This window comes from Kitasatospora papulosa (assembly GCF_000717245.1).
Classification (GTDB): domain Bacteria; phylum Actinomycetota; class Actinomycetes; order Streptomycetales; family Streptomycetaceae; genus Streptomyces; species Streptomyces papulosus.
Map to the genome: position 1 here is coordinate 1 of NZ_JNYQ01000014.1, position 172,389 is coordinate 172,389.

Genomic DNA, 172,389 nt, shown 5'->3' on the forward strand with positions numbered 1-172,389 from the left:
GAGCCGCAGGCACCGCCGTCCCCGCCGGCGGCCGCAGCGGAGGGGAGACCGGTCCCGGGCCTCTACCACCACACGGTGCCCGAGCCCGACCCTGGCCTGGTCGAGGAGGTCAGCCGGAGGATCAAGGCCTGGGCACTGGACGAGGTCTCGCTGTATCCCGAGGACTGGGAGGAGCAGTTCGACGGCTTCTCCGTGGGCCGGTACATGGTCGGCTGCCATCCGGACGCGCCCACCGTCGACCATCTCATGCTCGCCACACGTCTGATGGTGGCGGAGAACGCGGTGGACGACTGCTACTGCGAGGACCACGGGGGGTCGCCGGTCGGCCTCGGCGAAAGGCTTCTGCTGGCGCACACGGCACTGGACCCCCTGTACACCACGGAGGAGTACCGGCCGCAGTGGGCGGAGTCGCTCCACGCGGACGCGCCCCGGCGCGCCTACCGCTCCGCCATGGAGTACTTCGTACGCGCGGCCAGCGCCTCCCAGGCGGACCGGTTCCGGCACGACATGGCCCGGCTGCACATGGGGTACCTCGCCGAAGCGGCCTGGGCCCAGCTGGATCACGTACCCGAGGTGTGGGAGTACCTGGCGATGCGCCAGTTCAACAACTTCCGCCCCTGTCCGACCATCACCGACACCGTCGGCGGCTACGAGCTGGCCGCGGACCTGCACGCCCAGGCCGGCATGCAGAAGGTCATCGCGCTCGCGGGAAACGCGACGACCATCGTGAACGACCTGTACTCCTACACCAAGGAACTCGACGCTCCCGGCCACCACCTGAATCTTCCGGTGGTGATCGCCGAACGGGAGGGCCTCTCCGAGCGGGACGCCTATCTGAAGTCGATCGAGGTCCACAACGACCTCATGCACGACTTCGAGCGCGAGGCCGCGGCCCTGGCCGAGGCCTGTCCGGCACCCGGCGTGCACCGCTTCCTGCGGGGCGTGGCCGCCTGGGTCGACGGCAACCACCACTGGCACCAGTCCAACACCTACCGCTACACCCTGCCCGATTTCTGGTAAAGAACGGACTCATCTGTGACCCACACCGAACTCGCCCCCGCCGCCACCGACGTCTCGGGCTCCGTGCGGATCCCCCGCCCGGCGTCCCCCTACCAGGGAGACATCGCCCGCTACTGGGACGGTGAGGCGCGGCCCGTGAACCTGCGCCTCGGCGACGTCGACGGGCTCTACCACCACCACTACGGCATCGGTGACGTCGACCACGCCGCTCTCGGGGACGCCGAGGACAGCGAGAGCGAGAAGAAGCTGATCGCCGAGCTGCACCGGCTGGAGTCGGCGCAGGCCGAGTACCTTCTGGGGCACCTCGGCGACATCGGAGGCGACGACACCCTGGTGGACGCCGGCTGCGGGCGCGGTGGCTCGATGGTGATGGCGCACCAGCGCTTCGGATGCAAGGTCGAAGGTGTCACGCTCTCGGCCAAGCAGGCCGACTTCGCCAACGGCCGTGCCCGCGAACTCGGTATCCAGGACCATGTCCGCGCCCGTGTCTGCAACATGCTCTCCACGCCCTTCGGAACGGGCTCGGCCGCGGCCTCGTGGAACAACGAGTCGAGCATGTACGTCGACCTGCACGACCTCTTCGCCGAGCACTCCCGCGTCCTGGAGGTCGGTGGACGGTACGTGACCATCACCGGCTGCTGGAACCCGCGCTACGGCCAGCCCTCGAAGTGGGTGTCGCAGATCAACGCGCACTTCGAGTGCAACATCCACTCGCGCCGGGAGTACCTGCGCGCCATGGCCGACAACCGTCTCGTGCCTCAGGCCGTCGTCGACCTCACGCCCGACACCCTCCCCTACTGGGAGCTGAGGGCCACGTCCTCGCTGGTCACGGGGATCGAGGACGCCTTCATCAACTCCTACAAGGACGGGTCCTTCCAGTACCTCCTGATCGCGGCGGACCGCGTCTGACCCCGGGATGACGGGGAGGGCCCGACCTGGCGGGGGCCCTCCCCGTCGACCGCGCACGGTACCGGCGCGGCCCGGCCTTCGCCGGGCGGCCCTGCCGCACGGCCGCCGCTGCCGGGATCAGCCCACGAGGTCCGGCGCGCGCAGCATCTCGGGCGGGATGCCCCAGGCGTCGACGAGGTCGACCGCGAGGGGCCGGACCTTGCGGCAGAGGTCGTTCACCTCACGGCTGATCGCCTTGGAGCGCTGGACCGTCAGTCGGCCGTGTTCCATGAACCAGGCCCGGTCCGCCTCGATCGTCGACAGGGCGAACAGGTCGCACAGCAGGCCGAGCGCGACCTTGTTGCCGCCCTCGGGCTGCGCACGGAGCTTGTCGACGAACGCCTCCAGCACCAGCCGCTCGACGTGCGCGTGGGCCACCGCGATGACGTGGTCCTGCACCTGCGAGAAGACGGCCCCCGGATCGCGCTTCTGGTCGATCCCGCGCTTGAGCCGCCGCGCGACACCGGCGAGCATGTGCTCCTCGCGGTAGCGGAGCATGGCCAGCTGGTACTCGGAGTCGCGCAGGCCGGCCTCCTGGTCCCACTCGTCGCCTCCGGGCAGCAGGTCACGTACCCGTTCGAGCAGCTTGTGCGCCGAGGTCTTCTCGATGACCGTCTCGACGGCGAGGCCGGTGACGTGGCGGACCATGCCGAGCTGGTCCAGGTCCTCGAACTCGCTCGCGTAGTGGGTGAGCAGGCCCTTGGCCACGAGCTGCAGCAGGACGTGGTTGTCACCCTCGAAGGTGGTGAAGATGTCGCTGTCGCTCTTGAGGGCGGCGAACCTGTTGACGGCGAGGTAGCCGGCGCCGCCGCACGCCTCGCGGCACTCCTGGACGACCCGGGTGGCGTGCCAGGTGCCGAGTGCCTTGGTGCCGGCGGCCCGTGACTCCAGCTGCCGGCGCTCGTACGCGTCGTCCTTGATGCCGGAGAAGACCTCGTGCAGGTGCGTGCGCACGACGTCCTGCGCGAAGTGCAGCGCGTAGGTCCGCGCGAGGAGCGGCAGCAGACGGCGCTGGTGCAGACCGTAGTCGAGGAGCAGCTGCTCCTCCGTGTCCGGGGCCGCGTCGAACTGCCGGCGCCGGACGGCGTACTTGGTGGCGATCGTCAGGGCGACCTTGGCCGCGTTGACCCCGGCGCCTCCGACGCTGACCCGGCCCTGTACCAGCGTGCCGAGCATGGTGAAGAAGCGCCGGTCGGGGTTCTCGATCGGACTCTCGTACACGCCGTCGGGAGTGACGTCGGCGAACCGGTTGAGCAAGGCCTCGCGTGGCACACGCACCCCGTCGAAACGGATGCGGCCGTTGTCGACGCCGTTGAGGCCCATCTTGCGGCCGTCGTCCTCGATACGTACGCCTGGCAGCACTTCTCCACCGGTCCGGACGGGGACCACGAACGCGTGCACGCCCTTGGACTCCCCGCCCACCTCGAGCTGGGCGAAGACGACCGCGAGCTCGGCGTGGCGGGCCGCGTTGCCGATGTAGTCCTTGCGCGCCTGGTCGCCGTCGGTGGTGATGACGAACTCCTGGGTGGCGGCGTCGTACGTCGCGAGGGTACCGAGCGCCTGCACGTTGGAGCCGTGCCCGGTCTCGGTCATCGCGAAGCAGCCCATCAGCTTCCCGGTGATCAGGTCCGGCAGGTAGGCGTCGTGGTGGCGGCCGGTGCCCAGATGCAGGATCGCACCGCCGAAGAGTCCGAACTGCACGCCGACCTTCACCAGGACCGACAGGTCACCGAAGGCCAGTGTCTCGAACGCGGCGATCGAGGCTCCGACGTCACCGCCGCCGCCGTACTTCGCCGGAAAGCCCATGCCGGTCTGACCGGTCGCGGCCATCTCGACCACGAGCTCACGCACCCGCTCCCGGTACGCGTCGACGCCGAGTTCGTCGGCCTCCTCGAGAACGGAGGCGTGCGTCACCAGGTTGGTCCGGACGAGGTCGCGGATGGCGGCGTACTCGCCGTCGAGCACCTCGGTCAGCGCCCGGACGTCGACCTCGGGCTGCACGTATCCGCTCGCAGCAGGGGATGTCTTGTCAGTGGCCATGTCCTTTCGCTACCCCGCGCGGGGACGATCAAGCGGTGCCCCTGGGCGGTCGGAGCCGTACGGAGGAGCGCGGCGCGGCCGGGTGACCAGGAACGGGACACGGCCGCGGGATCCGGTGCGGCAGCGCTCTGTCATGACCATTGCCGACAGCCACCCTCGTCGCTATGTTAATGAGGAATCACATCGGTCGGCATGATCCGACGTGCAGGACGAGGACAGCCAATCGTGGAACAAGGGCATATGGCTTGATCAGGTCGAGCATGGAAGCAGGTAAGTTAATGCGTAATCTCGACAGGCGAAAAGTCCTGTCCCTCGGTGTCGCACTCGGCCTCGTGGGCGCGGCGGATCCCGCCAAGGCGTGGGCATGGCCGTCGAAGGACTCGGTGGCAGGCAGCGGCACCGGTGCCGATCCGGAGTACGTCTGGGACGGCGCCACGGATCCCCTGATGGTCTCGCTGCTCCAGAACGGTCAGGTTCCCGCGGTCAACGCGGCGATGGCGGGCTGGGTGAACAACGGGGACGCGCTGCCCTCCGGGCTGCCGGCGGAGCTCGCCGCGCATCTGCGGACGGTCAACAAGCTGCCGCCCTGGGCTGACCCGGTCAAGCTCGCCCGCGCAGCCGACTTCAACAGGCGCAAGGACACCTATCTGTTCATGCTGTACGGCCTCGGCAGCGGCATCATGAGCACCGTGATCCCGCGCGAGGCCAGAAGCGTCTACTGGTCGGTGGGCGGCGCCGACATGAAGGACCGGGCCGCCAAGACGTTCACGTTCGGCTACGACCTGTCTCAGCTGGACGCCTTCAAGCCGACGGGGCAGTTCGTCGTCACCGCCAACAAGACCCGGCTGGTGCACGGCGCGGTGCGTCATCTGCTGCCGCAATCACCCCACTGGCGTGCGGTCACCGACCAGTCGGTCCCCATCAGCGCCGCGGACATCCTCGTCACCTTCCACAGTCTGGGAACCTTCGTACGCAGGAGGCTGCTCGACTGGAAGGTCCCGATGTCGGCCGCGGACCAGGAGGCCTTTCTGCACTCGTGGCAGGTCGCCCTCCACCTGCTCGGCGTGCCGGACGAGTACATCCCGAAGACCTGGGCGGCCGCGGAAGCCCAGTCGGCCCAGGTGCTCACCCCGATCCTCGCCCCGACACCGGAGGGTCTCGACCTGGCCGAGGTGCTGCTCGGGCTGACCGCCGAGATCGATCTCGGTGTGACGCGCGGATTCCTGAACGAGTTCGTGCGCTACGTCCTCAGCAACGAGGTCGGCGACTGGCTGAAACTTCCGCGCGACTACGCGGCGGCGGCCCTCGTCCGCACCGTGTGGCCGGCCTTCATCCTGTTCCGCGAGGGCCTGTCACCCGTCATGCCCGGCACCTTCTACATGTTCGACCAGTTCGTGCGGGGCCTGGCCATGCTGTTCCTCAACAAGGGCAGCTCCTCGACGACCACCCCGATCACGATCCCGACGGGGAACCGGCCGGCGCGCTGATCCGCGCCCCCGTGCGGCGGAAGTCCGGCCCTCGGCTGTCGCACCGGGGGCCCTGGGCCGGACATCCGGGCGCCTTCCCGACGTACGCGTCGGTCGCCTCACCGCACGCAGCCCCGCCGCGCGCCTGGACGGCTCTCCGCCCGAGGCACGGGACGTGCCGGTTCAGAAGCCGAGGGCCCCCATCACCAGCGCGGTCACGGCGTCCCGGTGGTCCGGGCCGTCCTGCCACCGCAGCCCTCGGCCGGCCTCGACCGCGACGCCGAACCCGGCGTGCACCAGTACCCGGGCCTGGCGCGGGTCCAGTTCGGGACGGGCCAGCCGCAACTGCTGCTCCCAGACGGCGATGTGTTCGCGCTGTGCGAGGACCAGAGGACGCCGCAGGTCGGCCGGCAGCCCGACGAGCTCGGCCTCGGCGACGCTGTTGAGCGCGGTGTACTCGAAGCTGTACGCCACGTAGGTCGCCGCCAGCGCGCCGATGGCGTCGTGCGGGCCGGACACCTCGTGGAGGCTCTGGTCCACCTCCCGGGCCAGGAGTCCCGCCGCCTGGAGACACGCCGCCGCCAGGATGTCGACCTTGCCGGAGTAGTGACGGTAGAGGGCCGACGGGGCCAGCCCCACCGCCTCCGCGATCTGCCCGTTCGTGACACTGGCGAACCCGTCCCGCGCGAACAGGGGGATGGCGGCCGCGAGGATCTCCGCGCGTCGCGTGCGTGGCACCGGGTGGGCGACCACCTCGACCGTGCGGGCACCGGGCCGGGGCGCCGCGGGATCGGCCGCGGCCACCCGCAGCGCCGACTCCACCAGCAGTTCCTCGGCCCGGCGCTGGGCGATCGACGTGTGGTGCATGGTGATCGATCCGATGGCGCCGAGGGCAGCCACGGCCCGCAGGCGCCCGTCGGGCAGGGGTCGCTCGCGCTGCACCGCCTCGTCCACCCGCCCGATGACGTGCCGGAACTTCGCCCTGAGCTGCCTGCGGTCCTCGTGGTTGAGGTAGCGGGCCTCCCATCGGTACACACCGCCCGATGCCCGATGGGCGACGGTGACCCGGGTCACCGCGGTGAGCACATCCGCCGACGGCGCCCCGGACGGCACCTCGTCGACGGCGGCGACGAGCCGGTCGGCCATGAGATCGGCACACTCGGCGAAGAGCGCGTACTTGTTCGGGAAGTGCCGGTAGAGGGCCGCCGCGGTGATACCCACGCCGGCGGCGATCTTCTCCATGGACGCCATGTGATAGCCGCGCTCGCTGAAGATCCGGCCGGCCGCCTCGACGATGAGCTGCTTGCGATTGCGGGGCCGGGTGGCCGCGGCCGGATCGGCGGTCACAGCCGAACGGGCGGTTGCGGAGACATGGCCATACGGATCAGTCAACCACACGGCGACGGAGGCCTTCGGGCCCCCTCGGCAGGCGGGTAACGCACGGCCTGCGGGAGCACGCCGGGCGGCGACGTCGCGTCCCCGCGCGACGGACGTGCAGGTGAGGTTCACGAAACCCGGGGCATACGTGGCGACAGACGAAGGGAGGTTGCCATGGATGGCAGAGATCTGGAACTCGGCGAGCTTCTGACCGCGGCGGAGTCCGCGCCGCCGGGGGAGTCCGTCGGCGTGCTCGCGCACGACCTGCGCAAGCGCTTCGGGGCCGACCGTGTGTCGTTCCTGTTCGTCGATCTCATGGAACAACGGCTGCTGCGCCTCACCGCGCCGGCCGACGGTGACGGCCCCGAGGCCGTCGAGGAACCGATCGATCTGCAGGGCACCGTCTACGACGCGGTGCTGCGCGAGCAGCGCCAGCACGTGGACGCGGACGGAGAGGGCGGACGGCGGGTGATCTCGCCGGTGAGCAATCGCGGGGACTGCATCGGGCTGCTGGAGGTGACGCTGCGGTCCGTCGACGACTCCGTGCTGGGGCAGATCAGCGACGCGGCCCACGCCCTGGCCTACATCATCGTCACGGACCGCCGGTTCACCGACCTCTATCACGCCGGCCGGCGGACCACCCGGACCAGCCTGGCCGCCGAGATCCAGCATCAGCTGCTCCCCTCGGCCTCCTGCTGCGAGGCTCCCCAGTTCACCCTCGCCGCAGGTCTCGTACCGGCCGACGACATCGGCGGCGACACCTACGACTACACCCTCGACCGGGACACGCTGTACCTGTCCATCACCGACGCCATGGGCCACGACACCGAATCCGCCCTGCTGGCGACGCTGGTCACGGGTGCGTTGCGCGGAGCCCGGCGCACGGGCTGCGACGCGCTCAGTCAGGCGAATCGCGCGCACGAGGCCCTGCTGGCCCACAGTCGGGGGCTGGCCACCGGACAGTTGCTGTGCATCCGTCTCGACACCGGTACGTGCGAACTGGTCAACGCCGGACATCCGTGGCCCCTGCGCCTGCGGAGCGGTGCCGGCGAGGCCGAGGAGGTCCCGCTCACGGTCAATCTGCCGTTCGGTGTCGCGGCCCCCTTCACCTACCAGCTCCAGGAACTGCAGTTGCACCCCGGAGACCGCCTGGTCCTGCTGACCGACGGCATGCAGGAACGCGGTGCCGCCGCCGTCGACCTGGCTTCCCTGGTGTACGAGACCCGTGACATGCATCCCAGGGAGGCCGTGCGCGTCCTGACCGCAGCGGTGCTGTCGGCCTGCCGAGGCAATCTGAACGACGACGCCACCGTGCTCATTCTCGACTGGCACGGCACCGGGACGTCCGGCTTCCGGCCGCTGAGCTCGACGGGTCGGTGAAGGGAAGGCCGGAGGCCGCCCCGGTCAGCCCGACTTCGGGGGCTTCTGCGTGTCGAAGGCGAAGAGGGTGTTCTCGGCTGCGGCGACGACCACCGCACGCCCCGCGACGGTCACGCGCGGGCTCGCGCCCTGCTCGCCCGTCAGGCCGTCGACCTGGGGGTTCGTCGTCCACAGGGACCTGCCGTCGTTCGGCGCCAGCGCGACGACCCGGCCGGTGGCAGAGCTGAAGTAGAGGGCGCCGGATCCCGCCACGGGCCCCGACGCGCCCTCCACCCCCGTCTGCCGCTTCCACTTCTCCCGGCCGGTGGTGGGATCGAGCGCGGTGACGAGACCGGCCTGACCGGCCACGTAGACGGTGCCGTCCGCCATGCCGGGCGTCCCCGCGTACGTCCGGGCCAGTCGGGAGTACGTGACCTTCCCGGAGGCCGGGTCGAACCGGGCCGTCCCGTCGTAGCCCGTCAGCGCGGCTCCTTCCCTGTGCTCCTGGAGGAGGACGAGGCCGCCGTCCCGGACCCCCATCGGCACGGCGGGCCCGTCGACCGCGACGGGGCTGCCCCACGTGCCCGAGGTGCGGTCGACCGTGTGGAGGGTGGGGTGGCGCACCTCGGAGGCGTCCAGCTCCGCGTCCGTCGCGCACATGGCGAGGAAGTGCTGACCCGCCGGGACGGGAGCGCACCGCGTGCCCTCGGGGAACGACGTCTTCCAGGCGACCTCGCCGCTGTGCGCGTCGCGGGCCTCGAAGCGGGAGTTGGAGGCGTCGACCGTCACCACGGCGGAGCCGACCACCACGGCGTCCCGGCTCCGGCCCGTGACGGCCGTCGACTGGGCGCCGGACGGCACGGACCACAGCTCACGGCCGTCGTCCGCGTCGAAGGCCACCACCTCGCCGGGAGGGTCCTGCGGGGCGTCCTCGGCGGCGAAGCGGTATCCGAGCACCGTGTCGTCGGTGGCACCGACCAGGTGCATGCCCTGGACGGGGACGCCCGGGCTCTTCGCCGTCCACACACGTGAGCCGTCCTCCACCTTGATGCGGGCCGCGACGACCCCACCGCCCCCGCAGAAGAGCGCGTCGCCGTGCGTCACGCACCGGAGTTCGTCGGGGATGTCCTCCCGGCCGCCCGGCACGGTCCCGCGCCACGGCTCGAAGCCGTCCGGGAGTGCGGCTCCCGACGCCGTGACACCGTCGCCCTTGTCGCCGCCGCCGCTGCCGCCTCCCGCGCTCTCCGCCTGCAGCGCGGCGACTCCCCCGCCGATCGCCGCCACCGCGACGGCGGCCGCGAGGACGGGCCGCCATCGGCTGCGCAGACGGCGGCCGGCGGGGATGCCGGCGCTCCCCGTACCGGGACCGGCCGGGGCGGTGGCCGGAGCAGCCGGCGGCGGTGTGTCCTGCGCCACATGGTGCTGGGTGACCATGTCGCGGGTGCGGCCGGCGCCGGCCTCTTTCACGCCGGTCCCGCGAGGCCCGCCGAGGTCGTCCGGAAGGTCCCTCAGCAGGACGAGGAGTTCGTCGGCCGAGGGGCGCCCGTCCGGCTCCTTGTCCAGGCACGGCTCGACGACCGCCCGCAGGGCCTCCGGCACGACACCCAGCGAGGGCTCCTCGTGCACCACCTGATACGCGGTCAGGTACGGGCTGTCCGCGTCGAAGGGCCCGTGGCCCGTCGCCGCGTAGACCAGCAGCGTCCCCAGGGAGAAGACGTCGGACCGCGGACCCACACCACGGGGCGTCTGCAGCTGCTCGGGCGACATGAAGGGCGGCGTACCGATGACCCGGCCGGTCATCGTCAGCGTCTGCTGGTCCGCGGCGCGTGAGATACCGAAGTCGATGACGCGGGGACCCTCGGGCGAGAGCACGACGTTCGAGGGCTTCAGGTCGCGGTGGACGACCCCCACCCGGTGGATGTCGCGCAGGGCCTCCGCCAGACCGATGGCGAGCCTCCGCAGCTCCGCCCCGTCCAACGGGCCCTCCGCGGCGATGCGCTGGGCGAGCGTCTGCCCCTCGATGTAGGTCGTCGCCATCCACGGCTGCTCGGCCTCGGGGGCGGCGTCGACGACGGCGGCGGTGAACGCGCCGCTCACCCTCCGGGCCGCCGCCACCTCCTGCCGGAAGCGGATGCGGAACTCGTCGTCCGCCGCGAACTGCTGATGGATCAGTTTGATCGCGACGGGCCGCCCCGAACTCGTACGGGCGAGAAAGACCGTGCCCATGCCACCCGAGCCGAGCCTCGCCTCCAGCGGATAGCCGCCGATCTCGGCCGGATCGCCCACACGAAGCGACACGCCTCCCCCACCTCCCGTCCTCCGTGCGCGTCTGCCGACACGGGCCCGCCTATCTGTCCTGCACACAAACTAACCGCAGGGCGGTACGGAGGAGCACAGCGGGGGACGGACAACGGGCCGGGGGCCGCTGCCGCGCGGCGACGGCCGCGTCGGCCTCCTGCGGGAGGGGCGGACGACGAAAGTGAACACGCGCGGGCGGGTTCGCGCCGGTGGGGATCCGCGCACCCTCACCTTTGGTCGCGGAGGTGCGCGACTTTCAGGGGCAGTTCTCGCCGGGCCTGTATCGCGACGATGGTCCTCCAGCCGAGAGACGGCCGCGAGCAGGTGCGGCCGTCCGGTGCACGAGACGCGACCAGAGGGAGACACCCCGTGGAGAGAACCACGTTGCAGGCGGCCGAGCGATTCGTCGTGAGCCGGAAGCCGGCGGTGATGACCGACCGGTACGTGGTGAACCGCGCTCTGCCCGACGGCTCGGCCGGTGAGGTCGTCGCGTTCGCCGAGCAGGCGCTGCTGTCGCCGAAGGATCAGGTGACCGTCTACACCGACGAGTCACAGGACCGCGTCCTGTGCACCTTCGAGGCCGACACGGTCCTGGACGTCGGCGCCGTGTACACGGTGCGGGACGAGGACGGGAGCCCCATCGGTTCGTTCCGCGAGAAGACCCTGACCTCGCTGCTGCGCTCGACCTGGGTCCTCGACCAGCCGGGGCTGGCCGAGCTCACCGGGCGCGAGCGCAACGCGGCGCTGGCGGTGCTGCGCCGCATCTGGGACTTCCTGCCGGGCACCGACTTCGTACCGTTCGCGTGGCGGCGTCACTTCGACTTCACCGAAGGCGGCAGGCACTGGATGGCGGTCGAGCGGAAGTTCGGGCTGCGCGACCGCTACCGGGTGCACATCGCGCGTCCGGACCTCGACCGCCGTCTCGCCATAGCGCAGGCCGTGGCTCTGGACGCCTTGGGGTGACGTCGGCGCGTCCGTGGCCGTCGCGGCGGACCGGGGCGTGGTGCTCCGAGTCACCCCGAGGCCAGCTGCTCCGCGATCTCCTTGATCCAACCGGCGCTCCTCGCCGGGTCGTTCAGGCTCTCCGCCCACGCTTCCGGCTCCAGCTTGTGCTGGGCGGGGCCGGACTTGAGGGCGATGAGCAGGGCCCGTGCGGACTCACGCATCTCGGCGGTCGTCCTCCCGGAGATCTCGGGACCCGCCGCCAGAGCGTAGATCTCGCGCGCCATGGCCTGGCGTTCGCCCTTGGACACCTTCTTCCAGAACTTCAGGGCATGCTTCAGCGATTCCCCGCGGGAGGCGGCCTCCTCGGGTGTCCCACCCTCCTGCGCCCAGCGTTCGGGGTGGTGGACCTCTTCGTAGCGCTTCGTCGCGGCGCGGAGTGCCTTGTACAGGGTGACGCCGAGGACGAGGCCGGCCCCGGCCCCGGCGAGGCCCCATCCGACCGGGTTGCTCGCCAGCCCGACCGTTCCGGCCGCGACCGCCGTCACGACGCCGGCCGCGGCCTTGGTCGACTCGCCGCCGCCCCCGACCGTCTCCTTACCGATCTTGGCGAGCTGCTTCTTCTTCGCGTACCCCTGCACGGTGCTCAGCCTCTCGATGTCCCTCTCGGCGCGGCGCAGGTGCTCGGCGGCGTCACGGGCTTCGCCCATCGCCTCCCAGGCGGCGTCGACGGCCTCGGAGACGAGCTCCAGACGCCCTTGGCCCTCATGGTTCCAGTAGGCGTCGAGCGCGACGTAGGCCTCGGCGGCGGCCCAGTTGGCGTGCTCCCGCGACTCGTTCAGGCGAGCCAGTGATCCCGCGTGCACGAGGTGGGGATCTCCCAGTTTCTTGACCTGCCGGTACTTGCGGGCCGCTCCCCCGACGCGGAACGCGGACCGCATGCCCTTGATCGCGCCGACGGAGGCGCTGGCGACACCGCTCGCTTCGGACGCCACCGCGGCGTCCGCCGCCTTCTGGATCTTGGTGACCTCCTTGGCCACGGCCGCGCTGTAGCTGCCCGAACCGGCGGCACCGACGACGGTGTCGGCCCCCTTGGTCCTGGCCTTCTTCCCGGCCGTGTGGTGGCCGGCCCCGGTCTCGTGCTTCCTGGCGTCCTTCATGTTCTTGTACGCGTCCATGCCGCTGACGACGGTGCCGACGGACTCCGTGAGGAGGTTCCCCGAGGCGGCGGAGGTCCCCGAGGCGGCCGCGGAGTGCTTGAGGCCCTCGTTGGCCGCGGTCGCGGCCTGCTGGGTGAATCCCGCGTTCGCAGGTGTCTGGAACCCCTTGACGAAGGTGTCGATGGGCTCGAGGTTCTTCTTGAATCTGTCGAGCAGTCCGGCGATCCGGTCGCGGTAGTTCTTCCTCGACGCGGCGGGCGTGCCGCCGGAGTCCCCCGCCTTCCCGCCGGAGGTGTCCCGCGCGCGCTGCACCGCCGCGGCCGCGGCACGGTTGCCGACGCGGGACTGCAGGTGGAAGAAGGCGCGCTCCGTCGAGCGTGCGGACGGGCCACCGGTCCGGCTCTCCTCCCGGCGCTGCCGGGCCGACGTCAGGACGGCCGCGGAGGGCCGCGCCGAGGTGCGACGGATCGGGGTGCTCATCGACGTACCTCTCCTGAACCGGACCGGGCGAGGCGAAGGTAGCCGTGCCCGGCCAACAGGAGGGGTGCCGCGGGGAAACTCCTCGCGGCACGCCGGGGGACGTGTGGTGCCGGGTGCCGTCGGACGCCGGAGCCCGGCGTGTGCACGGGGAGGAGGTGTTCCCACCCGGCCGCCCCGGACCGGCCCGCGGGCGGGCGGTCAGCGGATCCGTACGGTGAAGCAGCTGAACGTCGTGTCCTCGAGGAGCGCCGGAGTGACGGCGACACCTGTCACGTGCTCGGCCAGGGCGAACGCGGCGGGCGACGACAGGTCCGTTTCCGGCGCGTCCTCGCCGAAGTGGAATCCGATGTCCTGCATGACGTCGACGAGCTCGTCGGGCGCGCTGCCCCACCGGTCCTCCGGGAACATGGGGTCGAAGCACAGCCGCTGGACCCGGTCCTGCGCCCACAGGAACGTCCCGACGGCGTTGATGTTCACGAAGTGCGACACCCAGGTCGCTCCGGCCGAGGCCGGCAGGGCCCGCTCCTCGGTGACCCCGAGGTAGCCGTTGGCCTCGATCAGCAGCGTCCAGGCGCCGACGGTCGCCAGAGCGACCAGTTGGCGTTCGCCCTCCTCGAGGTCGTACCGGGCGAACGCCGCGTCGACGACAGCCGCGATCCCGTGCAGGGACCGCTCCTTGCGCCCGTCGAGCCGGGAGACCACGTCATCCGGTGCCGGACCTCGCACCAGCGTGAAGCAGTAGGCCTCGGCGAGGTCCGGGAAGTCGTTCTCGAACCACGCGTAATCGGCCCCGGTCTTCGTCATGCCGCCCATCATGGCTCCTCCCGCTGACAGCGGGAGGAGCAGGGGGCCGTCGCCGGAGCCCTGCCTCCGGGCCGGCGGTGACGGGGCCGCGGCCGCGGTGTCGGTCCGCCGACGTATCCTTCCCGCTCCGCACACCGACCCGGAGGACCGAGAGAATTGTCCGAGCTGCCTGCTTTCCCGCTGCCTTTTCACGCTTCCCGCTCCATAGCGTTCGCGACGCCCCGGACGCTGCGGGAACTCCAGATGATGCGGTGCAGCTCGCACATCCGGGCGAAGCCCGAGTGGTTCGACAAGATGCACGATGCCGACGTCGTCGCCCGGTGGACGCGAGAAGCGGCCGAGCAAGGGCTCACCGAGGCACAGGTCCAGTACGTACTCGCCGAACTCGCGCACTACGCCGCGCTGCGGGACGGACGGACCGGCATCGAGGTGTCCGCCGTCGACGGGGTGTGGCATTCGGACACCCTGGTCGACGAAGAGCTCAGATCCCGGCTGCGCGACGCGGTCCAGGTCCTGGAACAGGTCCCCGAAGCGGATCAGGACTGGCATCCGGGATCCGGCGGCCAGGTACTGGATCTGGTGCACCCCTCACTGTTCTGCCTGGTGAGAGAGGCGGGCAACGCACCCGAGGAGGCTTGGCGGAATCCTACGGACCGCTTTTCGGCATACGAGTTCTCGGAGAGGTTCCAGTGGCTTCCCACGGACGTCGAGGTCAGCGCCGACGGCGCCGTCGACTTCCGTTCGTACGTCAACAACGTCCGCCCCGGAGTTCATGACGAGCTGGCGGCCGTGCTGCCGGACGTGTTCGCCCGCATGCGTCCCCTGCTGGAGAACGTGCTCACCGATCTGCGCCATCCGCGGCCCCCGCGGATCCAGGCCGATCCCTACGGGTGGTACGACTCGGAGCCGGAGTATCCGCACAAGTCCTCCTACAGCGACGACGGGGCCTACGCCGAAGCCATGAGCGCCTGGGAGGAGGCACAGGAACAGTGGTGGCGAACCCGTCGCCCGGTCGTCCCGGACGCCCCGGTCTTCACTCCTCCGAAGGTGCCCGGCGACTCCGACCGGGTCGATCTGCGCGGACGCGGCCTCCAGGTCATCGTCAAGCTCGCCACGATCCACCTCACCCCGGACAAGCCCGAGTACTCCGGTGGTTCCTGGCATGTCGAGGGAATGGTGAACGAGCGGATCGTCTCGACCGGCATCTACTACTGGGACAGCGAGAACATCACCGAGAGCGGTCTGAGCTTCCGCGCGGCGCTCGACGACCCGGACTACGAACAGAACGACGACGCAGGGATGCGTGAGGTCTACGGGCTGGAGAACGAGGACGCGCTGAACCAGGTGCTGGGATCGGCGCCGACGCCGGCCGGACGCTGCCTGGCCTTCCCGAACGTCCTGCAGCACCGCGTCGGCTCCTTCCGTCTCACGGACCCCACCCGCCCGGGTTGCCGCAAGATCCTCGCATTCTTCCTCGTCGACCCGTCGGAGAGGATCGTCTCGACGTCCGACGTGCCACCGCAACAGCCCTGGTCCGACACCTCGACCATGACGCTCGAACAGGCCAAGGACTATCGCGAACAGCTCATGCGGGAACGCAAGTTCTTCGTCGACGAACACAACGAGCAGCTGTACGAGCGCGAGTTCTCCCTCTGCGAGCACTGAACTCCGTTGACCCACGGCCGGGTTGAGCCTCCCGGGCATATTGACGCGGGCACGCCCCGATGCTCTGATGATCTTGATAATGGTCCACGGCCCTCGCGGTCGTCCCTGAAGGAGCAAGCATGCGTCCCTCCCTGCGGCGTACGGTCACCGGTGGCGCCCTCTCGATGACATTCCTGGGCGCCGGCCTCGTCGCCGCACCCTCGGCCTCCGCCGCGGCGGCGTACAACGGCGCCTGCGGAACCGGGTACTCCGTCGTCAACTCGGCCGCGGTCGGGACCAGGGGGATGACGTACCTGACGTACAGCTCGGCCACCGGGAAGAACTGCATCGTCACCATTCGCAACACGGCGGGCACGGGCGTCTACATCTACGCCGGATTCCAGCTCGCCGGCCAGGGGGACACCGCGGTGGACGACCACGGCACGTACACCAGCTACGCGGGCCCCGTGTACATCAGCGGCAAGGGCGCCTGCATCGACTGGTCCGGCGCGATCGGCCCCGCCCCCGAGCAGTACGTCATCCGGTACGCGACGAACTGCGGCTGATCCACGGGGCGAGGCCGGTGCGGGTCTGTCCTCCGTCGCGCCGGCCGGGCCGCGTTCCTCGCCGCCCGGCCGGGCACTTTCCTCCCGGCGCGCTCAGCTGACGTCCCCGCCGTGCCGGGGCTTGGGGGCCCCCGGTGGTACGAAGCAGGCGGTGACCGTCTTGCCCGATGCCTGCGGATGCGTGGTCCAGGCGTCGGCGAGCGCGTCGACGATCGCCAGTCCGCGCCCTCCGGTCGTCGTGACGTCCTCGGCCTGCTTGGCGGGGGGCGCGGGGTCGGAGTCGTGGACACTGACGTGCAGGCAGTGACTGTCCCAGGTGAGGACCAGCTGGGCGTCGCTGTGCGCGTGCACGTGCGCGTTGGTGATCAGTTCGGAGACACTCAGCAGGATCCCGTCCACCACCTCGGGGGCGTCCGCGGTCCACGCCAAGGACGCCAGGTGCTCCCGCGTCCACCGGCGGCCTGCCCGCACTCCTTGCGACACCGGAAACGACTGCGCCCATCCCACCGCACGCAGCGACGTGTCCCTAGCCATCGGCCCTCCCTCGTTTCATCCGGTGCCCACTCTTCTACCCCCGGCTCCGAGGCACACCGCGTCGGAGCCGACGTCCCGCCGCCGAATCGGGGAGTGGGCGAGGCATGTGCGGCCGCGGGGCGTGCTCCTCATGTCAGGAACGGGCCATGAGGGCCGCGAGACCGGCCCGGGTGGCGACACCCGTCTTGCGGAAGACCCGCGACACATGGGTCTCGACCGTACGCGGGCTGAGGAAGAGCCTGGTGGCGATCGCCTGGTTGGTGAGACCCTCGGCCACCATGCCGGCGACCTCCCGTTCGCGCGCCGTCAGCGAGGCCAGCCACGTCGGGACGGCTGACGACGCGGACGGCGCGGGAGGCCGCGTCAGCTCCGACAGGCCGATCAGCAGGCCCGCGCCTCCGCCGGTGGCCAGCCGTCGGCCCTGCTCCCACATGGCCGCACCACGCGCGCCGAACCCGGCGGCCGTCATCACCGGGGCCGCGAGCAGCAGTGACCGCGCCTCCCAGAACACCGCACCGGACCGCGCGCAGACCTCCACCGCCTCGGAGAGCAGGGTCGCGGCCTCGGCGGTGGCACCGTGGTGCGAGGCGAGCTGCGCCGCGCTCCGCATCGCGGAGGCGCGCTGCACGGGCAGACCGAGCCGCTCCGCCTCCTCGCGCGCACGCTCGGACCACGCGGACGCGGAGTCGACATCCCCGGTGGACAGGGCCGCCGTGACCAGGAGTTCCGAGAAGAGAGGGCGCATCGAGGGTTGCAGTCCGCCCAGGTCGTGGCCCCCGGCCCGCAGGATGGCGTGTCGGGCGCGATGCGGATCGCCGCCGGTCATCGCGGCGTAGCCGAGCATGCACCACGCCATCGAGGCGCGCCAGTTGTCACTCGGGCCCATGGTCGCGACCGCCTCCTCGGCGGCCGCCATGGCCTCCGGGTCGCCGGGGGCGGAGGCCGCGATACACACCTGGGCCTTGTTGGCCATGACGAAGGCGAGCAGTTCGCTGCTGCCGATTCCGCGGGCGATGTCCTCGGCCTCGTCCGCGAGTTCCCGGGCCGACGGCAGCCGGCAGGTCTGGATCCGCACATGCGCCTTGCACAGCAGCAGGAGCGGCAGGAGATAGATCTGCCCGCCGCGGCGGGCGATCCCGAGGCCTCGGTCGGCGTGGCGCTCGGCGTCGGTGAAGCGGCCGAGGAACGCCTCCGCCCAGCCCAGCCTGCCCAGCGGTTCGCACAGTGCCGTGAGGTCGTCGTCGGGCAGTCCGTCGAGTAACCCGGCCGCCTGCGCGGCGTAGGCGGCCGCCGCGGCCACGTTGCCCTCGTAGGCCTCGCCGAAGGCCGCGACCGCCAAGGCTCCCGCCTCCCAGGGTTCGTCACCGAGAGCGCGGGCCTCCGCGAGGGTGCGTGCCACTTCGTCCCGCATCTGCGGATAGGAGGCGTTGTGCGGTGCGGAGGAGCTCAGTTCGAGCCCGATCGACACCCTGTCCGACGGCGAGGGCTCCGGCTTCCTGCTCAGTTCACGGCGCAGCAGTGCGATCGCCTCGGGGTATCTGCCGAGGTGCCGCTCGGTCGAGGCGCACAGGACGACCGCCGACGTCCTGACCCCGGTCTCGTCGGGGCCGGCCGTGCTGATGACCTCGTGCAGCAGGTCGCGGCTCTCCAGCAGTCCACCGGCGACACCGAGCGCCCGGGCCCGGCGCAGCATCAGATCACGTCGCTCGGGGCCGTGCTCGACCGTGTCGGGCAGCAGCCGGAGGGCCGCCTGGAGCCAGTGTGCGCAGCTGGTCGGGGCCGTCGCCGCGGTCTGCTCCGCTGCCTGCCTGAGCACGGAGTACGCCTGGGGGTCCCACGTGGTCACCGACTGTTCGATGTGCCGTGCCTGCTCGACGGCCGGTGCGCCGGTTGCGGCCAGCTCGGCTGCGGCGGCGTGATGGATCTCGACGCGACGCCGGGCGGGGGTGGAATCGTGGACCAGCGCCCGGATCACCGGGTGGCGCAGCACCGGTCGGCCCGCCGGACCCGAGCGCACCAGGTCACGCCGCGCCAGGGCGTCCAGATCGTCGTCGAGCTCGGCGTCGGTCCGTCCGGTCGCTCCGCGGATCACCGGAGGCACGGCATGGTCGCCGAGCACGGCGATCGCTTCCAGGGTCCGGCGCTGCGCCGGGGTCAGTGGGGCCAGTTCGTTCAGCAGCAGCGCGCCGAGTCCGGTGGGCAGTCCGCCGGGGCCGATCCCGGCGGCGGCCGGCGACGTACCGTGCGCCGCCGCGTTCTCGCGGTGCGCCTGGAGGAGGGAGAGGAAGTAGAGCGGGTTGCCCTCTCCCGCGGCGTACAGGTGCGCGGCCCGGTCGCGCGGCAGATCGGGGGCGAACCCCTCGACGCATTCCTGTTCCGCGAGCGGCGCCAGGGCGATCCGGAGCACCGCCTCGGTGTCGGCTTCGCGCGTGAGCGTCCCGGTGAGCGCGGTCGGAGTCTGCCGGTCCCGGCGGGCGACGACGAGGACGACCGGGCCGGGCACAGGGTGCCGGACGAGGTGGTCCAGGAGCTCCAGGGACGCCGGGTCCGCCCAGTGCACGTCGTCCAGCGCCACCACCAGGCCACCGGACCGGCCCAGTCGGGCCAACAGCCCCGCGACGGACCGGTGGAGACCGAAACGGTCGGCGGTCGCCGGCGCCGCTCCGGCTCCACCGCCGCCGAGGATCCGGGAGACCGCGTCAGGCAGGCCGGGCGCGTGCGGCGGGCGGTCCTCCAGATCGGCGAACGCGTCGGCGAACGGATGGAACGGGAGGTGCCGCTCGTACTCCGCCGCCCGGCCGCGCAGCACCGTCACCCCACGCCGCCGTGCACGCAGGCACAACTCCGTCATCAGCCGGCTCTTGCCGATCCCCGCTTCGCCGGTGATGTCGACGAAGGACGGGGCCCCCTGCCCCAGCCGGTCGATCACCGTGTCGAGCAGCCCCAGTTCGACCGAACGGCCGACAAGTGGGCTTCCGCTGTCGTGATGGGGGGCAGCGCCTACCGGTGCTCCCTCGTATGTGATCTCTCCACCGAACTCCACGGCATTGTCTACCACGCCGGACGGACAGCTGTTCGGGAGTCGTAGGAACACCGCACCCGGCCCTTCGCCGAGAAGGCAGCGTCGTACGGCGCCCTTCCCTCTCAGGCGAACAGGGCCATGGCGATCGAGACGGGAAAATCCACCAGGAATCCGAGGACGAGGGCCGCGATCTCGGCGGCGATCAACACCGCGACGTAGTCGGCGTTGTGGCTCCAGGTGTTGTCCCGCGCGCAGGCACGGAACGACAACGCCAGTGCGAGGAACGGCCCGAGGATGAGCACGGTGACGGTGACCCACGTCCCGAGCGCGTCGCCCGACAGCTCGTGGGCTCTGCCTCTCACCGTCCGCACCTCCAGGACGCTGCCCGGATCGTGCGATTCCGCGGCCTTGTCCAGCGTGATCCGGCGTGGGTACCCGCCCGCCGCCCTCGGCGTGTACGTGCCACTGCAATCGGTGCCGTCCGGATAGCCCTCCACGTCGGTGGCCCCGTAGCACGAGGTGATCGTCATGACGCCGTCCACGGGGCCGACGCCCAGGACAGCCGCCAGATGGGGTGCGGGAAACAGCCAGATCAGCCAGGCGGCGACCGCGAGGGAGACCACCGCACCCGTCAGGTTCACCCTCCGTCTCCACGCCCCGGCCTTCCGAGCCTTCCGTGTCACACCGCCCGCCCTTCGTGAAGGCGGACGTCACGCGGACCGCCTGTGCTGTCCACGGCTCTCCGGGCCGGCCACGAATCTCCCACCCACCCACGGCGTCACGCATCCGTGGTTTCCCTGACGCGCCCTACGCGGTTCGGGTGCGCGCGGCCGGCCGCCCAGCCGTTACGTGGCCACGTACGTGGTTCCACCGATGCCCCGGGCAGCGGATCCTGCGAGCATCGGTCTCCCGCCGCAGCACGGCCACGCGCCCCCGACTGCGGGCCCTGGATCATTCGCCCGCCGGACAAGAGGGGCCTCCGTGTCACACCGCGTCCTCGTCCTCCCCGTCCTCGGACTGCTCCTGACCCTGGCCCTCGCCGCATGCGGATCCACGGCGCACCAGGACTCGGACGACCGGGGCTCCGGGGCTGCGGGCGGTGCGGCCGACGGCGGTACGTCAGGGGACTGCCCCGACAAGCACGCGGTGACCGTGCGGGACGACGAGTTCGGGGGAACTGCCCGCCTGCGACGGCACTCTGCTCCACGGTTCGGGAGCCCGCACCCTCGCGGTGGTCGAGGGCGGCCTGCCCCTCGGCTGACCGCGCATCAGCCGTACGTGCCACGAACAGATCCGACCCGAGGGAGTGTCAGTGCGCAACAGAGTGGCTGTTCAAGGACTCGGCCGGATCCGTGGTGACTACGCCGTCATCAACCCGGCGACAGGCGCCATGATGCAGGTACTGCGAGGATTCCTGCTGATTCTCTGGGTCTTCACGCTCGTCACCACGGTCGTCAACCCGTCGGCGGTCAACGACAACGCCATTCCCACGACGGCCGCGGTGGCCGTGGTGTACGCCCTGAAGTTCGGATGGCGCCGGCTCACCGCCGTGCTCGGTGTGACCAGGTGCTACCTGTGCGCCGGCGGCGTGGCCGTCACCAACCGGTTCGGCCGCGTGCGCGACTCCGTGGCGTGGAGCGAGGTGACCGGGGTGCAGCAGACGGCGATCGTGGGGCTCGTCATGGGCTGCCACCGCGTCGAGATCTTCAGGAGCAGTTCCGCCGCACCCCTCTGGCTCGTGGCGCCCGGCGCGAAGTCTCCCCTGGTGGAAGCCCTGCTGAAAGAGGGAAGGCGCGCCGGCGCGCTCCAGTGATAGCCGCGTGCGGGCACCGGCCGTGCCCAGGACGTGCAGACCGGGCCCGTGCCTGTAGCGTGATCGCCTGCCGCATGGAATGTCCATGCGCCGGCCGGCCCGTGCGGGCCGTTCCGGTGGCGAGCGGGGGACCGAGATGAGCGGACCGACGAAGCCCGGAGTCGAGGTCCCGGAGGGCGACCCGCCCACCGAACTCACCGTCCGGGACCTCGTGGTCGGGGACGGACCCGAGGCACAGCCGGGCCGGGTCGTCCAACTCCACTACGTGGGGGTGGCGTTCGCGTCGGGTAGGGAGTTCGACTCCTCCTGGGAGCGTGGCAGGCCGTTCAAGTTCGCGGTCGGCGGTGGCAAGGCCATCAAGGGCTGGGACCGGGGAGTGCGGGGAATGAAGGTCGGTGGCCGGCGCGAGATCATCGTTCCTCCGCGTCTCGGCTACGGCAAGCAGTCGCCCTCTCCGCTGATCCCGCCGGGTTCGACGCTGGTCTTCGTCGTGGACCTGCTCACGGTCGTGGCGCCCACGACCTCGCCGAGGAACAGCTCCACCGACACGTCGAGGAGCTGATACCGCGTCGCGTAAGGAAGGGACGAACCGAACCCCGGAGGACGGCCCCTTCCGCGACGGCGGACAATGACCCTCCCAGGAGGTTCCGGCGGTAGTCGAGGCCGGAGCAGAACCAGGGCAACGACGGCGGATCATGCCCGGCTCCGCTCACGGCACGATCCGTCGGCAGAACCTCAGGAGGGGAAGCGTGACCGAGACCGACTACACCCGATCCGCCGCCGGTGAAGTGCCCGTGGCACCACGGAGCCGACTGCAGCGCCTGATGCGCTACATCCCTCTGGTCGCCCCCGTCCTGCTGTGGACCGTGCCGTGCTGGGTCCTCCTGCACACCGGCCAGCACTGGCCGTTGCCCGTCACGCTGATCGGCACCACGCTGTTCGCCCTCGGCCTGATCGGTATGCCGCTCGCCATGGTGCGCGGCCACGGCCGGCGCCAGCAGGACGCGGCGGCGATCGTCGGCGACACGCTGCTGGGCAGCATATGGGTCCTGTTCACCTGGTCCGTCCTGTTCGGCGTCCTGCTCAGGCTCGCCCTCACCGTGGCCGGCGTCGGTGACGGGCAGGACCGGGCACGCACCGTCACCTGGGCCGTCGTCGGTGTGGCCGCCGTGCTGCTCGCCTGGGGGTACGCCGAGGCCCGACGCGTGCCGCGCGTACGCCGGCTCGATGTGCGACTCCCCCGTCTGGGGGCCGGTCTGGACGGGACGCGGGTCGTCCTGATCACAGACACCCACTACGGTCCCCTCGACCGCGCCCGCTGGTCGGAACGCGTCTGCGCGACCGTGAACACACTGGAAGCCGACCTGGTCTGCCACACCGGCGACATCGCCGACGGCACGGCCGAGCGCCGCCGTGCCCAGGCTGCGCCCCTGGGCACCGTGCGGGCCACTCGGGCCCGTGTCTACGTCACCGGCAACCACGAGTACTACAGCGAGGCCCAGGGGTGGGTCGACCTGATGCACGAGCTGGGCTGGGAGCCGCTGCGCAACCGTCATGTGCTCCTCGAACGCGGCGGTGACACCCTCGTGGTCGCCGGCGTGGACGACGTCACCGCCGAGTCCTCCGGACTGGAAGGCCACGGCGCCCGTCTCGCCGAGGCCCTGGACGGCGCCGACTCCGGCCTCCCCGTCCTGCTCCTCGCCCACCAGCCCACGTTCGTCGACCGCGCGGCGGCCCATGGCATCGACCTGCAGCTCTCGGGCCACACCCACGGCGGCCAGATATGGCCGTTCCACTACTTGGTACGCCTCGACCAGCCGGCCCTCGCCGGTCTCAGCCGCCACGGCGCCCGCACGCTCCTCTATACCAGCCGCGGTACCGGCTTCTGGGGCCCGCCGTTCCGCGTCTTCGCCCCCAGCGAGATCACCTTGCTCGTACTGCGCTCCCCGCAGCGCTCCGGCTGACCCCGGCGGTCACGTCGCCACCGCCGGTCCACGGCGCGTAGCTGCCGGCCGCCGGAGTCACGTGGCCGCGGGGGCCAGATGGCTGTCGCGGCGGATGAGAGCGGCGTACCTGCCGTCCTGCTCGAGCAGTTCCTCGTGCGTGCCGCGCTCCGCCACCGCGCCGTCGTCCAGGACGATGATCTGGTCCGCGTCCCTGACGGTGGAGAGCCGGTGCGCGATGGTGAGCGTGGTGCGCCCCTTCGACAGGGCGTCGATGGCCTGCTGCACGGCGTGTTCCGTACGGGTGTCGAGGGCGCTGGTCGCCTCGTCGAGGATCAGCACCGGCGGGTCCCGGAGAATGGTGCGGGCAATGGCCAGCCGCTGCTTCTCGCCGCCGGAGAAGCGGTACCCGCGTTCGCCGACCAGGGTGTCGTAGCCGTCGGGCAGCCCCGCGATGTGGTCGTGGATCTGCGCGGTGCGGGTCGCGGCCTCGATCTCCTCGTCGGTGGCGTCCGGCTTGGCGAAGCGGAGGTTCTCCGCGACCGAGGCGTGGAAGAGGTACGTCTCCTGGGAGACCACGCCGACGGCGCGGGCGAGGGTGTCGAAGTCGAGGTCGCGCACATCGACCCCGTCGAGCGTGACCCGGCCCCCTGTGACGTCGTAGAGCCTCGGCACGAGATAGCTGAGCGTGGACTTACCCGAACCGGTGGGCCCGACGACGGCCAGACTGTTCCCCGCGGGCACCGTCACCTCGACGCCGCTCAGGGTCGGGCCGCTCTTCTCGTCGTAGTGGAAGGTGACGTCCTCGAAGGCGATCTCGCCGCGGATCTTCTCCAGTCGGACCGGCTTCGCGGGTTCGGTGATGTCCACCTCGAGATCGAGGTACTCGAAGATGCGGGCGAACAGGGCGAGGGAGGTCTGCATCTGCACCCCGGTGGAGAGCAGGCTCACGGCGGGGCGGAACAGGCCCTGCTGGAGCGAGACGAAGGCGACCAGCGTGCCGATGGAGACCGCGGTGGCACCGGACTGGAGGGTGAGGCCCGCCGCCCAGTAGATGACGGCGGGCATGGCGGCCATCACGATCCCGATGGTGGACATCCTCCAGCGCCCCGCCATGCTGGAGCGGACCTCGAGGTCGACCAGCCGCTCCGACTCCTCGGAGAAGCTCCGGGTGAGGGAGTCCGAGCGGCCCATGGTGCGGCCGAGCAGGATGCCGCTGACCGAGAGTGATTCGGTGACCGTGGCCGCCATCGCGGCCATCTGCTTCTGGCGCTGGGTGGTGATCTTCTTGCGTTCCCGGCCCACCCGGCGGCTGATCCAGACGAAGACGGGCAGCAGCAGCAGCGAGACGACGGTGAGCCGCCAGTCCAGGGCGAGCATGGCGACCACGGTGGCGACGACGGAGGTGAGGTTGGAGACCAGGGATGTCGCGGTGGAGGTGACCGTCGCCTGCATACCGCCGATGTCGTTGGCGATACGGGACTGGACCTCGCCGGTGCGGGTCCGGGTGAAGAAGGCGAGCGGCATCCGCTGCAGCTGGGTGTAGACGGCGGTCCGCAGGTCGTGCATGACGCGCTGTCCGACCGTCGTGGAGATCAGTGTCTGCAGGACGCCGAAGACGCTGGTCATCACGGCCGTGAGGATCATGCCGAGCGCGAGCAGCGTGAGCAGGCCCGTGCGCCCCTGGGGGATCGCGGTGTCCAGGATCTCGCGGAGCAGGAACGGGGAGGCGACCGACACCAGTGAGGAGGCGCCGACCAGCAGGCCCACCAAGGTGAGTCTGCCTCGGTAGGGGCGGAAGAGACGGAAGATGCGGCGCAGCTCGGCGGGCGGCTGACCGGCATCCGCGGCTGGAGGCGTCCAGGCGGGTTCGTCGGGTTTCATGGGCTCCTTCGAAGGTGTGCGCCGGGCTCGGCAGGTGACGGGCGCGGACGGGACAGAGGGTCCGGGGTTCCGGGCCGGGCTTCCGGCAGCGGACACGGAGCTCCGCGGAGCTGACGGCCGGGCCGACTTTTGAGAGCCTAGCTCATTGTTACCCCCCTTCACAATGAACCAGGTCCTGATATTGTTCCCCCATGGAATCCCCCGACTCCGACGGAATGCTCGCCGAGCAGCTCCTGCGCCTCACGCGCCGCCTCCAGCGCATCCAGAGCCGGCAGCTGGAGCCGATCGGCATCACTCCGGCGCAGTTCCGCCTGCTGCGCACGACGGCGCACTACGAGGGCGCGCCCCGGATGGCCGATCTCGCCGAGCGGCTCGACGTCGTCCCCCGGGCGGTGACCACCCTGGTCGACGGCCTGGAGGCGAGCGGCAGGGTGCGGCGTGCCCCGGACCCGACCAACCGCCGGGTGGTCCGTGTCGAGATCACGGAGGAGGGCCGGGCGGTGCTCCGTTCGATGCGCGCCGCGCGGAAGGCGGCCGCGGAGGAGATCCTGGCTCCACTGACCGCCGAACAGCGCGAGGTGCTCGGCGGTCTGCTGACCGCTCTGGTCGACGGGATGCCGGAGCGCCGCCGCTGCTGAGGCACGCGGTGCGGCCACCGCACCGCTCCGTCGAGGGAACCCTGCCATGCCGCTGCTGGAGCCGAAGCCGGAAGCCCTGCGCCCGGGTACGACACGCGCGCCGTCCCCCGATCGGGTGCCCGGCCGCTGGGCGTCCGGGAGCCCGGTGGAGCTGCGGGCCGGACTGACCGCCTTGCTCGGTCCGGAAAAGGTCCTGTGGAAGGTCTCGGACCTCGTGCGGTACGCCTCCGACGCGAGCCCGTACCGCTTCCTGCCGCAGGTCGTCGTGGTCCCCGAGGACCTGGACGACATCTCCGCGATCCTCTCGCACGCGCACGGAAACGGCCGCGGTGTCGTCTTCAGAGCGGCCGGCACGAGCCTCAACGGCCAGGCACAGGGCGAGGACATCCTCGTCGACGTACGCCGGCACTGGACGGGTGTCGAGGTCCTCGACGGCGGCGCCCGGGCCCGGATCCGGCCCGGGACCACCGTCATGCGGGCCAACGCGGCGCTCGCCCGGCACGGACGGGTGCTGGGCCCCGATCCCGCCAGCGCCATCGCCTGCACCATCGGGGGCGTGGTGGCCAACAACGCCTCGGGCATGACCGCGGGCACCACCAGGAATTCGTACCGCACGGTCTCCTCGCTGACCTTCGTCCTGCCGAGCGGCACGGTGGTCGACACGGGCGGGGCGGACGCCGACGAGCTGCTGCGCCACGCGGAACCACGCCTGTGCGACGAGCTGCTGGCGCTCAAGGCCGAGATCGAGGCCGACGAGGCGCTCACCGCCCGGATCCGGGCCAAGTACGAGCTCAAGAACACCAACGGCTACCGTCTCGACGCGTTCCTGGACGGATCGACCCCGGTGGAGATCCTGCGGGGCCTGATGGTCGGCTCCGAGGGCACCTTCGGATTCATCTCCGAGGTCGTCTTCGAGACCCTGCCCCTGGACCGCCACGTCTCGTCGGCGCTGCTGTTCTTCCCTTCCCTCTCGGCAGCCGCGGCGGCCGTGCCCCGCTTCAACGAGGCGGGGGCCACGGCCGTGGAGCTGATGGACGGCAACACCCTGCGTGCCTCGGTCCGGGTCGAGGGCGTCCCTTCGGACTGGGCGGCGCTCCCGCAGGGGACGGCGGCGCTCCTGGTGGAGTTCCGCGCCCCGGACGAGGACGCGCTCACCGACTACGAGCAGGCCGCGGCCACGGTCCTCGACGGCCTCGCTCCGGTGTTCCCGACGGTCTCCGTCACCAACGCGTTCACGCGCGATCCCGGCACCGTCTCGGGGTACTGGAAGGCGCGCAAGGCGTTCGTCACGGCCGTCGGCGGCTCACGTCCCGCGGGCACGACCCTGATCACCGAGGACTTCGCCGTCCCTCCGTCCCGGCTGTCGGAAGCCTGCGAGGCGTTGCTCGCCCTGCAGGCGGTCCATGGCTTCGACGCCGCGGTCGCCGGCCACGCGGCACACGGGAATCTGCATTTCCTGCTGGCCTTCGACGCCGCGAAGCCGGCCGACGTCGAGCGCTACGCCGCGTTCATGGACGAGTTCTGCACGCTCGTCGTCGACCGCTTCGACGGGTCGCTGAAGGCGGAACACGCCACCGGCCGGAACATCGCGCCCTTCCTGGAGAGGGAGTGGGGCCCCACCGCGACCGCTCTCATGTGGCGCACGAAGGAGGCCATCGACCCCGACGGTGTCCTGGCCCCCCGGGTCGTGCTGGACCGGGACCCGACGGCGCATCTGCGCGGACTCAAGACCATTCCCGAGGTGGAGCCGGTCGCCGACCCGTGCATCGAGTGCGGCTTCTGCGAGCCGACCTGCCCGAGCCAGGACCTCACCACCACCCCGCGTCAACGGATCGTGTTGCGCCGGGAGATGATGCGGCAGCCGGACGGCTCGCCCGTGGAGGCCGGCCTGCTGGACGCCTACGGCTACGACGCCGTGGACACCTGCGCGGGCGATTCCACCTGCAAGCTCGCCTGTCCCGTCGGCATCGACACCGGCGCGATGATGAAGGATTTCCGCCATCGTCGCCACTCCGCCCGTGAGGAGAGGGTGGCGGCCCTGACCGCGCGGCACTTCGGGTTCGTCGAGGCGTCCGCCCGGGTCGCCCTCGGCGTGGCCGACGTCGTCACCCGCCATGCCGGCGACCGGCTGATCGAGGCCGTGACCGGGGTCGCCCGCAGAGCCGTGCGTCCGGACCTGGTGCCTGAATGGCTGCCGGAGATCCCCGGCGCAGCGTCCCGCACCCTGCCGCCCACCTCCCGCGCCGGTGCGCGTGCCGTCTACTACCCGGCCTGCGTGAACCGCGTCTTCGCCGGACCCGGCGAGGACACCGGAGCGCTGTCGCTCGCCGAGTCCGTCGTCTCCCTCTCCGCGCGCGCCGGCAGACCCGTGTGGATTCCCGAGGACGTCTCAGGGACCTGCTGCGCGACGATCTGGCACTCCAAGGGGTGAGACACCGCCAACACGATCATGGCCAACCGCGTCGTGGAGGCCGCCTGGGGCTGGACCGGAGGCGGTGCGCTGCCCCTGGTGGTCGACGCGTCGTCGTGCACCCTGGGCCTGGCCCACGAGGTGGTGCCCTATCTCACGGAGGACAACCGGGCGTTGCACCGTGAGATGACGTTCGTCGACTCCCTCGTCTGGGCCGCGGACGAGCTGCTCCCCCGTCTGACGGTGTTCCGCCGGACGGGGTCCGCCGTCCTGCATCCCACCTGCTCGATGGAGCATCTCGGCGACGTCCGGCACCTGCGCACCGTGGCGGAGGCCTGCGCGGAGGAGGTCGTCGTACCCGACGACGTCGGCTGCTGCGGGTTCGCGGGCGACCGGGGCCTGCTGCACAAGGAGCTGACGGACTCGGCGACCGCCAAGGAGGCGGCCGAGGTACGTACCCGCCCGTACGACGCCTACCTGTCGGCGAACCGTACGTGCGAGATCGGGATGGACCGGGCGACCGGCCACCGTTACCACTCGGCCCTCGTCGAGCTGGAGCGGGCCACCCGGCCCGCACTCTGACGGCGCAGCCGTGTTCCGGCGCGACCGGTGCCGGACCCACCGGGCACACGGCCGACGCCCCGTCACCACGGCGTGCGGCGGGCTCCCTCCGAAGCCGGAACAGGCCGTCACGCCGGAATAATCGGTTGCCCCGGACGGGGTCAGGAAGCGAACCTTGCACGGTTTGGTCCCCCACTGTTCCACGAGATCCACCACGGGTCTCCGCATCCGATCCTTGGGACGTCATGCAGATTCGCGATCTTCCGTACACGGATCCCGGCGATCCCGACGTACGGTCCGGCCCCCGCTTCCTGTTCTGGCTCGGGCGAAGTCAGCTCGAGGGCCAGCTCAAGTCCCTCTCCTGGGGGCTGCTCCACCACTGCGCGATCGCGGGTCTCCCCCTCGCCGTCGGCCTCTCGGTGCAGGCCGTCATCGACGGTTCCGGCCGGGACCTGGTGACGGCCGGTGTCCTCCTCGTCGTCCTCGGCGTCCTGATCTCCGTCGGCGACACCATGCTCCACCGGACGGCGGTCACCAACTGGATCACCGCCGCGGCCCGGGTGCAGCAGCTGCTGGCCCGCAGGACGGCGGAGCTGGGATCCGCGCTGACCCGCAGGGTGGCGGCCGGCGAAGTGGTCGCGGTGTCCACCGGTGACGTCGAGAAGATCGGATGGTTCGTCGAGGCGCTGTCGCGCTTCCTGGCCGCCGCGACCGCCCTCGTGCTGATCTGCGTGGGGCTGGTCCTCTACCTGCCCTCGCTGGGTGTCCTGGTCGCGATCGCCACGCCCGTGCTGGCGCTCGCCGTCCTGCCGCTGCTCCCCCGGGCCACCCGCAGGGCCGATCTGCAGCGCGAGAAGGCGGGACGCGCCACGGAGCTGGCCTCCGACACGGTCGCCGGGCTGCGCGTGCTGCGCGGAATCGGCGGCGAGGAGCTGTTCCTCGGGCGCTACCGGCGGGCGTCCCAGGAGGTCCGCGAGGCCGCCGTGCGCAGCGCCCGGATGTGGTCACTCATCTCGGCGATCCAGGTGTTCCTCCCGGGCGTCCTGCTCATCTCGCTGGTCTGGTACGGCGCGACGCTCGCCCGGGACGGCCGGATCGACGTGGGCCAGCTGGTCACCGTGTACAGCGCGGCGACCCTGATGCTGTTCCCGCTGCGCAACGTGGAGGAGATCGCCATGGCGTACTCCTTCTCACGGCCGTCCGCGCAGCGCGCGGTCCGTGTGCTGTCCCTGCGTCGCACCACACGCCCGCCGTCGGCGGACGCCGAGGTGCCCCAGGGCGATCTGTACGACCCGGTGACCGGGCTGATGGCCCCGCAGGGTGTGTTCACCGCGGTGGTCTGCGGCGATCCCGACGAGGCCGGGCGGCTGGCGGAACGGCTCGGCGGACACGCCGAGCAGGACGAGGCGTCCGCGTCGGTTCCCTCGGTGCTGCTCGGCGGGGTGGCGCTGGACGAGCTGCCGCTCGGCACCGCGCGGACCGCCGTGCTCGTGCAGGACAAGGACCCGGTGCTGCTCTCCGGAACGCTGCGGGAGCTGCTGGACGTCCCGTCCTCGGGCGACGTGACGGCCCGGGACGCGCTCGCCGCCGCCCGCTGCGACGACGTGCTCGACGCACTCGCCCAGGCGTCCGTCGACGCGGACGGCGACCCGATGAACACCCGGATCACCGAGCGCGGCCGGTCCCTGTCGGGCGGTCAGCGCCAGCGCCTGGCTCTGGCCCGTTCCCTGGTCACGGACCCGCAGGTGCTCGTGCTCGACGAGCCGACGTCGGCGGTGGACTCGCACACGGAGGCCAGGGTCGCCGCCGGCATCGAGCAGCTGCGCCGGGGCCGTACGACGGTGGCGTTCGCCTCGTCGCCTCTGCTGCTCGACCTCGCCGACCGCGTCGTCCTCCTCCACGGGGGCACCGTCGTGGCCGCGGGGACCCACCGCGAGCTGCTTCGGCACGAACCCGCGTACCGGGCCGTCGTGACCCGCGAGACCGAGGAGGAGGCCGTGGGAACGGCCGCACAGGACCGGCTCACCACGGTCGACGGCCTCCGGCCGGCCCGTGCGTCCGAGGAAATCGAGGAGCGAGCATGATCGGCCTGGCACCACCGGAGTACGACCCGGCCGCACCGGAGTCGGCGACGACCCTGCCGGTCGGTACGCCGACGACGGTACGGGCGTACGTGAACGCCCTGCTGCGGCGTCACCGCAGAGCCTTCGCGGTGCTGGTCGCGGTCAACGCCGTCGCGGTGATCGCGTCGATCACCGGCCCGTACCTGCTCGGCGGACTGGTCGAGGACCTCTCCGACGGGGTCACCGACCTCCACCTGGAGCGCACCGCCGCGGTGTTCGCGCTGGCGCTGGTCGTGCAGACCGTCTTCACCCGGACGATGCGGCTGCGCGGGGCCATGCTCGGCGAGGAGATGCTCGCCGATCTGCGCGAGGACTTCCTCGTACGGTCGGTCGGGCTGCCGCCCGGGGTCCTGGAGCGGGCCGGGACCGGGGATCTGCTGTCCAGGATCACGACGGACATCGACCGGCTGGCCAACGCGATGCGGGAGGCCGTGCCGCAGCTGGCGATCGGTGTGGTCTGGGCCGGGCTGCTGCTCGGCGCGCTGACCGTGACCGCCCCGCCGCTGGCACTCGCGGTGCTGATCGCGCTGCCGGTGCTGGTCGTCGGATGCCGCTGGTACTTCCGGCGGGCGCCCTCCGCGTACCGTTCCGAGGCTGCCGGGTACGCGGCGGTCGCGGCCGTCCTCGCGGAGACCGTGGACGCCGGACGGACCGTCGAGGCCCACCGGCTGGGGGCCCGGAGGGTCGCCCTGTCGGACCGGCGGGTCGCGGAGTGGACGGCCTGGGAGCGGTACACCCTGTTCCTGCGTTCGGTGCTCTTCCCCGTCATCAACACCACGTACGTGACGATTCTCGGCGCGGTGCTGCTGCTCGGCGGCTGGTTCGTGATGGAGGGCTGGATCACCGTCGGACAGCTGACGACCGGGGCGCTCCTGGCGCAGATGATGGTGGACCCGATCGGTCTGATCCTGCGCTGGTACGACGAGTTGCAGGTGGCGCAGGTGTCCCTCGCGAGGCTCGTCGGCGTACGGGAGATCGAGCCCGACGCGGGGGACGACCTCGTCGGCCCCGACGGCCGGGAGGTGAGGGCGGAGGAGGTGCGCTTCGGCTACCGGGCGGGGGTCGACGTCCTGCACGAGGTGTCGCTGGACGTGGCACCCGGGACACGGCTGGCGCTGGTCGGGCCGTCCGGCGCGGGCAAGTCCACCCTGGGCAGGCTGCTGGCGGGGATCTACGCGCCCCGGGCCGGTTCGGTGTCGCTGGGCGGCGCCGAGCTGTCGCGGATGACGGCGGAGCGGGTGCGGACGCATGTGGCGCTCGTCAACCAGGAGCACCACGTGTTCGTGGGTTCGCTCCGCGACAACCTGCTGCTCGCCCGTACGGACGCCGAGGACGCGGAGCTGTGGGCCTCGCTCGCGGCGGTGGACGCGGAGGGCTGGGCGAAGGCCCTCGACGCCGGTCTGGACGCGGAGGTCGGCTCGGGCGGTCTGGCCCTCACCCCGGCCCAGGCGCAGCAGATCGCGCTGGCCCGCCTGGTCCTGGCGGACCCGCACACGCTGGTCCTGGACGAGGCGACCTCGCTGCTCGACCCCCGGGCCGCCCGTCATCTGGAGCGGTCGCTGGCGCGGGTGCTGGACGGTCGTACGGTGGTGGCGATCGCCCACCGGCTGCACACCGCGCACGACGCCGATGTGATCGCGGTGGTGGAGAACGGCCGCATCAGCGAACTGGGCAGCCACGACGAGCTGGTGGCCGCGGACGGCGCCTACGCGGCGCTGTGGCGGTCCTGGCACGGCTGACCGGCGGTTTTCCGCTCCGCCTCTTGTGCGGCGGCCCGTCGGCCGTCGCACAAGAGGCGGACTCCGTCCCCTGCGGTGAGGATGAGGGAGTGACTGGCTCCGGATACGGGGCAGGCGAGCGATGACCGCGTAAGCCCGAGAAGGGACGCACACCGTGGCACGACCCAGGATTCTCGTTGTCGGCGCCGGCTTTGCCGGGGTCGAGTGCGTACGCCGGCTGGAGCGCAGCCTCGCTCCCGGCGAAGCGGACATCGCGCTCGTCACCCCGTTCTCGTACCAGCTCTACCTGCCGTTGCTCCCGCAGGTCGCCTCCGGGGTGCTCACCCCGCAGTCGGTCGCCGTGTCCCTGCGCCGCAGCCGGCGCCATCGCACCCGGATCGTGCCCGGCGGGGCCATCGGGGTGGACACGAAGGCGAAGGTGTGTGTCGTCCGCAAGATCACGGACGAGATCGTCAACGAGCCGTACGACTACATCGTGCTGGCCGCCGGCAGCGTCACCCGTACGTTCGACATCCCGGGGCTGATCGACAACGCGAGGGGCATGAAGACCCTGGCCGAGGCCGCCTACATCCGGGACCACGTCATCTCCCAGCTGGATCTGGCCGACGCCAGTCACGACGAGGAGGAACGGGCGTCCCGGCTGCAGTTCGTGGTGGTGGGCGGCGGGTACGCCGGCACGGAGACGGCCGCGAGTCTGCAGCTGCTGACCAGCAACGCCGTGAAGCACTACCCCAGGCTGGACCCCGCCCTGATCAAGTGGCATCTGATCGACATCGCGCCGAAGCTCATGCCGGAGCTCGGCGACAAGCTCGGTGTCACCGCCCTGGAGATCCTGCGCAAGCGGGGTATCGAGGTCTCGCTGGGTGTCTCCGTGGCGGAGGCGGGGCCGGACAAGGTGACGTTCACGGACGGCCGGGTGCTGCCGTGCCGCACGCTGATCTGGACCGCGGGGGTCGCGGCGAGTCCGCTGGTCGCCACCCTGGACGCCGAGACCGTGCGCGGGCGGCTGGCGGTGACTCCGGAGATGAGCCTGCCCGGTGCGGACGGCGTGTTCGCGCTCGGTGACGCGGCTGCGGTGCCCGACCTGGCGAAGGGCGACGGGGCGATCTGCCCGCCCACCGCCCAGCACGCCATGCGCCAGGGCCGCAAGCTGGCCGACAACATCATCGCGTCGCTGCGCGGCCGGCCGATGCAGTCCTACGTCCACAAGGACCTGGGCCTGGTCGTGGACCTCGGCGGGAGGGACGCCGTCTCCAAGCCCCTGGGCATCGAGCTGAAGGGCATGCCGGCCCAGGCCGCGGCGCGCGGCTACCACTGGGCGGCGCTGCGGACGAACGTCGCCAAGACCCGGGTCATGACCAACTGGCTGCTGAACGCGATCGCCGGTGACGACTTCGTGCGTACGGGGTTCCAGGCCCGTAAGCAGGCCACCCTGCGCGATTTCGAGTACACCGACGCCTATCTCACGCCGGAGGAGATCCGCGCCCACACGGCGGGCGCGGACGCCCGCGGCTGAGCCGGGTTCCCCGGCCCCCTCCCCCGGCCTCCGCCGCGGGGGCGGGGGCCGGCGTCGTGCGCGGCGGCGTCGTGCGCGGCGGGGAGAACCACACGGCCGTCATCCCCGGCGGGACAGGACCGTGCCGACGGTGTCGGCCTCCTCGGCGCTCTTGTCCTCGCGGTAGCGCAGGACGCGGGCGAACCGCAGCGTGACGCCCTCCGGGTAGCGGGTGGAGCTCTGGAGCCCGTCGTAGGCGATCTCCACGACCAGTTCGGGGCGCACCGTCACCACGTGCCCGTCGTCGCCGGTGGCCAGCTCGCGGAGCCTTTGCGTCTGCCAGCTGAGCATCGTGTCCGTGAGCCCTTTGAAGGTCTTGCCCAGCATCGCGAACGTGCCGTCGTCCCTGCGTGCTCCCAGATGCAGGTTGGAGAGCCTGCCGGTGCGTCTGCCGTGGCCCCATTCGGCGGCCAGCACGACGAGGTCCAGGGTGTGCACGGGCTTCACCTTCAGCCAGGAGGCGCCGCGGCGGCCCGCACTGTAGGGCGCCGCCGTGCCCTTGACGACCACGCCCTCGTGGCCGCGGGCCAGGGTGTCCTCGGAGAACGCCACGGCAGCCGCCCGCCGGCGCTCGTCCGCGGGGTATTCCACGGCGACGCGCCGCACGCGCATCTCCTCGGGGACCAGCGAAGCCAGATCCCGGTGACGTTCGGAGAGGGGGAGGTCGAGGAGGTCGCGTCCGTCCACGGACAGCACGTCGAAGAACACCGGGACCACCGGGACGGCGCCCGCCGCGGTGGCGACGTCCCGGCGGGACCCCACCCGGCCGGCGGTCTCCTGGAACGGCCTGGGCCTGCCGTCCGCCCCCAGGGCGATCGCCTCGCCGTCGAGGATGAACCGTTCGGCCCGAAGGCGGGTCACCGCCGCGGCGACCTCGGGGAGCCGGTCGGTGATGTCGTCGAGAGCGCGGGTGTAGACGCGAACCTGTGGCCCGTCGCGGTGCACCTGGACGCGGATGCCGTCCAGCTTCTCCTCGACGACACAGGGCCCCAGCCGGTCGATCGCCTCGGTGACCGAGCGGGAGGTGTGGGCGAGCATGGGCTGGACCGGCCGGCCGACGGTGAGCCGGAAGGAGGCGAGGGCTCCGGGGCCCTCCGCGAGCAGCGTGCGGGCGACGGGTCCCAGCGACCCGGCGAGCATGACGGCGCGCCGGACCTCGTCGCGAGGTGCTCCGGCGGCGTCCGCCAGGGCGTCGACCGCGACGGCGTCCAGTGCTCCCTGGCGCACCTCCCCGGTGAGCAGTCCGCGCAGGAAGTGCTGCTCCTGCGCGGTGGCCGCGCCGAGCAGGCGGGTCAGGCGCTCCTTGCGTGCGGCCTGCGAGCCCGGGCCGCCGAGGGCGCCGATGGCGCTGAGCTCGGCGTCCGTCCCCGCCACGGTCAGCGTGGGTTCGCCGGCCGGGGTGACCGGGACGCGCAGGGTGCTCCACCCGATCCCGAGACGCCCCTGCGGGAGGCGGCCGGCGAGATACGGGATCACGACGGGGACGTCGTCCGGCTCGGCGTCCCGGAAGAGCGCGGCCAGCAGGGCGGTCTTCCGGGTGCGGGCCGAGGTCGCGGCGACCTCCAGGGACACGAGGGCGATCCTGGCGAGCAGCATGCGGCCATCGTGCTACGTCGGGGGCCTCACCGCCCCCCGGGCGGCAGGAGGGCCGTCAGATGACGTTGAGGGCCGCTGCGGCGCCCACTCCGCCGAGGATCATGAAGGCGGGCATCAGCACCTTGATCTCGACCCAGCTGCCGGCCCGGAAGCGCATGAACTTCGGCGGGCCGAGGGGGTACCAGCGCTTGCGGCCCATCGGTATGGGCCACAGGATCGGGCAGCCGGAGACCGTGAGCGCGTCACCGATGTCGTGGACGAGGGCTCCGAGGACGATGGGCAGCCCGAGCCACATGTACTCCTGGCCGGGCGCGTCGAACAGCCAGCTCGAACCGTTGCCGGGCTGGTCCAGCACGCCCGCGAGGATCCACGCGCTGGTCGCGCCGAGCAGCCAGACCAGGACGTCGCTGGAGACGCGGGCCGCGCGCCACAGCAGTCCCTCGACCGCGAGCACGAGGTGGACGAAGAGGATGGCCAGGACCGCCCACCGGCCGCCGGTGACCGCGGCCACGGAGCACCCGGCGCCGACCAGCACGGCCCAGAGCCAGGTGTGGGTGAGGGTGCGGTGGCCACCGGTCCTGCGCGGGTCCCCGGTTCCCTTGGTCGCCTTGTAGACGGCGTAGGAGAGCTTGTCGACGACTTCGCAGAGTGTCTTGGAGACGGGTCCGAAGGCACGCGAGATCGTGGCCGACTTGTGGTCGAGGTCCGGGGCGAGCGCCGCGCCGGCGGTGATCAGGGCCCCGACGACCAGGACGGGCCAGGGCATCGTGTGGCCCGCGGCGGCGGCCGCGGCACCCACCCCCAGCCAGGCTGCCGCCCCTGACAGCGAGTGTGCCGGTCCCATCATGGTTCTTCCCGCCCCCATCGTGATTCGGCCGGGTGTTCCGGCCGGGCCGCCATGGTCTGTGTGATGCGGCCGAGTTGAGTGGGCAGCGTATCGTCCGTGATCTTCACCGGATGCTCCGGTTCCCGCATCCGGCCAGGAGGCAGGCAAGATGGGGGCGTGACCCTTATCGATCAGCTCCCGCCGAACGCCGACCCGGACGCCCTCTTCGAGGCCTTCTCGTCATGGACCGAATCGCAGGGGATCGCCCTCTATCCGGCTCAGGAGGAGGCGCTGATCGAGGTGGTCTCCGGGGCGAACGTGATCCTCTCCACCCCCACGGGCTCCGGCAAGAGCCTGGTCGCCGCGGGGGCGCACTTCACGGCGCTGGCCCAGGACAAGGTCACCTTCTACACCGCCCCGATCAAGGCCCTGGTCTCGGAGAAGTTCTTCGACCTGTGCAAGCTCTTCGGCACGGAGAACGTCGGCATGCTGACCGGCGACGCCTCGGTCAACGCCGACGCCCCGGTCATCGCCTGTACCGCCGAGGTGCTCGCCTCGATCGCGCTGCGCGACGGCAGGTACGCCGACATCGGCCAGGTCGTGATGGACGAGTTCCACTTCTACGCGGAACCGGACCGCGGCTGGGCCTGGCAGATCCCGATCCTGGAGCTTCCGCAGGCCCAGTTCATCCTGATGTCGGCGACCCTCGGCGACGTCAGGATGTTCGAGGAGGACCTGACCCGCCGCACCGGCCGTCCGACCTCCGTGGTGCGCTCGGCGACGCGCCCGGTGCCGCTGAGCTACGAGTACCGGCTGACGCCGATCACGGAGACGCTCACCGAACTGCTGGACACCCGGCAGTCGCCCGTCTACATCGTGCACTTCACGCAGGCCGCCGCGGTGGAGCGGGCGCAGTCGCTGATGAGCATCAACATGTGCACGAAGGAGGAGAAGGAGAAGATCGCCGACCTGATCGGCAACTTCCGCTTCACCACCAAGTTCGGGCAGAACCTCTCCCGTTACGTGCGCCACGGGATCGGGGTGCACCACGCGGGGATGCTCCCCAAGTACCGGAGGCTCGTGGAGAAGCTCGCCCAGGCGGGCCTGCTGAAGGTCATCTGCGGGACGGACACGCTGGGCGTCGGCGTCAACGTGCCCATCCGCACGGTGCTGTTCACCGCCCTGACGAAGTACGACGGCACCCGGGTGCGCACCCTGCGGGCCCGTGAGTTCCACCAGATCGCGGGCCGCGCCGGCCGGGCCGGGTTCGACACGGCCGGTTTCGTCGTGGCGCAGGCACCCGAGCACGTCATCGAGAACGAGAAGGCCGTCAAGAAGGCGGGCGACGACCCCAAGAAGAAGCGCAAGGTGGTCCGCAAGAAGGCCCCCGAGGGCTTCGTCGCCTGGTCGGAGACCACCTTCGACAAGCTGATCCAGTCCGATCCGGAGCCGCTGACCTCGCGCTTCCGGGTCACGCACACGATGCTGCTCTCGGTGATCGCCCGCCCGGGCAACGCCTTCGAGGCGATGCGGCATCTGCTGGAGGACAACCACGAGCCGCGCCGTGCCCAGCTGCGGCACATCCGCCGCGCCATCGCGATCTACCGGTCGCTGCTCGACGGCGGTGTCGTGGAGCAGCTCGACGCGCCCGACGCGGAGGGCCGGATCGTACGGCTCACGGTCGACCTCCAGCAGGACTTCGCGCTCAACCAGCCGCTGTCCACCTTCGCGCTGGCCGCCTTCGACCTGCTGGACGCCGAATCGCCCTCGTACGCCCTGGACATGGTCTCGGTCGTCGAGTCGACGCTCGACGACCCCCGGCAGATCCTGGCCGCCCAGCAGAACAAGGCGCGGGGCGAGGCCGTCGGGCAGATGAAGGCGGACGGCGTCGAGTACGAGGAGCGGATGGAGCGGCTCCAGGAGGTCACCTACCCGAAGCCGCTGAGCGAGCTGCTCTGGCACGCCTACGACGTGTACCGCACCAGCCACCCGTGGGTCGGTGACCACCCGGTGTCACCGAAGTCCGTGATCCGCGACATGTACGAACGGGCCATGACCTTCACGGAGTTCACCTCGAACTACGAGCTGGCCCGCACCGAGGGCATCGTCCTGCGGTATCTGGCGAGCGCCTACAAGGCGCTCGAGCACACCATTCCCGACGACCTGAAGTCCGAGGACCTGGAGGACCTGATCGCCTGGCTGGGCGAGATGGTGCGCCAGGTGGACTCCAGCCTGCTGGACGAGTGGGAGCAGCTGGCCAACCCCGAGGTGGAGACCGCCGAGCAGGCGCAGGAGCGGGCCGACGAGGTCAAGCCGGTGACCGCCAACGCCCGCGCCTTCCGGGTCCTCGTGCGCAACGCGATGTTCCGCAGGGTGGAGCTGGCCGCTCTGGACCGGGTCCGCGACCTGGGTGAGCTGGACGCCGACGCGGGCTGGGACGAGGACGCCTGGGGCGAGGCGATGGACGCGTACTGGGACGCGCACGAGGAGCTGGGCACGGGCCCGGACGCGCGCGGCCCGAAGCTGCTGAAGATCGACGAGGACCCCGGGCACGGTCTGTGGCGGGTGTGGCAGGCGTTCGCCGACCCGGCCGGGGACCACGACTGGGGAATCCGTGCGGAGGTCGATCTCGCGGCCTCCGACGAGGAGGGCCGGGCGGTCGTCCGGGTCACGGCCGTGGGCCAGCTGTGACGGCGCGCCGGCCAGGAGAGTGGAGAAGAACCGCATGACGAACCCCGCCGACAGCCTGGTCGATCTGCTCGACCTGGAGCGGATCGAGGTCAACATCTTCCGCGGCCGCAGTCCCGAGGAGTCCCTGCAACGGGTCTTCGGCGGGCAGGTCGCGGGGCAGGCGCTGGTCGCCGCAGGCCGCACCACGGACGGCGACCGTCCGGTGCACTCCCTGCACGCGTACTTCCTGCGTCCGGGCCGCCCTGGCGTGCCGATCGTGTACGACGTGGAGCGGGTGCGGGACGGCCGGTCCTTCACCACGCGCCGGGTCACGGCCGTGCAGCAGGGCCGGACGATCTTCAACCTGACGGCGTCCTTCCACCGCCCGGAGGAGGCCGGATTCGAGCACCAGCTGCCGCCGGCCCGGATCGTGCCCGACCCGGACGAGCTGCCGACGGTCGCCGACGAGGTGCGTGAGCACCTGGGCGGTCTGCCGGAGGCACTGGAGCGGATGGCCCGCCGCCAGCCCTTCGACATCCGCTACGTCGACCGGCTGCGCTGGACGCGGGAGGAGATCAAGGACGCGGACCCGCGCAGCGCGGTGTGGATGCGCGCGGTCGGCCCGCTGGGCGACGACCCGCTGGTGCACACCTGCGCGCTGACGTACGCCAGTGACATGACGCTGCTGGACGCCGTGCGGATCCCCGTCGAGCCGCTGTGGGGGCCGCGCGGCTTCGACATGGCCTCGCTGGACCACGCGATGTGGTTCCACCGGCCGTTCCGGGCCGACGAGTGGTTCCTGTACGACCAGGAGTCACCGATCGCCACGGGCGGCCGCGGACTGGCCAGGGGGCGGATCTACGACCGTCAGGGGCAGTTGCTGGTGTCCGTGGTCCAGGAGGGGCTCTTCCGCCGTCTCGACGGCGTGTAGGCCTTTCCCGGGGGTCAGGTGCCGGGCAGCGTGTCCTGGTCCACCTCGTGACGGCGGGTCCGGATGTCCGGGCCCGCCGGATGCAGTTTGGCGTCGCAGGCGGGGCCGAGCCCGGTACGGCGCGACCGCGCGCCGGTGAGGGGCCGTCCGCACAGGGCGCACCGCACCGGACGGCGGGGCTCACGACGGCCGGTTTCCGGCTGCGGTGCGGAGAACAGTGCGGGAGGGGGCTCGGAGGATTCCACGGGTCGGATCCTCTCAGGCGGGTCCGACACGGCGCGGTGGGCACGGCGGTGGATGCCGTGCACCGACGGCGGTGCCCGCCCGCAGGTCGCCCGGCGGATCGTACTCCGCCGTGGAAGGGTGTCGGTCCATGACCGACACCCTTCCGTCTCCGTCCGGTCCGCGCGAAAGCAACCGGGCCGCGAGCGTCTCCCGATCGCTCCCCCGGCCCCGCGGAGGCGGCGCGTGGATGTGATCCATGTCCGGGCGGTCAGTCCGCCGGACCTCACGGACCGGGTCGAGGAGTTCCTCGCCGGCGACCCCTACGTCCTCAACCTGATCGTGAGCCGTGGCGCCGCGCGCAGTCCCGACGGCGACTCCGTGGCGTGCGACGTGCTGACGGGAGCCGCCAACGAGGTGCTGCGCGGGCTGCGGGAGCTGCGGCTCGACGTCGACGGGTCCCTGGTCGTCGAGCCGGTCGACATGACGTTCCCGGGGCGCGCCTCGGAGGCCGCGAGCCGACGGCTCGGGCCGCTCACCGGCGCGCCGGTCTGGGAGCAGGTGGAGGCACGCATCCGGTCGGAGGGGAGGTACGCGCCCAGCTTCTACCTCTACCTGGTCGCGGCGGGTCTCATCGGCTCGGTCGGCATCGTGACCAACTCCCAGATCCTCATCGTCGGCGCGATGGTCGTCGGCCCCGAGTACGGGGCGATCGTCTCCGTGGCGCTGGGCATCGACCGGCGCGACGGGCAGATGGCACGGCGAGGGCTGGAGGCGCTGTTCAAGGGGTTTCTGCTGACCATCACGGTCACCTTCCTCTTCAGTCTGCTGATCCGCGGTTTCGGCTTCGAGTCACAGGCCTTCACACGAGGTCTGCGCCCCGTGTCCGACCTGATCAACACACCCAACTTCTTCTCGTTCGCCGTGGCGGCGCTGGCCGGAGTCGTCGGCATCGTGTCCCTCACCGAGGCCCGCACCAGCGCCCTGCTCGGGGTCTTCATCTCGGTCACGACCATCCCGGCGGCAGCGGCCGTCAGCGTCTCCACGGCCTTCGGCAGCTGGTCCGAGGCGTGGGGTTCCCTGGTCCAGCTCCTGGTCAACATCGCCGTGCTGATCGCGGTGGGCGCCCTCGCCCTCAGGTCCCAGCGCGCGATCTGGCGGCGCGTGGGCCGGAGACACGCGGCGCGGAGCGGCGGACGGGCCTGAGGCGGCCCGGTCTCCCGCGCGGGGGCGGCCCCACGGGATCGGCCCGAGCGGCCGGAACGGGGCAGGGCCGGGATGATGGGAGGCAGGGAAAGCCGCCACACGGTCCCGCACGCAGGCAGGAGGGCCGCCATGCCCCAGGAACGCACCTCGCCGCTCCGTGCCGTGCCCGGCGCGACACCGCGGGAGCGGGCCGCGCTCGGCAAGGCGGCCCGTCGGCGTACCCCCAGGTCCAGCCATCACGCGTACGAACCACCGGCCGGCCGTCCGGACCCGCTGGCCCTCCTGGAGGCCCAGTCCGCGACCAGGGTGCCGGAGCTCGTCCCGATCCGGTACGGGCGGATGACGGAGTCACCGTTCCGCTTCTACCGGGGTGCCGCGGCGATCATGGCCTCCGACCTGGCCGGGACTCCGGCCTCGGGGATCCGGGCCCAGCTGTGCGGCGACGCCCATCTGCTGAACTTCAGGCTGCTCGCCTCTCCGGAGCGCCATCTGCTGTTCGACATCAACGACTTCGACGAGACGCTGCCGGGGCCCTGGGAGTGGGACGTCAAGCGGCTGGCCGCCAGCCTGGTCATCGCGGGGCGCGCGAACGGCTTCACGGACAAGGAGCGGGCCCGCGTCGTACGGGCCACCGTGCGGTCGTACCGGGAGTCGATGATCCGGTTCGCGGACATGCGCAATCTCGACGTCTGGTACGCGAAGGTCGACGAGGAGCGCCTGAGGGCCATGGCCGCGGGGAAGCTGGCGGCCGCGGGCCGTAGGCGCGTCGCCGGTGCGACGGCGAAGGCCCGCACGCGGGACAGCCTCCAGGCTTTCGCCAAACTCACCGAGGTGGCCGACGGGCGGCTCCGCATCGCCCCGGACCCGCCCCTGGTCGTTCCGCTCACGGATCTGCTGCCGGACGCGGAACGGCGGGCGACGGAGGGGCAGTTCCGCAAGCTCCTGAGGGGCTACGCCCGCAGCCTCCCGTCCGACCGGCGTTCCCTGCTCGCGGACTTCCGGCCCGTGGACATGGCCCGCAAGGTCGTGGGGGTGGGAAGCGTCGGTACCCGCTGCTGGATCTTCCTCCTGATGGGCAGGGACGGCGAGGATCCGCTCTTCCTCCAGGCGAAGGAGGCGGACACCTCGGTCCTGGCGCCCTTCGCGGGGGCGAGTGCGTACCGGAACCAGGGCGAGCGTGTGGTGGCGGGCCAGCGGCTGATGCAGGCCGCGGGCGACATCTTCCTGGGCTGGGAGCGGGTCGACGGGTTCGACGGGAAGCGCCGGGACTTCTACGTGCGGCAGCTGCGCGACTGGAAGGGCATCGCCGCACCGGAACAGATGGTGCCGCGCGGCATGTCCGCGTTCGGCGAGCTGTGCGGGACGACGCTGGCACGTGCGCACGCCCGGTCCGGCGACCGCATCGCGATCGCGGCCTATCTGGGCCACGGCGACGTGTTCGACCGGGCGCTGGAGACGTTCGCCGAGCGGTACGCCGACCAGAACGAGAGGGACCACCGGGCGCTCGTCGACGCGGTGACCGCGGGCCGGCTCACGGCAGCCGGGGAGGGCCGGAGGTAGGGCCGGGGCCCGGGGGCCTGGACATCGCGGCGGGATTCACCCCGCGCACCCAGCGGGTACTTCGCAGACATAACCGGACATCGTGGTATCACCGTGTGGACCCCGGCCGACGCCCCGGCGGGCCCCACACCGAGGAGACCATGACGATGTCGGCCGAACCGGCAGGAGCGCCCGGCGCCGAGACCCCGGATCCGCGCACGGTGATCCGCACCCGGGGCTACGCGGTCCTGCTGGTCATGGTGGCGGCCCTCGGCGTCCCCGTCTCCGCCGCGGCGTTCGGCTTCCTGGCGCTCGTCCACGAGCTGGAGGACCTGACCTACGAGGACCTCCCGCACGCCCTGGGCTTCGCGAGCACCCCCTCGTGGTGGCCGGTGCCGCTGCTCGGCGTGGCGGGTCTGCTGACCGCGCTGACCATCCGCCATCTGCCGGGAACGGGCGGGCACAGACCGGCCGAGGGGTTCGTGAACACGGGGGCCCCGACGGCAGCCCAGCTGCCGGGGGTCGCCCTCGCCGCCCTGACCTCCCTCGGTCTCGGCGCGGTCCTCGGCCCGGAGGCACCCCTGATCGCCCTCGGCGGTGGGCTGGCCGCGTACGCCGCCCGGCTGCTGAAGCCGGGGATCGCGCCGAGCGCGAGCGCCATGGTCGCGGCGGCGGGCAGCTTCGCCGCCGTCAGCGCCCTGCTGGGCTCGCCGCTCCTCGGCGCCTTCCTGCTGATGGAGGCGTCCGGCCTGGCCGGGATGATGCTGGGCCTCGTGCTCGTGCCGGGGCTGCTCGCCTCCGGCATCGGATCGCTCATCTTCATCGGCCTGGGGTCGTGGACCGGCCTGGGGACGTACTCCCTGACCCTCCCCCATGTGCCCCACACGCCCGATCCCGGCGTCGCCGAGTTCGGGTGGGCCCTCGTCCTGGGAGCCGCCGCGGCGCTCGTGGGTACGGGCGTCAAGAGGCTCTCCCTGTCCTTGCAGGACTGGGTCGAGCAGCGGCGGGTGATCGCGACCGTGGCGATGGGCCTCACGGTCGGCGTCCTGGCCCTCCTGTACGCGGAGAGCACGGGCAGGAACGCGTCGGAGGTGCTGTACTCCGGCCAGAGCGCCCTCGGCGGCCTGCTCGCCGAGGGCGCCACGTACGCGGTCGGGTCGCTCCTCGTACTGATCGTCTGCAAGGCACTGGCCTACGCGGCGTCCCTGAGCGCCTTCCGGGGAGGCCCCATCTTCCCGTCGATGTTCCTGGGGGCGGCGGGCGGGCTCGCGCTGTCGCACCTGCCCGGCCTGAACGCCACCTCGGGCTTCGCGATGGGCATCGGGGCCATGTGCGTGGCCATGCTCCGGCTGCCGATGACATCCGTGCTGCTGGCCACGCTGCTGCTGGGATCCGAGGGCGTCACCGTCATGCCCCTCGTGATCGTCTCCGTGGTGGTGTCCTACGTCCTGGTCCTCAGGCTCGAGCGTCCTGATGCGGCGAGCACAGCGCCCAGATGACGAAGATGTTGATCGCGATCAGGACGAGGGACCAGAACGGGTAGTACGGGAGCCACAGGAAGTGGGCGACGGCCAGGAGCCCCGCCAGCAGGACCCCTACCGCACGGGCCCAGAGAGCCCCGGTGAAGAGCGCGCAGCCCGCGAGGAGCACGACGATCCCCAGGATGAGGTGCACCCATCCCCAGCCTGTCAGACTGAACTTGAAGACGTAGTTGCTCGTCGTGACGAACAGGTCGTCCTTGGCGATGGCGGCGATCCCCTCGAGAATGGCCATGGCCCCACCGAAGATCATCATCACTGCCGCGAAGACGGTCCAGCCGGACGCGGCGGTTCTGCGCCCTCCGACGTCATGATCCGTACGCGACCCACTCACACTTCCAGCCATGTCGGCCTCCTCGATCGTGCTGCCGATGCGCGACACCGTGCGTCGACAGAGCGGCTTATGCGCCTTTTATCAGACTTACATGCCGCCGTCCGGTCGGCATACCGACCGGGCCCGCACCGGGCCCGCCACGCACCCACCGACCCCCGTTCCGCCGTGAACGTGAGAGGACCCGCCTCATGACCGAGATCGTCCCCGTGTCCGGCCCCGAGCTGGTCACGTACGCAGATGAGCTCGCCGCGCTGATGATCGAGGCCGTGGAGGCCGGCGCCTCGGTCGGTTTCCTGCTCCCCCTGGACCGGGAGGCGGCCGCCGTCTGGTGGCGCGAGCGGGCGGCCGCGGTCGACGCGGGAGGACAGCAGGTCTGGATCGCCCGGGACGACGAGCGGGTCGCGGGCACGATCGGCCTGGCCAGGGCCACCATGCCGAACGCCCGCCACCGCGCGGAGGTCGCCAAGCTCATGGTCAGGCCCTCGGCCCGCGGAAGGGGGATCGGCCGGGCGCTGCTCACGGCCGTGGAACGGTCGGCCGCCGAGGAGGGCCTTTCCCTGCTGGTCCTGGACACCGAGACGGGAAGCGACGCGGAACGCCTCTACCGCTCGGCGGGCTGGACACCGTGCGGCTCCGTCCCGGACTACGCCGCCGACCCCTACGGCACGCTGCGGGGGACCACGCTCTACTACCGGGCGCTCGGCCGCCCGGAGACCTCCGCGCCGTGAGCGTCACAATGGGGGCGGCGCCCCACCGGCGACACCCCACCGACGAGGAGATCTCTCATGACGCTGCACGACATCCCGCTCCGGACGCTCGACGGCGAGCCGACCACGCTGGGGGCCTACGCGGGCTCGGCGGTCCTGCTGGTGAACGTCGCCTCCCAGTGCGGGCTCACCCCGCAGTACGCCGGTCTGGAGAGGCTCCAGAAGCAGTACGCGGACCGGGGGTTCACCGTTCTCGGCGTGCCCTGCAACCAGTTCGCGGGTCAGGAGCCGGGCACCGCGGAGGAGATCCAGACGTTCTGCTCGACGACGTACGGGGTCAGCTTCCCGCTGCTGGAGAAGATCGACGTCAACGGCGAGGGCCGGCACCCGCTCTACACGGAGCTGACGAAGCTCGACGACGCCGAGGGCACCGCCGGTGACGTCCAGTGGAACTTCGAGAAGTTCCTGATCTCCCCGGCCGGGGAGCCCGTCGCCCGGATCCGCCCGCGCACCGAGCCGGAGGCACCCGAGGTCGTGGCGGCCGTCGAGGCGCAGCTGCCGCGCTGACCGGACGGGGAGCACGCGGGGCCGGGCCGGCGTACGGCCCGGCCCCGCGGCACGTGACTAGCGGATCGGCATCCCCGACAGGGTGCGGGCGATCACCAGGCGCTGGATCTCGCTCGTGCCCTCGAAGATGGTGTAGATGGCGGCGTCCCGGTGCATGCGCTCGACCGGGTACTCACGGGTGAAGCCGTTGCCGCCCAGGATCTGTACGGCCTGGGCGGTGACCGACTTCGCCGTCTCGCTCGCGTACAGCTTGGACATGGACCCCTCGGCCGCGGTGAACGGCTTGCCGGCGCTCGCCATCCAGGAGGCCCGCCAGACGAGCAGACGCGCCGCGTCGATCTGGGTCCGCATGTCGGCGAGCTGGAAGGCGACACCCTGGTTGTCGATGATCGGGCGGCCGAACTGGGTGCGGGTCTTCGCGTAGTCGAGCGCGACCTCGTAGGCGGCGCGGGCGGTGCCGACGGCCATGGCCCCGACGGCCGGGCGGGAGGCCTCGAAGGTGGCCATCGCCGCGTTCTTGACGCGCTCGCCGCCGGACCTGGCGCGCTCACGGGCCCGGGCGAGGCGCTCGTCGAGCTTCTCCTTGCCGCCGAGCAGACAGTGACCGGGCACACGGACGTCCTCGAGGACGACCTCGGCCGTGTGCGAGGCGCGGATGCCGTGCTTCTTGAACTTCTGCCCCTGCGTGAGACCGGGGGTGGCCGGGGGGACGATGAAGGAGGCGTGGCCCTTGGAGCCGAGCTCCGGGTCCACCACCGCGACGACGACGTGGACGTTGGCGATACCGCCGTTCGTCGCCCAGGTCTTGGTGCCGTTGAGCACCCACTCGTCCTTGGCCTCGTCGTACACCGCACGCGTACGCATCGAGGCGACGTCCGAGCCCGCGTCCGGCTCGGAGGAGCAGAAGGCGGCGACCTTCACGTCGTCGGCGTCGCCGTACATCTGGGGGATCCAGGTGCCGATCTGCTCCTCGGTGCCGTTGGCGAGCACACCGACCGCCGCCAGGCCCGTACCGACGATCGACAGGGCGATCCCCGCGTCACCCCAGAAGAGCTCCTCCATGGCCATGGGGATGCCGAGGCCCGTGGGGTCGAAGAACTGCTGGGCGTAGAAGTCCAGGGAGTAGATGCCCACCTTGGCCGCCTCCTGGATGACCGGCCAGGGCGTTTCCTCACGCTCGTCCCACTCCGAAGCGGCCGGCCGGATCACCTCGGCGGCGAATCCGTGCAGCCAGTCACGGACCTGCTTCTGGTCGTCGTTGAGCTCGAGCGTGAACTCGGCCATGTTCCCTCCATGCACTTCCGGATATCCCCGTTACTAGCGGTAACAACAGTCTGTTACCAGCAAGTAGCCCCTGTCAACCGGACCGCGACGGATCCGCGGGTGGCGGACCAGGGTGTTACGTTGCCCGGGCGTGACGAGATCGCAGGACAGCTGGGCGGGGCGGGAGAAACGACATGGAGACCACACGAGGGGCCGAACGGCAGCGGACGGCGGCCGAACGCCGCCGCCGGGAGCTGCTCGAAGCCGCGGACCGGGTGGTGCTCAGGGACGGCCCGCAGGCCTCCATGAACGCGATCGCCGCGGAGGCCGGGATCACCAAGCCCATCCTCTACCGGCACTTCGGCGACAAGGGCGGCCTCTACCGCGCCCTCGCCAAGCGTCACACCGACGCCCTGCTGAGCGCGCTGCGGGCCGCCCTGGACGCCCCCTCCGAGCGCCGCGAACGGGTCGAGGCGACCCTGGACACCTACCTCGCGGCGATCGAGGCTCGTCCGCAGGTCTACCGCTTCCTGATGCATCCGTCGGACGACGCGGCGCCCTCCCCCGAGCAGGGTTTCGACGTCGGCCGCCACTCCGCCCCGCTGCTCCGGCGCCTCGGCGAGGAGCTGGGCAAGGTGATCGTGGAGCGGGTCGATCTCGGCCCGGAGAGCGAGCAGATGGCCCGCATCTGGGGCCACGGCATCGTCGGCATGATGCACGCGGCCGGCGACTGGTGGCTGGGCGACCGGCCGTGCTCGCGCGAACAGCTGGTGCGCAGCCTGGCCGACCTGCTGTGGGGCAGGCTCGCCGAGGCGGGGGACCTGCCGGGCGGCCAGGGATTCTGAGAGGGGCACCGCCCCGGGGGACCGGGTCAGCCCTCGGCCGCCGTACGCGCCCACGGCGCCCGCCGGGCCGCGCGCAGCGCCCTGGTGCGGCGCAGTCCGGTGAGCCGGTCGGTGTAGACCCGGCCGTCGAGGTGGTCGCACTCGTGCTGGAGACAGCGGGCGAACCAGCCGGTGCCGGTGATCCGCACCGGCTCTCCGGCGACCGTCCGGCCCTCGACCACCGCACGGTCGAAGCGCGGGGTGCCCGCCTCGATCCCCGGGAGCGAGAGACAGCCCTCCGGTCCGCGTACGGTGTCCCCGTCCGCCTCGACCAGGACCGGGTTGACGAGATGACCGAGGTGCCGGACCTCGTCGTCGTCCGGACAGTCGTACACGAACACCCTGAGCGGTACGCCGATCTGATTCGCGGCGAGCCCCACACCGTTCGCGGCGTACATGGTGGCGAACATGTCCTCCACCAGCCGGGCGAGGGACGGGCCGAAGTCGGTCACGTCGTCGCACGGGCTGTGGAGCGCCGGGGCGCCGAGCAGACTCATGGCTCGAACACGTCCGGTACTGCCGGGGATCGGGCGGTTTCGCATGCCCGGAAGCGTACGTTGCACGTGACCTCCACGTTCCCCGTGGTGCCGAGGTGCGGTCGGCACCTCGGACATCGATAGGCTGGGCACGGACTTACGCAAGGAGGATCTAGGACGATGGCAGGCAACACGGAGCCGTTGTCGCCGCGGGCCAAGCTCGCCGTGACGGCGGGCAAGGCCGCGGCGGCGGTGTCGCGCGCCGCGGGGCGCGGCAGCGGATCGGTGATCGGCGGCCGGGTGGCGCTCAAGCTCGACCCCGACCTGCTCGGGCGGCTGGCGCAGCACCTGGACGTGATCCTCGTGTCCGCGACGAACGGCAAGACGACCACCACCCGGCTCATCGCCGAGGCGCTGAGGGCCGCGGGCCCCGTCGTGTCGAACGCGCTCGGGGCCAACATGCCGGCGGGGATCACCTCCGCGCTGGCCGGGGGCTCGGACGCGCGCTACGGCGTGATCGAGGTCGACGAGAAGTATCTCGCCGGTGTGGCACGCGACACGACGCCGAAGGTGATCGCGCTGCTCAACCTCTCCCGCGACCAGCTGGACCGCGCGGCGGAGACCCGGATGCTGGCGGAGAAGTGGCGTGAGGGCCTGTCGGGCTCCAAGGCCGTGATCGTGGCCAACGCCGACGACCCGCTGATCGTCTGGGCCGCCTCCTCCTCCCCCAACGTGGTGTGGGTCGCGGCGGGACAGGCGTGGAAGGACGACGCCTGGTCCTGCCCGTCCTGCGGCGGTGTGATGCAGCGCCCCGGGGACGACTGGTTCTGCGGGGAGTGCGGTTTCCGCCGCCCCGCCCCCAGCTGGGCCCTGAACGGCGACTACGTCCTGGACCCGCACGGTTCGGCGTGGCCGATCCACCTCCAGCTCCCGGGCCGGGCCAACAAGGCCAACGCGACGAGCTCCGCCGCCGTGGCCGCGGTCTTCGGCGTACCGCCGCAGGTCGCGCTGGAGCGCATGTACCAGGTGCAGGCCGTGGCCGGCCGTTACGACGTCGTCAGCTTCCTCGGCCGTGAGCTCCGGCTCCTGCTGGCGAAGAACCCGGCCGGCTGGCTCGAGACGTTCTCCCTGATCGACCCTCCGCCCACACCGGTCATCCTCTCGGTGAACGCGCGCGGTGCCGACGGCACGGACACGTCCTGGCTGTGGGACGTCGACTACACCCAGCTCTACGGTCACCCGATCTTCGTGCTCGGCGACCGCAAGCTGGACCTGGCGGTCCGGCTCGAGGTCGCCGGACTCGACTTCCGTGTGTGCGAAACCCTGGACGAGGCCGTCCAGATGGCGCCGCCCGGTCGCATCGAGGTCATCGCCAACTACACCGCCTTCCAGGATCTGCGCCGTCGTGTCGGCAACTGACCCCCGCGCGGGCAACCCCCGGAGAGGACGAAGCATGAACAACAGCCTGCGGCTGGTGTGGGTCTACCCCGACCTCCTCAGCACCTACGGCGACCAGGGCAACGCCCTGGTCGTGGAGCGCCGGGCACGTCAGCGCGGTCTCGACGTGTCGCGCGTGGACGTCCGCAGCGACCAGCCCATCCCGACGTCGGGCGACATCTACCTCATCGGCGGCGGTGAGGACCGGCCGCAGCGCCTCGCCGCCGAACGGCTGCGCCGTGACGGCGGACTGAGCCGGGCCGCGTCCAACGGCGCGATCATCTTCTCGGTGTGCGCCGGCTACCAGATCCTCGGCCACGAGTTCATCAACGACCTCGGCGAGCGGGAGCCCGGCCTCGGGCTGCTCGACGTGGTCTCCACCCGGGGTGAGGGCGCCCGGTGCGTCGGCGACGTGCTCGGGGACATCGATCCGAATCTGGGGCTCCCGCCCCTGACCGGCTTCGAGAACCACCAGGGCGTCACCCACCTGGGCCCGTCCGCGCGTCCGTTGGCCCGGGTGCGGCTCGGCCGCGGCAACGGCACGGGGGACGGCACGGAGGGCGCGTACAACGACACCGTGTTCGGCACCTACATGCACGGGCCGGTCCTGGCCCGCAACCCGCTGATCGCGGACCACCTGCTGAAGCTGGCGCTGGACGTGAACGCGCTGCCGCCCAGCGACGACCGGTGGTACGAGGCGCTGCGCGCCGAGCGGATCGCGGCGGCGACCCAGCCCGCCTGACCCGTCCCGCGCGGACCGGCCCTCCCGGGGGCCGGTCCGCGCGCGTGTGCGGCCTGTGTACATCCGGTGGACGTCCAGCAATCGGACAGGGGGTTCGGTACGGCCACCCCGCGCCGGTAAGGTGGCGTGGATCCAACCGGACGACGTGGTCCGGGGTCGGCCCACGTTGCAAAGGTTTCCCGGGCAATGCGAATTGGTGTGCTCACCTCCGGCGGCGACTGCCCCGGCCTCAACGCCGTCATCCGTTCCGTCGTGCACCGCGCGGTGGTCGACCACGGCGACGAGGTCATCGGCTTCCACGACGGGTGGAAGGGCCTCCTCGAGTGCGACTACCGCAAGCTCGACCTCGACGCGGTCGGGGGCATCCTGGCCCGCGGCGGCACCATCCTCGGGTCCTCCCGCGTCCAGCCCGCGCATCTGCGTGACGGCGTGGAACGCGCGAAGGGCCACGTCACCGACCTCGGCCTGGACGCGATCATCCCGATCGGCGGCGAGGGCACCCTGAAGGCCGCCAACCTGCTCTCCGAGGCGGGTCTGCCGATCGTCGGGGTGCCGAAGACCATCGACAACGACATCGCCTCCACCGACGTGACGTTCGGTTTCGACACGGCCGTCGGGGTCGCCACCGAGGCGCTGGACCGGCTGAAGACGACCGCTGAGTCGCACCAGCGCGTCCTGATCGTCGAGGTCATGGGGCGGCACACCGGCTGGATCGCGCTGCACTCCGGCATGGCGGCCGGGGCTCACGCCATCGTCGTGCCCGAGCGGCCCTTCGACATCGCGGAGCTGACCGAAGTCGTCGGTCGGCGCTTCTCGGACGGCAAGAAGTTCGCGATCGTCGTCGTGGCGGAGGGCGCCAAGCCCCGGGAGGGCTCCATGGAGTTCAACCAGGGCAAGACGGACATCTACGGCCACGAGCGCTTCGCCGGTGTGGCGACGCAGCTCTCCGGTGAGCTGGAGCAGCGCCTCGGCAAGGAGGCCCGTCCGGTGATCCTCGGCCACGTCCAGCGCGGCGGCACCCCGACCGCGTACGACCGCGTCCTGGCCACCCGCTTCGGCTGGCACGCCGTGGAGGCCGCTCACCGCGGCGAGTTCGGCATGATGACGGCGCTGCGCGGCACGGACATCACGATGGTTCCGCTGGCGGCGGCCGTGGAGACCCTGAAGACGGTCCCGGCCGAGCGCTACGCCGAGGCCCAGGTCGTGCTCTGACCCTCACCGACACTCCCCGAACCGCCCCCGGCCGCAACCGTCGCCGGGGGCGGTTCTAGTCTGGACCGGACAACCGGCACGAAACGGGGACGTCCCCAGCGGGAGTGAACAGATGGATCACAGCGGGCACGGCATGAACATGGATCTGCCGCCGTTCACGCTGGGACGGGGGCTCGAGTTCTCCGCGGACCCGTTCTTCCTGGTCGGCTGCGTCGTCGCCCTCGTCCTGTACGGCTACGGGGTGGCGCGGCTGCGCGGCCGGGGCGACGGCTGGCCGGTCAACCGGACCGTCTTCTTCGTCCTCGGCGTGCTGTCGATCGCCCTGGTCATGTGCACGGGACTCAACGACTACGGCATGGTCATGTTCAGCGTGCACATGGTGCAGCACATGGTCATCAGCATGGTGTCGCCGATCCTGCTGCTGCTGGGCGCTCCGGTGACGCTGGCACTGCGGGCCCTGCCCGTGGCGGGGCGGGACCGTACGGGGCCGCGCGAGCTGCTGCTCAAACTGCTCCACAGCCGCTACATGAAGATCGTCACGCATCCGGTCTTCACGATCCCGTTGTTCATCGCGAGCCTCTACGGCCTCTACTTCACGCCGCTGTTCGACTTCCTGATGGGCTCGAAGACGGGGCACATCGCGATGATGGTGCACTTCCTCGCGGTGGGCCTGGTGTTCTTCTGGCCGATCATGGGCGTCGACCCCGGCCCGCACCGGCCCGGCTACGTGATGCGGATGCTGGAGCTCTTCGCGGGGATGCCCTTCCACGCGTTCTTCGGGATCGCGCTGATGATGGCGACCCAGCCGATGGTGAAGGCGTACGAGAACCCGCCGGCCTCGCTCGGCATCGACGCCCTGGGCGACCAGTCCGCGGCGGGCGGCATCGCCTGGGCGTTCAGCGAGATCCCGTCCGTGCTGGTGCTGATCGCGCTGGTCTTCCAGTGGTACCGCTCCGAGCAGCGGACCGCCAAGCGCTCCGACCGGGCCGCCGACCGGGACGGCGACCAGGAGCTGAAGGCGTACAACGCCTATCTCGCCTCGTTGCAGACGCGCGGACAGTAGCGGTGGGCACGCCCCAGGGGTGACCATGGCTGCAACGGCCGTGCGGCCGGGTGAGGAGCGTGCGCTCATGCCTGGATCCACGAAGACCATGGGAGTGCTGACCGTCGGCACGCTGGTCGCGGTGACGGCGTACACCGTGGCGCTGGGGAGCAACGGCTGGCTGTGGTTCGGCTGGGTGGTCCTCGGACTCGCCACTCTGGGGATGCTCGCCACCCGCGACACCTGAGGCGCGGGCAGGCGGTTTCAGGGGCCGAGCCGGTCCGTGGTGCGGGTGAGCGAGTCGTAGGTGCGGGCGCCCGTCCAGCTGCCGGCGCGGACGCCGGGGGGTGCGCCCGGCGCCGACGGGAGCGCCTCGTTCCCGGCCCGGGTGTGGTCGCCGCCGCGGCCGAGGGTGAGGTGCGGTACCCAGCGCCCTGGGTCGTGGAGCGGGTTGGGGCGGCCGCTCCCCGGTGCCTCGCGCAGGGTGCGCCATACCGTCCGGTGCAGGCGCAGCAGTGCGTCGTCGGGCCGGACGGCCCAGGCCAGCACGGGTCTGCGGCCCCGGAAGCGCACGAGCCCGTCGAGTGCCACGGGCAGGGGCAGGGCGGCCTCCAGCGCCTCGTCCAGCAGCGCCCGGGTCTCCGGCAGGAGGGTGTCCGCGGTGGCCAGGGTGAGATGCGGGCGGTTGGTCGGGTGCCGGTGCGCGGCCATGCTGGGCAGACCGGCGCGTGCCAGGCGCTCCCACGCCTCACGGACGGCGCGCTCCGTCGCGAGGTCGGGCAGCAGTTCCACGCTGTGCACGTGGGCAGCCTAAGGCCCCGCGCAGCCGGGTGCCCGCCGCACGGCTCCGGCGCGGTTGCGGTGCGTGGCTCCCGCATGGTCCCCCTCGGCTCTCGCGTGCGGGCGGGGCCGGGCGGTGCCAGCATGGTGAGGTGCTCAGTGGTGCGGCTGTCCGGATCCGGCGTACAGCCCCGGCCGGCCGTGGGTCCCGACGTCGAGAAGGGGGTGCTCCGCATGGACAGGTCCGCGCTGATCGAGGCGGTGGGACGCAGGACGGCCGGCGGTGGTGAGCTGTCGGCCGACCAGATCGGGCGCGTCGTCGACGCCCTGTTCGGAACCGTGGCGGAGGCGGGTGCGATCGCCGAGACGCTCAGGACGGGTGGCGCGGTCACGCTGGTGGGCTTCGGCAGCTTCCACCAGGAGGACGGCGAGGCGGCTCTGCGGCCGGGCAAGGCGCTGAACGAGTTCGTCAACGACGAGGTCGGCCGAGCCGGGTAGCGGACGATGGCCGTCATGAGGCTGCGGGCCTCAGGACGTGCGGAGCCCGAGGACGTCTGGCTCCGCTACGCCGATCCGCGGCGCTGGCCGGGCTGGTCGCCGCAGATCCGGGCGGTGCGCGCCGACAGGGAGCGCCTCACCGCGGGCATGAGCGGCGAGGTCGTCTCGGTGTTCGGCGTGACCGCCGTGTTCGTGGTCGAGTCCGTCGACGACGCACGGTGGCACTGGGTGTGGCGGGTCGCCGTCGGTCCCGTGCGGCTGAGACTGAGCCACCGGGTGCTGCGGCGGCCGGGCGGATCGGCCACCGAGCTCGTCGTCGAGGGCCCGGCGGTCGCTCTGGCCGCGTACGCGGCACCCGCGCGATGGGCGCTGGGCCGGCTGGTCCGCGGCTGACCGCCGGGCGCGGCCGACATACCTCCCGGCACGGAGCGGGGCCGCCCGCCCCGTGAGGTCGTCCGCAGCCGGACCACCGCCGGGATGCGCACGGCCGGCGGCGTGGCGGAGGTGACGGCCGAGGCCGTCACCTCCGCCACGCCTGTCGTTCCACTCCGCCACGAAGGCGCGTGACCACGCACTCCCGCTCCGCTCGGCACAGCCCCGCCGGGATCAGGGCTACGATCGACCGCCCGAGGGCAGCGACGAGTTCGCACATGCCGTCCGACGGATCGTCAGGTGAGACGGGGGTGAGCGGGTATCCGTCCTCAGGAAGGCCGGGCCGCCCTCGGGCCGCACCGACGAGCCGGCCGAGCGCGACACCACGACGGGCGACCTGGCGGAACGCGGCCACCGGCCCGGTCCGGGAGACGAGGAGAGAAGACGTGTTCTACTACGTCCTGAAGTACGTCGTACTGGGCCCGCTGCTGCGGCTGGTGTTCCGGCCGCGCATCGAGGGACTGGAGCACATCCCCGACGACGGTGCCGCCATCGTCGCGGGCAACCACCTCTCCTTCTCCGACCACTTCCTGATGCCGGCGATCCTCAAGCGCCGCATCACCTTCCTCGCGAAGGCCGAGTACTTCACCGGCCCCGGTATCAAGGGCAAACTGACCGCGGCGTTCTTCCACAGCATCGGGCAGATCCCGGTGGACCGGTCCGGCAAGGAAGCCGGGCAGGCCGCGATCCGCGAGGGTCTGGGTGTGCTGAGCAAGGGTGAGCTGCTGGGCATCTACCCGGAGGGCACCCGCTCGCACGACGGGCGGCTCTACAAGGGCAAGGTCGGCGTCGCGGTCATGGCGATCAAGGCCGGGGTCCCGGTCATCCCCTGCGCGATGGTCGGCACGTTCGAGATCCAGCCGCCCGGCCAGAAGGTGCCCCGGATCAAGCGGGTCACGATCCGTTTCGGTGAGCCGCTGGACTTCTCCCGCTACGCCGGCCTGGAGGACCAGAAGGCCGCCATCCGGGCGGTCACCGACGAGATCATGTACGCCGTTCTCGGCCTCTCCGGTCAGGAGTACGTCGACGAGTACGCGGTCAAGGCGAAGGCGGCGCAGACCGAGGAGTCCAGGAAGTTCCCGCGCCGGGCACGCTGAGCGGGGAATCTGCTGTCGGCCGACATCCCTGGTCCGGCCGCGGACGCGGCCGTAGCGTCCTCCGTATGAGCAGAGGACGAGCGTTCGTGCTGGGTGCGACGGGACAGATCGGCCGGGCCGCGGTGCGGGCCCTCTCCGGGGACGGCTGGGAGGTGACCGCGGCCTCGCTGGGAGGCGGCCGCGACGGCACCTGGGACAGCGGTGTCCGTACCGTCGCGCTGGACCGCGAGGAGGAGGGCGCCCTGTCGGCCGCGCTCGGTGAGGGCTGCGACGTCCTGGTCGACACGGTCGCGTTCGGGCGCGGCCACGCGGCGCAGTTGACGGAGTCGGGACGGCGTGCCGGGTCCGCCGTCGTCATCTCCAGCGGCGCGGTGTACGAGGACGGGCGGGGCCGCAGTTTCGACACCCAGGGCGAGCCGGACGGCTTCCCCGCGTATCCCGTGCCGATACCGGAGACGCAGCGCACGGTCCCGCCCGGCGACACGACGTACGCGACCCGGAAGATCGCGCTGGAACAGGACCTGCTGGCGGCCGGCGACGTATGGCCGGTGACGTTGCTGCGGGCGGGCGCGGTGCACGGGGAGCACTGCCGCACGCCGCGCGAGCTGTACTTCGTCAAGCGTCTGCTGGACGGGCGCAGGCGGCGGGTCCTGGCCTACGGCGGGGAGAGCCGCTTCCATCCGGTGCACGTGTCCAACGTCGCCGAGCTCATCAGGCTCGCCGCTCTGCGGCCCGCGTCCCGCGTGCTGAACGCGGGGGATCCTCAGGCGCCGACCGTGGCCGAGATCGGTGCGGCCGTCGACGGCGTGCTCGGCGTGGAGACCGAGACCGTGCTGATGCCGGGTGCCCCGCCCCGGGACGGTGTCGGCGAGACCCCCTGGAGCGGGTCGCGTCCCGTCGTCTACGACATGTCGGAAGCCGCGAGGCAGTTGGGCTACCGCCCGGTGACGGGGTACGCCGAGTCGCTGCCCCGGACGGTGGCGTGGCTCGTGGAGCAGCTCGACGGGCGCGACTGGAGGGAGGCGTTCCCGAAGATGGTGCGCAACTACGGCGAGACGCTGTTCGACTACGCGGCCGAGGACGCGTGGCTGGACCGGCACGAGCGGACGGTGTGAGCGACCCGTGCCGCGGGGAAGGTGAGCGGGCGGCCGCCGTAGGACATCGGCCGCCCGCTCACGTCAGGGGGTGTTGCTACGGCTTCGGTGTGGCGTGCGGGGTGCACGTCACATCGTGCCGGTCGGTCTTCCCCGTGAGCAGGTAGGTGTCCACCCGCTCGTTGACGCAGGGGTTGACCAGGCCCGTGACACCGTGCGAACCGGCGCCCTTCTCGGTGACGAGACGGGAGCCCTTGAACCGCTTGTGCAGCTCGACGGCGCCCTCGTACGGGGTGGCGGCGTCACGCGTGGACTGGACGATCAGTACCGGGGGCAGTCCCTTGCCGGTGCGGACGTCCAGCGGCGTCCGCTGCGTGGACGGCCACGTGGCGCAGGGCAGGTTCATCCAGGCGTTGGCCCAGGTCATGAACGGGTACTGCTGGTGCAGACGGGTGTTGTCGCGGTCCCACTTCTTCCAGCTGGTGGGCCACTTGGCGTCCGCGCACTCGACCGCCGTGTACACGGCGTTGCCGTTCTCCGCGCTGATGTTGCCCGCGGTGTCCGACAGGTCGGGTGCCGCGGCGTCGATCAGCGCCTGGGTGTCGCCGCCCAGGTAGTCGCTCCAGATCCGGGCGGTGGGCGCCCAGGCGGAGTCGTAGTACGGCGCGCTCTGGAAGAAGCCGATGAGCTCGGCGGGGCCCACGACGCCACCGATCGGGTTCTTCTTGGCCGCGGCCCTCAGCGTCAGCCAGGCCTGCTCGACCTTCTCGGGCGTGTCACCGATGTGGTAGGCGGCGTCGTTCTGCGCGACCCATGCCTTCCAGTCGTTCCAGCGGGTCTGGAAGGCGACGTCCTGGTTGAGGTTGGCCTCGTACCAGATGTTGTCCTTCGCCGGGTTGACCACGCTGTCGACGACCATGCGGCGCACGTGCGTCGGGAAGAGCGTGCCGTAGACCGCGCCCAGGTAGGTGCCGTAGGAGACACCGAGGAAGTTGAGCTTCTTCTCGCCGAGCGCGGCGCGGATCACGTCCAGGTCGCGTGCGGTGTCGGGCGTCGTCATGTGCGGGAGCATCTCGCCGCTGCGCTCGGCGCAGCCGTCGGCGTACTCGGCCGCGAGCTTGCGCTGGGCGCGCTTGTCGGCCTCGCTGTCCGGCACCGGGTCGGCCTTGGGGGCCTTCACGAACTCCTGCGGGTCGATGCAGGAGATCGGCGCCGAGTGGCCGACGCCGCGCGGGTCGAAGCCCACGAAGTCGTACGCCTTCGCGACCTTCGTCCAGAGCGGGTTCTTGGTGACGATGCGCTTCGGGAACGCCATGCCCGAGCCGCCGGGACCGCCGGGGTTGTAGACGAGCGCGCCCTGGCGCTCTTCCTTCGTGCCCGTGCTGACGTGCCGGTCCACGGCGAGCTTGATCTGCTTGCCGTTCGGCTTGGCGTAGTCGAGCGGAACGCTCACCCAGCCGCACTGGATGGGCGCGGCGATCGCCCAGTCGGCCGGACAGTCCGCCCAGTCGATTCCCGCGTCCGCGGCCCGGTCCGCGGCGATCTGCACGCCGCGCGCTTCCCGGTCGCCGTGGTGCCGGCTGTCGGCACCTGCGGCGGGTGCGGCCATCGCCCCCGCTATGAGCGTGCCCGCGATCAGAGTGCCGGCCGAACCGAGCACCGCTGTGCGTCTCAAGTGGAACCTCCCCCTGCGTGATGCGCCGCGGTGGCGGCGCGTTGGTTCATGCGTCCAGGTGGATCCTTTCGTCTGTGAGGTTGCTGAGAACAGGGCGTACGCGTGTTTCTTTACCGAACCAATAACCGGTGTCGTTGTCCCGCTGAGCGAACTCAGCGCCTTCGGAGGGCCCTTGAATCCTTCAACAGGCCTTCCAGTGCCTCGTCCAGCACGGCTCGCAGCAGTCGGGCGTCCGGGGCGAGCGCGGTCACCAGAACGGCGGGGCCGGCCAGCGGGGTGAGTGCCGCGGTGGTGCCGAGCAGCCGTGGGGCGGGGAGGCCGTGGTCGAACGCGGGGTCGACCAGGAGAAGTTGGCCGACGGCCCGGTGACCGCCCAGGACGGCCGCGCGGTCCCACCCTCCGGGTGCTCCCGGCCCGTAGGCCAGGTGCTGGTCGAGCAGCGGCCGTCCGGCTCTGCGCACCGTGAGACGGGTCGAGAGCCTTCCGGTGGGTTCGCCGTGCCGGCCCAGGACCTGTTCCTCGCGGAGCACCAGGCGGGCGGTGGGCGCGAGGTCGGCCCGGGTGGTCATGTCGAGCGCACTGCCGCGGGCGGATACGAGCTGTTCGGGGAGCCAGCGGAGCTCGGCCCCCTCCCCCGCGCTCAGCCGCACGGTGTACGACGCCGGCCCGGCGTCCGGACCGGCCCCCGGCAGCGCCACGGTGGCGGCCGCGGCGTCCACCGTCAGCCGGGCCCCGTCCTCGGCCCGTACCTCGACGGCGAGCCGGTCGCCGCCGAGTGGCGCGCTCATCGCGCCGACCACGGTGACGCGCGCGTACCCGGTCTCCGGGGACCGGGTCCGGCGCAGGGCGAGCGGCCCGTCGCTCTCGAGCAACGGAAGCGCGGTGGAGCCCCGTCCGTCCGCGACGGCGGTGATCCGGGCGGTGGCCGTGACGCTCATACGGCCCAGTCCGCGAGCCGCGCCCGCACCCAGTCGGCGACGGGGGCGACACCGTCGGCACCGGTCAGGGAGGTGAACACCACAGGCAGTTCCCCACGCTGGGCCGCGGCGTCGCGCGCCATCCGGTCCAGGTCGGAGCCGACGTAGGGGGCGAGGTCGGTCTTGTTGACGACGAGCAGGTCGGCGGTACTGACACCGGGGCCACCCTTGCGCGGGATGTCGTCACCTCCCGCGACGTCGATGACGAAGATCTGGGCGTCGACGAGCCCTCTGGAGAACGTGGCCGTCAGATTGTCGCCGCCCGATTCGACGAGGATCAGATCGAGCGGGCCCACGGCATCCTCCAGGTCCTCGACCGCTTCGAGGTTGGCGGAGATGTCGTCGCGGATCGCGGTGTGCGGGCATGCGCCGGTCTCCACGGCCTGGATGCGCTCGGGCGGAAGCACCGCGTTGCGGAGGAGGAAGGCGGCGTCCTCGCGGGTGTAGATGTCGTTGGTGACGACGGCGATGGAGACACGGTCGCGCAGGAGGCGGCAGAGGGCCGCGACGGTGGCCGTCTTGCCCGAACCGACCGGGCCGCCGAGGCCGATGCGCAGCGCGCGGCGGGTGCCGTCGGGGCGGGCGGCGTCGGCGCTGACGGCCGCGGGGCCGTCGTGTGTGTGGTCGAGGTGCATGGGTGCGGCTCCAGGTGAGGGCGGGTGGGACGGGGCTCCCGTCGGCCGGGCGCGGGCAGGGGCTCCGAGTCGGGATTCAGGAGGCGAACAGGCGGACCGGCCAGGCCGCGTGGGCCTCGGCCGTGATGTCGAGCAGGGGGGCGGAGGCGGCGGGCAGCGCGTCGATGCCGTGCCGCGCCGCCTCGGCCGCCTGTTCGGCGACCTCGTCGAGTGCGGGTGCCAGCCGGGCGAGCACGGCCGTGGCCTCGAAGGGGTCCAGGGACAGCAGGCGGACCACCGCGGTGGCGGGGCCGCTGACCGTCTCGTAGGCGACGCAGTGCGCGGCGTCGGCGGGCTCCAGACCCGCGGCACGGGCAGTGAGCCCGAGGACGACCGGCTGGTGGGCGCCGCGCGGCCGGGCTTCGGCGAGCGCGGTGAGTGCGGGGCTGGGCCAGGTGGCCCGCGCCGCCCTCATCAGCTGCCGGCCGAGTTTGCGGGCGACGGCTCTGAGCGCGGGCGAGGGGGTACGGGCGTCCGCGGCCTCGTCGAGGGCGAGCGGGTCGAGGCCGTGGGCCGCGGCCGCGGCGAGGGCGGCCACGGTGAGCCCGGTCGTGTGGAGCCGGCCCAGGCAGAAGTCCGCCAGGTCCTGGGCGTTCCTGATGTGTCCTGCCTTGACGGCCGGTTCGGCGCCACCGGAGTGGGCGTGGCCACCGGCGGGGAACCGGCCGTCGGCGAGGACGAGCAGGGCTGCGCGCGTCGTCATGAGGTGCCGTCCCGTCCTCAGAAGAGGAAGTAGCGCTGGGCCATCGGGAGTTCCGCGGCGGGGGCTGGGACGACAGGATCACCGTCGATGGTGACGGCGAAGCTGTCGGGGTCGACCTCGACCCGGGGCAGGGCGTCGTTCTCGCGCATGTCCGCCTTGGTGACGCCACGGGTGCTGCTGATCGGCACGAACCTCTTGCCGAGTCCGAGGTGTTCCGGCAACCCGGCCTCGACGGCCGCGGAGGAGACGAAGTTGAAGGAGTTGGCGGCGGGGGCCCGTCCCACGGCCCCGAACATCGGACGGGGCATGACCGGCTGCGGCGTGGGGATCGAGGCGTTGGCGTCGCCCATCTGCGCGTAGGCGATCTGGCCCCCCTTGATCACTGTCTGCGGCTTGACGCCGAAGAACGCCGGGTCCCACAGGACGAGGTCGGCGAGCTTGCCCGGTTCCACGGAGCCGATCTCACGGTCCAGCCCTTGGGCCACCGCCGGGTTGATGGTGTATTTGGCGACATAGCGACGTGCGCGGTGGTTGTCGGCGGCCCCGTCGCCCGGCAGCGCGCCGCGCCGCCGCTTCATCACGTGGGCGGTCTGCCAGGTGCGCAGGATCACCTCGCCGATGCGGCCCATCGCCTGGGAGTCCGAGGAGATGATCGAGATGGCTCCGAGGTCGTGCAGGATGTCCTCGGCCGCGATGGTCGAGGGGCGGATGCGTGACTCGGCGAAGGCGAGGTCCTCCGGGACGGTGGGGTTGAGGTGGTGGCAGACCATCAGCATGTCGAGGTGTTCCTCGATCGTGTTGACGGTGTGCGGGCGGGTCGGGTTGGTGGAGCTGGGCAGGACGTAGGGCTCCGACACCACGCTGATGATGTCGGGGGCGTGGCCGCCTCCCGCGCCTTCGGTGTGGTACGCGTGGATCGAGCGCCCGGCGATGGCGGCCAGCGTGTCGGCGACGAACCCGGCCTCGTTGAGCGTGTCCGTGTGGATGGCGAGCTGGGCTCCGGTCTCCTCGCAGACGCCCAGGCAGGCGTCGATCACGGCGGGGGTCGCTCCCCAGTCCTCATGGATCTTGAACCCGAGTGCCCCGGCGCGCAGTTGGGAGTGCATGGCCTCGCGCGACATCGTGTTGCCCTTGCCGAGCAGTCCGATGTTGACGGGGTAGCCGTCCAGCGCCTCGAACATCCGGGCCAGGTGCCAGGGCCCCGGGGTGATCGTGGTGGCCTTGGTCCCCTCGGCCGGGCCCGTACCCCCGCCGACCAGTGTGGTGATCCCGGAGGACAGGGCCTGGTCGACGAGGGTCGGCGAGATGAAGTGGACGTGCGCGTCGATGGCGCCGGCGGTGACGAACTTGCCGTTGCCCACGATGATCTCGGTCTCGGGCCCGATGACCAGTTCGGGGTGGACCCCGTCCATCGTGTCGGGATTCCCGGCCTTGCCGATCCCGGTGATCCGGCCGTCGCGGATGCCGATGTCGGCCTTGACGACGCCCCAGTGGTCGATGATGACGGCACCGGTGATCACGGTGTCGGGGGCGCCCTCGGCACGGGTGGTCCGCGCCTGGCCCATCGACTCGCGGATCACCTTGCCTCCGCCGAAGACGGCCTCGTCCCCGGCCAGTCCGGGACCGCCGGACCGGTCCTCCTCGATCTCGACGACCAGATCGGTGTCGGCGAGCCGGATGCGGTCACCGGTGGTGGGCCCGAACAGGTCTGCGTACACGGGACGGCTGAGCTCAGGCATCGAGGGGACCTCCGGTGTCGCCGCGCAGTCCGGGAACGACGCGCAGACCTGCGAGCGGGACGAGTTCGACGTCGACGGGGATTCCGGGCTCGAAGCGCACGGCGGTTCCGGCGGCGATGTTCAGCCGCAGCCCGTGGGCCGCGCGGCGGTCGAACTCGAGGCCGGTGTTGGCCTCGGCGAAGTGGTAGTGCGAACCGACCTGGACGGGCCGGTCGGCGGCGTTGAGGACGGTGAGGCGGGTGACGGGACGGCCCTCGTTGAGCGGCACCGCGCTCCGCGCGTAGAGGATCTCTCCGGGGATCATCGGCTGCTCCCCCGTCAGACGATCGGCTCGTGGACCGTGACCAGCTTGGTGCCGTCCGGGAAGGTGGCCTCCACCTGGACGTCGTGGATCATCTCCGGGATGCCCTCCATGACGTCGTCACGGGTGAGCACCTTCCGGCCGGAGGCCATGAGTTCGGCCACGGTCCGGCCGTCGCGGGCGCCCTCCAGGAGGTGCGAGGTGATCAGCGCGATCGCCTCGGGGTGGTTCAGCCGCAGTCCGCGCGCCCTGCGCTTCTCTGCCACATCGGCCGCCACATGGATGAGCAGGCGTTCCTGTTCGTGCGGAGTCAGTTGCACGCTTCCACCCTCTTCGTCTGTCGCCCGGTACCTGCCCCGGGCGCAGCGGGACCCTATCCCGCCTTCAACACTCTGTTGAACGATGAAGAGGATTCCGCGACCAGGTATTGCACGTTAGGGCGCAAGTTTTTCCGGCGCGTTAACTGATCTTTTGCAGATCCATGGACATCAGCGCGCGCAGCCCGTTCTCCAGGACTCCGGGCTCGACCCCGCCGAACAGCGCCTCCTGCGCGATGAACCCCTGGGCGGTCGCGATCATGGTCCGGGCGACGTCGTCGGCCGGCACGCCGGACGGCATGAGCCCGGCCGCGCGGTAGGCCTCGACCAGCCTGGCCCAGGCCACGCGCATGCCCGCATACCCCTCGGCGAGCGTGTTCGAGAGCCGGTCGTTGCGCAGGGTCTCGGCCCACACCTGGACGACGAGCGCGGCGCACGCGCGACGCTCCAAGCCGTACATCTGCCCCTCGAACACCCCCCGCAGCACCCTGCCCAGCAACACGTCGGGCGTGGGCGGCGGAGCCGACTCGGCGGCCTCCTCGAACGCACGGCGGATGCCGCCGAACGCCTCGTCGGCGATGGCCGCGATCAGGTCCTCCTTGCCCGCGAAATAGCGGTAGACGGCCCCGGCGGACAGGCCCACCTCCTTCAGCACGTCCTGCATCGACGCACTGTGGAAGCCGTTGCGCGCGAAGCAGTGCGCCGCACCGGAGAGGATCTGGCGGCGGCGGGCGTCGAGGTGCTCCTGGGATACACGTGCCATGGCGCCAATCTAAAACGAACGTTCCTTCTTGACAAGCGCCCAGGGCGGAGCGGACAGTGTCCGCACAACGTAAAACGAACGATCCTTCTCTTTGAATCGAGGCAGCCGTCATGCCTGCTGCGCCCAACCGCCGCGCGGTCGCCGTCATCCTGCTCGTCCCGCTGATCGTGACACTCAGCCTGTGGGCCTTCTCGTGGCCCGCGGCCCGGATCGCCCCGCGCGACCTGCCCGTGGGCGTCGCGGGTCCCGCGCCGGCGGCCGATCAGCTGCAGCAGGCGTTCGAGCAGCGCGAAGGCGCCTTCGAGATCCACCGGTACGCGGACGCGGCGGCGGCCCGCGAGGCCATCGGGGACCGCGTCGTATACGGCGCCGTCGTCGTCACCGGCAAGGGTCCGCAGCTGCTCACCGCCTCGGCGGCGAGTCCTGTCGTCGCCCAGCTGCTGACCGAGGCCGTCAAGGGGGCCGCGCCCGCCGGGGCAGCCGTACCGGTCACCGACGTCGTCGCGGCCCCGAAGGCGGACCCACGCGGCGCCGCCCTGGGCGCGAGCATCCTGCCCCTGGCCCTCGCCGGTGTCGCCGCGGGGGCGATGATCACCCTCATGGGGCTGCGCGGCTCCCGGGCGGCCCTGACCCTCGTCGGCGCGGCCGGGCTGGTGGGCGTGGCGGCCACGGCGATCGCCCACAGCTGGCTGGGCGTGATCACCGGGGACTGGTGGACGGAAGCGGGCGCCATCGGGCTCACCGTGCTGGCCATAGGGCCGGCCGTGGCCGGGCTCGCGGCGCTGCTCGGCACGAAGGGCATCGGCCTGGGCGCGCTGCTGATGGTGCTGCTCGGCAATTCCTTCTCGGGTGTCACGAGCGCGCCCGAACTGCTCCCCGAACCGGTCGGGGCGATCGGCCAGTGGCTCCCGCCGGGCGCCGGTGGCTCACTGCTGAGGTCGGTCGCGTTCTTCGACGGGGCCGCGGCGAGCGGCGCGGCGCTGGTCCTGGCGGCGTGGGCCGTACTGGGCCTGGCCGCGGTGCTGACCGGCGGCCACCGCCGGAAGCCGAATACGGAGGAGGCGGTGGCACCCGGTCACGCTCGCGAACCGGCCCTCACGAGCTGACGGCACACCGCCCGAAAGAGCCGTGCCCCCACCGGGAGAGGTGGGGGCACGGCTCTTCGTCGTCACCGGGAGCCCGCGCGGACGTCAGCGTTCCCGCTCCTCGTGACCCCGGCGCTCGGCGGCGATACCGAAGCGGTGCCGTTCGCCCGTGGCGGACGGCACGGAGCGCAGCGAGGACACCGAGCTGATCACCTGCTCCTCGGCGGCGGCCTCCTGCGCCTCGGCCTCCTCGCTCTCCAGTCGCTGCAGGTCAGCGGCGGACACCAGAGCGACCAACGGCTTCCCGTGACGGGTCACCACCACACGCTCACCGCCGTAGACGACACGGTTGATCAGTTCGGCGAGCTCCGCCCGGGCTTGCGTCACCGGAATCTCGTAGGCCATGACCCCATTCTAACCTCCTGTACGTCCTGTACATTTTTTACGTACGTCGATTTCGTGCAGCCCGAGGCCCCCAGGAAAGGCATCGCCATGTTCCGTACCGCCGCCCGCTACGTTCTGCCCGAGTTCACCGAGCGCACCGCCCACGGAACCCGGAACACGGATCCGTACGCGAAGCTGCTGTCCGAGCGGATCGTCTTTCTCGGTACGCCGGTCGACGACACCGCGGCGACCGACCTCGTCGCCCAGTTCATGTATCTGGAGCACGCGGATCCCGACCGGCCGCTCTCCCTGTACATCAACTCGCCGGGAGGCTCGTTCGACGCCATGACGGCGATCTACGACACCATGCGGTTCCTCGCCTGCGAGGTGGAGACCTTCTGCCTCGGGCAGGCCGGGGCGGCCGCCGCCGTGCTCCTCGCCGCCGGCGCGCCGGGACGCCGACATGCCCTGCCGGGCGCCCGGGTACTCATCCAGCAACCCGCTCTGGACGAGCCGGTCCAGGGCCAGCCGTCCGATCTCGAGATCCGCGCCCGCGAGTTGACGCGCGAGCGCGAGCTGCTCACGTCCCTGCTGGCCCGCCACACGGGTCGTTCCACGGAGCGGATCAGCGCCGACATCGAGCGGGACACCATTCTCGACGCCGAGGCCGCCCTGGCGTTCGGGCTGGTGGACCACGTCATGGAGAACCGCACGCCGTCCCAGCCGCCGCACTCGTCGAGGTGAACACCCGATGCTCCCACCGCAGTTCCCCCCACTTCCCGCACTGACCCGCGCCGAGGCCGAGTTCATCGACCGCTACCTGGAGGTGCTCGACCAGGTCGGGCGCATCAACCCCGCCCGGGGCAGCGACACCTACGGAGCGCTCCGGGCGGCCCAGGCCCTCGCGTCGCGGGCCGTGGCCTTACGGGAGGCACTCGTCCTGATGCATGAGCGGGGTGAGTCGCAGATCCACGCGGAAACCCTGGCCAGGGCCTTGCGGCTGCTCGACGGAGATCGCCGGGCGGGCCGCGTCGCCCTGCCTCAGGAGCCTTCGAGTTGAGCGTGTTCACCACCGACTGGCCGATCACACCGACCTCTTCGGCACAGGTGTGCGACACGCCCGGCGGGCTGACCAGTTTCCCTCGCTCGATCGGCGTAGGAGGTCCCCCGCCCGAGGGACAGCCCAACTTGCGCAACTGGGGCGGACACTGAACGGAACGCGTTGCTCCATCGCTGGTACACGGCTGGTCGGGTCCGGTCGCGGCGACTCGGCCCAGACCGCGTCCACTCGATCGGATCAGTCGTGACGACTCTCACATAACGGCACTTCAGACAGGAAATCCGGCAGCGCGTAGGTAAAGATCCCTGGGACGACAAGCCCCCGCCGCCGCGGCGGGGCGGTCCGGGCGGACGCCGAGTCCTGCCGCCGTCCGGATGCCTGGTCGACAGGAGTGGATCGGCAGGAGTGGAGGACCCGAGCACAACGGGCCGGCCGGAGTTCCGGACGGCCCTCGGGGTGAAGCCGCTGCACGCGGCCGGGCAACTTCGCCAGCCCGAACCCGACAGGTCATCCTTCACAGGCGGCTGACGAAGGGTTGCGCATGACTGCGCAGGTTCATGTCCCGTCTCTGTTCGCCCGGGTCGGTACGGCCTCGGTCCTGACCTTCGCCGTAGGCACCACGGTGCTGGCCCCGGGCTTCGCGCCCGAAGCCGAGGCCGCCACCCACGCGACGAAGGCGCTCAAGATCGCCGCCTCGAAGAAGGGCGCACCCTATCGATGGGGCGCCACGGGCCCCTCCCGGTTCGACTGCTCAGGGCTCACGCTCTATTCGTTCAAGAAGGCCGGCAAAAAACTCCCCCGCACGGCGCAGCAGCAGTACAACAAGACCCGCCATATCTCCAGGTCGCAGCGGAAACGCGGCGACCTGGTCTTCTTCCACGCGGGCCGCAGTGTGTACCACGTCGGCATCTACGCGGGCAGCGGGAGGATCTGGCACTCGCCCAAGGCCGGGGCGGTGGTCCGGCTGGAGAAGATCTGGTCCGGGAAGGTCTGGTACGGGAGGGTCCGCTGACGTTCCTCCCCCGCTGGTGCGGCGCGGCAGGGGACCGGGCGCCAGGACGCTGACCGACGCGTCGGGGGCCGCGCCCCGCCTCACACGGGCGGTGCGCGGCCGGCCCGGCGGCCGAACCCTGACCCGGGCGTGGATGCCCCCGTGCGAGGGCGTCAGGCCTGCGCGGGAACGGGCCAGGGAAGGGCGATCGACACGGTCTTCCCCCCGTCCGGGGTGGGGCTGACGCCGAGCCGGCCTCCGTGCTTCTTGGCCAGGGCCCGGATGATCACCATGCCGCGGCCGTTGTCCTGCCGCACCGCGGCGGGCAACCGCTGGGGCCAGCGGGGGTGGCTGTCCGTCACGCCGAGGTAGAACTCGACGTCCCGGTCGAGCCGGAGGTCGACGGTGAAGGTGGGCGACTGCCCGAAGGTGTGCTGGACGGCGTTGGTGGCGAGTTCCGAGACGATCAGCCGGATGGTGTCCGCGGTGTCGCCGTCCTCGGCCAGGCCCCAGTCCGCGACCACCCGGGCCACGAACCTCCGGGCCGCGGAGACCGAGACCGGATCGCTCGGCAGAGTGACGGTTGCTTCCTGATGGTCTGCCATGGCGACCCCGTCCCTTTCGCGCCCGACCGGCGCACGGCCGGCCTGGATTGTGCCTCGCGTCAGACTGCCACCGATGCCGCCCTCCATGACGGCCATCCACCAAGATATGCATATATCTATCGCCCGATACGGTGAACTCCGCCGCCCCGGCCTCGCACGGACAGGGCACCTGTCCCGGCCCGGGCGGCCGTCCGGTCAGCCGACCGACAGGGGCGTCGTCGCGAGGATCGTGTCCACGGCGGTCGCGATCTGCTCCTGAGTCAGGTCGGCACGGGCGGTCAGCCTCAGCCGCGAGATCCCGTCGGGTACCGACGGCGGCCGGAAGCATCCCACGGCGAGCCCCGCGGCACGGCAGTCGGCGGCCCAGCGCACCGCCGACTCCGCCGAGGGCGCGCGGACCGACACGACGGCGGCGTCGGGACGCACGGCGGTCAGACCGGCCGCCACCAGTCGCCCGTGGAGCTCCACGGCGACGTCCCGGACCCTCGCCGCGCGTTCGGGTTCGCGGCGCAGCAGCCGCAGCGCACCCAGGGCCCCGCCGACGGCCGCCGGCGCGAGTCCCGTGTCGAAGATGAACGTACGGGCCGTGTTGACCAGGTGCCGGACGACCCGGGCGGGGCCGAGTACGGCTCCGCCCTGGCTGCCGAGCGACTTGGAGAGTGTGAGCGTGGCGACGATCCCCTCGCCGCCCGCGAGCCCGGCCGCCGCGAGTGCGCCGCGCCCGCCCTCCCCCAGGACGCCGAGTCCGTGCGCGTCGTCCACCACCAGGGGCGCACCCGCTTCGCGGCAGACGCCGGCCATTACTCCGAGCGGGGCGGCGTCCCCGTCCACCGAGAAGACGGAGTCGGTCACGGCCAGCGCCCGCCCGCCGTGCGCCCGGAGTGCCTTGCGTACGGCCTCGGGATCCGCGTGCGGGACGACGGCTGTGGCGGCCCGGGAGAGCCTGCAGCCGTCCACGATCGAGGCGTGGTTGCCCGCGTCGGAGACGATCAGCGAGTCGTGCCCGGTCAGTGCCGTGAGCGCGGCGAGGTTCGCCGCGTAGCCCGAGGAGAACACCAGGGCCGCCTCGAACCCGCAGAAGGCCGCCAGTTCGCGCTCCAGTGCGGCGTGCAGTTCGGTGGACCCCGTGACGAGCCGTGATCCGGTGGCGCCCGCCCCCCAGGTCCGTGCCGCCGCTGCCGCCGCCGCCGTCACTTCGGGATCACGGCTCAGCCCGAGGTAGTCGTTGCCGGCGAGGTCCAGCAGTTCCGTCTCCGCGGCCCGGGGGCGCAGCGTCCGGACGAGTCCGGCGTCGGCTCGGCGCCGGGCCTCGTCGTCGATCCAGTCGAAGGGGGCGTAGGACATGAGCGGGTCCCTTTTTGTAGGCAGCTCACAGACCTTAGCCGGGTGCGCAACAGGCCAGGGTGTGGCAATACCCACAGCATCGACCGGACGTACTGTCCGGTTCCTCCTTGGCCGATGGCGGTGCCGTACGTCAGGATCAAGGCCATGGACCTGCTGAACACGCTGGTGGACAAGGGGCTGCGGCGCGAACTGCCGACCCGGGACGAAGCGCTCGCCGTACTGGCGACCTCCGACGACGAACTGCTCGACGTGGTGGCCGCGGCCGGAAAGGTGCGCCGCCAGTGGTTCGGCCGGCGCGTCAAACTCAACTACCTGGTGAACCTGAAGTCCGGGCTCTGCCCCGAGGACTGCTCGTACTGCTCGCAGCGCCTCGGCTCCAAGGCCGAGATCCTCAAGTACACCTGGCTCAAGCCGGACGAGGCGCGGAAGGCCGCTGCCGCGGGGGTGGCCGGCGGTGCCAAGCGGGTGTGCCTGGTGGCCAGCGGCCGGGGACCGACCGACCGCGACGTCGACCGGGTGTCGCAGACGATCGAGGCCATCAAGGAGCAGCACGAGGGCGTCGAGGTGTGCGCGTGCCTCGGTCTGCTGTCGGAGGGCCAGGCCGACCGGCTGAGGTCGGCGGGGGCCGACGCGTACAACCACAACCTCAACACCTCGGAGGGGACGTACGGGGACATCACGACCACCCACACGTACGCCGACCGGGTGGACACCGTCCAGCAGGCCCAGGCCGCCGGCCTGTCGGCGTGTTCCGGTCTGATCGCCGGGATGGGCGAGACCGACGCCGACCTGGTGGACGTCGTGTTCTCCCTGCGCGCGCTGGATCCCGACTCGGTGCCGGTGAACTTCCTGATCCCCATGGAGGGGACGCCGCTCGCGAAGGACTGGCACCTGACTCCGCAGCGGTGCCTGCGCATCCTGGCGATGGTCAGGTTCGTCTGCCCGGACGTCGAGGTACGGCTCGCGGGCGGTCGCGAGGTCCATCTGCGCTCGATGCAGCCGCTCGCCCTGAACCTGGTCAACTCCATCTTCCTCGGCGACTACTTGACCAGCGAGGGACAGTCCGGTCAGACCGATCTCGACATGATCGCGGACGCGGGCTTCGAGGTGGAGGGTGCGGACACGACGACTCTCCCCGGGCACCGCGTCCCCGCGGCCACCGGCTGCGGCTCTCACGGGGGCGACGCTCCGGATGCCCACGGGGCAGGCGGGTGCGGTTCGCACGGCGGCGGCTGCGGTCCGTGCGGTGAGGACACCGGAACGGCCTCCGTCGCGGAGCCGTCGGAGCCCCTGACGGCGCGCACCGACCTGGTGGCGGTCCGCCGTCGCGGCGCCGGGACGGACCTCGCCCCCAATGCCTGATCGGATCGACCCGGCTCGGCTCCGTGCCCTGGACCGGGCCCACGTCTGGCACCCCTACGGTCCGATGCCGGGCCGCCAGGAGCCGCTGGTCGTGGAGTCCGCGTCCGGGGTACGTCTCCGGCTCGCCGAACCCGCCCACGGCCGGACCGAATTGGTGGACGGCATGTCGTCCTGGTGGTCGGCGGTCCACGGCTACAACCATCCGGTACTCAACGAGGCCGCACGCGACCAGCTGGACCGGATGAGTCATGTGATGTTCGGCGGGCTCACGCACGAGCCCGCCGTCCGGCTGGCGACCCGTCTGGTGGAGATCACCCCGGAGCCGCTCCAGCACGTCTTCCTCGCCGATTCGGGGTCGGTCTCCGTCGAGGTCGCGGTGAAGATGTGCCTGCAGTACTGGCGTTCGGCGGGGCGGCCCGCCAAGCGCCGGCTGCTGACGTGGCGCGGCGGGTACCACGGGGACACCTGGCAGCCCATGTCGGTGTGCGACCCCGAGGGCGGGATGCACGAGCTGTGGTCGGGCTCCCTCCCCCGGCAGGTCTTCGCGGACGCCCCTCCGGACGGCTTCGACGCCGAACCCGACGAGGCGTACGCGAGGCATCTGCGCGAGCTGGTGGCCTCCCACGCCGACGAGCTGGCAGCGGTGATCGTGGAGCCCGTGGTGCAGGGCGCGGGTGGTATGCGATTCCACTCCCCCGCGTATCTGCGGGTGCTCCGCGAGGCGTGCGACGAGCACGACGTGCTGCTGGTGTTCGACGAGATCGCGACGGGGTTCGGCCGGACCGGGCAGTTGTTCGCGGCCGGGCACGCCGGGGTGTCACCGGACGTCATGTGTGTCGGGAAGGCACTGACCGGCGGATATCTGACACTGGCGGCGACGCTTTGCACCTCGCGGGTGGCGGAGGGCATCTCGAGCGGCGACGTGCCGGTCCTGGCGCACGGACCGACGTTCATGGGCAACCCGCTCGCCTCGGCGGTCGCCTGCGCGTCCGTGGACCTGCTGCTGGGCCAGGACTGGGAGCTGGAGGTGAAGCGGATCGGCGCCGGACTGCGACGGGGACTGGCGGAGGCCGCCGGGGTACCGGGCGTACGCGATGTCCGGGTGCTGGGTGCCATCGGGGTCGTACAGCTCGATCACGAGGTGGACCTGGCGGCCGCCACGCGGGCCGCGGTGCGCGAGGGCGTCTGGCTGCGGCCGTTCCGTGACCTCGTGTACACGATGCCGCCCTATGTGACCGGCGACGACGACGTGGCAAGGATCTGCCGGGCCGTGTGCGCCGCGGCGAAGGAGGGCTGAGATGACGATCCTCGTGGTGACCGGTACGGGCACCGAGATCGGCAAGACGATCGTGACCGCGGCGGTGGCGGCGGCGTACCGGGACCTCCGGGTCGCGGTGCTCAAGCCGGCCCAGACGGGGCTCGCCCCGGGCGAACCGGGGGATGCGGCCGAGGTGGCGCGCCTCGCGGGCCCGCATGTCACGGCGGTCGAACTGGCGCGCTTCCCGGAGCCGTTGGCGCCCGGGACGGCGGCACGCCGCGCCGGCCTCGCACCCGTACGCCCCTACGAGATCGCCGAGGCAGCCCAGAAGTTGGGGACGGAGCACGACCTCGTACTGGTCGAGGGTGCGGGCGGACTGCTCGTGCGCTTCGACGAGGAGGGGGCCACACTCGCGGACGCCGCACGGCTGATGGAGGCCCCCGTACTGGTGGTGGCGCCCGCGGGCCTCGGAACCCTCAACGCCACCGCGCTGACGACGGAGGCCCTGCGGACACGGGGACTCTCCTGTCCCGGAGTCGTGGTGGGGAGCATGCCGGCCGATCCGGACCTGGCCTCACGGTGCAACATCGACGACCTTCCGGTCTCGGCGGGCGCCCCTCTACTGGGCGTGGTGCCGGCCGGCGCCGGGTCGCTGGAACCGGCCGACTTCCGGTCGCGGGCGAGGAGTTGGCTGGCACCCGGGCTGGGCGGCGACCGTCCCGCCGGCTGAGCGGCCGTACGGGCCCGCGCCGCGGGGGATCGTCGGGCCCGTACAGGGGGAGAATCGAAGGAGAGCCGTATTCACGCGCCCTCCGAGGAGGCCCGATCATGCGACGGCGCAGCACACCCGTCCCCCGGGACGCTGTCCACCACCCGGTCTTCGCCCGTTTCTACGCCCGGCTGAGCGTGACCGCCGATCTCAGGGGAGGGCTGGCGGGCCGTCGCGACGAACTCCTCGCCGGCCTGTCGGGCCGTGTCATCGAGATCGGCGCGGGTAACGGCCTCAATTTCGCCCACTACCCGGGGGCCGTCTCGGAGGTGGTGGCGATCGAGCCCGAGCGCGGTCTGCGACAGATGGCGGCCGGTGCGGCGATGCGTGCTGAGGTGCCGGTCGACGTGGTGCCGGGGATCGCCGAGGCGCTGCCGGTGAAGAGCGAGGCGTTCGACGCGGCGGTGGCCTCGCTGGTCCTGTGCACCGTGCGGGATCTGCCGCGAGCGCTCTCGGAGATCAAGCGTGTGCTGAGGCCGGGCGGTGAGCTGCGCTTCTTCGAGCACACCCTGGCACCCGAGGGGAAGCTGGCGAGGGTCCAGCGGGCGGCGGACCGCACCCTCTGGCCGCTGCTCTTCGGGGGCTGTCACACGGCGCGGGACACGGTCGCGGCCATCGAGGCGGCCGGCTTCGAGCTGGGGACGTACCGCCGGTTCCGGGTACCGGAGAAGGGCGTGCGGCTGCCGAGCTCCCCGTGCGTGATCGGTGTGGCCCGCCGGTCCGCCGTGGTGGACCGTGCGACCGGGTAGGGCTGAGGAGCCCGGTCACAGGCTCCAGCGACGCAGCTCGTCGGCGATGGCCCTGACGTCGGCCTTGCCCTCCTTCACCAGCCGGGCCAGATCGCGGACCTGTTCGGGGGAGGTGATGACCTTCAGGCCGGACGCGACGAGATAGCCGTAGGCGACGGCGGAGGCGAACATCGCGTTGGAGTGCTCGAGCGCGGGCACGTGGAGGAGCAGTTGGAGAAGGGCGGCCGCCCGGGAGTGCGGATCGCTGTAGACGGGGCTGCCGAAGATCTCCGCCTCGTGCCGGCTGACCGCGGCGACGAGCGCACCCCAGTCGACGACCTGTGGATCACCGGGCGTCTTGTGCTCGGCGACCATGAGCAGCCAGGAAAGGTCGATCTGCAGATTCAACGGGTGCCTTCGCGCTCCGGGCCGAACTCCTCGGCGAACACCGACTCGTACTGCTTCATGAAGTCGGCCGCGGCCTCGACGAAGGTGTGTCCCACCTCGCCGGCATCCCGTTTGACGAGTTCCTCTATGTAGCGGTTCACACTCATCCCCCGCTGGAGGGCACGCTGCCGCGCTGCCTCGGCGGTGGCCTCGTCCACGCGAACGTTCAGCTGAGTCTTGGGCACGCCATCACGCTAGCGCCTGTGCGCTAGCACCCGCAAGGGGAACGGAGGCCGCACGCCGGAGGCCGGGACGGGAAAGCGGTCGCTTCCCGCCCGAGCCCTCTGGTTGGCTCGCACCATGACCGATCTTGACATCCGTTGCGCCGGCCACCCGGACATCGCCGCCGTCCTGCGCTTCTGGCGCACGGCGGCCGAGGGCACCAGCATCACCGACGACGAGGCCGGAGTGGCCCGGCTGATCACACGGGACCCCGGGGCCCTGATCCTCGCGGAGCGCGACGGCAGGATGGCCGGAACCGTCATAGCGGGCTTCGACGGGTGGCGATGCTCCGTGTACCGGCTGGCCGTGCACCCCGACTGCCGCCGGCAGGGGATCGCCACCGCGCTGACGGACGCCGCGGAGCGCCGTTTCGTGGCCCTGGGCGGACGACGGATCGACGCCATGGTGCTGGAGGCCAACGAGCGGGCGCATCACACATGGGGCTCGGCTGGCTACCATCGCGAGGACCACTGGCGGCGATGGGTCAAGCCTCTCTGAACCCGGCCAGGACCGCCGGAGGTCTGCGCACAGCAGCAATCCGTACGCCGGACAGTGCTTTTTGCCGATCCTTTACGATGGATCCTCGACCGTCCGACCCTTTCGAAAGGTGTGAGCGTCCGCCCATGGGCGAGCCCCCCAGTAGTCGACACCGCCGACATCGCGCGATCCTCCCGCCCCTGCCCGACCATGGGACGGAGGTGAACCGATGACCGAAGTGCTCCTGCTCCTCGTGGCGCTGTTGCTCTCCCTCGCCTGCGGAGCGTTCGTGGCGGCCGAGTTCTCCCTGACCACGGTGGAGCGTGCCGATCTCGAGGAATCCGTGGAGCGCGGTGACCGCGGCGCCGCGGGAGCGCTCAAGGCCGTACGCAGCCTCACCTACCAGCTCTCCGGCGCGCAGCTCGGCATCACCGTCACCAACCTGATCGTGGGCATGCTCTCCGAGCCGTCCATCTCCAAGCTCATCCGGGGACCGGTGGAGGCGACCGGGCTGTCGCCCGGGGTGTCCTCCTCCCTGGCTCTCGTCATCGGTACCGCGCTGTCCACCGTGGTCCTGATGGTGGTCGGTGAGCTCGTCCCGAAGAACTGGGCGATCTCCTCCCCCCTGGCCGTGGCCCGGGCCGTCGCCGCACCGCAGCGTGCGTTCACGGCGGTCTTCCGGCCGTTCATCAGCCACCTCAACAACACGGCGAACCGGATCGTGCGGCGTTTCGGCCTGGAGCCCGCGGAGGAGCTGGCCTCGGCCCGCAGCCCGCAGGAACTGGTGGCGCTGGCGCGCCACTCCGCCAAGGAGGGCGCGCTCGAGGCGGACACCGCCGAGCTCTTCGTACGCACCCTCAACCTGTCCGAACTCACCGCGGAGAACGTGATGACGCCCCGCGTCCAGGTCACCGCCCTCGAGGTGCAGGCGACCGCCGAGGACGTGGCGAACGCCACCCGGGCCACCGGCCTCTCCAGGTTCCCCGTCTACCGCGGCAGCCTGGACACCGTCGTGGGCGTGGCGCACATCAAGGACGTGCTGGCCGTCCCCGCGGAGCAGCGGCCCCGCAAGCGGGTGTCCGACATGCTGCGCGAACCGCTGCTCGTGCCGGAGACCCTCACCGTGGACCGTCTGCTCGACCGCCTCTCCGGAAAGCTGGCCATGGCCGTCGTCATCGACGAGTACGGCGGCACGGCGGGCGTCGTGACGCTGGAGGACATCGTGGAGGAAGTCGTCGGGGAGGTGCGGGACGAGCACGACCCGCACGAGACCCCCGACCTGGCGGCCGCGGGCGAGGACGCGGACGGGCGCACCCTGTGGTCCGCCGACGGCGCCGCCCGCACCGACCAGCTCCGCACCATCGGGCTGCGTGTGCCGGACGGCCCGTACGAGACACTGGCCGGGCTGATCGCCACGGAGGTCGGCCGCATTCCGGTGGTCGGCGACACCGTGGAGCTCACGGGCTGGCGGATCGACGTGGTGGACGCGTCCGGGCACCGCGCCGCGCGTGCTCTGCTGCACGCGCCGCTGCCCGGTGACGACGAGCCGGCGGAGGACGCGCGATGACCGCCGTACAGCTCTTCATCGGCCTTCTGACCCTGGTGGTCAACGCCTTCTTCGTCGGCGCGGAGTTCGCGCTGATCTCCGTACGCCGCAGCCAGATCGAACCCGCGGCCGAGGCCGGGGACCGGCGGGCCCGCAGTGTCATCTGGGGTCTCGAGCACGTGTCGGCGCTCCTCGCGGCGGCACAGCTGGGCATCACGCTCTGCACCCTGGTGCTGGGCATCGTCGCCGAACCCGCCATCGCCCATCTGCTGGAGCCCGTCTTCGACGCGGTCGGGGTACCGCACGGGCTGGTGCACCCGATCTCGTTCGTCATCGCCCTGACCGTGGCGACGTACCTGCACATGCTGCTCGGTGAGATGGTGCCGAAGAACATCGCACTCGCCGAGCCCGCCCGCACCGCGCTGCTGCTCGGCCCTCCCCTGGTGACCCTCGCCAGGGCGCTGAAGCCGGTGATCTTCGCGATCAACGCCTTCGCGAACACACTGCTGAAGCTGTTGCGGGTGGAGGCCAAGGACGAGGTCTCGGCGACCTTCTCCGACGACGAACTGGCGCGTCTCGTCAAGGACGCCGAGGACTCGGGTCTCGTCGACGACCGTTCGGCGGACCGTCTGCGCCACGCGCTGGAACTGGGACGGCGCCCGGTCCGGGACGTGCTCATCCCGGTCGACCGGGTGCTGTACACCAGGGTCGGCACGACCCCCGAGGAGCTGGAACGGCTCTCCCACGAGTCGGGCTTCTCGCGCTTCCCGGTGATGGACAGCGAGCAGCGCATCATCGGCTACCTGCACGTGAAGGACGCCCTCGACGCCACACCGCGGGACGTCCCGTTCCCGGTGACGGCACTGAGGCCGATCGCCCGGGTGCGTGCGGCGACTCCGCTGGACGATGTGCTGACCGCGCTGCGGCGCAGCCGGACGCATCTGGCGGCCGTGCTCGACGAGGACGGCCGGCTGGCCGGCATGATCACGATGGAGGACGTGCTGCGCGAGCTGGTGGGCAGGCACCAGGCCCGCTGACGTGGGCGTCCTGTGACGCCGCGAGGAGGGGAGGGGCGTGGCTTCGGCCACGCCCCTCCCCGCGTCCGGCCGGCCTCCGGCTGCGGGCGCCCCCTCGGTCCTCCCACGGTCCCTTCCACGGTCCCGGCCGTGCACCGCCGTCGCGGTACGATCGGCATCGCCATGGAAATGAATGCCTCCTACACCAGTCTCGTCGCGGTCGGCGACTCGTTCACCGAGGGCATGTCGGACCTGCTGCCCGACGGTTCCTACCGCGGCTGGGCCGACGTCCTCGCCTCCCGCCTCGCGGCCCGCACACCCGGATTCCGGTACGCCAACCTCGCCGTCCGGGGCAAGCTCATCGGTCAGATCGTGGACGAGCAGGTCGCGGTCGCCGCGTCACTGCGGCCGGATGTGATCACACTCGTCGGCGGGCTCAACGACACCCTGCGGCCGAAGTGCGACATGGGCATGGTCCGCGGCCGGCTGGAGGAGGCGGTGGAGCGCCTCGCGCCGTCGTGCAAGACCTTGGTGCTGATGCGCAGCCCCGGACGGAACGGTCCGGTGATGGAACGCTTCCGCCCCCGGATGGAGGAACTGTTCTCGCTCGTCGGCGATCTGGCCGACCGCCACGGCGCCGTGGTGGCCGATCTCTACGGCGCACCGTCGCTGGGCGATCCCCGCATGTGGGACGTCGACCGGCTCCACCTGACAGCCGAGGGGCACCGCAGGGTCGCCGAAGCGGTCTGGCAGGCGCTGGGGCTGCCGGCGGAGAGCGACTGGCGGATTCCGATGCCCGCGTCCGTGCCCGTCCGGTGGGCGCAGCGGCGGATCGATGACGTCCGGTTCGCCCGGCAGCATCTGATGCCCTGGATCGGGCGGCGCCTGACCGGACGCTCGTCCGGCGACGGCCGGGCCGGCGCCCAGTTCGACGCGGGACTCGGGAAGGCGTTCTGGATCACCCCCGAGGACGGGGCGGTTCCCGGCCCGGTGGCGGGCTGGCGCCGGGTCGACGGCTGACCGGCGCTCCTCACGGGGGGCCGCTCACAGCAGGCCCGTCACCGTCACGGTGATGCGGGCCGGTGCGGTCGTCTCCGGGAACATCCTTCTCAGGCATTCGGCGACGGCCGCGCGCGTCCCTCTGGCGACGTCGACGGCCCGTGCCTCGCCCAGCACCACGATGTGCACATCGACGTCCCACGTGCCTTCTCCTCCCCCGCCGCTCCGGCTCATCCGCAGCCCGGAGGCGCGCGTCGCGCCGGCCCGTCCCGTACCGGCCAGCGCGGAGCGCACCTGTTGCGCCACTCCCGGTTTGAGGAAGGCGACGCCCTCCACGCCCAGGACCGCCCGGGCCACCTCGTCGATGTGCGCCGTACCGTTCACCGGTCCGTCCCCTCCCCGGGTTCGTCCGCCGCGTCGAGCAGGTCGGTGATCCGGATGTCGATGCCGTTCAGAACCATGCCCAGGGTGCCGTCGACCGCTGTCAGAACGCTGCGGCGGACCTGTTCCGCGAGGTCCTGCAAGGGTGCCGAGGCGGGCGCGTGGATCTCGAGTCGTACGTCGATCAGTGGTGCTTCCCGGCCGGGAAGGCGTTCGAGAGTGATCCTGCACGAGCCGGCGCGAACGCCCCGGACGGTCTCGGCTGCCGCGCGGACCGTCCTGGCCGCCGCCGATTCCATGATCCACAGGTCCTCGTCCGGTTCACCCAGGGGCAGCGGGCGTCCGGGCCGCAGTTCCAGGCGGACGACGTCCATGATCCTGTGGGTCAGTGCGCGGGCGTCGTAGGCCTCGGCCGTGGACGACTGCTCGCGCAGCCGGCGTACCGAGGTCTCCAGGACCGCGAGTTCGTCGACCGCTCGGCGGCAGTGGAGGCAGCCCTCCAGGTGCGGGTCGTGCTTCTCCTGCTCCCGGAGGTCCCAGACCTCGGCCAGCGAACGGCCGCAGGGCAGCAGTTCGTCATCGCCGTCCGGCTGCGACGGGCGGGGAGGGTCGGTGCGGGCAGTCATCGCCAGGCCCCCAGTTGTTGTGTGAGAGATCGTCGTGCGCGGAAGACCCGGGCGCGGACAGCCTCCTGGCTGATCCCGACGGCCTGCGCGATGAACTCGTAGGACTGACCGTCCAGTTCTCTGAGCACCCAGCAGGCACGCTGCTCGGCCGACAGCGCGGTCAGCGCCGTCTGGAGTTCGTCGACCGCGGCGTGCGACTCCGCGATCCGTGCCGGTGAGACGGTGTGCTCCGGGGCCGCCACCTGGTCTGCCGCGTCCAGGTGGTCGACGGGTCTGCGGGCCCGCAGCACGTTCAGGCAGCGGTTGGTCACGATGCGGTACACCCAGGTACGGAACGTCGACTGCCGCTGGAATTCGGGCAGCTTGCGCCAGGCGCTGATGAGGGCGTCCTGCACGGCGTCCTCCGCCTCCGGCACGTTGCCGAGCATACGGGCGGCCATGCGCACCAGCGTGGGCGCGTGGAGGCGCACGAGGACGGCGAAGGCCTCCTCGTCCCCCTCGGCCGCCCGCACGACCAGCAACGTGTCGTCGGTGTCGCTCCGGTCCTCACCGACCGCTGATGCGGCCTGTTCGGGGGCCAGCGGCACGGGTGACTCCTCTCGTTCGCTCACATCGGGTTGGACACGCGGCCACGCCCCCTGTGACGCGGCCCGACACGGCTTTGTCCGGCGCGCCCTGCTGGCGGCGGCCGTGGCACCCGTGGAAGAAGTTTCCGGGGCCGGCGTCACGGATCGCGTCCGGGCGGTTCTACCTGGGTGAGATCAGTCCGCACAACGTACAAGGAGGACCTTCCATGACCACGCAGACGGCCACGGTCGCCAAGAGCGCTTCCGTCCCGCAGAGCACGAAGGGCGAACAGGGCACGACGGCGCTCACGGGAGGAGCGACCGGCGCGCACGAGCCCGCCGCCACCCGGGGCCGGACGTCCATCGCGGACGTCGTGGTCGTGAAGATCGCCGGCAGCGCGGCCAGGGAGATCCCGGGCGTGCACGACATGGGCGGCGGGCTCTCGCGCACGCTCGGGGCCGTTCGGGACCGGGTGCCGGGAGGCCGCCCCAACGTGGGCCGAGGTGTCAAGGTCGAGGTCGGCGAACGGCAGACCGCCATCGACGTCGATCTGGTCGTGGAGTACGGGGTGGCGATCGCGGACCTGGCCCGTGACGTCCGGGAGAACGTCATCGCGGCCGTGGAACGCGTCACCGGACTGGAGGTCGTCGAGGTGAACGTGACGGTGAACGACGTGCACCTGCCGGACGAGGACGGCGACGCCGCCTCGGCCGATTCCAGGGTGGAGTGACCGGGAAGCCGGGACCGGGGACGGGGAGTGATCGGAGAGGTGGAGAGATGAGCAGGCCGGTGGTCGGGATGGGGGCCGGTATGGCCCTGGCGTTCGCCGCGCACTTCGGAGGTTTCGGCGCGTTCCTCCTCGTCGCCGCCCTGGGAGCGGTGGGGGCCTTCGTCGGTCACCGGCTCGACGGTGGCGGCGTGCCCGACGCTCTCAGGGACGTGTTCGAGCGGAACCGCCGATGATCACACCGTCGCAGCGAGGTACCACCACAGTGTCGGAGAAGGCCGTCCGGAGGATCGCCGGGCGTGCCGCCGCGGAGGCCCTGCCCGGCAGGGCCGTCACGGCCACGGGCGTCACGGCGGCCGTCCGGGGGCAGCGGGCGGAGGTGTCGTTGGATCTCGCCCTGCCCTACCCCGCGTCCGTGGCCGACTCCGTGGGACTCGTCCAGGAGCACGTCGCCGCACGCACCCGGCAGCTGAGCGGGCTCGACGTCCCGCGGGCGGAGGTGAGCGTCCGTGCGCTGCGCGCGGACGCCCCCCTCCTGCGTGCGGGGCCGCCCGCAGGAGGGGATGCCCGGCCGGCCGCCCGCCGGTGGTGGTCGTCCCGGCGTCTTCCCGTAGCCGTCCTCACCGGTGCCGCTGCCCTGGTCTGCGGGACCCTCACCCTCGACGTGGCACGGGTGCGTCTGCTGGGCCTCCCGCCTGCCCGGTGGCGCGGCGGTGCCGTGGACTGGCTGTCCACGCACGGGGCCGGTGACCTGCCCGTCGTCCTGGGCGGTGCGGGTGCCGCCCTGGCGGGCCTGGTGCTGGTCGTGCTGGCGGTCACACCCGGGCAGCGCCGCCTTCTGCCGCTCTCGCCGCCCGTGGACCAGCCGGTCTTCGCCCTCGACCGATCAGCGGTCTCCGCACTGGTCGAGGAGGCGGTGTCGGACGTCGCGGGCATCGGCCGTGCGAGAGTCCGGGTGGGGCGCCGGCGCGTCCTGGTCCGCGCCCGTCTGTCGTTCGGCGACCGGGAGGCCGCGCGCGTCGGCGTAGAGGCTGCGGCCCGCCTCGCCGTCGGCGGATGCGCGCTGCCCCGCGCCCCGCGTCTCCGCGTCAGGCTCCAGACCGACCAGGCCTGGCGGCAGTCACCGGCCGCGGACCCCGCACCGGTGCCGCAGCCGGCCGAGAAGGCGCCCGTGGCGCCCCCGACGCAAGGACGACAGACATGAGAGGACCCTCACGACAGGCCGTCGACCGCGTCACGCTGGGCGCCCTCGGCCTCGTACTCGTGCCGGCCGGCGCGCTGGTCGTGGGCACGGAGCCGTCCCTCGCCGGCCGGCTGCCCTCCTGGTGGCCCGACGGATTGCCGGGCAGCGTGCTGGTGAGCCCGGAAGGACTCACGGATCTGCGCGGGGCGGCGTGGTGGGCCCCCTCGGTCATCGCGCTCGGCACGGTCCTGACGGCGTTGTCCGGGCTGTGGTTCATCAGCCTGTGCGGACGCGGTGTGCGGTCCGGCCGCGTACGGCTGCCCGGACCCGGCGGGGATCTCCGCCTCCGGGCCCTCCGCGACGTGCTGACCCGGCGGACGGTCTCCGTGGAGGGCGTGGAGCGGTGCCGGGTCCACCTCCGGGTGAAGGGCCGCCACCTGCACGTTCGTACGCGCGTGTGGATCCACCCGCACACCGCCCCCGCCACGGTCCAGGCCCCGCTGTCCGCCGTGCTCACCGAGGCCAGGGAGTCCCTGCTCCCCTACGCCGTGACCGGCGGGACGCGTATCAGCACCCTCGGCCACCGGCGCTCACGCACGCGCTAGCGGGACGACGGTCCGTGTCGGCGCACCGGGAGGGGATGTCCGTTGCCTCGCTTCCTCCCGTCGCAGGGGCGGCCCCTCCTGCACGCCGCCGCCCCGCTCGGCCGTCGGGAGGGGACGGAAAGGGTCCGGTACGGCGCCGACCGGCCCAAGCCCTCCGGCTCCCGCTCTGCGAGCCTGTTCGATGTGGACGGCAGAGAGGGAGCGGACCATGAAGGCGATGGTTTTCCACGGCAAGGAACAGAAGTCCTGGCAGGACGTGCCTGATCCCGGCATTCAGGACCCGGCCGACGCGGTGATCCGCGTGGAGGCCGTCACCATCTGCGGAACGGATCTGCACATCCTCAACGGAGACGTACCGGAGGTGGAACCCGGCACCGTCCTCGGACACGAGGCGGTGGGTGAAGTGGTCGAGACGGGCAGCGAGGTACGTGGCGTACGGCCGGGTGACCGGGTTCTGGTCTCCTGCATCACCGCGTGCGGGCGCTGCCGCTACTGCCGGGAGAACCGGTTCGGGCAGTGTCTCGGTGGTGGCGGCTGGATCCTGGGACACCTGATCGACGGCACCCAGGCGGAGTACGTGCGGGTGCCCTTCGCCGACCTCTCCGTCCATCCGCTGCCCGGGGCGGTGCGCAGCGAGGACGCGGTTCTGCTGGCGGACATCTTCCCCACCGCCTACGAGGTGGGTGTGCTGAGCGGCCGTGTGAGGCCCGGGGACACCGTCGTGGTGGTGGGAGCGGGGCCGATCGGTCTCGCCACGATCGCCACGGCCCGTCTCTTCACCCCGGGAAGGATCATCGCGACGGACCTCGTGGCGTCGCGGCTGGACGCCGCACGCGCCGTGGGGGCGGACGTGACCGTCGACGCCGGCGAGGCGCCCGAGCAGCTCGTCGAGGACCTCACCGACGGTCTCGGAGCGGACGTCGTGGTCGAGGCGGTCGGCGTCCCCCAGTCGTTCGAAGCGTGCACGCGGATGGTCCGGCCGGGCGGACACGTCGCCAACGTGGGCGTTCACGGCAGATCCGCGGAGCTGCACCTGGAAAGCCTGTGGTCCCGGGACCTGACGATCACCACCGGTCTGGTCGACACCTGTTCCACTCCGCTGCTCCTCGACATGATGGCGGCCGGGCGGCTGCCCGCGGCTCCCGCCCTGGTGACGCACCGGTTCCCGCACTCCCGCATGGAGGAGGCGTACGACGTGTTCTCGGCGGCCGCCGACACGGGTGCGCTGAAGGTGGTACTCGGTCCCCCCACGCACGACGAGGTCGCACCGGCCGGCTAGACGCCTCGGCGCCGGGCACCCCGGCCGGGCCGGCGAGGTCGGCCCGGCCGTCGAGGCCTACGTCGACCCGGCCGTTACGGACGACGTCGCCCCCGCCGGTGAGGCCGACGCGCCCGCCGAGATCGAGGGCCGTGGGCCTGCCCGGCCCTCAGCCCTCCCTCTGCTCCTGATCGTGCGCCTTCGTGGCGATGACGGCGGCCTGCACACGGCGCTCGACGCCGAGCTTGGAAAGCAGACGCGAGATGTGGTTCTTCACCGTCTTCTCCGAGAGGTAGAGCCTCTTGCTGATCTGCCTGTTGGTGAGGCCCTCGCCGATCAGGTCCAGGACCGCCTTCTCCCGGTCGGACAGGGCGGAGAGCCGCTCGTCCCCCTCGGAGCGCGTCGATGCCGGCACACGCAAGGACTCCATGAGCCGGGTGGTGGTGGCCGGGTCCAGCATGGACTGCCCGGTCGCCACGGTCCGGACGGCCGCGACCAGGTCGGTGCCCTTGACCTCTTTCAGCACGTAACCCGCCGCCCCGGCCATGATGGAGTCGAGCAGCGCGTCCTCGTCGTCGAACGACGTCAGCATCAGGCACGCGAGGCCCGGCAGCCGGGAGCGCAGCTCCCTGCACACAGTGACGCCGTCCCCGTCGGGCAGCCGGACGTCGAGCACCGCGACATCCGGTCGCAGGGCGGGGCCCCGGGCCACCGCCTGGTGCGCGGTCGCCGCCTCGCCCACCACTTCCAGGTCCGGCTCCGCGTCCAGGAGGTCGCGCAAGCCGTAGCGCACGACTTCGTGATCGTCCAGGACGAACACCCGGATGGGCCGCTCACCGGCTGTGCCGGCCGGCGCGTCAGTCATCGTCGTCCCCTGCATCCGCTGCCGGACCCTCGTCGTCCGGTTGGCGCGACGAGTTCACGCCCAGTATCCCCCCGCAGTGCCCCCTTGGCTCGGATAGCGACCTTCCACCCTTCTGATCAGGCATTTCCAACCGCACAACATCGGCATGCGGCGCGCCACGGCGCGCCATACGGTGGGAGAGGAGCAGTCGCCGTCCCAGCGCGGGAGGGAACCTTGAGCGAACCCAGGCCGGCGCTCGATCCCGCGACGCATGAGCTTCTGGACCGGCTCCAGGCCCGTGCGGACGCGACCGGTACGTCCCGCAAGCGTCTGCACGCGCTTCTGGAAGCGGTGCTGTCCGTGGGACGTGGGCTGGATCTGCAGCAGGTGCTGGGACGCATCGTCGAGGCGGCCGTCTCCCTCGTGGACGCCGGGTACGGCGCTCTCGGTGTCATCGGTGAGGACCGGATGCTCTCCGCGTTCGTTCCGGTGGGGGTGGACGACGAGGCCTGGGCCGCCATCGGGGCCCTGCCGAGCGGCCACGGTCTGCTGGGAGAACTCGTCCGCCATCCGGAGCCTCTGCGGCTGGACGAACTGTCCGCGCATCCGGCGTTCCGCGGTTTCCCCCCGAACCACCCGCCCATGCACTCCTTCCTCGGGGTTCCGATCCGGGTGCGCGGCCAGGTCTTCGGCAATCTGTACCTCACCGAGAAGCGCGGAACAGCCCGCTTCGACGAGGAGGACGAGGCGGTCCTGATGACCCTGGCCGTCGCCGCGGGCGTGGCCATCGAGAACTCCCGGCTGTTCGAGCGGTCGTCCCTCCGGGAACGCTGGCTGGCCTCGGGGTCGGAAGTGACGAACAGCCTGCTGTCGGGCCGCCCACGCGCCGAGGTGTTGGGTCTGCTCCTCGAGCACGCGCACAAGAACGTGGCGGCGGACCTCGGGCTGATCGCGGTTCCCGTGGAGGGCGCGGACACCCTGCGCATAGCCCTTGCGGTGGGCGCGGAGTCCGACAGGTACCACGGCGAGTTCGTCCCCCTGCGTGAGGGCTACCTGGGGAGAGCGTTCACGGAAGCCTCGGCATCGGTCTCCCTCGACGTCGAACACGATCCGAGGAACGGAGCGGACTCCGCGCGGTGGGCCGGATTCGGACCCGCGATGGCCGTCCCCCTGGGTTCGGGCGGCACCGACCCGCGTGGAGTCCTCCTCCTCACCCGGAACAGCCGGGCGAACGCCTTCACCGCCGAGGCGTCGGCGTCCTTGAAGGGATTCACCCGGCAGGTCTCGCTGGCCATGGAACTGGCGGAACGCCGCAAGGACGCGGTCCAACTGGCCCTTCTGGAGGACCGCGACCGTATCGCCAGGGACCTTCACGACCTGGCGATCCAACGGTTGTTCGCCACCGGCATGACCCTCCAGGGCGCACTGCGCTTCGTGACCCACCCGGAGGCGGAGCAACGGCTTCGCCGAGCGGTGGACGACCTCGACACGACGATCAAGATCATCCGATCGACGATCTTCGGCCTGCGTTCCCAGCAGGACAGCGTGCTGCGGCAGGGCCCTCGGAGCAGAGTCGCACAGGCGGTGGAGGCGGCCACCGGCCCTCTGGGCTTCGCACCGGCCCTCCGGGTCGAAGGGCTCGTGGAGAGCCGCGTCCCGGTGGCTCTCGCGGATCACGTGGTGGCGGTCCTCGTGGAGGCGCTCAGCAACACCGCCCGATACGCGCGGGCCACGTCGGTCGACGTCCATCTGACGGCCACGGCCGACCGTACGACGCTCACGGTCACGGACGACGGCGTGGGCATACCCGAGGACGCGCGGTTCAGCGGGATCGGGAACATGCGTGACCGGGCCCGGATGGCCGACGGCGAACTGAGGATCGGTGCGCCGCCGGGAGGTGGGACACGGCTGACGTGGTCGGCTCCGTCGGCTGACAGCGTCTGACCGCCGAGCGGCCGGCCGGCAACCGGTCCGGGCCGCCGGCCACTCCAGGCCGATGCGCCGGGCGGAAGTCCCGGCCCGGATACGCGGAACCGGTATCCGGGCGGAGTCCCGCCCCGGATACCGGTTGCGCGCGGCGGGGATCCGGTCCTGTGCACCTCCGCGGCCCGTCCCGTCCTGGGCCGCCCGGACCCGCGCGGGACCCGCTCGGCCCTGGGACCGGGAGCGGGCCCGGTGGGACCTTGGCTGTAGGCGAAAGGTACGCGGGAAAGGGTGTGTGAGGACGATGCTGTCTCCTGTGGTTGCCGGTGTGGACGGAAGTGAGTCCAGCCTCCGCGCCGTGGACTGGGCGGCGGACGAAGCGGTGCTTCACGGAGTTCCACTGCGCCTGGTGTACGCCTCCCTGTGGCAGCGTTACGAGGGCGCCGCCCTCGCGAGGGGCCTGTCGCGCCCCGACGGCCGGGTGATGGCGGAGAACATCGCCGGCTCGGCGGCGGAGCGAGTCCGTCGCGTGGCGCCCGGCCTTAAGGTCACGGCGGACGTGCCGCAGGAGGACGCGGTGAGCGCACTCCTGAGAGAGGGACAGGACGCCTTCGCCCTGGTCGTCGGGAGCCGGGGCAGGGGTGAGATCGCCGGTCTGCTGCTCGGCTCGGTGAGTCTCGCCGTCGCCTCGCGTGCCCGGTGCCCGGCCTTCGTGGTGCGTGGCGACAAGGCGGGCCTGGAAGCGGCGCACGGACGGATCGCGCTCGGTGTGGGGGACGCGGATCCGCCCGACCTGACGGCGGTCCGGTTCGCCTTCGCCGAGGCGGAACTGCGCGGGTGCGGGCTGGATGTGATCCGCGCCTGGCGCTGCCCCTCCCACGAGACCTCCGACCACCCGCTCCTGGCCGGTGACCCCGCGCGCTACCACGAGGAGCAGGCGTCCGCCCTGCTCGACGAGGTCCTGGCCTCGTCGGAGAAGGATCATCCGGATGTCCGGGTGCGACGGGTGACGGCGGAGGGGCCCGCTCACAAGGTGCTCCTGGAACGCGCCGCGGTGTCCGACCTGCTGGTGGTGGGAGCCCGGCGCCGGGAGGGCCATGTCGGTACACAGTTGGGCCGCGTCGCGCACACCGCACTGCACCATGCGGCCTGCCCCGTGGTCGTCGTTCCCCGCGACAGCGGTGCGGGAGCCTCGCCCGGAGCGACGCCATGACCGCCCGGACGCCGCACCGCGTGAAGGACGTCATGACGCAGACGGTCGTCGCGGTCGGTCTCGACGCCCGCTTCAAGGAGATCGTGGCGGCCATGAACCAGTGGCAGGTCACCGCCGTCCCCGTCCTGGAGGGAGAGGGGCGTGTCGTCGGAGTGATCTCCGAGGCGGACCTCCTGCTCAAGGAGGAGCTACGGGGCGAGGACGCCACCATGATCGGCCAGGGTGAGCGCCTCACGGACCACGCCAAGGCGGGGGCCGTGACCGCACGGGACCTCATGTCCTCCCCCGCGGTGACGGTCGCGACGGACGCGCCGCTGCCGGAGGCGGCCCGGCTCATGGCCCGTCACCGGGTCAAGCGTCTACCCGTCGTGGACGAGCGGGGCGTCCTCAAAGGCATCGTGAGCCGGATCGACGTGCTCAAGGTCTTTCTGCGCACGGACGACGACCTGGCCGACGAGGTGAGGCAGGAGGTGATCGCCCCCCTCTTCCCGGTCTCCCGGCGTGGCATCGGCGTAGCGGTCACCGGGGGACGGGTGACCCTCGACGGTGAGGTGCGCGACACGGCACTCATACCGGTGGCCGAGCGCCTCGCCAGAACGGTCGAAGGGGTGGTGGACGTCCGCTGCGATCTCCACGGCCCGGCCGTCGCGGAGCCGGAGGCCGGCCGGTGAAGCCCCGGGCCCTGTGGTGCCCGGACCGCCCCGTCGGCCCTGAGCCCGTGGTGCCCGGCCCGTCCCTCACGAACGCCTGGCTGCCTTCGCCTTGACGACCACCACCGGGCACACGGCGTGCTGAGCGCACCGCTGGCTGACGGAGCCCAGCACGGCCCGCGCGAAGGCTCCTCGTCCCCTGTTGCCGACCACCAGCAGGTCGGCGCCCTCGGATGCCTTCACCAGGACTTCCGACGGATCGCCCCGCACCAGGATCTCGTGCACGACAGCCGGCCTGGCGTCACCGAACACGGCCTCGATGCCTTCGGAGAAGCGCCTCCGGGCGTCCTCCAGGTCGAATCCGGCCTCGGTGGCCGGCCCGGCCCAACCGACCTCCGACGGGGTCTCCCAGACGCACACCGCCTCGACCACGGCACCGGTGAGCCGGGCGTGCCGGGCCGCCCAGCGCAGAGCCTCCTGGGAAGGGCCGGAGCCGTCGACCCCGACGACGACCCGCAGGTTTTCCGAACCGCTGTCCATACCCGCCTCACCGTCTATACGAGCCCCCGCACATCCACACTGCCCGCGCGAAGGGTGCTGCGCCATGCGGGAGGCCGGGACCGGTGTTGGACCGGTGGCCGCGGGGCCCGGCCGGCGCACGTGCGTGCCCTCGCGGTCCTCCTGCCGCACGGCCGCCGTGGGTGAGGCCGGGAGTGTGCCGTCGGCCTCACGCAGGCGCCGCCGGTGGAGTGGTTCGGCGGCGAAGCGCCCGTTCGGACGGTCCCCGGCACGCGTCGACTCGGTGTCATGGGGGTGACGTGGTTCTCGACCGGGCCTCCCGAGCGCCGGCGCCGCGTCGGCCGGACACGGGACGCGATCCGGTACGGGACGAACGAAGGTGAGCATCATGACCGACCGATCGAAGACCGGCGCGGACGGGGACGGGGCGCCCGCGGCGGGTGACTTCGGCAGGCGGGTGGCGGCGCGCCGTGAATACCTCGGACTGTCGCGGGGAGAGGTCGCGCTGCGCACCGCGTCGGCCCCGGGATACATCGAGTACGTCGAGACACAGCCGGGCTCCCACGGGATGGGGTTCGTGGTGCGTCTGGCCCACGCCCTCGAGACGACCGTCGACGACCTCACCGGCGGCACCGTCGACCTTCCCCCTGGGGCGGGCCGCGCGGCAGGCCACCCCCGGCTGGTCGAGATCGGCCAGGACGAGTGCTGGACACTCGTCGGCCGCCGAGGGGTCGGGAGGGTCGTCGTGAGCGACGAGGGCGGACCGGCCGTCTATCCGGTCAACTACGTGTGCGTGGAGAACCGGATCGCGTACAGGACCTCGCCGGACTCGCGTCCCGCCCACGCCGTCGGGCACGAGACCGCGTTCGAGGTGGACCACATCGACGACGCCTTCAGCCGGGGATGGAGCGTGCTCGTCGTCGGCGCCGCCGACGCCCTCACGGAGCCCCGGGACGTCGCGGCTCTGGAGAACGAGGCGGGGACCGTGACGCCCTGGGCCGGCGGTGAACGGGACCTGTGGGTCGTGGTGACGGCCGACAGGGTCACCGGGCGCCGCATCGAGACCGACGCCCCGTAGCTCCTGTGCGCCTGGGACGCCGCGGGTCTCACTCCGCCCGATCGCCCCGCTCGTCGTCGATGGCCAGTACGTCGCCCACGTCACGGCGGGGCGTGGGCGGGACCATGGGGCCGTATCCCAGCCGGAGCAGCATCTGAGGGAACGAGGTGGTGGTTCCGGCGTGCGGATCCCTCAGCAGCCAGCGTAGTTCGGGGTGTTCGAGGGCTTGCGAGTTGAGCGACGTCGAGAGTCCGTCCGCCGTCGCCTGCAGGAGCACCCGCTCCAGTGCCTGCCCGGCGAGGAGCCAGTCCGGTGGGCGGTCCTGGGCGGTCCCGAGGACCACGAGGCAGGGTGCGTGCTCGAAAACGGCGGACCGCCGTTCGGGGAGGTGCCGCCCGACGGCGAAGTCCCGTGCCGGTGCTCTGCCTCCGTGGCGCCGTGGACCGAAGGCGTACGTGGGGATTCCGTCCGGTCCTTCGACCCCGGATCCCGTCCACCGCGCGATCTCCGCGCGGGCCTCGGGTGACAGCCGCTCGTCCTGTGCCGCGTCCTCCACCACGTCGAGGACGGCTTCCGCCTGCCATTCGCCGAGGACGGACAGACCGACCCCCTCCGATCGAGCCGCACCGCTGAGCGCGTCGAGCAGCGCGGCGGGGACCCGTTCGTCCGTGAACGCTTCCCGGCTGCTGCGGCGCCTCCGGATCGCCGGATACAGATCGGCGACGCCGTCGGGGTCCGCCGCCTCCACGAATCGGACGCTCGCCAGGAGGTGGGGATCAGCGGGATCGGGCAGCGGACGGACATGCGCCGTCCATCCCGCGTGGGCGGCGGCCACGCGGAGATTGAAGAGCGCGGCACCGCAGCTGACGTGCATGCTGCGGTGGTGGGAGTCGGTGTGCGGCATGGAGCGCGTCAGGTCCATGCGCAGTCGGAGTTCGCCGGTCGCCGGCACGTACCGGAACTGCCAGGGCTGAGCGTTGTGCATGGAAGGGGCCATGACCGCGTCGCCGACCCATGCGGTCACCGTCGCGGCATCGGCCTGTGGAGTCGACATCTGGGTTCCTTCCCGACCGGTTCGCGGATTCAGGGATGCGGCACCACTGCGACCGGTGATGTGGCGTGATGGATGACCGCGTGCGCCACATGCCCGAGCCGGGGGCCGACCGGACGCGTCCGCTCGCGGCGTCCGACGACGACCAGGTCGGCATCGGGCGAGGCGTACACCAGCTCCGCTCCCGGCGCTCCCGCCACCGCCGTGGTCCGCACCGTGACGCCGGGGAACCGCCGCTTCCAGGGGTCCACGACGCGTTCGAGGTTCGTCTCGATCTCGGCTACGAGCTCGTTCCCCAGGCCGGGATCGGCGGCCTGGGCGTACGCGTACATGGGCGGAAAGGACCAGGCGTGCAGAATCTGCAGCCCACAGCTCCGCCGGGCCGCTTCGGTGAAGCCGAAATCCAGGACCGGCGCTTCGGATTCCGCTTCTCTCGGATCGATACCGAGGAGCAACTGTCCCGCCGGCTGCTCGGAGCGGTGGGGCCGCTCGCCACGGTCGGCTCCACCGTTGCGGACGAGCACCACCGGACAGGGCGACGCCGCCGCCACAGGCAGCGAGGTGGTACCGATGACGAAGCCCGTGAGCCGGTTGAGCCCTTGTGACCCCAGCACCAGCAGGTCCATGCCTCCCGGTGTCTCGGCCTCGGCAAGGAGGACCTTGGAAGCGAGACCGAAGCCGGTCACGTTCTCCGCGCCGACGCTCAGGCCCGGGTGTGCCTGCTCCGCCTCCGCCGCCGCTCGTGCCAGCAGGTCCTCGTACTTCGGGGAGCGCCCGGGTTCCGTGTGAGCGGCCGTGGCGGCGGACGACGACACCACGTGTTCGACGTGTCCGGGCGGAACCGGCCAGTCCTGGATGTGGATGATACGGAGCGCGACCTCACGCAGAACCGCCTCCTGGGCAGCCCATCGGACTGCGGCGAAACTCTCGGGCGAGCCGTTCAGCCCCACCGTCACATTGCCTGGCATGTCGGCCTCCTCGTAGCGAAGGGACTCCCGGCGTCGTTCCGGGGGGACGGGGCGGAAGCGATCTTCCGGTCCGCCTCCTTCCGCGTCATCGCAGGGGCGTCCTCCGTAACCAGCGTTCCGCGCGACGGCGGCAGATGTACAGGGCCGAGTGGGCTCCCCCGGGAGGCGGCCACTGCCCGTCCCCGGGACCTTTGGCCCCCTGACCGGGCCGTCATGGCCCTGCCGCCGAGGCAGCGCCGAGGACACCGTGGGAAGCAGGTGCACGTGGCCGAGGAGGACGTATGACGCGCTCCGGAACGAGCCGGGAGATCGTGGTCGGTGTCGATCCGCTCGACCCCTCGGTACCGACGCTCGCCTGGGCGGCGGACGAGGCGGATCGCAGGAACCTGCCGCTCCGGCTCGTCCTCGCCGTCCCCCCGCTGCACGACACCCAGCACGTGGATTCGACACCTCGGCGGATGTCGCTGCAGGCCAAGGGGCGGGAAGCCCTGGACTCGGCCCGTGAGACCGTTCTCCGCCTCTCCCCCGGGCTCCCGGTGGCGACCGAGCTCCTGGACGGCCGGCCGGCCGCCGTGCTGTGCCGATCCGCCGGCGCCGCTCACGCCCGCATGGTCGTGGTCGGCTCCCGGCGGCTCAGCAAACCGGCGGAGATCCTCGGAATGCGTTCGGTGGCCGCACCACTCAGCGCGCAGGCGGACTGCCCCGTCGTGGTCGTGCGGGCACCCGAGAACACGGCGGATCTCTCCGCGCGTCTCGTCGTGGGTGTCGACGGCAGCGACTCCTCCAGGGTGGCCTTGAGGTTCGCGTTCGAGGAGGCGGGCCTGCGCCGGGCCCCGGTTCACGCCGTGCTGGTGTGGCAGCGCCCGGCGTTCGCCCTGGCCGGGGAGGAGTCGGTCAGGGAGGGGAGCGCACGGATTCTCGCCGCCGCCGTCGCGGAGTGCTCCACCAATCATCCGGACGTGCGGTGCACTCAGGAGACGCGCCACGGGCATCCGGTGGAGGAACTCGCCCGTGCCTCGGCCGGCACTCTGGGCGTCGTGGTCGGGAGGCGCGGGCGCGGCGGTTACACGGGGATGCGGCTCGGCTCCGTGCCGCACGGACTCCTGCACCGGGCTGAGTGTCCCGTCATCACGGTGCCCGGTGAGAGCTGATACCTCGGCGGCCGGCAGACGGCCGGCGGGCCGTTGGCGGCTGCTTCCGGTTCATTGAAAAAGCTTCCCGAGGGCTTCACGCCTCCCTGCGCGTGGCTTCACGGCTCCCCGCGGCTTCCCGGGGGCCTTCGGGCTGCCCGGAGGCCTGGGCGGATCACGGGTGCCGGGGGCGGATCACGGGTGCCGGAGGTCGAGGCGGATGTCGACGACACCTGCGATCGCCCGTACGGCGCGGGCGACGAGCGGCACCATGGTCCGGTCGGGCAGGGCTCCTCCCAGCGTGACGACTCCGTCGACGACCCGGGCCTCGAGGCCGACGGTGCCGGGGAGACCGGTGAGGACGGCCGCTGCTTCCGCCCCGATGTCCTCGTCGGAGCGCAGGAACACCTTGAGCAGATCGCCTCTGCTGATGATCCCTTCCAGCAGGCCGCCTCCGTCCACCACGGGCAGACGCTTGACCCGCCGTCTCGCCATGATCCTGGCCGCCTCGGCCAGGGGTGCGTCCGCGTGCACCGTGATCGCGGGACTGGACATGAGGTCCTCCGCGCGGACGGCACCGGCCTTGGCGGCGTCCGTGGGCGCGTTCGCGGGTGCCGCACCCTCGTCGGGACGCCTCGCCTCCTTCGGCAGCAGGTCGGCCTCGGAAACCACTCCGATGACACGTCCCTCACCGGCCAGGACGGGCAGTGCGCTCACCTTCCACCGGTTCAGAAGCTGCACGATCTCCTTGTACGAGGCCTGGCTGCCCACAGCTACGGGCGTGTGGGTCATGAGGTCGCTCACGATGTGGGGCGAGGTGGTCATCCTGCTTTCCTCCTCTCGCACGCAGCTGCCGGACACGACGTCCGGCCTGCGGCAGGTGGTCACGCTCGGCGGCTCCATTCGGGTTCCACTCTGCTCCACTCCACCTCCCAGCCCGCTGAACGGCGGCGATTGCAGATGATCCGGATGCCGATCCCCGTCACGGCGCCGGCTCCGACCGGGACCGCGACGCTCCCCAGCCCTCCCACCACGGCCGCCGCCCACACATCCCGGGCGTCGGAAGGTGCCGAGGTGGTTCGGCCCGTCCGGTCCAGCCACACCTCCACGCGCTCGCCGCGTTTCGCGCCGGGGGACACCCGTGCGTCCGCCGTGACGTCGGAGCCGTCGGTGCCGGTCCAGCGCACCGGCACCGGTACCCGCTCCGAACGCCCCGATTCGTCCGTCCACGGCGAGACCTCGGCGGCGTCCCGCAGGATCTCGGCTCTGACGGGATGGCGCGTGGCGCGCTGCTGTTCGGCGACGGACTGCTCGTGGTGGAGCGCGGCCATCGCGTCGATCACCCCGAAGACCGCGGCGCACGCGACGACAAGGGCGCAGAGGAGGACGAGCAGTCGGGCCTCGACGATGTCGACACGTCGTTTCAGCGCCCGATCGCCCCCGACGCGGCTCCAGCCTCCTGCGTGCATCGGATCACAGGCTTTCCGGTGTCTCGATCTCGGTGGCGATGCCGCGGGCCCACCTCGCGACGGCGTCGAAATCACGGAAGTCGCCGCCTCGTCCCTCGTCCAGGATCGCCCGGGCGATGCGGCCCTCGGCACCGGCCTCCAGCCGGCCACCGAAGGTCACGTGACCGCGGGCGCGCACCCGCTCCATCGCCCGGCGTGCGCCGGGCACGGGCGGGATGTCCCTCTCGGAGGCCGAGGGATCCAGCGGGCCGCTGCTGAAGGCCCAGACGGCTCGTTCGCGCAGGGCGTCGCGGTGTCGTCGCGTCAGCCGGCCGGCGTCCCGGCGCCAGCGGCCCATGTACAGCGCGCTGCCGATCACCACCGCGTCGTACGCGGCCACGTCCGTCACCTCGGCGGCGGGGAGCGCCTCGGCCTCCAGCCCCTCTTCCCGCAGCGTCCGGGCGATGAACCGGGCGAGTTCGGCGGTCGAGCCGTACCTCGTCGCGTAAGCGACCAGCACATGGTGGGGCACCGTACGTCATCGCCTTCCCGGAACGCGGAGCGGAACGGATGGAAGCGCCGGACAGCCGACGGTCATTCCTCAGCTTCCACGACGGCCGCGGACTGGAGAAGGGCCGTCCGAGGCACGCGGCAGGACCGAACGGCCCCCCCCCTCCGGACGGGAACACGCCGTGGGTTGCGGGGGCTCGTCCGGAAGGGGCCGAAGGTCCCGGTGTCCTACCCCGACCGTCTCTCGGTCGAGGCGGTGGTTGCGGCAGACACTGGCGTGAGGGACCGCGGCAGAAGACCCGAAGGTGTCCCCTCGTCCACTGAGGGACGCCGGGAGGTGCCGGAGCTTCGGGCCGGAGGAGCGAGAACAGTGCACGCATTCGTCTATCAGGGTCCGGGCCAGGGTTCGTGGGAGCCCATGAGCGACCCGGAGTTGGAGCAGTCGACCGATGCGGTCGTCCGGGTGGACGCGACGACCGTCTGCGTCGGAGACGTGCACACTCTTCGCGGCGACGCGTCCGACGTGAGTCCGGGCACCGTCCTGGGGCACGAGGCAGTCGGCGAGGTGCTGGAAGTCGGGACCGAGGTGCACGACGTGGTGCCGGGGGACGAGGTGATCGTGTCGTCCATCTCCTCCTGCGGACACTGCATGGCGTGCCGCCAGGGCGTCTTCGGCCAGTGCACCCAGGGGGGAGGCTGGCTCCTGGGGCACGAGGTGAACGGCACCCAGGCCGAACTGGTCCGGGTCCCGTTCGCCGACCACTCGGTCCACAAGCTCCCTTACGCCATGGACCGGGACACCGCCGTGCTGTTCTCGGAAGTCCTCCCGGCCGCCTTCGAACTCGGGGTACGCAACGGGAAGGTCCGCCCCGGGGCCGTAGTCGTGGTGGTGGGGGCGGGACCGGTCGGACTGTCCGCGCTGATCATCGCGGGCATCTACTCCCCCGCCCGCGTGATCTCGGTGGATCTCTCCCCCGCGCGCCTGGCCGCGGCGGGCAGCCTCGGCGCCGACGACGCCGAACTCCCCGGACGTCTCATCGCGGACCTGTCGGAGGGCCCCGGAGCCGATGTCGTGATCGAGGCCGCAGGGAGTTCCGACAGCTTCGTCCTGTGCACACAGGTCGTACGTTCCGGTGGGCACATCGCGAACATAGGGATGCACGAGACACCTGTCAGCCTGCACCTCGAACAGCTGTGCCGGAAGAACGTCACCATCAGCACCGGCCAGGTGGACACGTCCTCCACCCCCTGGCTCCTCGATGTCCTGAGCCCGGAGCACCTGGACCTGTTCTCGCGGATCATCACGCAGAGGCGGGAGATCGGTGACATTCGGAGCGCCTACGCCATCGCGTCCAGCGCGACCTCCACGGACGCGCTGCGCACGGTCCTGCACCCGGCGCGCCCCTGAGCGGGCCGGGCGGCACGCCTGGCGGCCGGACACGCCCCTGGCCGGCCGTCACCATCGGCGGTCCGCGACGTCCGAACGGCAGACCGGAACCTTCTCGGCGGGGCGGAAGTTGCACAAAGGGAGCGTGCTCCGTCCGGAGCCCGAGGGAAGCATGACTCACACACGCTTCCAGTTCTGCAGGCAGGGGGTCGAAGGATGGGACATCTCACCGTCGCCGACCTGATGACACCGTCGGTCATCAGCGTCCAGCGCGGCACCACGTTCAAGGAGATCGCCCGTCTGCTCAGCGAGTCGAACGTCACCGCCGTCCCCGTCGTGGACGAAGGGGGGCGTCCGGTCGGCGTGGTCTCCGAGGCCGACCTCCTGCGCAACCGCTCCACGGGCGGCGCACGGGACGCCGGTGCGCTGATGAGCCATCCGGCCGTCACCGCCGAGCCCCGGTGGAACGTGGTGCACGCCGCCCGGGTGATGGAAGAGCACCGGGTCAAGCGCCTCCCCGTCGTCGACGCGGAGGGACGCCTGGTCGGAGTCCTGAGCCGCAGCGATCTCGTCCAGGTCTTCCTGCGCCGGGATCGCGCGATCCAGGAGGAGATCGTCGAGGAGGTGGTGACCCGGACGCTTCGGCTCAGCCCGTCCTCGGTGAACGTGGAGGTGTCCGAAGGGCTCGTCACCCTGAGCGGCGCCGTGCACAGCCCCGACACCGTGCCGCTCCTTCTCCGCCTGTGCCAGAGCGTCGACGGTGTGGTGGACGTCGTCGACCATCTCTCGCACGAGACTCCTGCGGAGGACGCCCGTCCCGGCACCGCCCCGACGACGGCCGGCAAGGAGGAAGGGACGTCCACGCACACGGAGTGGGGGGAGCTGCCATGAGTGCGGGCCGGCACCGCCGCCGCTCCCCCCGGGGGCGTCATCCGTCGTGGGACTCCCGGCCGGCGAGGCCGGGCGTCCGCCCCGCGGGCAGCACCGTCGGGCCCGGGCCCTCGCTCAGGCGCCGGACCGCGGCCGCCTCGTGTTCTGCCTGCTCAGGGTGCCTTCGTCGCCAGTAGGGGTTCTCGTGCGAGAGGCGGCTGGTGACCCTTCCGTACATACCGAACGTCGCGATGACCAGGCCCATGACGAAGCTGAACATCACGTTGGCCATGCCGAAGTCGAGGATGTTGACGGATCGGTCCAGCACGAAGATGTGGACGAAGCCGCTCAGGACGAACAGCCCTCCGATCGTCATGTTGAGGGTGGAGGCGAAGTTGCCCCCGATGACGGCCCCGACGAGCAGAGCCAGTCCCACGACCGTGGAGATGACACTGAGCGTGGTGTTGGTGGTCATGCCCGCGACCGTGTCCCCGGCGGTGTCGAAGGGGGTGAGGGCGTCGGCGAAGCCCAGCGCGGCGAAGGCGAGCAGGATGAGGCCGCAGACAGCGGCTCCGTAGCGGTAGACGGTCGCCAGGTGGTGATCGACGGGAAGTTCGTCTCGAAGCTTCATGTGTCTTCTTCTGCCGGGGCCGTCCGTCCGGATGCCGACATGTCGCCATATCACCCGTACGCACCCCCACCCGATCCTGCGAAAGGGTGGCTGCCGAGCCTGGGGTACGGCCGACCGGGCCGTTGCTACTCACCGTGCATCCATCGGCCCGCTCCGAGCAGAAGTACGTGTGGGGCGGGGCGCACCACACGTACGAAGACGTCAGGAGACAGCCATGCATCAGGCGGCGACGGCAGCACCACCCGTGGCCCCGGTCCCGTCACACGGCGACGCCGCGACAGGACACCTCGCGGCGCCTGACCGGGCCGGGCGTGAGGAGAAGCGTTCATGAGCACCGAAGGGCGCGGGACGACCGAGCGGCTGAACTGTCTGGTCACCGGCGCGTCCGGGTACATCGGCGGGCGCCTCGTGCCGGAGCTGCTGGAAGCGGGCCACACGGTCCGGTGCCTGGCCCGCTCCCCCGAAAAGCTGCGCGACCACCCCTGGGCGGGAGAGGTCGAATCGGTCGCCGGGGATGTCACCGACGCCGCGTCCGTCGCTGCGAGCATGCGCGGGATCGACGTGGCCTACTACCTGGTGCACGCCCTCGGAACGGGTGCCGGTTTCGAGGACACCGATCGCCGTGCGGCACAAATCTTCGCCGAACAGGCCCGGGCCGCGGGAGTGCGGCGGATCGTGTACCTCGGCGGACTCACGCCGAAGGGCGTCCCCGAGCGTGAGCTCTCACCGCACCTGCGCTCCCGTGCGGAGGTGGGCCGCATCTTCCTGGAGGCACCCGTTCCGGCCACCGTGCTGCGGGCTGCCGTGGTCGTCGGCTCGGGATCGGCGTCCTTCGAGATGCTGCGCTACCTCACGGAACGTCTGCCGGTCATGGTCACTCCGAGCTGGGTGAGCACCCGCACCCAGCCCATCGGGGTCCGCGACGTGCTGCACTACCTGGTCGGCTCGGCCACCATGCCGGAACATGTGGACCGGGCTTTCGACATCGGCGGACCGGACGTCCTCACGTACGAGGAGATGATGCGCAGGTACGCCGAGGTCGCCGGGCTCCGGCGGCGGCTCATCCTGCCCGTACCGGTCCTCACTCCGAGGCTGTCCAGCCACTGGGTCGGCCTCGTCACTCCCGTTCCCGCCTCCATCGCCCGGCCCCTGACCGAGTCGCTACGTCACGAGGTGGTCTGCGAGGAGCACGACATCGCCCTCTACGCACCGGACCCGCCGGGCCGGCCCCTGCCGTTCGACGAGGCACTGGACCTCGCCCTGCGCCGTGTCCGGGAAGCGGAGGTCACCACACGCTGGTCGTCCGCCTCCGTACCGGGGGCTCCCAGCGACCCTCTGCCCACCGATCCCGACTGGGCCGGGGGCAGCCTCTACCAGGACGAACGGCGACTCCCGGTGAACGCCTCACGCGAGTCGCTGTGGAAGGTGGTCGAGGGTGTCGGCGGGGACAACGGCTGGTACTCCTTCCCCCTCGCCTGGGCGGTCCGGGGCTGGCTGGACCGTGTGGTCGGCGGCGTGGGACTGCGCCGTGGGCGCCGGGACGCCGAGCGGCTGCGGGTGGGCGACTCACTGGACTTCTGGCGCGTCGAGGAGATCGAACCGGGCCATCTGCTGCGGCTGCGCGCCGAGATGCGGCTCCCCGGCCTGGCCTGGCTGGAGATGTACGTAGAGACCTGCGGGGGAGTCACCCGCTACCGCCAGCGTGCCGTCTTCCATCCGCGCGGCCTGCTGGGGCACGTCTACTGGTGGAGCGTCTCTCCGTTCCACGCGGTCGTCTTCGGCGGGATGGCCCGGAACATCACGCAAGCAGCCGCCAAGGGCATGTGCGCGCACGCGAACCGTGCCCGCACCGGCCGACAGGACGCTCCCCCGAGGTCACGGAACCGCCGGTGACCTGAGCGCCTGCCGGTGACCCGCGTCGGCACATCCCGTGGCGGACGGGCTCCGCGACGGCCCCCGGGCCGCCCGGTCGCCGCCCGTGCCGTCGTTTGTCCATGCTGGCACCTGTCCGTGCCGGCGCCTCAACGCGCAGCGTCGTGACGGGCACATGGCGCGGACCGGGGTCTCACCTCGCGGGCTGGTCCCGGGGACCGGGCACCGGACGGGGCCGCTTGCCGCGGCCGCCGATCCCGTAGGCGTCGAGCAGAGCCTCGGCCGTGGCCGCGATCGAGTACCGGCTGGTCACCACGTCCCGGCCCACGGCGGCGAGTCGACGACGGTCCGCCGCGGGAAGAGTGATCATGCGGAGCAGCCCTCGGGCGAGTCCCTCCTCGGAGGAGGTGTCCAGGACGACTCCGCTGACCCCGTCATGGAGGTACTGGAGCGCACCGCCCCGGCCGGGGCCGGCCGTGGGCATTCCCGCCTCCATCGCCTCGAGCAACGCGAGCCCGAAGTCCTCCTCGACGCTCGGACACACGTACCACGCGGCAGGGACTCCGGAGTCCGGGTCCGCCAAGGCGTGCTGGAGGCACCGCACCGTGCGGTTGGGCAGAGCGGTCAGTACGGCCAGCCGGGAGGCAGCCCCCGGACGGTCGGCCAGGGCCGCCCTGATACGGCGCAGCATGTCCCTCTCGTACTCGTTCTCCAAGGTCGGCGAGCCACCCACGAGGACCAAGGTCGACCGCATGTACAGGCCGGAGGCGATCCAGGCGCGTACGAGTGCGTCCTGCTGCTTGACCGCATGCATGCGGCCGACGCACAGGAGCAGGGGGAGGTTCCTGTCCTCCGGTCCCAGGGAGTCCTCCTCGTCACCGCCGGCGAAGAGAGAGGCGACGAGGTCGGCTCCGCGGCGCGGCTCGTCGTCTTCGGGCCGGTACGGGGTGATCCCCTCCGCAGGGGTGACCGGCCCGGACCCTCCGTTCATCTTGGCCAGTTGGGGAAAGTGACTCACCAACTCGCCCGTGCCGCAGCGCCCCGCCACACCGATCACGGTGTCGGCACGTTCCACCAGACGGTCTCCGACGAAGACGCGGTGCAGGTCAACGCGTAGTCGTCCGAGCTCCTCCGGCCGATGGTCCGTGCGCTCCGCGGCCAGCCGGCTCGCGACCTGCCGGTGCGGATCGGGCGTGGCGGTGAACACCACGTGTGAACCCAGGCGTTCGGCTGCTTCGGCCAGAGCGAGGCTGCCGTCGTCGGCAGAGCGCACGTGCACCACCTGTGGCCGACGGGGAAGGGCGCCCAGCAGCCGCTCAGCCCACCAGGCGAGTGCGGGCCGGTGGAGATGCATCTGCGAGGAGTCCGGGAGGCCGCGTGCGTCCACCGGCAGACGCACGATCCAGTGCCCGGGTACCCGCTCGTACACGGTCCTTCCGTCAGCGGACAGTGCGTCGTGCCCCGCCAGGACCACGGTCACGACCGACGCGATGTCGTCGAGTCCGGCCAGATGGTCCCCCAGACCGCCGACGAGGACCCCGAGGCCGCCGCTCGTCCCCTGTCCGGGCCTTTCCAGGTCGCCGAGCAGCATCGCCTGGGCCACCACCGCTCCCTCTCCCACGGGCGAGGTGATGCGGGGGTCCGGTGGGGCGAGCAGCAGCCGTTCGTACTCGTCCGCCGCGCTCTCGGGGCCGGGGAGCAGGGCAGCCCCTCGGGGCAGGGCGTGCAGGTGGCGCCATGCCGCGTGCCGTCCGGCCCTGCTGCCGCAGTCCGCGGCGAGCTTCGCCGTCTCCACGGGGCTCAGGGGGCGTAGCGCCGCGGCCGTGGCCAGATCGAGCAGCAACGCCGTGGACGGTCCGTCGATGTCGGGGCGGGTCAGCAGCGCCCTGAGCGACGATTCGGCACGCCGTGGGCCGTAGCGGTAGACCGACCCCGGCCACATCTCCGCCACTGCGGCGCTGCCTCGGAGTCCGGCGTTCCGTTGGGCGAGCAGACTTTCGGGGGCGATGGGCACGGCCAGGCGGCATGCCCGGCGCAGCGAGGCTGTCAGATGATCGGACCGGCTGAGCCTGGCAGCGCTTCCGGTCGGGCCGGGTCCGGCGCCTGCCGCCGTCCTGCCGAGGCGAGATTCCGTGCCCGTCGGAACGGCCGGGGACGAGTGCCCGTACTCAGCCTCCAGAAGGCTCTCGGCGTACGCGGTCTCGCTCCTCCCCCGTCCTGCATGCGCCCCCTTCCACCCGTGGCCCGCGAAGAAGGCGGCCCTGGCCTCCACCAACTGATTCCCTGTTCCGAGGGCGGGCGGGGCGGACAGATCGGCAACGAAGGACACCGGCATCTCCTGTCGAACGGCTATGACCGTGATTCGCTCGTCGCCTCCGGTTCGGATGCACTTCGGCGCCCGATGTTTCGGGACCGGGAAACGAGATCTCGCGGGTGGGGAAGGTCGGACCGGGAGCCGCGGTCCACCGAGCAGGCGTCGTCATCCCGTCCTGGGTTCCCGGGTGTCCAGGCCCGGGGCCGGTCCGCTCGACGGCGGCCTACCTGCCCGCGAGTGCCTCCACGGCCCTGACCGCCTCGGCGAGCCCTGGAGGATGCGCAATTCCCCGCGCGACCTGTCCGGCCCAGCCGGGACCCATGGCGAAGACAACGGGCTTCATGCGGGCGCCACGCACCCCCCACTCGATCGCGGCGACGTGCTGGGCGAGCGGCGCGCTCGCGGTGGTGCGGGACTGCGCCCACAGTCCGACAACGGCCGGTCCCGTTCTCCGCACCGCCGCGACGAGCGACTCGACCGGCAAGGCGGCGCCGAACATGCGGACGAGCAGACCGCGTTCGGTCAGCGCTGCGGTGAGCACCTCCAAGGGCAGCGTGTGGAGCTCCCCCGGCACACAGGCAAGGATCGTGGTCACGCCACGGGTGTCCGGAGCGATGGGTGGCGCATGGCGTCGCAGTGCGCCGGACACATGCCAGGACAGGAAGTGCTCGACCTCGACGTATCTTTCGCCCGAGGTCTCCCACTTGCGGCCGACAGCCTGCAGCGTCGGCATGATCAGCTCGGTCCAGGCCTCGAGCAGGCCGTGTTCCCTGACGGCCGCGTCCAGTAGTTCGTCCAGGGCTCCCGCGTCGAGGCGCAGGGCCGCGCGCGCCATTCCCTTGCACTCCTGGCGTACGCCGCCCAGCCTGAGTCCGCTGCCGGCCCGACTCCGTCCATGCGCCTCCGATGGTGGGACGGGGCGGGCCTTCGGCTGCGGCCGGGACACGAGAGGGGTCGAATCGTCGAGGACCAGCCTGGCAGCCTCCGCGGGCGGCAGCCCGTCTCCGGTCAAGGCGCACATCTTCCGCAGGCGCGCCAGATCCGAGGCGGTCCAACGGCGGTGCCGGCCGTCGGCACGGGTGCCGGGTCCGAGCCCGTAGCGACGGTCCCACGACCGGACGGTGGTGGGCGCGACACCGAGGCGCCTCGCCACCTCGCCGGTGGTCAGTCCACCGTCGAGCGGGGCGTCACCATCCCCTTCCCGCTCCCTGTCCGATCCCAAGTCCGATCCCACGTCCGCAGCATACGACGCACAATCGACGCATGTTGTGTGCATCGCTTCCGCTTCCGAACATTGTGGGATCCAGGTAGGCCCCGTCGTCACCCACCGGCCTGGGGCGGCTCGGCACCGTCCCCTGGATGCCGGGAGGAACAAGCATGAACGCCTGTACGCGATCCGACGATCCCTCACCGCCCTCCGCACCGCTCCGGGGCGTGGACCACCGCCCCGGAGCGGTGCGGAGCCTGACGGAGGAGGAGGCGTTCGCGGCCGTGTACCGGCGCTGGGGTTCACTCGTGCACGCGATGGCGACACGTTCACTGGGCGACACGCACGAGGCGGAGGACGTGACCCAGCAGGTGTTCCTCGGCGCCTGGCGCGGGCGAGCAGGCTTCCGCCCGGATCGGGGTTCCTTCGGAGCGTGGCTCGTCGGTATCGCACGCCGGAAGATCGTCGACGCCCTGGCGGCCCGGAACAGGCGACTGCACCTGATCGACTCCGCGACGCTCTCCGTCGAGCGACACACACTCCAGCACGGACCTGATGAAGTACTGGACCGCGTTCTCCTGATCAACGCACTCTCCTGCCTTCCCGCCGACCAACGTCAGGTCCTGTGCCTGGCGTTCTACGCGGACCTGACGCAGGCCCAGATCGCCGATCTGACAGGAATGCCCCTGGGTACGGTCAAGAGCCATGCGCGGCGGGGCCTGCACCAACTGCGCGCGAAGATCGACAAGGGCCACACCGGCGAACGCGCGACATAAGGGCATCGAGCCGGGGCACACACCTCGGCCGGACCGGTCGCCGCCACCGCCGCCGCCGAGGTGACCGGACCGGACACACAACTCTCCGAGGCGATGGCGAGATGTCCGTAGCGCCTGCATCCACGTACACCCGTACCGCCCGCATCCAGCTCCACCCGTAGCGCCTCCTCCACGTACAGCGGGCCGATCCACGCCGAGAGGACATCGAATCGAACTGGAGGTCGAATAACTTTCCGGGGTTCCATGCGCGCTCCGTCGTCACGCACGAGCTGCGACCTACCTGTCGGGCGCGTCTGACCTGGAGCTTCCTCCATCAGGTGGACGGTTCGGATCTCGTATGGACGCCCGGTAAGCTCGGGACACGTGACTGCTGTGTCTGCGAAGCCTCGCATCCCCAATGTCCTGGCCGGCCGCTATGCCTCCACGGAGCTGGCCGTCCTCTGGTCCCCCGAGCAGAAGGTGAAGCTGGAACGTCAGCTGTGGCTGGCGGTGCTGCGCGCTCAGAAGGACCTCGGGATCGAGGTCCCCGACGCGGCGCCGGCCGACTACGAGCGTGTGATCGACCAGGTCGACCTCGCCTCGATCGCCGAGCGTGAGAAGGTCACCCGGCACGACGTGAAGGCCCGGATCGAGGAGTTCAACGCGCTCGCCGGTCATGAGCAGGTCCACAAGGGGATGACGTCCCGGGACCTCACCGAGAACGTGGAGCAGCTGCAGATCCGGCTCTCGCTGGAGCTGATGCGCGACCGCACGGTGGCTGTTCTCGCACGGCTGGGCAAGCTTTCGGCGGAGTACGGCGAGCTGGTCATCGCGGGCCGCTCGCACAACGTCGCCGCGCAGGCGACGACGCTGGGCAAGCGCTTCGCCACCGCCGCGGACGAGCTCCTGGTGGCCTACGGGCGCCTGGAAGACCTGCTGGGCCGTTATCCGCTGCGCGGCATCAAGGGCCCCGTCGGCACTTCGCAGGACATGCTGGACCTGCTCGGCGGTGACGCCGGAAAGCTCGCCGACCTGGAGCAGCGCATCGCCGGGCACCTCGGTTTCGCCCACGCCTTCACCTCCGTCGGCCAGGTCTACCCCCGCTCTCTCGACTACGACGTCGTGACCGCACTGGTACAGCTGGCCGCAGCACCCTCCTCGGTCGCGAAGACCATCCGGCTGATGGCCGGGCACGAGCTCGTGACGGAGGGCTTCAAGCCGGGCCAGGTCGGCTCGTCGGCCATGCCGCACAAGATGAACACCCGCTCCTGCGAGCGCGTGAACGGCCTGATGGTCATCCTGCGCGGCTACGCCTCCATGACGGGCGAGCTGGCCGGCGACCAGTGGAACGAGGGCGATGTGTCCTGCTCCGTCGTCCGTCGGGTGGCGCTGCCGGACGCGTTCTTCGCGTTCGACGGCCTGCTGGAGACCTTCCTCACCGTTCTCGACGAATTCGGTGCCTTCCCCGCGGTCGTCGCCCGTGAGCTGGACCGTTACCTTCCGTTCCTGGCCACGACCAAGGTCCTGATGGGTGCGGTAAGGGCCGGCGTCGGCCGCGAGCTCGCGCACGAGGCCATCAAGGAGAACGCCGTCGCCTCTGCGCTGGCGATGCGGGAGCAGGGCGCGGAGCGCAACGAGCTGCTGGACAAGTTGGCCGCCGACGAGCGGATCCCTCTCGACCGTGGGGAGCTCGACGCCCTGATGGCGGACAAGCTCTCGTTCACCGGTGCGGCGGGCGACCAGATCGCCGCTCTGGTGTCCAGGATCGAGGAGATCGTCAAGCAGCACCCGGCAGCCGCCGCGTACGCTCCCGGCTCGATCCTCTGACGGCCGGTACCCCCACCGGATGACGCCCGAAGAGCTCTCGGCCGCCCGCGACCGCGTCGTGCCCGACGTGGTCGCGGGCGGTTTGCGTGTGCTGTTCTGCGGAATCAATCCGAGCCTCATGAGTGCGGCCTCGGGGCACCATTTCGCCCATCCTGGCAATCGCTTCTGGCCTGTTCTGCATCGGTCCGGTTTCACGCCCAGGCAGCTGAAGCCATCGGAACAGGACGAGCTACCGGGCTATGGCCTGGGCATCACCAACGTGGTCGCGAGAGCCACCGCACGAGCGGACGAGCTGACCCCGGAGGAGTTGCGTGAGGGCGGCAGGCTGTTGTCTGCGCGGGTGGAGGCGTCGGGCCCGTCGTGGCTCGCGGTGGTCGGAGTCACCGCCTACCGCACCGCGTTCGGTGATCGCCACGCGCGGATCGGTCCGCAGGAACGGACCATCGGCGGCGCTCGTGTGTGGGCGCTGCCCAATCCCAGCGGGCTGAACGCACACTGGACCGTACGCAGCATGGCGGACGAGTACGCACGCCTCCTGGCGGCGGTCGGCAGCGACGACTCCCGCAGGCCCACTCCGTAACACCTTGGCCGCACCCCGAGGAGCGTCCGTCGCGCGACGGCCTCCGGGGGATGCGCCGACCTCGAGGGTGCGCCGCTCCGGCCGGCACCGCGACGACAACTCAGGGGCGCCGAAGGGCCCGGGAGCGGTCAGGACAGCACAGGTGGGTCCGGCTCGGCGGGAATGCGCAGCTAGGTCCGCTTCGGCGGGGACGCGCCGGTAGGTCCACCTCGGCGAGAAGCGCTGGTAGATCCGCCTCGGTGAGGGTGGGGCCGCCACGACGGTGAACGCGGAGGCTCCGCCAAGGTCGTCAGGGCGGGTCCACCACGGTGACGAGGACGCCCAGCTCGCAACCCGGCCCGTCGTCCTCGAGGTAGAGCACGACGGCTGTCCAACGGTCTCCCGTCCGCCACAGCAGGAGGTATTCGCAACTCGCCACGGGTTCGGCCCAGGGGTCGGCTATCACCTCCCCCGCCAGCATCCGCTCCTGTGCGCTCCAGAGGCTGACCATCTGGGGCTCGCCCCATCGCAGAGTCAGGAGCGCGAGCAGGGCGTCGTGTTCCGCCATGCGCCGCGCGCGCAGTTCGAGGCGGTCTGCCTCATCTGCCTCACTCCGCTCGTCCTCACCGAGGAGAAGTGTCGTGTGGTAGCCCGGACCGCTGATTCCCGAGCCCGACGAGACACGTTCCAGGGGGAATTCCTTGGTTCGCATCCCGTCGATGAGGCGAAGGTAATGTGCGGTGGTCATACCGTCAGTAAACCTTCCCGCACTGACACATGGCCCCTGCGATCCGCCACCTGCTTCTACGAGGCGCGCCGCGTCGATCCTGCCGGCGGTCTACGGTGCGTCCGAAGCCGGCCCTTCACACGGGCAGCAGGCGTGGCCGTCGTGTCGCCGCACGGCACCCGCACCGCGCCTGTCCGCCGGTGTCCACCTGCCGCTCGCTTACTCCGGCCCGCCGCCTGCCGCTCGCTTCCTCCCATCCGCAGCGGCAGCACCAGCAGGAGGCCTGGCACCGTAGGCAGGTCTCAGGCATCCCTCGTCCGCAGGCTCGACCAGCCGGCCACGAGAGCGAGAGCCGCCCATGCGGCGGTCACTGTCAGTCCCGTCCAGGGGCCGAGGTCTCCATCCGGGTTCTGGTGGAGCACCAACTGGCCGGCCTGGTCAGGCAGATACTGCGCTACGTCACCCGCTACATCCCCCACCACGAAGGAGACGATCAGCAAAAAGGGTATGAGCGTGCTCAGTACGGCGACAGCACTCCGCAGAAGGGTCGTCAGTCCTGCGGCGAACAGAGCGATCAGTGCGAGGTAGACACCACCGCCGAGCGCCGCGCGAAGCGCACCGGTGTCTCCCAGGCCGATGGCGTACTCACCCATGAACATCTGTCCCACCAGAAATGTGGCGAAGCTGGTGATCAAGCCGACTGCCAGAGCAAGCGCTCCGATAACCGACACCTTCGCAGCGTAGAGAAGGCCTCTCCTCGGGACGGCCGTGAGCGAAATCCTGAGCGCACCGTTCACGAACTCCGAGGATATGGCGGTCGCCCCGAAGCTGATGGCTGCGATCTGACCGAAGCTCAGCGCGTAGAAGGCGGAGAACAAGGGCTCGTAGTCGGCGTTGCCCGCTTCGGCCTGCCCCACGATGGCTGTGGCGAGGACGGTGACGGCGAGCGTGACGGCGAAAACCGCCATGAGCGAGTACGCGACGGACCGCACGGATCTGATCTTGATCCATTCGGAGCGCAGCACCGCATTGGTCGACATATCCATGGCCTCAGACCTCCTGGTGTGCAGCGGATGCGGTCGCAGGCGCCGTGAACTGAGCCCTGCCTGCTGTCAGATCGAGATAGGCCTCTTCCAAGGTGGTGCGCAGCTCGGTGAGCTCCCACAGAGGGATCCCTTCATCCGCTGCCGCCTTGCCCACCTCCTCGGCCGTGACGCCCTCGACCGTCCAGCGCCCGTCGTCTCCCGGTACCGGCCGAAAACCCCTGCGGACCAGCACGTCGTGGAGCCGGCCGGCTTCGCCGGTACGGAGCCGGACACCGGGTCTGCGGTGGGAGTCGAGGAATTCCCGCATCGACATGTCCGCGAGTAGCCGTCCTCCGCCAAGGACGATCAGGTGATCGGCAAAGGAAGAGGTCTCGTTCATCAAGTGGCTGGAAACGAGGACGGTCCGCCCCTCGCGGGCCATGCCACGCATCAGCTCGCGGATCCAGATGATGCCCTCGGGATCCAGCCCGTTCGACGGTTCGTCCAGCATCACCACATCCGGCTCACCGAGCAGTGCCGCCGCGATTCCGAGGCGTTGACGCATTCCGAGGGAGAAGGTCTTGATTCTTCGTCTTCCGACCGCTGCGAGGCCGGATTCTTCGAGGACCTCCTCGACCCTCCTGTCGGCTATGCCGTTACTTGCGGCAAGAGCCAGCAAGTGACTGCGTGCGGTACGGGACCCGTGAGCCGCCTGGGCATCGAGCAGGACGCCGACCCTGCGCAGCGGGTTGGCCAGCGACACATAGGACAGCCCGCCCACGGTGGCGGTCCCGGACGTCGGCCGGTCCAACCCCAGGACGAGCCGCATGGTGGTGGACTTGCCGGCGCCGTTGGGGCCGAGGAAACCCGTCACTCGGCCGGGGCGCACGCTGAAGGTGAGGTGATCCACTGCACGTGTAGTGCCGTAGTCCTTGGTGAGTTCGTGCACGTCGATGCTGGTCATGGGCATAGCCTGGCTGGCCGCAGCGGCCTGCGGCCTCCCCCGCCCGGGTGGTTCGTCTCCCTCGCTCGGGGGAGCCGCCCCCGGCCCCGCGCTGACACGATGGCTTCATGCGCCGCTTCCTCGGGCCACTGACCATGCCCGTCACGTACAGCCGTTGGCTTCATCTGCTGATTCCGTCGGCGGTCGTCAGCCTGTGGCTGTTCATCTCCATCGACACGCCGTGGATGCCCTGCCTCTTCGCCGTACCGGTGGGACTGCTGCCCTCGATCCGCCTTGCGGAGGGGGTGCAGGCGCAGCTTCTCCTCACTCCCGGGGAGCGTGGCAGGCCGGACGCTTCGATCTCCGCTGCGCCTGCCACCACGTGGGGGGACCGCTGGCGCACGGTGGCGTGGCTGGAGGTCAGGCTCCTTCTCACCGCCGCGGCCGGATTCGCGACGATCTGGCTGCCGGCGACGACGTTCGACCTGCTGAGTGTCTCGTTCGGTGCGGATCCGGGCATGAACTGGCTGACCGAGGTCGTCGAAGCACGATGGTTGTGTGCACTGTGGGCACCGGTGCCGATCCTGATACTCGTCGGGCTGGTCGTCCTCTGCGGCGAGGTGGCCACGGCGGCGGCGCGCGGGCTGCTGGGTCCGTCACCGACCGAGCGGATGACAGCACTGGAACAGCGCACCGAGCAGCTCCTGGAGCGGAACCGGATAGCGCGCGAACTCCACGACTCGATCGGACACGCACTGACCGTCGCCGTCCTGCAGGCGGGGGCGGCACGGACGGCGGGCAACCCGGAGTTCACGGCACGGGCACTCGCCGCCATCGAGGAGATCGGACGTAACGCGCTCGACGATCTGGAACGAGTCCTGAGCGTGCTCCGCGAGTCGGACGTGCCCGCCGGAGTTCATCCGACTCTGGTCGAGGCCGACCGGTTGCTGGAATCGGCCCGCGTCTCCGGCGCCGAACTCCACGTGGAGATGACCGGGCCACTGGACCTGGTCCCCGGCCCTGTGTCGCGTGAGGGCTATCGGATTCTGCAGGAGTCGCTCACCAACGTGCTGCGTCACGCCGGTGCCGGCCCCGTAAGAGTGAGGATCGTCGTGGTGAAGGAACGACTGGAGCTGGAAGTGACCAACCCACTCACGGAATCGAAGCGCGGCCCGGGCAGCGGCAGTGGACTGAGAGGCGTACGGGAGCGGGCAGCCCTGCTGGGAGGAAAGGCCATGACGGGCCCGCACGCAGGGGATTGGAGGGTGTACGCGAGCCTCCCTCTGGACCGCATACGCTGACCCGATGCCGGTTACCGTTCTTCTGGTCGACGACGAACCACTGGTGCGCGCAGGGCTCCGCGCGGTTCTGGAGGCGCAGGACGACATCGAAGTCGTGGGTGAGGCCGCCGACGGTGCGGCGGTGATTCCCCTCGTCAACCGGCTTCGGCCCGATGTCGTAGCCATGGATGTGCGTATGCCGCTGATGGACGGCATCGAGGCGACGCGCGTGGTGCTGCGCACCGTGACCGATCCGCCGAAGATCCTGGTGGTCACCACGTTCGAGAACGACGAGTACGTGTACGAGGCGCTGCGGGCAGGGGCCGACGGGTTTCTGCTGAAGCGCGCCCGGCCGGCCGAGATCGTGCATGCCGTCCGGCTCGTGGCGGAGGGCGAGACACTGCTCTTCCCCGCCGCGGTCCGGCAACTCGCTGCCGAGTACGGCACGAGCACGGCGCGCGCCGCGATGGACAGGGCTGCGCTCACCACCCGTGAGGCAGCGGTACTCCGCCTGATGGCCCGGGGGCTGTCCAATTCGGAGATCGCCGCCGAGCTCGTCGTCGGCGTCGAGACGGTCAAGACACACGTGAGTTCGGTCCTCGCGAAACTGGGCGCCCGGGACCGCACGCAGGCAGTGATCGCGGCGTACGAGTCAGGCTTCGTCGCTCCCGGCTGACCGGTGTCACGCGGGTGCGGCAACGGCCGGCGAAGGGGCCGAACGCCTCCTTCCGGGCCCTGCTCGCCGCAGCAGGGGCCAGCGAGTACGATCCGGCAGACACGCGCACGACCTGGGAGGACACACGGTGGGCAGGCTGACCGGTGGGGACCCGTCCCTGCTGCGGAGGATCAATTCCGCGGTGGTGCTGCACGCCCTTCGAGGGGCGGATTCCCCCACGCTGACCGATCTGACCCGGATCACAGGTCTGTCGCGTCCCACGGTGGAAGGTGTCGTCGAAGGACTCTTCGGGGCCGGGCTCGTGGTGGAGGCACTGCCCGACGAGAGCGGGGCCAGACGTCAGGGCCGTCCCGCCAGGCGCTTCCGGTTCCGTGCGGAGGCCGGATATCTGCTGGGCGTCGAGATCGGATCGCACCGGGTCTCGGCCCTGCTCTCCGGCCTGGACGGCAGGATCGTCGGCGCAGGCTCGCGCGATGTCTCCGAGTCCGCGTGTGCTGACGACAGGCTCGACCAGGTGAGAGCCGTGATCGCCGATGTGTTGCGGCGCACCGGGGTGGCGCGGAGCAGCTTGCGAGCTGTCGGGGTCGGCAGCCCCGGCATCGTCGAGGCCGACGGCACGGTGCGGCTGGGCACTGCGTTGCCGGACTGGACGGGGCTCGCGCTCGGGGAGAGGCTCCGTCGCTCCTTCAGGTGCCCCGTCCTGGTGGAGAACGATGCCAACGCCGCAGCGGTCGCCGAACACTGGAAGGGCGCAGCTACCGAGTCCGACGACATCGTGTTCGTCCTGGCGGGCCTGAGTCCTGGGGCGGGTTCGCTGATCGGTGGTCGCCTGCACCGCGGCTTCGGCGGTGCTGCGGGAGAGATCGGCGCCTTGCACCTCCTGGGCCGCGATGTAACACCGGAACACCTGCTCTCGACGACGGACACACCGCTCGACCCACTGGACGAGCAGGCGGTGGCCGCGGTCTTCGCGAAGGCCAGGGACGGAGATGCCGGGGCTCAGGCAGCCGTCGCGCGATTCATCCAGCGGCTGGTGCACGACGTGGCGGCCCTGGTGCTGGCGCTCGATCCGGAGCTCGTGGTCATCGGCGGATGGGCCGCCGGATTGGACGGCGTTCTCGATCCGCTTCGCGACGAGCTCTCGCGCTACTGCCTGCGGCCTCCCCGCGTTACCTTGTCGCTCCTCGGAGAGGCGGCCGTCGCCACCGGCGCGCTGCGCCTTGCGCTGGACCACGTCGAGGAACAGCTCTTCGCCGTGGACGGCACGGTGACGGCCCGCCGCTGAAAGCGACGGGCCGTACGGACGGTTCGGGCGTGACGCCAAGTCAGGGAACGGCGCGTGCGGCTCCGTCCGGAGCGGAAGACCGGGACACGGGACACAGTGAGCCCGGGCGGCCTTGAGACCAGGGGACCGTGAGACCAGGTGGCCGTGAGACACGGCGACCATGAGCCGGGGCGACCGCGCGACCGTGAGACCGCGCCACCGAGCGACCGTGAGACCGGGCGACCGGATACAGGGAGGACAGTCCAGGGCCGGATTCCGTCGAACGGCGCTCCGGAGAGTCAGGACGCCTGGCGCTCCTGCTCGTCGTGGCTGATCTCCAGCGCACCGGAATCTCCGAAGGTCAGCCGGCAGGTGTCCGCCCGGTAGGTGGCGACAGACACGGCCGCGGTGCCGGCAGCGGAGAGATACCGGGTGGTGACCACCAGGACGGGGGCACCGGGGAGCCGGTCGAGCTCCTTCGCGTCATCGGCGCGAGCCGACCCGAGTTCGACCGACCGGTCCTGGCCTTCGAGGCCGAGCCGGTGCAGTTCCCTCACGACGCTGCGGGCCCGGGCAGGCCCCGACGGCACCTCGATGGCGGACAGCTCGGGCACGGACGAGGTCGGAACGTACAGAAGTTCGGCAGCCAGAGCCTGCCCGTGGACGACGCGGATGCGGCGCACCACGTGTACGAGTTCCCTGGCATCGATGTCGAGCGTGAAAGCCACTGCGGCAGGGGCCGTGGCCATCGTGCATTCGAGCGGCTGCCATGCCTCGTCCGCATCGCCTTCCGCCCCGCCCTGTCGAGCGGTGGCGACGGGAACCCCGACACGAGGCGGGGCGACGGTCGTACCCACACCGCGTCGCCGCTGCAGCCTTCCTTCGAGTTCGAGCTGCTCCAGCGCCTGACGGAGCGTCGCCCGGGCCACGCCGAAGCGCGCCGCGAGGTCCCGTTCGTTGGGCAGCACTTCCCCCACCGCGAAGTCCGAGTCGAGCGCCTCACTGAGCACGGTCCTCAGGTGCCAGTACTTCGGCTCCTGCACCGATTCCAGCTGCGTGGTCCCCACCATGTCCTCCGCATCCGCCCGGCGACTTGTTTTCCGCGACGTTATTTATTAAAGGTTCCTGCCTTATCGTTCAGACCTTAGGACGGCGAACCACCTTGGTCAAGACCAATCCTCTCTCCGTGACGCTGCGGAACGACCCCCTGCCGCAGAGCGTTCACAGGACGTTCGCGCGACGGTGAGCCCGGGCAACATGAAGCCCCACGGCCGACAACGCCGTTCCGGCCGACAATGCCGTTCCGCCCCGTGAGACCTGAAGGGTGGCTCAAGGCGCCCAAGAGGACTCAAGAGGACTCAAAAATGCCCCAGAGGGGCGAGGAACGAGTGGCGCACGGGGACGGCACGGGTCACCCGACCCACAAAACAGGCCCCCGCCCCAGCTGCACTCCTGCCAGTTTGTCCGGGTTACGGATGATGTAGACGCACCGGATGACTCCGTCCTCGATCTCGACCTGGAACACCGTGTCCACCTGCCCGTCCACGCTGAACACCAGGGCGGGGCCGCCGTTGAGCTCAAGGACACGCGCCTCCGCCGCGGTGGACCAGTCCTGGGCGACGGCGAGCAGGAAGCGGCCGACCTTGTCCGAGGTCTCGATGATCCGCCGCGGCGCCTTCGCCTTGCCTCCGCTGTCGCTGACGAGGCGGATGTCCGGAGCAAGCAGAGCGAGCAGCTTCTCCAGGTCCCCGCCCGACGCGGCGGCGAGAAAACGCTCGGTGAGATCGCGCCGCACGGCCGGATCGACCTCGTACCGCGGCTTGCGCTCCTCCACATGGCGCTTGGCACGGCCGGCCAACTGTCGCACCGCGGCCTCGGACCGGTCGAGGGTGGCTCCGATCTCCGCATAGGGGAATCCGAACGCCTCGCGCAGGACGAAGACCGCACGCTCAAGCGGGGAGAGCGTCTCGAGGACGACCAGCACGGCCAGGGACACGGAGTCGGCGAGCACGGCGCGTTCCGCCGAATCGGGTGAGGCGGGGCCGAATTCGGTGACCACGGGTTCGGGCAGCCAGGGCCCCACGTAGGCCTCACGGCGGGACCGCAGATGGCGAAGCCTGTCGATGGCCAGCCGGGTGGTGACGCGCACGAGAAAGGCCCTCGGCTCCCGCACGTCCTCACGCCCGGCCGAGGACCAGCGCAGCCACGCCTCCTGCACCACGTCCTCGGCGTCGGCGACCCGGCCGAGCATGCGGTAGGCGACCCCGGTGAGGAAGGGCCGGTGGGCTTCGAAGAGATCGGACGCGGTGTCGGCAGTCACCCGTCCATCCCATCCGACGCCCTTGAGGGTGTCCAGCGGGAATCGCGCACACCTCTTGAACCGCAAGCTACTCAACGGTAATCATTGTTGACGCACTGTCTCGCCCCCGTCGCGTCGCCCGCAGGTCTCTCCCTAGGAGCAGCATGGCCAGCACGGTCTCGTTCACGGTCGACTCCCCCCAGGGCCTCCGTACGGTCGAGGTGTCCTACGAACGGACGGGGGTGGGCGCGCCGCTGGTCCTGCTGCACGGCATCGGCCATCACCGTCAGGCGTGGGACCCGGTCCTGCGGATCCTCGCGGCGGAACGGGACGTCATAGCGGTGGATCTGCCCGGCTTCGGTGCCTCGCCGGCGCTGCCGCACGGGCTCGCCCATGACCTGAGGACCATGGTCCCGGTGCTCGGTTCGTTCTTCGAGGCGCTCGGTGTGGTCAGACCGCATGTGGCAGGGAACTCCCTGGGCGGCCTGCTCGCACTGGAGTTGGGACGCGAAGGGCTGGCGCGTTCGGTGACGGCACTGTCCCCCGCAGGCTTCTGGACGCCGAGCGAGCGCCGCTACGCGTTCGGCGTGCTGCGGGCGATGCGGGGAGCGGCCCTCGCGATGCCGATGCCGCTGATCGAGCGGCTCTCGCGGAGCTCGCCAGGACGCGCGGCACTGAACAGCACCATCTATGCCCGGCCCGGCCGCCGTTCACCCGCTGCGGTCGTGTCGGAGACCGTCGCGCTGCGCGAGGCGACCGGTTTCCGTCAGACCCTCGAGGCGGGTTCGGGCGTCACGTTCGCCGACGACGTCCCGGGCGTCCCGGTCAGCATCGCCTGGGGCAGCAAGGACCGTCTGCTCCCGCGCCGCCAGGGGGTCCGGGCCGGTCGTGCGATCCCGAGGGCCCGGCTCGTGCGGCTCCCGGGATGCGGCCACGTCCCGATGAACGACGATCCTGCCGCCGTGGCGCGCGTCGTTCTCGACACGAGTCGCTGACCCGCCGGTCCCGCGCGGCCCCAGCATGCCCGAGCCCGGGGCGAGAAGGAAGCGGGGCCGGTGGTCGGCCGATCCGGTTGTTCATCTGCGGTTGGCGTGGCCGCCGCCACCGGGGACTAGGTATGGGGCTGTACCTCTGCCTGTGCCGGACCGCTGCCCCGGCAGCCCTCTCGCCCCCTGGAGACGCATCGATGTCCGACCGTTCGCTGATACCCGCCCCGGGGCGCCGCACCGTGCTGCGCGGCTCGCTCCTCGCCTCGGCCGCGATCGCCGTGCCCGCGGCGGTCACCGCCGCCCCTGCGTTCGCGCTCTCGGGCCGGCCGAGCGCCACGTGGGGCGTGCAGGTCGGGGATGTGACGGCGTCGTCCGCCCTCGTGTGGGTGCGTTCGGACCGCCCGGCACGAATGGTGGTGGAGACGTCCGCGACGGAGTCCTTCCGACGTGCCCGGACATGGCACGGCCCCCTGGTCGACGCCCGTACGGACTTCACCGGTACGACCCCGCTGTACGGGCTCCCGGCCGGCGAGCAGGTGCACTACCGGGTCACCCTCGTTGACCCGCACGATCCGCGGCGCAGCGGCAGGCCGGTGCACGGGACCTTCCGCACCGCTCCGGCGACCCGTCGTGACGGGGTGCGTTTCCTCTGGTCCGGTGACATCGCTGGTCAGGGATGGGGCATCAACCCGAACATCGGCGGCTACCGGGTGTACGAGGAGATGCGGCGGCTGGACCCGGACTTCTTCCTGTGCAGCGGCGACAACATCTACGCGGACGGGGTGCTGGAGCCCAGCGTGACGCTGCCCGACGGGCGGGTCTGGCGCAACATCACGACCCCGGAGAAGTCCAAGGTCGCCGAGACCCTGGACGAGTACCGGGGGAACTTCCGGTACAACCTGCTCGACGACCATCTGCGGGCGTTCAACGCGCAGGTCCCGTCCGTCGTCCAGTGGGACGACCACGAGGTCCGCAACAACTGGTATCCGGGGCAGATCCTGGACGACGCCCGCTACACCGAGAAGGACGTGGACGTGCTCGCGGCACGTTCGATGCGGGCGTTCCGTGAGTACTTCCCGGTCCCCACGCTGCTGGGCGCCCCGCAGGAGAGGCGCATGCACCGCGTGGTGCGGCACGGGCCGCTGCTCGACGTGTTCGTGCTGGACATGAGGACCTTCCGCAACGCGAACTCGCCGGGCCGCCAGTCCGACGACACGACGGGCATCCTCGGCGCGGAGCAGTTGAGCTGGCTGAAGCGGGAACTCTCCCGGTCGCGTGCCACGTGGAAGGTGATCGCCGCGGACATGCCGCTGGGACTGGTGGTCCCGGACGGAGCCACGGACTTCGAGGCGGTCGCACAGGGCGACCCCGGCGCGCCGCTGGGCCGGGAGCTGCAGATCGCCGAGCTGCTGCGCCACATCAAGCACCGGCGTATCACCGGAACGGTCTGGCTGACAGCCGATGTGCACTACACCTCAGCTCAGCATTACGCCCCCGAGCGCGCGGCCTTCAAGGACTTCGCACCGTTCTGGGAGTTCGTCTCGGGCCCGCTGGCGGCAGGTGGCTTCCCCGCGAACGCGCTGGACGGCACGTTCGGCCCGGACCGGGTCTTCGTCCGCGCTCCGGACCGGGCGAACGTGTCCCCCATGGAGCAGCCGCAGTTCTTCGGCGAGGTGGACATCGACGGCGGCAGCGGCGAACTGACGGTACGCCTCCGGGCCCAGGGCGGCACGGTCCTGTTCACCAAGGTGCTGCAGCCCGGTCGCACCGGTCAGTGAAGCGGCGAAGTGCCGTCCCGGCACGCAGACGAAAATGGTGCTGAAGACGACCAGATCCGCACGTAACCCATCAGTCACAATGCGTTCGCGATCAGGCAACACCGTTCGGTCACAGTGAAGGCATGACTGATGTGACATCCGCGAAGAGTGCCCGCCGTCCGCACCACTGGCGGCGGGACCTGATCGAACTGGCCGCACTGTTCACCGCCGTGGCGGTGGCCGACGCGATCGCCAATCTGATCGGGCACCAGCCCGACGGCCCCTATCTGCTCGTGGCCTCGGCCGTGGCCCTGGCCGCCACGGCCGCCTTCCACACCTGGTGGGCACGGCGTCACAGCCACGCACCGCCGGGCGCCGACAGTGACGGCGCCGACGCGGAGCCTCCCTCCGTCGGCGCCGACGAGGCGGTGGAGACGGTGCTGTGGCGGATGCGCACGACCGTGCGGGACGCTCCCGGCACCCTGGCGGCGCTGTGCATGGCCCTGGCCCGCCACCGGGTCGACATCCTGACCCTGCAGACCCACCCGCTGGCCGAGGGGACGGTCGACGAGTTCCTGCTGCGCGCACCGGCGGCGCTGCCGGCCCAGCAGCTCACCCGGGAGATCTCCGCCGCCGGCGGGTCCGCCACCTGGATCGAGCGCGCAGACGCCCACGACCTGGTGGACACGCCCACGCGGGTCCTCGGCCTGGCCACCCGCACGGCGCTGGACGCGGCCGAGCTCCCGCTGGCCCTGCGCCGGCTTCTGGGCCGGTGCACCATCCACTCGCTGCCCGCCCTGTCGATCACCGGCCGTCCCACCGGGGAGAGCGCGCCCGTGGAAGGGGTGCTGGAGGACACCGTGATGCGGCTGCGCGATCCGTCGGGCGGTGTCATCACCGTGGAGCGCCCCTACCTCCCCTTCACCCCCACGGAGTTCGCCCGCGCCCGGGCGCTGGTAGAGCTCGACGCACGGCTCGGCCCGCGCGTGCCGCGCAGTGAGGACGTCCTCACCCTGCCCGAGGGCAACGAGATCACCGTGCGCCGCGCGGACCAGGGTGATCTCGACATGGCACTGGCCATGCACGGCCGTTGCTCCGAGCGCACCCTCGGCCTGCGCTACCACGGTCCGGTCCGTGACGCGGACCGCTATCTGGACCACCTGCTGAGCCCCCGCTTCGGACGGACACTCGCCGTGCAGACGGCCTCCGGCCGCATGGTCGCCCTCGGCCATCTGCTCTGGGACGGGGACGAGACCGAGGTCGCCCTCCTCGTCGAGGACGACTGGCAGCGCCGCGGCATCGGGACGGAACTGCTCGGCCGGCTGGTGGCCCTGGCCGTCGAGGCGGGATGCGAGAGCGTGTACGCGGTGACGCAGGCGCACAACACGGGGATGGTGGCCGCCATGCGGGCGCTCTCGCTGCCTCTCGACTACCAGATCGAGGAGGGCACCCTGGTCATCACCGCCCGGCTCGACGGGGCTCCCGCTCAGCGGTCCGCGTGGCCGGGGACGGAACCGGTGACCCGCTCCGGTGCGCCGTCGCACCCGTCGCCGCTCCGGACGGAGGAGCTCCGCCGGACAGAGGAGCTTCCCCGGACAGACCAGCTTCCCCGGGCAGAGACGCCTTCCCCGGCCGAGCAGCCGGAACGGCACCTCCGTCGCTGAGCGCCTGGCACAGGTCCGCCCAGAGGTCCTCGACGTCCTCCAGACCGACCGACATGCGCAGCAGCCGGTCACTCACGCCCGCGGCCCGCCGGTCTCCCTCATCCACGATGCGGTGGCTGATGGAGGCCGGATGCTGGATGAGGGTGTCCACACTGCCGAGGCTCACAGCGGGCGTGATCAGCCGGACGCCCGCGATGATCCTGTGGGGGTCCCCGAACACCTCGAAGGACACCATCGCGCCGCCCACCTCCGGGTAGTGCACCCGTGCGACGCGGGGGTCGGCCGAGAGCCTCCTGGCCAGTTCGGCCGCGGAGGCGGAGGCCGCCCTGACCCGTACGGGCAGGGTGGACAGCCCGCGCAGCAGCAGATAGCCGGCCATGGGGTGCAGCACTCCCCCGGTGGCGAACCGCACCTGCCGCAAGGTCGCCGCGAACTCCTCGTCGCAGGCGACGACACCGCCCATCACGTCACCGTGACCGCCCAGGTACTTGGTGGCGCTGTGCAGCACGATCCGCGCGCCGTGTTCGAGCGGCCGTTGCAGGACGGGCGTGGCGAAGGTGCTGTCGACGAGAAGGGGCACGGAGCCGCAGGAGTGCGCCACGGCCCGGATGTCGATCTCGGCCAGCGTCGGGTTGGCCGGCGTCTCGACCATGACGAGTCCGGTGTCCGGTCGGATCGCCTCGGCGATGCCCGCCGGGTCCGTCCAGGTCACCTCGGTGCCCAGCAGCCCCGCGCCGAGGAGGTGGTCGCTGCAGCCGTAGAGCGGACGCACCGCGACGACGTGGCGCAGTCCCAGGCTCGCCCGGGCCAGCAGGACGGCGGTGAGGGCGGCCATCCCGCTGGCGAAGGCGACCGCGCTCGCGGCGCCTTCGAGCCGGGCGAGTGCCGTCTCGAAGCGAGCCGTCGTCGGGTTGTCCAGCCGCGCGTAGACGGGCGGGCCGTCGGGCCTCGCTCCCGTGGTGGCGAAGGCGTCGATACGCGCGGCCTCACCCCGGGAGTCGTACGAGGGGTAGGTGGTGGACAGATCGATCGGCGCGGCGTGCAGTCCCTGAGAGGCGAGATCATCGCGTCCGGCGTGCACGGCTTCGGTGGCGAGCGCTCTGGACCGGAAGGAGGGCCGGGGTGTCAGCGAAGTGGCTTCGGTGTCCATGTCACAAGACTGAACAGTGACCGGCCGGTAGCGCCCCGACGCCGTGCTACGTTCGCCCGATGCCTGAATCCGTCGCTCTCGATCCGGTTGATCTGCACATTCTGCGCCTCCTGCAGAACGATGCTCGGACGACGTACCGGGAGCTCGCCGCGGAAGTCGGAGTGGCCCCGTCCACATGTCTGGACCGGGTGGCACGGCTGCGCCGGTCCGGTGTGATCCTCGGGCACCGGCTCCGGCTCGATCCTGCGCGGCTCGGCCGCGGCCTGGAGGCGCTCCTGCTGGTCCAGGTCCGGCCGCACCGCAGGGAGCTCATCGGCCCGTTCGTCGACCGGATCAGGGCGCTCCCGGAGTCCCGGGCCTTCTTCCACCTCACGGGACCGGACGACTACCTGGTGCACGTGGCGGTCGCCGACCCGACGGACCTGCAGCGTCTGGTGCTGGACGAGTTCACCTCGCGCCGTGAGGTGGCGCGGGTGGAGACCCGGCTGATCTTCCAGCAGTGGGAGTGCGGCCCGTTGATGCCGCCCACCGCGGACGGTCGGAATTCCGCCACCACCGCGGGGACGCGCCCAGGCTCCTGAGGGCGTCCACGTACCTCCTCCGGCCGAAGTCCCGTACACCCGTGACGTGGAGGGCCTCGGCGTAAGAGGATGTCAACATGTCAGACACATCGAGCAGCGCACTGCCGCGCCAGGTCGCCGACGCCTACGTCGACGCGTACATCGATCTCGACCCGATCACCGGTACCTATCTCGGTGTCGCGGAAAGCTATCGCCGGCTGCCCGATTTCTCGCCCGCCGGTCAGGAGGCCACGGCCGAGCTGATCCGCAGGACCCTGGTGGAACTCGACGCCGCGGAGCAGGTTCCGGGCGCGGACACCGACGAGGAGAGGCGTTGCGCACGACTGCTGCGCGAACGCCTCACGGCCGAACTCGCCGTACACGAGGCGGAGGAGGGTCTGCGGGCGGTTTCCAACATCCACTCGCCGGCGCACAGCCTCCGTGAGGTGTTCACGGCGACCCCGACGGCGACGGAGGAGGACTGGGCGGCGGTCGTGGACCGTCTGCGGGCGGTGCCCGCCGCGCTGGAGGGATATCGCGCCTCGCTCGCCCTGGGGCTGGAGCGGAAGCTGTACGGCGGCCCGCGCCCGACGGCCACCTTCATCGGTCAGCTCGGCACCTGGGCCGGGGAGAACGGCACGGGCTTCTTCGAGGACTTCGTGGCCGGAGGACCCGCCGCGCTGCGCGCGGAACTGGACGAGGCGGCAGGACAGGCATCGGCCGGCCTGGTCGCGCTGCGGGACTGGATGAGGGATGTGTACGCCCCGGCCGTCGAGGGTGCCCCCGACACCGTCGGCAGGGAGCGTTACGCCCGCTGGGCACGCCAGTTCAACGGCACGGACCTGGATCTCGACGAGGCGTACGCCTACGGCTGGTCCGAGTACCACCGGCTGCTGGCCGAGATGAGGACCGAGGCGGACAAGATCCTGCCGGGGGCCGGCCCCTGGGAGGCGCTCGCCCATCTCGACGTGCACGGCAAGCACATCGAGGGTGAGGAGGAGGTCAGGGTCTGGCTGCAGAACCTGATGGACGAGGCCATCGAGGCGCTCGACGGCACCCACTTCGAACTGGCCGAGCGCGTGCGGAAGGTGGAGTCCCGGATCGCCCCCGCGGGCGGTGCCGCCGCCCCCTACTACACGGGCCCCTCGGAGGACTTCTCACGGCCGGGACGCACCTGGCTCCCCACCATGGGCGAGACCCGCTTCCCGATGTACGACCTGGTGTCCACCTGGTACCACGAGGGCGTGCCGGGACATCACCTCCAGATCGCGCAGTGGACGCACGTCGCCGCGAGCCTCTCCCGCTACCAGGCCTCGGTGGGCCAGGTCAGCGCGAACGCCGAGGGCTGGGCGCTGTACGCCGAGCGGCTCATGGACGAGCTGGGATTCCTGCCCGACGCGGAGCGCCGCCTGGGCTACCTGGACGCGCAGATGATGCGTGCCTGCCGGGTGATCGTCGACATCGGCATGCACCTGGAGCTGGAGATCCCCGCGGACTCGCCGTTCCGTCCCGGCGAGCGGTGGACTCCTGCCCTGGCCGAGGAGTTCTTCGGCAACCACAGCGGCCGGCCCGCCGACTTCGTGGAGAGCGAGCTGACGCGCTATCTGTCGATGCCGGGGCAGGCCATCGGCTACAAGCTGGGCGAGCGGGCGTGGCTGCTGGGCCGGGAGAACGCCCGGAAGGCCCACGGTGACGCGTTCGACCTCAAGGCCTGGCACATGGCGGCCCTGTCGCAGGGGTCGCTCGGCCTGGACGACCTGGTGGACGAGCTGTCCAAGCTGTGATCACGGCAGGGGCCGGTGACACCGTCACCGGCCCCTGCACACTCCTCACGACGGCCCGGAGGTCGACATCCGCATGGCCCCGCCCGGCTTCCTGTTCTGCCGCGACCCGTTGCGCCCGACGCGTCCGGATCCCGTGTTCGCCGAGGAGGAGGCCGCGGCGCGGCGCACCGGCGCCCGGACCGTCCTGGTCGATCACGACGCTCTGCTCGCCGGCGATCCCGGGACCGCCGTCCGCCGGGTGCCGCGGGACTCGGGGACGTACTGGTACCGGGGATGGATGATGCCGGCCGTCCGTTACGCGGAGTTCGAGCGCGCCCTCGCGGCCCGCGGCTGCGCCCTGCTCACCGACGCCGCCGCGTACCGGCGCGCCCATGAACTCCCCGGATGGTACGAGGCGTTCACCGGGCTCACTCCGCGCAGCGTCTGGCGCTCCCTGTCCGCCGCAGACCTTCCGCCGGATCCCGCCACCGGCCTCGCGGAGGGTCTGGGCCCGGGTCCGGGCATCGTCAAGGACTTCGTGAAGTCCCGCAAGGACGAGTGGCACGAGGCGTGCTTCGTGCCGGAGGTGAAGGACGCGGAGCGGCTGGCCGCGATCGTCGGCCGATTCGTCGAGCTGCAGGGGGAGTTCCTGGCAGGAGGAGTGGTGCTTCGCGCGTACGAGCCGTTCGTGCCGGGCGGCGAGGCGCGGGTGTGGTGGGTGGACGGCGAGGTCGCACGGGTGACGGCTCATCCGGACACGCCGGGCCGGCTGCCCGCACCGGGCCTCGACGTCGTCGGCGAGGCCGTGCGCGCCCTCGGCTGCCGCTGGGTGACCACCGACATGGCGCTCCGGGAGGACGGGGTGTGGCGGGTGGTGGAGGTAGGTGACGGTCAGGTCAGCGGCCTGCCCGCCGGCGACGACGGCGAGGCCCTGTTCCGCGCGCTCCTCGGGCCGCCGGCCCTCTGAACGCCGCCTGCTCGAGGCCCGTACTCCCGAGCCGGCTCCGGCTCCGGCTCCGGGCAGGTTCCCGGCTCAGTCCCGCCCGGTTCAGCAGCCACAGTCGTCGGCGCCCACGGGCGCGGTGAGCGCGTCGACAGGGCGCCGTTCCGAGCCCTCCCAGGTCTCGTACGCGAACCCCTCGCGCACCCAGTACTCGAATCCGCCGAGCATCTCCTTGACCTGGTAGCCGAGTTCGGCGAGTGCCAGAGCCGACCTGGCCCCTCCGTCGCAGCCCGGCCCCCAGCAGTACGTGACGACGGGAACGGCCGGGTCGAGGAGGCCGGCCGCCTGCTCCCCGGTGAGGGCGGTCGGCAGGTGCACCGCACCGGGAACGTGCCCCTGGTCCCAGGAGGCGGTGGAGCGGGAGTCGACGACCACGAACCCGGGGTCGCCGTCGGCACCGAGGGCGGCGGCGACGTCGGACACGTCCGCGTGGAAGGCGAGCGAGGCGCGGAAGTATGAGGCCGCCGCGGCCGGAGAGGCGGGCGGCACGCGGAGGACGGGGTTGCCGGTGGTGAGCGTCTGTGAGGTCATGGCCGAAAATCTACGGCCGACCGATCCGCGTGCGAAGCAGTGATCCATGGCACTTTCGTTGATTCCCGGTGGATTCCCCTGTTGTCTGGCGCCATGACCGACTATTCCCCGGACGCCACGGACTGGCGCATCCTCGATGTCCTCCAGCGCGACGGACGCGCGACGTTCGCCGAGCTGGCCCGCGCCGTTTCGATGTCCCCCAGCGCCGTCACCGAGCGGGTGCGCCGCCTCGAAGAGCTGGGGGTGATCAGCGGATACACCGCGGTGGTGGACCCGGAGCGGCTCGGTATGCCGATCCTCGCCCTCGTCCGGCTGCGGTACCCGAACGGCAACTACAAGCCGTTCCACGACCTGACGGCCTCCACACCGGAGATCCTGGAGGCCCACCACGTGACCGGGGACGACTGTTTCGTCCTCAAGGTGACCGCGAGGTCGATGCGTCACCTGGAGGAGGTCACGGGGAGGATCGGCACCCTCGGTTCCGTGACCACCAGCATCGTCTACTCCTCGCCGCTCCCCCGTCGCGCGATCAGCCGCTGAGCGTGCCGGCCGCCCGGTGGACGACGGCCGAGCCGTGCCTCTCCTTCACCACCTCGAGCTGGACGGGGATGCGGCGGCGCAGGTCGCCCACGTGGCTGACGATGCCGACGCTCCGGTCGCGTTCACGCAGCGAGTCCAGGACGTCGAGCACCTCGTCCAGCGTCTGCTCGTCCAGACTGCCGAAACCCTCGTCGATGAAGAGCGTGTCCAGGCGGACACCGCCCGCCTCGTCCGTCACCACGTCGGCGAGGCCGAGGGCCAGGGCGAGTGAGGCGAAGAAGGTCTCCCCGCCGGACAGGGTCGCCGTGTCGCGCTCCCGTCCCGTCCAGGAGTCGACGACGTGCAGACCCAGACCCGCCCTGCGGCCCCCGCTGCGGTCGTCGGAGTGGACCAGTGTGTAGCGGCCCCCGGACATCCGCTGGAGGCGGATGGTCGCAGCGGCGGCCACCTGTTCGAGACGGGCCGCCAGTACGTACGCCTCCAGTCGCATCTTGCGCTCGTTGTCCGCGGAGGTGCCCGCGGTCAGCCCGGCGAGGCGGGCGACCCGCTCGTACTCCTGGCGCACCGGACCCAGCGCGCGCACCTCCTCCTCCGTACGGCGGGAGAGCCTGCCGAGCTCCGCGCTGCGCTCCTGTGCGGCGGAGTGCGCGGCGGCGCTCTCGCGCACGGCCCGCACGGACCGGTCGTACGCCACCTGCGCCGCGTCCGGCTCGGCGGCCGGCCTGCCCGCGGCCGCCTTGGCGTCCTCCTCCGCGAGACGGTCGGCGACAGTGGCCGCCTCCGCCTGCCAGGCGTCGACGCGATGCTGGAGCTCCCGCTGCGCGGTGTCCCCGAGGATCTTGGCGGCAGCGGCCTGAGGCGTGTCGAATCCCGCCCGGTAGGCGGCGTCGGAGAGCCTGCCGTCGGCCTCCTTGAGGCGCTCGGCGGCTCCGTGCTCGGCGCGGAGGGCGTCGGCCGCGTCGGACAGCAGTCCGGCCCGGCGTTCCAGCAGTCCGGCGTGCTCGGCCACCGAGGCGCAGGCTCCCCGTGCCTTGGCCAGTTCCCCTTGCAGCGCGGCCTGTTCACGGTCGAGCGCTTCGCGCTGCGACGTGCGGGCAGCCGTACGCCGCTCCGCCTGCTGCCGGTCGTCCAGCCTGCCGAGGTGCTCACGCTCCGCGGACGCCAGGGCCTCCCGGGCCGCGTGCGACTGCGCGGCCAGGCGGTGCGCCTCCGCGTGCTCCCGGGTGAGGCGGTCCACCACGTCACCCAGTTCGGCCACGGATGCGGACGCCCCGCCGGCCGGGCCGGACTCCCCCGGGCCCGAGGCCTCCGCACGGGCCGTCGCGAGGCGTTCGCGCAGGACTCCCAGCCGGCCCTCCGCCTCCGTGCGGACCCGCTCCGCCCGCTGGTGGGCGGTCAGTGCCGCCTCCTCCGTGGCCCGGTCCACATGTCCCGCCTCCGCACGGGCCGGCTCGGGGTGCTCGGACGAGCCGCACACCGTGCAGGCCACACCGTCGGCCAGTTGGCCGGCCAGCTCCGCCGCGATGCCGCGCAGCCGCTGTTCGCGCAGGGCCAGCCACTTCTCGTGTGCGCCCACCGCGCTCTCTCGCGCCGTGGTCAGGGCCGCCGCAGCGGTCTCCTCCTGCTCACCGAGTGCGTCACGCCGTCGTGCCGCCTCCAGCCTCCTCCGGGCCGGGTCGAGCCGGGCCGCCAGCTGCTCCGCCCGGGTCGCGGCGTCCTGTGCGGTCTCCACGCGTTCCCTCAGGGTCCGGTGGGTGGTGTCCCAGCCGGCCAGCCACTCCGCCGCCTCCTGGATCAGTTCGTCGTCCGCGCGGGACTGACGCTCCAGGCCGGCCCGTTCGGCGTCGATCTCCCGGCTCCGGCGCTCGGCACGGCGTGCGGACTCGAGCGCGCCCAGCTCCGCGCGGAGGCCGCGTTCCCTGTCGGCCAGCTGACCGAGGCCCGCGTCAGCCAGCTCGGACGGCAGACCGGCGCGGGACCGTGCCAGCGCAGCGGCAGCGGTGCGGTGGGCCCGCTCGGCCTCGTCACGCAGTTCGAGAGCCGGGGCCACCAGGTCCGCCTTGCGGGCACGGGCCAACTGCTCGTGGCAGCGGTCCCGTTCCGCGCGGCGGTCCTCCAGACCGGCGGCACGGCGGCGGGTCTCCTCATACCGCTGCTGGAGCCGGGCCAGTTCGCGTTCCGACTCGGCCACGAGCCGGGCGGCGTCGCTCCGCCGTTCCGCCGCGGTCAGCATCCAGCGGGCGATGTCGAGCCGTTCACGGGCGCCGCTGCGCGCGACGGCCGCCCATCGCAGGACCGCCTCGGCGAGCCCGGGCTCGCCCGGCCGTTCCTCGGGGGCCGGCTCCTCCGCGGCCGGTCCGGCCGCCTGCGCGAGGCGATGGGCCAGCACGAGGATCTGCTCGTCCCCTGCCCTGACCCGGGCTTCGGCCGCCCGTCGCAGCTCGGCCAGGCGCTCCTCGACGGCGGCGAACCGGCGGGTGTCGAAGAGACGGCCGAGGAGCTTTCCACGCGCCTCCGCGTCGGCCCGCAGGAACCGCGCGAAGTCCCCCTGAGGCAGCAGCACCACCTGGCAGAACTGGTCCCGGCTCATCCCGACGAGCCCGCCGATCTCCTCGCCGATCTCCTGGTGGGAGCGGCTCAGCGCCTTCCAGCCGTGCTCGGGGTGGTACTCCCGCAGCCAGCTCTGCGCCTTCTCGGTCGTGAAGCCGCCGCCCCTCTTCTTGGGGCGGGGCTGGGCCGGCCTCCTGGTGACCTCGAGCCGGCGCCCCCCGACCGTCAGCTCCAGGCGTACCTCGGTCGGCCGGTCCACCGGGGCGTGGTCACTGCGCAGCGAGGTGCCGGGGCTCTGCCGGGCCCCGGGCACCGCCCCGTAGAGGCCGTAGCAGACGGCGTCGAGCACGGAGGTCTTGCCCGCGCCGGTGGGGCCGTGCAGCAGGAAGATCCCGGCCGAGGACAGGGCGTCGAAGTCGACTTCCTGGGTGGCGCCGAACGGGCCGAACGCGGTCAGGGTGAGCCGGTGCAGCCTCAACGGGACACCTCACCGATCACGTCGTCGATCCGTACGTCGTCGAACACGGCACGCAGCACCGTGCGCTCCTGGTCGCTGGGGCCGCTGCCACCGCGTACATGGGCCACGAAATCCTCCGCCACCTGCTGGTCGTCACGTCCCTCGAGCCGCTGTGCGTAGGAGGCGAGGGGGTCCTGCGGGGCACGTTCGGGGTCGAAGACCAGGCTGAGCGTGTGCGGGAAGCGTTCCAGGAGCCGGGCCATCGGCTCGTCCGGCCGCGTGGGGTCGGTGAGGGTGGCCTCCACCCAGGCTTCCCGGTGGCCTTCGAGGGCCGGGTCCTCCAGCAGGGCGTCGAGGCGGCCGCGGAGCCGCGCGAGCGGGCGCGGTACAGGGCAGTCGACGCGTTCGGCGGCGAGGTCCCCGCCGGGGCCGAGATCGATCAGCCACATCGTCTTGCGGTGCGTGTGCTCGGAGAAGGAGTACGCCAGCGGGGAGCCGGAGTACCGGACGCGGTCCGTCACCCTCTGGCAGCCGTGCAGGTGGCCGAGTGCCACGTAGTCGACACCGTCGAAGACGCCCGCGGGGACGGCGGCGACCCCTCCGACCGTGATGTCGCGTTCGCTGTCGCTCGGTTCACCGCCCGCCACGAACGCGTGGGCCAGGACCACCGACCTGGTGCCCTCGGGCCGGACCGAGAGGTCGGCCCGTACGCGGTCCATCGCAGCCGTGAGCACTCCTTCGTGCCCCGCCCCGGTGGCGCCCAGCGCGTCCCTCACCAGCGCGGGCTCCAGGTAGGGCAGCCCGTAGAAGGCCACCTCACCGTGCGCGTCGTGGAGCACGACCGGCGTCGCGCAGTCGGCGGGATCGGTACGCAGATGGATCCCGGCCCGTGCGATCAGGCCGGCACCGACGCCGAGCCTGCGGGCCGAGTCGTGGTTGCCGGAGATCATGACGGTCGGCACCCCGGCGCCGGCGAGCCGGTGCAGTGCGTCGTCGAACAGCTGGACGGCCGACAGAGGCGGAACAGCGCGGTCGTAGACGTCGCCCGCCACCACGACCACGTCGACGGCGTGCTCCCGCACCGTCTCGACGAGGTGGTCGAGGTAGGCGGCCTGGGCGTCGAGCATCGGGACACGGTGGAACGACCTCCCCAGGTGCCAGTCCGAGGTGTGCAGAATCCTCACGACGCCACTCCTACTGATCCGTCCGGCATGCTTCCTCAGACATCCCCGTACGCCTCGCCGCCCGGTTCGAACGTCGCGGAGCCCGCGGTGGCGTCCGCCAGCCAGGCCCTGAAGCTCTCGACGTCCGCGTCCGGCAGCCCGATCGCGATGGTCACCGCCTCCGCGTAGGTCACCTCGTGGACCGCCACGCCGGTGGCGCGCAGATCGTTCTCCAGCTTGCCCGCGCGCTGGTGGTCCACCGTGACCTCGGCGAGGCGGAAGCGGCGGCGTGTGGTCGTGCCCAACGCGTCGAGCGCCTCGCCGACCGCCCCTCCGTACGCCCGGATCAGTCCGCCCGCCCCGAGTTTCACGCCGCCGAAGTACCGGGTGACGACGGCGACGGCGTACCGCACCTCACGGCGCATGAGCATCTGCAGCATGGGGACGCCGGCCGTGCCGCCGGGCTCCCCGTCGTCGCCGGCCTTCTGGACGGAGGCGTCGGCGCCGATGACGTAGGCGTAGCAGTGGTGGTTGGCGGTGGGGTGCTCCTTGCGGACGCGCGCGATGAACTCCTGCGCCTCCTGCTCGGTGGCGGCGGGGGCGAGCGCGCAGAGGAAACGCGACCGGCTGACCTCGGTCTCGTGCACACCCGCGCCGGTGACTGTCCGGTACTCCTCCTGCATCCGTCCACCCTATGCGCCGGTCCGCCACCCGATTTCACCCTCCCGTGGGGAATGACCGGGCGGGACCGTCCGTTGTCCGGGCATGTACGCAGACGACGACACGATTCGCGAAATCCTTCAGGACACGGGCGACACCTGGGCGGTGGTCGGCCTGTCCACCAACAGGTCCCGCGCCGCCTACGGGGTGGCGGAGGTCCTCAAGCGCTTCGGCAAGCGTGTGGTGCCCGTCCACCCCAAGGCGGAGCCGGTCCACGGCGAACAGGGGTACGCCTCACTGGCGGACATCCCCTTCCCCGTCGACGTGGTGGACGTCTTCGTCAACAGCGAGCTGGCGGGCGCCGTCGCCGACGAGGCGGTGGCGGCCGGGGCGAAGGCCGTCTGGTTCCAGCTCGGCGTGATCGACGAGCAGGCGTACGACCGCACCCGTGCGGCAGGCCTGGCCATGGTCATGGACCGGTGCCCGGCGATCGAGATACCCCGCTTGAGCCCCCTGCGCTGAGTCCTGCCGGCGGAGGCGTGGTGTCGCGGACGACCCCGGGCGGGGAGAATGTCCGCCGTGACCCGGCATCTCCTGCTCGGCGGTGAGCGCACCGCCGCCCAGCTGCACGAGCTCGGTGTGCGGCGGGGTGGTGTCCTGCTGGCGCATGCCTCGATGCGTGCCGCGGGCGGCAGCGCCGAGGACATGGCTCGCGCGCTGCACCGGGCCCTGGGACCGGCGGGGACGCTGGTCGTCCCCTCCTTCACCCCGGAGAATTCCGACACGTCCCGCGCCTACCTGGACAGGGTCCGCGGCCTGAGCGAGGAGGCCGGGGCGGCGGTGCGCGCGGCGATGCCCGCCTTCGACCCGGCGGTGTCTCCCGCTCCCACGATGGGCGCCCTCGCCGAGCTGGTCCGGCTGGCTCCGGGCGCGCGGCGCAGCGGCCACCCGCAGACCTCGTTCGCCGGGCTCGGTCCGGCGGCCGGGCAGCTGCTCGCCGGCCACCGCCCGGACTGCCACCTGGGCGAGGACTCCCCCCTCGCCCGGCTGTACGAGGCCGACGCGCAGATCCTGCTCCTGGGCACGGGCTTCGGCCGCTGCACCGCCTTCCACCTCGCGGAGTACCGCCGCCCGGCCCCGCCCCGGCGCCTCTACCGCTGTGTGGTGGCGTCGGAGGGAGGCCGCCGTTGGTGGGAGTACGAGGACGTCGCTCTGGACGACAGCGACTTCGCACACCTCGGCGACGACTTCGTCCGTGCGCGGCCCGGAGCGGTCGGCGCGGGCCGGGTGGGGTCGGCGCCCAGCCGGCTGTTCCCTCTGCGCGCGGCCGTGGACTTCGCCGTCGGCTGGATCACGGAGCGCCGGACCGACGGCGTATGACGCGTTCCGGGCACGTACGGCGCGGTCCGGCTCAGGGCACTACTCCCCACGGTCCGACAGTGCTTCTCAGACCCCGAGGCCTTCCAGCAGGACCGCTCCGGGCAGTGCCGCCAGCGCCTTGCCCGGGACGATGAGCTTGCCGCGGCGGCGGCCGCTGCCGATCAGGACCCACTCCGTGTCCGCCACCGCCGGGTCGACGAGGAGGGGCCAGGCCGCAGGCAGTCCGATCGGGGTGATCCCGCCGTACTCCATGCCGGTCTCGCCGACCGCGATGTCCATGGGGGCGAAGGACGCCTTGCGGGTACCGAGGTGCTTGCGCACGGCCCCGTTCACGTCGACGCGGGTGCGCGAGAGCACCACGCACGCGGCGAGGGTGGTGTCGCCGCCCCGCTTGCCAGCCACGACCACGCAGTTGGCGGAGGCGTCGAGCAGTCCGGGACCGTGGTGCTCGACGAAGGCGGCCGTATCGGCGATCTCGGGGGCGGTGTCGACGAAGACGACGGACTCGGCGGGGGTTCCGCCCCAGCCGGCCGCGATCGCCTTCGCGACGGGCGGGGTGAGCAGGTCCAGCCGGTCCGCTGCGGGAGAGGCGTCACCGAAGTCGCCGAGGGGTGCGCGCATGCCGCTCACGCTACAGCCGTCGGCGCACCGCTCATCTGCCCTCCCGACGGACCGGCGGAATCGACACCGCCATCGTCAGGTCGGCGGGCTCGGAGCCGTCGTTGCGGTAGACGTGCGGCACGTGGGCCTCGAACGTCGCGGAGGTGCCGGCGGGCACCACATGGGCCACGCCGTCGACGACCAGCGTCAGCTCCCCCGAGGTGACGTGGAGGAGTTCCACCGTTCCCTCGGGGTGCGGGTCGGAGAGGCTGCTGTCGCCCGGCATCAGATGCCAGGACAAGAGCTCGATGGGACCGCGGGCCTCCGTGCCGACCAGGAGCGTGTTCGAACTGCCGGCCTCCGTGGACCACAGGCGCACCATCTGGTCCGCGGGCACGAGCCGCACCTGGGCCCCCTGCTCGTAGTCGAGCAGGGTCGTGATGCTGACCCCCAGCGCGTCCGCGAGCTTGACGGTGGTGCCGACGCTCGGGTTCGTACGCGCCTGCTCGATCTGGATGATCATGCCGCGGCTGACCCCCGCTCGGGCTGCGAGGGCGTCCAGGGTGAAACCCCGCTCACCTCGCCAGCGCTTGAGATTCCGGGCGAGCGACTGGGTGAGCTGATCGAGGTCGGTCACATTCCGTCCAATGTGATGGATGAAAAAGTCGAAAATATCGCACTACCGCGTGGCGCACACACCGGACCACCGCACTGTACTGCGAGGCATCCGACGCGAATGCCGCCCCGTACGAGCGGTGTCCGGTGCAAGCACGGTTCGTGCCGGGCACAGCACCGGCGGAGAGGTCAGTCTCCGGCCGGGTCCTCGAGCAGCAGCGCCACGGCGGCCAGCTGCTCCGGCGTGACCCCGTCGGGGATCGGCACGGGCGCGGGGGTGCGCAGCGGCGGCTGCCAGCCCTTCTCGGGGTCCCAGCTCCGCACCACCCTGGCGGGCGCTCCCGCGACCACCGCGTGGTCGGCGACCTCACCGCGCACGACGGCTCCCGCCGCGACCACGACGTTCCGGCCCAGCCGCGCGCCGGGCAGGATCACGGCTCCGGTGCCGATCCAGCATCCGGGCCCGATCACGACCGGCTCCATGCGCGGCCACTGCCTTCCGACCGGCTGGTCGGGATCGTCGTAACTGTGGTTCGTGGAGGTGATGTAGACGTACGGGCCGCAGTAGGTGTCCGACCCGATCGACACCGAGGTGTCGCCGATGACATGGCTCCCCCGGCCCAGCACCACACCGTCCCCCAGGGTCAGGATGGGATCGGCCCCGAGATCCAGGTCGGGCATCAGGCCGGCCGTGAGGGTGACCTGTTCGCCGATGATGCAGTGGTCGCCCAGTTCGATCCACCGCTCGCCGAAGACCGTTCCCTGGGGAAACGCGAGCCGGGTACCCACGCCGATGCGGCCGAACCGGAGCCGCCCGGGGTGCGGCGCGGTGACCGCCCCGGTCTCCTGCACCCAGGCCCAGACGCGGTGGACGGCACGGGAGGTGGCCTCACGCCGCCGCAGGGCCAGGGAGGAGAACAAGTTCCGGTTCTTCGGCACCCGCTCACGGTAGTCGGCCGGGCCGGAACGGATCCGCGCGGCAGGCTGTGATGTTCACCCCACCCGGCCGGGCCGCGTGGACCGTCGATTACGGTTCGTGCGGAGCAGGGGGTGCCGTGCGCACCACACCCCACCCGAGGAGCTGGCGATGGCAGAGCAGGCATTGGTCACCGGTATCGGCGGCAAGGAGCCGGACGTCGACCCGGACGCGTTCCTCGCGCCGACGTCCGTCGTCATCGGCGAGGTGTCGCTGGCCGCGGGATCGAGCGTCTGGTACCAGGCCGTGCTGCGTGCCGACTGCGGCCCGATCTCCCTGGGCCCCGACAGCAACATCCAGGACAACTGCAGCGTGCACACCGACCCCGGCTTCCCGCTGACGGTGGGCGCCCGGGTCTCGGTCGGCCACAACGCCGTCCTGCACGGCTGCGTCATCGAGGACGACGTGCTCGTCGGAATGGGGGCCACCGTGCTCAACGGCGCACATATCGGTGCGGGTTCGCTGATCGCGGCGCAGGCCCTCGTCCCGCAGGGGATGCGGGTGCCGCCGGGCTCCCTCGTCGCCGGCGTGCCCGCCAAGGTCAAGCGGGAGCTGACGGCGGAGGAGCGTGAGGGCATCGCCTTCAACGCGGCCGGTTATGTCGAGCTGGCGAAGGCGCATCGCGCGGCCCACCAGGAGACGCGCCAGGAGGGCTGAGGGCGCACGGGCACGGTGCCGGCGCCGCCCGGCTCAGTCCGCTGCGGGAACCGCGTCCGGCACCGGGCTGTCGGCCTGTTCCGCGGCCTTCTTCGCGCGGTTCTTGAGCACCAGCATCGAGATCACCCCGATCAGCACGGCAGCCACGAGCCCCAGCCACGAGAAGCGCTTGAGCCACGCCTCGGCGACGACGCCCACCGAGTAGATGACGGCGGTGGTGCCGCCGGCCCAGACGATGCCGCCGAGCACGTTGGCGATCAGGAACTTCCAGTACGGCATGCGCAGCACGCCGGCCAGCGGTCCGGCGAAGATCCGGAGCAGCGCGACGAAGCGGCCGAAGAAGACGGCCCACATGCCCCACTTCTCGAACGACCGTTCCGCAAGGGCGATCTGGGGCGCCCCGAAGTGCTTGGGGAACCGGCCGCCGAGCCAGGCGAGCAGCGGGCGCCCTCCCCTGCGGCCGATGGCGTAACCGATCGAGTCTCCGATGATCGCTCCGGCAGTCGCGCAGGCGCCGAGCACCACGGGGTCGATGTCGCCGTGCTGGGAGGCCAGGAGCGCCGAACTCACGAGGATGATCTCGCCGGGCAGCGGGATGCCGAGGCTCTCGAGTCCGATGACCACCCCCACCAGGAGGTAAATGCTGACCGCGGGTACGGTCTCGAGCCACTCCTGGACGTGCATCGCCGGTCCTCCCGTGAGAAATCTGCCGCCGCGCACCACGAGGGGTGCACGGCGGGCAGCCTACCGGGCCGGACGGACGGGGAAGTCGGCGCGGCCCTCGGGCCGGGGTCCGCGGGGCCGGCCCGTGCTCAGCGGTTGGGGCGCAGTGTCCAGACCACGCTCATCTCGCTGGTGACGGCGCCGTCGGCGCGACGGATCTCGACGCTCACCGGGAACTCCGGGCGCTTGCCCTCGTCCAGTTCCGCGACGACCTCCGCCGCAGGGCGGCCCAGGACCGCGGTGGCGGTGAGATCGCCCATGGCGACCTTCTTGAAGGCCATCTCCGTGGTGACGGGCAGCGGGACGGCACGGGCCATCTGGTCGCCGAACGCGGCGACGACGATCGCACCGCTCGCCGACTCGGCGAGCGTGAACATCGCGCCGGCATGGGGTCCGGCCAGGTGGTTGTGGTACTCGGCGCGGTCCGGGAGCGTGAGGACGGCACGCTCCGCGGTCGTCTCGAGGTATTCGATGCCAAGGGTCCGGACCATCGGGACGCTCGCGGAAAGGATCTCGCCGACCGTCATCTCTTCAGTACTCATGGGCGCGATGTTACTTGTCAGTAGCAGGCTTTGGCCATCCCCTCGCAGGGGCGCCCGTAGCAGCGGACGCACCTCCCCTCTATGGTTACTGGCCATGTGGCCAGGACAGCAGCCGCCCGGGGGCGAGCAGAACCCGCAGGACCAGAACCCGTACCAGCAGCCGGGGTACCAACAGCCGAATCCCTATCAGCAGCCGGGGTACCAGCAGCAGGGCCAGCCGGGATACCAGCAGCCCAACCCTTACCAGCAGCCCACGATGCCGCAGTACGCCGTACCCGGCGGGCCCGGAGGCCCGCAGAAGGACGACAGGAAGAAGACGACGATCGTCGCCGTCCTCGCGGCGACCGCCGTCGTCGTCACGGCCGTCGTCACCGGCGTCGTCGTCATGAACAAGGACGACAAGGGCGGCTCGGACGTGGCCGACGGCAAGGAGTCCTCGTCACCGACCGCGAAGCCGTCCGACACCGCATCCTCACCGGCGGCGAACCCGCGGGGCGGCGAGGACGCCGCGCCCACGGTCCCGGGCTGGAAGGTCGTGACCAACCCCAAGTGGGGCACGCAGTTCGACGTGCCCGGCGACTGGGAGGTCTCCGGTACCGGCGTCTTCGCCGGCTTCGAGGACGTGAAGGACCCCACCGGTCCTCCGGCGGTCGGCTTCTCCGCTCCCGCGTACCTCAAGACGAAGTGGTGCAGCGACGACACGGACAAGGACGGCAAGCAGGAGGACACCGGTCTGGCCGGCGTCGGCACCAAGGGCGCCCAGGGTGCGAAGAGCACCGACGAGGCGGCCACGAACGAGGCGGCCAACTGGGTCTGGGCCGCTTATGCCCAGAAGGACCCGAAGGAGAAGGTGAAGACCGGCGAGCCCGAGCAGTACACGACGAAGTCGGGTCTGTCGGGGAGCGTCGTCAAGGCCACCGCCACCGGGCTGGCCAACAAGGACAAGTGCGACACCGACGGCAAGTCGATCGCGTTCTCCTTCAAGAACGCCAAGGGCGACTACTCGTCCTGGATCCTCTACGCGAACGCCGGCGTCGACGACGAACTGCCGGACGCCACCATCCAGAAGATCCTCAGCACGGTACGCCTCGTGGAGGTCGCGGAAACCACGTCCTGAGCCGTCGGCCGGGGCGGACGGTCCCCCGCATTTGGCGGGAGGGGGCCGGTGCGGGGATAGTCCCTTGGTGACCTCCGCCTCCGCCGCGCCCTCTTCCGCCCCGCGCTCCCTGCCCGCGGGACGCAACTTCGGTCTGCTGACCGCCGCCGCGATCATCACGAGCCTGGGCACCAACGGCGCTCTGATCGCGGCGGCGTTCGCGGTCCTGCAGTCGGGCGGCGACGGCGGCGACGTCGGGCTGGTCGCCGCCGCGCGTACGGCACCGCTGGTCCTCTTCCTGCTGATCGGGGGCGCGGTCGCGGACCGGCTGCCACGTCACCGGGTGATGGTGGCGGCCAACACGCTGAACTGTGTCTCCCAGGCCGTGTTCGCCTGGCTGGTGCTGACCGGCGGCGCCGAACTCTGGCAGATGATGCTGCTCACGGCGCTCTGCGGCACCGGGCAGGCCTTCTTCGGACCGGCCGCCGAGGGCATGCTGATGTCCAGCGTCGACGGTGAGCAGGCCGCCCGCGCCTTCGCCTTCTTCCGGATGTCCATGCACGGCGCGGCCATCGGCGGCGCCGCGCTGGGCGGGGCCATGATCGCGGCCATGGACCCCGGCTGGGTGCTGGCGATCGACGCGGCGGCGTTCGCCGTCGCCGGCGTGCTCAGGGCGTTCCTCGACGTGAGCCACATTCCCGCGCGGCTGCCGGGCGGCGGTCTGCTCGCGGATCTCCGCGAGGGCTGGCAGGAGGTCGTCGGGCGCCCCTGGCTCTGGGCCGTCGTCCTGCAGTTCTCCGTGGTCGTGGCCGTCGTGGGGGCCGCCGAGGCGGTGTACGGACCGCTGGTGGCACGGGACGAGCTCGGCGGTGCCCGCCCCTGGGGCTTCGCCCTCGCCGCCTTCGGCGTCGGCACACTCGGCGGGGCGCTGCTGATGATGCGGTGGAAACCCCGACGGCTGCTGCTGGCCGGAACGCTCTGCGTGTTCCCTCTGGCCCTGCCGTCCGCGGGGCTCGCGATCCCGCTGCCGGTCGCCGGTCTCTGCGCCGTGATGTTCGTGACCGGGGTCGCCATCGAGGTGTTCGGGGTCTCCTGGATGACCGCCCTCCACCAGGAGATCCCGGAGGAGAAGCTGTCACGGGTCGCGGCGTACGACTGGTTCGGCTCGGTCGCGATGGTGCCCCTCGCCACGGCGGCGGCCGGTCCCGTGGAGACGCTCGTCGGCCGCAGCGAGGCCCTGTGGGGCTGTGCCGCCCTGATCGTGGTGGTGACCGCGGGCGTCCTGCTCGTTCCCGACGTACGGAATCTGACGCGCCGCAGCACCGTGGCGAAGATCAGCGTGCCGGAGCAGGGCGGCGCCTCACCCGACGCCGAAAGCCCCGTCCGGGGGCTCGGGTGAGCCCACGGCCTCGCTGTCCCGTACCGTCTTCGCTCCGCCGACGAACCGGCGAAGCGCCGCACCGTGCTCGACCCGGGCGGGGAACACGTCGGCGGCACAGAGCCTGGTGAGCGGCGGGACGTCCAGGGGAGCGTGCGAGGCGAGCAGCACGGCGTTGCCGAAGCGCCGGCCGCGCAGGACGGCCGGTTCGGCGATCAGCGCGATGTCCTCGAACACCGCTGCGAAGTTGGCCAGTTGCGACCGGAGGAAGCCGAAGGGAGCACCGTCGGCCAGGTTGGCCGCGTAGACGCCGTCACCGCGCAGGACCCGTCCGGCGGCCCGCGCGTACTCGACCGAGGTGAGGTGCGCCGGGACCCGTGAGCCGCCGAACACGTCGGCGATCAGGAGGTCGGCGGATCCTTCCGGCGCCTTCTCGATCCAGGCCCGGGCGTCGGCGCCGTGCACGGTGACATCGGCCCCGTCGGGCAACGGCAGGTGATCGCGGACCAGTTCGGCGAGCCCGCGATCCGCCTCGGCCACGTCCTGCCGTGAGCCGGGACGGGTCGCGGCGACGTAGCGGGGCAGCGTGAGTGCGCCGCCGCCGAGGTGGACCGCGTCCAGCGGCGCCCCCGGTGCCGCGGCCCGGTCCACGACGTGGCCGAGCCGTCGTACGTACTCGAATTCGAGATGTTCCGGCTCGTCGAGGTCGACGTACGACTGGGGTGAGCCGTCGACCGTGAGCAGCCAGGCCCGGTCCCGGTCGACGTCGGGCAGCAGTCGGGCGGTGCCGTGGTCGGTGTCGCGGATGACGGGTATCGGCTCGTTCACTCCCCCATTGTGACGGGCCCCTGGCGCTCTCCCCGCCGGGTCAGCCGTTCCACACCGCCGCGACCGCCTCGGTGTGGGCCGCGGACTGGGCGAGGCCCGCCCTGGCCGCGGCGGCGCGGCGGGCGGGGTCCAGGGGATTGCGCCCGATGGCCTTCCGTGCGCCCGCGTCCGGGGTGATGAGCTCGACCCGGGCGCCCTCGGCCTCCAGCAGGGCGGCCTGTGCGCGGGGCGAGGCGATCACCTTGTTCCCGGTGGCGGTGGGCGCGATCACGACGACACGTCCGTAGCCGGAGGCGAGCTGGACGTTGGCGGGCGAATGCACTCCACCGTCGATCCAGTTCCGGCCTCCGGCGCTGGCCACGGGCCAGACCACGGGGACCGCGCAACTGGCGGTGACGGCGTCGGCGAGCGCGACCGTGCCCGTCCGGTCGAAGGTGTGCAGCGCGCCGGTGACGGCGTCCACGGCGGTGACCAGCAGGTTCCCCTCGGGCCATTCGGACGACGGGAGCAGGCTCGCGATCATCTCCCGCCGTTCGTCCGCGGTCGCCACGGGCCGGCTGTCGCGGGCCAGGGCGCCCAGTCTGCGGCCGTAGTCGTCCGGCGTGCGGGAGGAGAGCACCGCTCTCGCGTAGCGCAGCACGGTGACGGGGCCGAGGCGTCCCACCGGCCCGTCCGCGCTCTCCGGGGCGGCGAGCTGGCGCTCGTAGAGATCGTCGACACCGGCGGGCCCGAAGGCGAGCTGTGCCCCGACGACGGCACCGGCGGAGCTCCCGACGATCAGATCGGCGGTCGAGAGGTCGACACCCGCCTTGGCGAGGCCGTGCAGGATGCCGCTTTCCCAGGCGGTGCCGGTGACGCCTCCGGCACCCAGGACGAGAGCTGTGTCTGCCATGGCTCCCAGTCTGCCGCAGGTGGCGCGGCCCGCTCCCCCGGGGTCGGGGAGGCGGGCCGCGCCGGTCCGTCAGAGCAGACCGGTGACGGTGCCGGCGCCGACCGTGCGGCCGCCCTCGCGGATCGCGAAGCCGAGGCCGGACTCCAGCGGGACGTCCCGGCCGAGCTCGACGGTCATGGTGACCGTGTCGCCGGGCCGCGCGACCGCGGCCTCGCCGAGGTCGACGTCCCCGACGACGTCCGCCGTCCGGATGTAGAACTGCGGCCGGTACCCGGTGGTGACCGGTGTGGTCCGGCCCCCTTCCCGGGCCGACAGGACGTACACCTGCGCGGTGAAACGCCGGCTGGGGGTCACACTGCCCGGCGCCGCGACCACGTGACCGCGGCGGACGCGGTCACGCTCGACCCCGCGCAGCAGCAGGGCGACGTTGTCACCGGCCTCCGCGGACTCCATCGGCTTGCCGAAGGTCTCCAGACCGGTGACGACGGTCTCCACCTCCGCGCCGAGCACCGAGACACGGTCCCCGACGCGTACCGTCCCACGCTCCACGGCTCCGGTGACCACGGTGCCGCGGCCCGTGATGGTGAGGACGTTCTCCACGGACAGGAGGAACGGCGCGTCGGTGTAGCGCACCGGCATCGGCACGTACGTGTCGACGGCGTCCAGCAGCCCCTCGATGGACGCGGTCCAGCGTGGGTCGCCCTGGAGCGCGCCGAGCCCCGACACCCGTACGACGGGCACGGTGTCCCCGCCGTATCCGTGCGCGGAGAGCAGTTCGCGGACCTCCAGCTCGACCAGGTCGGTGAGCTCGGGGTCACCTGCGTCGGCCTTGTTCAGGGCGACGACGATGTGGTCGACGCCGACCTGACGGGCCAGCAGGACGTGCTCCGCGGTCTGCGGCATGATGCCGTCGAGTGCCGAGACGACGAGGATCGCCCCGTCGAGCTGCGCCGCTCCGGTGACCATGTTCTTGATGTAGTCGGCGTGTCCGGGCATGTCGACGTGGGCGTAGTGCCTGGTGTCGGTCTCGTACTCGACGTGCGCGATGTTGATGGTGATGCCGCGCTGCGCCTCCTCGGGCGCCCGGTCGATCCGGTCGAACGGCACGAAGGTGCCGGTTCCGCGGTCGCTGAGCACCTTGGTGATGGCGGCGGTGAGGGTGGTCTTGCCGTGGTCGACGTGGCCCATGGTGCCGATGTTGAGGTGCGGCTTGGTGCGCACGTATGCCGTCTTGGGCATGGCTCGTCCTTGGTGTTCGAAGCTGAGAGAGAAGACCCCAGGGCCCCGCCGACCCTCCCCTTACGGGGTCCGCCGGACTGTCGGGGGAGGGTCAGCTTCGGGCGCCGCCGAAGGGCGCCGCGGCAGCGGTGAACGCTGCGTCGGGTGCTGCTGCCGCGAGTGCGGTCGCGGGGCTCACGGCAGCCTTCGGCGCGTCCGCGACTGCGGACTGCGCTGCGAGGAAGGCGTACCGGAACATGCCCTGATCATGGCGGAGCGGCGGGGCGGCGTCGAATGGTTTTCGCGCGGTTCTGCCCGGCCCGAGTGGCGGAATCGCCACGCGGCGGCTGAGCCCGAAGGAGGCCCCTCACCGGAGAGCAGTTCGGTGGCGCTGAAGGCCGTGCGGTCGGCGTCGTCCGTGAGGAGGCGGCTCGCGCGGCCGTTCCCCGTCACGACGAGTCCGTCGCGGGAACGGCGCCGCGGCCACGAACTCCTTGACACATCAGCCAACCCATCTCGAACCTTTGGCCAGGCTCCGGCTGTCGGCCGACGCACCGACCTCCGTATGTTTGTCACAAGTGATCACACTGACGGGGGATCCCATGACCTGGGACGAGTGGAAGCAGATCAAGGACGATGTGGCCGCCCAGCGCACGGACTCGATGCGACTGAACCAGCTCGCCCCGGCGGCAGGGGGCGGCAGCGCCCCGGATCTCGCCTCGAGCCCTGAGAAGAAGCAGGCGGCGGCAAAGGCCATCAACGATGATCTGGAACCCGACGTCGAGAGGGACGGCAAGCACGCCGCCGAGAGCGTGAAAGCGGTGGTCAAGGAGCTCGGTGCCAGGGACGGATACGGCTGGGACACGTCCGCTGCGTTGAAGAAGGCGCACCGGACGTGGGAGCAGCAGGTCAAGGCGCTGCTGGGTCGACTGGCGTCGGAAAAGCACGCCCTGAGCAAGACGGGCATCGACTTCCGGAACTACGACATCGGCATCGGCTCGCAACTGGGTCCGCCGTCCCCGATCGACGACTACTGACCAGCCGACCGACCGCCCCGGGGGATGCGTGCCGACCTATCACGAAGTGATGAGCAGCGACCTGTCCAAACTCACCGACGCCGCCGACAAGTGGGTCGAGATGGCGGGCAAGTTCAAGACGATCGAGGAGCAGTACGAACGGGATGTCCATGGCGTCTCACTCGGACCGTCATGGGTCGGCCAGAGCGCCGATGCCGCGAACTACAGGTTCACCGTGACACTCAAGGAGCTACAGGGGGCTCAGGAGGAGGCCAAGGCGATCGCGTCCATCCTGCGGGATTCACACACCCAGCTCGCCGCCCTCCGCGGCAGGGTGAGCACCGTGCGCACCGACGCGATCAAGCACGGCATGCGCGTCTCCGACCAAGGCGTCGTTTCGTTCGATACCGAACAGCTCAGCCAGAGTGCACGCAGTGCGTACGTGCATGACCCCGGCTACCAGGAAAGCGTTCGCGCACAGGTGACCCGGTGGGGTGAACTCCTCGACCGAGCGGTCCAGGCGGTCACTGACGCCGACGACGGCATCAAGCTCGCCCTCGCAGCCGCCGTGGTCGACTCCGACGTCATGGACGGGACCATGAACGGCTTCAACAGAAGCCCTGTGAAGAGCCCTTATCCCTCCCTGGAGGAGGCCGGCAAGGCCGCCGACATGCCGAAGGGGAGGGCCGCCGTGGCGGAGTGGTGGCGTGATCTCGATCCGGTGACCCGCGGCATCCTGCTGCGGGAGCGCGGCAACGACCTTCAAGCAGCAGGGATCATGGCCCCGCTGTACGAGTGGAGACCGGCCGACGCCGGCTCGGGAGCATTCGACACGGAGGATCCCACCGCTCACGACCTCTGGGTCCTGACGCAGGCTCAGTCGATCGCCGCAGGCGGCGATGTGACAGGAGAGGTCGCGGCATCCCGCAACATGCAGCACTACCTCAGTGGCACCGGCGAGCCGCTCGACCTCGACGTCGACCGCATCCTGCACGACGATTCCGGGTTCCGGACCGACGTCGGCACGCTTCACATCACCGAGAACCAGGAAGCGTGGCGTCAGAAAGCCCTCGACGAGTTCGAGAAGGCCGGCGGCGACAGGACGGTCGTCGTTCCCGTGGAGAGCCAGGCGATCGGGCGGACCTTCGGGGAAGACGAATGGTTCCACGCGGTCGGGTCGCACCAGCAGAACGTCTCGGGCATGGTCACCGTCAGTCCGGGCGACGGCGGCAAGCCACAGGTCTCGCTCGACTACCAGGTCAACGTGTGGGACCGGTACAACTGGGACTCCGGAAAATCGACGACGTTCCCCGGTGGTGTCACCATTCCCGACGACGACATGGGGCGCCTGCACAAAGTGGGCTTCGCCCAGGAATTCGACATGCGCGGCAGCAGCAGCACCTACACCCAGGATCTGAACAGTGGCTCAGCCCCCGGGGTGACACCGGCGGACCCTGGGCGCGAAGGGTCCCGCGGGGACGTCTCGCGCGGCGACGAGGAGAACCGGTGAACGAACGATCTGCCCTGCGGCCACGGCTGCTCGCGGCCCTCGGGGCCGCCCTGCTGCTCACCTCCTGTTCGAGTGCCGGTGAGGATGAGCACCGGACGACGGACGGGCGCGCCTCACACTGGGGAGAGGACATGGGCGCCCCGGAGGCATCGGCGTTCATGAAGGTGGCGGTGCCCGAGAGCGCGACAGAGGTGAAGGGCGCCGTGCAGATCAATCCGCAGGAGGACATCTACCTGCTCTCCTTCGTGACCGACGAGAAGACCGCCGTACGAGTGGCGGAGGATCTGCGTCCCGAGAAGCCCCTGCGCGCCAGAAACCAGGATCTCCCGTCCCCCACGGAGCTCTTCGGACACCTCGGCCTCGCCGAGCCGCAGAGCGAGAAGGGCGTCCGCTGGGCCGGGGTCTGCCCGCCCTGCGTGGGGGACAGCCGCCGGAGCGAGGTCCAGTGGATCGAGATTCACGTGCTTGAACTGGACGCGGACAGGGCCCGGGTGTACGTGCAGGCGTTCTGAGTACCGCCGTGATGCGTGGGTCGCCTCGGAGCTCGGAGCCCGCACCGAAGGCGGCGCCCCCGGAAAGCCGGAAGCACTCCCCGACGGCCTCTGCCGTCGCTGCCGCGCGCAGGCGGAGGGCACGTTCTCGGCCGCCGCCCCTGCCGAGGCGCCGGTGGAACGTGACATCCACGCCCTGGTCGGCGGACTCCGGGACCTGCTGAGAGCCCCTTGATCCGCGGGAGCCGGTCCGATCAGAGCATCAAGGTGAGCCGCCCCGCGTCACCACTTGCCCGGCGTCCGACCGTCGGAGGCCAAGTGACCCGTCGTCCGCCCGCCCGCCCCCGCATTACGACGATCACACACTCATTTCGGTTACGCTCCCCAGATGTTCGACCCCGTCCCCGCAACACGGCCCTCCGGTGGCCTCGCAGTGCGCTGTACGAGGGCGCTGCTCTCCCCCTGGTCCCGGTTCTCCCTGCTCGTGGCGGTCCTGCTGGCCGCCGCCGTCACCATGCTGCTGTTCGAACCACAGCGGCTGCTGGCCTCCGGCTGGCCACCTCAACTCACGGGAACAGCAGCGGCGATGCTGTTCGGTCTCGCGTACGGCGTGTGCACCGTGGCCTTCGTGCCGCGTCCGCTGCTCAATCTGGCCGCCGGGGCGCTGTTCGGTACCCAGGCCGGACTCGCGGCGGCGCTGGCCGGCACCGTCCTGGGCGCCGGTGTGTCCTTCCTGCTCGGCAGGGTGCTGGGCCAGGACGCGCTCCGGACGCTGCTGCGCGGCAAGTACCTGAAGGCCGCGGACGGACTGCTGAGCCGGCACGGGTTCCGGTCCATGCTGGCGCTGCGGCTCTTCCCCGGGGTGCCCTTCGCCGCGGCGAACTACTGCGCGGCGACCTCCCGCATGGGCTACCCGCCGTTCCTGCTGGCCACCGGGCTCGGCTCCATCCCGAACACGGCGGCCTACGTCATCGCGGGGAGCTCGGCCTCCTCGCCGACCTCGCCGGTGTTCCTGGCGGCGATGGGCTTCATCGTGCTGTCCGGCGCGGGCGCCGCCCTGGTGGCCTGGCGCCGAAGGCACCGGCTGGCCGGTACGGAGACCGCCCGCCCGGAGGCGGGCGGCGCGGCCTAGCCCGGGGCAGGCGGCAGTCTGTTCACCCGCAGGCGATACGCTGCCCGCAACCGACAGAGGATGTCCGGGGCCATGGCGTCCCGTCTCCCTTTCTGACCGCATCCGCACGTTGCCGACGGCCTTCGCGTCCGTCGGCCGTTGCTTGAGTACCTCCGGGATGGCCTAAGCCCCATGAGCTGGTTCGAATCATTCGTCCTGGGCCTCGTTCAGGGACTGACCGAGTTCCTGCCGATCTCCTCCAGCGCGCACCTGCGGCTGACCGCGGCCTTCGCGGGCTGGCACGACCCGGGGGCCGCTTTCACCGCGATCACCCAGATCGGCACCGAGGCCGCGGTCCTCATCTACTTCCGCAAGGACATCGCCCGGATCGTCTCAGCCTGGTTCCGGTCGCTGACGAATTCCGCGATGCGCAGCGACCACGACGCCCAGATGGGCTGGCTGGTCATCATCGGTTCCCTTCCGATCGGGGTCCTCGGCCTGGCCTTCAAGGACCAGATCGAGGGGCCGTTCCGCGACCTGCGCCTGATCGCGACGACCCTGATCGTGCTGGGCATCGTGCTCGGCATCGCGGACCGGCTCGCGGCCCGCGACGAGACCGGCGGGAAGCACCGGGCGATCAAGGAGCGCAAGTCGCTGAAGGAACTGGGCGTCAAGGACGGTCTGATCTTCGGCTTCTGCCAGGCGATGGCGCTGGTCCCGGGTGTCTCGCGCTCCGGTGCCACCATCAGCGGTGGTCTGCTCATGGGGTACACCCGTGAGGCGGCGGCCCGCTACTCCTTCCTCCTGGCCATCCCCGCCGTACTCGCGTCAGGCGTGTTCGAGCTGAAGGACGCGGGCGAGGGACACGTCTCCTGGGGGCCGACGATCTTCGCGACGGTCATCGCGTTCGCGGTCGGCTACGCGGTCATCGCGTGGTTCATGAAGTTCATCACGACGAAGAGCTTCATGCCGTTCGTCATCTACCGCGTGCTCCTGGGCATCCTGCTGTTCGTCCTGATCGGTGCCGGTGTGCTGAGCCCCCACGCGGGTGAGTCCGCAGGCTGAGAAGGACGCTGCTCCCCCGCCTCCCGGCCCCCCTGACTCCCGGACCCCCTGGTCCGGGAGTCAGTCGTTTCACCGGTGACGTGGGGGCCGGAGCGGGAGGCCGGGCTCAGTAGACGTCACGGGCGTACCGTTTGTCCGCCGCGAGCTGCTCGACATAGGCGGTGGCAGCGTCCTCCTGGAGTCCGCCGTGGGCCACGGCGATGTCCCGCAGGGCCCGGTCCACGTCCTTGGCCATCCGGGAGGCGTCGCCGCAGACGTAGAAGTGGGCGCCTTCCTGGAGCCAGGACCACAGCTGGGCCCCGTGCTCCCGCATCCGGTCCTGGACGTAGATCTTGGCGCGCTGGTCGCGGGAGAAGGCCGTGTCCAGCCGGGTCAGGGTGCCGTCGCGGCGCAGGGAGTCGAGTTCCTCGCGGTAGTAGAAGTCGGTGGCGCTGCGCTGCTCGCCGAAGAACAGCCAGTTCGCCGCCCGGTGGCCGAGGGCACGCCGTTCGTCGAGGAATCCGACGAACGGGGCCACTCCCGTGCCCGGGCCGACCATGACCATGGGGGTGGCCGGGTCGGCCGGCGGACGGAAGTGCGGGGCGCGCTGGACGAGGACGGGGACGGGGGTGCCCGCCTCCGCGTCGGCGAGGAAGGTGGAGGCCACCCCCTTGCGGACGGCCCCGTGCCGGTTCTCGTACCGGACGACGGAGACGGTGAGATCCACCAGGCCCGGGTCGGTGAGCGGACTGGAGGATATGGAGTAGAGCCTCGGCCGCAGGCGCGTCAGCGCCCCGGCCCACTCGGCCGCGGTGGCGCGGGCGGAGTGCTCGGCGATGACGTCGACGGCCTGCCGGCCCCAGGTGTACTGGGCGAGTTCGCCCTTGTTGTCGGGGCGGAGCAGCTTCTTGAGGGTGCGGTCGTGGGTGCGCTCGGCGACCAGGCGAAGCAGTCCGGGAGTGATCCGGGCGATGTCCAGGTGCCGGTGGAGTGCCTCACCGAGGGGGACGGTCCCCGCCCCGGACACGTCGACGGGCCCCTCGGGGTCCAGGCCGGTCACGGCGAGCCATTCCGCCACGAGCGCCGGGCAGTTGCGCGCTTCCACGCCGAGCGCGTCGCCGGCCTCGTACGTGAGCGGGACGGCGCTGTCCCGCGTGTCGAAGGTGAACCGGCGCACCTCCTTGGTGGCGCCGGTAAGGCTGAGCAGTTTGTTGCCGACGAGCCGCCCGGTCGTCGCGGAGCGGGGGGAGCGTCCCGTGCCGGAGGGCACGGCGGGCGGCGGAGCGGCGACGGACGGACCGGGGCCGGGCGGGGCGCCCAGTGCGGCGGACACCTCGTCGAGCCACTGCCCGGCCGGCTCCTCGTAGTCCGGTTCGCAGTCCGTCCGGGGGACGAGCCGGACGGCGCCCAGTTCGCCGAAGCGTTCGTCGATCCGTCGTCCGTGCCCGCAGAAGTCGTCGTACGAGGAGTCCCCAAGGGCGAGTACGGCATAGCGCACACCGTCCAGCCTGGGCGTGTCGGGGGCGTTGAGCGACTTCCAGAACCCGGAGCCGTTGTCAGGGGCGTCGCCGTCCCCGAAGGTGCTGGTGACGACGAGCAGATCGGCCGTGCGCGGGAGGCTCTCCAGCGGGCTTTCGTCCATCCCGAGGAGGGTGGCCGGCCGCCCTTCGGCGGCCAGTCGCCGGGCCGCAGCCGCCGCGACCTCCTCGGCGTTCCCGGTCTGCGACGCCCAGAGCACCACCACCTGGCGGCCGGACGCGGCGTCGGCGCCGGCGGCCTTCGGCAGGGGGTCCGGGCCGTGGGCCGCGTCGCCGGGCGCACGGGAGAACATGCCGGCCAGCACGCCGTCGACCCACAGGGCGTGGTCCGGTTCGAACGGCGCGCCGGCCGGCAGTACGGGCGTGCCGGTGGGCCGGCTCCCGAGTCCCGCGAGGAAACCCGACAGGTAGCGCCGCTCGTGTTCGGCCAGGACGGGCGGTGCCGTGTCCGCGATCCCCAGCACCCCGGCGAGGGCGGCGACGGGCGCGGCCGGGGCGGCCGGGACCGTGGTCTCCACGGGCACGGGGGCGGCGGCCGGTACGACGGCCGCGACCTTCACGAGTGTCACGGCGCAGACCTTGAACTCGGGCTGGAGGGACACCGGGTCGACGGCGTCGTTGGTGACCGCGTTGACGCTGAGGTACTCCCCGAAGAGATCGTTCCAGTGGAACGGCGCGAAGCAGTCCCCCGGCCGCACCCGGTCGGTGACGACGGCCGGCAGCACCGCCCGGCCGCGCCGTGAGGCGACCTCGACCGGGTCGCCCTCCGCGATCGACAGGGCGGCCGCGTCCCGCGGGTTGATCTCCACGAAGGGGCCGGGGTCGAGCCTGTTGAGCTTGGCCACCTTCCCCGTCTTCGTCAGGGTGTGCCACTGGTGCTGGAGGCGGCCCGTGTTGAGGACGAAGGGGAAGTCGTCGTCGGGCATCTCGGCCGGGGGCATGTGCGGGCGGCCGAAGAACACGGCCCGGCCGCTCGCCGTGGGGAAGGCCAGCCGGGGGACGCTCCCGTCGGGGCGTACGGTCAGGGTCTGGCTTACGCCGTCGTTGAGGTAGCGGACCGGGTTGCGGTCGGGGCCGTCCACAGCGGCGCTGGGCCACTGGACGGGGGTGCGGCGGAGCCGCTCGTAGGTGACTCCGCGCAGGTCGTATCCGGTCCTCGGGTTGTGGGCCCGCCTGATCTCCTCGAAGACCTCCTCGGCGTCGGCGTAGCCGAAGGCCTCCTCGTACCCCATCTCACAGGCGATCCGCGCGATGATCCGCCAGTCCGGCCAGGCCTCACCCGGCGGGTCGGCGGCCTGCGTGGCCAGGGTGAGGTTGCGCTCCGAGTTGATCATGACGCCCTCGGCCTCGCCCCACAGCGCGGCGGGCAGGGCGACGTCGGCGTACGCGTTGGTCTCGGTGTCGGCGAACACGTCCTGGGTGACGACGAACTCCGCCGCTTCGAGTCCCTCGATGACGGTCCGGCGGTTGGCCACGGATGCCACGGGGTTGGTGCAGATGATCCAGCAGGCCTTGATCCTGCCCTCGGACATCTGCCGGAACATGTCGACGGTTCCCGCGCCCGCCGCGTCCGTGCGCAGGGTCCCCGGCCCGAGGTCCCAGAGCTCCTCGGCGTGGGCGCGGTCGTCGTCGGACTGCAGCACGCGCTGGCCCGGGAGCCCGGGGCCCATGTAGCCCATCTCGCGGCCGCCCATGGCGTTGGGCTGGCCGGTGAGGGAGAAGGGGCCGCTGCCCGGGCGGCAGATGGCTCCGGTGGCCAGGTGCAGGTTGATCAGGGCGTTCGTGTTCCAGGTGCCGTGGGTGCTCTGGTTGAGCCCCATGGTCCAGCAGCTCATCCACTCGCCCGCCTCGCCGATCCAGCGTGCGGCGAGGCGGATGTCCGCCTCGGGGATGCCGGTGATCTCCGAGACGGTCGCGGGCGGGTAGTCCCGGAGGAAGCCGGGCATGGCCTCCCAGCCCTCGGTGTGCTCGGCGATGAACCCGGGGTCGGTGTGGCCGTTCTCGACGAGGAGGTGCAGGAGGCCGTTGAGCAGGGCCAGGTCCGTGCCCGGGCGTATCTGGAGGAACAGGTCGGCCTTGTCGGCGGTGGCGTTGCGGCGCGGGTCGACCACGATGAGTTTCGCGCCGGCCTTCACCCGCTCCAGGAGGCGGAGGAAGAGGACGGGGTGGCAGTCCGCCATGTTCGAACCGGTCACGAGGAACGTGTCGGCGTGCTCGAAGTCCTCGTACGAGCCGGGCGGGCCGTCGGCGCCCAGGGACAGTTTGTAGCCGCTGCCCGCACCGGCCATGCAGAGCCGGGAGTTGGACTCGATCCAACTCGTGCGGACGAAGCCCTTGGCCAGCTTGTTGGCGAGGTACTGCGCCTCCAGCGTCATCTGGCCGGAGACGTAGAGGGCGAGTGCGTCGGGCCCGTGCTCGTCCACGATCGCGCGGAGCCGGCGCGCGGTCTCCTTGACCGCCCGTTCCATGGGCATGGGTGCGGGCTCCTGGCTGCGGTCCGTCCGCACCAGAGGGGCCGTCAGCCGGCCGGGGGCGGCGAGCATGCCGGCGCTCGTCGCCCCTTTCGTGCAGAGCCGTCCACTGTTCGCGGGGTGCGCCTTGTCACCCGTGGCCTTCAGGACCGTACGGCGCCCGTCGGGACCCCTGCCGATGTCGAGGACCATCCCGCAGCCGACCCCGCAGTACGAGCAGACCGTCCGCACCTGGGCGGGGGTGTCCGGCTGGGGATGCGCCACGGTCATGAACGGCCTTTCCTGGGGAACACTGATGTCGCGACCGTACGAAACGTCCGTTTCCCGGGTGTCACACCGGACGAACAGCCGTGGTTACGTCTCCTGCACAGGCGTCCGCGGACGCCGGTGAGGCCCGGCCGACCACACCGGCGCACCGTCGGGTCATAATCGCAGTTCGGGCGATCATGGCCGCGCCCGGGAGTACTCCGACGGTCCTGGAGGCCCGCATGAGCACCGACGCCCTTCCCGTGATCGCAGCCGTGGACGGCTCGGCGCACAGCTGGGAGGCCCTCGACTGGGCGGTCGAGGAGGCGGAGCGCGGCGGTCTGCCGCTGCTGATCGTGCACGTCCGGCCGCACACCCCGCGCGCGGAGGAGGAGCGGGGACTGCGGGAGGCCGAGGAGCTGCTCGCGCGGGCCGTGCTGCGGGTCTCCGGGATCGCCCCCGAGCTGCCCACCTCGACGCTGACCCCGCTGGACTTCCCCTCGGCGGCGCTGGTCTCGCTCAGCCGCGACGCCTCGCTGGTGGTCGTCGGATCCCGCGGTCTGGGCGGCTTCCGCTCCCTGATGACCGGATCCGACAGCCTGGCCACCGCCTCGATGGCGCGGTGCCCGGTCGTCGTCGTCCACACCGGCCGCACGGACGAGAACGGCGCGGAGCAGCCGGGCACGTTCCCCGACGTCGTCGCGGGGGTGGCGGCGGACGAGAGCAGCGGAGCGGTCCTGGACTTCGCCTTCGAGGCCGCCGCCGCCAGACCGGGCGCACGGCTGCGGCTCGTACACGGATGGACGATGTTCTCGTCCATGCTGTCCGGCGGCCCGGTGTTCGACAGCGAGGCGGCGGCGGAGACGGCGGAGCGGGCGCTCGCCGAACTCACCGCGGGCAGGAGCGAGAAGTACCCGGAGGTGGAGGTCGTGCGCGAGCCCGTCCGGGGATCCGCGTCGCGCACCCTCGTCACGGCGTCGGCCACCGCGGCACTGACCGTGGTCGGACGGCGCAGGGGCGGTGAGTCCCTGGGACTCGGCCTCTCGCCCGTCGCCCAGACGACGGTGACGCACGCACTCGGGCCGGTGGCCGTCGTTCCCTGCTGAGGTCGTTCACCGCACGCCGGTACACCCCGGTCCGGCGGAGGGGGTGCGGCCCGGTGGCGGCGGCACGCCCCCTGTGCCCTGCTGATCTTCTGCACCACACTGGGATCAGGCACCGGAACTGCGAGGAGGAGAGGCATGCCGATGCGGGTCGGGCGGCTTCCGGCCGAGCGAGCGGACGAGGGCGGCGCACGGCGGTACGAGCGGCTGCTGCGTTCGCGTACCGGCCGCGGCGCCGTCGCCCTGTGCTCCGGCGCCCTGCCGGCCCTGGCGTTTCCCGCGCCCTCGCTCTGGTGGTTCGCCTATGTCGCCCTGGTGCCGTGGCTGCTGCTGATCCGCTCGGCGGGTACGGCACGGCGGGCGGCGGCCGACGGATGGCTCGGCGGCATGGGCTTCATGCTCGCCGTGCACCACTGGCTCATGCCGAGTCTCCATGTGTTCATCGTGGTGCTCGCCGCTCTGCTGGGGCTGCTCTGGGCCCCCTGGGGCGTGCTGGTGGCCCGGCTGCTCGGCGGATCGCCGTCGGTGCGCCGTTCGGTGGCCGCCGTGGCCGTGGTGCCCTCCGGGTGGCTCATGATCGAACTGGTCCGCTCCTGGGAGGGACTCGGCGGGCCCTGGGGTCTGCTGGGGGCCAGCCAGTGGGAGGTGGCACCGGCGCTGCGCGTCGCCTCGGTGGGGGGTGTGTGGCTGGTCAGTCTGGGGGTCGTGGCCGTGAACACCACGCTGGCGCTGCTGTTGGCAGTACCGGCGGCCCGCAGGGCAGCGACCGCGTGCCTGGCGGCCGTCGCGGTCGGTGTGGGGGCGACGGTGATCTGGGCGCCACGGCCGGAGGAGTCCGGCTCCGTCCGCGTCGCCGTCGTGCAGCCGGGCGTGGTCGAGGGCCCCGGCAGTGTCGAGCGCCGCTTCACCCGCAGCGAGGAACTCACCCGGGGGCTCGCTGGCCGGGACGTGGACCTGGTGGTGTGGGGGGAGAGCAGTGTGGGCGTCGATCTGTCCCGGAGCCCCGGGACAGCGGACCGTGTCGCGGCGCTGTCGCGTCTGGTGGGGGCCGATGTCCTGGTCAACATGGACGCCCGGCGCACGGACTCCCCCGGCCGGACGGGGATCTTCAAGTCGGCGGTGCTGGTGGGCCCGCAGGGGCCGACCGGGGACCGCTACGACAAGATGCGCCTGGTGCCGTTCGGTGAGTACGTCCCTGCCCGCGCGTTGCTGGGCTGGGCGACCTCGGTGGGCAAAGCGGCGGGCGAGGACCGGCTGCGGGGCAGCGGTCCGGTGGTGATGGACCTGCCGGACGGACTGAGGGTGGGCCCGCTGGTGTGCTTCGAGTCGGCGTTCCCCGACATGAGCCGGCAGCTGGCGAGGGACGGGTCCCAGCTTCTGGTCGCCCAGTCCTCCACCTCGACGTTCCAGCACAGCTGGGCCCCCGCACAGCACGCCTCGCTCGGGGCGCTGAGGGCGGCGGAGACAGGACGCCCGATGGCGCACGCGACGCTCACCGGCGTGAGCGCGGTGTACGGCCCGCTGGGCGAACGGGTGGGCCCGGTGCTGGGCACCGGCGCGAGCGAGGCCGCCGTGTACGACGTCCCGCTCGCCCGGGGCACCACGCTGTTCGTCCGGCTGGGCGCCTGGCCCGTCTACGGCGCCCTGGCCGTGCTGGCCGTCTTCTTCGGCGCTCTGGGTCTGCGGTCCCTCAGGACGCCTGCTCCGAGGCGTCCAGGACGACCCGCTCGCACAGCCGGTGGGTCTCCAGGGCGTCCCGGGCACTGAGGAGTTCCCCGGACCGCACCGCGTCCAGGAAGGACACGACGCTCTGCTCGATCCCGCGCTGGCGGGCCACGGGCACCCAGTCGCCGCGTCGCCGCAGGGTGGGCTGTCCCTTGTGGTCGACGACGTCAGCGAGGTTGAGGACCTGCCTCTTGGAGTCCTGCCCGGAGACCTCGAGGATCTCCTCCGTCGATCCGTTGAGCCGGTTCATCATGCCGATCGCGGTGAATCCGTCGCCGGACAGCTGAAGCACCACATGGTGCATGAGGCCCTCGACGGTCCGCGCCCGCACCACGACGTTGGAGACCGGTCCGGGAACCAGGAAGCGCAGGGTGTCGACGACATGGATGAAGTCGTCGAGCACCATGGTGCGCGGGTCCTCGGGCAGCCCCACCCGGTTCTTCTGCAGGAGGATCAGCTCGCGCGGGTGCTCGGCGCACTGCGCGTACGACGGGGCGAGCCGTCGGTTGAACCCGACGGCGAGCGAGACCCCGCGTTCCTCGGCGAGGTCCACCAGCCGCTCGGAGTCGGCGAGTTCGTAGGCGAGCGGCTTGTCGACGTAGGTGGGGACGCCCGCTTCGAGCAGCCGGCCGACGATCTCCGCGTGCACGGCGGTCGGCGCGTGCACGAAGGCGGCGTCGAGCCCCTGGGCCAGGAGCGAGCCGAGGTCCTCGTGGCACTGCGCCGCGGGGATCCGGTGTGCCCCGGCCATCGCCGTGAGGGTGGCCGGGGTGCGGGTCTGCAGATGCAGTTCGACGCCGGGCAGGGTCGTCAGTACCGGCAGATACGCCTTCTGCGCGATGTCGCCGAGTCCGATGCATCCGACCTTCACGAAGCTCTCCCTGTCGCCTTGACCAGGGCCCTGTCACGGTCGCGTACTCCGCCCTTCCCCGGTTCCGGCAGCATACGTGCGCGGCGGGGGCCGCCGGTCGCGGATCCCGTCGAGGGTCCGCAGGACGAGGCCCGGGCCGTCGTCGGGTGCGCCGGGCTGTTGCGGGGCGTACTCGGCACCGGCACCGCTGGAAATGCCGGGCCGCGATGATCACCGATGCGGGACGATGGCCCCCATGACGACACACGAACGCTCCGCGCCCGCCCTCGACGCCGCCGAACGCACGATGCTGGAGGGTTGGCTGGACTACCACCGCGCGACCCTGGCCATGAAGTGCGCGGGCCTCACCGACTCCCAGTTGCGCGAGGCGTCCGTGCCCCCGTCGGAGTTCACCCTGCTCGGGCTCGTGAGGCACCTGGCCGAGAACGAACGCGGCTGGTTCCGCGAGGTGCTGGCCGGCGAGGAACTGCCACCGATCTACGGGACGGAAGAGGACCCGGACGGGGAGTTCCACGTGACCGAGGAGGACACCTGGGAGGAGGCCAGGACCACCTGGGAGACGGAGATCGAGGCCGCCCGGGCGAACGCCGCGAAGCTCGGACTCGACGGACTGTCCGCCGGCGTGGGAAAGGCGGGCAAGCCCTTCACGCTCCGCTGGATCTACACGCACATGATCGAGGAGTACGCGCGCCACAACGGCCACGCCGACCTCGTACGGGAACGGATCGACGGCGCCACCGGCGAGTGACCGGAAGACCCGGCCGCTGCGAAGCGACCGGCCCGCTCAGTCCCCGGCCCCGCTCCCCCGCATGCGCTGCTCCATACGCCCGATGGCGGCCCGCACCCCGCCGCCGTAGCCGTCGTCGCCCAGTACGGCGACCGCGTCCCAGGCCCGGTCGAGGTGGATCCTGGCCGCCTCGAAGCGCTGCAGCTTCAGATAGCTGCCCGCCAGATGCAGATGGAGCGACGGGACGAGGGCCCGCACGGCGGTCACGTCCCGGTGCTCGTCGGTGTCCTCGTGAGCGGCGTCCTCCTGCTCGGCGTCCCGGTCCGTGGCCGTCGTCCCGGTCAGGCCCTCCGCGGCCGTCAGTGCCCGCAGGTCCCAGGCCAGCCCGTCACCGGGGTCGTCCTGGGTGCCCGCCATGTAGTGGGCTAGGGTGCAGCGGTGCAGGGCGTCACCGCTCTCACCGATCTCGGACCAGATGATCCCGAACCGCTTGCGGGCCTCCTCCCTGTCCCCCGCGTGGAGCAGCATGACCGCCTGGCCGATCCTGGTCATGACGACGTCCCCCGGCACTTCGCGCCGCTCCACCGCAGTAGTCTCCCCTGATCACCGCCGGCCTGTTCCGGTGGCTCAGACGCTAGCCGCAGCCACCGGCGATCCTGCTCAGGCGCGGGCCGCGGCCTTCGGACGGGTCACCGGAAGGCCCAGGTCCGGGATCCGCCAGTCGATGGGCTCGTGGCCCTGCGCGGCGACGGCCTCGTTGATCTGGGTGAAGGGCCGGGAGCCGAACCACTTCTTGGCGGAGAGCGGCGAGGGGTGCGCACCCTTGACAACCACGTGGCGGTCCTGGTCGATCAGCGGGATCTTCTTCTGGGCGTAGTTGCCCCAGAGGACGAACACGGCCGGGTCGGGCCGCTCGGCCACCGCACGGATCACCGCGTCGGTGACCTTCTCCCAGCCCTTGGCCTTGTGGGAGTTCGCCTCGCCGCCGCGGACCGTCAGCACCGCGTTGAGCAGCAGGACGCCCTGCTCGGCCCACGGCATCAGAAAGCCGTTGTCCGGGACGGGCAGGCCGAGCTCGTCGTTCATCTCCTTGTAGATGTTGCGGAGCGAGGGCGGTGTCCTGACGCCCGGCTGGACCGAGAAGCACAGGCCGTGCCCCTGGCCCTCGCCGTGATAGGGGTCCTGGCCGAGGATGAGCACCTTCACCCGATCGTAGGGGGTGGCCTCCAGCGCGGCGAAGACCTGCTCACGCGGCGGATACACCGGCCCCCTGGCCCGCTCCTCCTCGACGAACTCCGTGAGCTCCTTGAAGTAGGGCTTCTGCAGCTCTTCGCCGAGGACGCCGCGCCAGGACTCGGGCAGCAGGTCGGTGTCGGTCACGTCCACAACCTCCGGTAAGCAATCGGTTCTTGCTGACAGAACCTACCGGGGAGCACTGACAACCGGCCCGCCGAGCCCGTAGGCAGCGCTCCTACCAGCTGGTCTTGCGGTAGAGCTCCCACATCTGCATGACCGTCTGGGGGTCGAGGGCGCGCTCGCCGCCGCCGATGTCCTCGCCGGCCGCCACGTAGAGCTTGCCCTGCCACAGGGGCAGCAGCCGAACGTCCTTGACGAGGATGTCCTGGGCCCGCTTGAACTGGTCGGACACGGCACCGCGGTCGCTCTCCTTGCGGGAGGACGGCAGCAGCTCACGGGTGATCTCGTTACTCAGGTACGGAGTACCGGTGACGCTGTCCGGGCCGACGAACGGGGCGACGAAGTTGTCCGGGTCGGGGAAGTCGGGGAACCAGCCACGGCCGAAGACCGGATAGGCCCCCTTGTTGAAGCCTTCCTGGAAGGACTTCCACGGTGCGCTCCTCAGCGTGATCCGGAAGAGGCCGGACGCCTCGAGCTGGCGCTTCAGCTCGGCGAACTCGGTCGCGGTGGAGGATCCGTAGCGGTCGGTGGTGTACCAGAAGGTCATCTTGACCGGTGCGGTGATCCCCGCCTCGGAGAGCAGTTCCCTGGCCTTGGCGACGTCCGGGTCGCCGTAGGTGTCGAAGAAACTGGTGGCGTGTCCCGCGATGCCCTTCGGGACCATGGAGTAGAGCGGCTCGGCGGTGCCCCGGTAGACCTTGGCGACGAGCGCGTCGCGGTTCACCAGCTGTGCGACGGCCTGCCGGACGGCGAGCTTCCCGGCGGCAGGATCCTTGGGGTTGAAGACGAGGAAGCGGATGTCGGCGCCCACCGACTCGACGATCTGCAGACCGTTGTTGTCCTTCTTGTTGTCCTCGAGGCCGATGACCTCCTCGGCTGTCAGACCGCGGTAGGTGGCGTCGATCTCCTTGCTCTTCAACGCCTCCACCATGGGTTCCGAGTCGTCGAAGTAGCGGATCGTGACCGCGCTGTTCTTACGGTCGGCGAACCCCTTGTAGCCGGGGTTCTTGGTCAGCTCGGCCTGCTTGCCCTGTTCGTACGAGTCCAGGACGTACGGCCCCGAACCGGTGACCTTGCCGTCGTCGCGGATCCGGTCCGCCGGGTACTCGCCGGGAGGGACGATCGACATCGCGGGAGTGGCCAGGATGAAGGGGAAGGTGGCGTCCGCCTTGGCGAGGTGGAAGATGACCTCGTCGTCGCCCTTGGTCTCCACCCGGTCCAGAGATCCGAGGAGGCCGGCCGGGCCGCCCTTGACCTTGATCGTCTTGATCCGGTCGATGGAGTACTTCACGGTCTCGGCGTCGATCTTGTCGCCGTTGGAGAACTTCAGGCCCGGTCGGAGCGTGCACCGGTACGCCATGCTCGAGGAGTCGGTGAAGCCGCATTCCTCGGCAGCGTCGGGCTCGGGGCTGGTACTGCCGGTCGGGAAGCTCACCAGTGTCTGGAAGACGTTCCTCATCAACTCCCAGGAACCGTCCCAGGCCGCTGCCGGATCGAGGGTCGAGGGGGAGCTCGTCGTCCCGACCGATATCCGCTGTTCCGTCTCCGAACCGCTGTCGGGCAACAGACCGCAACCGGCCAGCAGAGTAAGGGAGGCAAGGGCTGCAGAGGCCTGCAGTCTGGACCGGTAGAACACGTGCACGCTCCTCGATCGGCCTTGGGGTCGGCAGACCATACCGCAAGGCCTCGCCAGGACAACCCGCAGGACTGGCGAGGCACTTGAGGCAATCGGGGCCAAACTGGCGCAGTCCCGGTCAGCCCACTCCGGCGTTGAGGAAGATGCCGCCGTCGACCACCAGTGTCTGGCCCGTGACCCAGTCGGACTGCTCCGAGGTGAGGAACGCCGCCGCACCGCCGATGTCCTGCGGGACACCGAGCCGGCCCAGCGGGTACGCCGCCGCCGCCTCGGCCTCACGGCCCTCGTACAGCGCCTCCGCGAACTTGGTCTTCACCACGGCCGGGGCGATCGCGTTGACCCGCACGACCGGCGCGAACTCGTGCGCCAGCTGGAGGGTCAGGTTGACCATGGCCGCCTTGCTCATGCCGTAGGCGCCGATGAACGGGGAGGCGGAGACCCCCGCGACCGAGGCGATGTTGACGATCGCCCCGCCGTTCTCCCTCTGCCAGGCCTTCCAGGTCTGCTGGGCGAACCCGAGCGCCGAGATCACGTTGGTCTCGTAGACCTTGCGGGCCACGTTGAGGTCCAGCTCGGCCATGGGCCCGAAGACGGGGTTCGTCCCCGCGTTGTTGACCAGGTAGTCGACCCTGCCGAAGGCCTCCATCGCGCGCTCGACGGCCGCGGCCTGGTGGGCCTCGTCGTGCGCCTTGCCCGCGATGCCGACGGCCCGGTCGGCGCCGAGCCTCTCGACGGCCTCCTTCAGCGCGTCCTCGCCGCGCCCCGTGATGACCACACGGTCACCCCGGGCGACGAGCGCCTCGGCGATGCCGTAGCCGATGCCCCGGCTCGCGCCCGTGATGAGCGCGACCTTGCCGCTGTCCTGCACAGTCATGGTGTCCGTTGCCCTTCCGGGGTCAGTTGAGCGGTCCGCCGGCGACGTACATGACCTGTCCGGACACGAAGCCCGCGTCGTCGCCGGTGAAGAACGCGATGGCGTTGGCGATGTCCTCGGGGTGCCCCACACGCTGCACGGGGATCTGCGTGGCCGCGGCGGCCTGGAACTCCTCGAAGCCCATGCCGACCCGGGCCGCGGTCTGGGCGGTCATCTCGGTGACGATGAAGCCGGGGGCGACGGCGTTGGCGGTCACACCGAACTTGCCGAGTTCCTTGGCGAGCGTCTTGGTGAAGCCCTGGAGTCCGGCCTTGACCGCGGAGTAGTTCGCCTGGCCCCGGTTGCCCAGCGCCGAGGAGGAGGAGAGCGAGACGATGCGGCCGAACTTGGCCTCGACCATGTGCGACTGGACGGCCTTGGCCATCAGGAACGCGCCCTTGAGGTGGACGTTCATCACGAGGTCCCAGTCGGACTCGCTCATCTTGAAGAGCAGGTTGTCGCGGAGCACGCCCGCGTTGTTGACGAGGATCGTCGGTGCGCCGAGCTCGGCGGCCACCCGCGCCACGGCGGCCTCCACCTGGGCACTGTCCGACACATCGCAGCCGACGGCGAGGGCCTTGCCCCCGGCGGCGGTGATCTTCTCGACCGTGTCCTTGCACGCCGCCTCGTCGAGGTCGAGTACGGCGACGGCGCGGCCCTCGGCCGCCAGGCGTACGGCGGTGGCGGCGCCGATGCCCCGTGCCGCTCCCGTCACGATGGCGACGCGCTGCTCGGTGGTAGACATGCTTGGTTCTCCTCGCCCTTGGATCGCGGCTCAGCGGACGTCAGGAAGTTCCCGATAACTGAGCAACCGCTTAGTACCTTCAGCAGACGAGACGCTAGAAGCCCTGGCACCCGGTGTCAACGGCACACGGGGGCGCGGGCGCATGTCACACCGGACGGCGCCGTGGCCGCGTACGTCACGGACGGCGCCGCCGGTGCCGGAATCAGCGCACCAGCAGGTCGAGCAGACGCTCGATCTCGGCTTCCGGGTCCAGGGTGAGCCCGCTGTGCACGGTGCCCGGCTGGACGACCGTGGAGCGCGGAGCGATCAGCCAGCGGAAGCGTCGGCCGGGGTCGTCCCCGGCCGCCTGGCCCGCCGTGTCGCCGCCGCCGCAGACCCCCTCGACCGCGCGCAGGGCCGCCTGGACACCCACCACGTCGGCGTGCGGGTCCAGGGCCCTGAGCTTGCGCTCGTCCAGGTGGGTGCGCGCGGCGACGAAGGACTTCGCGCGGCAGTAGACCAGTACGCCCGCGTTGAAGCACTCGCCGCGCTCGACCCGGGGCACGACGCGCAGGACCGCGTACTCGAAGACGTCGCGTGTACTCATCGGCCGCTGCCCTCGCCGTTCCGTCCGGTGTCCGCCCGCGCGGCACGGTCCTCGTCCGCGGGGTTCGGCCGCGGGGCAAGACGTTCCGCGAGCCAGCCGGGGGCCCGCGAGGGCTGCGTCTTCGTGGGCTCCCCGATGGAGATCCGCTCGTGGATGCTCCCGGCGCGCGCGAGCAGCGGCTCCATATAGGCCCGCCGCAACAGGTCCGTGGTCGCGAATCCAGGTTCTCCGGCGAGCCACTCGTCCGGTACCCCGGCGGCCACCTCGGTGAGCAGTTCCTCGGTGACCAGCGGCGCGAGCTCGGCGGCGGCCGCCTCGATGTCGGGACCGAACGGCGCGAGGACGTGGTCGGAGGCGTTGTACGGCTTCGCCGCGGAGGCCTGGGCACCTGGCCAGTTGTGGTGCCAGATCATGGTGGCCCCGTGGTCGATCAGCCAGAGATCGCCGTGCCAGACCAGCATGTTGGGGTTCCGCCACGAGCGGTCCACGTTGTTGATCAGTGCGTCGAACCAGACGATCTTCCCGGCCTCCGCCGGATCCACCTGGTAGGCCAGCGGATCGAAGCCCAGCGAGCCGGGCAGGTAGTCCATGCCGAGGTTCAGCCCGCCGCTGGCCTTGAGGAGCTCCTGGACCTCCTGGTCCGGTTCGGCGAGACCGATGACGGGGTCGAGCTGCATGGTCACCAGCTCCGGCACGCGCAGCCCGAGCCTCCTGCCGAGCTCGCCGCAGACGACCTCCGCGACCAGGGTCTTGCGCCCCTGCCCCGCCCCGGTGAACTTCATGACGTACGTGCCGAGGTCGTCGGCCTCGACGATCCCGGGGAGCGAGCCGCCTTCACGCAGGGGCGTGACATAGCGGGTCGCGACGACCTCTCTCAACACTTCTCCGGGCCACCCATCTCTTCGGCTGTGCGATCCATGGACTGCTTCACGGGTGCGATGACGGAAGCCGCCCGTGGGCCGCTCCTCGACACGAGGGTTCCCGGCCCGGGATCGGGTCCCGTGCACCGCTTCCCGGCGGTCCTGCGGCGGCAGCGTGCCGGACCGCACGCTCCGGCACGAAGAGAACAGAGTAACCGAGGGTGATCGCGGGCCGGGAGCGTCCGGCCGTTCAGGCCCGCGGCGTGGCAGGACGCCCTATGACGATCATGACGGCGTCGTCGTCGAGGTGTCCGCCGACATGGTCCAGCAGGTCGCGCCTGAAGCGGTCGAGGAAGAGGCCGGGATCCTTCTCGGTCCGGCCGGTGGCGCGCTCTGCGAGCGGGTGGAACACACCGCCGGCGTCGCGGGCCTCGGTGACCCCGTCCGTGTACAGCATCAGGAGGTCGCCCGGATCGAACCGGAAGCTGTTGACATGGTAGCGGCGGTGCGCCAGATCGCCGAGGCCCAGCGGGGGTGCGGGGTGCAGGGCGTCCACCGTCGTCGGACGGCCGTCGCGCAGGACGACCGGTGGCGGGTGGCCGCAGGCGATCATCTCCACGCGGCCGTCCTCGTCGGGGATGTCGAGCACGGTGGCGGTGATGAAGGTTTCCCCGTAGCGGCCCGGCCCACCCGGCTCCGTGAGGCCCGAGCACACGCTCCGGTCGAGGTGGGCCACCAGTTCGCCCAGGCTCGCCCGGCGCCGGGCCGCGACGCGGAACGCTCCGAGCAGCGCGGCCGCGTCATGCACCGCGGCCATCCCCTTGCCCCGTACGTCACTGACGATCAGCCGGGTGCCGGAGGAGGTGCGCGCCGCGGCGTACAGGTCCCGGCCGACCTGGGCCTCGGCCTCCGCGGCGAGGTGGAGGGAGGCGACGCCCAGCGGGCCGAGCCGCTCGGGAAGCGGCGGCAGGACCACGTGCTGGGCGGCCTCGGACACGTAGCGGACCTGCGCGAGTTCCTTCGCGCGGCGCTCCCGCAGTACGCAGAAGATCACGAGGCTCGTGCCGACCAGTACCAGCGCGGCGATCTGCGCCTCGTGGCTGGCCGAGAGCAATTCGTCGGGATCACGCAGCACCCCGACGGCCGTCTGCCCGATCACCGCGAGGACGGCGACCAGACCCACGGTCCGGGGCCCGCCGAAGAGCGGGGTGATCGCCGGGGGCCGCGACGAGCAGCGGTCCCAGATGGATGTCGGGCGGCACGAGGACGTCGACCACACACACCGCGAGGATCCACGCGGTCGGAATGGCGACCATCGCCCGACCCGCTCGCGCCGGCAGACGAAGTCCTCCGGGGCGCTGCGACATGCTTCCTCTCCACACCGCCCGTACGCGGCCCGCATGCAGGGAAGGGACGATTGCCGCGACCGGGCGGCCCCTACACTGGGAACCTTCGGGCCCGACCGCACGGCCCACGCCGGACGGGAGAACGATGGTGGCAGCAGGGGGCTCCGACGATCCGCCCGCCGAGGTGCTGGCGGACGCGGCTGCGGCGTTCGGGCTGCTGGCCTCGCCACCGCGCCTGCACATCGTGTGGGCCCTCGCGGAGGGCGAGAGCGATGTGAGCGGCCTCGCCCAGCGGGTGGGTGGTGCTCTGCCCGCGGTGAGCCAGCATCTGACGAAGCTGAAGCTCGCCGGCCTCGTACGTTCCCGGCGGGAGGGACGGCGGCAGGTCTATTTCGTCGACGACGCGGACGTCGTGACCGTGGTGCGGCTGATGATCGGCCAGTTGACCGACCGGGCCGCGCACGCGTCGGCCCCCCGCCTCCGTGACCTCGGTGCCTGAGGCCGCAGCGACCTGTGGTACCGATCCGGCCGGTCCCGGGGGGCGAGGGCCGGAGCAGCCGGCGGACACCGGCCCCCGGACGGGCGACGGACCACCGCCCTGGCACGGACTCACCTCGCTCCAGGTCCTGCGGCATCTGGACAGCGGGCCCCGTGGGCTCGTCGAGGCGGAGGCCGTGGAGCGGCTCGCCGGATCCGGCCCGAACACGGTGCCGTCGTGGAGCACGGCGTCCTGGCCCCGTCGGCTCGTGAGAAGTCTGCGGGACCCCTTCACCGCGGTGCTGCTGTGTCTCGGGCTGGTGTCGGCCGTCGTGGCGGCTTGGGGCACCGCGAGCGTGATCCTCTCCCTCGTGGTGGTGAGCTGCGTCCTGCGGGCGGGTGGGGAACGCCGGGCCGACCGGTCGGTGGCCGCGCTGCGGAAACTGGTGGCGACCACCGCGACCGTGCTCCGGCGGCCGGCGGAGGACGAGCCGCCCCGGTCGCGGGAGATCCCGGTCGACGAACTGGTGCCGGGCGACGTGATCCGTCTCGGCCCCGGCGACCTGGTCCCCGCCGATGTCCGGCTCCTGCGGGCGAGCGGCCTCACGGTGCACCAGGCACCGCTGACGGGCGAGTCGGCGCCGGTGGCCAAGCAGGCCGTCGACGTGCCGGAGCCCCGGGGCGGACTGTTCGACCGGCCCCAGTTGTGCTTCCAGGGCAGCAGCGTGGCCTCGGGCAGCGGCACCGCGGTCGTCGTCTCGACCGGGCCGCACACCCGCTTCGCAGCCACCCGTAGCGGCCCGGGACAGCGCGTGGCCAGCGCCTTCGACCGGTCGGTGCACGGGATCTCCTGGGTCCTCATCCGTTTCATGCTGCTGACCCCGCTCCTGGTGCTCATGGCCAACGCGGCCCTGCGCGGCAGGGGGTTCGAGACACTGCCGTTCGCGGTGGCGGTCGCCGTCGGGCTCACCCCCGAGATGCTGCCGGTCATCGTCACCACCGCCCTGGCCCGTGGAGCCTCCCTCCTGGCCCGTGACCACAGAGTGATCGTCAAGCGGCTCCCCGCACTGCACGACCTCGGCGCGGTGGACGTCCTGTGCCTCGACAAGACGGGCACCCTCACCCAGGACCGGCCCGTCGTGCACCGCGCACTGGACGCCCGGGGCGAGCAGGACCCCGAGGTTCTGCGCTGGGCCGGCGTCAATGCGTGGTGGACGCTCCACCTCGCCGACCTGCCGGTCCCGGACGCCCTGGACGAGGCGGTCCTGGACGCCGTCGAGGAGGACGAGGCACTGGAGTACGACGGAGTGGCGGCGCTGCCCTTCGACGCGGTACGACGCCTCTCCACCGCGGTCGTACGCCGTCCCGGCCGCCTCGGTCTCCACACGCTGGTCGTCAAGGGGTCACCGGAAGACGTCCTCGAGCGCTGCACCCTCACCGAGGGCGAACGGGCCCGCCTGCTCGCCCTGGCCGCCCGGGAGGCAGCGAGCGGCCTGAGGGTTCTCGCGGTCGCCACCTCGGAACGGCGGGCACGCGATCGCGCCTACACCCCGGTTGACGAGCGCGGCCTGACCCTCGTCGGCTTCGTCACCCTGCGCGACACGCTCGCCCCGACCGCGGCGGAGGCCCTGGAGGTCCTCGCCGACCGGGGCGTCACCGTCAAGATCCTCACGGGCGACCACCCGGGCACCGCGGCCCGCGCCTGCCGCGACCTCGGGCTGGACCCCGGCGTCGTCCTCACCGCCGACACCGTCGACGGCCTGACGGACGGCGAGCTCGCCGTGGCCGCCCGCAGCACCACCGTCTTCGCACGCTGCGCCCCCGAGCACAAGGCCCGGATCATCGCCGCGCTGCGCGCCGACGGACACACCACCGGGTTCCTGGGCGACGGCGTCAACGACCTGCCCGCACTCCACGCGGCCGATGTCGGCATCTGCCCGCGCGACGCCGTGGACGTGGCCCGTGAGAGCGCCGACGTGGTCCTGGCCGACAAGGACCTCACGGCCATCGCCCACGCCATCACCTCCGGCCGGCACAGCAGCGTCAACATCGCCACCTACCTGCGCATCACGCTGTCCTCGAACCTCGGCAACGTGATCGCGATGCTCGTGACCGGCCTGATGCTGCCCTTCCTCCCGATGCTGCCGGCGCAGATCCTGGTCCAGAACCTGTGCTTCGACGCCGCTCAGCTCGCGTTCGCCTTCGAACGGCTCCGTCCCGCGGCGCTCCGCGCGCCGACGGTGCTGCAGCCCCGCTACTTCCTGCGTTTCATCACCGGCTTCGGTCTGCTGGGAGCGGCCGCCGACCTGGCGACCTTCGGCGTCCTCGCCCTGGCCCTGCACGACGCGGCCGGCTCCGGCCAGGCCGCCTTCCACTCCGGATGGTTCACCGAGAACCTCCTCACCCAGGCCCTGGTGATGCTGCTGCTGCGCACGGGCCGCCGCGCCGCGGAGGGCGCCACCGCGAGTCCGGTCCGCTGGGCCGCCGCCGGCCTGGCCGTCATCGGCATCCTGCTGCCGCTCTCGCCGCTCGGGCCGCTGCTGGGCATGACGGCGCTGCCGGTCCTGTACTACCCGCTGCTCGCAGCGGTCCTCGCGCTGTACACGGTCGCCCTGGTGGCGGCCCGGTCGCGCTACGACAGGCCCGGCACCGAGCGGTAGGGGCCCGCGTGGTCCAGCTCGTCCGCCACCCTTCGGATCACCCGTACGACAGTGCGGCGCAGAGGTCCTCGTCCGCCGTGCGCGCCCCCTCGGCGACCTCCGCCGGCACCTCCGAGGGCGCCGGGGACGCCGTGGCGGAGTCCGCTCCGGAGGAGGTCCCCGGAGCCTGGTCCGCGTAGGACTGCCCGAGCACGACGTCCAGGCCGCCGCCGGTGGTGGAGCGGAGCTCCCCGGTGCCGAGGAGCCGGGCGAGTGTCCGCGCCTCCGCCTCCCGGCCTGGTCCGTACTCGATCACCGTGGTGCGGTGGTCCTGGCTGCTCGCCGTCGCCGTGCCGGTGACGGTGACACCCGACGCCTCCAGGACGGCGGCCGCACGGGCGGCGAGTCCGGTGACGCGGGTGCCGTTGCGGACGGTGGCAAAGATGTCCTCGGCCGGGGCCTCCTCGTCGGCGCTCTTCGAGGCGTCGGCACTCTTCGATGCGTCCGTGTCCTTCGATGCGTCCGTGTCCTTGGACGCGTCCGTGTCCTTCCCGTCCGCGTCGCTCCCGCCGCCCGCGTCCTGGCCGTCGAGGGTGCGGTCCGCCTTCAGCGCCGCCCACAGCGCACCCGCGTCCGGCTCGACGATCGCGACGCGGGCGCCCTCGTACCGCCAGGGGACGGTGACGAACCGGGTGTCGTTCAGATCGATGTCCTTCAGCGACATCGCGAACGAGACAAGCTTGTCGGCCGAGCCGAGGCCGGGGTCGACCGTCATGGACGTCGTCGCCGCGTCGGCGAGCGGCAGGAGTTTCGTGGGTGTGAGCCCGTCGCTCTTCACCTTCTTGATCAGGCTGCCGACGAAGGCCTGCTGCCGTTGGATGCGGCCTATGTCGGAGCCGTCACCGATGCCGTGCCGGATGCGTACGTAGTCCAGGGCCTTCGGGCCGGAGACGGTCTGCACCCCCTGGGTGAACAGACGCTTGCCACGCGTGGCGCGGCCCGGGTTCAGGTCCTTCTGGTAGATGTCCTGCGGCACGCAGACCTCCACGCCGCCGACGACCTCCGTCAGCGCCGAGAAACCCTTGAAGTCGACGACCACGGTGTGGTCGACGCGCAGGCCGGTGAGCTTCTCGACGGTGTTCTGGGTGCACGCGGGGTTGCCCTCGGCCGTACTGCCCACGGTGTACGCCTCGTTGAACATGGCCTGGTGCCTGGTCTCGGTCCAGCTGCCGTCGGGCAGCTTGCACGGCGGGATGGTGAGCAGGGTGTCACGAGGTATGGACACCGCGACCGCGTGACGGTGGTCGGCGTAGACATGCAGCAGGAACGCGGTGTCGGAACGGCCGATGTCGTTCTTGTCCCCGCCGCCCAGTTCGCTGTTCCCCGCGGTCCTGGCGTCCGAACCGATCACCAGGACGTTCTGCCCGTCCGAGGCGGCGGCGGGCCTGTGGTCCGAAATCCCGTCGGCCCCGAAGGTGTCGATGTTGCCGTTGAGCCTGAGGTACGCCCAGCCCGCACCCGCCGTCACGAGCACGAGCAGCGACACCGCCGCGGCCAGCACGATCCGTATCCGGGTGCGCCCGGACCGCCGATCCCTGGCCGCTCCTCCGGTACCCCGACGGGTCGTCGTCGCCGCCCGGTGACTGCCTGTCATCTACGCACCCTCATTCGTCCGGAACCGGCGGAGGGGACGACTGGACCCACCCCAGGCTTGTACAGTTGCGCAATCTAGCAACCTTTGAAGCGTGCTTCGCACCCACCGGGTACGGACACCGGCACCGTCGAGAGAAAGGACGGGGTGGACATGCTCCGCAACGGACTCGAACCCTGGCACCTGCTGATCCTGGCGATCGTGGTCATCATGCTGTTCGGATCGAAGAAGCTCCCGGACTCCGCGCGCGCCCTGGGGCAGTCGCTGCGGATCCTCAAGAGCGAGACGAAGGCCATGAAGGAGGACGGCGCGACCGCCGGGCCCGCGGCCACCGAACCGCTCACCCCTCAGCCCGCACAATCCGCCTCCGGCGACACTCCCCCGGTCCGGCCTTCCGGCCCGGAGAGCGGCACCCGGCCCCGCTGAACGGCCGCACCCGCGGGCACATCAGGGGCTGGCCGCGTCGAAGCCGTACCGCAGCGACCCGCCCCGCCCGTGCGGCTCGCGCCGGTAGACGTACAGCGCGTCGACCCGCACCCCGGAGGACGGCGCGTCCAGCTCACAGGGACAGGTCACCTGGACGACCCCGGGCCGGTCCGCGACCCTCACCCGCAGCCCGTCGGCGGGCCCTCCGTCGAGCACAGCGACTTCCCACAGCGTCGTACCGTCTCCGTTCATGCACAACACTTTAATAGTTGCGCATCTCATGAACTATCGTGAGGTCCGTCACGCGGGAGAGCCCGGACCGGGATTCCCGGCACCTTCTCGACTCGGGAGCAGCACAACATGGGTGTCAGCCTCACCAAGGGCCAGAACGTCGTCCTCCACCAGGACGGCACCCCTCTCGCCGACGTCACCGTCGGCCTGGGCTGGGACGCACGGCCGGCCGACGGCGCGGACTTCGACCTGGACGCGTCCGCGATCATCTGCGGGCCGGACATGAAGGCCGTCTCCGACGCGCACTTCGTCTTCTACAACAATCTCGCCAGCCCCGACGGAGCGGTCCGGCACACCGGGGACAACCTCACCGGCGAGGGCGAGGGCGACGACGAGCAGCTCCTCATCGATCTCGACCGCCTGGGCGAGGGGACGGGGCAGGTCGTGTTCGCCGTGTCCATCCACGCGGCCGGGACGCGCGGCCAGAACTTCGGCCAGGTCGACGACGCCTTCATCCGGGTGGTGGACAACCTCACAGGCCGGGAGATGTGCCGGTACGAACTCTCCCACGACGCCGCCGGAGAGACCGCGATGGTCTTCGGTGCCCTGTACCGCAGGGCCGGCGAGTGGAAGTTCCGCGCGATCGGGCAGGGCTACACGTCGGGGCTGAGCGGCATCGCCACCGACTACGGCGTGAACGTCGGCTGAGCCGTTCCGGCGCGGCTCCGGGCGGTTGCGGGCCGGGACCGCTCCCCCCTTGCCCGGACCGGTCAGGTGGCATCGGGGTCGACCGGTGGGCGGCCGGCCGGAGGGGCACCCTCGCCCTTGCGCGGGGAGACGGGGCCCTCGCCGGGGCCGGCCGGGGAATCGCGGACGCCCTCGGCACCGGCCGTGTCACGCACGGCGTCCAGTGCCCCCTTCAGCTCCGGGCGCGGGTCCAGGGCGTCACGGATCCCCTCGAGCCCCGCGCCATCGCCGTCCAGGAGGTGTTTGCGCACGAACGTCCGCGGATGCAGGTCCTCGAACTCGAAGTCCTCGAACTCCGGGCCCAGCCCGTCCCGGACATCCCGCTTCGCGTCCTCCGAGAACTCCCGGAACTTCCGGATGACCGCGGACACGGTCCTGATCGCCTCGGGCAGCTTGTCCGGCCCGTACAGGACGAGGGCGAGCACCACGAGCGTGGCCAGTTCCAGCACACCCACATCGGAGAACACGCCACCACCTTCCGGGCCGCCGCGCTCCGCGTACCGTCAGAGGATCGCAGCCGGCATCCATAGTTACAAAGTTGCGCAACCATGGAACCATAGGCATCGCTCCGGCGTTGGACCGGATGACGACGCCAATCAGAGCAATGGAGGAACACTCGTGGGAGTCAGCCTGTCCAAGGGCGGAAACGTATCGCTCAGCAAGGAGGCCCCCGGCCTCACCGCCGTGACGGTCGGGCTCGGCTGGGACGTGCGCACCACCACCGGTGCCGATCACGACCTCGACGCCAGCGCCCTGCTGTGCACCGAAGCCGGCAAGGTGGTCTCCGACCGGCACTTCGTCTTCTACAACAACCTCAACAGCCCCGACGGTTCGGTCCAGCACACCGGCGACAACCTCACCGGCGAGGGCGAGGGCGACGACGAGTCCATCAACGTGGACCTGTCGTCGGTGCCCGCCGAGGTGTCGAAGATCGTCTTCCCGGTCTCCATCCATGACGCGACGGCGCGCGGCCAGAGCTTCGGCCAGGTCCGCAACGCCTTCATCCGGGTGATCAACCGGTCCGACAACGTCGAACTGGCCCGCTACGACCTGAGCGAGGACGCCTCGACCGAGACCGCGATGGTCTTCGGCGAGCTCTACCGTCACGGCAGCGAGTGGAAGTTCCGCGCGGTGGGCCAGGGATACGCCTCCGGTCTGGCAGGTATTGCCGCCGACTTCGGCGTCAACATCTGACGCCACGCACGGACAGCCGTACGACGAGGGACGCGAGGCGGGCCAGGGGTGTCTCCCCGGCCCGCCCCGCGTCCTTGCGCGTCCTGCGGGTCCGCCCTCGTCCGCCGTCCGTCCTGCCCGCCGGACGGGATCGCCCAGGCTCCCGCTCACGTGCAGCCCTGTGCCCTACGCTGCCCATGTCCGCCGTCCCGCAGGCGAGTTCGATGCGCTCCCCAGGTCTTCGCCCTCCGGTGACCTCTCCACCGCCCGGCATGGGGCGCACCCGCTCGCCCCTCGACCTGGGAGCCCCGTTGAACACGTCACAGGCGAACCCCGAGCCCGGCCGCCCGCACCGTATGGACCCGGCCGGCGGCTGCCCGCACGCGGCCAACGCGAGGCTGCTGTCCCGGGGCGCGGTCACCGCCGTGGTGCTGCCCGGCGGGGTGGAGGGCATGGCGGTCCTCGGGCATGCCGCCCTCAAGGAGTTCCTGGCCCACCCCGATGTGGCCAAGGACGCACGGCACTTCGCGGCGCTCCGGTCGGGCGCGATCCCGGACGGCTGGCCGCTGAGGACGTTCGCCACGGTGCAGGGCATGACCACCGCCGACGGGGCGGACCACCGGCGACTGCGGGCCCTGGTGAGCAAAGCGTTCACCACCCGGCGCGTGGAGGAACTGCGCCCTCGGATCGAGGCGTTGACCGCATCCCTCCTGGACGGACTCGACCGCGCCGCCACCGCCGGGGGCGGTGTCGCCGACCTGCGGGCGCACTTCGCGCTGCCTCTGCCCATGGGGGTCATCTGTGAACTGCTGGGCGTGGACGCCGCCCATCACGACCGGCTGCACGACCTGTCCAACCGCATCGTCGCCACGGACATCGGCCCCGAGGAGTCCACGGCGGCCAATCGGGAGATGGTGGAGGTGCTGAGCACGGTCGCCGCCGCCCGGACGAAGGACCCGGGGGACGACCTGACCAGCGCGCTGATCGCGGCCCGCGAGGAGAACGGTGACCGGCTCGGCCCCCACGAGCTGATCGGCACGCTGATGCTCACGGTCATCGCCGGGCACGAGACGACACTGAACCTGATCACGAACGCCGTGCGCGCCCTGTGCACCCACCGCGATCAGCTCGACCTCGTCCTGTCGGGCGGGGCGAGCTGGGCGGACGTGGTGGAGGAGACACTGCGCTGGGACAGCCCGGTCAGCTACTTCCCCTTCCGGTACCCGACCCGCGACCTGACGATCGACGGCACGGTGATCCCCGAGGGGACCCCGGTGCTCGCCGGCTACTCGGCGGCGGGCCGCGACGAGAAGGCCCACGGTCCCGACGCCGGTCGCTTCGACATCACCCGCGCCGACGGGACGCGGCATCTCTCCCTCGGCCACGGCGCGCACTACTGCCTGGGCGCCCCACTGGCCCGGATGGAGAGCACGGCCGCGCTCCGGGAACTGTTCACCCGGTTCCCGGACCTCGATCTCGCCGTACCAGACTCGGAACTGCTCCGCCACGCCTCGTTCGTGGGCAACAGCGTGCGGGCCCTGCCGGTCCGCCTGCACAGGTGACCGGGCCCTCGGGCCGCCCGGAAGCCGACGACGCCGAGACGCACGGCGCGGCGGGTGACCACTTCCGCCCGCAGATCTGAACAGGCTGCCACGCTGATCCGTATGCACAGATGTTCCTCCCTCTGACATCCATCCACCTGATGTCTTGTCACCCCATGAAGGGAATGCCGGTATGAGCGCATCGCACGAGAACCGGATCCGCCTCGGACGGCGCACCGTCGTCACGGCGGGAGCGGCGGGACTGGCCGTCGCACTCACCGCGTGCGGAGGCGGGGCGAAGGACTCCGGCGGCTCCGACCCGGCCGAACCGGCCGGGGAGAGCGGCGGCGAGGGCGCCGGCGCACCGCTCACCGCGACCGCCGACATCCCGGAGGGCGGAGGAGTGGTCTTCGCCGACCAGGAGGTGGTGGTGACGCAGCCGAAGGCCGGTGAGTTCAAGGCGTTCTCGTCGAAGTGCACCCACCAGGGATGCGCGGTGAAGGGAATCGCCGACGGCGTCATCACCTGCCCGTGCCACAACAGCACGTTCGACGCGGCGACCGGCGAGGTGACGGGCGGCCCGGCGACCCAGCCGCTGCCGGAGAAGCAGATCCGGGTCGAGGGAGGCTCCATCACTCTGGTGTGAGCGGACGGGGCGGCGGAGCCATTGCGTGATCACGGCCGAGGCCCCATGCTTCCGGAACCGGCCGGTTCCTCCAGGAAGGGCGTCCCGTGAACGCTGCACAGCGCCGTGGCCGTCGGATCATGATGACCGACGCCGAGCGGGACGCCTACCTCACCGAACAGCGCACCTGCAGGGTCGCGACGGTGTCCCCCGAGGGGATGCCGCACGTCTCGGCCCTGTGGTTCGTGTGGGACGGCGGCTCCCTCTGGCTCTACTCGCTGATGAGGAGTCTGCGCTGGTCGCAGCTCCGCCGCACCCCTGAGGCCGCCGTAGTGGTGGACGACGGGGTGGAGTACGGCGAGTTGCGCGGGGTGGAGCTGTGCGGCGAGGTCTCCTTCGTCGGGGAGGCTCCCCGCACGGGCCGGGAATGTGCCGAGCTGGCGTCGCCGGAAAGGCTGTTCGCGGCCAAGTACCTCGGCCTGGACTCGCTGCCGCACGACGAACGGCACGCCTGGATCCGGCTGACGCCGCGGACCGTCAGGTCCTGGGACTTCACGAAGCTGTCCGGGCCGGCCGACTAGGGCCTGTGTGAGGTTGTGATCATTCGGTCGTCGGTAAGAGGTCGTTGATCCAGATCAGAGAGGCTCGGAGGTGGAGTCCGGCGTCGTAGCTCTC

161 protein-coding genes, 4 pseudogenes and 1 riboswitch are annotated in these 172,389 nt (G+C 71.5%); of the genes and pseudogenes, 91 read left to right on the plus strand and 74 right to left on the minus strand.

What is annotated here, in order from left to right; all coding sequences use genetic code 11:
• A partial coding sequence (locus IA22_RS0127860) for a family 2 encapsulin nanocompartment cargo protein terpene cyclase (protein ID WP_030125187.1) occupies nucleotides 1–1,020 on the plus strand: 1,020 nt, incomplete at its 5' end.
• Nucleotides 1,021–1,035: 15 nt separating this feature from the next.
• Complete coding sequence (locus tag IA22_RS0127865; RefSeq protein ID WP_014157662.1) at nucleotides 1,036–1,929, plus strand: geranyl diphosphate 2-C-methyltransferase; 894 nt, start codon at nucleotides 1,036–1,038, stop codon at nucleotides 1,927–1,929.
• A 117-nt stretch (nucleotides 1,930–2,046) separates the two neighbouring features.
• On the opposite strand, the gene IA22_RS0127870 is transcribed toward IA22_RS0127865, so the two are convergent.
• Nucleotides 2,047–4,008, minus strand: coding sequence for an acyl-CoA dehydrogenase family protein (locus tag IA22_RS0127870; protein ID WP_030125188.1), 1,962 nt, complete (start codon nucleotides 4,006–4,008; stop codon nucleotides 2,047–2,049).
• 278 nt (nucleotides 4,009–4,286) lie between these two features.
• Here IA22_RS0127870 and IA22_RS0127875 point away from each other — a divergent pair, with 278 nt between their 5' ends.
• On the plus strand, nucleotides 4,287–5,495 hold the full coding sequence (locus tag IA22_RS0127875; protein WP_030125189.1) for an oxygenase MpaB family protein: 1,209 nt from the start codon (nucleotides 4,287–4,289) through the stop codon (nucleotides 5,493–5,495).
• 162 nt (nucleotides 5,496–5,657) lie between these two features.
• Here IA22_RS0127875 and IA22_RS0127880 read toward each other — a convergent pair whose 3' ends face one another.
• Nucleotides 5,658–6,821: a TetR/AcrR family transcriptional regulator gene (locus tag IA22_RS0127880; protein WP_014157659.1), complete on the minus strand. Its 1,164-nt coding sequence runs from the start codon at nucleotides 6,819–6,821 to the stop codon at nucleotides 5,658–5,660.
• A gap of 204 nt (nucleotides 6,822–7,025) precedes the next feature.
• Here IA22_RS0127880 and IA22_RS0127885 point away from each other — a divergent pair, with 204 nt between their 5' ends.
• The gene (locus IA22_RS0127885; RefSeq protein ID WP_030125190.1) at nucleotides 7,026–8,231 is read left to right on the plus strand and encodes a PP2C family protein-serine/threonine phosphatase; all 1,206 of its coding nucleotides are present in this window, start codon (nucleotides 7,026–7,028) and stop codon (nucleotides 8,229–8,231) included.
• Between the two features lie 24 nt (nucleotides 8,232–8,255).
• Here the strand turns inward: IA22_RS0127885 and IA22_RS0127890 are convergent, their stop codons facing one another.
• On the minus strand, nucleotides 8,256–10,508 hold the full coding sequence (locus IA22_RS0127890; protein WP_030125191.1) for a serine/threonine-protein kinase: 2,253 nt from the start codon (nucleotides 10,506–10,508) through the stop codon (nucleotides 8,256–8,258).
• A 369-nt stretch (nucleotides 10,509–10,877) separates the two neighbouring features.
• On the opposite strand from IA22_RS0127890, the gene IA22_RS0127895 reads away from it, so the two are divergent.
• The gene (locus tag IA22_RS0127895; RefSeq protein WP_030125192.1) at nucleotides 10,878–11,471 is read left to right on the plus strand and encodes an LURP-one-related family protein; all 594 of its coding nucleotides are present in this window, start codon (nucleotides 10,878–10,880) and stop codon (nucleotides 11,469–11,471) included.
• 50 nt (nucleotides 11,472–11,521) lie between these two features.
• On the opposite strand, the gene IA22_RS0127900 is transcribed toward IA22_RS0127895, so the two are convergent.
• A complete protein-coding gene (locus IA22_RS0127900) occupies nucleotides 11,522–13,090 on the minus strand; it encodes a hypothetical protein (protein WP_030125193.1) in 1,569 nt (522 codons plus the stop codon).
• Nucleotides 13,091–13,288: 198 nt separating this feature from the next.
• Complete coding sequence (locus tag IA22_RS0127905; protein ID WP_033249516.1) at nucleotides 13,289–13,894, minus strand: DUF6461 domain-containing protein; 606 nt, start codon at nucleotides 13,892–13,894, stop codon at nucleotides 13,289–13,291.
• 150 nt (nucleotides 13,895–14,044) lie between these two features.
• On the opposite strand from IA22_RS0127905, the pseudogene IA22_RS0127910 reads away from it, so the two are divergent.
• Together IA22_RS0127910 and IA22_RS0127915 are read left to right on the plus strand one after the other, a co-directional pair.
• Nucleotides 14,045–15,559: pseudogene (locus tag IA22_RS0127910) on the plus strand (DUF4246 domain-containing protein); the annotation flags it as partial.
• A 119-nt stretch (nucleotides 15,560–15,678) separates the two neighbouring features.
• Nucleotides 15,679–16,104, plus strand: coding sequence for a hypothetical protein (locus tag IA22_RS0127915; protein ID WP_014157652.1), 426 nt, complete (start codon nucleotides 15,679–15,681; stop codon nucleotides 16,102–16,104).
• 93 nt (nucleotides 16,105–16,197) lie between these two features.
• Here IA22_RS0127915 and IA22_RS0127920 read toward each other — a convergent pair whose 3' ends face one another.
• From IA22_RS0127920 to IA22_RS0127930, 3 genes are all read right to left on the minus strand, one after another.
• Nucleotides 16,198–16,638 (minus strand): ATP-binding protein, encoded by a 441-nt coding sequence (locus IA22_RS0127920; protein ID WP_030125195.1) that lies wholly within the window; start codon nucleotides 16,636–16,638, stop codon nucleotides 16,198–16,200.
• A gap of 133 nt (nucleotides 16,639–16,771) precedes the next feature.
• Complete coding sequence (locus IA22_RS0127925) at nucleotides 16,772–19,732, minus strand: helix-turn-helix transcriptional regulator (protein ID WP_030125196.1); 2,961 nt, start codon at nucleotides 19,730–19,732, stop codon at nucleotides 16,772–16,774.
• Nucleotides 19,733–19,782: 50 nt separating this feature from the next.
• The gene (locus IA22_RS0127930) at nucleotides 19,783–20,301 is read right to left on the minus strand and encodes a hypothetical protein (RefSeq protein WP_030125197.1); all 519 of its coding nucleotides are present in this window, start codon (nucleotides 20,299–20,301) and stop codon (nucleotides 19,783–19,785) included.
• 671 nt (nucleotides 20,302–20,972) lie between these two features.
• Here IA22_RS0127930 and IA22_RS0127935 point away from each other — a divergent pair.
• From IA22_RS0127935 to IA22_RS0127945, 3 genes are all read left to right on the plus strand, one after another.
• Nucleotides 20,973–21,473 (plus strand): hypothetical protein, encoded by a 501-nt coding sequence (locus IA22_RS0127935; RefSeq protein ID WP_015576166.1) that lies wholly within the window; start codon nucleotides 20,973–20,975, stop codon nucleotides 21,471–21,473.
• Between the two features lie 136 nt (nucleotides 21,474–21,609).
• Nucleotides 21,610–22,035: an FKBP-type peptidyl-prolyl cis-trans isomerase gene (locus IA22_RS0127940; RefSeq protein WP_049799125.1), complete on the plus strand. Its 426-nt coding sequence runs from the start codon at nucleotides 21,610–21,612 to the stop codon at nucleotides 22,033–22,035.
• A gap of 187 nt (nucleotides 22,036–22,222) precedes the next feature.
• Nucleotides 22,223–23,437, plus strand: a complete 1,215-nt coding sequence (locus IA22_RS0127945; protein WP_030125199.1) for a metallophosphoesterase — start codon at nucleotides 22,223–22,225, stop codon at nucleotides 23,435–23,437.
• Between the two features lie 57 nt (nucleotides 23,438–23,494).
• Here the strand turns inward: IA22_RS0127945 and IA22_RS0127950 are convergent, their stop codons facing one another.
• Nucleotides 23,495–25,300: an ABC transporter ATP-binding protein gene (locus tag IA22_RS0127950; RefSeq protein WP_030125200.1), complete on the minus strand. Its 1,806-nt coding sequence runs from the start codon at nucleotides 25,298–25,300 to the stop codon at nucleotides 23,495–23,497.
• Between the two features lie 191 nt (nucleotides 25,301–25,491).
• Here IA22_RS0127950 and IA22_RS0127955 point away from each other — a divergent pair, with 191 nt between their 5' ends.
• The 5 genes and pseudogenes from IA22_RS0127955 to IA22_RS0127975 all read left to right on the plus strand — a co-directional run bounded on the left by IA22_RS0127955 (nucleotide 25,492) and on the right by IA22_RS0127975 (nucleotide 34,287).
• Nucleotides 25,492–25,938 (plus strand): MarR family winged helix-turn-helix transcriptional regulator, encoded by a 447-nt coding sequence (locus IA22_RS0127955; protein WP_014157643.1) that lies wholly within the window; start codon nucleotides 25,492–25,494, stop codon nucleotides 25,936–25,938.
• A gap of 46 nt (nucleotides 25,939–25,984) precedes the next feature.
• Nucleotides 25,985–28,930, plus strand: a pseudogene (locus IA22_RS34290) (FAD-binding and (Fe-S)-binding domain-containing protein).
• A gap of 224 nt (nucleotides 28,931–29,154) precedes the next feature.
• Complete coding sequence (locus IA22_RS0127965) at nucleotides 29,155–30,993, plus strand: ABC transporter transmembrane domain-containing protein (RefSeq protein WP_030125201.1); 1,839 nt, start codon at nucleotides 29,155–29,157, stop codon at nucleotides 30,991–30,993.
• Nucleotides 30,990–32,771, plus strand: a complete 1,782-nt coding sequence (locus tag IA22_RS0127970) for an ABC transporter ATP-binding protein (protein WP_014157641.1) — start codon at nucleotides 30,990–30,992, stop codon at nucleotides 32,769–32,771. Before IA22_RS0127965 ends, IA22_RS0127970 begins: the two co-directional genes overlap by 4 nt.
• A 154-nt stretch (nucleotides 32,772–32,925) precedes the next feature.
• Complete coding sequence (locus IA22_RS0127975; RefSeq protein ID WP_014157640.1) at nucleotides 32,926–34,287, plus strand: NAD(P)/FAD-dependent oxidoreductase; 1,362 nt, start codon at nucleotides 32,926–32,928, stop codon at nucleotides 34,285–34,287.
• A 99-nt stretch (nucleotides 34,288–34,386) separates the two neighbouring features.
• Here IA22_RS0127975 and IA22_RS0127980 read toward each other — a convergent pair whose 3' ends face one another.
• Nucleotides 34,387–35,922: an ATP-dependent DNA ligase gene (locus IA22_RS0127980; protein WP_014157639.1), complete on the minus strand. Its 1,536-nt coding sequence runs from the start codon at nucleotides 35,920–35,922 to the stop codon at nucleotides 34,387–34,389.
• A gap of 55 nt (nucleotides 35,923–35,977) precedes the next feature.
• Nucleotides 35,978–36,769 carry a metal-dependent hydrolase gene (locus IA22_RS0127985; protein WP_014157638.1) on the minus strand — a complete coding sequence of 264 codons (792 nt, stop codon included), beginning with the start codon at nucleotides 36,767–36,769 and terminating at the stop codon, nucleotides 35,978–35,980.
• A 156-nt stretch (nucleotides 36,770–36,925) separates the two neighbouring features.
• On the opposite strand from IA22_RS0127985, the gene IA22_RS0127990 reads away from it, so the two are divergent.
• The gene (locus tag IA22_RS0127990) at nucleotides 36,926–39,439 is read left to right on the plus strand and encodes a DEAD/DEAH box helicase (RefSeq protein WP_015576174.1); all 2,514 of its coding nucleotides are present in this window, start codon (nucleotides 36,926–36,928) and stop codon (nucleotides 39,437–39,439) included.
• Between the two features lie 34 nt (nucleotides 39,440–39,473).
• The gene (locus IA22_RS0127995; protein WP_014157636.1) at nucleotides 39,474–40,349 is read left to right on the plus strand and encodes an acyl-CoA thioesterase; all 876 of its coding nucleotides are present in this window, start codon (nucleotides 39,474–39,476) and stop codon (nucleotides 40,347–40,349) included.
• 14 nt (nucleotides 40,350–40,363) lie between these two features.
• Here the strand turns inward: IA22_RS0127995 and IA22_RS0128000 are convergent, their stop codons facing one another.
• Complete coding sequence (locus IA22_RS0128000; protein WP_015576175.1) at nucleotides 40,364–40,594, minus strand: DUF6011 domain-containing protein; 231 nt, start codon at nucleotides 40,592–40,594, stop codon at nucleotides 40,364–40,366.
• A gap of 223 nt (nucleotides 40,595–40,817) precedes the next feature.
• Between IA22_RS0128000 and IA22_RS0128005 the strand changes: the two genes are divergently transcribed.
• The 3 genes from IA22_RS0128005 to IA22_RS0128015 all read left to right on the plus strand — a co-directional run bounded on the left by IA22_RS0128005 (nucleotide 40,818) and on the right by IA22_RS0128015 (nucleotide 44,815).
• The gene (locus IA22_RS0128005; protein WP_015576177.1) at nucleotides 40,818–41,777 is read left to right on the plus strand and encodes a DUF389 domain-containing protein; all 960 of its coding nucleotides are present in this window, start codon (nucleotides 40,818–40,820) and stop codon (nucleotides 41,775–41,777) included.
• Nucleotides 41,778–41,906: 129 nt separating this feature from the next.
• Nucleotides 41,907–43,337: a DUF2252 domain-containing protein gene (locus tag IA22_RS0128010; RefSeq protein ID WP_030125202.1), complete on the plus strand. Its 1,431-nt coding sequence runs from the start codon at nucleotides 41,907–41,909 to the stop codon at nucleotides 43,335–43,337.
• Between the two features lie 146 nt (nucleotides 43,338–43,483).
• Nucleotides 43,484–44,815, plus strand: coding sequence for a chloride channel protein (locus IA22_RS0128015; RefSeq protein ID WP_030125203.1), 1,332 nt, complete (start codon nucleotides 43,484–43,486; stop codon nucleotides 44,813–44,815).
• On the opposite strand, the gene IA22_RS0128020 is transcribed toward IA22_RS0128015, so the two are convergent.
• On the minus strand, nucleotides 44,772–45,200 hold the full coding sequence (locus tag IA22_RS0128020; protein WP_014157631.1) for a DUF7144 family membrane protein: 429 nt from the start codon (nucleotides 45,198–45,200) through the stop codon (nucleotides 44,772–44,774). The two genes, IA22_RS0128015 and IA22_RS0128020, sit on opposite strands and share 44 nt — an antisense overlap.
• Nucleotides 45,201–45,376: 176 nt before the next feature.
• Between IA22_RS0128020 and IA22_RS0128025 the strand changes: the two genes are divergently transcribed.
• Both IA22_RS0128025 and IA22_RS0128030 read left to right on the plus strand, forming a co-directional pair.
• Nucleotides 45,377–45,916, plus strand: a complete 540-nt coding sequence (locus tag IA22_RS0128025; RefSeq protein WP_030125204.1) for a GNAT family N-acetyltransferase — start codon at nucleotides 45,377–45,379, stop codon at nucleotides 45,914–45,916.
• Between the two features lie 57 nt (nucleotides 45,917–45,973).
• A complete protein-coding gene (locus IA22_RS0128030; protein ID WP_014157629.1) occupies nucleotides 45,974–46,462 on the plus strand; it encodes a glutathione peroxidase in 489 nt (162 codons plus the stop codon).
• 57 nt (nucleotides 46,463–46,519) lie between these two features.
• Here IA22_RS0128030 and IA22_RS0128035 read toward each other — a convergent pair whose 3' ends face one another.
• The gene (locus IA22_RS0128035) at nucleotides 46,520–47,746 is read right to left on the minus strand and encodes an acyl-CoA dehydrogenase family protein (protein WP_014157628.1); all 1,227 of its coding nucleotides are present in this window, start codon (nucleotides 47,744–47,746) and stop codon (nucleotides 46,520–46,522) included.
• 173 nt (nucleotides 47,747–47,919) lie between these two features.
• Here IA22_RS0128035 and IA22_RS0128040 point away from each other — a divergent pair, with 173 nt between their 5' ends.
• Nucleotides 47,920–48,570 carry a TetR/AcrR family transcriptional regulator gene (locus IA22_RS0128040; protein ID WP_014157627.1) on the plus strand — a complete coding sequence of 217 codons (651 nt, stop codon included), beginning with the start codon at nucleotides 47,920–47,922 and terminating at the stop codon, nucleotides 48,568–48,570.
• Nucleotides 48,571–48,596: 26 nt separating this feature from the next.
• Here IA22_RS0128040 and def read toward each other — a convergent pair whose 3' ends face one another.
• Nucleotides 48,597–49,151 (minus strand): peptide deformylase, encoded by a 555-nt coding sequence (def, locus tag IA22_RS0128045; RefSeq protein ID WP_030125205.1) that lies wholly within the window; start codon nucleotides 49,149–49,151, stop codon nucleotides 48,597–48,599.
• A 114-nt stretch (nucleotides 49,152–49,265) separates the two neighbouring features.
• On the opposite strand from def, the gene IA22_RS0128050 reads away from it, so the two are divergent.
• From IA22_RS0128050 to IA22_RS37230, 5 genes are all read left to right on the plus strand, one after another.
• Entirely contained in the window at nucleotides 49,266–50,504 is a 1,239-nt protein-coding gene (locus tag IA22_RS0128050) for a Mur ligase family protein (RefSeq protein WP_014157625.1), read from the plus strand.
• Nucleotides 50,505–50,538: 34 nt separating this feature from the next.
• A complete protein-coding gene (locus IA22_RS0128055; RefSeq protein WP_014157624.1) occupies nucleotides 50,539–51,264 on the plus strand; it encodes a type 1 glutamine amidotransferase in 726 nt (241 codons plus the stop codon).
• 186 nt (nucleotides 51,265–51,450) lie between these two features.
• On the plus strand, nucleotides 51,451–52,476 hold the full coding sequence (locus IA22_RS0128060) for a 6-phosphofructokinase (protein ID WP_014157623.1): 1,026 nt from the start codon (nucleotides 51,451–51,453) through the stop codon (nucleotides 52,474–52,476).
• 112 nt (nucleotides 52,477–52,588) lie between these two features.
• Nucleotides 52,589–53,539: a cytochrome c oxidase assembly protein gene (locus IA22_RS0128065; protein ID WP_015576184.1), complete on the plus strand. Its 951-nt coding sequence runs from the start codon at nucleotides 52,589–52,591 to the stop codon at nucleotides 53,537–53,539.
• A 67-nt stretch (nucleotides 53,540–53,606) separates the two neighbouring features.
• Complete coding sequence (locus IA22_RS37230; RefSeq protein WP_014157621.1) at nucleotides 53,607–53,765, plus strand: hypothetical protein; 159 nt, start codon at nucleotides 53,607–53,609, stop codon at nucleotides 53,763–53,765.
• A 17-nt stretch (nucleotides 53,766–53,782) separates the two neighbouring features.
• Here the strand turns inward: IA22_RS37230 and IA22_RS0128075 are convergent, their stop codons facing one another.
• On the minus strand, nucleotides 53,783–54,319 hold the full coding sequence (locus IA22_RS0128075; RefSeq protein ID WP_015576185.1) for a 2'-5' RNA ligase family protein: 537 nt from the start codon (nucleotides 54,317–54,319) through the stop codon (nucleotides 53,783–53,785).
• Between the two features lie 141 nt (nucleotides 54,320–54,460).
• On the opposite strand from IA22_RS0128075, the gene IA22_RS0128080 reads away from it, so the two are divergent.
• The 4 genes from IA22_RS0128080 (at nucleotide 54,461) to IA22_RS0128100 (ending at nucleotide 57,440) form a co-directional block, all read left to right on the plus strand.
• Nucleotides 54,461–54,796, plus strand: coding sequence for an HU family DNA-binding protein (locus tag IA22_RS0128080; protein WP_245229608.1), 336 nt, complete (start codon nucleotides 54,461–54,463; stop codon nucleotides 54,794–54,796).
• 15 nt (nucleotides 54,797–54,811) lie between these two features.
• Entirely contained in the window at nucleotides 54,812–55,189 is a 378-nt protein-coding gene (locus tag IA22_RS0128085; RefSeq protein WP_015576186.1) for an SRPBCC family protein, read from the plus strand.
• A gap of 425 nt (nucleotides 55,190–55,614) precedes the next feature.
• Complete coding sequence (locus tag IA22_RS0128095; RefSeq protein ID WP_014157617.1) at nucleotides 55,615–56,325, plus strand: lysophospholipid acyltransferase family protein; 711 nt, start codon at nucleotides 55,615–55,617, stop codon at nucleotides 56,323–56,325.
• A gap of 86 nt (nucleotides 56,326–56,411) precedes the next feature.
• Nucleotides 56,412–57,440: an NAD-dependent epimerase/dehydratase family protein gene (locus IA22_RS0128100; protein ID WP_030125206.1), complete on the plus strand. Its 1,029-nt coding sequence runs from the start codon at nucleotides 56,412–56,414 to the stop codon at nucleotides 57,438–57,440.
• A 76-nt stretch (nucleotides 57,441–57,516) separates the two neighbouring features.
• Here IA22_RS0128100 and IA22_RS0128105 read toward each other — a convergent pair whose 3' ends face one another.
• From IA22_RS0128105 to IA22_RS0128140, 8 genes are all read right to left on the minus strand, one after another.
• Entirely contained in the window at nucleotides 57,517–59,094 is a 1,578-nt protein-coding gene (locus IA22_RS0128105; RefSeq protein WP_030125207.1) for an alpha/beta hydrolase, read from the minus strand.
• Between the two features lie 152 nt (nucleotides 59,095–59,246).
• Nucleotides 59,247–60,032, minus strand: coding sequence for an urease accessory protein UreD (locus IA22_RS0128110; protein ID WP_030125208.1), 786 nt, complete (start codon nucleotides 60,030–60,032; stop codon nucleotides 59,247–59,249).
• The gene (gene ureG, locus IA22_RS0128115) at nucleotides 60,029–60,706 is read right to left on the minus strand and encodes an urease accessory protein UreG (RefSeq protein WP_030125209.1); all 678 of its coding nucleotides are present in this window, start codon (nucleotides 60,704–60,706) and stop codon (nucleotides 60,029–60,031) included. Before ureG ends, IA22_RS0128110 begins: the two co-directional genes overlap by 4 nt.
• A 76-nt stretch (nucleotides 60,707–60,782) precedes the next feature.
• A complete protein-coding gene (locus tag IA22_RS0128120) occupies nucleotides 60,783–61,448 on the minus strand; it encodes an urease accessory protein UreF (protein WP_030125210.1) in 666 nt (221 codons plus the stop codon).
• A 17-nt stretch (nucleotides 61,449–61,465) separates the two neighbouring features.
• On the minus strand, nucleotides 61,466–63,187 hold the full coding sequence (locus IA22_RS0128125) for an urease subunit alpha (RefSeq protein ID WP_014157611.1): 1,722 nt from the start codon (nucleotides 63,185–63,187) through the stop codon (nucleotides 61,466–61,468).
• Complete coding sequence (locus IA22_RS0128130; RefSeq protein WP_014157610.1) at nucleotides 63,180–63,491, minus strand: urease subunit beta; 312 nt, start codon at nucleotides 63,489–63,491, stop codon at nucleotides 63,180–63,182. The genes IA22_RS0128125 and IA22_RS0128130 overlap by 8 nt, the downstream gene beginning before the upstream one ends.
• Before the next feature lie 14 nt (nucleotides 63,492–63,505).
• A complete protein-coding gene (locus IA22_RS0128135) occupies nucleotides 63,506–63,808 on the minus strand; it encodes an urease subunit gamma (RefSeq protein WP_014157609.1) in 303 nt (100 codons plus the stop codon).
• Between the two features lie 139 nt (nucleotides 63,809–63,947).
• Nucleotides 63,948–64,568 (minus strand): TetR/AcrR family transcriptional regulator, encoded by a 621-nt coding sequence (locus tag IA22_RS0128140; protein ID WP_030125211.1) that lies wholly within the window; start codon nucleotides 64,566–64,568, stop codon nucleotides 63,948–63,950.
• Nucleotides 64,569–64,678: 110 nt separating this feature from the next.
• Between IA22_RS0128140 and IA22_RS0128145 the strand changes: the two genes are divergently transcribed.
• On the plus strand, nucleotides 64,679–65,674 hold the full coding sequence (locus tag IA22_RS0128145) for a hypothetical protein (RefSeq protein WP_030125212.1): 996 nt from the start codon (nucleotides 64,679–64,681) through the stop codon (nucleotides 65,672–65,674).
• Nucleotides 65,675–65,758: 84 nt separating this feature from the next.
• Here the strand turns inward: IA22_RS0128145 and IA22_RS0128150 are convergent, their stop codons facing one another.
• Nucleotides 65,759–66,058: a type II toxin-antitoxin system Phd/YefM family antitoxin gene (locus IA22_RS0128150; protein WP_030125213.1), complete on the minus strand. Its 300-nt coding sequence runs from the start codon at nucleotides 66,056–66,058 to the stop codon at nucleotides 65,759–65,761.
• A gap of 87 nt (nucleotides 66,059–66,145) precedes the next feature.
• Between IA22_RS0128150 and IA22_RS0128155 the strand changes: the two genes are divergently transcribed.
• The 3 genes from IA22_RS0128155 to IA22_RS0128165 all read left to right on the plus strand — a co-directional run bounded on the left by IA22_RS0128155 (nucleotide 66,146) and on the right by IA22_RS0128165 (nucleotide 68,109).
• Complete coding sequence (locus IA22_RS0128155) at nucleotides 66,146–66,781, plus strand: ATP-dependent Clp protease proteolytic subunit (protein ID WP_030125214.1); 636 nt, start codon at nucleotides 66,146–66,148, stop codon at nucleotides 66,779–66,781.
• A 7-nt stretch (nucleotides 66,782–66,788) separates the two neighbouring features.
• Nucleotides 66,789–67,097, plus strand: a complete 309-nt coding sequence (locus tag IA22_RS0128160; protein ID WP_014157604.1) for a hypothetical protein — start codon at nucleotides 66,789–66,791, stop codon at nucleotides 67,095–67,097.
• A gap of 365 nt (nucleotides 67,098–67,462) precedes the next feature.
• A riboswitch (cyclic di-AMP (ydaO/yuaA leader) is annotated at nucleotides 67,463–67,635 on the plus strand.
• A 3-nt stretch (nucleotides 67,636–67,638) separates the two neighbouring features.
• Entirely contained in the window at nucleotides 67,639–68,109 is a 471-nt protein-coding gene (locus IA22_RS0128165; protein ID WP_014157603.1) for a C40 family peptidase, read from the plus strand.
• 152 nt (nucleotides 68,110–68,261) lie between these two features.
• On the opposite strand, the gene IA22_RS0128170 is transcribed toward IA22_RS0128165, so the two are convergent.
• A complete protein-coding gene (locus IA22_RS0128170) occupies nucleotides 68,262–68,693 on the minus strand; it encodes an ATP-binding protein (RefSeq protein ID WP_030125215.1) in 432 nt (143 codons plus the stop codon).
• Between the two features lie 195 nt (nucleotides 68,694–68,888).
• Nucleotides 68,889–70,037, minus strand: a complete 1,149-nt coding sequence (locus tag IA22_RS0128175) for an 8-amino-7-oxononanoate synthase (RefSeq protein WP_030125216.1) — start codon at nucleotides 70,035–70,037, stop codon at nucleotides 68,889–68,891.
• Nucleotides 70,038–70,181: 144 nt separating this feature from the next.
• Here IA22_RS0128175 and bioB point away from each other — a divergent pair, with 144 nt between their 5' ends.
• From bioB to IA22_RS0128195, 4 genes are all read left to right on the plus strand, one after another.
• The gene (gene bioB, locus IA22_RS0128180; protein ID WP_030125217.1) at nucleotides 70,182–71,399 is read left to right on the plus strand and encodes a biotin synthase BioB; all 1,218 of its coding nucleotides are present in this window, start codon (nucleotides 70,182–70,184) and stop codon (nucleotides 71,397–71,399) included.
• Nucleotides 71,392–72,696 carry an adenosylmethionine--8-amino-7-oxononanoate transaminase gene (locus tag IA22_RS0128185; RefSeq protein WP_030125218.1) on the plus strand — a complete coding sequence of 435 codons (1,305 nt, stop codon included), beginning with the start codon at nucleotides 71,392–71,394 and terminating at the stop codon, nucleotides 72,694–72,696. The genes bioB and IA22_RS0128185 overlap by 8 nt, the downstream gene beginning before the upstream one ends.
• Before the next feature lies 1 nt (nucleotide 72,697).
• Entirely contained in the window at nucleotides 72,698–73,387 is a 690-nt protein-coding gene (gene bioD, locus IA22_RS0128190) for a dethiobiotin synthase (protein ID WP_030125219.1), read from the plus strand.
• A gap of 98 nt (nucleotides 73,388–73,485) precedes the next feature.
• Nucleotides 73,486–74,175, plus strand: a complete 690-nt coding sequence (locus IA22_RS0128195; protein ID WP_030125220.1) for a class I SAM-dependent methyltransferase — start codon at nucleotides 73,486–73,488, stop codon at nucleotides 74,173–74,175.
• A gap of 15 nt (nucleotides 74,176–74,190) precedes the next feature.
• Here the strand turns inward: IA22_RS0128195 and IA22_RS0128200 are convergent, their stop codons facing one another.
• Nucleotides 74,191–74,562, minus strand: a complete 372-nt coding sequence (locus tag IA22_RS0128200) for a hypothetical protein (RefSeq protein WP_014157596.1) — start codon at nucleotides 74,560–74,562, stop codon at nucleotides 74,191–74,193.
• Nucleotides 74,559–74,786 (minus strand): hypothetical protein, encoded by a 228-nt coding sequence (locus IA22_RS0128205; protein ID WP_030125221.1) that lies wholly within the window; start codon nucleotides 74,784–74,786, stop codon nucleotides 74,559–74,561. The genes IA22_RS0128200 and IA22_RS0128205 overlap by 4 nt, the downstream gene beginning before the upstream one ends.
• 115 nt (nucleotides 74,787–74,901) lie before the next feature.
• Between IA22_RS0128205 and IA22_RS0128210 the strand changes: the two genes are divergently transcribed.
• The 4 genes from IA22_RS0128210 to IA22_RS0128225 all read left to right on the plus strand — a co-directional run bounded on the left by IA22_RS0128210 (nucleotide 74,902) and on the right by IA22_RS0128225 (nucleotide 78,882).
• Nucleotides 74,902–75,321, plus strand: coding sequence for a GNAT family N-acetyltransferase (locus IA22_RS0128210; RefSeq protein ID WP_030125222.1), 420 nt, complete (start codon nucleotides 74,902–74,904; stop codon nucleotides 75,319–75,321).
• A 208-nt stretch (nucleotides 75,322–75,529) separates the two neighbouring features.
• On the plus strand, nucleotides 75,530–76,867 hold the full coding sequence (locus tag IA22_RS0128215; RefSeq protein WP_014157593.1) for a hemolysin family protein: 1,338 nt from the start codon (nucleotides 75,530–75,532) through the stop codon (nucleotides 76,865–76,867).
• A complete protein-coding gene (locus IA22_RS0128220) occupies nucleotides 76,864–77,883 on the plus strand; it encodes a hemolysin family protein (protein WP_014157592.1) in 1,020 nt (339 codons plus the stop codon). The genes IA22_RS0128215 and IA22_RS0128220 overlap by 4 nt, the downstream gene beginning before the upstream one ends.
• 162 nt (nucleotides 77,884–78,045) lie before the next feature.
• Entirely contained in the window at nucleotides 78,046–78,882 is an 837-nt protein-coding gene (locus tag IA22_RS0128225) for an SGNH/GDSL hydrolase family protein (protein WP_030125223.1), read from the plus strand.
• Nucleotides 78,883–78,906: 24 nt separating this feature from the next.
• Here the strand turns inward: IA22_RS0128225 and IA22_RS0128230 are convergent, their stop codons facing one another.
• The 3 genes from IA22_RS0128230 to IA22_RS0128240 are packed head-to-tail and all read right to left on the minus strand — an operon-like array spanning nucleotide 78,907 to nucleotide 80,455.
• Nucleotides 78,907–79,245, minus strand: a complete 339-nt coding sequence (locus IA22_RS0128230; RefSeq protein WP_030125224.1) for a hypothetical protein — start codon at nucleotides 79,243–79,245, stop codon at nucleotides 78,907–78,909.
• A complete protein-coding gene (locus tag IA22_RS0128235) occupies nucleotides 79,242–79,868 on the minus strand; it encodes a hypothetical protein (protein WP_030125225.1) in 627 nt (208 codons plus the stop codon). The genes IA22_RS0128230 and IA22_RS0128235 overlap by 4 nt, the downstream gene beginning before the upstream one ends.
• Nucleotides 79,865–80,455, minus strand: a complete 591-nt coding sequence (locus IA22_RS0128240; RefSeq protein ID WP_015576210.1) for an RNA polymerase sigma factor — start codon at nucleotides 80,453–80,455, stop codon at nucleotides 79,865–79,867. Before IA22_RS0128240 ends, IA22_RS0128235 begins: the two co-directional genes overlap by 4 nt.
• Nucleotides 80,456–80,661: 206 nt before the next feature.
• Between IA22_RS0128240 and IA22_RS0128245 the strand changes: the two genes are divergently transcribed.
• The 5 genes from IA22_RS0128245 to IA22_RS0128265 all read left to right on the plus strand — a co-directional run bounded on the left by IA22_RS0128245 (nucleotide 80,662) and on the right by IA22_RS0128265 (nucleotide 84,229).
• Nucleotides 80,662–81,165, plus strand: coding sequence for an Asp23/Gls24 family envelope stress response protein (locus IA22_RS0128245; RefSeq protein WP_015576211.1), 504 nt, complete (start codon nucleotides 80,662–80,664; stop codon nucleotides 81,163–81,165).
• Nucleotides 81,166–81,212: 47 nt separating this feature from the next.
• The gene (locus IA22_RS0128250) at nucleotides 81,213–81,398 is read left to right on the plus strand and encodes a DUF2273 domain-containing protein (RefSeq protein WP_014157586.1); all 186 of its coding nucleotides are present in this window, start codon (nucleotides 81,213–81,215) and stop codon (nucleotides 81,396–81,398) included.
• 29 nt (nucleotides 81,399–81,427) lie between these two features.
• Nucleotides 81,428–82,366, plus strand: a complete 939-nt coding sequence (locus tag IA22_RS0128255) for a DUF6286 domain-containing Asp23/Gls24 family envelope stress response protein (RefSeq protein ID WP_245229610.1) — start codon at nucleotides 81,428–81,430, stop codon at nucleotides 82,364–82,366.
• Nucleotides 82,363–82,950, plus strand: a complete 588-nt coding sequence (locus tag IA22_RS0128260; RefSeq protein ID WP_015576214.1) for an Asp23/Gls24 family envelope stress response protein — start codon at nucleotides 82,363–82,365, stop codon at nucleotides 82,948–82,950. Before IA22_RS0128255 ends, IA22_RS0128260 begins: the two co-directional genes overlap by 4 nt.
• 208 nt (nucleotides 82,951–83,158) lie before the next feature.
• Nucleotides 83,159–84,229, plus strand: coding sequence for an alcohol dehydrogenase catalytic domain-containing protein (locus IA22_RS0128265; protein ID WP_030125227.1), 1,071 nt, complete (start codon nucleotides 83,159–83,161; stop codon nucleotides 84,227–84,229).
• A gap of 148 nt (nucleotides 84,230–84,377) precedes the next feature.
• Here IA22_RS0128265 and IA22_RS0128270 read toward each other — a convergent pair whose 3' ends face one another.
• The gene (locus tag IA22_RS0128270; RefSeq protein WP_030125228.1) at nucleotides 84,378–85,073 is read right to left on the minus strand and encodes a response regulator; all 696 of its coding nucleotides are present in this window, start codon (nucleotides 85,071–85,073) and stop codon (nucleotides 84,378–84,380) included.
• A gap of 213 nt (nucleotides 85,074–85,286) precedes the next feature.
• Between IA22_RS0128270 and IA22_RS0128280 the strand changes: the two genes are divergently transcribed.
• The 3 genes from IA22_RS0128280 to IA22_RS0128290 all read left to right on the plus strand — a co-directional run bounded on the left by IA22_RS0128280 (nucleotide 85,287) and on the right by IA22_RS0128290 (nucleotide 88,859).
• Nucleotides 85,287–86,996, plus strand: coding sequence for a sensor histidine kinase (locus tag IA22_RS0128280; protein WP_030125229.1), 1,710 nt, complete (start codon nucleotides 85,287–85,289; stop codon nucleotides 86,994–86,996).
• Between the two features lie 274 nt (nucleotides 86,997–87,270).
• On the plus strand, nucleotides 87,271–88,188 hold the full coding sequence (locus IA22_RS0128285) for a universal stress protein (RefSeq protein ID WP_014157580.1): 918 nt from the start codon (nucleotides 87,271–87,273) through the stop codon (nucleotides 88,186–88,188).
• Nucleotides 88,185–88,859, plus strand: coding sequence for a CBS domain-containing protein (locus tag IA22_RS0128290; RefSeq protein WP_030125231.1), 675 nt, complete (start codon nucleotides 88,185–88,187; stop codon nucleotides 88,857–88,859). The genes IA22_RS0128285 and IA22_RS0128290 overlap by 4 nt, the downstream gene beginning before the upstream one ends.
• A gap of 66 nt (nucleotides 88,860–88,925) precedes the next feature.
• Here IA22_RS0128290 and IA22_RS0128295 read toward each other — a convergent pair whose 3' ends face one another.
• The gene (locus IA22_RS0128295) at nucleotides 88,926–89,378 is read right to left on the minus strand and encodes a universal stress protein (RefSeq protein ID WP_014157578.1); all 453 of its coding nucleotides are present in this window, start codon (nucleotides 89,376–89,378) and stop codon (nucleotides 88,926–88,928) included.
• Nucleotides 89,379–89,745: 367 nt separating this feature from the next.
• Here IA22_RS0128295 and IA22_RS0128300 point away from each other — a divergent pair, with 367 nt between their 5' ends.
• Nucleotides 89,746–90,435 carry a helix-turn-helix domain-containing protein gene (locus tag IA22_RS0128300; RefSeq protein WP_030125232.1) on the plus strand — a complete coding sequence of 230 codons (690 nt, stop codon included), beginning with the start codon at nucleotides 89,746–89,748 and terminating at the stop codon, nucleotides 90,433–90,435.
• Nucleotides 90,436–90,463: 28 nt separating this feature from the next.
• Here the strand turns inward: IA22_RS0128300 and IA22_RS0128305 are convergent, their stop codons facing one another.
• Both IA22_RS0128305 and IA22_RS0128310 read right to left on the minus strand, forming a co-directional pair.
• Complete coding sequence (locus tag IA22_RS0128305; protein ID WP_030125233.1) at nucleotides 90,464–91,468, minus strand: Acg family FMN-binding oxidoreductase; 1,005 nt, start codon at nucleotides 91,466–91,468, stop codon at nucleotides 90,464–90,466.
• Nucleotides 91,469–91,497: 29 nt separating this feature from the next.
• Complete coding sequence (locus IA22_RS0128310; protein WP_030125234.1) at nucleotides 91,498–92,433, minus strand: universal stress protein; 936 nt, start codon at nucleotides 92,431–92,433, stop codon at nucleotides 91,498–91,500.
• A gap of 281 nt (nucleotides 92,434–92,714) precedes the next feature.
• Between IA22_RS0128310 and IA22_RS0128315 the strand changes: the two genes are divergently transcribed.
• Nucleotides 92,715–93,584, plus strand: a complete 870-nt coding sequence (locus IA22_RS0128315) for a universal stress protein (RefSeq protein WP_014157574.1) — start codon at nucleotides 92,715–92,717, stop codon at nucleotides 93,582–93,584.
• 174 nt (nucleotides 93,585–93,758) lie between these two features.
• Here IA22_RS0128315 and IA22_RS0128320 read toward each other — a convergent pair whose 3' ends face one another.
• From IA22_RS0128320 to IA22_RS0128330, 3 genes are read right to left on the minus strand one after another with little or no spacing between them, the layout of a single operon-like run.
• Entirely contained in the window at nucleotides 93,759–94,388 is a 630-nt protein-coding gene (locus IA22_RS0128320; protein WP_030125235.1) for a CBS domain-containing protein, read from the minus strand.
• Between the two features lie 59 nt (nucleotides 94,389–94,447).
• On the minus strand, nucleotides 94,448–95,032 hold the full coding sequence (locus IA22_RS0128325) for an Rv1733c family protein (protein WP_030125236.1): 585 nt from the start codon (nucleotides 95,030–95,032) through the stop codon (nucleotides 94,448–94,450).
• 4 nt (nucleotides 95,033–95,036) lie between these two features.
• Entirely contained in the window at nucleotides 95,037–95,531 is a 495-nt protein-coding gene (locus tag IA22_RS0128330; protein ID WP_245229611.1) for a flavodoxin domain-containing protein, read from the minus strand.
• Between the two features lie 360 nt (nucleotides 95,532–95,891).
• Between IA22_RS0128330 and IA22_RS0128335 the strand changes: the two genes are divergently transcribed.
• Both IA22_RS0128335 and IA22_RS0128340 read left to right on the plus strand, forming a co-directional pair.
• Entirely contained in the window at nucleotides 95,892–96,929 is a 1,038-nt protein-coding gene (locus tag IA22_RS0128335) for an alcohol dehydrogenase catalytic domain-containing protein (protein ID WP_014157570.1), read from the plus strand.
• Nucleotides 96,930–97,124: 195 nt separating this feature from the next.
• The gene (locus IA22_RS0128340) at nucleotides 97,125–97,799 is read left to right on the plus strand and encodes a CBS domain-containing protein (RefSeq protein WP_030125238.1); all 675 of its coding nucleotides are present in this window, start codon (nucleotides 97,125–97,127) and stop codon (nucleotides 97,797–97,799) included.
• A gap of 37 nt (nucleotides 97,800–97,836) precedes the next feature.
• Here IA22_RS0128340 and IA22_RS0128345 read toward each other — a convergent pair whose 3' ends face one another.
• A complete protein-coding gene (locus tag IA22_RS0128345; protein ID WP_014157568.1) occupies nucleotides 97,837–98,409 on the minus strand; it encodes a DUF4383 domain-containing protein in 573 nt (190 codons plus the stop codon).
• 327 nt (nucleotides 98,410–98,736) lie between these two features.
• On the opposite strand from IA22_RS0128345, the gene IA22_RS0128350 reads away from it, so the two are divergent.
• Entirely contained in the window at nucleotides 98,737–100,302 is a 1,566-nt protein-coding gene (locus IA22_RS0128350) for an SDR family oxidoreductase (protein WP_030125239.1), read from the plus strand.
• A gap of 172 nt (nucleotides 100,303–100,474) precedes the next feature.
• On the opposite strand, the gene IA22_RS0128355 is transcribed toward IA22_RS0128350, so the two are convergent.
• Together IA22_RS0128355 and IA22_RS0128360 are read right to left on the minus strand one after the other, a co-directional pair.
• A complete protein-coding gene (locus IA22_RS0128355) occupies nucleotides 100,475–102,610 on the minus strand; it encodes a glycosyltransferase family 4 protein (RefSeq protein WP_030125240.1) in 2,136 nt (711 codons plus the stop codon).
• A gap of 208 nt (nucleotides 102,611–102,818) precedes the next feature.
• Entirely contained in the window at nucleotides 102,819–103,871 is a 1,053-nt protein-coding gene (locus tag IA22_RS0128360) for a MerR family transcriptional regulator (RefSeq protein WP_234434600.1), read from the minus strand.
• 101 nt (nucleotides 103,872–103,972) lie between these two features.
• Here IA22_RS0128360 and IA22_RS0128365 point away from each other — a divergent pair, with 101 nt between their 5' ends.
• The 3 genes from IA22_RS0128365 to mug all read left to right on the plus strand — a co-directional run bounded on the left by IA22_RS0128365 (nucleotide 103,973) and on the right by mug (nucleotide 106,964).
• Nucleotides 103,973–104,578 (plus strand): RNA polymerase sigma factor, encoded by a 606-nt coding sequence (locus IA22_RS0128365; protein ID WP_030125242.1) that lies wholly within the window; start codon nucleotides 103,973–103,975, stop codon nucleotides 104,576–104,578.
• 363 nt (nucleotides 104,579–104,941) lie between these two features.
• Nucleotides 104,942–106,384, plus strand: coding sequence for an adenylosuccinate lyase (purB, locus tag IA22_RS0128370; RefSeq protein ID WP_030125243.1), 1,443 nt, complete (start codon nucleotides 104,942–104,944; stop codon nucleotides 106,382–106,384).
• Between the two features lie 19 nt (nucleotides 106,385–106,403).
• On the plus strand, nucleotides 106,404–106,964 hold the full coding sequence (gene mug / locus IA22_RS0128375; protein ID WP_014157562.1) for a G/U mismatch-specific DNA glycosylase: 561 nt from the start codon (nucleotides 106,404–106,406) through the stop codon (nucleotides 106,962–106,964).
• 289 nt (nucleotides 106,965–107,253) lie between these two features.
• Here the strand turns inward: mug and IA22_RS0128380 are convergent, their stop codons facing one another.
• The 3 genes from IA22_RS0128380 to IA22_RS0128390 all read right to left on the minus strand — a co-directional run bounded on the left by IA22_RS0128380 (nucleotide 107,254) and on the right by IA22_RS0128390 (nucleotide 109,659).
• Entirely contained in the window at nucleotides 107,254–107,691 is a 438-nt protein-coding gene (locus IA22_RS0128380; protein WP_015576235.1) for a hypothetical protein, read from the minus strand.
• Between the two features lie 281 nt (nucleotides 107,692–107,972).
• A complete protein-coding gene (locus tag IA22_RS0128385; protein WP_030125244.1) occupies nucleotides 107,973–108,716 on the minus strand; it encodes an ABC transporter permease in 744 nt (247 codons plus the stop codon).
• Nucleotides 108,717–108,720: 4 nt separating this feature from the next.
• Nucleotides 108,721–109,659 (minus strand): ATP-binding cassette domain-containing protein, encoded by a 939-nt coding sequence (locus tag IA22_RS0128390; protein WP_030125245.1) that lies wholly within the window; start codon nucleotides 109,657–109,659, stop codon nucleotides 108,721–108,723.
• A 107-nt stretch (nucleotides 109,660–109,766) separates the two neighbouring features.
• Here IA22_RS0128390 and IA22_RS0128395 point away from each other — a divergent pair, with 107 nt between their 5' ends.
• The 3 genes from IA22_RS0128395 to IA22_RS0128405 all read left to right on the plus strand — a co-directional run bounded on the left by IA22_RS0128395 (nucleotide 109,767) and on the right by IA22_RS0128405 (nucleotide 112,879).
• Nucleotides 109,767–110,939 carry a sensor histidine kinase gene (locus tag IA22_RS0128395; protein WP_015576238.1) on the plus strand — a complete coding sequence of 391 codons (1,173 nt, stop codon included), beginning with the start codon at nucleotides 109,767–109,769 and terminating at the stop codon, nucleotides 110,937–110,939.
• Between the two features lie 4 nt (nucleotides 110,940–110,943).
• The gene (locus IA22_RS0128400; protein ID WP_030125246.1) at nucleotides 110,944–111,594 is read left to right on the plus strand and encodes a response regulator; all 651 of its coding nucleotides are present in this window, start codon (nucleotides 110,944–110,946) and stop codon (nucleotides 111,592–111,594) included.
• A 127-nt stretch (nucleotides 111,595–111,721) separates the two neighbouring features.
• Entirely contained in the window at nucleotides 111,722–112,879 is a 1,158-nt protein-coding gene (locus tag IA22_RS0128405) for an ROK family protein (RefSeq protein ID WP_030125247.1), read from the plus strand.
• A 278-nt stretch (nucleotides 112,880–113,157) separates the two neighbouring features.
• Here the strand turns inward: IA22_RS0128405 and IA22_RS0128410 are convergent, their stop codons facing one another.
• Together IA22_RS0128410 and sigJ are read right to left on the minus strand one after the other, a co-directional pair.
• Nucleotides 113,158–113,925 (minus strand): GntR family transcriptional regulator, encoded by a 768-nt coding sequence (locus IA22_RS0128410; RefSeq protein ID WP_030125248.1) that lies wholly within the window; start codon nucleotides 113,923–113,925, stop codon nucleotides 113,158–113,160.
• A gap of 344 nt (nucleotides 113,926–114,269) precedes the next feature.
• Nucleotides 114,270–115,178: an RNA polymerase sigma factor SigJ gene (gene sigJ, locus IA22_RS0128415; protein ID WP_015576243.1), complete on the minus strand. Its 909-nt coding sequence runs from the start codon at nucleotides 115,176–115,178 to the stop codon at nucleotides 114,270–114,272.
• Nucleotides 115,179–115,321: 143 nt separating this feature from the next.
• On the opposite strand from sigJ, the gene IA22_RS0128420 reads away from it, so the two are divergent.
• From IA22_RS0128420 to IA22_RS0128430, 3 genes are all read left to right on the plus strand, one after another.
• Nucleotides 115,322–116,152, plus strand: a complete 831-nt coding sequence (locus tag IA22_RS0128420; RefSeq protein ID WP_030125249.1) for an alpha/beta fold hydrolase — start codon at nucleotides 115,322–115,324, stop codon at nucleotides 116,150–116,152.
• 191 nt (nucleotides 116,153–116,343) lie between these two features.
• A complete protein-coding gene (locus tag IA22_RS0128425) occupies nucleotides 116,344–117,924 on the plus strand; it encodes an alkaline phosphatase D family protein (RefSeq protein WP_030125250.1) in 1,581 nt (526 codons plus the stop codon).
• Nucleotides 117,925–118,046: 122 nt separating this feature from the next.
• Complete coding sequence (locus tag IA22_RS0128430; protein ID WP_030125251.1) at nucleotides 118,047–119,567, plus strand: GNAT family N-acetyltransferase; 1,521 nt, start codon at nucleotides 118,047–118,049, stop codon at nucleotides 119,565–119,567.
• Here IA22_RS0128430 and IA22_RS0128435 read toward each other — a convergent pair.
• Nucleotides 119,524–120,717: pseudogene (locus IA22_RS0128435) on the minus strand (trans-sulfuration enzyme family protein); the annotation flags it as partial. The gene IA22_RS0128430 and the pseudogene IA22_RS0128435 sit on opposite strands and share 44 nt — an antisense overlap.
• A 59-nt stretch (nucleotides 120,718–120,776) precedes the next feature.
• Between IA22_RS0128435 and IA22_RS0128440 the strand changes: the two are divergent.
• The 3 genes from IA22_RS0128440 to IA22_RS0128450 all read left to right on the plus strand — a co-directional run bounded on the left by IA22_RS0128440 (nucleotide 120,777) and on the right by IA22_RS0128450 (nucleotide 124,007).
• Nucleotides 120,777–121,298, plus strand: a complete 522-nt coding sequence (locus IA22_RS0128440) for an Lrp/AsnC family transcriptional regulator (protein WP_014157550.1) — start codon at nucleotides 120,777–120,779, stop codon at nucleotides 121,296–121,298.
• Between the two features lie 77 nt (nucleotides 121,299–121,375).
• A complete protein-coding gene (locus IA22_RS0128445) occupies nucleotides 121,376–123,061 on the plus strand; it encodes a DUF885 domain-containing protein (protein WP_014157549.1) in 1,686 nt (561 codons plus the stop codon).
• Nucleotides 123,062–123,134: 73 nt separating this feature from the next.
• Nucleotides 123,135–124,007 (plus strand): ATP-grasp domain-containing protein, encoded by an 873-nt coding sequence (locus tag IA22_RS0128450; protein ID WP_030125253.1) that lies wholly within the window; start codon nucleotides 123,135–123,137, stop codon nucleotides 124,005–124,007.
• 81 nt (nucleotides 124,008–124,088) lie between these two features.
• Here IA22_RS0128450 and IA22_RS0128455 read toward each other — a convergent pair whose 3' ends face one another.
• Nucleotides 124,089–124,574 carry a rhodanese-like domain-containing protein gene (locus IA22_RS0128455; RefSeq protein WP_014157547.1) on the minus strand — a complete coding sequence of 162 codons (486 nt, stop codon included), beginning with the start codon at nucleotides 124,572–124,574 and terminating at the stop codon, nucleotides 124,089–124,091.
• Between the two features lie 93 nt (nucleotides 124,575–124,667).
• On the opposite strand from IA22_RS0128455, the gene IA22_RS0128460 reads away from it, so the two are divergent.
• Nucleotides 124,668–125,114: an Lrp/AsnC family transcriptional regulator gene (locus IA22_RS0128460; RefSeq protein ID WP_030125254.1), complete on the plus strand. Its 447-nt coding sequence runs from the start codon at nucleotides 124,668–124,670 to the stop codon at nucleotides 125,112–125,114.
• Here the strand turns inward: IA22_RS0128460 and IA22_RS0128465 are convergent.
• The 3 genes from IA22_RS0128465 to IA22_RS0128475 are packed head-to-tail and all read right to left on the minus strand — an operon-like array spanning nucleotide 125,104 to nucleotide 129,967.
• Nucleotides 125,104–128,142 carry an AAA family ATPase gene (locus IA22_RS0128465; RefSeq protein ID WP_030125255.1) on the minus strand — a complete coding sequence of 1,013 codons (3,039 nt, stop codon included), beginning with the start codon at nucleotides 128,140–128,142 and terminating at the stop codon, nucleotides 125,104–125,106. The genes IA22_RS0128460 and IA22_RS0128465 overlap by 11 nt on opposite strands.
• On the minus strand, nucleotides 128,139–129,305 hold the full coding sequence (locus IA22_RS0128470; RefSeq protein WP_014157544.1) for an exonuclease SbcCD subunit D: 1,167 nt from the start codon (nucleotides 129,303–129,305) through the stop codon (nucleotides 128,139–128,141). The genes IA22_RS0128465 and IA22_RS0128470 overlap by 4 nt, the downstream gene beginning before the upstream one ends.
• A gap of 35 nt (nucleotides 129,306–129,340) precedes the next feature.
• The gene (locus IA22_RS0128475; RefSeq protein ID WP_014157543.1) at nucleotides 129,341–129,967 is read right to left on the minus strand and encodes a YigZ family protein; all 627 of its coding nucleotides are present in this window, start codon (nucleotides 129,965–129,967) and stop codon (nucleotides 129,341–129,343) included.
• An 82-nt stretch (nucleotides 129,968–130,049) separates the two neighbouring features.
• On the opposite strand from IA22_RS0128475, the gene IA22_RS0128480 reads away from it, so the two are divergent.
• Together IA22_RS0128480 and IA22_RS0128485 are read left to right on the plus strand one after the other, a co-directional pair.
• Nucleotides 130,050–130,466 carry a CoA-binding protein gene (locus IA22_RS0128480; protein ID WP_014157542.1) on the plus strand — a complete coding sequence of 139 codons (417 nt, stop codon included), beginning with the start codon at nucleotides 130,050–130,052 and terminating at the stop codon, nucleotides 130,464–130,466.
• Between the two features lie 48 nt (nucleotides 130,467–130,514).
• Entirely contained in the window at nucleotides 130,515–131,324 is an 810-nt protein-coding gene (locus IA22_RS0128485) for an AAC(3) family N-acetyltransferase (RefSeq protein ID WP_030125256.1), read from the plus strand.
• Between the two features lie 66 nt (nucleotides 131,325–131,390).
• Here the strand turns inward: IA22_RS0128485 and IA22_RS0128490 are convergent, their stop codons facing one another.
• From IA22_RS0128490 to IA22_RS0128500, 3 genes are all read right to left on the minus strand, one after another.
• Nucleotides 131,391–131,945, minus strand: a complete 555-nt coding sequence (locus IA22_RS0128490) for a YbaK/EbsC family protein (RefSeq protein WP_030125257.1) — start codon at nucleotides 131,943–131,945, stop codon at nucleotides 131,391–131,393.
• Nucleotides 131,946–131,976: 31 nt separating this feature from the next.
• Entirely contained in the window at nucleotides 131,977–132,561 is a 585-nt protein-coding gene (locus IA22_RS0128495) for a helix-turn-helix domain-containing protein (RefSeq protein WP_015576255.1), read from the minus strand.
• Between the two features lie 167 nt (nucleotides 132,562–132,728).
• The gene (locus tag IA22_RS0128500) at nucleotides 132,729–133,478 is read right to left on the minus strand and encodes an acyltransferase (protein ID WP_030125258.1); all 750 of its coding nucleotides are present in this window, start codon (nucleotides 133,476–133,478) and stop codon (nucleotides 132,729–132,731) included.
• Nucleotides 133,479–133,626: 148 nt separating this feature from the next.
• On the opposite strand from IA22_RS0128500, the gene IA22_RS0128505 reads away from it, so the two are divergent.
• Nucleotides 133,627–134,172, plus strand: coding sequence for a gamma carbonic anhydrase family protein (locus IA22_RS0128505; RefSeq protein WP_015576257.1), 546 nt, complete (start codon nucleotides 133,627–133,629; stop codon nucleotides 134,170–134,172).
• Between the two features lie 33 nt (nucleotides 134,173–134,205).
• Here the strand turns inward: IA22_RS0128505 and IA22_RS0128510 are convergent, their stop codons facing one another.
• Nucleotides 134,206–134,856: a DedA family protein gene (locus tag IA22_RS0128510; protein WP_014157536.1), complete on the minus strand. Its 651-nt coding sequence runs from the start codon at nucleotides 134,854–134,856 to the stop codon at nucleotides 134,206–134,208.
• Between the two features lie 128 nt (nucleotides 134,857–134,984).
• Nucleotides 134,985–135,422 carry a DUF4442 domain-containing protein gene (locus IA22_RS0128515; protein WP_014157535.1) on the minus strand — a complete coding sequence of 146 codons (438 nt, stop codon included), beginning with the start codon at nucleotides 135,420–135,422 and terminating at the stop codon, nucleotides 134,985–134,987.
• Nucleotides 135,423–135,531: 109 nt separating this feature from the next.
• On the opposite strand from IA22_RS0128515, the gene IA22_RS0128520 reads away from it, so the two are divergent.
• Both IA22_RS0128520 and IA22_RS0128525 read left to right on the plus strand, forming a co-directional pair.
• On the plus strand, nucleotides 135,532–136,554 hold the full coding sequence (locus IA22_RS0128520) for a DUF8017 domain-containing protein (protein ID WP_030125259.1): 1,023 nt from the start codon (nucleotides 135,532–135,534) through the stop codon (nucleotides 136,552–136,554).
• A gap of 67 nt (nucleotides 136,555–136,621) precedes the next feature.
• Nucleotides 136,622–137,932, plus strand: a complete 1,311-nt coding sequence (locus IA22_RS0128525) for an MFS transporter (protein WP_030125260.1) — start codon at nucleotides 136,622–136,624, stop codon at nucleotides 137,930–137,932.
• Here the strand turns inward: IA22_RS0128525 and IA22_RS0128530 are convergent.
• The 4 genes from IA22_RS0128530 to IA22_RS37235 form a co-directional block, all read right to left on the minus strand.
• Entirely contained in the window at nucleotides 137,894–138,739 is an 846-nt protein-coding gene (locus tag IA22_RS0128530; RefSeq protein WP_030125261.1) for a spermidine synthase, read from the minus strand. The genes IA22_RS0128525 and IA22_RS0128530 overlap by 39 nt on opposite strands.
• 40 nt (nucleotides 138,740–138,779) lie before the next feature.
• The gene (locus tag IA22_RS0128535) at nucleotides 138,780–139,631 is read right to left on the minus strand and encodes a patatin-like phospholipase family protein (RefSeq protein WP_014157531.1); all 852 of its coding nucleotides are present in this window, start codon (nucleotides 139,629–139,631) and stop codon (nucleotides 138,780–138,782) included.
• A 69-nt stretch (nucleotides 139,632–139,700) separates the two neighbouring features.
• The gene (gene tuf, locus IA22_RS0128540) at nucleotides 139,701–140,870 is read right to left on the minus strand and encodes an elongation factor Tu (RefSeq protein ID WP_014157530.1); all 1,170 of its coding nucleotides are present in this window, start codon (nucleotides 140,868–140,870) and stop codon (nucleotides 139,701–139,703) included.
• 91 nt (nucleotides 140,871–140,961) lie between these two features.
• Nucleotides 140,962–141,108 carry a hypothetical protein gene (locus tag IA22_RS37235; protein WP_015576264.1) on the minus strand — a complete coding sequence of 49 codons (147 nt, stop codon included), beginning with the start codon at nucleotides 141,106–141,108 and terminating at the stop codon, nucleotides 140,962–140,964.
• Between the two features lie 343 nt (nucleotides 141,109–141,451).
• On the opposite strand from IA22_RS37235, the gene IA22_RS0128550 reads away from it, so the two are divergent.
• The 5 genes from IA22_RS0128550 (at nucleotide 141,452) to IA22_RS0128570 (ending at nucleotide 146,042) form a co-directional block, all read left to right on the plus strand.
• Nucleotides 141,452–141,886: a hypothetical protein gene (locus IA22_RS0128550; protein WP_014157529.1), complete on the plus strand. Its 435-nt coding sequence runs from the start codon at nucleotides 141,452–141,454 to the stop codon at nucleotides 141,884–141,886.
• Between the two features lie 49 nt (nucleotides 141,887–141,935).
• Nucleotides 141,936–143,375, plus strand: a complete 1,440-nt coding sequence (locus IA22_RS0128555; RefSeq protein WP_030125262.1) for a hypothetical protein — start codon at nucleotides 141,936–141,938, stop codon at nucleotides 143,373–143,375.
• On the plus strand, nucleotides 143,372–143,887 hold the full coding sequence (locus IA22_RS0128560; RefSeq protein ID WP_014157527.1) for a hypothetical protein: 516 nt from the start codon (nucleotides 143,372–143,374) through the stop codon (nucleotides 143,885–143,887). Before IA22_RS0128555 ends, IA22_RS0128560 begins: the two co-directional genes overlap by 4 nt.
• A gap of 367 nt (nucleotides 143,888–144,254) precedes the next feature.
• The gene (locus IA22_RS0128565) at nucleotides 144,255–144,998 is read left to right on the plus strand and encodes a TVP38/TMEM64 family protein (RefSeq protein ID WP_015576268.1); all 744 of its coding nucleotides are present in this window, start codon (nucleotides 144,255–144,257) and stop codon (nucleotides 144,996–144,998) included.
• Nucleotides 144,999–145,169: 171 nt separating this feature from the next.
• Nucleotides 145,170–146,042: an undecaprenyl-diphosphate phosphatase gene (locus tag IA22_RS0128570; RefSeq protein ID WP_014157525.1), complete on the plus strand. Its 873-nt coding sequence runs from the start codon at nucleotides 145,170–145,172 to the stop codon at nucleotides 146,040–146,042.
• Between the two features lie 106 nt (nucleotides 146,043–146,148).
• On the opposite strand, the gene IA22_RS0128575 is transcribed toward IA22_RS0128570, so the two are convergent.
• The gene (locus IA22_RS0128575; protein ID WP_030125263.1) at nucleotides 146,149–150,300 is read right to left on the minus strand and encodes a bifunctional nitrate reductase/sulfite reductase flavoprotein subunit alpha; all 4,152 of its coding nucleotides are present in this window, start codon (nucleotides 150,298–150,300) and stop codon (nucleotides 146,149–146,151) included.
• A 218-nt stretch (nucleotides 150,301–150,518) separates the two neighbouring features.
• Between IA22_RS0128575 and IA22_RS0128580 the strand changes: the two genes are divergently transcribed.
• Both IA22_RS0128580 and lnt read left to right on the plus strand, forming a co-directional pair.
• Complete coding sequence (locus IA22_RS0128580) at nucleotides 150,519–151,382, plus strand: universal stress protein (protein ID WP_015576271.1); 864 nt, start codon at nucleotides 150,519–150,521, stop codon at nucleotides 151,380–151,382.
• A gap of 135 nt (nucleotides 151,383–151,517) precedes the next feature.
• On the plus strand, nucleotides 151,518–153,146 hold the full coding sequence (gene lnt, locus IA22_RS0128585; RefSeq protein ID WP_030125264.1) for an apolipoprotein N-acyltransferase: 1,629 nt from the start codon (nucleotides 151,518–151,520) through the stop codon (nucleotides 153,144–153,146).
• On the opposite strand, the gene IA22_RS0128590 is transcribed toward lnt, so the two are convergent.
• On the minus strand, nucleotides 153,070–153,975 hold the full coding sequence (locus tag IA22_RS0128590; protein ID WP_030125265.1) for a Gfo/Idh/MocA family protein: 906 nt from the start codon (nucleotides 153,973–153,975) through the stop codon (nucleotides 153,070–153,072). The two genes, lnt and IA22_RS0128590, sit on opposite strands and share 77 nt — an antisense overlap.
• A gap of 235 nt (nucleotides 153,976–154,210) precedes the next feature.
• Here IA22_RS0128590 and IA22_RS0128595 point away from each other — a divergent pair, with 235 nt between their 5' ends.
• Nucleotides 154,211–154,723 carry a DinB family protein gene (locus IA22_RS0128595; protein ID WP_015576274.1) on the plus strand — a complete coding sequence of 171 codons (513 nt, stop codon included), beginning with the start codon at nucleotides 154,211–154,213 and terminating at the stop codon, nucleotides 154,721–154,723.
• Between the two features lie 36 nt (nucleotides 154,724–154,759).
• Here the strand turns inward: IA22_RS0128595 and IA22_RS0128600 are convergent, their stop codons facing one another.
• From IA22_RS0128600 to IA22_RS34300, 8 genes and pseudogenes are all read right to left on the minus strand, one after another.
• Entirely contained in the window at nucleotides 154,760–155,287 is a 528-nt protein-coding gene (locus IA22_RS0128600; protein WP_014157519.1) for a hypothetical protein, read from the minus strand.
• A gap of 75 nt (nucleotides 155,288–155,362) precedes the next feature.
• Nucleotides 155,363–156,082: a uracil-DNA glycosylase gene (locus IA22_RS0128605; protein WP_014157518.1), complete on the minus strand. Its 720-nt coding sequence runs from the start codon at nucleotides 156,080–156,082 to the stop codon at nucleotides 155,363–155,365.
• Between the two features lie 91 nt (nucleotides 156,083–156,173).
• On the minus strand, nucleotides 156,174–157,754 hold the full coding sequence (locus IA22_RS0128610; RefSeq protein WP_030125266.1) for an ABC transporter substrate-binding protein: 1,581 nt from the start codon (nucleotides 157,752–157,754) through the stop codon (nucleotides 156,174–156,176).
• Nucleotides 157,755–157,872: 118 nt separating this feature from the next.
• Complete coding sequence (locus tag IA22_RS0128615) at nucleotides 157,873–158,628, minus strand: SDR family oxidoreductase (protein ID WP_030125267.1); 756 nt, start codon at nucleotides 158,626–158,628, stop codon at nucleotides 157,873–157,875.
• Between the two features lie 22 nt (nucleotides 158,629–158,650).
• Entirely contained in the window at nucleotides 158,651–159,412 is a 762-nt protein-coding gene (gene fabG, locus IA22_RS0128620; RefSeq protein ID WP_014157515.1) for a 3-oxoacyl-ACP reductase FabG, read from the minus strand.
• Between the two features lie 202 nt (nucleotides 159,413–159,614).
• Nucleotides 159,615–159,998, minus strand: coding sequence for a DUF3037 domain-containing protein (locus IA22_RS0128625; RefSeq protein ID WP_014157514.1), 384 nt, complete (start codon nucleotides 159,996–159,998; stop codon nucleotides 159,615–159,617).
• Entirely contained in the window at nucleotides 159,995–160,879 is an 885-nt protein-coding gene (locus IA22_RS0128630) for a HipA family kinase (RefSeq protein ID WP_030125268.1), read from the minus strand. Before IA22_RS0128630 ends, IA22_RS0128625 begins: the two co-directional genes overlap by 4 nt.
• Before the next feature lie 229 nt (nucleotides 160,880–161,108).
• A pseudogene (locus tag IA22_RS34300) lies at nucleotides 161,109–162,225 on the minus strand (PP2C family protein-serine/threonine phosphatase).
• Between the two features lie 124 nt (nucleotides 162,226–162,349).
• Between IA22_RS34300 and IA22_RS0128640 the strand changes: the two are divergent.
• Both IA22_RS0128640 and mgtA read left to right on the plus strand, forming a co-directional pair.
• Nucleotides 162,350–162,703: an ArsR/SmtB family transcription factor gene (locus IA22_RS0128640; protein WP_014157511.1), complete on the plus strand. Its 354-nt coding sequence runs from the start codon at nucleotides 162,350–162,352 to the stop codon at nucleotides 162,701–162,703.
• Entirely contained in the window at nucleotides 162,687–165,341 is a 2,655-nt protein-coding gene (gene mgtA / locus IA22_RS0128645; RefSeq protein ID WP_030125269.1) for a magnesium-translocating P-type ATPase, read from the plus strand. Before IA22_RS0128640 ends, mgtA begins: the two co-directional genes overlap by 17 nt.
• Before the next feature lie 37 nt (nucleotides 165,342–165,378).
• On the opposite strand, the gene IA22_RS0128650 is transcribed toward mgtA, so the two are convergent.
• Entirely contained in the window at nucleotides 165,379–166,974 is a 1,596-nt protein-coding gene (locus IA22_RS0128650; RefSeq protein WP_030125270.1) for an LCP family protein, read from the minus strand.
• 150 nt (nucleotides 166,975–167,124) lie between these two features.
• On the opposite strand from IA22_RS0128650, the gene tatA reads away from it, so the two are divergent.
• The gene (tatA, locus tag IA22_RS0128655) at nucleotides 167,125–167,397 is read left to right on the plus strand and encodes a Sec-independent protein translocase subunit TatA (protein ID WP_015576283.1); all 273 of its coding nucleotides are present in this window, start codon (nucleotides 167,125–167,127) and stop codon (nucleotides 167,395–167,397) included.
• A gap of 21 nt (nucleotides 167,398–167,418) precedes the next feature.
• Here tatA and IA22_RS0128660 read toward each other — a convergent pair whose 3' ends face one another.
• Entirely contained in the window at nucleotides 167,419–167,649 is a 231-nt protein-coding gene (locus tag IA22_RS0128660; protein WP_014157507.1) for a hypothetical protein, read from the minus strand.
• Between the two features lie 108 nt (nucleotides 167,650–167,757).
• Here IA22_RS0128660 and IA22_RS0128665 point away from each other — a divergent pair, with 108 nt between their 5' ends.
• Entirely contained in the window at nucleotides 167,758–168,336 is a 579-nt protein-coding gene (locus tag IA22_RS0128665) for a TerD family protein (protein ID WP_030125271.1), read from the plus strand.
• Between the two features lie 62 nt (nucleotides 168,337–168,398).
• Here IA22_RS0128665 and IA22_RS0128670 read toward each other — a convergent pair whose 3' ends face one another.
• Nucleotides 168,399–168,842, minus strand: a complete 444-nt coding sequence (locus tag IA22_RS0128670; protein WP_030125272.1) for a sec-independent translocase — start codon at nucleotides 168,840–168,842, stop codon at nucleotides 168,399–168,401.
• 151 nt (nucleotides 168,843–168,993) lie between these two features.
• Between IA22_RS0128670 and IA22_RS0128675 the strand changes: the two genes are divergently transcribed.
• The 4 genes from IA22_RS0128675 to IA22_RS0128695 all read left to right on the plus strand — a co-directional run bounded on the left by IA22_RS0128675 (nucleotide 168,994) and on the right by IA22_RS0128695 (nucleotide 172,295).
• Nucleotides 168,994–169,569, plus strand: a complete 576-nt coding sequence (locus tag IA22_RS0128675) for a TerD family protein (RefSeq protein WP_014157504.1) — start codon at nucleotides 168,994–168,996, stop codon at nucleotides 169,567–169,569.
• A gap of 335 nt (nucleotides 169,570–169,904) precedes the next feature.
• Complete coding sequence (locus tag IA22_RS0128680; protein WP_051694853.1) at nucleotides 169,905–171,110, plus strand: cytochrome P450 family protein; 1,206 nt, start codon at nucleotides 169,905–169,907, stop codon at nucleotides 171,108–171,110.
• 172 nt (nucleotides 171,111–171,282) lie between these two features.
• Nucleotides 171,283–171,735 (plus strand): Rieske (2Fe-2S) protein, encoded by a 453-nt coding sequence (locus IA22_RS0128690; protein ID WP_030125274.1) that lies wholly within the window; start codon nucleotides 171,283–171,285, stop codon nucleotides 171,733–171,735.
• Between the two features lie 86 nt (nucleotides 171,736–171,821).
• On the plus strand, nucleotides 171,822–172,295 hold the full coding sequence (locus IA22_RS0128695) for a pyridoxamine 5'-phosphate oxidase family protein (RefSeq protein ID WP_038273098.1): 474 nt from the start codon (nucleotides 171,822–171,824) through the stop codon (nucleotides 172,293–172,295).
• The last annotated feature ends 94 nt before the right edge of the window (nucleotides 172,296–172,389 follow it).

What these genes read in the sequence shown, in the direction of transcription:
- IA22_RS0127920 (WP_030125195.1), bottom strand. Translation starts at nt 16,638, where the DNA reads ATGGCTAGGGACACGTCGCTGCGTGCGGTGGGATGGGCGCAGTCGTTT.
- IA22_RS0128580 (WP_015576271.1), top strand. Translation starts at nt 150,519, where the DNA reads ATGAGCACCGACGCCCTTCCCGTGATCGCAGCCGTGGACGGCTCGGCG.
- IA22_RS0128380 (WP_015576235.1), bottom strand. Translation starts at nt 107,691, where the DNA reads ATGACCACCGCACATTACCTTCGCCTCATCGACGGGATGCGAACCAAG.
- IA22_RS0128065 (WP_015576184.1), top strand. Translation starts at nt 52,589, where the DNA reads ATGGATCACAGCGGGCACGGCATGAACATGGATCTGCCGCCGTTCACG.
- IA22_RS0128235 (WP_030125225.1), bottom strand. Translation starts at nt 79,868, where the DNA reads ATGACTGCCCGCACCGACCCTCCCCGCCCGTCGCAGCCGGACGGCGAT.
- IA22_RS0128270 (WP_030125228.1), bottom strand. Translation starts at nt 85,073, where the DNA reads ATGACTGACGCGCCGGCCGGCACAGCCGGTGAGCGGCCCATCCGGGTG.
- IA22_RS0128020 (WP_014157631.1), bottom strand. Translation starts at nt 45,200, where the DNA reads ATGGCTGGAAGTGTGAGTGGGTCGCGTACGGATCATGACGTCGGAGGG.
- bioB (WP_030125217.1), top strand. Translation starts at nt 70,182, where the DNA reads ATGGACCTGCTGAACACGCTGGTGGACAAGGGGCTGCGGCGCGAACTG.
- IA22_RS0128365 (WP_030125242.1), top strand. Translation starts at nt 103,973, where the DNA reads ATGAACGCCTGTACGCGATCCGACGATCCCTCACCGCCCTCCGCACCG.
- IA22_RS0128185 (WP_030125218.1), top strand. Translation starts at nt 71,392, where the DNA reads ATGCCTGATCGGATCGACCCGGCTCGGCTCCGTGCCCTGGACCGGGCC.
- IA22_RS0128155 (WP_030125214.1), top strand. Translation starts at nt 66,146, where the DNA reads ATGTTCCGTACCGCCGCCCGCTACGTTCTGCCCGAGTTCACCGAGCGC.
- IA22_RS0128450 (WP_030125253.1), top strand. Translation starts at nt 123,135, where the DNA reads ATGGCCCCGCCCGGCTTCCTGTTCTGCCGCGACCCGTTGCGCCCGACG.
- IA22_RS0127875 (WP_030125189.1), top strand. Translation starts at nt 4,287, where the DNA reads ATGCGTAATCTCGACAGGCGAAAAGTCCTGTCCCTCGGTGTCGCACTC.
- IA22_RS0127950 (WP_030125200.1), bottom strand. Translation starts at nt 25,300, where the DNA reads ATGAAACCCGACGAACCCGCCTGGACGCCTCCAGCCGCGGATGCCGGT.
- IA22_RS0128625 (WP_014157514.1), bottom strand. Translation starts at nt 159,998, where the DNA reads ATGAGTACACGCGACGTCTTCGAGTACGCGGTCCTGCGCGTCGTGCCC.
- IA22_RS0128480 (WP_014157542.1), top strand. Translation starts at nt 130,050, where the DNA reads ATGTACGCAGACGACGACACGATTCGCGAAATCCTTCAGGACACGGGC.
- IA22_RS0128390 (WP_030125245.1), bottom strand. Translation starts at nt 109,659, where the DNA reads ATGACCAGCATCGACGTGCACGAACTCACCAAGGACTACGGCACTACA.
- IA22_RS0128455 (WP_014157547.1), bottom strand. Translation starts at nt 124,574, where the DNA reads ATGACCTCACAGACGCTCACCACCGGCAACCCCGTCCTCCGCGTGCCG.
- def (WP_030125205.1), bottom strand. Translation starts at nt 49,151, where the DNA reads ATGCGAAACCGCCCGATCCCCGGCAGTACCGGACGTGTTCGAGCCATG.
- IA22_RS0128510 (WP_014157536.1), bottom strand. Translation starts at nt 134,856, where the DNA reads ATGCACGTCCAGGAGTGGCTCGAGACCGTACCCGCGGTCAGCATTTAC.
- IA22_RS0128565 (WP_015576268.1), top strand. Translation starts at nt 144,255, where the DNA reads ATGTTCGACCCCGTCCCCGCAACACGGCCCTCCGGTGGCCTCGCAGTG.
- IA22_RS37235 (WP_015576264.1), bottom strand. Translation starts at nt 141,108, where the DNA reads ATGTTCCGGTACGCCTTCCTCGCAGCGCAGTCCGCAGTCGCGGACGCG.
- ureG (WP_030125209.1), bottom strand. Translation starts at nt 60,706, where the DNA reads ATGCACCTCGACCACACACACGACGGCCCCGCGGCCGTCAGCGCCGAC.
- IA22_RS0127955 (WP_014157643.1), top strand. Translation starts at nt 25,492, where the DNA reads ATGGAATCCCCCGACTCCGACGGAATGCTCGCCGAGCAGCTCCTGCGC.
- IA22_RS0128140 (WP_030125211.1), bottom strand. Translation starts at nt 64,568, where the DNA reads ATGGCACGTGTATCCCAGGAGCACCTCGACGCCCGCCGCCGCCAGATC.
- IA22_RS0128485 (WP_030125256.1), top strand. Translation starts at nt 130,515, where the DNA reads ATGTCCGCCGTGACCCGGCATCTCCTGCTCGGCGGTGAGCGCACCGCC.
- IA22_RS0128030 (WP_014157629.1), top strand. Translation starts at nt 45,974, where the DNA reads ATGACGCTGCACGACATCCCGCTCCGGACGCTCGACGGCGAGCCGACC.
- IA22_RS0128220 (WP_014157592.1), top strand. Translation starts at nt 76,864, where the DNA reads ATGACCGCCGTACAGCTCTTCATCGGCCTTCTGACCCTGGTGGTCAAC.
- IA22_RS0128350 (WP_030125239.1), top strand. Translation starts at nt 98,737, where the DNA reads ATGAGCACCGAAGGGCGCGGGACGACCGAGCGGCTGAACTGTCTGGTC.
- fabG (WP_014157515.1), bottom strand. Translation starts at nt 159,412, where the DNA reads ATGTCTACCACCGAGCAGCGCGTCGCCATCGTGACGGGAGCGGCACGG.
- IA22_RS0128340 (WP_030125238.1), top strand. Translation starts at nt 97,125, where the DNA reads ATGGGACATCTCACCGTCGCCGACCTGATGACACCGTCGGTCATCAGC.
- IA22_RS0128260 (WP_015576214.1), top strand. Translation starts at nt 82,363, where the DNA reads ATGAGAGGACCCTCACGACAGGCCGTCGACCGCGTCACGCTGGGCGCC.
- IA22_RS0127985 (WP_014157638.1), bottom strand. Translation starts at nt 36,769, where the DNA reads ATGATGGGACCGGCACACTCGCTGTCAGGGGCGGCAGCCTGGCTGGGG.
- IA22_RS0128125 (WP_014157611.1), bottom strand. Translation starts at nt 63,187, where the DNA reads ATGCCTGAGCTCAGCCGTCCCGTGTACGCAGACCTGTTCGGGCCCACC.
- IA22_RS0128690 (WP_030125274.1), top strand. Translation starts at nt 171,283, where the DNA reads ATGAGCGCATCGCACGAGAACCGGATCCGCCTCGGACGGCGCACCGTC.
- IA22_RS0128555 (WP_030125262.1), top strand. Translation starts at nt 141,936, where the DNA reads ATGAGCAGCGACCTGTCCAAACTCACCGACGCCGCCGACAAGTGGGTC.
- IA22_RS0127905 (WP_033249516.1), bottom strand. Translation starts at nt 13,894, where the DNA reads ATGACGAAGACCGGGGCCGATTACGCGTGGTTCGAGAACGACTTCCCG.
- IA22_RS0128215 (WP_014157593.1), top strand. Translation starts at nt 75,530, where the DNA reads ATGACCGAAGTGCTCCTGCTCCTCGTGGCGCTGTTGCTCTCCCTCGCC.
- IA22_RS0128385 (WP_030125244.1), bottom strand. Translation starts at nt 108,716, where the DNA reads ATGGATATGTCGACCAATGCGGTGCTGCGCTCCGAATGGATCAAGATC.
- IA22_RS0127870 (WP_030125188.1), bottom strand. Translation starts at nt 4,008, where the DNA reads ATGGCCACTGACAAGACATCCCCTGCTGCGAGCGGATACGTGCAGCCC.
- IA22_RS0128320 (WP_030125235.1), bottom strand. Translation starts at nt 94,388, where the DNA reads ATGACCACCTCGCCCCACATCGTGAGCGACCTCATGACCCACACGCCC.
- IA22_RS0128490 (WP_030125257.1), bottom strand. Translation starts at nt 131,945, where the DNA reads ATGCGCGCACCCCTCGGCGACTTCGGTGACGCCTCTCCCGCAGCGGAC.
- IA22_RS0128165 (WP_014157603.1), top strand. Translation starts at nt 67,639, where the DNA reads ATGACTGCGCAGGTTCATGTCCCGTCTCTGTTCGCCCGGGTCGGTACG.
- IA22_RS0128010 (WP_030125202.1), top strand. Translation starts at nt 41,907, where the DNA reads ATGCCCCAGGAACGCACCTCGCCGCTCCGTGCCGTGCCCGGCGCGACA.
- IA22_RS0128120 (WP_030125210.1), bottom strand. Translation starts at nt 61,448, where the DNA reads ATGACGACGCGCGCAGCCCTGCTCGTCCTCGCCGACGGCCGGTTCCCC.
- IA22_RS0128515 (WP_014157535.1), bottom strand. Translation starts at nt 135,422, where the DNA reads ATGACGGTCGGCGAGATCCTTTCCGCGAGCGTCCCGATGGTCCGGACC.
- IA22_RS0128250 (WP_014157586.1), top strand. Translation starts at nt 81,213, where the DNA reads ATGAGCAGGCCGGTGGTCGGGATGGGGGCCGGTATGGCCCTGGCGTTC.
- IA22_RS0128040 (WP_014157627.1), top strand. Translation starts at nt 47,920, where the DNA reads ATGGAGACCACACGAGGGGCCGAACGGCAGCGGACGGCGGCCGAACGC.
- IA22_RS0128160 (WP_014157604.1), top strand. Translation starts at nt 66,789, where the DNA reads ATGCTCCCACCGCAGTTCCCCCCACTTCCCGCACTGACCCGCGCCGAG.
- IA22_RS0128400 (WP_030125246.1), top strand. Translation starts at nt 110,944, where the DNA reads ATGCCGGTTACCGTTCTTCTGGTCGACGACGAACCACTGGTGCGCGCA.
- IA22_RS0128055 (WP_014157624.1), top strand. Translation starts at nt 50,539, where the DNA reads ATGAACAACAGCCTGCGGCTGGTGTGGGTCTACCCCGACCTCCTCAGC.
- IA22_RS0128475 (WP_014157543.1), bottom strand. Translation starts at nt 129,967, where the DNA reads ATGCAGGAGGAGTACCGGACAGTCACCGGCGCGGGTGTGCACGAGACC.
- IA22_RS0128640 (WP_014157511.1), top strand. Translation starts at nt 162,350, where the DNA reads ATGGTGGCAGCAGGGGGCTCCGACGATCCGCCCGCCGAGGTGCTGGCG.
- IA22_RS0128195 (WP_030125220.1), top strand. Translation starts at nt 73,486, where the DNA reads ATGCGACGGCGCAGCACACCCGTCCCCCGGGACGCTGTCCACCACCCG.
- tuf (WP_014157530.1), bottom strand. Translation starts at nt 140,870, where the DNA reads ATGCCCAAGACGGCATACGTGCGCACCAAGCCGCACCTCAACATCGGC.
- IA22_RS0127885 (WP_030125190.1), top strand. Translation starts at nt 7,026, where the DNA reads ATGGATGGCAGAGATCTGGAACTCGGCGAGCTTCTGACCGCGGCGGAG.
- IA22_RS0128395 (WP_015576238.1), top strand. Translation starts at nt 109,767, where the DNA reads ATGCGCCGCTTCCTCGGGCCACTGACCATGCCCGTCACGTACAGCCGT.
- IA22_RS0128170 (WP_030125215.1), bottom strand. Translation starts at nt 68,693, where the DNA reads ATGGCAGACCATCAGGAAGCAACCGTCACTCTGCCGAGCGATCCGGTC.
- IA22_RS0128445 (WP_014157549.1), top strand. Translation starts at nt 121,376, where the DNA reads ATGTCAGACACATCGAGCAGCGCACTGCCGCGCCAGGTCGCCGACGCC.
- IA22_RS0128265 (WP_030125227.1), top strand. Translation starts at nt 83,159, where the DNA reads ATGAAGGCGATGGTTTTCCACGGCAAGGAACAGAAGTCCTGGCAGGAC.
- IA22_RS0128145 (WP_030125212.1), top strand. Translation starts at nt 64,679, where the DNA reads ATGCCTGCTGCGCCCAACCGCCGCGCGGTCGCCGTCATCCTGCTCGTC.
- IA22_RS0128035 (WP_014157628.1), bottom strand. Translation starts at nt 47,746, where the DNA reads ATGGCCGAGTTCACGCTCGAGCTCAACGACGACCAGAAGCAGGTCCGT.
- IA22_RS0128210 (WP_030125222.1), top strand. Translation starts at nt 74,902, where the DNA reads ATGACCGATCTTGACATCCGTTGCGCCGGCCACCCGGACATCGCCGCC.
- IA22_RS0128505 (WP_015576257.1), top strand. Translation starts at nt 133,627, where the DNA reads ATGGCAGAGCAGGCATTGGTCACCGGTATCGGCGGCAAGGAGCCGGAC.
- IA22_RS0128660 (WP_014157507.1), bottom strand. Translation starts at nt 167,649, where the DNA reads ATGAACGGAGACGGTACGACGCTGTGGGAAGTCGCTGTGCTCGACGGA.
- IA22_RS0128060 (WP_014157623.1), top strand. Translation starts at nt 51,451, where the DNA reads ATGCGAATTGGTGTGCTCACCTCCGGCGGCGACTGCCCCGGCCTCAAC.
- IA22_RS0128680 (WP_051694853.1), top strand. Translation starts at nt 169,905, where the DNA reads ATGGACCCGGCCGGCGGCTGCCCGCACGCGGCCAACGCGAGGCTGCTG.
- mug (WP_014157562.1), top strand. Translation starts at nt 106,404, where the DNA reads ATGACGCCCGAAGAGCTCTCGGCCGCCCGCGACCGCGTCGTGCCCGAC.
- IA22_RS0128420 (WP_030125249.1), top strand. Translation starts at nt 115,322, where the DNA reads ATGGCCAGCACGGTCTCGTTCACGGTCGACTCCCCCCAGGGCCTCCGT.
- IA22_RS0127970 (WP_014157641.1), top strand. Translation starts at nt 30,990, where the DNA reads ATGATCGGCCTGGCACCACCGGAGTACGACCCGGCCGCACCGGAGTCG.
- IA22_RS0128575 (WP_030125263.1), bottom strand. Translation starts at nt 150,300, where the DNA reads ATGACCGTGGCGCATCCCCAGCCGGACACCCCCGCCCAGGTGCGGACG.
- IA22_RS0128440 (WP_014157550.1), top strand. Translation starts at nt 120,777, where the DNA reads ATGCCTGAATCCGTCGCTCTCGATCCGGTTGATCTGCACATTCTGCGC.
- IA22_RS0128550 (WP_014157529.1), top strand. Translation starts at nt 141,452, where the DNA reads ATGACCTGGGACGAGTGGAAGCAGATCAAGGACGATGTGGCCGCCCAG.
- IA22_RS0127965 (WP_030125201.1), top strand. Translation starts at nt 29,155, where the DNA reads ATGCAGATTCGCGATCTTCCGTACACGGATCCCGGCGATCCCGACGTA.
- IA22_RS0128665 (WP_030125271.1), top strand. Translation starts at nt 167,758, where the DNA reads ATGGGTGTCAGCCTCACCAAGGGCCAGAACGTCGTCCTCCACCAGGAC.
- IA22_RS0128615 (WP_030125267.1), bottom strand. Translation starts at nt 158,628, where the DNA reads ATGACTGTGCAGGACAGCGGCAAGGTCGCGCTCATCACGGGCGCGAGC.
- IA22_RS0128295 (WP_014157578.1), bottom strand. Translation starts at nt 89,378, where the DNA reads ATGGACAGCGGTTCGGAAAACCTGCGGGTCGTCGTCGGGGTCGACGGC.
- IA22_RS0128460 (WP_030125254.1), top strand. Translation starts at nt 124,668, where the DNA reads ATGACCGACTATTCCCCGGACGCCACGGACTGGCGCATCCTCGATGTC.
- IA22_RS0128650 (WP_030125270.1), bottom strand. Translation starts at nt 166,974, where the DNA reads ATGACAGGCAGTCACCGGGCGGCGACGACGACCCGTCGGGGTACCGGA.
- tatA (WP_015576283.1), top strand. Translation starts at nt 167,125, where the DNA reads ATGCTCCGCAACGGACTCGAACCCTGGCACCTGCTGATCCTGGCGATC.
- lnt (WP_030125264.1), top strand. Translation starts at nt 151,518, where the DNA reads ATGCCGATGCGGGTCGGGCGGCTTCCGGCCGAGCGAGCGGACGAGGGC.
- IA22_RS0128050 (WP_014157625.1), top strand. Translation starts at nt 49,266, where the DNA reads ATGGCAGGCAACACGGAGCCGTTGTCGCCGCGGGCCAAGCTCGCCGTG.
- IA22_RS0127980 (WP_014157639.1), bottom strand. Translation starts at nt 35,922, where the DNA reads ATGCTGCTCGCCAGGATCGCCCTCGTGTCCCTGGAGGTCGCCGCGACC.
- IA22_RS0128305 (WP_030125233.1), bottom strand. Translation starts at nt 91,468, where the DNA reads ATGTCGACTCCACAGGCCGATGCCGCGACGGTGACCGCATGGGTCGGC.
- IA22_RS0128110 (WP_030125208.1), bottom strand. Translation starts at nt 60,032, where the DNA reads ATGAGCGTCACGGCCACCGCCCGGATCACCGCCGTCGCGGACGGACGG.
- IA22_RS0128130 (WP_014157610.1), bottom strand. Translation starts at nt 63,491, where the DNA reads ATGATCCCCGGAGAGATCCTCTACGCGCGGAGCGCGGTGCCGCTCAAC.
- IA22_RS0128360 (WP_234434600.1), bottom strand. Translation starts at nt 103,871, where the DNA reads ATGCACACAACATGCGTCGATTGTGCGTCGTATGCTGCGGACGTGGGA.
- IA22_RS0128245 (WP_015576211.1), top strand. Translation starts at nt 80,662, where the DNA reads ATGACCACGCAGACGGCCACGGTCGCCAAGAGCGCTTCCGTCCCGCAG.
- IA22_RS37230 (WP_014157621.1), top strand. Translation starts at nt 53,607, where the DNA reads ATGCCTGGATCCACGAAGACCATGGGAGTGCTGACCGTCGGCACGCTG.
- IA22_RS0128430 (WP_030125251.1), top strand. Translation starts at nt 118,047, where the DNA reads ATGACTGATGTGACATCCGCGAAGAGTGCCCGCCGTCCGCACCACTGG.
- IA22_RS0128310 (WP_030125234.1), bottom strand. Translation starts at nt 92,433, where the DNA reads ATGCCAGGCAATGTGACGGTGGGGCTGAACGGCTCGCCCGAGAGTTTC.
- IA22_RS0128175 (WP_030125216.1), bottom strand. Translation starts at nt 70,037, where the DNA reads ATGTCCTACGCCCCCTTCGACTGGATCGACGACGAGGCCCGGCGCCGA.
- IA22_RS0128085 (WP_015576186.1), top strand. Translation starts at nt 54,812, where the DNA reads ATGAGGCTGCGGGCCTCAGGACGTGCGGAGCCCGAGGACGTCTGGCTC.
- IA22_RS0128225 (WP_030125223.1), top strand. Translation starts at nt 78,046, where the DNA reads ATGGAAATGAATGCCTCCTACACCAGTCTCGTCGCGGTCGGCGACTCG.
- IA22_RS0128520 (WP_030125259.1), top strand. Translation starts at nt 135,532, where the DNA reads ATGTGGCCAGGACAGCAGCCGCCCGGGGGCGAGCAGAACCCGCAGGAC.
- IA22_RS0128290 (WP_030125231.1), top strand. Translation starts at nt 88,185, where the DNA reads ATGACCGCCCGGACGCCGCACCGCGTGAAGGACGTCATGACGCAGACG.
- IA22_RS0128345 (WP_014157568.1), bottom strand. Translation starts at nt 98,409, where the DNA reads ATGAAGCTTCGAGACGAACTTCCCGTCGATCACCACCTGGCGACCGTC.
- IA22_RS0127915 (WP_014157652.1), top strand. Translation starts at nt 15,679, where the DNA reads ATGCGTCCCTCCCTGCGGCGTACGGTCACCGGTGGCGCCCTCTCGATG.
- IA22_RS0128535 (WP_014157531.1), bottom strand. Translation starts at nt 139,631, where the DNA reads ATGGCAGACACAGCTCTCGTCCTGGGTGCCGGAGGCGTCACCGGCACC.
- IA22_RS0127995 (WP_014157636.1), top strand. Translation starts at nt 39,474, where the DNA reads ATGACGAACCCCGCCGACAGCCTGGTCGATCTGCTCGACCTGGAGCGG.
- IA22_RS0128150 (WP_030125213.1), bottom strand. Translation starts at nt 66,058, where the DNA reads ATGGCCTACGAGATTCCGGTGACGCAAGCCCGGGCGGAGCTCGCCGAA.
- IA22_RS0128570 (WP_014157525.1), top strand. Translation starts at nt 145,170, where the DNA reads ATGAGCTGGTTCGAATCATTCGTCCTGGGCCTCGTTCAGGGACTGACC.
- IA22_RS0127940 (WP_049799125.1), top strand. Translation starts at nt 21,610, where the DNA reads ATGAGCGGACCGACGAAGCCCGGAGTCGAGGTCCCGGAGGGCGACCCG.
- bioD (WP_030125219.1), top strand. Translation starts at nt 72,698, where the DNA reads ATGACGATCCTCGTGGTGACCGGTACGGGCACCGAGATCGGCAAGACG.
- IA22_RS0128315 (WP_014157574.1), top strand. Translation starts at nt 92,715, where the DNA reads ATGACGCGCTCCGGAACGAGCCGGGAGATCGTGGTCGGTGTCGATCCG.
- IA22_RS0128425 (WP_030125250.1), top strand. Translation starts at nt 116,344, where the DNA reads ATGTCCGACCGTTCGCTGATACCCGCCCCGGGGCGCCGCACCGTGCTG.
- IA22_RS0128595 (WP_015576274.1), top strand. Translation starts at nt 154,211, where the DNA reads ATGACGACACACGAACGCTCCGCGCCCGCCCTCGACGCCGCCGAACGC.
- IA22_RS0128300 (WP_030125232.1), top strand. Translation starts at nt 89,746, where the DNA reads ATGACCGACCGATCGAAGACCGGCGCGGACGGGGACGGGGCGCCCGCG.
- IA22_RS0128015 (WP_030125203.1), top strand. Translation starts at nt 43,484, where the DNA reads ATGTCGGCCGAACCGGCAGGAGCGCCCGGCGCCGAGACCCCGGATCCG.
- IA22_RS0128325 (WP_030125236.1), bottom strand. Translation starts at nt 95,032, where the DNA reads ATGCACGCAGGAGGCTGGAGCCGCGTCGGGGGCGATCGGGCGCTGAAA.
- IA22_RS0128025 (WP_030125204.1), top strand. Translation starts at nt 45,377, where the DNA reads ATGACCGAGATCGTCCCCGTGTCCGGCCCCGAGCTGGTCACGTACGCA.
- IA22_RS0127900 (WP_030125193.1), bottom strand. Translation starts at nt 13,090, where the DNA reads ATGAGCACCCCGATCCGTCGCACCTCGGCGCGGCCCTCCGCGGCCGTC.